This window comes from Gordonibacter sp. RACS_AR49 (genome assembly GCF_030418435.1).
Classification (GTDB): domain Bacteria; phylum Actinomycetota; class Coriobacteriia; order Coriobacteriales; family Eggerthellaceae; genus Gordonibacter; species Gordonibacter urolithinfaciens.
Map to the genome: position 1 here is coordinate 57,672 of NZ_JAIUDM010000002.1, position 230,686 is coordinate 288,357.

A 230,686-nucleotide genomic window follows, 5' to 3' on the forward strand; every position below is an offset into this window, starting at 1 on the left:
GAGGGCCTTCCCGTAAGCCCTGCGCGCCGCCTTCTCGTCGGGGTAGGCGTCCAAGAAGCAGTAGGCGTGCCAACCTTTCCGGAAGACGAAGGTGCCCCCTACCAGGCCGCAGCACGCGTACAGGGGCCGCGCCCTTCCGAAAGACGCCCCGTTCTCCTCGAGCGCGAGCCATTCGCTCGGGGCGATCGAGGCGGCGGGCACGACGTCCACCCCCATCTCCCGGATGTTCCTCACCCCCTGCGCCTCGGCGTCGGCGCGGCTCTCGAACACGTTGACCCCCACGTCGCCCTTCCCGAACGTCCAGTTCCCCCCGCCCTCCTGGTTCGAGTGGTACCGGAACGTCCTCCCTCCGAGCGGGTCGTCGCAGTCCCTGCACTCGAACGCCTCCGTCACGACGATGGGCCGCACGCTGTCCAAGACGAGACGGTACAGCCTGTCTCCGACGCCGTACAGCCTGTCGCTCGCCGGGATCGAATCGAACAGGGATTCTTGGTTGGGAAGCTCTTTCCTCATGGCCTCTCTCCTCCTTTGCGGCGTCGGGGCCCCTTCGGCCCTTCACCATGTCGCTTTCCGAATCGGCCTTGCCGGTTGCAAGCCCGCCTTGCAACCGGCTCATTGAGCCGCTCCCGGAGGCGCGCGGGCGGTCAAGGGCGTCCGAAAAGCCGAAGGCGGTCCCTCCACCGGTTCCGCGCAGCGGAAGCTGTGGAGGGATTTTGGGCGCCCTTGACGGCCCGTGCGCCGGAGGGAACCTCGGAGGGCCAGCCCGGAAGGCGCGCGGCCAGAAGGGGGATTCGGGGTGCGAGCGAGGTAGGGCCGTCAAGGAAGCGCCTGATGAGAGACTGGGGTGCGAGGCACCGGGCGAACCGCGGAGCTTGGGGTGCGGGGCCCGGAACCGGGGTGCGAGAGCCTGGAAAACGAAAATCCCCAAGCCTGTGACCTGGGGATTTGCAAAACTCTTCGATGGTGCGGGCGAGAGGACTTGAACCTCCATGAGATTGCTCTCATACGGACCTGAACCGTACGCGTCTGCCAATTCCGCCACGCCCGCAACTCTTCGCTCCCGGAAAATCCCGACAGCGGATTACATGATACTCTAGCCGGGCGCTCGACGCAAGAGCCTTTTTTCGCCCGCCCCCGCGAGCCCTCTCGATTATGCAGTTTCTATTCATTCCCCCCGATCGGGCCGACACCCGCCGATGGGAAAACTTGGATAATCGTCTTCGCAGGTGAACAGTGCCGTTTATTGGGGTGCCGAAACATCGAGGAAAAACGGCACGCCATCATGCCCGACACCGCCCAATCACGCGAAAACCACTTCCCATCAGGAGCGACGTGGCAACGACAGGAAGCCTTCGGAATGATCGCAGATTATTGGATATGCATGGGAATGGCCCCGTGGCACCCCAACCACACCCCAACCGCCTCTCGAAAAGGCGCACTTGGGGTGCGATATGAAGAAGAGATTTCCATTTGACCTGGATTTATGAACTCAAGAAAGGAGGATTGCGGTTCGACTGCTTGAACCTCCATGGGGTTGCCCCCATACGGACCTGAACCGTACGCGTCTGCCAATTCCGCCACACCCGCATCTGCTCTCCGACCTCGGTCGAAAGCAAGAACAGATGATACAGGACTTCACCCGCCTATGCAAGACCGAAATTTGCTCCTGCGGAGAAAAACGGCCTATAACGAGCAATCGCAGAGAGCTTCCACGCGTCTCCTGTGCTTCGCCTCGGGGTGCATGCTTCACAGGCCCCTACAAGGCGGTGCCGCGCTTCGGCACGTAGAGGCCGGTCAGGTCGGCGCCCTCGTGCTCCAGCAGCCAGACCTTGCGGGCGATGCCTCCGGCGTATCCGGTCAGGCTGCCGTCCGAGCCGATCACGCGATGGCAGGGCAGGATAATGGAGATGGGGTTGCGCCCGTTCGCCGTGCCAACGGCGCGCGCCGAGGCCTTACCACCGCAATCGCATGCGATCTGCGCGGCGAGCTCGGCGTAGGTGCGCAGCTCGCCGTAAGGGATGTCGGCTAGCAGCTTCCACACGCGCTGCTGGAACGGGGTGCCGCCCGGCTTGAGGTGCAGCGTCGCTACGGGAAGGGGGTCGCCGTCGAAGTAGCGGTCGAGCCAGGCGCGCACCTGCGCGAACACGGGAAGGTCGTCGCGGCGCTGCAGGTTCCCCGCCACCTTGCCGGCGAAGTACTTCTGACCCTCGATCCATAGCCCGACGATTGCCTCGCCGTCGCTCGCGATGGTGAGGTCGCCCAGCTCGGCATGGGGGTACACGGTCGAGTAAAGCATGAGGTCCCCGCTCTCTTCCATGCGCTAGAGCGCCGTGCCCTTCTTGGGAACGAAAAAGGCCTCCATGTCGACTCCCTCGTGCTCCAGCAGCCATATCTTGCGCGTCAGGCCGCCGGCGTAGCCGGTCAGGCTCCCGTTCGCGCCCACCACGCGGTGGCAGGGGATGATGATGGAAATGGGATTGTGCCCGACGGCCCCGCCCACGGCCTGGGAGGACATTTTCTCCTTGCCGTCCTCCTGCGCGATCTCCCGGGCCAGGTCGCCGTAGGTGCGCACGCAACCGTAGGGAATCTCTGCCAGCTTGCGCCACACGCGCTGGCGGAATGCGGTGCCGTTGGGCGCCAGCGGCAGCTCGGCTGTCGCTGGTCGCTTGCCGGCGAAGTAGCGCTCAAGCCAGTCTTTCGCCTGCGCGAAAACGGGCAGGTCGTCGGCCGGCACCATCTCGCCGTCCACCGTGCCGCCGAAATGCTTCTGTCCGGCTATCCACAGTCCCACGATGCTCTGCCCGTCGCTCGCGATCGTGACCTCGCCGAATCCGAGGTGGGTGTAGTTCGTCCGATAAACCATGCGCGTTCCTTCCTATGCGGCCAGCGAGTTCCACAGGCACAGCACCGCGTAGCTGCGCCACGGGCGCCACTGCTCGGCCAGCGCCAGCCGTTCCTTCGGTTCCAGGTGGGGTAGAGCGTGTTTCACGCCGGCATCGGTCTCCATGAAGGCGTCGGGATGGTTGAGCACCCTCATGGCCAGGTAGTTCGCCGACCAGGGGCCGATGCCTTTCACCGCTAGCAGGCGTTCCATCTGCTCCGCCACCACGGCACCGGTATCGAAGCGCAGCTCGCCGGTCTCAAGCAGCCGCGCGATCTCGGCGATGGTACGCGAGCGCGTCCTGATAATGCCCAGCACGCCGAGCGCGTCCTCGATGGGTTCGAGCGCGGCGACCTCCGCCGCTGTGGGGAACGCGTGCGTGAGCCCTGGGATGCCGGTGTCCACGGGCTTGCCGTAGCGCTCTACGATGCGCGCCGCCAGCCGGTTGGCGGCCACCACCGTCACCTGCTGGCCGAGGATGGCCCGCACGGACGTCTCGAAAGGGTCGAAGCAGCCGGGCACCCGCGTTCCCAGGACCGCCGCGCCCGGAACCGTATCATTCAGCGAGGCGATGCCCTCGTGCACGGCCTGCGGGTCGCAATCGACGTCGAACATGCGGCGCACCCGGGCGATGACCTGCGACGTCACCGGCAACAGCGACGCGCTCATCGTGACGGCAAGCGCCCCCCGCCGCTCGTTGTCGGTCACGCGCACCCAGCCGAGCACCTCCTCGTTGCCGTGCTGCATGCGCACGACGCGCGCGTAGGCGTGCTCGTCCACCGCTTCCACGCCTTCCAGCTGGCGGGCACGGAAGAACGCGAGCAGCTCGGCGAAGCGGTACGGCGGACGGTAGCTCAGCGTGAAGGCCACTCCGTCGCCCGACGGCGTGCGCCGTCGGGCGCTCTTGCGCACGGCGGTGGGGGTGAGTCGATAGCGTTCCTTGAACAGGTCGTTGAAGCGCCGCACGCTCTTGAACCCGGCGGCCGCGGCCACCTGGCTTACCGGGAGGTCCGAGTCGGTGAGCAGGCTCTTCGCCAGAAGGAGACGGCAGGTTTGCAGGTACTGCACCGGCGTCACCTCGAACTCGCGTTGGAAGGCGCGCCTCAGGTGGCGGTCGGTGTAGCCCAGCCGCTCCGCCATGCGCCCGAGGCTTTCGCCGCTCGTGCAGTCCTCGCGCAGCAGCGAGGCCGCACGCCGTGCGAGGTTCGCGGACGCGTCGGCGATGGAGTGGCCGGGCGCGAGCTCCGGGCGGCACACGAGGCACGGCCGGTATCCGGCAGCCTCCGCCTCGGCCGCCGTCTCGTAGAACGTGCAGTTCTCGTACTTCGGCATGTGCACGTGGCAGACGGGGCGGCAGTACACACCCGTGGAGGACACGCCCACGAACGCCTGTCCGTCGAATCGCGCGTCTTTGGACGCGAACGCCGCATACAGCGCCCGCTTGCGCGATTCGGGATGGTTGAGGTCCTGCCGCAGGGTGCTCTCCTGTTCTTCTGCCATGGGGCGCCGCCCTCCTTCCAAGTAGCCCGCACTGCGAGAGGCGGTGCAGCTGCCAAGCCGCCTCTAAAGTCGCCGTACCGTGCAGCGCCGCGCCGCCAGCCGCCACGCCGCACCGCCTCTCTGACAAGAGTCTAGCGCGAAAGGCTGGAGGGAACTAGCCGTTTTCGGACGTCAAGTTGAAACCTCTGCGGAACAACGCCGCATTCGCGCGCCCGGCGCTGCTTCCTGAAATCTCGCGTTCGCGGCCCGTTCGCCCGGTTCCGTCGCCTGACGTCGAAAACGCCCGCCGCTGTCAAAAAAGCGCCGGATTGGCAATCTAGATGTCAGCCTTGGAAGGTCTTCTCTGCGAGGAACTAGAAAAAGGCCAGGTCGCGTTACACACTGCACCACCTTCGAAGTGGCAGCGGTTGCCAAACCGGCGCTTTTTTGACAGCAGCGGGCGTTTTTGCCGGCAGGCCGGTAACTACGGCCAGACAGCAGGTCCGGCTGGACCAGAAGAATGACTGCTGGTTTCGAGGAGCGCCGTCGCTCGTTCATTCGACGCTTCCGGGTGGGGAGCGTGCCGTGGAGGGGCGAATTGCGCTATCATGGTCGGTGCAGGCGCGCGGTGCTCGCCTGCCGCTTTCTGAAACGAACCCGCAACGACCGCAGAGAAGGCGCATGGCACGCAACCAGCTCATATTGGATCGGTACCGACCCATCGGGGAGTCGCGCTCGGGCGGCTTCGGCACGGTGCGTGTTGCGTGGGACACGCGCATCCAGCGCAAGGTGGCCATCAAGTGCATCGAGCTCGACGAGGTGGATGCCGCACGTGCGGCGCTGCCGGATGCCGATGCGGTGCGGCGGCAGACGACCGCCCCCGCCTCTGCGCCTGTCGAAGCCCACGGCTATCCCGAGCAGGCGGGTGCCGGCGCGATGCCGCGCTTCGACGAGGTCGACTGGGACGATATCCCGTCTTGGGAAGGCGAGGATGTGTTCCCGGGCGAGGAGCCGCCCGTCGCGCAACGGCGCGCGGCCCAATCCGGCGTGGCTGCGGGACGCAATCCCGACGACGTCCCGCCTTGGGAGGACCTCCCCGCCGCCCCTCCGCCGCCTCCCGACTTCGAGAGTCCCTTCCGTAAGCGGGACAAGGCTGCCGCGACCGCAGCCGCGCGCCCCTCATCCGCCGCGCCCCATGGTTCCCCGGCTGCCGCAGCCTACCGCGACCCCGCGGCCGACCTGGACGACGACCTGCCGCCGGTGCGCTCGCTCTCCCACATCCCCGGCTTGGACGAGGCGCGCACGGCCGCCATGCTCACCGACCCGAACATCGTCACGGTGTACGACTTCGAGGTGCAGGGCCAGACGGCCTACCTTATTATGGAGTACATCGAGGGCATCACCCTCACGGAACTGCTGCACGACTACGCCGACTACCTCACGCTCGACATGGTGGCCGCCGTGTTCGGCTCCGTCGCCCACGCGCTGGAGGTGGCCCACGAGAACCAGGTGCTCCACCTGGACATCAAGCCGGACAACGTATTGATCAACCGCCAGGGACAGGTGAAGGTGACGGACTTCGGCCTGGCCACGCTCGCGGATGCCGGCGGCTTCGGCGCGGCGGGCGGCGGTACCATCGGCTACATGCCGCTCGAGCAGATGCGCGGCGTGAGCCTGGACGCACGTTGCGACGAGTGGGCACTCGCCTCCGTCACGTACGAGATGCTGGCCGGCGAGAACCCGTTCCTTGCGCCCGATCTGGCCCGCGCGGAGTCCGCCATCGAGGATGCGGAGCTCGTGCTGCCTTCGCTGTGCTGGGACGAGCTCGATCCGGCGGTCGACGACGTGGTGTTCTACGCGCTCGACCCCGACCGCGAGCAGCGCTACGACAACGTGACCGACTTCGCCGAGGAGATGGAGAAGTTCCTGGGCGACCCGAGGACGGGTCATCGCGAGCTGGCCGTCATCGTAGGCGATGCGCAGGGCGACGACGAGGCGGAAGAGGAAGAAAGAGCGCCGCACCCGCCCCGTCCCCCGCGTGTGCCGCTGCGCGAGCGCATCACGCGCCGGCAGGCGGCCGTGGCGGCGCGCATCGTGGGCGCGGCGGGCAGCGGGGCCGTGGCATTCGTGGCGCTGGCGAACTTGCCGCAGATAGGCGGCCTGGAGGGTATCTTCGGCCTGGCGGGGCCGGCCCTGCTGCTGTTCTGGGGGCTGTTCGCGCTCATTGCGCTGGCCGGCGCGCTCAAGCCGCACCTGGGAGCATTGCTGGCCTACTTCGCGCTGGCCGCGGCGCTCATCGCGCAGGGCGCGCCGGCTGCCGGCTGCGTACTGCTGGCGGCTACGGCGGTGTGGTGGTACTTCGCCGGGCGGTTGGGCAACGCGGCGGCGAACGCCACGTTCGCCGTGCCCCTGGCCGGCGCCGTGGGCGGCAACCAGCTGGCGCCCGTGGTGGCCGGGTTCTTCCTGCCGCCAGCCCGCGCGCTCGGCACGACGGCGTTCGCGCTGCTCGTGGCCGCGCTGCTGGCATCGTTCGGCTCCGGCAACCTGCTGGGATGGGACGCGTTCGCCCGTTGGGACTTCGCCGGCACCGACGTGCAGGCGAACCTGGGCGCGCTGCTCTTGCAGCCCGCCACCTGGTGCGTGGCCGTCAGCTGGCTGGCCGCCGCCGCAGTTCTCTCCGCGTGTCGGTGCCGTCTGTCGCGCATCCTCGCGGTGCTCGGCATCGTGCTGGTCGCCGCCGCGCTCGTGGCCGGCATCTGCGCTGCGGCTTGGCTTGCCTCGGGCCAGCTCACCTGGATGCCCTCGGTTGCGGCCATCGTGTCCACGGCCGTGGCCGTCGCCGTCCTTGTCGTTGCCAGCCACCTGGAGCCACCTGCGCTCGACCTGCAGGAGGAATGGGAAGAAGCCGCGTCGAGCGAAGGCTGACCGGCATTTCCTCCTAAATAGCGCGTGCGTTCGCGTTCCTTCTGGAGTATCGTGTGATGCGCCAACGGTAGAGCGCTCTATTGCGCAGGAGCGTTGCGGCCATGGCGTCAGAAGAATACGAGCAAGCGAGACGAAGAAAGGGGAAACCCATGCATCAGCTAGGAGACGAGTGCGTGCTGTTCGCGTTCGCGCGCGACCTCGAACCGGCGCTCCGGGTGGCGTCGGGCGACACGGTACGCATCCGCACGCAGGACTGCTTCGGCAACCAGGTGCAGGCGCCCGAGGACCAGCTTGACGAGATCGACTGGGACGCCATCAACCCGGCCACGGGCCCCGTGTACGTGGAGGGAGCCGTCCCCGGCGGCGCACTGAAGGTGAGCATCGACAACATCGAGCTGGACGCGCAGACGGCCTCGTGCACCGGCAAGGACGAGGGCGTGTGCGGCGACCGCTTCGATGCGTGGAGCACGCGCCTGTGCGCCATCGAGGACGGCAAGCTCAGGTGGAGCGACAAGCTGTCCATCCCGCTCAACCCCATGATCGGTGTTATCGGCGTTGCCCCGGAGGGCGAGCCCGTGAACTGCGGCACGCCGGGCAGCCACGGCGGCAACATGGACAACACCGCCATCACCACGGGGGCCACGCTCTACTTCCCGGTGGCCGTGGAAGGCGCGCTCTTCGGCTGCGGCGACATGCACGCGGCCATGGGCGACGGCGAGATCAGCGTCTCGGGTGCGGAGGTGGCCGGCTGGGCCACGGTCACGCTCACGGCACTCCCGGACCTGCATCTCGCGGACCCGCTTATCGAGAACGACACGCACTTCGGCGTGATCGCCTCGGCCGAGACGCTCGACGCAGCAGCCGACCGCGCCGTGCACGAGATGGTGGACCTGCTGCATGACCGCACCGGCGTGGCCCAAGACGAGCTCGTCATGCTGCTGTCGCTCGTGGCAGACGTGCAGGTGTGCCAGATGGTCGACCCGGAGAAGACCGTGCGCTTCATGGTGCCGAAGTACGTGCTGGACGCGCTCGGCTTCGCGCTGTAGGGCAAAGACAAACCAAGAAAACAGGGGGGATCCAATGACTGAAGAGCAGAAGGCGGTCTCGTCCGCCAACGACGCGGCCCAATCCCAAAGCGCCGCCTCCGAGGCCGCGCTGGAGGCCATGGGCTACAAGCAGGAGCTCAAGCGCGCCATGTCCGTGCCCGACATGCTGGTGTACGGGCTCATCTTCATGGTGCCCATCGCGCCGTTCGGAATCTACGGCGGCGTGTTCGGCGACTCGGGCGGCATGCCCGCGCTCGTGTACCTGGTGGGCATGGTGGCCATGATCTTCACGGCGTTCTCCTACGCCACCCTCTCGCAGGCGTTCCCCGTGTCCGGCTCGGTGTACGGCTACACCAGCCGCGGCATCAACAAGCCGGTGGGCTTCGTGACCGGCTGGACCATGCTGCTGGACTACCTGCTGGTGCCCACGCTGCTGTACGTGGTGGCCGCGCAGGCCATGAGCGGCATCGTGCCCGAGGTGCCCGCGCTCATCTGGGGCATCCTGTTCGTGGCCATCAACACGTTCGTGAACATCCGCGGCATCGAGCTCACGGTCATCGTCGACCGCGTGGCCGTGGTGCTGGAGATACTGTGCCTGGGCGTGTTCGTGGTCATGGGCGCGCTGTGGATCGCCACCGACCCGCTGTCCAACGGCTTCACCATCCAGCCGTTCTACAACCCCGAGACGTTCAACCCCGGCCTGGTGATGAGCGCCGTGTCGCTGGGCGTGCTGTCGTTCCTCGGCTTCGACGGCATCGCCACGCTGTCCGAGGAGGCCAAGGACGCGAAGAAGGGCCCGTCGAAGGCCATGGTGGGGTCGCTCCTGATCGTGGGCTTCCTGTTCATGCTGCAAACCTACATCGCGGGCTGCATCAGCCCCGACGGCGCCGTGTTCGCGAACGACCCCGACAACGCGTTCTACCTGGTGGCCGAGGTTGCCGGCGGCAAGTTCCTCTACGTGCTGTGCGCGCTGGCCACGGCCATCGCGTGGGGCATCTTCAACTCGCTGGCCGCTCAGACGGCCATCAGCCGCATCCTGTTCGCCATGAGCCGCGACGGCAACCTGCCGAAGGCGCTTGCAAAGGTGCATCCCAAGTTCAAGACGCCCTACGTGGCAGCCGCGTTCGTGGGCGCGCTGTCGCTCGTGCTGGTCATCGTGTTCGAGCAGCTGGGCATCGACGCCATCTCGCGCCTCGTGAACTTCGGCGCGCTCACGTCGTTCTGCGTGCTGCACGTGACGGTGGTGTGGCACTTCTTTATCAAAGAGCGCGACGGCAAGGTGTTCACGCACCTCATCCTGCCGCTTCTGGGCTTCATCATCGTGGGCTACACGTGGATCAGCCTCGACCCGGCGTCCAAGACCATGGGCATCATCTGGGTCGTCGCCGGCATCGCGTACTATTTCGTGCTGCACAAGGTGATGAAGAAGAACGTCGACCTGGAGGTGTAGCGCCCCAACCGCCCGCTGGAGCATAGCGCAAAAACGCCCTCGGGAACCCAATCCCGAGGGCGTCGCCTGTCGACTGCGTGATGCGATCGCGTCCCTCTACAGCAGTTCGCACACCTTTCCCAGCAGGGGCTCGAAGCTCACGCCGCGGTCGCGGAACTCGGGCTGCTTCGCACTCACGATCATGGCGTCGTGCACGAAGTCGCCGGCGAAGCGCACGGCCTCCTCCAGCGTGCGGCCCGCCATGACGGCAGCCATCAGGCACGATGCGTACAGGTCGCCGGTGCCGTGCAGCATGTAGGGCAGGTACTCGTTGTGCACCTCCACGGTGTCCATGTCAACGCCGCCCACGAAGTTGCGGATGCACGTCTCGCCCTCGCGCTGGATGCCCTTGAGCACCACGTGCTTCGCGCCCTTCGCAACCAGCGCGTCCACCAACCGGTGCGCCTCCTCGTCCGAGATGTCCGTGCCGGCCCACTCGTCGCCGATGGGCTCGCCCAGGATGATGGCGGCCTCCGTCAGGTTCGGCGTGAGGATGTCGGCGCCGCAGGCCAGCTCGGCCATGGCGTCGCAGAGCTCGGGCGTGTAGGTGGGGTACACCTTGCCGTGGTCGGCCATCACCGGGTCGACCACGCGCAGCGCGGCGGGGTACAGGGCATACAGGTCGCGGATGCGGTCCACCTGCTCGGGCGCGCCCAAGAAACCGGAGTACACCGCATCGATCTCCACGCCGATGTTCTTCCAGGCCGCCAGGTAGTCCTTCAGCATGGAGGTGGTGTCGTGCATGTACCAGCCGGGGAACGCCGTGTGCGACGAGAACAGGCCGGTGGGCACGGGGCACACGTCGCAACCAGCGGCCGACAGCACGGGAATGGCCACGCCCAGCGAGCACTTGCCGTAGCCGCACAGGTCGTGCACGGCGGCAACGCGCGGGATGTAGTCGCCTTCGCGGGAGTACAGGGTGGTTTCGCTCATGGTTCGCTCTTTCTCGAAGGGGTCGGTGTCTGGTTCGTTGTCTGGCAATGGTACGATGCGGCGGGTGGGCGGCTCGAACCGTTGCCAAGTTGAAAACGGGCGCCGTGGGCGCCCGTTGGTGTCCTCTGCTCGAACCGATGCGGTAGGAGCTTCTGTTACTGGTCCTTCTCCTCGTCGTCATCATCGTCGAAGAACGACCAATCGTCTTCTTCGGCCTCGCGGCTGACGAAGCGCTTGCGCGTACGCCTCTCCATGATAATGCAGGCTATTATGCTGATGACCAGCCCGATGGCGATCAGGCATCCGATGCCCTCGAACGTCTCGAACAGGAAATGGTACAGTTGACCGAAGTCCATGGCAGCCTCTTCGTCCTATCTACGCAAAGTCCGCCCGCAGGCGTCACTTCTCCGATTAAGTTTTGCGGGTAGAGTATACTATGCCCGTGCAAATTCGGGATACCTCCACGACGAGAATCCTTCATATACGTGAACGCACCAACTGAAGACTGCGAAGGTGGGCGCATGCGCGCTGGAAACCAGGCGGGACGCGGCAGGCGGCTCGCTCTCTATATCGTCGCCGCCTTGGCAGCGGTTGTTGTCCTGGGCACCTCGCTCGGGCTCATGGGTTACATCGACCAGAAGCTCAAGCAGGGAGCCGAGCAGCAGGTGGTCACGTTCACGCAGCAAGCCGCCTCCAATGTCGCAGACCGCATCTTCATCGTGCAGAACGCTATCGGGGCGTTCGAGGTGCAATCGGCCGATCCGGTCACCGTCGTGCCGGCGCTGCAGGGCCTGCGCGACCAGTTCGGCTTTGCCGAGGTTGCGTTCTCGGGCATGGATGGCCGAGGGGTCCTCTCGGACGGCACGCCGTTCTCCGTGGAAGAGATGGCCCAGCCCGAAACGGCCCTCTCGCAGGGCAAGGACTCGTACTCCTCCACGTTCGAGCTGGACGATGGCCGCCGCGTGCGCCTGGCACAGCGTCCCCTCTATCTCGATGGGCAGCAGATAGGCGCGCTGTACGTGCAGATTCCCCTGTCCATGTTCTCCATGAGCAAGCAGTTGGACATGTTCGACGGACGCGGCTACTTCATGCTGTTCCAAGGGACGACGGGCGAGATACTCGTGCCTCCTATCGAAGACACGAAAACGCCGGTGAACAGCGGCATGACGGTCTACTCGTTCCTCGACCAGGCGGCGGAATACGAGCGACCTCCCGACGACGGCATGACGGAGATGATGGCCTTGTCGTTCGGCGAAGATGCGGAAGATCTGCCCACGTTGGACGAGACGGTCGCGGCGGGCGAGACGGGGCTTGCCGTCGGGTTCGTTGACGGCAAGGACAGCTACGTGTGCGTGGCGCCGGTGGGAGAGGGCAGCTGGTACGTATGCAACGTCATACCCGTGGAGAACGTGCGCGCCGAGGCGTCTATCGTGCTCACCGCGTTCCAGGTGGTGTTCGCCGTGGTAGTGCTGTGCTTCGCCGCCGTCATCGCGCTCATGTTCTCCTCGTATCGCAAGCGCATGCTCGAGCGCAACGTGGCCATGAAGTCGCGCCTGTACAAGGCCCTGTCCGACAGCTTGGATATGGCGGTTAACCTGTACTGCCCCGTAGACGGTACCGTCACGCCCATCGTGGCGAAGGCTGCGCGCATCCTGGGCTTCACCATGCCCGAGATCATCGCAGACCCCCGCGTCGCCGACGAGCTGCAGCTGTCGGAGCAGGGCCGCGGCCTGCTGGACCGCCTGCGCGAAGGTGCAGTGCAGGCCCCGCAACAGGGCCAGTTCTCATTCGTGCACCTGCAGACAGGCAAGGTGCGGTGGATAGCGTATTCTGCCAGCCCCTTGAGCTACGAGGGCAAGCAGCGCATCCTGGTGGTGTTGCGCGACGTTACCACCGAGAAGGAGCTGCAGCTGTCCATGAAGGATGCCATGACGGCCGCCGAGGCCGCCAACCAGGCGAAATCCGAATTTCTCTCGCGTATGAGCCATGAGATACGCACGCCTATGAACGCCATCATAGGCATGCTGCAGATAGCGAAGCTGCATACCGACGATGCCGAGAGGACCGAGGAGAGCCTGCGGAAAATCGGTGCGGCGTCCGACCATCTGCTCAACCTCATCAACGACGTGCTGGACATCTCGAAGATCGAGAGCGGGAAGATGGTGCTAACGAGCGAGCCGTTCCGCTTGTCGGTGCTTTTGGAGCGCGCGGCCGCCGTCATCGGCCCGCAATGCGAGCAGAAGGGCCAGGCCTTCGAGGTGGTCGTTCCCGAAGACGACGAGGTGTTCGTGGGCGACGCCGTGCGCCTGCGCCAGCTCCTCATCAACCTGTTGACGAATTCCGTGAAGTACACGCGGCCGGGCGGCCATGTGAGGCTGGAGGCATCCATCGACGCAGACTCGATCGTAGCCTACCGCTGCGTGACCTTCGTGGTGGCCGACGATGGCATCGGCATGACCGAGGAGTTCCACGAGCACCTGTTCGAGCCGTTCGTTATGGAGGGGCGCGCGAACGTGCAGGGTACGGGTCTCGGCATGCCCATCGTGAAGAACATCGTTACCATGATGGGCGGCGACATACACGTGCGCACCGCGGTCGACCAGGGCACGACGTTCACCATCACGGTGAACCTGCGGCTGGCGTTCGAGCCCGAGCGCCGCGCGCTGGCGGCGGCCGAGCGGGCGGGCGATGCGTGGGAGGGCTCGCTCGACGTGTCGGGTCGGCCGCAGAAGCAACCGCAATCGCACTTAACCGAGGTGGCTTTCGACGGCCTGTACGGAACGGCGTCGCGTGTGCCCGCGCCGTCCTCGTTGTCTCTCCCGTCGGCCACGAGGTCGCCCCTGCTGCGGCCCGACGGCCCCGCGACGGCCCCTCTGCCCACGGCGGCGAGCCTCGCGGGCACGCGCGTGCTGCTGGCCGAGGACAACGACTTGAACGCCGAGATAGCCTGCGAGCTTCTGGGCGAGTCCGGCCTGGAGGTTGAGTGGGCCGAGAACGGCGAGGAGGCGTGCCGCCTGTTCGCCGAGTCCGAACCGGGCTACTACGACGTGGTGCTCATGGACGTGCAGATGCCGGTGATGGACGGTTACGAAGCCACCCGTTGCATTCGCGCGCTCCCGCGTACCGACGCCGCCGACGTGCCCATCATCGCCATGTCGGCGAACGCCTTCGCAGAGGACGTGCGCGCCTCGCTGGAGTGCGGCATGGACGCCCACCTGTCCAAGCCCATCGACATGCGTCGCGTGCTCAAGGAGATAGCCATCCACCTTCAAAAGCGCCGCAGCTAGCGGGCGCGCGGGCGAAAGAGGCGCTGCTTGCGGAACTGGCCGGGAACATGCCGAGCGAGTGAAGGATTGCATGAGGCGCTCGTGGGTGCGATATACTGAAGTTATACTGAAACGATAACCGGGTCCTACCGAGAAGGAGCGCGTCATGCTAGACATCAAGTTCGTCCGCGACAACCAGGCAGCCGTCGCCGAGGCGATGGAAAACCGCCATGCCTCGTGGGATGCCGCTCGCTTCTCCGAACTGGACGAGACCCGTCGTGCCGCCATCGCGAAGGAGGAGGCGCTGCAGGCCGAGCGCAACGCCGCCTCGAAGTCCATCGGCGCCATGATGGGCGCCGGCCAGAAAGACGAGGCCGAGGCTGCCAAGGAGCGCGTGCGCGCCATCAACGACGAGCTGGCCGTGATCGGCAAGGAGCGCGAAGCCGCCGACGAGGCCCTGCGCGACCTGCTGCTGGCCACGCCGAACATGCCGGCCGACTCCACGCCCGTGGGCGAGAGCGAGGACGACAACCCCGAGGTGCGCCGCTGGGGCACGCCGCGCGACTTCGCCGCCGAGGGCTTCGAGATGAAACCGCACTGGGACCTGGGGCCGGAGCTCGGCATCATCGACTTCGAGCGCGCGGTGAAGCTCGCGCGCAGCCGCTTCATCCTGCTGGGCGGCCTGGGCGCCCGCCTGGAGCGCGCCCTCATCAACTTCATGGCCGACACGCACTCCTCGCGCGGCTACAAGGAATGGTGGTGCCCGGCCATGGCCAACGCCGAGACGCTCACCGGCACGGGCCAGCTGCCGAAGTTCGAGGAGGACCTGTTCCACACCACCGAGGGCCTCTACCTCATCCCCACGGCCGAGGTGCAGCTCACGAACATCCACGCCGGCGAGGTGCTCGACGCCGGACAGCTGCCGCTCAAGTACTGCGCGTTCACCCCGTGCTTCCGCGAGGAGGCGGGCAGCGCCGGCCGCGACACGCGCGGGCTCATCCGCGTGCACCAGTTCGACAAGGTGGAGATGGTGAAGTACGCCAAGCCCGAGGAGAGCTTCGACGACCTGGAGGCCATGGTGGCCGACGCCGAGAACATCCTGCAGCTGCTGGGCCTGCCGTACCGCGTGATCAGCCTGTGCACGGGCGACATCGGGTTCTCGGCCGCCAAGACGTACGACCTCGAGGTGTGGCTGCCGTCGTACAACGGCTACAAGGAGATCTCGTCCTGCTCGAACTGCACGGACTTCCAGGCGCGCCGCGCGAACATCAAGTACCGCGACCCCGCGAACTTCAAGGGCTCGCGCTTCGTGCACACGTTGAACGGCTCGGGTCTGGCGGTTGGCCGCACGATGGCCGCCGTCATCGAGAACTACCAGCAGGCCGACGGCACCGTGCGCGTGCCCGACGTGCTGGTTCCCTACATGGGCGGCGTCGAGGTCATCGCGCCCGAATAGGCGCGGCGGGCTCGGTCAGGGGCGAAGCGCGTGGTAACGAAGCGCAAGTCGGTAAAGAACGCAAAGAAGATCTCTAGCACGCCGGACGCGGCGAAGGCCGCACCTGGCGTTTCGGCGAAGGCTTCCGCCACAAGTCCGGTTAAGGCCGCGCCCAAAAGCCCGGCGAAGGGCGTGGAGAAGGAGCCCGCCGAGGTTCCGGCGAAGGCAGCTTCGGCGGATGCGGCCAAAAGCTCGGCCAAGCGTGCGGTCGAGGGCCTGGCGAAAGGCCCCGCCAAGGGTCCTGCCGAGGGCGCGGCCAAGGCGGGCGGCGCGAAGCCCAAGCCGTCCGTTGCCTCTGCGCGCAAGGTTGCCGTTCCGCCGGCGCCGGCGGAAGCCTCGGCATCGACTGGCGCGCGGTCGAAAAAGGCGGCGAAGCGGAAGGGCGCACCAGGACAGAGCGGGCGTCTCGAGAAGCAGGCGAGCGCCGCGGCCGGAACGGGCGAGGATGCGGAGGCAGCCCCGTCCCGCGAGGGCGCGCCGCGCAAGCACGCAGGAGGCCGGCGCCGCTGGCCCTGGTGCGTGGCGCTCGGCGTGCTGGCGGTGCTGCTGGTTGCCGCGGCCGGGTTCTCGTGGGACCGCTGGCTGCGTTACGACGACGCGCGCGAGCTGCAGGGAGAGTGGCAGGTTGACGGCACGACGCGGGTGATCGTGATCGACGGCGCGTCTATCAAGCTCACCGACGACGTGGCCTACGCCTACACCATCGATCCTACGGCCAAGACCATCGAGTTCACGTTCGGGAACATGGAGGGATCTGGCCGCTACCGCTTCTCGGCCGATCGGTCGCAGCTCGTGGTGACGGAGGGGTCCTCTTACTCCGTCCTGTCCACGCTGTTCGAGGATGTCGGCTGGATGTGGGACGGGCTCGTGCGCTTCGTGCAGGGGCAGGCCCCGGCGCAGCCGGAGGCGGGGGAGGGCATCACCGTTCTCGCGCGCGTCTCGCACGACGCTGCGGCGCAGCCGCGTAACGACGAGGGGCTTGCCGCAGGTGCAGCAGGCGACCTGGCAAACGGCGCCCCGGGGGCCGGTTCGTCCGACGCTGCCAACGGCTCGGCAGGCGATGCGGGTGCGAGCGGCGGCGCCTCCGCGGATGCGGGCAGCACGGGCTCCAACGCGCCCGCCGGCGATGCGGGTTCCAGCGGGGATGCCGACGGCGGCACCAATGCGGGCGGCGGGAACGCCGCCAACGCCGGGGCCTCGAACTCGAATGCCTCCCCGTCCAACGGCCCGGGTTCGATCTCCCCTGCTCCCGACAATCTGTTCGACCTGAACGACGTGAACGACGCGGGTGCCTGATTGGACGCCCTCGCCATCGAGCGCCTCGTGGTGGGCGAGGGCCGCATCGGCTGCGACGTGGTCTTTGCCGCGCAGGCGCCGCGCACCACCGATCCCGTGCTCGCCGCCCGCGTGTGCGCGTCGTTCCCCAACCTGCCGCGCCATGCCTGCGTGAACGGGGCGGGCGACACGTTCGGCGCCGTCATGGAGGCCACGTCGCTGCCGCATTTGCTGGAGCACCTCGTCATCGACCTGCAGACGCAGGCGGCGCCTCCCGATGCGTCCCCCGACACCGCCTACGTGGGCATCACCAGGTGGACGGACGAAAACGCCGGGCGGGCGCACATCGAGGTGAGCTTCACCGACGATTTGGTAGCTTTGCGGGCTTTTCGCGACGCGGCGCGCTTTCTGAACGAAGCGGTGGTACTCTAACGCAATGACTACGGCACACCTCACATTCGACCAGACGGGCGACAAGATTGCCGAACGCGTCGTGAAGATGCGCTCTTCCGCCGTGCGCGACCTGTTCGCCGCCGCGTCGAACCCCAACATCATCTCGCTCTCCGGCGGCATGCCCGACGTGTCGCTGCTGCCGCACTCCGCCATCCGCGCGGCCACCCGCGCCGCCTGCGACGACGAGCGCGCCGTGGCGCTGCAGTACGGCTCCACCGACGGCCGCGTGGAAACGAAGCAGGTGTTCTGCGACCTCATGCGCGACATCGGCGTGCGCGCCAAGCCCGAGAACGTCATGATAACCACGGGCGCTCAAGAGGCGCTCGACCTTATTGCCAAGACGTTTTTGAATCCGGGCGACATCGTGCTGGCCGAGGGCCCCACCTACCTGGGCGCGCTGCAGGCGTTTTCCGCCTACGAGCCCGACATCCGCTGCATCCCCTTCGACGACGAGGGCATGCGCATGGACCTGCTGGAGGAAGAGCTCGCGCGCCTCGGCAAGGGCAACCTGCGCCTGAAGTTCCTCTACACCATCCCGAACTTCCAGAACCCCGGCGGCGTGACCATGGTGCCCGCCCGCCGCAAGCGCCTGCTGGAGCTGTCGGAGGAGTACGGCTTCATGGTGGTGGAGGACGACCCCTACGGCCGCCTGCGCTACGACGGCGGCCACGTGCTGCCGCTCAAGGCGCTCTCGGACGACGTCGTGTACCTGGGCACCGTGTCGAAGGTGTTCGCGCCGGGCCTGCGCACCGGCTGGATCGTGGCGCCGAAGAGCGTGCTGGCGAAGATCAACCTGGTGAAGCAGGGCACCGACCTCTGCGGAAGCGCCTTCAACCAGGTGGTGGTGGAGCACTACTTCACCGACACCCCGTGGCAGAAGACGCTGCAGAAGTTCGTGAAAACCTACCGCACGCGACGCGACGCCATGCTGGCCGCGTTGGACGAGCACTTCCCGGCCGAGGCCACCTGGACGCGCCCCGAAGGCGGCTTCTTCGTGTGGGTGACGCTGCCGCCGTACGTGGATACCGGCTCCATGCTGTCCGTGGCGCTGGAGAGGGGCGTGACGTACACGCCGGGCGACGGCTTCTATCCCGGCGGCTCCGCCGGCAAGAACTGCATGCGCATCGCGTTCTGCTACGAGAGCCCCGAGAACCTCGCCGAGGCCGTCAAGCGCCTCGCCGCCGTCATCAACGACCGCCTGGAGCTCTACCGCGCCTTCCTGGAGGCGGGCGCCATCAAAGCCGAATAAGCCGAACAAGGAGTTATCGATGGGCCTCAAAGTTGCAGTGTTGATGGGCGGCGCTTCGTTCGAGCGCGAGTTTTCCCTGGCCAGTGGCAAGAATGTGTGTGCTGCGCTCGAAGAGGCCGGCCACAAGGCGGTGCCGCTCGACACCACGGGCGAGCTGGTGCCCACGCTGCGCAGCGAGCGCCCCGACGTGTGCTACAGCGCCCTGCACGGCAAGCACGGCGAGGATGGCACCATTCAAAGCCTGCTCGAGTTCCTGGACATCCCCTTCATCGGCTCGCCGTCGCACGTGTGCCATCGCTCGTGGAACAAGGACTCCATGCACTACGAGCTGGCCACGTACCGCGCTATCACCGGAGAAGCGCCGGTCGCCTCGTGGCCGCAGGGCATCTACCTGGCGCGTGACGCGTTCAAGGACATGGGCGCGGCCACGGCGCTCGATCTGGTGCAGGAACGCGTGATCGGCGGCTTCCCCGTGGCCGTGAAGCCCGCGCATGGAGGTTCCGCCCTGGGCGTGCACAAGGTGGATTCCGTCGACGATCTGGGCGAGGCCATCCTCGACGCGCTCTCGTTCGACGAGGCCGTGGTCATCGAGCAGTGGGTGGACGGCGTGGAGATGGCCGTGTCGGTGCTCGGCACCGGCTGGGACGCCTACGCGCTGCCGCCGGTGGAGATCGTGCCCACGAAGGGCCTCTACGGCACCGAGGCGCGCATGGAGCCCGGCGCCGTGCAGTACTTCGCGCCCGTGCGCCCCGCCTCGCTGTCCGACGACGAGGGCGACGCCCAGGCCATCCGCGCCGAGATCGAGCGCGCCGCGCTGGAGGTGTACCGCGCCTACAACGCCCGCGACCTAGCCCGCATCGACCTCATCTGGGACGGCGCCCAGGCCCGCGTCTTCGAGGTGAACGTGTCGCCCGGCATGGCCGAGCGCTCCCTGTTCCCCGCCGCCTGCGCCGCCGCCGGCCTGTCCCTCTCCAGCGTGCTGAACGAGCTGGTATCCCAGTACGCGAAGTAGTATCGCGGCGCTTTCGCTTCTGGCAACGAAACGGCAACTGAATCATAGAGCGCTCGTGTTTTCCCTACTGGTGGTTGGCGGGTGCCCCTATAATGGGCTGATCGACAAACGTCCAAGACATTCCTTTAGGAGGCAGATATGGGCAACAAGGTAGGAACCTTCCTCATCGGCGGTTTGGTCGGCGCCGCCGTCGCACTGCTGTACGCTCCCCGCTCGGGCTATGAGACGCGCGCCATGGTCACCGACAAGATGAACGCGGCGTGGGGCGAGGCCCAGGAGTTGGGCGCGCAGGCGTCTGACAAGGCGCAGCAGGTGTACCAGGACGCCACGTCCAAGGGCCAGGAGGTCGTGCACGACGTGGCCGCCAAGGGCCAGCAGGCCGTTCAGGACGCCCAGACCAAGGGCCAGGAGCTGTACGGCGCCGCCAGTGCGCGCGTGCAGGAAGCTGCGGACAACATCAAGCCGGTGTTCTCCGAGAAGAACGACGACCTGCGCGAGAAGATCGAGGCTGCCCGCCAGCGCATCGCGGCCCAGGTGGCCAAGAACGCCGAGCAGGCGCATGACGCCGTGAGCGACAAGATCCCCGTAGCCGCCGACAACGCGCACGAGGCGGTGGACAACGTGGCCGGCAAGGCCAAGGAAGCCGCCGATACCGCGACGAACGCCGCCGAGTCGGCCGCCGGCAAGATCGCCGGCGACACGGAGGTCCCGGTCGACAAGGGCCCTGCCGAGAGCAAAGAGAACTAAGTAGCCTGCACGAATGAAGGGTGCACCGCGCCAAGCCGGACGGCGATGACCGTCCGGCTTCCGCATGCCCCCTTCGCGTCATCGGCACGCAGGAAGACAGCGGCCGACGCGGCCTGAGAGAGCCGCGCCGCTACACAGCTGCGCGCCTGGGGGAAGATCGAACATGGCCAACAAACTTATCACGACCGACGAGCTCACGGGCGTGCGCGTCGTCGGCGGGAAGAAGGGCACGAAGCGCATCGGCAAGGCGCGTCGTTTCGTGTTCCACCCCAAGGAGAAGCGCGTCGTGGGCTTCGTGGTGAAGCGCCCCGACCTGCTGTGGATGTTTCGTCGCAAAGACCTGTTCGTGGCCGTTAACGGCTACGAGATAGAGGACGGCCGCATCGTGGTGAGCAACGATCCGGCTGCCACCAACCGTGCCGCCTGCAAGGAGCTCGGCGTTGACTGGGACGCGTGCGTGCTGTGGGTGGGGCTGCCCGTCATGACCGAGGATGGGGATACGCTCGGCGTGGTGGGTTCCGTGGCGTTCGATCGCAGGACAGGGGCTATCGCCTCCGTCACCACCGACAGCGGTGCGACGGCCAATGCGCTGCTGGGCAAGCGCGAGATTCCGGCCAATCTCGTGAAGGGCTTCAAGCGCGGCATGGGCGCAGCTCTCGCCCAAACGGGCGAGGAGGGCGAGGAGTCCGAAGAGGTGGTGTTCGGCGCCATCCTCGTGGCCGACGAGGCGCGCGACATCGCCGTGGAAGGCGGCCTGGCCGAGAAGGCTGGCGAGGCCACGGCCGTGGTAGTGGACAAGGCCCATACCGCCGTCGACAAGGCGAAGCCTGTCGCCAGCGCCGCCGCCAAGAAGACCGGCGAGGTGGTGAACAAGGGCGCGTACGCCACAGGCAAGCAGATCGCCGCCACGAAGGGCATGTTCTCCGGCTTCAAGGAGGAATACGACAAGGCGCGCGGCCCGAAGCCCTCGCAGGAAAAGGCTCTGGAAAAGACAGGCGAGCTCGAAGCGGATGAACTGCCCGAACCGTCATCGCAGGCCGAGAAAGCCCCCGCCAAGCAAGCTGCGACCAAGAAGCAGTCCGCCAAGAAACCGACGCCCAAGAAGAACATGTTCTCCGCATTCAAAGAAGAGTACGACAAAGCGCGCCACGACGATTAGGCATACCATTGACGCAGAAACCATCGCATGAATTCGATACCGGCAAACTGAAGCAGAAGGCGGCCGAGCGCACGCACGAGCTGCACGAGAAGGCGCAGCAGGAGACGACCGTGCACGGCCACAAGATGGAGAAGGGCGACATCTTCAAGTTCGTCGGCCTGATCGCATTCTTCGCCATTATGGTGATTATCTGCCTGCTCATCTGGCCGTATGTGGCCGACATCTTCGAGCCGGGCGGCATCGACCGCGTCATCGCGGACGTGCGCGGCGCAGGGCCGGTGGGCTTCCTCATCCTGCTGGGGCTTCAGTTCCTGCAGATCGTGGTGGCGTTCATCCCGGGCGAGGTCGTGCAGATAGCGGCCGGCATGCTGTATGGGCCGTGGTTGGGCGCGCTCATCATCCTGATGGGCTGCGTCGTTTCCAGCGCGTTCATCTTCGCGCTCGTGCACAAGCTGGGCGCGCCGTTCGTGCAGAGCATGGTGCCCACGAAGTACCTGGAAAAGTTCCGCGCCTTCGAGAAGACGGGGAAGCTGAACATCGTGGTGTTCATCCTGTTCCTTATCCCCGGCTTGCCGAAGGACACGTTCACCTACCTGGTGCCCCTCACGGACATGAACATGCGCACGTTCCTGCTGCTGTCGAACATCGGGCGCATACCCGGCATCCTCGTGTCGACGTACGCTGCCGACGGGCTCATCGACGGGCGCTTCGCAGAGAGCGCCGTCCTGTTCGCCGTGGCCGCGGTTATCGCGGTGCTGGGCATCGTGTTCCAGAAGCGCATCATGAAATTCCTGGAGAAGCGGTCGCACCGCGACAAGTAGGCGCAGCGCGCACCAGCCACGTCGTACGGCGCGACGGGTGCGCGCTTTCGGAACTTTCGGCAACGGAAACCTTAACGATGGTATACAGAGGGCAACGACACGGTGACGGTTTACCGTCAGAGCCGTACGGCCGGATACCATGGCGCTATCACCTTGGAACCTCACGATAAGAGAGGCATGCTATGAACCTCAACGAACAGAACGGCAGCGCATCGGACGAGGTCGCCGCTGCTGAAGCCGAGCTTCGCGCTGCACAGGAAACGCTCGAGGCGGCACGCGCGCGCCTTGCCGAGCTCAAGGGCGAGCACCCCGCCGTCGAGCCGGGTGCCGCTCCGTCCGATGCCGCCGGCGACGGGGAGCCCGCCGAGGCCTTCGGCGTGGCCGCTGTCGTCGTGGACGAGGATACCGCCGAGATCGAGGCCGTCATCTTCGAGGCAGAGGCGGTGGCTGCGGCTGACGATGACGTGCAGGGCGATTCCGTGGCGGACGGAGATACGCCTGCCGAGGCTGCTTCGGATGATGCTGGCAATGCGCCTGCGTGCGCGGTGGACGAGGCGGATACGCCTGCGGCTGGCGACGCTCCGGATTATTCCGGCTTCGATGAGCCTGCAAGCGGCGAACCTTCCCCGAACGATGCGACCGAGCCGGCGCCGGCCTCCCCGGCCGACACGGCCGCCATTCCGGTGCAAGGCGAGCCGGCGCCCGAATGGGTTCCCTACACGACGGCTCCCGCAGCGGACCCGTCGCTCGGTTCGCAGCCGACGCCCCCGTCGGGCGCATCCTATGATGCGCCGTACGTTCCGCCCACCGGCTCAACTGCGCCCGGTCCCGTGCCTCCTGCACCCGGCCAAGGCTCCTACCAGAATCCCCAGCAACCGCCTCAGCCCCAGCAACCCTACGGCGGTTATGCCGCACCCTACGGCCAGACGCCCCATGCGGGCCCTGGAGCCGTGCCTCCGCAGCAGCCGTATTACGGCTACCAGCAACCCTATTACCAGCAGCCGTACCAGCAGCCTGTCATCGCGACGAAGGATCATGTGGCCGCCGGCCTGCTCGCCATCTTCCTGGGCGCGTTGGGCATCCACAAGTTCTACCTGGGCTACAATACGGCCGGCTTCATCATGCTTGCCGTCACCATTCTGGGCAGCCTGTTCACGTTCGGCCTGGCGGGCGGCGTCATGTGGGTCATCGGCATCATCGAGGGCATACTCTACCTGACGAAGTCCCAGTCCGAGTTCGAGCAGATGTACGTGGTAAACAAGCGCGAGTGGTTCTAAGGTTCCGACGGCCTCCCGACAGCCGGGAGGCCGTCGGAGCGCCCCTGCACGAAGCGCTTTGCCGGGCGCCTGCCATCGTCCAACTGCCAAACGCCCGCTCGCCTGATAGTTCCCCGGTTTTTCGGTGGAGCAACGCGGGCGGTTCCGTCCATTGGCTAGAATAACTTCATCGATTAAGGCAGCGTTGCCTTGCGACTGAGATCCTATAAGGAGGAAATCATGCCCCAAATTACTCGTGACCAGGTGAGGGTGCCGGCCGACGTCATGCCGGAGTCCCGCGACGAGTACATCGCGAACTACCTGAAGGCCACCCGCGGAACGGGCCGCCTCATGCTGTTCGCCTGCGATCAGAAGATCGAGCACCTCAACAAGGACTTCTACGGCGAGGGCATCGACATTGCCGACGCCGAGCCGCAGCACCTCTTTGAGATCGGCCGCCAGGGCGTGTGCGGCGTGCTCGCCGGCCAGCGCGGTCTCATCGCGCAGTACGCGGCCGACTATCCCGAGATCAACTACCTCGTTAAGATGAACTCGAAGACGAACCTCGTGGGCACGAAGCAGGACGACCCCTACTCGCCGCAGCTCTACGACCTGGACGCTGTGCTTGCCATGCGCGAGGCCGGCGTGAACGTGGTGGGCATCGGCTACACCATCTACCTGGGCAGCGAGTACGAGTCCACCATGATGGCCGAAGCCGGCGAGCTCATCGCCCAGGCCCATGCCAACGGCCTGCTGGTCGTGCTGTGGATCTACCCGCGCGGCAAGGCCGTCACGGCCGAGAAGGACCCGGCGCTCATCGCCGGTGCGGCGGGCGTGGCCCTGTGCCTCGGCGCCGACTTCGTGAAGGTGAACCCGCCGAAGCCCGAGGACGGCACGGCTCCGGCCGAGGCCCTCAAGGTGGCCACGATGGCGTCCGGCCGCACGGGCCTCGTGTGCGCCGGCGGATCGACGGTAGACGCCGAGACGTTCCTCACCCAGCTCTACGACCAGATCCACACGGGCGGCGCCGTGGGCAACGCCACCGGTCGCAACATCCACCAGCGCTCGCTGGACGAGGCCGTCCGCCTGACGAAGGCCATCAGCGCCATCACCTTGGCCGACTACTCCGTCGCCGACGCCCTTGCCGTGTTCAACGGCGAGAAGGATTTCGCTCTGTAGGGCTTCGAGCTCCCATTGCGAACAGGGAAACGGACGCTTCGGCGTCCGTTTCTTTTTTATACGCCTACCGCGGCCCGAGAGAAGGGGAGTGCCCTTGGCCCCACCTTCGAGACCCCGCCAACAACGGATCACAGGCGATCTCCGGGCAACTCACTCTGATATACCTGCTCATCAGGCTGTTTCACGCGAGGAATTCATCCCGACTCACCCCCCCAGCTCATCCTGTCCCGGCTCCACCCTTCCTCCCACGGCTCATTCCCCGCCTTTTCGCTCCTCTCCTTGTCTCTCCACCTCTAACATTTTGCGGCCTTTATCGAAATTCAAAAATCAACCCACTCGATAAAACTGTGATCTAATTGAGAATTATTATCAATAATATGGTGAAGTGAGCTCCTCGGGTGCTATGATCGCGGCAACCGATAGATGTGAACGATGCCCATCGGGGTATCCACCAGGAAGGGGTCATATTATGGCCAGCGAATCCGACACCACGCGCCTCACGAACGAGGTAGGCAATCCCGTCGCCGACAACAATCACACGCTCACGGCAGGCGAGCGCGGCCCCATGATGCTCCAGGACAACTGGATGATCGAGAAGCTCGCGCACTTCGACCGCGAGGTCATCCCCGAGCGCCGCATGCACGCGAAGGGCTCGGGCGCGTACGGCACCTTCAAGGTGACGGGCGATATCAGCCAGTACACGAAGGCCAAGGTGTTCCAGCCGGGCGCCGAGACTGAGGTGTTCGTCCGCTTCTCCACGGTTGCCGGCGAGCGCGGCGCGGCCGACGCCGAGCGCGACATCCGCGGCTTCGCCATGAAGTTCTACACGCCCGAGGGCAACTGGGACCTCGTGGGCAACAACACGCCGGTATTCTTCCTGCGCGATCCGAAGAAGTTCATCGACCTCAACCACGTGGTGAAGCGCGATCCGAAAACCAACATGCACTCGGCCCAGAGCAACTGGGACTTCTGGTCGAGCCTGCCCGAGGCGCTGCACCAGGTGACCATCGTCATGTCCGACCGCGGCATCCCGGCCAGCTACCGCCACATGCACGGCTTCGGCAGCCACACCTACAGCCTGATCAACGAGCAGAACGAACGCGTGTGGGTGAAGTTCCACCTCAAGACCAACCAGGGCATCAAGAACCTCACCGACGACGAGGCCGCCCAGATCATCGCGGGTGATCGCGAGAGCCATCAGCGCGACTTGTTCGGTGCCATCGAGCGCGGCGAGTTCCCCAGCTGGCGCTTCTGCATCCAGGTGATGGACGAGGCCACCGCGAAGAACCACAAGGAGAACCCGTTCGACATCACGAAGACGTGGAGCCAGAAGGAGTTCCCCCTCATCGAGGTGGGCACGCTGGAGCTGAACCGCAACCCCGAGAACTACTTCGCCGAGGTGGAGCAGGCCGCGTTCGCTCCGACGCACCTCGTGCCGGGCATCGGCCTGTCGCCCGACAAGCTGCTGCAGGGCCGCCTGTTCGCATACGGCGACGCGCAGCGCTACCGTCTGGGCGTGAACCACAACCACATCCCGGTGAACCGTCCGCGCTGCCCCTACGCCGAGTTCCATCGCGATGGCATGATGCGCACCGACGGCAACTTCGGCGGAACCATCGGCTACGAGCCCAACAGCTACGGGCAGTGGCAGCAGCAGGCCGACGCGGCTGAGCCGCCGCTGGACCTGTTCGGCCCGATGGACGCGTGGGACCCGGCGGACGACCCGACCGACGACACGTTCTATCAGCCGGGCGACCTGTATCGCCTGATGGAGGAGCCGCAGCGCGCTGCGCTCATCGGCAACACCGCGCGCAACATGGAGGGCGTCACGGAGAACATCCGCCTGCGCCACGCCGCCCACTGCTACAAGGCCGACCCCGAGTACGGCGACCGCCTAGCCGAGGCGCTGGGCGTGGACGCGAACCGCGTGCACGAGCTGGCGCAGATGACCCACGAGGAGCGCATGGCCGCCACCGGCCAGCAGGTCCCCGCCCGGAAGATCGGCGGCGAGGTGCGCGCGTAAATCATCCGAAGAGGGCAGCTTTTCATCAAGCCATCGAAAATGGGCTCGTCGAATTCGACGAGCCCATTTCGCATGTCGTCACAGAAAATATCAGTGACGACATGCAGTGACAAGTGAGAAATTGTAGTGAGAATTGATAGGGACGTATCCTTCAAGCGGTAGTCGGGTTGAGATCGGGTTCGACACGGTTGGGGGATGCGCGTGGCACGGTAGACGCCTCGGCGTATGCTGGCTCTTTCGTCAAGCGAAAGGAGCCGCCATGCGCGAGATATCGGGTTTGGCCAAGTTCGGGTACTTCTGCGTGGGATTGTTCGGCGGGTTGTTCGGCGTGCTGGCCGCGTGGTTCATGGGCAAGGACGGCTGGGGCTGGAGCGAAGGCGGCAAGCTGTTCGCTTGGTTCGGTTGCCTGTTTTGGCTCATCGTGTGGGTGATCATGGTGGTGACCGGCGGCATCGCGACGTTCCTCGCCTTCCTGTTCTAGCTTTTCCCGACAATCGGGCGCGTTGGATCGTGTTACCCTGCGAAGAAACGAACGCGACCGGCGCGTTGCGCTTTGGGGAAGGCGGGGAGCATGCGGAGGAAAAGAGACACGCAGATAAAGCCGAGCGTGCGTGCGGTACGCGCGCAGTCGGAGGCAAGCCTGCATGAGGCAAGATCGCACGCGCAGGCGAAGGCGAGTTCCCTGCGGAAGGCCGTGCTTGCGGCGGTGCTCGCGCTGGCCGCTGCCGTCGCGCTGGTCGCCTGCGCCCAGGCAGGCGATGTGCCGCAGTCTTCGGAATCGGTCTCCTACGAGGGCGCGACCACCGTTGCGCTCGCAGAGCTCCCCGCGAAGCCGGCGGCCGACGACTACGAAGCGCAAGACGAGCTCTTGGGCGCGAATGCGCTGGACGGGTCGTTCGCAGACGGCCTCTCGGCGTTCTCCTACCGCAGCGCATCCGCGGTGCTCGGCGATGAGCCGCAGGCCAACGGTAACTTCTCGCCGGTCAGCCTGTACCTGGCGCTCGCTATGACGCAGATGGGCGCCGCCGGCGAGACACGCGACGAGATCGCGGCGGCACTGGGCTCCTCCGACGCTGCGGCCACGGCGGAGCAGTGCGGCAACCTGATGCGCCTGCTGGCCACCGACCACCTTTCTGACGTCAGGCTGGCGAACTCCGTGTGGATGCGTCCCGACGCGCAGTTCAAGCAGCCGTTCGTCGACGCCATGCGCGACCAGTTCTACGCCTCGTTGTTCCTGGCCGATTTCGGCACCGGTGCAGCCGACAAGGCCATGGCGCAGTGGATTGCCGACAACACCGAGGGCACGCTGAACCCCGCGTTCAAAAGCCAGGAGGGCCAGCTGCTCTCGTTGATCGATACCGTGTACTTCAAGGGCGAGTGGGCTAAGGCCTTCGACGCGGAGGCCACTGTGCCCGGCGCGTTCGCGGCCGAGCGCGGCGACGTGCAGGCGGCCTTCATGGTGCAGCGGCTCGACCGTCCGCAGGAGATCCGCCAGACCGAAGTCTACACGCGCGCGAGCCTCGGTTTCGTGGACGGTAGCGAGATGACGTTCGTGCTGCCCGCCGAAGGCAGGGGCGTGCAGGACCTGCTGGCCGACGGGGCCCTGCTCGAAGAGGCGTTCGCGGGCGAGTCCACCGGCGAGGCATTCGTCACCTACCGTGTGCCGAAGTTCGCCTTCGACAGCTCCTATGGCTTGATCCCCGCGCTCGAGCGGCTGGGCGTCGTCGCAGCGTTCGGCGACCAGGCCGACTTCTCCAATCTTTCCGACACTCCCGCCTACGTGTCGAGCGTGGCGCAGGAAAGCCGCATCGGCCTTGACGAGAACGGCGTGGAGGCGAGCGCCTACACGAAGGTGGACATCATGGAGATGTCGGCATTGCCCGACCCGTCGGTGATCGAGGAGCTGGAGTTCAATTTGGATCGGCCGTTCCTGTACGAGATCCGCACGCGCCAGGGCGTCCCGCTGTTCGTCGGCCTCTGCGCCCAGCCCGACGCGGTGGCGTGAGGACGTCATGGCGCAAGGTGAGCGCTGCTCGTTGTCATCCTGGGTTGCATGCTTCCGCTCAAGATGCAGGTGACGAGACGAATGCCCCGCCCGTCTCTCCGCGTTTTCGCGCCCCAATGCAAAAACGATCCCTTGACGGGATCGTTCTCGGATATGCGAAGTGGTGCCCGAGGCGGGATTTGAACCCGCACGTCTAGGACAACGGTTTTTGAGACCGCCGCGTCTGCCATTCCGCCACTCGGGCGCACCGTGAAAGTATACCGGATGCCCCGTAGGCCGTCGAGGGCAAACTGGTGCGAATTGTGCGCGCGAATCGCAAGAAGGCTCTTCGCGCCGCGCACTCGCCGCTACCTTGTGGCGCCCGCTCGGCAAACGGTCAACATATACATGACGGTCTGGCGCGCCGATGCCGCTTGGCGCATAATGGTGGCAACGTCGCCGGACGGCGCTAGCGCCGCTGCGGCCTGCAAACGCATCTTCGGAACGAGAGGCGGACACGCAATGAACCAAACCGAACTGACGAATAAGATAGACGCATACCTCGAGAAGAACTGGGACGCCATGGTGGATGACATCGCCACGCTCGTGCGCATCCCCAGCTTCCAGGAAGACGACAAGAAGGCCGACGGCGCCCCGTTCGGCCCCGGCCCCAAGAAGGCGCTCGAAGCGGCGCTCGAGCTGGCGGGCGGCATGGGTTTCAAGACCCATGATGCCGAGGGCTATATCGGCTTCGCCGACTTCCCCGGCGCCTCCGACACGCAGCTGGGCATCATCGGCCACATGGACGTGGTGCCGGCCGGTCCCGGCTGGACCTTCGAGCCCTACGAGGTCACGCGCAAGGACGGCTACCTTGTGGGCCGCGGCACGCTGGACGACAAGGGTCCCAGCGTCATGGCCCTGCACGCTATGAAGTTCTGGAAGGACCTGCAGGACGAGGGCGAGGCGCCGCAGTTCCCCTATACCGTGCGCTTCCTGTTCGGCGCGAACGAGGAATCCGGCATGGCCGACGTGGCCTACTACCACCTGCACTACGACGACCCGGCCTTCCTGTTCACGCCCGATGCGGAGTTCCCCGTGTGCTACGGCGAGAAGGGCGGCTACGACGGCATGCTCATGAGCAAGCCCATCGAGCCGTGCGCGCGCGTCATCGTGGAGTTCGAGGGCGGCGCGGCCACGAACGCGGTGCCGGGCCTGGCCCACGCCATTGTGAACGCCGATGCCCACGAGCTGAAGAACACCGACCGCATCGTCGTGACCGAGGCCGGCCCCGGCCGGGCGCGGCTCGAGGCCACCGGCAAGGGCGCGCACGCCTCAATGCCCGACGATGGCGTCAACGCCATCGGCCTCATCGTGGACTACCTGCTGGAGAACGGTCTGTGCGGCGCCGACGAGCGCGCGTTCCTGGAGTTGGACCAGAAGCTGCTCAACCACACGGATGGAAGCGGCGTGGGCATCAAGAGCTCCGATGAGTACTTCGGCCCCCTCACCGTTATCGGCGGCACCATCGCCCTCAAGGACGACCGCTTCGTGCAGACGGTGGACAGCCGCTTCCCCACGTCCATCACGGCGGACGAGATTACCGAGCGCCTGCGCCAGCTGGCCGAGGAGATCGGCGGTTCGTTCGAGAACACCCTGCTCATGGAGCCGTTCCTGGTGAAGCCGGACAGCCCCGTGATCCAGGCGCTGCTGAACGCCTACAACGAGGCCACGGGAGAGGACGCCAAGCCGTTCACCATGGGCGGCGGCACCTACGCGCGCGAGTTCAAGAGCGGGGCGAGCTTCGGTCCCGAGAAGCCGTGGGAGAAGAATCCGGACTGGGTCGGCACGATGCACGGTCCCGACGAGGGCGTGAGCGAGGAACTGCTCAAGCAGTCCTTCAAGATCTACGCGCTCACGTTGGACAAGCTCATGCAGCTCGACCTGAAGTAGAAGCCTGCGCGAGCGCCCCGCCGCCGGATAAGCGCGCGGGGCGCTTCCGTCTTTGGAAGGAGCACTGCCATGGTCGACACCGTGCCCGACGATTTCTCCCCCTCGCTCGGCATAGCCGATGCCGAAGGGCTCGAGAAGGTATCCGACGGCCATATCGAGCTGGAGGGGCTGCCGAACACGCGCGATATCGGCGGCATCCCCGCGGCCGACGGTCGCTACGTCAAACACGCGCGCCTGCTGCGCTCGGGCGCGCTCACCGGTGCGACAGAGCGCGACCTGGAGGTGCTGCTCGACGACTTCGGCGTGCGCACGGTCATCGACCTGCGCACCGAGGAGGAGCGCCGCGAGAAGCCCGACCCCGAGGACGGCATGGAAGGCGTGCGCTTCGAGGACGCTCCGGTGCTGAATACGGCCACCCTCGGCGTGACGCGCGAGGGCGGCATCAAGGGTGCGCTGAAGATGCTGCGCGCCGTGCAGGACGACCCAGCCCAGATCATGAGGGATATCTACGAGCGCATGGTGCTGGACGAGGTCAGCCAGCGCGGCTTCGCCTCCTTCTTCGACGACGTGCTGGACACCCAGGAGGGCGCCGTGCTGTGGCACTGCACCATCGGCAAAGACCGAGCAGGGCTGGCCGCCATGCTGCTGCTGCACGTGCTGGGCGCCTCGCACGACGACATCATGCGGGACTACGAGGCCACGAACCGCTACGTGGCGTCGCGCACCGAGGACATCATGGACGCGCTGGCAACCTACCATCTGGCCGGAAAGCTGAACAAGAGCATCCAGGTCATCAATTCGGCCGACCCGCGTTTCCTGCAGGCGGCGCTCGACGCCATCGACCGGGAGTTCGGCGGGTTGGACGCCTACATGGGGAAAGCCGTGGGCATCACCGACGAGAAGCGCGACACCTTGCGCGCCCGCTACCTGACGGACGACCCGAGAGGCTAGGCGAAGGCAGGAGGGGGCGCCTTGGGGCCCGCGGGAGCCGACGCGCGCGCTGCCGCCGTGTTTTCGCTGCGGCCCCGCGCCGCCTCGCGTCGAGCCGCCTCCCGTTCTGCATGACGTTCGCCGCTTGAAACCGTCGAGTTAATTCGTATATTCGGGCTTCTCCGCAGTTTCCGCCTGCCTTGATTTATAATGATGCCGAAAGAGGCGAAAAGTATGTCGGGGTTCGGAAGCTAGGAGGTTCACGTGTTGAAGGCCATGATCGTCGATGATGAGGCTCCTGCGCGCTCTGAACTGAAGTTCCTGCTGGACGAGTTGGGGCAGACCGAGGTGGTCGCCGAGGCTGCCAGCGTGCGCGAGGCTATCGAGAAGCTCAAGGAATACCCGGTCGACGTCATGTTCCTGGACGTGAACATGCCCGAGGCCACGGGCCTGCAGCTGGCCGAGGCCCTGCAGCACCTGAAGTTCCCGCCCGCCGTGGTGTTCGTGACGGCGTACAGCGAGTTCGCGCTCGAGGCGTTCAAGGTCAGCGCCATCGACTACCTGGTGAAGCCGGTGGAGACGGAGCGCCTGTCGCAGGCCATTTCCCGCGTGCGCGAGCACGTGTCGCTGCACGTGGCCGCCCAGAAGTCCGAGCGCATCCCCGTCGAGAAGGGCGGGAAGAAGATACTCATCGGCATCGACAAGATCCGCTTCGTCATGGCGCGCGACGACTATGCCTACCTGCAGACCGACACGGACCGCTACTTCTCCACGGTGAGCCTGGCCCAGCTGGAGAAGCGCCTGGACGGCCACGGGTTCTTCCGCGTGCACCGCGGCTACCTGGTGAACCTGTCGATGGTGGAGGAGATAGAGTCGGTGTCCGGCGGCACCCTTCTGCTCACGCTGAACGCCGTGGACGAGAAGATCCCCGTGTCCCGCCGCCGCGTGTCCGCGCTGAAGAAGGCCTTGGGACTGTAGGGCGGGAAACGGAATCGGCTGGGACAGGCCGGGTTGCTCGCCGGGACGGGCTGGGCTGCCGTCCACGTTCCATGCTCATCCTTCTCCGAAGAAACGAAAAACGATCCGCCTGATTTTGATCGGGCTGATCGTTTTTGTCTCTTCGGAGTGCCTCTTTTCCGACCCTTTCCGCTCTCTATCCGAATGTTTCACGTGAAATATTCGTTCGCGTAAGGGAAGGCCCGGGCACGCCAAGGGTGCATCCGGGCCTTTGAGGGAGAGACCCCGTTAAGGGCAGGTCGAAAGCCTAGTATTCCTTGAAAGAAGCCTTGGGTGCCAGGCAGATGGGGCAGGCGGTGAAGTTCTCGCCCTTGTGGATGTAGCCGCAGATGGGGCAGAGGTAGTATTTGTCATCCGTGGGCGTGTCGATGGTGTTGTACGCGTCCAGGTAGCGCTCGGCGTGGTACGCCTCGGCCAGCTTGGCGCGGGTGAACACCTGCACGGCCTCGTTGTTCTGCTCCTCCTGCGCCACTTTGATGAACGCGGGGTACATGTCCGACGTCTCGTAGATCTCGCCGTTCGCGCCGGCAATGAGGTTGAGGTCCACGGTGTGCTCGGGAACCTCGGGCGGCTCGGGCTTCTCATAGCCCGGCTCCAGTTTCTGTGCCAGTTTGTACTCCAGCTCGATGTGGATCTTCTCGGCATCCGACGTGCAGTTGAACAGGCGTGCGATGTGGTCGTAGCCCGCCTTCTCGGCGACCTTTGCCCATGCGGCGTACTTCGTGGTGGCGCCCGTCTCGCCCTCGATGGCCGTTTTCAGGTTGTCGAGCGTCGTGCCCACGGTGGTGGCGCTTTCCTCAACCACGTTGAAGTTGCTGGCCGTGGCCGCGTCGGGCATGGTTTGCGGGTCGAGCACGTTCGCCGTAGCGCCGTCGGCGGGAGCGTCGGCGTTCGCCTGAGGCGCGGGCTCTTCCTGCTTGGGCGCGCAGCCGGCCAGCAGGCCGAGCGTACCGACGGTTGCGGCTCCAATAGCCGCGTTCCTCATGAAGCTTCGCCGGGAGATATCGGACATGGAAACCCCTCCTGTTCCAGCGGCGGTGCTTTCTGCGCCGCCCGATCCGCGTGAGCGCTGCTCTCGTCTGCGCTCATCTAATGATTGATACTTTATATCAATAAGTAATAAAAATCAATAAGAAATATAATCGAATTAGTGGACTTTCAGGAAGGAGCCGCTGGGCGGTCTCACGTACACAACTCCGTCACAAGCCGAGGTGGGCACGGGCACTTCTCGCCGCCGTTTGCTAGAATGGGCGAAACTCCGCTGAAAGAAGGTTTCATGATTTCGGGTGATATGGAAAAGCTGTATCCCTCCGCGAAGACGCTCGTGAAGGAATGCGTTGCCAGCCGCGTCCACGCGAAGGACGCGAAACTCTATGATTTCTCCGAACAGGCCCAGGCCTGCGCCGAACGGTACATGGGATGGACGGACCTCGCCAGCAACCCGCCGTACCCGCTCGCCGACATCCAGGCGTTCGCCGATTCCGTCATCGAGCAGGGACTCAAGACGGTCGTGCTCATCGGTCAGGGCGGCTCCACGCAGGCGCCCATGACCATCACGAAATACAACAAGCCTGACTCGTCGCGCATCGTGTTCAAGACGCTCGACTCCGACTCGCCCGTGCGCGTGCGCGCTATCCTGGCCGAGGCGCGGCCCGAGACAACGCTGTTCGTTATCTCCTCGAAGAGCGGCGGCACCATCGAGCCGCGCCTCGCCCTGCGCGCCGTGCGCGACGCGGTGGGCGATGCCCTGGCCGAGGAGGAGCTGGTGCAGCACCTGGTGGCCATCACCGACCCCGGCTCTGACTTGGAGCGTCAAGCGCGCGAGGAAGGCTGGGCTGCCGTGCTGCCCGGCGAGCCGTCCGTGGGCGGCCGCTTCTCGGCGCTGTCCGTGTTCGGCCTGCTGCCCGCCGCACTCGTGGGCATCGACCTGGAGGAGCTGCTGGAGCACGCCGTGGAGGCCGAGAAGCGCTGCAGCGAGGACGCCATCGACAACCCGGCCATCGGGCTGGCGGCGTTTCTGTACGACAACTACCTGCAGGGGCGCAACAAGTTCTCGTTCCTTACGCCGAAGCGCGGTCGCGTGCTGGGCCTGTGGATAGAGCAGCTGGTGGCCGAGAGCCTGGGCAAGGACGGCCAGGGCATCCTGCCGAACATCGAGATAGACTCGCTGCTGCTCACGAACGACCCCGGCGACCGCAGCGTCATCATGTACCAGACGAAGACCGACCTGTGGGACGAGCGCAAGAACTTCGAGATGAGCCTGTCCTACATCGATCCCACCATCCCGCGCGCGAACTTCAAGATCGACTCGGTGGAGGAGCTGGCCGAGCACTTCGTCATGTGGGAGTACGCCGTGGCCATGTGCGGCTACCTCATGCGCGTGTGCCCGTTCGACCAGCCCGACGTGGCCTCCGCGAAGGCCGTGGTGCTGGACATCCTGAAGGAGGGCCAGCCGGCGCCCGACTTCGTGCAGGACTACATCGGCGACGTGCACATGGGCGAGGTGGAGGTCCGCCTGGCGCCGTGCTTCAAGGACTGCACCGACGTGCAGGGCGCCCTCCGCGCGCTTCTGACCAGCATCCAACCGGGAGATTACTTCGCGCTCAACGCGTTTTTGCCGTTCACGGGCGAGGGACGGCGCGAGGCGCTCGAGCTCATACGCCACGGCGTGGCGGCCAGCCGCCATACGGTGTCGTGCCTGGAAGTGGGGCCGCGCTACCTGCACTCCACGGGCCAGCTGCAGAAGGGCGGCCAGAACAACGGCGTGTTCCTCATCCTGTCGGCCGACGAGCTGAAGGACATCCCGCTGTCGGAAGAGGCCGAGAGCTTGGGAACGCTGGCGAAGGCGCAGGCTTCCGGAGACCTGCTGACGCTCGCTGACCGGGGTCGCCGCTGCGTGCATCTGCACCTCCCCGACAACTCCGGCGTGACGCTGCGCGCCCTGTCCGAGGTTATCACGGGGATACTCGCAACGTTGAACTAGGTAGGTTCCGCTCGCAAACCTATCGGGAAGGCGCACCATGATCGAAGCGCTCGACATACAGGTGAAGGGTATCGTGCAAGGGGTGGGATTCCGCCCCTTCGTCTATCGAATGGCGAAGAAGTACCTGATAAACGGTTGGGTGCTCAACGCTACCGACGGCGTGTTCATCCATGCCGAGGGCGAGGCGAAGCTGCTCGACGAGTTCGTCATCGAGCTGTCCGAGAACCCGCCGGCCGCCTCGCGCGTCGAAGAAGTGACGCTCAAGGAGGTTCCGTTGGAGGACTTCGACTCCTTCGAGATCCGCTTCTCGGACGCCGGCGCGGTGGAGAAGACCACGCTCGTGTCGCCCGACCTGGCCACGTGCGACGACTGCGTGCGCGAGCTGTTCAGCCCCAACGACCGGCGCTACCGCTACCCGTTCATCAACTGCACGAGCTGCGGGCCGCGCTTCACCATCATCGAGAAGCTGCCCTACGACCGCAAGAGCACGTCTATGAAGGACTTCCCCATGTGCGAGCGTTGCGCCCGCGAGTACGGCGACCCGCTCGACCGCCGCTTCCACGCGCAGCCCGACGCGTGCTTCGAGTGCGGGCCGCACCTGAGCTGGCGCGAGCACGAGGGCCTGCCCTGCGCGCTGGCCAGCGTAGACGCCTCCGTGCCGGCCGTAGGCCTCGAAGAGCGCACGAATGCTGCAGGTGAAGCATGTGACGCCCCCGACGCCATCGCTTCGCCACTTGGCCCGGTGATCTGGGGGAAAACGCGTGCAGAGAGCGATGCCATCCTCGCGCGCGCCGTGGAGCTGCTGCGTGCGGGGAAGATTTTGGCCGTGAAGGGCCTCGGCGGTTTCCACCTGGTGTGCGACGCGAACAACGCCGACGCCGTGGCGCTCCTGCGCGCCCGCAAGCGCCGCGAGGGCAAGGCGTTCGCGGTGATGGCTGCCTCGACGGCCGACGTTCGCCGCGTCTGCGAGGTGAACGACTCCGAGGCTGCCGCGCTCGAGGGCTCGCAGCGCCCCATCGTGCTGCTGAAGAAGCGCGCGGGCGCCGCCTTCGCCCCCGGTCTGGCCGACCGCCTGCCCGAGCTGGGCGTCATGCTGCCCTACACCCCCCTCCAGCACCTCCTGCTCCACGACTTCGCCAATGAGACAAAGGGACGGGGATATTGTCTCATTCCCCTGCTCGTCATGACGTCCGGCAACATCCACGACGAGCCCATCGTCATCGACGACGAGGATGCTTACGCGAAGCTGTTCTCCGTGGCTGACGCGTTCATCGGCCACGACCGCGCCATCCGCGCCCGCTACGACGACTCGGTGGTGCGCGTCATCGATGCCGGCAGCGCGGGCGAGGCCCTCCAGTTCCTCCGCCGCGCCCGTGGCTTCGCGCCCCTTCCGATCCCGTTGGCCAGCCAGCCAGCGGAACGAGCCGACGCTGCGGCCTCCCGTGGCACCCGATCTGCGCCCGCTGACGAGAGCTTGCGTACCGAAGCACGCGGCGCCTCCGCCAGCGAACGCATCCCGGGCACCGGGGAAGTCCTCGCTGACCCCGATGGGCCCGAGGGTTCTCACGATGCTTCACGTGAGGCATCCGTTCGTTCGCAGGCGATACTCGCCGTGGGCCCCGAGCAGAAGAACACGTTCACGCTCACGCGCGATGCCGAGGCGTTCGTGTCGCAGCATATCGGCGACATGGAGAACGCCGAGACCTACGACGCGTGGCTCCAGGCGAAGGACCGCTACGAGACGCTGTTCGAGATCACGCCGACGCGCCTGGCTTGCGACCTGCACCCCGAGTACCTCACGTCGAAGTGGGCGCACGACGAGAGCCGCGCGCGCAATCTGCCCCTCACCGAGGTGCAGCACCACCACGCGCACATCGTGTCGGTTATGGGCGAGCACGGGCTGCCCGGCCCCGTGTGCGGCATCGCGTTCGACGGCACGGGCTACGGTGTGGACGGCGCCATCTGGGGCGGCGAGGTGCTCCTGTGCAACCAGCGCGCGTTCGAGCGGTTCGCGAACTTCGCCTACGTGCCCATGCCGGGCGGCGCGGCGGCGGTGAGGCATCCGTTGCGCATGGCCTACGGTGCCCTGTGGGTGTTCGACCTGCTGGAGCATCCGGGCGCGGCCGACGCGCTCGCCGCCCTGGGCGATCAGGCGGCCCTGTGCGAGCAGATGATCGACCGCGGCCTGAACACGCCTATGACCTCGTCTGTCGGCCGCCTGTTCGACGCCGCCAGCGCGCTTCTGGGCATCTGCACGGAACCGAAGTACGAGGGCGAGCCGGCCATCTTGCTAGAAGCGGTGATGGACGAAAACCAGACAAATGTTTCACATGAAACATCGGAAGCCGTCCAGCGGGAGGCCGCGCATGCCGCGGCCGATGCTGCAGCTGCCCTTCCGACCGTCCTCCCGAACGCCGAGGATGATGCCGCTGCGGCCGACCGCTACGCCATCGAGGTCGTCAAGAACACCGCCACCGCGGAGAGCACGGCGCAGGACACCTCGGTCGTGCTGTTCGACGCGGCCCCTGCGTTCCGTGCGCTTCTGGACGATAAGGCTGCCGACGTGCCCGTGGCCGTCATCGCGCGACGCTTCCACGACGCGTTCGTGCAGGCTGTTGCCACGGCGGCCGAGCTGGCGCGCAGCGTGTACGGCATCGAGACGGTGGCGCTGTCGGGCGGCGTGTTCATGAACCGCTACCTGGTGGAGCATGCGCTGGCGGCGCTCGAGCGCGTCGGGTTCACGGTGGCCGTCAACCGCGATCTGCCGCCCAACGACGGCTGCATCTCGTTCGGCCAAGCTGTGGTAGCATGGGCCTCGAACGAAGAGGGCGCCGCCGAGCGCGGTGCGTAAGGCGCGATCCGCCGCGGAGCCGCGCCGCAACCTGAAAGAAGGCATGAACTTATGTGCTTGGCCATACCTGCTAAGATCACCGAGCTCAAAGACGGCAACCTGGCGACGGTCGATATCCTGGGCGTCACCCGCGACATTGCCGTCGACCTCACGCCGCAGGCCGGCGTGGGCGACTTCGTGCTCGTGCACGCCGGCTTCGCCATCGAGGTGGTGGACCCCGACTACGCCCAGGAGACCATCGACCTCATCAAGCAGTTCCCTGAGCTGGCCGGCGAGGACATTCCCGACGTCGAAGAGGCGTCCCGATGAGCGGCCCGACGAGCGCCGCTCCAGCGAACCAAAAAATTGGAACGGATATTTCACGTGAAACATCCGCCGCGCCGGTCGAAACGCCCGCGCACGAAAAGCCTGCAGTCGATGGCGCCGCCATGGAGGCCGAGCTCGCGGCGTTCAAGGATCCCGAGCTCGCGCGCGGTCTCATAGACTCCATCCAGAAGCTCGCGCCCGCGGGCGGCGCCACGCTCATGGAGGTGTGCGGCACGCACACGGTGGCCATCGCGCGCAACGGCATCCGCAACCTCATGCCCGAGGGCATCCGCCTGGCGTCCGGCCCCGGTTGCCCGGTGTGCGTGACGTCGAATCACGACATCGACACCGTCATCGCGCTCGCGCGCACCGACAACGTCACCATCGCCACGTTCGGCGACATGACGCGCGTGCCCGGCTCCACGTCGAGCCTCCTGAAAGAGCAGGCGGCGGGCCGCAGCGTGCAGATCGTGTACTCGCCGCTCGACGCGCTGGCGCTCGCCCAGCAGAACCCCGATCGCGAGATCGTGTTCGTGGGCGTGGGCTTCGAGACCACCACGCCGCTCGTGGCCATGGCCATCAAGCGCGCGGCTGCGGCCGGCCTCGAGAACTTCACCGTGTTCGGCGCCCACAAGAACATGCCCGGTGCGCTGGAGGCCATCATCAACGACCCGAAGCTCAAGCTGGATGCGCTCATCCTGCCGGGCCACGTGAGCACCATCATCGGCGCGGAGCCGTACCGGTTCCTGGCCGAGAAGTACGGCATTCCCGGCGTCATCACGGGCTTCGAGCCGGTTGACGTGCTGCAGGGCATCGCCATGATCATGCGCCAGCTGCACGAGGGCCGCGCCGAGATCGAGATCGCCTACGCGCGCGGCGTCATGCCCCAGGGCAACCCCGTGGCGATGGCCGCCATCGACGAGGTGTTCGAGACGTGCACCGCGCTCTGGCGCGGCCTGGGCGAGATCCCCGGCTCGGGCTACCGCATCCGCGAGGAGTTCGCGCAGTTCGACGCCGTGCGCCGCTTCCAGCCGAACATCGAGCCCACGCAGGACCCGAAGGGCTGCCGCTGCGGCGACGTGCTGCGCGGCATCATGGCCCCCAACGAGTGCCCCCTGTTCCGCCGCGTGTGCACGCCCGAGAACCCGGTAGGCCCCTGCATGGTGTCCAGCGAGGGCAGCTGCGCCGCGTACTACCGGTACTATTGAGGTTGGGGGCGGTGCGCGTCGATCGGGCAAAAGGCTGATGCGGCAACGTGGGCGCGTGTCCTTGCGGTGCGACGCGCGTTACCGCTACTAGTAAGGTCGGCAAGGGGTCGGCAGGGCTAAGCGCAGAAAGGCCGTGGAGGTGTGAAAAGGGGAAAGCGGATCGGGGACCTCATACCGTTGCCCGTGGTCGCGTTCATCCTCGGCGCGCTGGTGGTGGGTGCCGTGACGGCGTACGTCGCAGGGGACGACGTGCGCGCCGAGCGGAACGAGGCGCTGCGCACCGACCAGGTATACAGCTCGCGAATCACCTCGCTTTTGGACGGCCTGTTCCACAAGACCGACATCATGGAGGCCATGATCATCGCAGGCAACGGCGAGCTGTCGGAGAAGACCTTCGTCGACCTGGCACGCTCGCTCTCCGATGGGGCCGGCATACGCGCCATCCAGTACCTCCCCGATGGCGTCGTTCGCTATGTGTACCCCCTCGAAGGCAACGAGCCCACCGTTGGAAGCGACATTTTCGAGAACCCGGAGCGTCGAGAGGACGCCCTGCTTGCGCTCGAGACGAGGCAGATCACCCTCTCGGGTCCCTACGTGCTGAACCAGGGAGGTTTCGGCCTGGTTGCGCGCAACCCCATCTTCCTCACCGACGGAGACGGCCGGGAAACCTTCTGGGGCTTCACGGTGATCGTGCTCGACCTTCCGGCCGCCCTCGATCCGGTCATGTTCTCCGACCTCGAGGACAAGGGCTACCGCTTCGAGCTGTACACGGAGGGGGAGGGCGGCGAGCACCTGACGATAGCGTCTTCCGATACGCTTCCGGAGGACGACCCCGTCAGCTACACGGTGTCGGTTCCCAACCATGATTGGACGCTCGGCATCGCGCCGGAATCCGGATGGGTGAATGGGGGGAAGGTGCTCGCCACGGTTGCGGCGGGACTGGTCATCAGCGCCCTGCTGGCCGTGGTAATAGGGCAGATGCAGGTGAAGCGACGTTTTCTGCACGACCTTGCCAACACCGACGAGCTGACCGGCCTGCACAACCGGCGCTGGTTTGCCGAGGAGATCGGGCGCTGGTGTGACGGGCCGCGCGAGGTTCCCTTCAGCCTGTTCTACCTTGATCTGGATGGGTTCAAGGCCGTCAACGACACCCTGGGCCACAAGCTGGGCGACGAGCTGCTGGTGCAGGTGGCCGACCGCTTCCGCACCGTGTGCGGCGATGCGGGCGTCTTGGCGCGCGTCGGCGGCGACGAATTCGTTGTGGCGGTGAGCGGGATTTCCGGCGATTCCGCCCAGGAGTTCGCCGACCGGTTGCAGCAGGCCCTCGAAGAACCTGTCGTCCTCGAGGGACGGGCTTGGACGATCGGCGTCAGCGTGGGCGTTGCCGCGTACCCTGATGACGGATGCGACTACGATTCCCTCATCCGCGCCGCCGACGACAGCATGTACGCCGAAAAACGCGCCGCGAAGGGGAGTTCCCAAGCGGGGTAGCCGCTGCCCGGCCTTTCCCGCTTCGCACCCCGCAGGGCCCTGCACTATAATGAGCCTTATAGTCAACGATTTTGTGTCGAAACGCATGCGGCCGCCGTGCGCGGCCCTACAATCGGCAGGAGGGGGCACGCAACTGCTGGGAGCCGAAAAATGATCGGAGCCGGCATAGTATTTTCGTGTAAATGGTGCTAATATAGTATCAATTAGAAGCGCGTCGCTCCTTGCGGGCGGCGCACAAGGCAAGGCGAGACATAAAGGGGGTGTGCCATGGATATCTTTTCCGATCCCGTGTTGCTGGCGCGTGTGCAGTTCGCCCTGACGGCGGCCTACCACTTCTTCTTCGTGCCGTTGACCATAGGTTTGGGATTGATCCTAGCCATCAACGAAACCAGGTACTACCGCTCGCGTAACGAGAAAGACGCGGCGGCCTCGAGGTTCTGGGTGAAGATCTTCACCGCGACGTTCGTGATAGGCGTGGCCACGGGCATCACGATGGAGTTCTCCTTCGGAACGAACTGGGCGGACTACTCCCGCTTCGTCGGGGACATCTTCGGGGCGCCGCTCGCGGCCGAGGCCCTGCTGGCCTTCTTCCTGGAGTCGGTGTTCCTGGGCATCCTGCTGTTCGGACGCAAGACCGTGTCGCCGAAGTTCTACCTGGTGAGCGCCTGGCTCGTGTGGTTCGGCTCGTGCCTCTCCGCCCTGTGGATCCTCATTGCGAACTCGTGGATGCAGACGCCGGCCGGCGCGGAGCTTGCGGCCGACGGGTCGAAGGCCGTCATCACGGACTTCCTGGGCGCCGCGCTCAACCCGTCGCTCATGGCCCGCTATAGCCACGTGGTGGTTGCGCTGCTCATCATGGGCGCGTTCGCCGCCATGGCCGTGAGCGCGTGGTACCTGATCAAGGGCAGGCACGCCGACTTCGCCATGAAGACCATGCGCATCGGCGCCGTGGTGGGCATCGTCACCAGCTGCGTCATGATCTTCACGGCGCACGCGTCGGCCGTGGTCGTGGCCGAGGAGCAGCCCACGAAGCTGGCCATGATGGAGGGCATGTACGACGACGAGGTCCCGCCGCTGTACCTGTTCGGCTGGGTGGACGAGGAGAGTCAGCAGGTCATCACCCCGTTCGCCATCCCCGGCGGCACCAGCTTCCTGGCTACGGGCACCTGGGACACCGAGTACCAGGGTCTGAACTCGCTGGCCGAGACGGAGCAGTACGGCGCTCTCGATCCCGAGACGGCGCCCGTGAACTTCGTGTTCCAGACGTACCATATCATGGTTGCCATGTACGGCCTGATCATGATCACGGCCATCCTGGCCATCGTGTTCTCGTACCGCAAGGGTGGCCGCATCAAGAACATGAGGTGGCTGCAGCGCCTCGTGCTGATCTCGCCCGTGTTCCCGGTCATCGCCATCCAAACCGGCTGGTTCACCGCCGAGCTCGGCCGCCAGCCGTGGGTCGTGTACCCTTCGGCCACCGGCCCCGAGGGCGTGGCGCTTGCCACCGGCGATGCGGCTTCGGCCTCGGTGTCGGCTCCCGAGCTGCTGGTCACCATGGTGCTGTTCTTCCTGGTGTACGTGTTCCTTATCTTCGCGTGGGCGCGCGTCATGGGCCGCTTCATCAAGGAGGGCCCGGTGGCGAAGCCGGCCGAAGCCGACAATGCCGCATCCGACGACGCCAAGCGCAAGGACGTCGTGCCCGGCTTCGCGCCGGTGGACGATCCGGTGGTCGCTGCGAAAGGCGGTGAGTAGCCATGGAGATGACCTTCTTCAACGTGCTGTGGTTCTTCCTGATCTTTGTGCTCATCGGCGGGTACTTCGTGCTCGACGGGTTCGACTTGGGCGCAGGCGTGCTGTACCCGTTCGTGGCGAAGGACGATCACGACAAGGCCGTCGTGCGCCGCAGCATCGGGCCGGTATGGGACGGCAACGAGGTGTGGCTGCTCACGGCCGGCGGCGCGCTGTTCGCGGCGTTCGCCCCCGCGTACGCCACCACGTTCAGCGGGTTCTACCTGGCGGTCATGCTGGTGCTGTTCGGGCTTATCGTGCGTGCGGTGTCGCTTGAGTACCGCGGGCACGACAAGAAGTACGGCAAGGTCTGGGACGGCTGCTTCTTCGTGGGATCGCTCTTGCCGGCGCTGCTTCTGGGCGTGGCCGTGGGCAACATCTATGCGGGCATTCCCATGGATATGAACGGCGATTACGTGGGCGTTCCGTTGCTGGGCCTCATCACGCCGTTCACGCTGCTGTGCGGCCTGCTTGGCCTGGCCATGTTCTTGGCGGCGGGCGCTGCGTGGATCGCGCTCAAGGCCCCGAAGCCGTCCGCCCTTCAGGCGCGTGCGGCCGGCCTGCGGCTGCCGCTGCAGATCGCGGCGCTCGTGCTGTTCCTGGCGGTGTCGGTGTACGGGCACTTCGTCATCCAGCCGGCCATGGACCCGGCGCTCGGCATCGTGCGTTGGCTCTTTGCCATCCTGGCGGCGGGCGGCATCGTGGCGTCCATCGTGCTGGCGCGCAGCAAGGGAAGCGACAAGGGCGCCTTCCTCGCGCAGTCGGTTTCGGCATTTTGCCTGGTGGGACTTCTGGCGGCCTCGATGTTCCCGAACCTCGTGGTGGCGTCGGCCGGCAGCGCGGGCCCGTCCATCACGCTCATGAGCGCTGCGTCGTCCGAGCTCTCGCTCATGTGGATGACCATCATCACGTGCGTGGGCCTGCCGCTGGTATTGGTGTACCACGTGATCATCTACCGCACGTTCCGCGGGCGCATCGAGGACGACGACCTGGCGCACTACTAACGCGAAAGCTGCGGAACCCTCAACGAAAAGCGGAATCGAAGGCCGGCCCGATTTGCGGGCCGGCCTTACTTTACTCTAGTATTGTGATAGAGTATTGTGCAATAACGAGCCTGATCAGAAAGGAACGACTATGGCAGACGATCAAGATCGGACGGTTCCCTTGCCCGAGAACTCCGAGCCGCAGCAGCCGGGGGGCGAGGTGACGCCCGCTGCCGAGCCTGCTCCCGGATCCGCTCCCGAGCCGACGCCCACCGCGCCGTCCGCTGCATCGCCCACCCCGCCTCCCCCGCCCGCTCCGGGGCAGGACCAGCCTGCGCAGCCGTACCAGCCAGCCGCGCCTTACGGCCAGCCGCAGCAGCCTGTAGCTCCCGGCCAGCCCTTTAACCCGTACGGCCAGCCCGCTCCCGGCTACTACCAGCAGCCCGCCAAGAGCGGCAAGGCCACGGGCGCGCTCGTGTGCGGCATCTTTGCCATCCTGCTGGCGTGGGCGCCGCTTTTCGGCATTATCCTGGGCATCGTCGCCATCGTGCTTGCGGTGAAGGCCGTGAAGGAGGCCGGCAAGGACGGCAAGGCAACCGGCGGCAAGGTATGCGGCATCATCGGCATCGTGCTCTCCGTGCTGTCGTTCATTCTGTATCTGGTCATCGGCTTCGGCGCCATGGCCTACATCGCGGCGAATCCCGGTTCGGTGACGGTGGTGGACAACGCGCCCTATTCGGATTCGAACTCCGGGCTCGCTGCCACCGAGGGCGAGAAGCAGGCCGAGGCCGTGGCCCAAGCGGAGCTCGACAAGCTGAAGAACCAGGACCCGGCATTCGTGCAACAGCTTGCGGCCCAGCTCGATGCCGAGTTTGCCGACAGCGCCGGCTACAGCCTTGCCGAGCTGGGCGTAGATCCGGTTGCGTTCGTCCAGTGGCTGCTGGCCGACTTTGACTACCAGCTTGACGGCACCTACACGAGCAGCGATGGCACCGGTACCACGTATGCCGACGTGACCATGCGCGACGTGTACGCGTTCGCCGGCGCCTTCATGACGGACGCCACGGCGTTCTCGCGCTCCACGGAGGCGGGCTCGATGGACGAGGCGGCCGTTAAGGCCAAGCTCGGCGAGCTGTTCAATGCCGCCATGGAGAAGACCACGGACACGACCGAGACCTACATCGGTGTTGACCTGGTGAAGCAAGGGGATGCTTGGGTCGTAGACGAAGAGTCCTGGTCCGATGAGACGGAACTGCTGTTCGGCAACCTCTAAACGTATTGCTATCAAATTGAATTTTATTGCTAGCATTTGCTATAATCCTCATGGTTGATAGGATTTACGAAGGAGGCATCGATGGCCAACGCGCAGATGAACCTAAGGATAGACGAGGACGTCAAACGCAAGATGGATGCGACCGCAGCCGCCATCGGCACCACGTCCGCAGCTGCGATGAACATCTTCGCCCGGCAGTTCGTGGCCGTGGGCGGGTTCCCCTTCGACGTGAAGATCCCTCGGAACGTCGAGATCCCGCGCATAGACCGCAGCAAGCTCTACCAGCCCGAGAAGACGCCGGACGGGTCCCCCGTGCTGCCGAGCGAATGGCTCGACCAGGAGGGGGACGTCTATGACGGCCTCGCCTGAGCCGCTCGAGGTGTGGCTCTGCCATTTCAGGTTCCTCGACATGCCCCAGGTGAAGAAGGTACGCCCCGCGATAATCCTCGAAGCAGACGAGGGCGCGCTCGTGGCCGTCGCCGTCAAGGTGACGAGCCACGGGCCCCGTGACGAGCTAGGGGAGTTCGAAGTGGTCGACCTGGAGTCCGCCGGGTTGCTGAAGCGCTCCACCGTGCGCTGCTCCCAGGCCATCGAGCTGCCGTACTCCGATCTCATCAGGCCCATCGGCAAGCTTTCGCCCGTGGACGTAGTCAACCTCGCCGGAGCGCTGGGAGAGGCCGGCATAACGCGCGGTCCCGAATCTTGATAAGCGTCTTGCCCGATGTCTGGCGTAGGCCATGCGAAGCGTGGATCGGCGGGGAGGCGACGGCCTCCCCGCCGGTGTTTCGGCCGCATGGCGGCGAAGGCCGCTGCGTTCGAGAGGGGGCCTATCACTTGAGAGCCCCATCCCGCGTTTCAGGGATAACACGATCAGGGGAATCATTAATAATTGGGAAACATCTTCTTAAGAAACACTCAAGGTGGCGGCCATTGCTATTAACGCCGCCGGTTTGTAGTCTCATCGCAAGGCGCCGATAAGGTGCTGCTCCAAGGGGAAAGCACGAAAAAGGAGGGAAGAGATGACGAGCTACATGGAGAAGGTTCGGCAGTCTTCGGAGCTGAGCAGAAGAGGCTTCGTCAAAGCCAGCGCCGCCGCCACGGCCGCCCTGGCCGTAGGCGGCCTGGCTGGCTGCGCGCCCAACAAGGTGGAGCCGGCGAAGAAGGACGAGGCCGCCGACGCGCGCAACATCACGGACGGCACCTGGGTCACGGCGGCTTGCTGGCACAACTGCGGCGGTCGGTGCCTCAACAAGGCGCTCGTGAAGGACGGCGTGGTCATACGCCAGAAGACCGACGACACCCACGAGGACAGCCCCGACTACCCGCAGCAGCGAGCCTGCGTCCGCGGCCGTGCCCAGCGTAACCACGTGCTGTCCGCCGACCGCCTGAAGTACCCCATGAAGCGCAAGTCTTGGCAGCCCGGCGGCGGCGAGAACGCGCACGGAGACCTCCGCGGCAAGGACGAATGGGAGCGTATCTCCTGGGACGAGGCGAATACCTACATCGCAGACGAGATCAAGCGCATCAAGGATGCCCATGGCAACCGCGCGTTCTTCGCCGACGGCGGCCCCGTTTCCAAGTTCCTAAGCCTCTACGGCGGCTACATCGGCCACTGGGGCACCACGTCGCGCGGCGCGTGGACGTACACGCCCGATGTGGTGGGCATCGCCCCGCAGCCGAACGAGGGCATCAACGACCGCCTCGACATGCGCAACAGCGAGGTCGTGGTCATGTTCGGCACGAACCCGGCCTGGTCGTCCGCCGGCAACCCCGCCTACCATCTGCTGCAGATGAAGAAGGCCGGCGCGAAGTTCGTTGCGGTCGATCCGTTTTACAACGACTCCTATGCGCTCGTGGACGCGGAGTGGATTCCCTGTCGTCCCTCGACCGACATGGCGTTGTTCTTGGGCATCGCGAACGCCATGTTGGAGCTTGACGGCGAGAAGGGCCTGATAGACTGGGATTACCTGAACACCCACACCGTAGGTTTCGACGCCGACCACATGCCCGAGGGCGAGGACCCGGCCGGCAACTTCAAGGACTACGTCCTGGGAACCCACGACGGAACCCCGAAGTCGCCCGAGTGGGCCTCCAAGATCTGCGGCGTGAGCCCCGAGAACATCCGCTACCTGGCCGTGCTCATGGGCAAGGACAACAAGGCCGCCATTCTCATGGCCTGGGCCTCCGCCCGCACGCACAACGCCGACTGCCTTCCCCAGCTGGTCATGACGCTGGGCGCGATGGGCGGCCACTTCGGCAAGTCGGGCCACATGTGCGGCCTGTCGTGCCATTCGCGCTCGTTCAACGGCGGCACGTACCTGATAGGCGCCGGCTCGAGCGAGCTCCCGTCCATCAAGAACCCGCTCGCTGCCACCGAGAGCATCAACGACACGGAGATGTGGAACGCCATCGTCGACGGCAAGTACACCTATGCGGGCGGTTCCACGAAAAAGGTCCCCGGCGAGCCGCGCGAGGTGGATATCAAGCTCATCTACCACGACAGCATGAACGCTAAGCTCCAGACCACCGACGGCCAGGCCAAGGGTATCGAGGCGCACCGCAAGGTCGACCTCGTGGTCACGCACTCCCTGTTCATGACCACGAACGCCGCCTACTCCGATTTCGTGCTGCCCATCGAGTCCTACTGGGAGAAGGAGGGCGGGTTCCTCCAGGGCAACCGCGAGGCGCTCATCTACCACTCTAAGGTGATCGACCGGATGTACGAATGCCTTTCCGACGAGGAGATCGCCAGCGAGATTGGAAAGCGCTTGGGCCTCAATCCCGAGGAAGTGTTCCCCTTCGGAGTGAAGCAGCAGCTGTTCAACCAGTTCGTGGGAGCGTACATCGTCGACGAGGCGGGCGAGAAGAAGCCGCTCGTCACCATCACCGAGGACGACATCAGGGAATGGGAGTGCGAGGGCGAGCCGCAAGAGGGTGTGATCGGGATGAAAGAGCTCATCGAGAAGGGTATGTACCAGATACCCCGCTCGCCCGACGACGGCTATAGCTACATCGCCTACGAGAAGTTCGTACAGGATCCTGAGGCGAATCCGTTGAAAACCGCCAGCGGCAAGCAGGAGATATACTGCGCGCCCCTGCGTGACGCCATCAACGGCATCGGCTACAGCAAGATCGAGGCCATTCCTACCTACGTCCCCCCGCAAGAAGGCGTCGAGGCCACGTTCAGCGACTTCGAGGCGGGCGTGAAGGGCGACTATCCCTACCAGGTGTACAACCCCCATTACCTGCGCCGCTCCCACACCGTGTTCGACAACGTGCAATGGCTGCGCGAGACCTGGCCGAACCCCGTGTTCATCAGCGTGCAGGACGCGCAGGAGAAGGGCATCCAGGAAGGCGACACGGTGCTGATCACGAGCCCCCACGGCAAGTGCCTCCGCACCGCGTGCCCCACGCAGCGCTTCATGCCGGGCGTTATCGGCCTGCCCCACGGTGCATGGGTCGATATGGACGAGGAAAAGGGCATCGACCGTGCCGGATCGGACAACATCCTCACGGGGCAGATACAGTCGGGCCAGGGAGTGTCCGGTTGGAACACCTGCATAGGCAATATCGAGAAGTACCAAGAAGAGCTCGCACCCGACAGCGAGCAGCCCCCGCGCATCCCCGAAGCGCAGATGTAGGAGAGGTGATCGACGATGAGGAACGGATTCTGCTTCGACATGACCGCCTGCATCGGCTGCAGGACGTGCCAGGTTGCGTGCAAGGACAAGAACGACCTTGAGATGGGCGTGATCTTCAGGAGGCTGTCGGACTTCGAGGTGGGGGAGTACCCCGCCGTGCAGACTTACCATTACTCCGGCTCGTGCAACCATTGCGAGAAGCCCGAGTGCGTGGCGGCCTGTCCCAACGCCGCTATGTACATCGACGAGGAAGACGGCACGGTGCAGCACGACGATGAGAAGTGCATCGGCTGCCAATACTGCGTGAAGGCGTGCCCGTACGGCGTGCCCCAGCATATCGAGTCGATCCAGAAGACGCACAAGTGCGATGGCTGCATCGAGCTCCGCGCGAACGGCGAGCAGCCGGCCTGCGTGGCGGCGTGCCCGATGCGCGCTCTTGAGTTCGGGCCGATCGACGAGCTGCGCGCCGCGCATCCCGATGCGGTGAACGCCGTTGCGATCCTGCCCGAGCCGAAGACCGAGCCGAGCATCGCCATCGTGGCCAAGCCGGCGGCGCTCGAGCCCGACCCCGTGTCGGCGCTCATGTAACATCCGACGACAAGCTGCAGCGGCCTTCTCCCTCCCAGTCGCTGCAGCTTGCCCGTAAGGGGGACGATATGCGCTTCGATGATGCGGCGGGCACCGTGCTCGCCAACCGGTGTTTCCTCTACCGCTACCTTTGGCGGGCCTTCGCGGCCGAGCCCGACGACGCCCTGCTCGGCATCGTGGCCGACGCGCACACGCGCGAAGAATGCGCGCTGCTCGACGGCCAGGGCGGCGAGGGCGCGCGCCTGCAGGATGCGATCGCCGAGGCGGTTGCAAGCGGTCCCGATGGACTGTGCAGTGCGTACACGAAACTTTTCATCGGCCCGGCGAAGCTCCCCGCACCGCCATGGGAATCGGTGTATGCTACTGGGGAGCCGCTGCTTTTTCAGGAGAGCACGCTTGCCGTGAGGTATGCTTACCGTCGGGCGGGCTATGCCGCCGCGGGGTATCCCCACGAGGCCGACGACCATCTGGCGGTTGAGCTCGACTTCATGGCCACGCTTGCGGCCGATGCGAGCGCCGCATTTGAGGCGGGCGACGAGGAGCGCTGCGCTGACCTGCTCGCCGTGCAGCGGGATTTCCTGCGCGAGCACCTGCTCACGTGGGTCGGGGCGTTCGCGGAGCGGTTGGCGGGCAGCGCCGGGGACGGGGCCTTCTATCCGCGGTTCGCGGAGCTGGCAGCCCTCGTCTGCGCGCGCGACGCCGACGTGCTGGAGGAACTCGCGGCCTCCGCGTGAGGCCGGGCCAAGGCGCTTGAGGGGAGGGGAGCGTCATGGGGAATATAAAGCTGAAGACGAAGTTCGCAGGCCTGATCATCGTGCTGATCGCCGTGTCGCTTGTGGCCAACCTGGCCTGGACGTCCGAGAACAAGCGTGCCCAGATGGAAAACGAGCTGCGCGAAAAGGGCATGGTGCTGACCCAGCAGATGGACGCCGTCTGGGAGTTCATGGCCTCGAACCAGGACCGCCTCGAGCAGATATCCTACACCGACGACGGCGTGTACCAGGGCCTCCACTGCGCTATCGCCGGTCGCAGCATAGGACAGCTCTTCACGTCGCAATCCAGCTACACCACGCGGTTCGTGAACTTCAGCCCGCGCAACCAGGCCGACGAGCCGGATGCCTTCGAGGCCCGCGCGCTCGACGCGTTCTATGCCGACCCGACCTGCCGCGAGTTCTACGAGATCGCGCAGTACCAAGGCGAGGAGGTGTTCCGTTACCTGGCGCCCATGCGCATAGAGAGGAACTGCCTCGATTGCCACGGGGAGCCCGCCGGCGAGATCGACGTGACCGGCTACGCCAAGGAGGGATGGCGCTCGGGCGACGTGGGCGGAGCCATCAGCATCGTCATCCCGCTCGATGTGTACATGGACAATGAGAAGAGCGCCGTGGTGCAGGACGTCATCTTCTTCGGGGGCATGCTGGTGGCATGCCTGGTTATCATGTACCTGGCGCTCACCTACCTCGTCACGCGGCCGCTCAGCAAGATCCAGGCGGGCGTCGAGCGCATTCAGACGGGCGATCTGGACGTGGAGCTGGCGCACACGGAGTCGTCGCGCGAGATGAACACGCTCATGACCGAGTTCAACGAGATGGCGCACGAGCTGGCCGGCATCTACAGCAACCTGGAGGCGCAGGTGCAGGTTCGCACCGCGCAGCTGGCCGAGGCGAACGCCGTGCTCGAGCGGCAGCGCGCGCAGCTGGAGGAGGCCAACAGCCGCCTGCGCGACGAGAACCGCTACAAGTCCGAGTTCCTTGCCATGATGAGCCACGAGCTGCGCACGCCGCTCACGTCCATCATCGCGTTCACGGAGCTGCTGAACCGCAACAGCGAGCCCGCCGACGAGAAGGAGGCGGAGACGCGGCGCGAGATCGAGGCGAACAGCCGCGCGCTCCTGCTCATGATCAACGACATACTGGAGATGAGCCGGCTCGACGCCGGAAGGATCGAGATGAATAGGGAAACGGTAGACTTGGGCGACATCGCGGGCATGGTGCAGGCCGTGGTGCAGCCGCTGGCGAACCGAAAGAACATCGCGTTCGCCTACGAGATCGACCCCGACGTGCCGCTGATCACAGCCGATTTCGAGAAGCTGCGCCACGTGTTGGAGAACCTGTGCGGCAACGCGGTGAAGTTCACGCCGGAGGGCGGCGACGTGCGCCTGTCCATCAGCTGGCATCCCGAATGCGGCCAGGTGTGGCTGCGCGTCGCGGACACGGGCATCGGCATTGCGAAGAAGGACCAGCGGCGCATCTTCGACCGCTTCGTGCAGGCCGACTCGTCGGCGTCGCGCCGCTACAATGGTACCGGGCTGGGGCTCTCGCTGGCGAAGGAGTACGCCGAGATGCACGGGGGCACCATCTCCGTGGAAAGCGAGCTGGGGCACGGCAGCGTGTTCGCGGTGCGCATTCCGGTGGACGGGCCGACCGAGGCCCGAGCGTGAATGCGGCGCTGTTTTCTGGCGGCGCGTCCTAAAGGGGGCAGTGCCTCGCGGAGCGAGGGAAAGCTGCAGGATGGGCTGCTCGGGTGCGCAGCACGAGCGGAAGGGGAGGAATCGTATGGGGAATGCGGCGAAAGTGATGCTCATCGACGACGATGAGAGCTTGCACGTGCTCATGAGGCGCATCGTGGAGGATGCGGGCTATGCATTCTGCGCGGCGTTCGATGGCGAGGAGGGGCTGACCCTGCTGGCCGGTGAGAAGCCCGACCTGCTCCTGTTGGATGTGATGATGCCCGGCATGAACGGCTTCGAGGTGTGCCGCCGCATGCGCGAGGACGGCCGGCGCATTCCCATTATCTTCCTGTCGGCGAAGGGCGATATCGTGGACAAGAGCATCGGCTTCAAGGCCGGGGGCGACGATTACGTGGTCAAGCCGTTCAGCCCTGACGAGCTCTTGCTGCGCATCGAGGCGCATCTGCGCCGCCACAAGGACGACCTCGCGTTCGCGAAGGCCGTGAACCGCGAGGGAAGCGCTACCACAGGCGACCTGGAGTTGTTCTTCAACCAGTACGAGGCGCGCCTGCACGGGCGGAAGGTCGACCTCACGGCAAAAGAGTTCGAGATCCTGGCGCTTTTGGCCGCGAACCCCGGGCAGGTGTTCACGCGTGCGCAGATATTCGAGCATATCTGGGGCGTGGACAGCGAAGTGGATGAGAGCAGCATCACCGTTTTCATGCGCAAGATCCGCGAGAAGATAGAGGAGAACCCCTCCCAGCCGCAGTACCTGCTCACCGTATGGCGAGTGGGCTACAAATTCGCCGAGCGCCGGTAGAGGCCGTAACGAATGCTCCCAAGCGCAGGCCCCGCTTGGGGATCGTCCCGTAGGGCAAGGGCTCTGCCCTTGCCGCAATCCGTTGCACCGTCCTGTTGCGCGCCCAACCCGCCAGAGGCGACCCCGCCGCCTGCGGATCGCAGGCGGCTACGCCAAGCGCTGTCCCAGCTCCTTGGCGGCGGCCGCTTTGTCGAAGTTGCCGGAGGTTTTCTGCGTGAGGGCGCCCATGACGCGCCCCATGTCCTTCTTCGTGGAGGCGCCCGTCTCGGCTAGCACCTCGCCGATGAGCGCGGTGAGCTCGTCGCCTGTCACCTGCTTGGGCAGGTAGCCTTCCAAGATGGCAACCTGCTCGGACAGCATGTCCGTGCGCTCCTGGTCGTTGCCGGCCTTGATGGATCCGTCGAGCGTCTCCCGCGTTTGCTTTATGAGCCGCTTGATCATGGCGTCGACGTCTGAGTCCTCGATGTCGCGCCGCTCGTTGACCTCGATGTTCTTGATCTCGCCATGCACCTGCCGCAGGATGGACAGCCGAACCTTGTCCTTCGCCTTCATGGCGGCCTTGATCTCGTCCTTCAGCTCGTCGTACTTCATCTTGCCCTCGCTTTCGTCGTGCGGTCGCTTTGAGTTCAAAGTATACTGCACGACGCGCGAAGCCAAAAAATGAGAACGAATGTTTCACGTGAAACGCTCGTTCTCGTAGCGCCTTCGTTTAGGTGGAAGCCGGCGCTGTCGAACGGGCTGCATCGGACCCTACGGCTTGGCGCCACCTGCTCCGTTGCACGGGAGCCGTGCGAAGGGATCTGGCCGCATCGGCGGGTAAAGCAAAAACCACGTTACAAGCTGGGCGATCGCATCGGTCGCAAACGGGTGCTCTGGTATGATAAGGACGCATATAGTTCGAGTGGAGGACGTTCATGAGAGACCTGCCTGCAAACCAGCTGAATCCTAAGATAAAGAACGTGTGGCGCATCAACGATGCCATATGGCTCACGGTGGTGTTCCTGTGCTGCTTCGTGCCGTTCGCCATCGCCGCGGCGGTGGATTCGGCGGGGTGGATGTTCATCGTGCTGGCGGCGCTGGCTGCTCTGTACGTGGTAGGCATGGTCGTATGGCTGGTCGTGCTGCCGCCCATCCGCTTCATGCGGTGGCGCTACGAGCTTTCGGACGACTACCTGGACATCGCGCGCGGCATCGTGTGGCGCAAGCGCTTCGTCATCCCGTTCATCCGCGTGCAGAACACCGACACGCGCCAGGGGCCCATCCTGCGCGCGTTCGGCCTGGCCAGCGTTACGGTGGCCACGGCTGCGGGCGAGCACGAGATACCGGGGCTCGACAGCCAGACCGCCGAGCAGCTGCGCGACAAGGCGGCCGAGCTTGCGCGCCTCGCCCAGGAGGACGTGTGATGGCCGACAACCAGCAACCTGCACGGCCCCCTGTCGGCCAGCCTCAGCCCGGTTTCAGCCAGCAGCCGCCGAACCAGCCGTATCCCGGCCAGCCCTGCTGGAACGATCCCGTCACGGGGCAACCGCCTGCGCCCTCGGGGCAGCCGTATCCCCCGCAGCAGCCGGCGCCGTATCCTGGCCAACCGTGCCCGCCGCAGGAGCCGCCGCGCCACCATGTGCATCACAGCTACATCTGGCTCGGCAGCATCCAGGCAGGGGCCGCCATGTTCTTCGTGGTGCTCGTCTCGGGCTTCTCCGGGTTCGTGGGGGCGTTGGCCGATGGCGAGACCATCGGCGGCGACCTTCCCCTGCTCATGCTGGTCATCGGCGCCATCGTGCTGGGCCTCGTGCTCATCATCGGCTTGGTGGCGCTTTTCCAGTGGCTGTCGTACAAGCACCTGTACTACGTCATAGGCCCCGAGGAGTTCAACCTGTACTCGGGCATCTTCAACAAGAAGCGCGTTCACGTGCCCTACCAGCGCATACAGTCGGTCGATCAGCGTGCGTCGCTGCTCCAGCGCCTGTTCGGCGTGTGCACGGTGAGCATCGACACGGCGGGCGGCTCGAACAACAAGGCCGTTCAGGTGCCCTACGTGCAGAAATCGCAGGCCGAGCAGCTGCGCACCGAGCTGTTCGCGCGCAAGCAGTACGCGACGGCCGTCCAGGAGGGCATGGCGCCCCAGGAGGCTGCCGTGGCCGTGGCGGCTGCAAGTGGCGTGGTGCTGCCCCAGGCGGGAGCGGCCGGCCAAGCGGCGGCGGCGGGAGCGGGAGCCGCCGGGCAGGCTCCCCACAACGTGCTGGACGCGCCGGCCGAGATATGGACGGACGTGCGCGGCGTGTTCGGCGGGTCGGCCGTCGACACCGGCAAGGTGACCTACGAGTACGGCTTGAGCAACAAGGAGCTTTTGTTCACCGGCCTTTCGAACAACACGGCGTTCGTGCTCGTCATCTTGGGTATCCTGGGCGGGGCGGCCCAGTTCGCCAGCCAGATGGCGCCGGTTCTCACCGGCATGGTCGATCCCCTCGTCGGTCAGTTCATGCTTTTAAGCGGCCAGCTGTTCGGCGGCAACCTCGTGGCCGCCGGCGTGGCCTTGGTGCTGGTGGTCGCAGCCGTGATGTGGCTTCTGTCCATCGTGGGCAGCGCCATCTCGTTCGGCGGCTTCCGCGCCTGTCGGCGCGACAACCGCATAGAGGTGGAGCGCGGCCTGCTGCAGCACCAGTTCCAGGGCGTGAGCGTCGACCGCGTTCAGTCGGTCATCGTGAAGCAGAGCTTCATCCGCCGTTTGCTGGGATACTGCGAGCTCTCGCTCGGCAAGATCGATGCGGCGGCCGAAGGCTCCGACGAGCAGCAGAAGAGCCTGAGCCAGGGCCTGGTGGTGCATCCCTTCGTGAAGATGAGCCGCGTGCCCGAGATCCTCGCAGGGCTGGTGCCCGAGTTCGCCGGCGTGCCGGTAGAGAGCACGCCCGTGGCGCCCGTGGCCCTGCGCCGCGCGCTCATCCGTCGCGGCATCATCCAGGGAACGGGGCTGTGGCTCGCCGTCGTCATCGCCATCGGGCAGGTGTGCTCGAACGCATTCATCGTACCTGACGCCGATGGCCTCACGATCCTCTTCTATATCAATACCGGCGCCTTCATCGGCTATGCGCTGTGCCTCGTGCTGTTCGTGTTGGACTTGGTGGGTGCCGTTCTGTGGTTCCGAGGCTCCGGGTTCGCGTACAACGAGCATTTCATGCAGGTGAGCAACGGCGGCTTCGCCCGTGAGACCGTGAGCTTCCCGCGCAAGAAGATCCAGTTCGGCTACACGAAGACGAACCCGTTCCAGCGCCGCGCCCGCACGGCCACCGTGAGCGCCCGAACCGCGGCCGGCATCGGCGGCACCACGATTCGCCTGATCGACGTCTGTGAAGAAGATGCCCGCAGCTGGCTCGATTGGCTCAAGCCGCGGGGAAATGTGGTAGAGTGAGGCATTATGAGCGCACAGGTAACACCCGATGCATCGGACAGCCGAAGTAGCACTTCCCCTTTGCCGGAGCCTCCGGATGAAACCCCCGCGGGTTGCGAGCCCGCCGCGGCCACGGCGCCCACCGTGGCCCATTCCTCGGTAAGCGCGTTGGGCGAGGGCCACGTCGTTCGCGAGTACACCGTGGGGGAGGAGATAGCCAACTCCATCTCGCATGGCATAGGCATCGTGCTCGCCCTGGCGGCGTTGCCGTTCCTGGCCGTGCGCGCAGCCGCCCATCCCGAGAGCACCTATCTTGTGGCCGCGCTCGTGTACGCCTACTCCATGCTGCTCGAGTACACCATGTCCACGCTGTACCACGCCATCGCCGTCGACAAGGCGAAAAAGATATTCAAGGTGCTCGACCATAGCTGCATCTACCTGTTCATCGCCGGTTCCTACACGCCGTTCTGCCTCATCTCGCTCGCCGATTCGGGCGGCATGTGGCTGTGCGCGTTCGTGTGGGCCGTGGCGCTGGCGGGCGTGGCCAGCGAGACGTTCTGGGTGTTCCGCCCGCGCTGGATATCCGCCGTGCTCTACCTGCTCATGGGGTGGTGCGTCGTCTGGTTCCTGCCGCCGCTCGTCGCAGCGCTGTGGGGGCCGGGCCTGTGGCTGCTCGTGGGCGGCGGCGTGTGCTACACGATAGGCTGCATCTTCTACGTGCTGAAGAAGGTTCCCTATATGCATTCCATCTTCCACCTGTGGGTGCTGGCCGGAACGGTCTGCCAGTTCTTGGCCATCGCCTTCTATATTATGTAAGCGGCGCGTGCACGAGCGCGCGGGCATGACAGCCCCACGGTTGCCGGGGTGGAAGCGGCTCCGTACCCCTTCCCATCCTCCGGCGAGGCGCGAAAGCGCGAACGCGGGCCGCAGAGGCGGCTTCGCATGCATCCGCATCGCTTAGAAGGAGTGAGTTTCGCTTTCATGGACATAGGGATAAGCATCGTCGTCACGTTTTTGCTCGTTCTGGTTAACGGCTACTTCTCCATGTCGGAGATGGCCCTGGTCAACGCCAAGCACGTGCTGCTGCAGAAGGAGGCCGACGAGGGCGACAAGAAGGCCCAGCGCGCGTTGGGACTGGCAAGCGACTCGGGGCAGTTCCTGGCCACCATTCAGGTCGCCATCACGCTCGTGGGCTTCTTCGCGTCCGCTGCGGCGGCCACGAACCTGTCAGATCCGCTGGCCCAGTGGCTGTCCGGCTTCGGCGTTGGCTGGCTCTCGGTCATCGCACCCGGCTTGGCCCCCGTGCTCATCACGCTCATCGTGTCGTACCTGAGCATCGTGGTGGGCGAGCTCGTGCCGAAGCGCATGGCGCTGGCCGATGCCGAGCGCGTGAGCAAGACGGTGGCCGGCCCCCTGATGGTGTTCCAGAAGGTGGCGCGCCCGCTCGTGGCGCTGACCTCGGCCTCGGCCAACGGCCTGTCGCGCCTGCTGCGCATCAAGAACGCCGACGAGCGCCAGAGCGTGTCCGAGGAAGAGATCAAGTACATGGTCACGGACAATGACGAGCTGCTGCCCGCAGAGAAGCGCATGATCCACGATATCCTGGACTTAGGGGACATGACCGTGCACGAGATCATGCAGCCGCGCGTGGACATGATCCTCGTGGAGGACACGGAAACCGTGCGTCAGGCCGTCGACCGCATGCGCGGCACCGGCTACTCGCGCCTGCCCGTGTTCCACGAGGACATCGATCGTATCGTCGGCATCGTGCACTACAAGGACCTGCTCGCGCCCCTCATGGACGGCAAGGAGAACGAGCCGGTGGTGGCCTACGCCTACGAGGCCCTGTTCGTGCCCGAGACGAAAGACCTCTTCCCGCTTCTTTCCGAGATGCAAACGAATAGGCAACAGATGGCCATCGTGGTTGACGAGTACGGTGGCACCGATGGTTTAATTACGGTCGAGGACATTGTGGAGGAGATCGTCGGCGAGATCATCGACGAGTCGGACATCGAGAACAAGTTCATCACGCCGCTGTCGGACGGAACGTGGCTCGTGGACGGGCGCTTCCCCGTGGAGGATGCGCTGAAGCTTGGCTGGCCCGTCACGGAGTCGGATGACTACGAGACCATGGCCGGGTGGCTCATGGGCATGATCGACTTCGTTCCCCAGGTGGGCGACGAGTTCGAGTTCGGTGGGTACCGGTTCAAGATCCAGGCCATGCGGCGCAGGCGCATCTCGAACATCCGGGTGACGCGCGAGGTGGGTGCGGACAATGCGTCGGCCGTGCAGGCCGAGGAAGACGCGGGCCGCGGTCCTGCCGAAGCCGTTGCCGAAAAAGCCGAGCATCCTGCCTCCCACTGATAGTGCGGCGCCGAAGGTTCGACCAGGAGGCAGCGTGAACACCGAGAAGCGACTCTACCGCTCGCGCAATGCGCTCGTCGGGGGCGTGTGCGCCGGCGTTGCCGAGTACTTCAGCTTCGATCCGCTGGTCGCCCGCATCCTCACGGTGGCGCTCACGCTGTCCACGGCGGGCCTGTTCGCCGTCGCCTACGCGGCGCTGTGGGCCATCCTGCCCCTGGCTCCCAACGAGGCCGGCCCCGTGGAGGTCGAGCCCCATTCCGTGCACTCGGACACGTACGGCTCCGTGGATGTCGGCGCATCGCGGAACCGCGCCGACGACGCCGCTCGCGCCGCCTCCGAGGCGGCGGCTGCGCAGCAGCACCTCCCCTACGACGCCTATGCGGGCACGGGCCACGTGCCCCCCGAGCCGCCCACGGCCGAGGCTGCCGCGTGGGCGCACCGGGCGCAAAGCCAGGCACCCGGCTGGCAGGCGCCCGGTTGGCAGTCGCCCAACTGGCAGGCGCCGCCGAATGCAGGACGGGAACCGGTGGAAGGGGGATCGCCCCAGGTGCCGGGCGGCTACGCAGATCCGCTGCAGGCCGGGGTGCCGAGCAGCTGGCGCGCACCGGACGGTGCGGCCGTGCCGCCGCCCGTGACGATGCAGCAGCCACGGCGGAACGGTGGGGTGAAGGCGGCCGTGTTCACCGGGTCGTTCCTGCTGTTCTTCGGCATAGCCGCGCTGTTGGCCGAGAACATCGACGGGGTGTCATGGTGGCAGTTTTGGCCGCTTGTCCTTGCCATCATCGGCATCGTGCAGATGGTGGTCCCGGGGGTCCCGGGGCGCCGCATGCTCCAATTCGTGGACGGTCTCATGCTCTTCAGCCTGGGTGCCACGCTGCTGCTCTTCAGCCTGGGCGTAGTGGGCTGGACGTCCTTGCAGCTCATGTTTCTGAACCTATGGCCGCTGCTGCTCATGATGGCGGGGTTCTTCGTCATTGGCGGCGCGCTGCATGCGCCGTGGTGGACCCTGCTGGCAGGGCTGTGCTTCGTGGCGTTCTGCGTCTTGGGGGTGCTGTGGTTCTCGGTGCCGGGGCCAAACGACCTCATCGTGCTCACGTTGCCCTACGGCCGCGAGTTCGCCTTCCCCTTCGAAGTGAGCATTGCGGTTGTTCGCTAGCGTTGTCGCTTGCCTCCGCGCTCCGTCAACCGTGGCTCTGTTCGAAAAACGAGCGCCCGCCGAGGATGCATAACCACCTGCGCATCTGCGGCTTTCCTGTTTGTCAAGCGAACAAAACGTGGAGGCCGTCTCCACACTTTTTTGCCTACGCGGGGTCCCATGGGCTAAAATACACCTCGACAAAACAGCATATCGCCCCTTCGGCAGCAACCACCCCTTACAACCTACTACGCTGTCACCGCTCCGGCGGCGTGGTCGTGCGCTGTTCATTGAAAGGTAATCGAGGTTTGACTGACAGACGATACAAGCAGCGGAAGTCGAGCATTGTCGCGAAGATCGCGGCAGTCGGGTGCGCGTCCATCGTGCTCGCCGGGTGCATCGGCTTCGGCATCGCCTCCGCTGGCGGCAGCGCGCAGGAAGTTGATGCGTTCGGCATCGACGCCATGAGCGCCCCCGTGTCCGAGGCGGATACCGCGACGTTCGCCGAGAGCGCGACCGATTCTTCCGCGCACGAGGCCACGGTGCTCGCCAGCACGGCGAAGCGCGACATCTCCAAGGGCATCGAGGCCATAGAGGCCGAGGAGGAAGCCGCCCGCATCGCCGCCGAGGAGGCCGCCCGCGCCGAGGAGGCCGCCCGCGTGGCCGCCGCCGAAGCCGCCAAGGCCGAACAGCAGGCGAGGGCCGCCCAGGACAGCGCCGCCTCCGCGCTGGCCAGCTTGCCCGATGTGGACTTCTCCGTGGGCAAGGAGGCCTTCATCTCCACGTGGTCCCAGCGCATCGACGCCTATCTTTCCGGCTCACCGCTGGCGGGGCAGGGCGTGACGTTCGCCACGGCCGCCTGGGAATACGGCGTGGATCCGCGTTGGTCGCCCGCCATCTCCAACACCGAGAGCTCGAAGGGTGTGAAGTGCTTCAAGGATCACAACGCCTGGGGCTGGGGCCAGTCGAGCTGGGGGAGCTGGGAAGAGGCCATCAACGCCCATGTGGCCGGACTTGCGAGCGCTTACGGATACTCAATCACGTACGGCGCGGCGATGAAGTACTGCCCGCCGAACTACGACCACTGGTTCAACGCGACGCTGGGCCAGATGCAGATGATCTAAACGTTTCGCCGGCCGCCGGGCCGGCGAAACTGTTTTCCGCCTCGGAACCCATGATGCCAGCCTGCCTGTAGCTGCTCTACGGGCGGGTTTCGCCGCTTTCCTGCGCGCGGGGCTTGCAGTATGCTAGGGCACGGCAGGAAATCGGCGCACGGGCGCTTGGTGAAAGGATCGGTATGAGCAACGTGATCGTCGTCGGCTGCGGCCGCGTGGGTTCGCAGTTGGCGAACATGCTGTCGGACAACGGCAACAACGTGTGCGTCATCGACAAGAACGCCGACGCGTTCGCGAACCTGGGGCGCAACTTCAACGGCTCTACGGTGCAGGGCCTCGGTTTCGACGAGGAGACGCTCGTGAAGGCCGGCGTGGAGGACTGCGACGTCATCGCGGCCGTCACCCAGTTCGACAACACGAACCTCATGGTGGCCGAAGTGGGCAGCCGCCTGTACGGCGTGCCCCATGTCATCGCCCGCCTGTACAACCCCGACCACGAGCGCGCCTACATGCAGCTGGGCATCGACCACGTGTGCGGCACGTCGCTCGTTGCCGAGGACGTGTTCAGCAAGATCGTGTCGGGCCACGGCGCGCACATCGACACGTTCGGCGAGTTCGAGGTGCTGCGCTTCTCGCTCGACCTGAGCTGGCGCGACACCGACCATCCCACCATCCGCGTGTCCGAGATGGAGCGCGACCACGACATCCGCATCATCGCGTTCGAGCGCGCCGACGGCTCGGCCTCGTCCATCCCCACGCGCGACTCGATCCTCTACCAGGGAGATTCCGTGCTCGCCTGCGTGCGCCACGAGCTGATCGGGGCGTTCTCTCGCTACATTCAGGACTAGGAGAATTCCATGTACATCGTTATCGCCGGCGGCGGCAAGATCGGGGAGTACCTGGCCAGCGTGCTGCTGGGAAGCGGCAACGACGTGGCCGTGATCGAGGAGAACCTGCAGACGGCCGACCATCTGTCCATCGTGCTGGAAGGACGCTACCTCGTTATCCACGGCGATGGGTGCGACTCGAAGTACCAGGAGGATGCCGGCATCCGCAAGGCCGACGTGTTCGTGGCCACCACGGGCCAGGACGACGACAACCTGGTGTCGTGCGAGATCGCCCAGCGCGTGTTCAATGTGCCGCGCTGTATCGCGCGCGTTAACAATCCGAAGAACCTGCGCATCTTCCGCGAGGTGGGCATCGAGAGCGTGTCATCCACCACGCTCATCGCGAACCTTATCGAGGAGGAGACGCTGTTGGGCAGCGTGAGCGTGGCCTCGTCGCTCACGCACGGCAACGTGGTGCTCACCGAGATCACCGTGCCGCGCATGCGCTACCATTCCAACGAAGCCGGCATTTTGGCCGAAAGCGTGCCTATGCCGGAGAACAGCCTAATAGCCGCCGTGTCGCCCAAAGACGACGACAACGTGGAAGTGGTGGGCGAGGAAACCGTGCTCTACCCCGGCGACAAGGCCATCGTCGTAGCCGACACCGAAGTCCTCGACGAGGTGCGCTCCCTGTTCAAAGGACTCTAGGCTCCGGCGGCCTGCCGGTCGGCCTCGTTGGCCATCGGCGCAACCTGAGTGTGCTCCTTCTATTCCTCGTGCGCCGCGCGCAGCTCCTCGAGGGCCTCGGGCGGGGTGTGGGCGCAGGTGCCGTCGCCCAGCGCGACCACCTGCACGGAGTCGCCGGGCTTCACCTCGCCGTCCTCCAGCGCCACGAAGAACACGCCCTCGCGGGGGAAGATGCAGTCGCCGGCCAGGTGGTAGATGGCGCACTTCGTGTGGCACACCTTGCCGATCTGGGAGAGCTCCAGGAGCGCCCCGCCCACGCGCAAGCGCGTGCCCAACGGCAATGCCAGCAGGTCGATACCCTCGGTGGTGACGTTCTCTGCGAAATCGCCCTCGGCCACGTCGAGGCCCATGGCCTGCGCCTTCTCGACGGACTCCCACGCCAGTAGCGATACCTGGCGGTGCCAGTCGCCGGCGTGCGCGTCGCCCGCCACGCCGCGGTTCGCCTCGATGGCGGCACCGCCCGCACACGGCGTCTTGCGGCCGCCCTTGCGCCGTGACGTGTTCACCGACCGCACGCGGCCCTCCCTGCATTCCTCCATCTCGCCTGCCCTTCTCTCGAATGCCTAGTATTTCTATAGGAAATATATACTACTTGATCGAGGATAAGCAAGTCAAGGGCGTCGCGCCCAAGGCTCGACACTTTCCGTGAAGTGCGCCGCTCGGGGGCTTGTTTGCGGTATGCTGGTTGCCATCAGGTACGACGTGGGAAAGGGACCGGCGTGATCAACCGTTACACGCGCCCGGCAATGGGCGCCATCTGGGAGCTTGAGAACAAGTTCTCCATCTGGAAGGAAATCGAAGTGCTGGCGTGCGAGGCGCAGGCCGAGCTGGGGAAGTCGGGCATCACGAAGGAGGAGGCCGCGTGGATCCGCGCGCACGCCGACTTCACCGTGGATCGCATTGACGAGATCGAGAAGGTGACGAACCACGATGTCATCGCGTTCACCACGAACATGGCCGAGTACATCGACGCCGACGTACCCGAGGGCCAGGAGCCGCCCAGCCGCTGGGTGCACTACGGCATGACGTCGTCCGACCTGGGCGACACGGCACTGTCCTACCAGATCACGCAGGCCATCGACATCATTCTCGAAGATATCAAGCAGCTGGGTGAAACGTGCAAGCGCCGCGCCTTCGAGTTCCAGGAGACGCTGTGCGTGGGCCGCACGCACGGCATCCACGCCGAGCCCATGACGTTCGGCATGAAGTTCGGCAGCTGGGCCTGGGCCCTCAAGCGCGCCCAGACGCGCATGGAGGAGGCCCGCAAGGTGGCCGCCACGGGCGCCATCAGCGGTGCCGTGGGCACGTACTCCAGCATCGACCCGTTCGTCGAGCAGTTCGTGTGCGAACGCCTGGGGCTTGAGGCCGATCCGCTGTCCACGCAGGTGCTGGCGCGCGACCGCCACGCGCAGGTTATGGCCGGCCTCGCGGTGACGGCGTCCACGCTGGAGTCCATCGCCATGCAGGTGCGCCTGCTGCAGCAGTCCGACGTCATCGAGGCCGAGGAGCCGTTCGCGAAGGGCCAGAAGGGGAGCAGCGCCATGCCGCACAAGCGCAACCCCATCACGGCCGAACGCGTCTGCGGCCTGGCCCGCACCGTGAAGGGCAACGCGCAGGTGGCCTTCGACAACGTGGCGCTGTGGTACGAGCGCGACATCAGCCACTCCGGCGCCGAGCGCGTCGCGCTGGCCGACAGCTTCATCGCGCTCGATTACATGTTCGGCAAGATGCAGTGGATGCTCGACGGCCTGCAGACCTACCCCGCCAAGATGGAACAGAACCTGTGGCGCACGAAGGGCCTCATCTTCAGCTCGAAGGTGCTGCTGGCGCTCGTGGACACTGGCATCAGCCGCGAGGACGCGTACGTCATCGTGCAACGCAACGCCATGAAGGTGTGGGAGGACATCCAGAACGCCGTGGACGGCCCCACCTACCGCGAGAACCTCGAAGCCGACCCCGAGGCGAACCTTAAGCCCGAGGTGCTCGACGAGATCTTCGACCCCTGGGACTTCCTCACCCGCAAGGACGTGGTGTTCGACCGCCTGAAGGAATTGGAGTTCTAAGCGTTCCGTTTCGCCACACGAACGCGAGCAAGGAGCTTTCCATTCGGAGGGCTCCTTTTTTCAAGAAGCGCAGCGACGTCGCGTCGCCTTACTGCCAGGCGCGCCTTTCCCTTACCCGACCGGCTTCCACACCCTTACCAGGCAGTACTTCTTCGGCTCGCCGTCGATGGGCTTGTCGTCGATGTTGGCGTAGGTGACGATGGAGCCTTGCGAGCCGGTGGTGGCCAGGTACTCGCCGTAGTCGTCGGCGCCGTTCTCGGGCTGGAGGGCGAAGTACTCGTTCGTCTCCAAGTCGATGCCGCACACGGTGCGCTTCGACTTGACGATGAAGCATCCGCCGCACCAGGCGGGGGCTGCCGTGGGCGCGAGGCTGAACGAGAACCAGGGTGCGCCGCTGTAGTTGCCGTCCGCAACGGGGGACGCGGGCGTGTACGTGCCGATCTGGGAGATGCCGTCGCCGTAGTTGTACCAGGCGTCGAACGAGAACGAGAACCCGTTGTCGCCGTAGCCCGCCTCCAGCGGGCGCATGGAGCGTGGCAGCACCATGGTGTCCAGCACGCTGCCCGATGCGGCATCCAGGCGGGTGAGCTGGTAGTACGTGCCCGCAGTGTCCGCGCGCGGCGTGATGACCACGGAGTCGGCCAGCGCGTAGGGCGGCGTGCACGGCCTACCGTGGGACGTGTAGACGGTCTCGACGTCGCCTGATCCCAGGGAAGCGCGCTTGACCAGGGAGTCCTCGGCGCTGTAGTCGCCGTCGACCTTGGGCAGGACCTGCCAGAACGCGTAGGCGCCGGATGCTGCGATCGTGGGGGTCTCCCACTGGCCGTCGCCTTCGTCCGCCAGGCGCGGATCGCCGGCCACGCCGTCGGTCAGGCGCGCCGTGTACACGCGCCAGAGTCCGTCGAGGATGTCGGCCTCCGTCCACACGAGGCCCGACGCCGTGGCGCGCACGTCGTAGATCTCGAAGCCCTCGTCCTGGCCCACGGCCTTTTCCAGCACCGTGGACAGGTTTCCGCTGCCAAGCGACAGCAGCCCCACCTGCGCGAGCGGCTTCGCCTCCTCCGTGGGCAGCAGGCAGGCGGCCACGTCGTCGCCGCTGGCCCAGACGAGCGAGCCGTAGGGCAGCTCGGCTCGCACGGACAGGCCCATGCGGGTGGCGGCATCCTCCACGAGGGCGAACGCGCTCTCGGAATCGGACGTGTTCAACGTGGTCACGGCCGAGGCGGGCACTTCGAGCACCGTCACGTTGCCGGCAGCCTCCTCACGCTGCTTGAGGACCACGGAGGCCGCACCGCCGGCCGCCGCGAGCGCGGTCACGCCGATGGCGCCGAACAGGAAGTGGCGGCGCGTGAGCAGGATCTCCCCGCCGTTCGGCGTGGGAACGTGGACGCCGCCACCGCCGGAACCGGAGCCTGCGCCTCCTGCGCCGCGCCGGTGCACGCCTCCGGAGCCGAGCGCATCGCCGGGCCCGACGGAGGCCTTCTGCGCGGCGCTCCTGCGTGCTGCTTGCCGCGAGGCGCCCGATCCTCCCAGGCCGCCGCTGCCAAGGCCGCCCACGTTTCCCACGTGGCCGCCGCGGGGGTTGGGCTTGCCGCCGGCGTAGGTGCCGCCGCCTGGCCTCGCATTGCGGCGCTGGGCGTTGCGCGCGCCGACACGGCTGGGTTTCGCGTGGTGGGCATGTGTTGATCTGCGGGTTACCATGGTGGATATTGTGTCATTTCCCGCACAGGTTCCAGCTGCTTCAGGGGTAATTGCTACAATAAACGCAAACACGACCTGAACGCTCGGAGCGGAGCGCGTATGGGATACGCGGCCAGGTGGGATCCGAGCCGGTGACGACTTGAGGTGGTATCCATGAGCAACGAGACGCGACGTATACTGCTTGTTGAAGACGAGAAGGCCATCCGCGATGCGGTGACGGCCTATCTCGAGCGCGAGAACTACTGGGTGACGGCGGTCGGCGACGGCCAGGAAGCGCTCGAGGAGTTCTCGAAGCACCACTTCGACCTGGTCATCCTCGACCTCATGCTGCCCCGCGTGCCGGGCGAGCGCGTCTGCCGCGCCATCCGCGACAACTCCGACGTGCCCATCATCATGCTCACCGCGAAGGGCGAGGTGGAGGACCGCATCATCGGCCTGGAGCTGGGCGCCGACGACTATCTGGTGAAGCCGTTCAGCCCGCGCGAGCTCGTGGCCCGCGCCCGCGCCCTGCTGCGCCGCGTGCACGCCGACAGCGAGCCGCAGCGCGAGGTGCTGGAGTTCGGCGAGCTCACCATCGATGTTTCGGGCCACAAGGTGCTGGTGAACGGCGAGGAGATCGACCTCACGGCCAGCGAGTTCAAGCTGCTCACCACGCTGTCGCGCTATCCTGGCCGCGTGTACTCGCGCATGGAGCTGGTGGAGAAGGTGCTCGGCTACGACTTCGAGGGCTACGAGCGCACCATCGACTCGCATGTGAAGAACCTGCGCGCGAAGATCGGCGACAACCCGCGCAGCCCGAAGTGGCTGCATACCGTTCACGGCGTGGGCTACCGCTTCGAAGACCCGACCAAAGTCCAGCAGTAAGCACCGCGTGAGCGCCTCGAGCGTGAGCGCATAACCGTGCAGGAGGAGCGAAGCGTGCAAGACTCGGCGACGACCGGACCCATCGGCAAGGCGGGCGCGGACGACGCCGGTGCGGGCAAGCACAAGCGCCCGGGTTGGGACAACCTGTCGTATACGACGCGCGTGACGGCGGCGTTCGCCTTCATCGCGGCCATGACCGCCCTGGTGGCCATCGGCGTGGTGTCGTTCGTGTGGGAGCAGCATTTCCAAACGTACACGCGCGAGAACATGGTGTCGACCGCCGAGTCCGTGGCCAAGGACATCGCGGCGAACTACGAGAAGTCGGGCACGTTTGACGCGCAGACGCTCGCGCCCGCGCGCTACATGGTCAACGTCACGCCGAGCATCGGCATGCGCGTCGTGGACAACACGGTGCCCGCGAACAGCGAGCAGTCGGTTGTGTTCGACTCCACGCTCGTCGAGAATGGCGAGGACGCCGCCGACGGGGTGTCGCTCGTGCCCAAGCATGCCAAGCCCGAGCAGATGGTCACGGTGCCCATCGAGGTGAAGAGCCCCGACAACGAGATGACCCAGGCCGTGGGCTCGGTGAGCGTGTGGGTGCTCGGCTCCGATACGCTGCTGCGCTCCACCGACGAGGAGTTCCGCAACAAGTCCTACCAGGCCATGTTCTTCGCGGCCGCCATGGCCATCCTGCTGGCCTCGTGCATCGGCTTCCTGTTCGCCCGCAACCTGGTGGGCCCCATCAACCGCATGACCAAGACGGCGAAGGCCATCAAGGAAGGCGACCTGTCCGCCCGCACCGATCTGCACGGCGAGGACGAGATCGCGCGCCTGGGAGAGACGTTCGACGAGATGGCCGACTCGGTGGAGAAGGACCGCGAGCTGGAGCGGCGCCTGACCACCGACGTGGCGCACGAGCTGCGCACGCCGCTCATGGCCATTCAGTCCACGGTGGAGGCCATGGTGGACGGCGTTTTCGAAGCCGACCCCGAGCACCTGGAGACGGTGAACTCGGAGGTGCAGCGCCTAAGCCGCCTGGTGGACTCATTGCTGAAGCTCTCGCGCCTGGAGAACCGCGCGAACCCCATGAAGGAGGAGGTCGTGGACGTGGGCCAGCTCATCAGCGGCATCATCGCCACGCACGACGCCTTCGTCACCGACTCGGGCCTCACGTTGGAGTACCAGGCCGACGAGGGCGTGCGCGTGCTGGGCGACGCCGATATGATACGCCAGGCCACGGCCAACCTCATCTCGAACGCCGTTCGCTACACGCCCGAGGGCGGCCACATCACCGTGCAGGTGAAGCGGGGCGACCTCATGGCCTCCATCGCGGTGCGCGACACGGGAATCGGTCTCTCGCCCGAGGAGTGCAAGATGGTGTTCTCGCGCTTCTGGCGCGCCGACGCCGGACGCAACCGCGAGAGCGGCGGCCTGGGCATCGGCCTGGCCGTGGTGAAGGAGATCGTCGACCGACACGGCGGCTGGGTGCAGGTGGAGGGCCGCAAGGACGAGGGCGCCTGCTTCACCATCCACATCCCGCTGTACGACGAGGGCCGCACGCCCAAGGCGCGCCAGCAGAAGCCCAAGCAGGCAAAGGTGCCGAAGGTTGCGAAGGGCAAAGAAAAACAGCGCCCGAAGGGGCATAGATAGCCAAACTGCGCGATAATGAGGCGCGCATGAAAAACGCTGCGGCCCGAGGAGAGCGCGCGGCGTGTCGATGAAAGGACAGAGCAGCATGACCGGAATGGACATCAAGCCCGACGCGCAAGGCAAAGTGCGCGACCTCTACGACTTGGGGGACAAGCTCTTGTTGGTGGCGTCGGACCGCATTTCCGCGTTCGACTACATTCTGGAAGACGAGATCCCGCACAAGGGCGCGGTGCTCACGCAACTGTCGTGCTTCTGGTTCGAGCTCCTGGACGGCGTGGTGGAGAACCACCTGATATCCGCCGACGTGGCCGACCTGCCCGAGCAGTTCAAGCCGTACTCCGACTATCTGCGCGGGCGCTTCATGCTGGTGAAGAAGGCTGACATGTTCCCTGCCGAGTGCATCGTTCGCGGCTACCTGGCCGGCAGCGGCCTCAAAGAGTACGAGAAGCAGGGAACCGTGTGCGGCATCGAGCTGCCCGAGGGCCTCGTGAACTCGTCGAAGCTGCCCGAGCCCATCTTCACGCCGTCGACGAAGGCCGAGATCGGCGACCACGACGAGAACATCAGCTTCGAGCGCCTCGTGGAGATCATCGGCGAGGACGACGCCTCCCAGCTGCGCGACCTGGCCCTCAAGGTGTACACGACGGCACGCGACCACGCGGCCGAGCGCGGCGTGATCATCGCCGACACGAAGTTCGAGTTCGGACGCATCGACGGCCAGATCATCCTGGCTGACGAGGTGCTGACCCCCGACTCGTCCCGCTTCTGGCCAGGCGACGAGTACGCCGAGGGCAAGGACCAGCCCAGCTTCGACAAGCAGTTCGTGCGCGACTGGCTGAACGCCAACTGGGATCGCCAGGGCAACCCGCCCCGCCTGCCCCAGGACATCATCGAGAAGACGAGCGAGAAGTACATCCAGGCCTACGAGAAGATTACGGGCAGGCCTTTCGTTCCTTTTGCCTAACGGCAACCGGAACTCCTCGACGCGGCGGGCTTCTGTGGCACCCGATCTCGCGGCGAGGCCGAGGCCTCACGTACCGGAGTACGCTTCGCCCTCGCTCTCCCCACGATCTCGGGCATCACAGAAGCCCTCGCTGACTTTTTTGTTTCCTACGAGTTTGAATTGAGAGCATTATGTCCCAACGCAACCCCATGAACGACCGGTACCAGACCGACGAGCATCGCGGTCAGACGCGCAAGAGCGCAGCGGCCATGAAGCCGAAGTCGAAGGCGGCCGCCTCGGTACGCGTGCAGCCTAAAGAGAAGACGAAGCAGCAGAAGAAGGCCGAGAAGAAGGTGGCCCGCCAGAAGCAGAGCGATCTGGACCGCAAGTACTACAACCCGCCCACGCCGCAGTACAAGCGCCTGCGCAAGATCTGGTGGGCTCTGCTCATCGGCGCTATCGCGGCCACGGCGCTGTCGTGGGTGGGCCGCTCGTGGTTCCCGGACGCGGTGAGCTACGTCATGCTGGGCGCGGCCTACGTCTGCATCATCGGCGCCCTGTACGTGGACTTCTCGAAGATCCGCAAGGTGCGCCGCGCCTATCAAGAGCAGATGGAGGCTTCGAAGTCCAAGGAGCAGCGCGCCTTGGAGAAGCAGCAGAAGGCCGCCCAGAAGGCCCAGAAGGCCGAGACCGCCGGGGCTCCCGCCGAAGAGGAGAAACCGAAGAAGCGCGGCCTGTTCGGCAGCGGCTTCCGACTTTCGAAGGCCGAGCAGGCCAAGGCCGAGAAGCAGGAGGCCGAGGCTGCCGATGGCGACGAGGGCAACGCTGCGTTCGAGCGCGGCAAGGCGAACGCCAAGGCCGCGGCCGATGCCGCAAAGAGCCAGTCCCCTAAGGGTTCGAAAAAGTAAGGGAGATTCTTCATGGTTTCTCGCGTGTATGTTGAGAAGAAGCCCGGCTTCGACGTGGAGGCGCAGCAGCTCGCGCACGAGCTGCGCGACATCTTAGGGATCGAGCGGCTCGAAGGCCTGCGCCTGGTGAACCGCTACGACGTGGAGGGCATCTCGGACGAGTTGTTCGAGCAGTGCGTGCCCACGGTGTTCAGCGAGCCGCAGTCCGACGTGGCCGCTTTGGAGATGCCGGCGGCGGAGGGCGCGGCCGTGTTCGCGGTGGAGTACCTGCCCGGGCAGTTCGACCAGCGCGCCGACTCGGCCAGCGAGTGCATCCAGCTGATCAGCCAGGGCGAGCGCCCCGAGGTGCGCAGCGCGAAGGTGTACCTGCTGGAGGGCCCGCTCGCCGACGAGGACGTGGCCGCCATCAAGCATTACGTGATCAACCCCATCGAGGCGCGCGAGGCCTCTCTCGAGCCGCGCGAGACGCTGCGCATGGAGCAGCCCGTGCCGCCCATGGTGGAGACGGTGGAGGGCTTCCTCGACCTGGACGAGGCGGGGCTCGCGGTGTTCATCGCCGACCGCGGCCTGGCCATGGATCTGGCCGACCTTGCGTTCTGCCAGCGGTACTTCGCGGAGGAAGGGCGCAACCCCACCATCACCGAGATCAAGATGATCGACACCTACTGGTCCGACCACTGCCGCCACACCACGTTCGGCACGGTGCTCGACGACGTGCGGATCGACGACGAGGCCGTGCGGGCGGCCTTCGAGAAGTACCTGGCCATGCGCCACGAGCTGGGCCGCGACGAGAAGCCGGTGTGCCTCATGGACATGGGCACCATCGGCGCACGCTGGCTGAAGGCGAAGGGCATCCTCACCGGGCTCGACGAGTCCGAGGAGATCAACGCCTGCACCGTGAAGGTGAAAGTGGACGTTGACGGCGAGGAACAGGACTGGCTGTACCTGTTCAAGAACGAGACGCACAACCACCCCACCGAGATCGAGCCGTTCGGCGGCGCGGCCACCTGCGTGGGCGGCGCCATACGCGACCCGCTTTCCGGGCGCAGCTACGTGTACCAGGCCATGCGGCTCACCGGCTCGGCCGACCCGCTTGTGCCCGTGAGCGAGACGCTGCCCGGCAAGCTGCCGCAGCGCAAGCTCGTGACCACGGCCGCGGCGGGCTATTCGTCGTACGGCAACCAGATCGGCCTTGCAACCGGCCAGGTGAACGAGCTGTACCATCCCGGCTATGCGGCCAAGCGCATGGAGATCGGCGCCGTGGTGGGCGCGACGCCGGCCGACCATGTGCGGCGCGAGACTCCGGCCCCGGGCGACGTGATCGTGCTCCTGGGCGGGCGCACGGGCCGCGACGGCATCGGCGGCGCCACGGGATCGTCGAAGGCGCACAAGCTGGAATCGCTCGAGACGTGCGGGGCCGAGGTGCAGAAGGGCAACGCGCCGGTTGAGCGCAAGATCCAGCGCCTGTTCCGCCGCGGCGACGCATGCCGCATGATCAAGCGCTGCAACGACTTCGGCGCGGGCGGCGTGTCCGTGGCCGTGGGCGAGCTGGCCGACGGCCTGTTCGTCGACCTGAACAAGGTGCCGAAGAAGTACGAGGGCCTGGACGGCACGGAGCTTGCCATCGCCGAGAGCCAGGAGCGCATGGCCGTGGCGCTTGCGCCCGAGGACGTGGACGCGTTCATCGCGCTCGCGTACGAGGAGAACCTCGAGGCCACGCCTATCGCCGAGGTCACCGAAGAGGCGCGGGTGCGCATGGAGTGGAACGGCTCCACCATTGTGGACGTGAGCCGCGACTTCCTCAACAGCAACGGCGCGGCTAAGCATCAGGACGTGCGTGTGGTGCCGGGCGGCGGCTACGAGCGCACGTGGGAGGGCGAGACGCTGGCCGAGCGCCTGGGCGCGCTCGTGCGCGACCTGAACGTGTGCTCGAACAAGGGCCTGTCGGAGCGCTTCGACTCCACCATCGGCGCGGCCACGGCGCTCATGCCGTTCGGCGGCGCGCGCCAGCTCACGCCCGCAATGGCCATGGTGGCGAAGCTGCCCGTGTTCGGCGAGACCTCCACGGTGAGCGGCATGGCCTGGGGCTTCAACCCGTACCTCACGGCGGCGAACCCGTTCGTGGGCTCGTATGTCGCCGTGGTGGAGAGCGTGGCGAAGCTGGCGGCCGCCGGTTTCGCGCGCGAGGACATGTACCTCACGTTCCAGGAGTACTTCGAGAAGCTGCGCGACGAGCCCGAGCGCTGGGGCAAGCCCGCTGCAGCCGTGCTGGGCGCGCTGATGGCGCAGGTGGACCTGGGCGTGGGCGCGATCGGCGGCAAGGACTCCATGTCCGGCAGCTTCGAGCAGCTTGACGTGCCGCCGACTTTGGTGTCGTTCGCGACGGCCGTGGGGTCGATCGATCGCGTGACGTCTCCCGAGTTCAAGGGGGCGGGCCGCCGGGTGGCGCGCATCGCGCCCGCGGCTTACGACGGCGTGGTGCCCGAGGCGGCGGGGCTGCTGGAGGCCATCGCGGTTGTGGAGCGCTTGATCGGCGAGGGCGCGGCGCTCGCCGTGTCGACGCCCGGCTACGGCGGGACGGCCGAGGCCCTGTTCAAGATGAGCGTGGGCAACGGCATCGGGCTGGCGCTGGACGAAGCCGTGACGGCCGACGAGCTGTTCGCTCCCGCCTACGGCAGCTTCCTCGTGGAGCTGGCCGACGACGCCGCAGTGCCCGCCGCCGGCGACGCCGTGCGCGTCGACGTGCTGGGCGAGACGACGGAGGCCTACGAGTTCGCCGCCTGCGGCGAGACGATCCCCCTCGCCAACCTGCAAGAGGCCTGGGAATCGCAGCTGGAGCCCGTGTTCCCGTACCGTGCCGAGGGCGAGCGCGTGGAGCCGGTGTCCTTCAGCAGCGCTGCGCCCCTCACCTACAACGGAACCATCGCGCGCCCGCGCGTGGTGATCCCCGTGTTCCCGGGCAACAACTGCGAGTACGACTCCGCGCGCGCCTTCGAGCAGGCGGGGGCCGTGGTGGATACGTTCGTCATCAACAACCTTACGCCCGACAAGGTGGCCGAGAGCACGGCCGAGCTGGTGAGGCTCATCAACAACAGCCAGATCATCATGCTGCCGGGCGGCTTCTCCGGCGGTGACGAGCCTGACGGTTCCGCCAAGTTCATCACGGCGTTCTTCCGTGCCCCCGCGGTGACGGAGGCGGTGCGCGACCTGCTGCAGAACCGCGACGGGCTGATGCTCGGCATCTGCAATGGCTTCCAGGCGCTCGTGAAGCTGGGCCTGGTGCCGTTCGGCGACATCCGTCCCATGGACGAGACCTGCCCAACGCTCACGTTCAACAACATCGGCCGCCACCAGAGCCGCCTCGTGCGCACGCGCGTGGCGTCTAGCCTGTCGCCGTGGCTCTCGCGCTGCGAGGTGGGCGACGTGCATACGGTGCCGGTGAGCCATGGTGAGGGCCGCTTCGTGGCGAGCGACGAGCTGCTCGCCCAGCTGCGCGACGCCGGCCAGATAGCCACGCAGTACGTGGGGGCGGACGGCCAGCCGTCCATGGACCTGGGCGTGAACCCCAACGGTTCCGCCTGGGCGGTCGAGGGCATCACGAGCCCCGACGGCCGCGTCCTCGGCAAGATGGGCCACAGCGAGCGCCGCGGCGCGGGCCTGTACCAGAACGTCCCCGGCGACCTGTTCCAGCCCTTGTTCGAAGGCGGCGTGGGCTACTTCACCGACTAATTGGCATGGAGGGGACGGTTCCCCTTTATGCCATTCCAGGCGGCGCGTCCTTTGGGGTGCGCCGCTTTCTCGATCGCAAAGGACGGGATGCCCATGGAGCCCGAATTCGTCAACCTCACGCCGGAGAACCTCGCCGACGAGCACCTTTCCTGCATCATCCGCGTCAAAAAGCCCCATCCGGGCGTCGAGGCGAAGCGCCGATGGCTGGCCGACCGCCTGCGCGAGGGCCACGTGTTCCGCAAGCTGCAGGTGAAGGACCCGGTGTTCATCGAGTACGCCCCGCTTGAGACGGCGTGGGTCCCCATCGTGGGCGACAACTTCCTGTACGTGTACTGCCTCTGGGTGTTGGGCGCGTCCAAGGGAAAAGGATACGGGCGCGCGCTCATGGAGCACTGCCTTGCCGATGCGCGCGAGCGGGGCAAGTCGGGCGTGTGCATGCTGGGCTCGAAGAAGCAGAAATCGTGGCTGTCCGACCAATCGTTTGCGAAGAAGTTCGGCTTCGAGGCGGTGGACGCCACGGACGACGGGTACGAGCTGCTCGCCTTGTCGTTCGACGGCACCGTGCCGGCGTTCGCGCCGCGCGCCAAGGCGCAGAGGATCGAGCACGACGAGCTGACGATCTACTACGATTTCCAGTGCCCCTACGTGCCCGGGCATATCGCCGCGGTGCAGCGGTACTGCGAGGAGAACGATGTCCCGCTGACGTTGATCCAGGTTGATTCACTGCAAACGGCGAAGGACCTGCCCTGCGTGTTCAACAACTGGGCCGTGTTCTACAAAGGCACGTTCGAGACCGTGAACCTGCTGGACACCGCGTATTTGAAAAGGATTCTCAAGAAGTAGGCGAAACTCCGGCGAAGGAGGTGCGAGGTGGGTTTTCTTGAAAGCTTCAACCGCGGGCTGAGCGGGGATGACGGCCACGCGTTCGCGGGCAGGCAGGTGGCGTGCTCGCACTGCGGCGGCAGCGCGTTCGACGAACGGTCGGCGCAGCTCAACACGATGGGCCTCACGTTCCTCGACCTTGATTGAGCGAACAGGAGCGCCACGGTCCTCGTCTGCAAGGACTGCGGCCACCTCGAATGGTTCTTGTGACACAGGTGCGGAAAGGTATCAAATAGAAACCGATTTCCTGTCGCTATTTGATAGAAATCGCGATTTTGATCAAATAGGATTTGGGAAGCGCAGTGCTTGGCGGCTGCGGCGCACGTGTTCGCTTCGGACGTCAAAAAAGCGGAGGATTCATCAATTCTCCGCTTTCATCTGGGGAAATAATACCACAAAACGCGTGAAAAGTCGAGTCGTGCATGTACGCGGGGTTCGCGGTATAACCCTGTGCGAGGTGATGCGCATGGGTTTCGATCTGACGATACCGCCGCAGCTGCAACGGGCCGCTGCGCGGGAGGATCTGGCCGTCTGCAACGAGGCGACGGCGAAGCACGGGCTGCGGCTGACCGAGCCGCAGATGATGGAGCTGGTCGAGCGTCGCGGAGAGGCGCTGCGCGCGACGGGACGCGTGGAGTTCGGGCGCGGGGTGGTGCGCGAGCTGGTGCGCGGGTTCTGCGATTCGCCGTACCTCTCGCAGGAGAACTACGCCGAGGCCATCGCGGACGTGCAGGACGTGTTCTACCGCCGCAAGGAGGACGCCGAGGCGGCGGACGAGCCGATAGCCGATGACGATCTGGTTGAAGCGCTTCGCCATGCGTTCGATGGCGAGGCGGCAGGGTCGGCGCAGCTTCTGGCCGATGTTCCGGTCGCAACGCTGCGAATGTATGCAGCGCGCGGCCGGACGGGCGAATACGACGAGAAGACGCAGGCCGAGACATTCGAGGAGGAGGCTGCCCATGACGGAGCCGGGGAAAGCGTGCGGGATGAGCTCAGCCGCGTGCTGGACGACGAGCGGTGGGAGCGCCCCGGCAACGAGTACGCCGACGGCTTCTACGACGGGTACCACGAGCTCTACCGCATCGGGTTCGACGCCAACAGCCGCATTGGGGGCTCGTCTCTCGGCTGACGGGGCTGTGGACAACGAGGCGCGCCAGGTTGCCGGCGCGCGCGGTGCAGGTGCCCCGCCCGAGGCCGGAGAGCGCACGCACGGCCTGGGTCCCACGGCATCGGCAGGCGACGAACACGCCCATGCCGCGTCCTCTGTCGAATACGTGCAGTTGGCGCTCTGGCAGGTGCTCGCGAAGCAGGTCGCGCTCTACACGATGGGGGAGAGCAGCTCGCTGCCCGAATACGACGCTCATCGGCTGCTCGCCTCCGCATGCTTTGTGATGGGCATAGACCCTGACGACCCTCGGCCCGGCGCAGCCCTCGTGCGGCAAATCGCGGATGAGGGCCCGGAAGCCGTTTTCGAGCGAGCCGTGGCGCGCGTCGAGCGCGAGGCTGCGCGCACCGAGGCGCTGTGGAGGGACGTGTGCCTGGGCACGCCGCTGCTCGAGAGCATCGCACTCAAGGATACGCTGGAGAGCCTGCGCGGGTTCCCCTCGCGCTACGTGCCGCGGTTCTTCGCACATGAGGTGCCGGCCGACATCGACTACCCGTTGGCTCAGCCGGTGCCGGAGTCGCTGCAAGGCGTGGACTACGTGAACGCCTACTTGGAGCGGCTGCTGATAGAGAACCGTTTCCTGCAGCAGTTTGACGTCGCGCGGTGCCGGCGCTTGCTGCGCGCCGTGCACCCGCAGTACGGCGAGCTGATACTCAACCTGTTCGAGCCGGTTGCCGCGAACGCCGTCGGCTGCATGCTGGCAGGCTGCGATGTGCGCGGCCTGCAGCTGGACGAGGCGGGCTGCGCACGTATCGCCGAAGGGCTTGCAGGGAGCGCCCCGCATGCCTTGGCGCGGAAGTTGGAGGCCGCGGCGGATGCCGTCTGCGCCGAGCTCGCCGTGGACGACGGCGCTGCCCGTGCCTATGTACGCCGGCTGGCGGGGCAGCTGGCGCCCCGTGTGGCCACGGCCCTGCGCTGCCGCAGCCTGGAGGGCGTGTTCGTCCGCTGGAGCTAGGCGTCCTCGCCGCGCTCCGCAGCCCGCGGCCGAGACGGTGCTCGCGAGCCGGGCCAGAGCATGGAGACGCCCTGCGCGAGGTGCCGCGCGACGATCTCGGTGAGGGGCTTCAGCGCGGCGAGCAGCGTGGAGCGGGCGCCGGGGTCCATGTTCTTGGCGGCCTCCGAGACAAGAGCGAGCGCCTTCGAGCCGCCGCAGAGCAGGTCGGAGGCGTCACGGGCGCCTGACGACTCCACCGCTTGGAAGAACGCGTCCACCACCACGGCCGCCTCCTCGTCGCTGAACCGTGCCAGCCATTCCGTGAGCACGGCATCGGCGAGCTGGGCACCGTCGGTGAGCCCATCGAGGTATGCGAAGTCGTCGCCCGCGACCTCCCACGAGAACACGCTGTGCTGGTCTATCCCCTTGGCGGTGCTCCTCACCACATGCGGCAGTATGGGCGACTCCATGAGCAGGCCTACGACCGAGTCCTGCGGCACGGTGCGGTGGATGCGGTCCTCGAGCGGCGCCCAATCGGCGGGCGCGAACGTGCCCGCCTTGAATCCGGGACCGTCGTGGCTGTACACGCGCTCGATGCGCCGCTGCACGGCGGGTGGCGCCTTGAGCGCCGCGTACACGGCCAGGTTGCCGCCCTTCGAATGGCCGCCCACGTACACGCGCTTCGGCGCGCGCTGCGCGATGGCTTGCAGGTAGCGCACGGCTTGCTCCTGGGCGGGGACGGGGGCGGTGTAGGCCATGTTGAAGTTCTCGCGCCAGCCGGTGAATGACGTATCCGTGCCGCGAAAGCCCACGTAGGCGAAGTCCTTCCGATGCACGAACGTCATGGCGGCGAACTGCGTCTGGCGGTCGGTGTCGAACAGGCTCAGGTAGTCGCGCACGCGCATGTCGCGGAAGCGCGGGCTGGCGGCCAGTGCCAGAAGGTTCTCCTTCACCATCTGCGGGTCAAGGCCGGTGAACATGGTCGGGTAGAGCTCGGCGCGCAGCGCGTCGGCGAAGCGCACGGCCGTGCGCGTGGGCGATAGCAGGTTCTCCACGATGGTGCCCAGGTCGAGGAACGACGAGCGTTCGCGCAGCGCCGGCACCACTCCCTCGGCACGCACCATGCAGAACTGCGAGAGCACGGCCGAGTCTACCGGGTTGAACGGCTTCTCTTCGAACGGGGCGAACTCCGTCGCCAGGTAGTCGAGCAGGTTCATGGGCCTCTCCCTCCGCGCGCGGGCTGTCCACCCATTGTAGCGCTTCGGTTCGCGGCGGGGACGGGTAGGAGGCGCGGAGTGGGCAGGCCGCCGAGCAGCACAAGGCCCGCCTTCCCGAGGGAGAGGCGGGCCTTCGCCGCACGCGGACGGGACGCGTGCGGCAACACGACGCGCGGGAGTCTCTACTGGTCGTTCGAGGAGCCGCTCTGCCCGTCGTCGGTGTTGTTGCCGTTCTTCTGGTCGTACTCGTCCTGGGTCATGACGTCGACCACGTTCACGGTCATCTCGATGACGTTCAGCCCCGTCATGTCCTTGATATCTTGGCCGACAACCTTCTTGATCTGGTCGAACACGTCGGTTGCGGACTTGCCGTACTCCAGCACGATGTCCAGGTCGAGCTTCGTGTTCTTGTCATCGACGACATCGGCGTCCACGCCCTTCGTCTTGTCGTTGCCGCCCAGGCCCTCTTGCACGCGGGAGAGCAGGTTGCCCTTCATGTCGATGATCCCGTCGATCTTCTGGGCGGCCTTCGAGGAGATCTTCTCAACGACGTTCTCGTCGATGACGAGCTTGTACTGCGGCTCGGCCGGAACGCTGTCGGCCTGGTAGGAGCTGCCGCTTGCGTCCTGGCCGTCCATCGATGCGTACGGGTCATACGTGCTCTTGGCGGAGGTGGAAGGCTTGGTCATGGTTGCTTGGGACATGGTGGTTCCTTTCTATCGTCAGGTGGGTGAAACCGGTTGGGGCGGCGTGCCGGGCATGCGGCCCGACACGCCGGGGCTGCTAGCTGCTGATGCGTTCCAGGATGCCCTTCATGCGCTCGCGGGTTTTCTGGTCGCCGTCGCGGTAGCGGCCGATGACCACGCCCACGGCGGCGAACACTGCGAGCAGCACCGTGGGCCAGAAGCCCACGATGAGGATGAGCGCCGCGGCGACGAAGCCCACGATGCCGTAGAGCACCGTATGGCTGTGCTTCTCCAGGTAGGGCGCCGTGGCAGCGCGCATGCTCGCGAACATGCCGGTCTTCCCTTCCTGGGCTTTCGCGGCCGCGTTCGTGATGACGTCAGAGGGCGTCTGCGCCTCGGGGCCCGGCGTCTTGTCCGCGCTCATGGTGGTGCCCGCGCCGGGGACGCCCACCTTGCGGGCGTCGGGGTTCGGCTTGGACGGGTCGCCCTGCGCCGCCTTGGCCTGCTGCTGGGGCTGGTAGGCCTTGGCCGCGTCCGAAGCGGTGGAGCCCTGCTGCGCCGCGTTCTGCTTAGGCCGGCTCTGCTTGGCGTTCGCCTTGCCCGCGCCCGTCTTGGACGGGGCCTTCGCCATCGGGGCTGGATGCATGCGTATGGCCGATTGCGTCATGGTCGCACCTCCTTACTTGCCTACGGCATGGGCCGGTACCGGCTGAGTCTGGTGCTGGCGGTGCGTGTCTTCCGAGTACTTCGTGGCCTGCTGCGTGAAAGCGGGCGTCACCACGTCGGCGTCGCCGGCGAAAGTGATGCGCACGGAGTCCACCGGGTAGCCGGTGAAAGCCTCGAGGGTCGAGGAGATCTCGTTTTGCAGCTTCGCGCCCAGCTCGCCCAGCTCGGCGTTGCGGCCGGGATCGATCTTGGCGTGGATGGACATGCGCGGATCGTGCTTGTTGGTGATATCGATCTTCACGTTGTCGGTCGACAGGCCGTGGTGCGCCTCCACCACGTGCTTCACCGTGGACTGGATGGCGTTCTGCGTGATGGCGATGCTGCCGTTGTCGCGCTCGATCTCAAGCTGCGAGTTCTTGCCCGGCGCGGTGAGCGCGCGGATGAGCACCACCAGCAGGCCCACCGCCGTGATACCCAGGAGCACGGCTTCCACGACGTAGAACCAGGGCATGGCCATGAGCCACGCGATGGCGGGGAACAGCGGTTCCCACGCGAACCACAGGGCCGCGAGCACACCGATGCCGAGTACGGCAGCGACGACGAACACGATCATGCAGAAGCGCTTGAACTTTCCCATATATGCCGCCTTTCTTTCTCGTGCGCGCATCGCGGTGAGCGGCGCGCGGTCGGATGGAGTGCGACTACTCTAGGGGAAAGAATGGGCGTCGGTAACCGCTTGTACGGAAGTGCGGCCGGACGATTGCCGGGCCGTTAAGGCGGGGATCCGGGGTTCGCAGGGCGCTTGCCCTGACAGGGCAAGCGCCCTGTGCTCGCCGCCGCCCGAGGGACGGCCCCGTGCGGGCGCGAGAGGGCGCGACGGGGTACGAGGGGGGAGTGACGCGGCCCGCCCTCGGCCCCTTAGCGCTGACGTGGCCGTTTGCTAGTCGATGAGCTCCTCGCCGCGCAGAAGCTCCACGTCCACGAGGGTGCCGGCCTCGAAGCCGTGCTCGCCGAGGGGGGAGACGCGCTGGGCGTTGCTGGCCATGCAGGCGGCCAAATCGCCGGCCTTGAAGTTGAGGAACTCCGCGGTGTAGCCCGAGGGGTTCGCCGGGTTGCTGTCGCGGACCAGGTTCACGCGGGCGATGTTCGCCATCTGGGGTGGGCCGCTCACCGCGGCAGCTGCTTGGGCTTGCACGGTGGGGATCTTGCGCACGGGCACGCCCAGGAAGCGTGCGACGACAGCCTGCAGGCACCACTGCGTGCCGTAGTAGGCGGCCATCGTCGGGCCGGGCAGGTCGACGACGGGCTTGCCGTCGGCCACGGCCATCATGAGCGGGCGGCCCGGCACAGCGGCTATGTAATGGTGCACCACGCGTCCGCGAGCCTCGATCATGCGCACGTTGAAGTCCTCCTCGCCTACGGCCGATCCGCCGTTGACCACCACGGCGTCGGCCACGGCCAGCGCCTCGGCGAACGCCCGCTCGAGGGCGGCCTCGTCGTCATACACGATGGGGAAGATGAGGGGCTCGGCGCCATATTCGATGAGCATGTGCTTCACCATCAGGCTGTTCGTGTCCACGTTCTGGCCGCGGCGCGGGGCGATGCCGGCCGGCACGAGCTCGCTGCCGGTGGGGATGAACGCGATGCGCGGCTTGCGGCGCACGGGCACGAGCGTGATGCCGCCCATGGCGAGCGCCGCCAGGTCGGTCGGGCGGATGGGCAGGCCGGCCTTCATGAGCGGCGCGCCGGCCCTTATGGTGTCGCCCGCCTGGCGCACGTTCGTGCCGGGCCCGACCTGCACGTCGTCGTCGAGAACGACCGAGCCGTCCGGCTGTATGGCGGCCTTCTCTATCATGATGACGGCGTCGTAGGCGTCGGGGAAGTCGTCGCCGGTGTCGGCGCGCACGTAGTCGCGGCCGAGCTCCCAGGCGCTCGTGTCCGGCCGGCCGTCCGCGAAGGCCGCCGACCTCACCGCAATGCCGTCGCACGCCGATGCGCGCACCACTGGCAGCGTGTTCGCCGACATCAGGTCACGCGCCGTCACGCGCCCCACGGCCTCGTCCAGGCTCACCAGCTCGGTGGCTGCCGCCGGCGGCTTCCAGGCGGCGAAGAAATCCGCGAGCGCTTCCTCCCGCGAAGGGAACCCGTGCATGATCTTCTCTCCCATGTTGCCTCTTCCTGCTCGTGTGGATGTGCTGGCCATATTATAGTACGGAAGAAATATTTTGATATCAGGATATTTGAGAGCGAAGGACGGTTGAGAGAAGAGCGGGCGGTCGCCCTGCCCCCCCCACGCCAACCGAGATGAAAAAACGGCGCGTGCTAATGCGACGCGGCCTCGGTTGCCCGCATGAGCAAATAATCCGCGCCAGTGTCATCGGGTCTCGATGGCGTGCGAAAACGGCTCGCAATGCCACGGGAAGATGCTCAAAGCACCTACGAAAAAACGCGCTTTCGCGCGTTCCTTCGCGAATGTTTCACGTGAAACATTCGTTCGTTATTTGGCTGGTAGAATCGTCGCGCGAGCGCCCTACGCGTGGATCTCCTTCTCCACCACGAGGTCGTTCTTGATCTTGCCGACGAGCTTCTGCAGCGCGTCGATGCAGTTCGGGCGGATATCGGCGCCGATCAACACGTACATGATGGAATCGCCCACGTCGAGCACGCCCTCGTTCAGCCAGGTGCGCACGTAGTACACGCCGGGCCATGTGAGCGCCTCCTTCTCGGCCGCCGCGACGCCCTCGGCGTCATACGAGAACTCCACCTGCGCCACGTCGCCCAGGCCCTCTACGCCCTCGCGCACGAGCTTCTTCGGGGTGATGCGCACGATGCCGTTATGGGCGAGGAACATGCCGCACTGCGCAGCCTGCGGATCCTGCTTGGCCTCTTTGAGCCACTGGTCGATGGACGGTTCTTGCTGAGCCATGATTCCCCTTTCTCGGTTTCAATAGCGCCATTATACGCTATCGAGGGCAATAAAAACACAGCAATCGAGTAGGAATATGAAAAGCGGAGCTAGGGGCCAACATACGAACGGATGTTTCACATGAAACATCCGGGAAGGCTGTCGCCGACCTGCGCGACGTAAGGGGGCGGTTGGAAGTGGGGGCTCGGCCGCTCATGAAGGCGCGTCTCGTTTCAAGAGGTCGAAGCGACGCCTGCGGCTCGCAGCGGGTCGGGCGCAGCACTGGCGCGGGTGCTGTAGGGCGCCGCGGCGCGGGCGCTACAGGGCGGCGAGGCCGCTGTCGGTCATCTTCTCTATGAAGCGGGCGATGTCCTGGGGGCTGTCGGCCATGTCGTTTCGCACCCACGAGCGGATGACCGAGAGGCAGCCGTTCGCCATGAACGTGTACAGGCGGTCGAGCTCTGCCTCGGGCAGGTCGGGACGTTGCCGGCGCCACAGGGCGATGCTGCTCTCGCGCAACGTCTCCACCACGCGCAGGGGGAACTCGGGGTCGCCGTGCTCGCCGAAGATGGCTTGGCAAGAGCGCTCGTTGTCAACGATTATGCGGCAGATCTCGTTGCTGAACGCGCTTAGGGACTGATCGGGCAGCGTGGTGCTCAGGGAGCGCATGATGGTGTGCGCCAGTTCGCGCTCGATCTCCTCGTGCAGGTCGAAGAGGTCGCGGTAGTGCGCGTAGAACGTGGCGCGGTTGACGTTGGCCTGCTCGCACAGCTCCTTCACGGTGATCTTCGCCACCGGCTTCTCCACGAGCAGGTCGAGAAACGCCTCGCGCAGAAGCAGCTTCGTGAGCCGTATCCGATGGTCCTGCTTCATGGTTTCCCCCGCCTTCCGCTCGCCCGGTCGCCGCTCTTCGGTCGCCGCCCCGGCCACTCATCGCCCGCCGTCCATCTGCCGCTCTCGAGTCGGGCTCGCCCGCTTATCGTGCGCCGTTCGCCCATCGCCCGTCTGCCGCTTGATTGCTAGCCAGCCGCCTGACATTACATCGTCCTTATGCGATATTTTCGATAACGTTCGACATCGGGGACAAAAGTGTCGGTTTGCCGACACATCCGAGAAAATCATCGGTTGAAGATTCGGCATAATGCAATATAACAGTATGAGCGAAAGATAATCAACACGGTGTTGCCAAGCCGGAGTGGTCGTGCACCGACTGTTCCGGTCGCAGGGCCGTGTCGGCGGCAGAAAGGGCGCCTCAGTGGAGCGGTTCAGCGCGTTCGTCACGAATCATCGCGGCCCCATCGTGGGGGTGGCGCTGGTGCTCGCCCTGCTGTCGGGAGTTGCGGCGCTGTTCGTGCCCATCAACTACGACCTGACGTCCTATCTGCCCGAGTCGGCGGAGTCCACGCGGGCGCTCGAGGAGATGGACGCCGAATTCGACGCTGCCGTGCCCAACGCGCGCGTTATGGTGAGCGGCGTGGATGCGGAGCAGGCCCTCGCGTACAAGCAGCAGCTGGCGGACGCGCCCGGCATCGAGGGCGTTTTGTGGCTGGACGATGTGGTTGACCTGGGCACGCCGCTTGAGATGCTGGATCCTGACGCTGTGGGACAGTACTACCGCGACGGCCATGCGCTGTTCGACGTGACGGTGGCCGCTGGCCAGGAGACCGAGGCGCTCCAGGCCATCTACGACATCGTGGGCGAAGACGGCAGCGCAACCGGCCAGGCCGTGAACACGGCCGAGTCCAAGGCCATGGCCGGCGGCGAGGTGGCCAACGCGTTCGCCATCCTGGTGCCGCTCATCCTTCTGATACTCGTGCTCTCCACCACCTCGTGGATCGAGCCGGTGTTCTTCCTGCTGGCTATCGGTGTGTCGGTGCTGCTCAACATGGGTACGAACATCTTTTTGGGCGAGGTGTCCTACATCGCGTTCACCATCGCGCCCATCTTGCAGCTGGCGGTGTCGCTGGACTACGCCATCTTCCTGCTGCATGCGTTCCAGCGGGCGCGCGAGGAAGAGCCCGACGCGGCGCGGGCCATGCGCACGGCCATGAAGCAAAGCTTCTCCGCCATTGCCGCTTCGGCCGCCACCACGCTGTTCGGCTTCGCGGCGCTCGGCTTCATGCAGTTCCGGATCGGTGCCGATCTAGGGCTCACGCTGTGCAAGGGCATCGCGTTCTCGTTTTTGTGCGTGGTGGTGTTCCTGCCGGCGTTCACGCTGGTGGCCTACAAGCTCATCGACAAGACGAAGCACCGCCGCTTCCTGCCTGCGTTCAAGGGCGTGGGGAAGGTGCTGGCGCCGTTGCGCATTCCCGTGTTCGCGCTCGTGCTGCTGCTGGTGGTGCCGTGCTTCCTGGCGCAGGCGAACACGTCGTTCACCTACGGCATGGGATCGACCGAGGGCAGCCAGACGCGCGTGGCGCGCGACACCGAGGCCATCAACGAGGCATTCGGCCAGTCCACGCCGGCCGTGGTGCTGGTGCCGAGGGGCGATATCGGCCGCGAGCTGGAGTTGGCGGAGCGGCTTGAGCAGATTCCGCACGTCACGAGCGTGTTGTCGTATCCCACCGCCGTGGGCGCGGCCATCCCCACCGGGTTCCTGGACCCCGCCGTCACCGAGCAGTTCTACTCGGAGCATGATGCGCGCATCGTGGTGTACGCCGACACGGAGTCGGAGGGAACGGCGGCCTTCGCCGTGGTGGAGCAGGTGCGCGCGGCCGTGCACGACCTGTACGGGGATGCGGGCCTCGTCACCGGCATGGCGGCCAGCCTCTACGACATGAAGGGCGTCGTTACCGAGGACAACCAGGTGACGAACCTCATCGCCATCGCGGCCATCCTGCTGGTGCTGGTGCTGACGTTCAAGTCCGCCACGCTGCCCGTCATCCTCATCGCCACCATCGAGTCGGCTATCTTCCTGAACCTGGCCGTGCCGTACTTCACGGGCGATTCGCTGAACTACCTGGGATTTTTGGTTATCAACACCGTGCAGCTGGGTGCCACGGTGGACTACGCCATCCTGTTCACCGACACATACCGCAAGCATCGCCGCAGCATGCCGCCGCGTCAGGCGCTGGCGCGCACGCTGGGCACGTCGTTTCAGAGCATCCTGGTGTCGGCGAGCATCCTCACCTCGGCGGGACTCGTGCTGTGGCTCACGTCCACGAACAACATCGTGTCGCTTTTGGGCTTGCTGCTGGCGCGCGGCACGCTGCTCTCGTTCTTCCTCGTGGTCACGTTCCTGCCGGCTGCGCTGCTCATATTCGACAAGCTCATTGCGAAGACCACGTGGCATGCGGGCTTTTTCCGCGGCGGCGGACAACTGGAAACGGAAAAGGAGGCTGATGCATGAGGCTTCTGAAGAAAACGCTATCGGAGCTGCGGATGCGGTCGGGCACGCCTGACGAAGCGGCGAGGAAATACGACGGCACGGCGGCTTCTCATAAGGCGACGTGCATGGTTGAAGAAGCGAAGGCGGAGCGACCGGCTCGCTGCGCGCGGAAGGCGCGGGCGCGTTTGTGCGCGGCGTTCTCACTCGTGCTGGCGGGCACGTTGGCTATCGGGCTATGCGGCGGCTCGCCTGCGACGCTCGCGGCCTTGGCGGCGGAGGGCGGCGCTGCGGCGAGTGCAGGCGAAGCGGGCTCCGCGGGTTCGGCGAGCGCTGCGGCGACCGGAGCAGCCGTCAACGATACGCCCAAGGAAGAAGTGGTGTACGCGCGGTTGTCTGCGGCGGGAGCTGTGGACAACGTGTACGTGGTGAACGTGCTCAACCCGGACGCGCCGGGGAAGGTGGTCGATTACGGCCCGTACACCGCTGTGCAGAACCTTACCGACGCGAGCGGCGTCGAGCAGCAGGGCGATGCCGTGTCGGTGGACGTTGCCGGCGACTCGCTAAGCTATCAGGGCGACCTGGGCGCGGCAGCGCTGCCGTGGGACGTGTCGGTGGCGTACGAGCTTGACGGCAAGCGCGTGGACGCGGCCGATCTGGGCGGTGCGAGCGGCAAGCTGGCCATCTTCGTTACCACGAAGAAGAACGCGTCGGTCGACCCGGCGTTCTTCGACAACTACCTGCTGCAGATCACGGTTCCGTTCGTGTCGGACCAGGTGAGGGATGTGGCGACCGAGGACGGGCAGATCGCCCTCGCCGGCTCGAACACGCAGGTCACGTTTACGGGCATGCCGGGCAAGGACGGCTCGTTCAAGGTTGAGGCCCAGGTGAGCGGTTTCTCGATGAGCGGCATCAGCTTCGCCGCCGTGCCGTTCTCCATGGGCATCGAGACGCCGGACACGACGGAGCTCGTGTCCGGGTTCCGCCAGCTGGGCGACGGCGTGGGCGAGCTGAAGGCCGGCGCCGACGGCCTGGCCTCGGGCGCCGGCGAGGTCGCCTCGGGCGTCGGCGAGATGGCAGGCGGCGTGAGCGGCCTTGCGGCGGGCGCCGGCCAGCTGGTAGGCGGCGCGAACGAGCTCACGGGAGGCGCGCAGGGCGTGGCTGCGGGAGCGCATGGGCTTGCGGAGGGCGCGCAAGGCGTGGCCGATGGCGCCGCTGGCTTGTCGGGTGGGCTGGGTGCTTATCAAAGTGGCTTGTCTGCCCAAGCTGCCGAGGCTCGCCAGAATATAGTGGATACAAGCGCTTTGGAGAAGAGCTACCAAGATGCTGCCCAAACCTATGTAGCAGCTTACGCAGCAGCTTTCCATGAGGCGAAATCGCGAGGCTTTGATGACGCGCAGGCGTATCAGGCTGCTGCAACCGCAACGGCCAACCAGAGCGCGGCCATGCAGAGCGCTTTGACGGCATTCATGACCGCAACAGGAGGCAATGCGGGAATGTTAGGAGCTGCGAATGCTCTCGAGGGAGCAGCAGCTGGTTTGGGTGCGGTTGGCGATCAGAACAGCCTCTTGGGGGGAGCGACGGCTCTTTCCAGCGGTTCCTCTGCTTTGGTTGCAGGGGCTTCCGAGTTGGCTTCCGGCGCGTCCCAGTTCGCCGGCGGTGCAGGCGCTCTCGCCTCCGGCACGTCCGAGCTTGCCTCCGGCGCGAACCAGGCGGCTGCGGGCGCAGGGGAGCTGGCGGCTGGCGCGAGCCAGCTTTCGTCGGGCGCCCAGCAGCTGGCCAACGGCACCGGCACATTGTACGAGGAAGTGCAGGGCATTCCCGACAAGGTGCAGAAAGAGATCGACGCCATGATGGCCGATTACGACAAGAGCGATTTCAAGCCGGTGAGCTTTACCAGCGCGAAGAACGCCAACGTCTCGCTCGTGCAGTTCGTCATGTCCACCGATCCCATCGAGGCCCCGACGCACGAGGAGCCGGCAGTCGAGGAGCCCGAGCAGGGCATCTGGGATCGCCTGCTCGCGCTGTTCGGGCTGGCGTAGGCCTTTCCAGGGAGGCTCGCGGCGTCTTCTTGGAAGGCTTTGAGCGCCGAAAGGGCGCTATCGGGCTGCCTGCGCCGCGGTGGAAAACCTCTTCAGGGACTCGGCCTGTTTGGTGGAAAAGAATCGGGCGCTGCGTTTTTTACGCGGCGCCCTGGCTTTTTCGCGCCCGCTGCGCCGGATCTTGCACATTTGCCGAAGGTCGACCGCCCAAACCTTGCACGCCGACCGTCCAAACCTTGCCGATCCGCCGTCCGAATCTTGCACATTTGCCGTGACGGTGCCGCAAGAACCTTGCATGCCGACCGCTTGAATCTTGCGCGGTTGCCGCGTTGATCTTGCGGGATCCTTGCCGAAACCTTACACGTTTTCGATACCAAAAATAGCATCTGAACAGTAGATTTACTATCTTCACATCACCGTTTGGGCAGCGTACAATGCACGGTGCCGGCGGTGTCCGTGTTCGGGTGGCACTTCCATGAAGGGAGTGGTGCCTATGAACATCGTTCTTGAAATCCTTTACGCCATAGCGGGGTGGCCACGATCGGGAGCTTCCTCCACGGTCTGCGGACGGACTATAGGAGACACGGACGAAGTGGGAAGGGATCCAAGGGAGCTGAAAGCAAAGGCCGGGAATAATCCCGGCCTCCCGTAAAACCTGCGCCGCCCGAGCTGGATGATGAACCCGCTAACTCGCCGTCCTGGGCACCGCCGATAATCCGCATTATACGAAGCAGCAAGCGATTCTGCAACGGGTTTGACCTCGCAATTCGGACACGTTGGCCGGCAATCGTCGACAAGCGCATCCGCGCGCCGCGAAACACGCTGCTCGCCGTGTAATATTCCTCTTTTTAGCCCATCTGAAAACCGCCTCTCCCGCGGCAATGCTAGACTGGGTGAATTCCCTCAGCAACACGATGGACGCGAAAGGAACGCGTATGTCCCTACCTGCGGCAGACACGAGCAAGCAGCCCGACAACCGCACCACCATGGAGCTGGGCGCGGTACTCCCCCTCACGGCCGAGGTGCGCGGCGACCACCTGTTCGTCGGCGGCGTCGACCTGGTTGAGCTGGCGCGCGAGCAGGGCACGGCGCTCTACGTCATGGACGAGCGCGACATGCGCACGCGCATGGAAACCTACCTCGAGGCGTTCCGCAGCCGCTACGGCAACGCCGACGTCGTCTATGCCAGCAAGGCGTTCCTCAACAAAGAGGCCGCGCGCATCGTGAACGAAGAGGGCCTGTGCCTGGACGTGTCGGGCGGCGGCGAGCTGGCGTGCGCGCTGGCTGCGGGCTTCCCGGCCGAGCGCATCTTCATGCACGGCAACAACAAGACGCCGCAGGAGCTGCGCGAGGCCATCCAGGCCGGCGTGGGCCGCATCGTCATCGACAGCCGCATAGAGCTGCACCGCATCTCCGACATCGCCGGTGAGCTGGGCGTGGAGCAGCCCATCTACCTGCGCATCACGCCAGGCGTGGAGGCCGACACGCACCAGTACATCCGCACGGGATGCGAGGACTCGAAGTTCGGCTTCACCATGCGCGAGGATTTCGCCTTCAAGTGCGTGAAGGACGTGCTCGCGGCGCCCAACGTGCGCCTGGCGGGCCTGCACTGCCACATCGGCTCGCAGATCTTCGCGCTGCACTCGTACCCGGAGGCCGTCGAGGTCATGGTGGACCTCATGGCGCGCATCCGCGCGGAGTACGGCATCGAGCTCGCGGAGCTGGACATGGGCGGCGGCCTGGGCGTGGCCTACACGGCCGACGACAAGCCAGCCTCCATCGAGGAGTTCGCCGAAACCATCACCGCGGCCGTGAAGGTCTCCTGCGCCGCGCACGGCATGCCCGAGCCGCGGCTGCTCGTGGAGCCGGGCCGCAGCCTGGTTGCCACGGCGGGCGTGACGCTGTACACGGTGGGCATCATCAAGACGCTGCCGAACATCCGCAAGTACGTGGCCGTGGACGGCGGCATGTCCGACAACATCCGAACCGCGCTCTACCACGCCGACTACGAGCCGGTGGTCGCCAACAAGGCGGGGCAGCCGCGCACCGAGATCGTCACCATCGCCGGCAAGCACTGCGAAAGCGGCGACGCCGTGGTCATCGACATGCCCATGCAGCGTCCCGACCTGGGCGACATCGTGGCCGTGTTCGGCACGGGCGCGTACAACCACACCATGTCGAGCAACTACAACGGCCAGCCGCGCCCGGCGGTCGTGTTCGTGAAAGACGGCGCGGCGCGCGTCACCACGCGCCGCGAAACGTACGAGGACCTTTACAGTCGAGACATTTAGGAGCAGCAACATGACGGTTAAACTTGGGCTCGTGGGAACCGGTACCGTGGGCGGCGGGTGCATCGACATCCTGAAGAACCACCGCGAGGAATTCAAGCGCCACTACGGCATTGACGTGGAGCTGGTGCGCGTGTGCTCGCGCAACCCCGAGCAGGCCATCGAGCACGGCGTGGAGGACATCTTCACGCAGGACTTCCGCGATATCCTGAACGACCCGGACATCGACATCGTCATCGAGCTCATCGGCGGCACCACCGTGGCACGCGACGTGGTGCTGGGCGCCCTGCGCGCCGGCAAGAACGTGGTCACGGCGAACAAGGCGCTCATGGCCACGCACGGCGAAGAGGTCATGCGCACGGCCGAGGAGGCCGGCAAGGAGATCGCGTTCGAGGCCAGCGTGGGCGGCGGCATCCCCATCATCGACCCGATGAAGCACTCGCTCATCGCGAACCGCATCGACTCCGTCATGGGCATCGTGAACGGAACGACGAACTACATGCTCACCCGCATGGCCGAGGACGACATGCCCTATGCCGACGTGCTGGCCGAAGCGCAGGCGAAGGGCTTCGCCGAGGCCGACCCCACCGCCGACGTCGACGGCCTGGATGCGGCGGCGAAGATCGCCATCCTGGCCTCCATCGCCTTCAACTCGCGCGTCACCATCTACGACGTGCACGCCGAGGGCATCCGCCACATCACGCCGCTCGACCTGGAGATAGCGAAGGACATGGGCTACTGCGTGAAGCTGCTGGCCCACGCGCACCGCACCGACGAGGGCATCGACGTGCGCGTGCATCCCACCATGCTGCCGCTGTCGCACCAGCTTGCCACCGTGAACGGCGTGTACAACGCCATCTACGTGGTGGGCGATGCCGTGGGCGAGACGATGTTCTTCGGCGAGGGCGCGGGTTCCGGCCCGGCCGCGAGCGCCGTCATGGGCGACGTGCTGGAGGTGGCGCGCCACCTGCAGGCGGGCATCCCGCCGTTCGTAGGCTGCACCTGCACCGACAAGCTGCCGCTCGTGCCCATGGAGGAGCTCAAGACCAAATATTACATCCGCTTCGCCGTGGCCGACCGCTCCGGCGTGCTGGCCGCCATGGCCGGCGTGTTCGCCAGCCACGACGTGAGCGTGCACTCGGTTATCCAGCGCGGCAAGAAGGATGGCAACAGCGTGGACATCACCTACGTCACGCATACCGCCCGCGAGAAGAGCGTGCGCGCCGTGCTCGCCGACATAGCGAAGCTCGACGACGTGCTGCGCGAGGAGCCGAGCGTCATCCGCGTGGAGGATTAAGTAGGTTCTGGCGTTTTGCCGAGTTGCGTCTGTCCGAGGCCCCGTGCTCAGCACGGGGCCTCATTGCTTCCTCCGGCTCCCGACGTTGCAGACCTGTGGCCGTCTTGTGGCCGTAACGTTTCGATTAGGTGACGGCGTGCCGAATCAGCACGAATAGTCTTATTTTATAACTAAATGATTTCGCTGCCCAAGGGCGCCCGAAAGGCGGGCGGGGGCGGCGAAGGGAAAGGTTCATCGTGAGAGGTTTCTTCGAGCGTCTGCAATGGAAGATGGCCGCCTGGATGCAGGGCCGCAACGGCGTCGACGGGTTGTCGAACTTCCTCATGGGCGTAGGCCTCATCCTGCTCATCCTTTCGGTTATCCCGGGGCTCGACCTGCTGTCGTGGGTGGTTCTCGCGGTTCTCGCGGTGGCGCTGTTCCGCAGCTTCTCGAAGAACATCGCGGCGCGCTCGAAGGAGAACGCGGCGTTCGATCAGGCCGTCCAGAAGCCCAAGCGCTGGCTCGCGCTGAAGCGCAAGGCGTGGGCGAACCGCAAGACCACGCGCTACTTCAAGTGCCAGGGCTGTGGCACCGTGCTGTCCGTGCCGCGCGGGAAGGGCACGCTGCGCGTGGTGTGCCCGAAGTGCAAGACCGAGACGACGAAGAAGTCGTAGGGGACGGCGGTGGACCTCAACGAGTTCAAGCACGCGTTCTTCGGCGTGGCCTGCGACATGCAGAAGCTGCTGCACGACACGGTGGCCCCCGTGTGCCAGCAAAACGGGCTGACGCTGCAGCAGATGCATGTGCTGCTGGAGCTGGTGGGCACGCCGGGCCAGACGTCAACCCAGCTCAGCGAGCGTGCGGGCATCTTGCGCACGAACTTCTCCAGCGTGTGCCACAAGCTGGAGGAGCGGGGGCTGGTGGAGCGCCGCCGCAGCGACCGCGACCGTCGCGCCTTCGAGCTGCGCGCCACCGACGAGGGCCGGGAGCTGCTGGCGCGTATCGATGCCGACATCAAGCGCCGCTACGGCGCGGCGTTCGAGAACGAGCCGCCGGAGACGTTCGAGACCATCCTCGCCGGGTTCCGGGCGCTCAACGCCTTCGCCGCGAAGCTGGGGCGCTAGCATGTTCGGCTACGTGATGCCCCGCATGGAGGATCTGTCGCAGGAGGAGCGCGAGCGCTACCATGCGGCGTACTGCGGCGTGTGCCGGGCGCTGGGAGAGCGGTGCGGCCAGCGCTGCCGGGTGGCGCTCACCTACGACATGACGTTCTTGGCGCTGCTGCTGGGCTCGCTCTACGAGCCGGACGAGCGGCAGGGCAGCAGGCGCTGTGCGCCTCACCCGGTGCGCCCGCACGCGTACCTGGGCTCGGACTGCATCGACTACGCAGCCGACATGACCGTGGCGCTGGTGTACCACAAGTGCCTGGACGACTGGCGCGACGACCGCAGCGGCTGGGCGCGCGCCTACGCCTCCCTGCTGGGGAAGGCGTACCGCGCGGTGGGCGAACGCCATCCGCGGGCGTGCGCGGCCATCGAGGAGGGCCTGGCCGACATCGGGCGCTTGGAGGAGGCCGCAGCGGCGGCGGCCTCGGCCGGCGACGCCGCCGCGTCGCCGCCGCCCGACGCGGCGGCCAACCGGTTCGGCGCGCTGCTCGGCGAGGTGTTCGCCTGGCGCGACGACTTCTGGGCCGCGGGCCTGCGCAGCTTGGGAGCCAAGCTGGGGAAGCTCGTGTATGTCATGGACGCGGCGCTGGACATGGAGGACGACCGGGCCTCGGGCAGCTACAACCCGCTCGTGGCGCTGGATGCGCAGCCGCAGGAGGTGCGCGAGGACTTGGAGCTGCTGGCGGCCGATGCCGCTGCGGCGTTCGAGAGGCTGCCGCTCGAACGCGATGCGCGCGTGCTGCGCAGCGTGCTGTACGCGGGCGTATGGCAGAAGTACTGCGCGAAGGAAGCGAAACGGACGAAGCAAGCGAAGGAAACGAAGCACGTGCAAGAAGAACACCAGGAGGCGCATCGTGGTTGAGAACCCCTACGACGTGTTGGGAGTGAGCCGCGACGCCTCGCTCGACGAGGTGAAGAAGGCGTACCGCAAGAAGGCGCGCGAGAACCATCCCGACCTGAACCCGAACGATGCGGCCGCCGCCGAGCGCATGAACAAGATCAACGAGGCGTACGACCGCATCGTGAACCCGGAGAAGTACGCGGCGCGCGACCGGCGCGCGGCGGCGAGCAACCCGAGCGCCGGCTACGGCGCGGGCGGCGCGGCGGGTTCGGGCGGTGCCGGCGGCTCCGGCCAGAACCCCTACGGCTCCGAGGGCCCTTACGGATGGACGGGCGGCTTCGGCTTCGACTTCGACGACCTGTTCGGTTTCGGCGGCCCGGGCGGCGCCGCCCGCGGGCCCATCCATCCCGAGGCGTCGGCCGCCGACGGGCCCGTTATCCGCAGCGTGATCGACGCCATCAACGCCGGCCGGTTCCAGCAGGCCATCGACCAGCTAAACGCCGTGACGAGCGACGGTCGCAACGCGCGCTGGTACTACCTGAGCGCCCTGGCCAACGACGGCGCCGGCAACTCGCTCATGGCGCTGGAGCAGATACGACGCGCCGTGCGCCTGGACCCGAACAATCCGGACTACCAACGTGCCCAGCGCCAGTTCCAGCAGGCCGGGCAAACGTATCAGCAGGAGGGGCAGGCGCAGGGATTCAGCATGGGCATCGACCCCATGACCCTCTGCTGCGGCATCTGGTGCTGCGGACCGGCCCTCTGCCGCATGTGTGTGCCGTTTGGGTTCTAGGGTGAGACAAGGGGACGGGGATGATGTCTCGCTCCCCCGACACGCTCGGCGGCGGCGAGGCTCCCGGGAACGAGACATCATCCCCGTCCCCTTGTCTCACCCCCTTGTCTCACCTTTGTCACACTGGTTGAAAGGAAGCGAAGCATGACAGCGACGATAGGCATCGATCTGGGAACCACGAACAGCTGCGCGGCAACGGTGGAGGGCGGGCGGCCCGCCATCGTGCCGAACGCGGAGGGCGAGCGCACCACGCCGAGCGTGGTGGCGTTCTCGAAGGACGGCGAGCGCCTGGTGGGCGCCATCGCCAGCCGGCAGGCGGCCGTGAACCCCGACCGCACCATCTCGTCCGTGAAGCGCCGCATGGGGAGCGACTGGAGGGCGAGCATCGACGGCAAGGCGTTCACGCCGCAGGAGCTTTCGGCTATGATCCTGCGGAAGCTCCGCCGCGACGCCGAGGCGTTCCTCGGCCAGGACGTCACGCAGGCCGTCATTACCGTGCCCGCGTACTTCGACGACGCGCAGCGCCAGGCCACGAAGGACGCCGGCAAGATCGCCGGTCTCGACGTGCTCCGCATCATCAACGAGCCCACGGCCGCGGCGCTGGCCTACGGACTGGACAACGGCACGCCGCAGAAGGTGATGGTGTACGACCTGGGCGGCGGCACGTTCGACGTGTCCATCATCGAGATAGGCGACGGCGTCATCGAGGTGCTGGCCACCTCCGGCGACAACCACCTGGGCGGCGACGACTTCGACGAGCGCGTGGCGAACTACCTGCTGGACACCTTCCAGCGCGAGCACGGCGAGGACCTGCGCCGCAACCCGATGGCCGTGCAGCGCGTGCGCGAGGCGGCCGAGCAGGCGAAGAAGGAGCTGTCGTCACTCGACTCCGCACACGTGAACCTGCCTTTCCTCGCGCAGAACGCGGGCGGCCCCTTGCACCTCGACGCCACCGTCACGCGCGCCGCGTTCGACGACATGACGCGCGACCTGGTGGAGCGCACGACCGCGCCCGTGCAGACGGCGCTCAACGATGCGGGCATCGCGGCCTCGGAACTGGGTTGCGTGCTGCTGGTGGGCGGCTCCACGCGTGTGCCGGCTGTGCAGGTGCACGTGCGCAAGCTCACGGGCCAGGAGCCGTCGGCCTCCATCAACCCCGACGAGTGCGTGGCCACCGGGGCTGCCATCCAAGCTGCCACGCTCGCCGGTGCGTCGACGGGGCTCGTGCGGGCGAACAGCCTGCTGCTGCTGGACGTGACCCCCTTGAGCCTGTCCATCGAGACGGTGGGCGGCGTGGCCACCCGCCTCGTGGAACGCAACACCACGCTGCCGGTGCACTACTCGCAGGTGTTCTCCACGGCCGCGGCGTTCCAGACGAGCGTGGAGGTGAAGGTGCTGCAGGGCGAGCGCCCCATGGCCGCCGACAACAAGGCCATCGGCACGTTCCGCCTCAAGGGCATCAAGCGGGCGCCTGCCGGCGTGCCGCAGATCGAGGTGACGTTCGACATCGACGCGAACGGCATCCTCACCGTGTCGGCGAAGGACCTGGACACCGGCAAGCAGCAGTCCATCACCATCGACGACTCGGGCCGTATGTCCGACGACGAGGTGGACCGTGCCATCCGCGATGCCGAGCAGTACGCCGAGCAGGACGAGGCGCGCCGCGACGCCATGCTGGCCCGCGAGGAGGCGCAGCGGTTGGCGAACGAGGCCGACCAAGCGCTCGCACAGAAGGGCAAGCAGCTGGAGAAGGACGAGAAGAAGCAGATCAAGGCCGATGTGGCCGCCGTCCGCAAGCTCCTATCCAAGAAGGTGGACAAGGTGGACGAGGCCGACGTGGCCGCGCTGCGCACTGCCTCCGAGCAGCTGGAGCGCTCGAGCGCCCGCGCCCGCAACCTGGTGCAGCAAGGGTAGGCACCGATAGGCGCAGCGGGCTTCGGGAACGTCGGCGGTTTGGCCATGCCCGAGGTTCGGGCACGTCGAAGGGCTCGCTGCGCCGCGCTGGGCTTCGTCTTTTCACCACCCCTCTGGCAACGGTAAACGCCTGCTTCTATAATGGCAGGCAGCGCGTTCTCTCTTCCTGTTGCGCCGCGCGCGGGCAGGCAACACGCCCGACCCGATGCTAGCGAGGGAGATGGATTTGCGGCAAGACGTCCTCCATACCATGCTCGATGGGCTCTCCGAGCTCATCTATGTCTGCGACATGGAAACCCATCGGCTGCTCTACCTCAACGAGGAGGGCCGCCGCCTCTACGGCGTCGATGTGGTGGGAGGCGAGCGCCTGTGCTACCAGGTGCTGCAGGGACGCGACGAGCCATGCCCATTCTGCACGAACGGGCAGCTGTCCGGCGAGTCCTTCTTCGAATGGGAGTTCACGAACCCGGTGAGCAGGCGCCATTACCTGCTGCGCGATCGCCTCGTGGACTGGGATGGGCGGCCGGCGCGCCTGGAGATAGTCTTCGACATGACGGAGCGGCAGCGCGAGAGCGAGTCGTTCAAATTCCTGGCGAACGCCGGCTCCATGGTCGTCGACTGCATCCGGGTGCTCGAGGGAGGGAGCACGCTTGAGATCGCCCTCAACGATGCGCTGTGCATCTTGGGAACGTTCCTCGAGGCCGATCGCGCCTACGTCTTCAAGCGCGAGGGCGACCGCATGTCGAACACGCACGAGTGGTGCGGCCTGGGCGTCGCGCCGCAGCGGCGGTTCCTGCAGGATCTGCCCGTAAGCCTCATAGACGAATGGGTCAAGCGCTTCGACGCGGGCGAGGCCGTGATCATCGAGGATGTCGACCAGCTTCCGTCCTTGGGGCGCGCCGCCGAGTACGAGGTGCTGAAAAGCCAGGACATCGCCTCCCTCGTGGCGGCCCCTATCGAGATAGACGGTACGTTCGCGGGCTATTTGGGCGTCGACAATCCCCGCCGTGTCGGCGAGCTCGGGGTGGTGAAGTCGCCGCTCGTTGCGTTCGCGAGCTTCGTGTCTGCCCGCATGAAGCGCGAGATCGCCCAGCGCCAGGTGGCCGAGTTGACTTGGAACGACTCTTTGACCTGCGCCCATTCGCGTGCGGCATTTCACCGCGATTTCGATAGGGGCACGTTCGGGCGCATCGGCTTCGTGCTGGTGGACGCCGATCGACTGGCCGTCGTCAACCGCGAGCAGGGGCATTCTGCCGGCGACGAGATGCTGTGCCGTATAGCGTCCTGCCTCCGGGAGGTGTTCGGCGACGCCGTGTACCGCATCGGCGACGACGAGTTCTGCGCCGTGTCGACGTCCGTCGACTACAACCGCTTTGCCGAACTGGCCGAACGCGCTGCGCAGCAGTTCCACGACGAGGGCATTCCCGCATCGCTCGGCCCGGCGTGGCACGAGACGTGCACAAGCACCACCAGCTTGCTGGACGTGGCCGGCGACCGTATGCGCAGCGCGAAGCGCGGCCGCCACCGCGCCGTCGATCTGGGTGTCGACCTGGCATCGGACGCGGCCGTGAGCAGCCTGCTTAGGCCGGGCGGCGCGCAGGAGGCCGCAGAGGCGGGCCTGCTGACCATTCACCTGATGCCGCAGGCCTCCGGCAGAACGGGCGAGATCGTGGGAGCCGAGGCGCTCATCCGCTACTGCGACCGCGAACGCGGCATGCAGGCGCTGCCCGCGTCGTTCATCCCCGCGCTGGAGGATATGGGCGAGATAGCGGCCATCGACTTCTTCGCGCTGTCGAAGGCGTGCGAGACGGTGGCGCGCTGGCAGCGGGAGGGACGGCCGACGGTGCCGCTGGCGGTCAACTTCTCGCGTCGCACCATCGGCGAGGAGGGCTTCGTCGAGCGCGTGGCGGCCGCGGTGGCGTCGCACGGCATCGAACGGTCGCTCATCGAGCTGGAGATCACCGAGTTCGCACGCGAGGAGAACGAGGCGCTGCTGCGCTCGGTGGCGGACGAGCTGCGCGACCGGGGGTTCTGCGTGTCCATCGATGACTTCGGCGTGGACAACGCCAACTTCCAGCTGTTCATTCAGCTGGAGTTCGACGTGTTGAAGATAGACAAATCGCTCGTGTGGGGCCTGGGCACCGAGAAGCGCACCATGCAGGTTATCTGCAGCCTCGTGAGCCTGTGCGACGAGCTGGGCATAGCTACGGTGGCCGAGGGTGTTGAGACCGATCAGCAGTACCGCGCCCTGCGGGAAGCCGGCTGCACCCGCGCGCAGGGCTACCGCATCGGCCGTCCGCAGCCCATCGAGCAGTTCGAGGAGCGGTTTCTCTAGCGCGTCGCGCCCGCTACGGCGAGCCGTGCAGGTTGCGAGAGCCATGCGCGAACCGCGAGCCCTGCGTGCGTTGCGGGCGGGGCGTGGCGCAGGTTCCCAGGTCGCGCGAGCCGTAAAGGTTCTGCAAATTCACCCGATGCCTTTGCCGCGCGGACGGGGCCATCTGCTAAGCTGGCACGCGACGAAAAACGCGACGGGGCCCGGCCCCGCATCTCGGGAGGCATCATGGAACCTGGACGTATCGGCGTCATCTTCGACTGCGACGGCACGCTGCTCGATTCGATGGACGTGTGGCGCGAAGTGGAGGACGAGCTGGCGCGCCGTGCAGGCGCGACACTGACGGATGCGGACAAGGACGAGCTCACCACGCTCAACATTCCCGAGGCGGGTGCATTCTTCCATGACCGGTTCGGTTTGGGCGCCGCTGCAGACGATGTCGTGCGCATGATGGACGAGCTCATGCTGGACTACTACCGTAACCGCGCGCACGAGCGTCCCGGCGCCTTGGCCTTCGTGAGCGCCCTTGTGGAGCGCGGCGTGCGGGTGAGCGTGGCCTCGTCCAGCCCGCAGAAGTACCTGCAGGCGGGCCTCGAGCGGGCGGGCTTCTCGCCGTATGTGAGCCTGATCGTCTCGGTGGACGACGTGGCGTCCTCGAAGCGCGAGCCGAAGGTGTACGACCATGCGAGACGCCTCATGGACACGCCTTTGGACACGACCTGGGGTTTCGAGGATTCTGCCTACGCCCTGCGCACCCTGCGCGACGCCGGCTACCGCACTGTCGGCATCTACGACCGCGACGATGCCGGCACCCACGAGGAACTGCGGGCGAACGCCGACGTCGTCATCGACAGCTTCGAGGAACTGGACGCGGAAACGTTCATCGGCTGGAACGGTTGCTAAGCTATAGCGCTCACGACGCTTTCTGGGGAAAGCGTCGGGTCGTCGACTAAAGCTGTTCCTCGATCCAGGAAACCAGCTCTTTGTAGCCGAGGGTACCGTCGGCTACTCCATAAACCGTCCTCAAAAGCTCGTCGTGGCGCGGTTTGAACTTGATATCGTTTAGCCTGAGAAACATGCCTACGCAAGCACCACCTGTGCGTTTGTTGCCGTCGGCAAGAGGATGGTTGTTAACGATGCCATAAGCATAACGGGCAGCTTTTTCGGCTGCCGATGGATAGAGGTCAGCACCGTCGAAGGTTTGCCGAGGTTGCTCTATAGCGGCATCGAAAAGTCCTTCGTCTCGAAGTCTGTCGAGACCTCCGAACATTGCGATCAGGTACGAGTGGATCGCTCTCACGTCTTCGTGTGTGAGATATTCCCAATGCGCGTTCATTTTGCAAGCTCGGCGAACACGTCGGCATATTCGTCGATGAACTCTTTTCCTAGTTGCACGGCTTTGCTTTCCATAGCTTCCTCCTTCACCTCGTCGATCGGTATGATCTGGGCGATGGGGTGGCTGTTCTTGATGACGGTTACGCTTCCTGCCGCCCGGGCCTTCTCCATCACGCCGTTGAAGTTGCGGGCGACTTCCGTCGCGGTGACGCTGATAGGCATGGCGTCCTCCTCGGTCCGGCTTTCATTGTGGTCAGTATAACTTGAATGCGTATAATTTTACAAATGTAGATGCAAAATATATTACGTAAAATTATGCGTAGTTACCGCCACGGATCTTCCTGGTACGTTGGCTCCGGGTCCGCCGGGCGGTCGGAGTAGGGGTCGTAGCCGTCGTCGTCCTCGGCTTCGGGGCGCAGGAAAGGGTCGCTGGCGGGTTCTGGCGTCGCGGGTGCCGCAGGCGCGACCGGCGTCGTCACCGGTCGCACGCGGTAGCGGGGTTGCGGCTCGCGTTCGTCAGCCACGGTTGCCGTCCTCCTCGGTGCCTACTTTCGCCAAATCGTAGGGCGTGGTCTGGTACACGTAGTAGTTCAGCCAGTTCGTGTAGAGCAGCTGCGCGTGGGCGCGCCAGGTGGCGCGGGGAGCCTGTGCGGGATCGTCGTTCGGGAAGTAGTGGCACGGCAGGGGCATGTCCAGGCCCTTTGCGATGTCGCGCTCGTACTCCACCATAAGCGTGCCGGCATCGTACTCGGGGTGGCCGAACACGAAGAAGTGGCGGCTGTCCGTGCTCTTGGCAATATAGACGCCAGCCTCTTCGGACACGGCGATGAGCTCCAGGTCGGGATGCGCCTCGATGTCTGACGCATGAACCTCGGTGTAGCGCGAGTGGGGCGCCCTGAAGAAGTCGTTGAAGCCGCGCACGAGCGGCGACGACGGCTTCACCACCTCGTGCTCGAACACGCCGAACAGCTTCTCTGGCAGCTCGTACTTGGGAATGCCGTAATGGTAGTAGATGCCCGCCTGCGCGCCCCAGCAGATGTGCAGCGTGGAGTGCACGTTCGTGGCGGACCATGCCATGATCTCCGCAAGCTCGTCCCAGTAGTCCACGTCCTCGAAGTCCAACAGCTCGACGGGCGCGCCGGTGATGATCATGCCGTCGAAATGCTGGTCCTTGATCTCGTCGAACGTGGTGTAGAACGTTTCCAGATGCTGCTCGGACACGTTTTTGGACTCGTGGCTGGCCGTTTGCAGCAGGCTCACCTCTATCTGGAGCGGCGTGTTGGACAGCTTGCGCATGATCTGCGTCTCGGTGACGATCTTCGTGGGCATGAGGTTGAGCAGCAGCACCTTCAGGGGGCGGATGTCCTGGTGCATGGCGCGGAACTCGGTCATCACGAAGATGTTCTCGCCTTCGAGGACGTCGGTTGCGGGCAATGCGTCGGGTATTTTGATAGGCATGGCAGGCCTCGCCTTCCGTGTCGGGACACCTGGAATGTTCGTACCATGATACCTTTTGTGCAGATGACCCGCCTATCTGAATTATCGGTAGCGCGTTATCGCCGCCACGCGCGACGAGGCGCAGGGAACGGGGCGTGCAAAGGGCAGGAGGGCAATGGGAATCTCGTCGTGCCTGATCGCGCGCTCGCGCGGTCGGGTATCTTGTACTAGAATCTTCAGGGCAAAAAGCAAAAGGGGTTCAGGCAAGGAGAGGAAGGTTTTTATGGCGTCAGAGCAGAAGACGCCGGCGGTGCGTCCGGTCACGGTCGTCAAGTTCGCCGGCGCGGTCATCGCCACGCTGATCGGATCGGGATTCGCCTCGGGGCAGGAGGCCATGCAGTTCTTCGCCGCGTACGGAACGAACGGCATCATCGGGTGCGTTATCGCCATCCTGCTGTTCGCGGGCATGAGCGGCGTGCTTCTGGGCTACGGTTTCAAACACAAGGGGGCGAGCGACTTCTCGGCGTTCCGCTACTTCTGCGGCAAGTACCTGGGCACGTTCCTGGAGTGGTTCACCATCCTGTTCTGCTTCCTCGTGGGCATCATCATGGTGTCGGGCGCGGGCGCGACGCTCAACCAGTACTTCGGCGTGCCGCAGATCGTGGGCAGCGGCCTCATGGCGGCCATCGTGCTGCTGAGCGCGCTCTTCGGCCTCAAGCGCATCGTGGACATCCTCGGCTCCATCGGGCCCGTGACCATCGCGTTCCTCATCATCTTGGCCGTCTACACGCTCGTCGTGCATGGCAGCGGGCTGGCCGATGCCAACGCGGCCGTGGAGGCCGCAGGCGACAGCGTGGTGTACGGCGTGGGATCGGGCAGCGCGTGGTTCGCGCTCGGCGCGTTCATGTACGTGGCATACAACATCCTGGCCGGCGTGCCGTTCATGTCCGAGATGGGCACCGGCGCGCGCTCGCGCAAGGAGGCCGTGCTCGGCGGCGCCCTCGGCGGCGCGGCGCTCGGCGTGTGCGCGCTCCTTTTGAACCTGGCGTTGCTGTCGGTGTTCGGCGAGGCCGTGCAGTACGAGGTGCCGGTGCTGTTCCTGGCGCAGCAGATCTCGCCGGTCGTGGGCCTGTTGTTCGCCGTCATCCTGCTGGCCGAGATCTACAACACGGCCGTGCCCATGGTGTGGACGGTGGCCAACCAGTTCGTCGACGAGAAGCAGGACAAGCGCAAGTACCAGTTCCTCATCGCGCTTCTGTGCGCCGTCATCTTCATGGGCGGGCAGCTGCCGTTCGGCATGCTGGTGAACCTGATCTATCCGTTCGTGGGCTACTTCGGCGCGCTGTTCATCGTGGTGGTCATCGTGCAGATGGTCCGCTGGCGCATCGACCGCGCCCGCGGGATCACGCGCTAAGGCGAGGGAGGCGAAGATGGCAGAGGCAAGCGAAAACCCCGCCCGCACGCAGGAGTACGTGGAGCGCGACCGCGCCTGCATGGGTCCCACGGCGCGCATTCCCTACTACGACCTGGTGGTGGACCACGCACGCGGCGCGCTGCTCTACGACGTGGAGGGCAACGAGTACATCGACCTGCTGGCGGCGGCCACGTCGGCCAACGTGGGCCACTCGCACCCGGCGGTGGTGGAGGCCATCTGCGGGCAGGCGCAGAAGGTCATCCAGTGCTCGCCGGCCTACTTCTACCACGCGCCCGAGGTGGAGCTGGTGGAGAAGCTGGCCGCCATCGCGCCGGGCGACACGCCGAAGAAGGTGGTGTTCGGCACGTCGGGCTCCGACGCCAACGACGCCATCATCAAGTTCGCGCGCGCCTACACGGGACGGCCCTACGTGGTGTCGTTCCTGGGCGCCTACCACGGCTCCACCTACGGCTCGATGACGCTCTCGGCCCTCAGCCTGGGGATGCGCCGCAAGATGGGGCCCATGCTGCCGGGCATCTACCACATCCCGTACCCGGACGTGCAGAGCGCGGGCGTGGGGCACTTGAGCGAGCCGGAGCAGGCGGAGCACTTCATGCGCCCGCTGCGTGAGATGTGCGGGACGTACCTGCCGGCCGACGAGATAGCCTGCGTCGTGATGGAGCCCATCGCGGGCGACGCCGGCATCATCGTGCCGCCGCAGGCCTACGTGGACGCGCTCACCGCGTTCTGCCGCGAGAACGGCATCCTGTTCGCCGTGGACGAGATCAACCAGGGCATGGGACGCACGGGGAAGTGGTGGGGCATCGAGCAGTTCGGCGTGGAGCCCGACCTCATGTCGGTGGGGAAGTCGCTGGCCAGCGGCCTGCCGCTGTCGGCCATCGTGGGCAAGGCCGACATCATGGACAGCCTGAGCTTCCCGGCGCACATCTTCACCACCAGCGGCAACCCCGTGTGCTGCGCGGCGGCGCTCGCCACCATCGACGTCATCGAGCGCGAGGGGCTGCTCGAGCGCGGCGCCGAGCTGGGCGCCTACGCAAAGGAGCGCTTCGAGGACATGGCCGCCCGCCACGCTATCGTGGGCGGCGTGCACGGCATCGGGCTCAATCTGGGCATCGACATCGTGCGCCCGGAGACGGGCGAGAAGTGCGCGCTCGACGCGCTCAAGGTGGTGTACCGCGCGTTCGAGGAGGGCGTGGTCATCATCTGCATGGCGGAATCGGTGCTGCGCTTCCAGCCGCCGCTCGTCATCGAGCGCGAGCAGCTGGACCGCGCGCTCGACGTGCTCGACCGCGTGATCGGCGAGGTGGAGGCCGGGCTCGTGCCCGACAGCATCGTGCCCGAGGGCAAGGGCTGGTAGAGCGAGAGCCGGCAACCCCGCTGTTGCTAAGAACGCCTGGATGTCTCACGTGAAACATCCAGGCGTTTGAGTACCCGCGTACCCTTCGCGGCGTTCTTTATGCGACGGTACGCTAAGTTCGATATCGATAGCTGAATTATCTCTTTAACAGATGACGAAGTATCGGAAACTGGGCACTACCGGAAAAATCGCCGACGCCTCTATAATGATCCGGACACAAACCACCCCCTGATCCTCCAAGGAGCCCCCATGAGCGAGAGCATCGGAACCACCTGCGTGCAGGGCGGCTACCGTCCCGGCGACGGCGAGCCGCGCCAGATTCCCATCTACCAGTCCACCACCTGGAAATTCGACACGAGCGAGCACATGGGCCGCCTGTTCGACCTCGAGGAGTCCGGCTACTTCTACACGCGCCTCGCCAATCCCACGAACGACGCCGTGGCGGCGAAGATCGCCGAGCTGGAGGGCGGCACGGCGGCCATGCTCACGTCGTCGGGCCAGGCGGCTAACTTCTTCGCCGTGTTCAACATCGCGGGCTGCGGCGACCACGTGGTGGCGAGCTCCGCCCTCTACGGCGGCACGTACAACCTGCTGGCCAACACCATGCGCCGCATGGGCCTCGAGTGCACGTTCGTCGCGCCCGATTGCACGGACGAGGAGCTGGTGGCCGCGTTCCGCCCCAACACGAAGGCCGTGTTCGGCGAGACCGTCGCGAACCCGGCGCTCGCCGTGCTCGACATCGAGCGCTTCGCGCAGGCGGCCCACACGAACGGCGTGCCGCTCATCGTGGACAACACGTTCCCCACGCCGGTGAACTGCCGGCCCATCGAATGGGGTGCCGATATCGTCACGCACTCCACCACCAAGTACATGGACGGTCACGGCGCGAGCGTGGGCGGGGCCATCGTGGATGCCGGCCGCTTCGACTGGCTTGCGCATGCCGAAAGGTTCCCGGGCCTCACGCAACCCGACGAGAGCTACCACGGCGTGGTGTACGCCGAGCGCTTCGGGCTGGAAGGTGCGTTCATCACGAAGGCCACGGCCCAGCTCATGCGCGACTTCGGCTGCTCGCAGTCGCCGCAGAGCGCCTACCTCATCAACCTGGGGCTGGAAAGCCTGCATTTGCGCATGGCGCAGCACAACAAGAACGGCCTGGCGCTGGCCGAGCACCTGGCCGCGCACCCGAAGGTTGCGTGGGTGCGCTACCCCGGCCTGCCGGGCGACTCCCAGCATGAGCTGGCGCAGAAGTACCTGACCGGCGGCGCGAGCGGCGTGGTGAGCTTCGGCGTGGCCGGCGGGCGCGCGGCGGCCGAGGCGTTCATGGCCAACCTCAAGCTGGCGCAGATCGCCACGCACGTGGCCGACGCGCGCACCTGCGTGCTGCACCCGGCCAACGCCACGCACCGCCAGATGAACGACGCCGAGCTGGCCGCTGCCGGCATCACGCCCGACCTCGTGCGCCTCTCGTGCGGCATCGAGGCCGCCGAGGACCTGATCGCGGACGTCGACCAGGCGCTCGCGGCGGTGTGAGGACGACCGTGGTACGATAGCGGCTCAAGGAACTCCCGCGAGCAGAGTCGTAGCGCAAACTCAATCACGGAGGTACCGCGGCGGCGGCAGGGTGATTTGCGTGCCCGCAGGCGCCTAGTAGTAGATGATGAGCAGTCCCAGCAGGATGCCCACGATGACGAAGAACGTGGGCAGCTTGCTGCGGTACATGAGCACCGACTGCGGGATGATCTCGCCGAACACCACGTACAGCATGGCGCCGCTCGCGAAGCCGAGCGACAGCGACAGCCCCAGGGGCCCGATGTCGCCCAGCCAGTAACCAAGCCACGCGCCCAGCACGGTGGGGAGGCCGCATGCAGCCGTGGCTGCGACGGCGCGCACGCGCGACATGCCGCCGTTGATGAGCGGAACCGACACGGCCATGCCCTCGGGGATGTTGTGCAGGCCAATGAGCACGGCCATGATCATGCCGGTGCCCAGCAGCAGGTTGTCCGATGCCACGAAGCTCGCGCCGATGGTCATGCCCTCGGGCACGTTGTGCAGCGCGATGGCGCAGGCCATGACGATGCCGGCCACGAACAGGGCCATCTTCGAGTCATCGCGCTTGCGGTGCTCGGCCAAGTGGTCGGCATGGATGAGCTCGTCGAGGTCGTCGTGCGTTTTGGGGTGCGACTTCCTCGCCACATGGGGCACCTCGTGCCGCGTGCGCCGGTCGATGGCCAGGTTCAGCCCGTACACCACGGCCACGCCCGCGATGACGGCCCCCGCCGCAACGAGCACGGCCTGGCTGGTGAACGTCTCCGCCGCTTCGACGGATTCGGTGAGCAGGTCGAAGCATACGATGGAGAGCATGATGCCGCCTGCGAACGACAGCAGCAGGCTCACGGTGCGGTTCGATTCGCTTCTGAACAGCGCGCCCACGATGCCGCCCAACCCCGTGCCGCCCGCTCCGGCAATGAGCGTGACGACGGTGATGAACACGAACGGGTCCATGATTCCCCTCTACCCCTGAAGGCGCCCGCATCAGCAGGGCGTCGTTGGCTCTCTCGTCGGGAACCATGATAGCAAAGTCGGCTCACAGAGTTAACGGCGTCCAACTATTTCCTATCGCCAGGAGAACCCGCATCCGTAGATCCTCCTGGCGATGCTGCGGGCGTGCCGGCAGTTATGCTGCCTCCGATAGGCCTTCCCAAGCGTCATCCTCGCCTTCGCCCGGTTCCTGCGCGCCGGAGCCGCCGACGCTCCCGTTGTCGCCGCCCACCTTGACGACGTTCGCCAGCGCCGCTGCGACGGCCGCGGGGTCGGCCTTCGACAGGACGTCGGTACCGTCCTCGACCGTGCATCCCGAACAGCCGCGCGTGCGCTTCGCGTCCAGCGCGTCCTGCACGGTGCCGGAGTAGATGGTCCCCGAGTTCTTGAGGTGCTGGCAATCGGGATTGAAGTGGTACACCTCGCCGAACGGCGTCCAGTAGGCCAGCCCGTCGTCGGAGAGCACCGCCGCGCCCGCCTCGGCCTGGTCGAGATCCTCCTGCGTGGCCGGATGGTAGTCGATGCCGCTCGCCACGGCGGCCACGAGCGCGATGGCCGCCACGATGGCGCCCGCCTTCTTCGTGCCCTTGTCCAGGTCCTTGTTCGTCAGCAACAGCAGGATGACGGGGGCGAACGCGATGGCGGCGACGATGACGCCCAGGTCGGTCTGCACCCAGTAGGACAGCTTGTTCTCCTTGGAGGCCGGCGCGAGGTGGTTCGCGCGTTTCCACAGCTGCGAGCCTATGACCACCATCACGAGGTCGACCACGAGGAAGATGATGAGCCACGTCGAAGCACCCGGGCCGGGCAGGAACAGCGTGCCGTTCATCACGAGCACGGCCATTATCTCGCATACGATGCCCAGCACCCAAAGCACCGCGGCCCCGATGCGGAAGGGAAGCGCCGACCCGTTGCGGGCAGAGTGCATCTCCTCGCGCGCGGCCTGGTTGGCCTCGGCGCCCGAGCCGCCTTGGTGCGGGTGCGCGATGGCCTTGCCGGTCTTGGCGTCGACGAACGTGCGCTCCTTCGGCTCCTTCTTGGCGGGATGCTCCGCCGCAGGCTCGGCTGTCGCGGCCCCATTCTCGGTTACCGCCTCCTTACCGGATGCGGGCTCCGGCGCGGGCTTCTTCGCCTTCGTCTTCGCAGCTGCCTTCGTTTCCTCGGCGGCCTCTTCGTCGTGCTTCTTCGTAGTCATGCGATCCCTGTCTCCTTGCGGTTCAATCTATGGTTGAACTGGGCCTTTGCCCGTATCCCCTCGCGCACCCCATTATAATTCCCACAGTGGAAAAGCAGGTTTTCCCTGTGGGGGTGCAAGCATTAGTTGAAAGAGGAAGCCATGGGCGTGGACGTGCAGGAGATCGTGGGACAACTGGTGAAATCGGCCGCGGAAGACCCGGACAGCCTCAAGCAGTTCGGCGTGGACCCGGCCGCCGCCATCAAGGGTGCCACGGGCCTCGATCTGAGCGAGGAGCAGGTAGCCGACGTGGTGAAGGCCGTCGAGCCGCTGCTGGAGGGCAAGGAGCTGAACCTGGACGCCGTCATGAAGGCCGCCGGCGACTTCCTCGGCAACGACCCGAGCGCCCTTCTCGGCAAGTTGGGTGGTTTGTTCGACGGGAAGTAGAGGTTTGTCGCAATTCGAAGCAGCGCATTTCGGGGAAGGAGCATTGGCCGGATCGTCGAGGGACGCTGTCCTCGGATACCCTCCGCCATCCGAAAAAACTTTTGAATATTTCTGCAGATCGCGACGAATGCGGAGGTTTTCCGTTGACTTCGCGAACGGCTCCGACATACAATGCAAAGGTTCGCTTTCAAAAGCCCCGTGCATGCAGCGAAAACGGAGACGCAGACAAAGGAGTCCAGGCCCGAGTCGCGTGTCGGCGTAGGAACCCGACGGTCCGTCCCACCTGCACTTTTGAAAACCGACGTGTCGCTTCCGCACCAAGGACGACTGCCGGAGAGGCCCTGCCTCGAAGGGAATCGCCCGGACGCGTGGAGAGCGGTGATCCCGACGGGCGCGTTTGCGCGCACGGCGGAATGAAGGATTATTTGGAGGAAGCTAAGTGAAGACGTATTACGCGAAGCCCCAAGAAGTTGAGCGCGAATGGGTCTTGATCGACGCTGCGGACCAGGTTCTGGGCCGCGTCGCCGTGAAGGCCGCGCACATCCTGAAGGGCAAGCACAAGCCGCAGTACACCCCGCATGTCGACACCGGCGACTTCGTTGTCATCATCAACGCGGACAAGATCCGCGTGACCGGCAACAAGGCCGAGGACAAGCGCTACTACCGCCACAGCGGTTTCCCGGGCGGCTTGAAGTCCGAGACCTTCAACGAGGCCATGGCGAAGCATCCCGAGCGCGTGATCGAGCATGCCGTGAAGGGCATGCTGCCGAAGAACACGCTGGGCCGTGCCATGGGCAAGAAGCTCAAGGTCTACACCGGTGCGGAGCATCCGCACATGGCTCAGCAGCCCCGCGAGATCAAGATGGAGGGTTAAACAATGGCAGGTGAAGCTTTGTACTACGGCACCGGCCGTCGTAAGAACGCCGTCGCTCGCGTGCGTCTCGTTCCCGGCACCGGCAAGGTTACCATCAACGGCCGCGAGGCCCTGCAGTACTTCGGCCGCGAGGCGCTGGTGAACTACGCGCTCACGCCGTTCAAGGTGACCGACACGATGGACCACTTCGACGTCATCGCCCGCATCGACGGCGGCGGCATCTCGGGCCAGTCCGGCGCGCTGCGCCACGGCATCGCCCGCGCCCTGCTTGCGGCCGGCGACTACCGCGCCGAGCTCAAGAAGGCCGGCTACCTCACGCGCGACGCCCGTATGGTGGAGCGCAAGAAGTACGGTCTGAAGAAGGCCCGCAAGCGCCCGCAGTTCAGCAAGCGCTAGGATCGCGCTGCCGAGCAGCACGTTTTCTGCAAGCCCGCTTCCCCTTGCCGGGAGGCGGGCTTTTTCACATCACGGGGATACCAGGGAGAAGGGATCGTGCATGGCAACGGTCAGATGGGCGAGGGCCGATGAGGCCGACCAGGTGCTGGATTTCTACACGCGCATGATCGACGGGATGCGCGGCACGGAGTTCGACGTGTGCTGGGAGCACGACGTGCACCCGACGCGGGCGTTCCTGCGCGCTTCGACCGAGGCGGGCGAGGTGCTGGTGGTCGAGGCGCCCGGAACCGGGGCCGACGGGCCGCGCTTCGCCGCTGCCCTGGTGCTGGACGCGGAGTGCGACCCCGGCTACGACCAGGTGCGCTGGCAGGTGGATGCCGCACCCGATGAGGTGCTGGTGATTCACGTGCTGGCCACGCTGCCGCAGTTCCACGGCCGCGGGTACGCGCGCCAGCTCCTGGAGGGCGCCATTGCAGCCGCGCGCGAGGCGGGCGCGAAGGCGCTGCGGTTGGACACCTTCACCACCAACGGGCGGGCCCAGGGGCTCTACGAGTCGTGCGGCTTCGCGAACTGCGGCGTCTACGAGGACTTCTATCCCCACCTCGGCCGCGGCGGAGTGTTGTACGAGTTCGCGCTGTAGCGGCGGGCGCCTTCGAGCCGGCAGTAGCCTCCGCCGTTCGCCTCGCCTTCGATCAAAGCGCCCTTTGTAGCCGAATTCACGAACTTCACACTTACGAACGGGTCTCTCCGTCTGCTAGGATGGGGAGCGTTACGAACGTCTGCGCCTATCTCTTTCGGAAAATTTTCCTCACACCTCGCGAAAACCAGCCAGCTTCGGCCGCCTGCGGCCCTGCCTTCGCGCGCCGAGCATTCCAGAAAGAGGTATGCAGCTTCATGTCGAACACTCCTATCCGCCACGCCGGTGCCGTCCTGTTCGCCGTCGCGTTCGCCACGCTCCTTGCCACGTTCAACGAGACGTTCCTCAACGTGGCCCTCACTCCCATCATGGACGACCTGGCGGTGAGCGCCGGCACCGTGCAGTGGGTCACGACCGCCTACATGCTGGCCGCCGCCATCATGGTGCCCGTGACCGGGTTCCTCTACCGCAGCGTTCCCACGAAGCGCCTGACGATGGTCGCGCTTGCGCTGCTGCTTGTCGGAACCCTGATCGGGCTCGTAGCGGGAAGCTTCGCCGTGCTTCTTGCGGGGCGCGTGGTGCAGGCGCTCGGCACGGGCATGATCGTGCCCATCGGCATGAACCTGACGCTGGCCGTGGCGCCGAAGGACAAGCTGGGCACGTACATGGGCGTGGTGAGCGCCATGACCACGCTCGGCCCGGCGTTCGGCCCGATTGTCGCGGGGCTCGTGCTGTCGGCAGGCGACTGGCACCAGCTGTTCGCGGTGTTCGCGGTGCTGGTGGTGGTTGCGGCGGCGCTGTCGGCCGCGGTGGTGCCGAACGTGGCGGAGCTGACGAGTCCGCGGCTCGACATGGCTTCCACCTGCCTGATCAGCCTTGCGCTCGTCGGGCTGCTGTACGGCCTGTCCACGGTGTTCTCGGGCGGCTTCGCGGTGGCGGCGGTCGCGCTTGCCGTGGGCGTGGGCTGCCTGGTTGCGTTCGTCGTGCGCCAGGGCCGCGTGGCCGAGCCGCTCGTCGACCTGCGTCCGTTCTCGAACCGCGCGTTCGTCATGGGCCTGGCGGTGATCGTGATCGCGCTCATGACGGTGTTCTCCATGAACATCATCCTGCCGCTGTTCATGCAGGGCTCGCTCGGGTTCTCGGCTTTCGACGCCGCGCTCACGTTGCTGCCGGCGTGCGTGCTGTCGTGCGTGCTGGCGCCGCTGGCGGGCAAGGTGTACGACCGCGCGGGGCTGCGCGTCATGCTGCCGGTGGGCCTCGGCCTCATGGCCGTGTTCGCGTTCGCGCTGTCGCGCTGCACGGAGCAGGCTACGTCGCCCGTCATCGTGCTGTGCTACGCGCCCGTCATCGTGGGCTGCGCGCTGTCCATGGGCCCGGCCCAGAGCTTCGCGCTGTCCAGCCTCAAGCCCCAGCTGTACCCGCACGGCGTGACCATCGTGTCCACGTCGTTCCAGATTGCGGGATGCGTGGGATCGTCCCTGCTCGTAGGCGTGCTGTCCAGCGTCCAGGCCGCGCAGCTGGCGGGCGGCGCGGCGAGCGGGCTCGCCACGGCCGCGGGCTTCCAGGCGGCCTGCCTCGTGGCGGCGGCCATCGCGGTGGCGGGCTTCGCGCTGTCGCTCGACCTGGGACGCCTCGAGCGGCGCTGCGTCGTCCAGCAGGCCGCCGCGCCTGCGCCTGCGACAGCGGCATCAGAGGTGTAGCGGCTCGTCGGCGCCACCTCGTCCGCCCGGCCCGTCGCCGCGCGAGTGCAGTAGGCGGCTGCCGGCGGACGTGGATGGCCCTTCCTGCTAGGCAACCGGTTTCCCCGGAAGGCGAACTCCTCTACAATGGCATGTGGCGGTGCGACGGCCCAAGCAGTGCAACGGTGCAGATGCGGGCAGGCGCTCCTGCCCCGAGGGGAGAAGTTCAGAGTGAGATCTATCGAGTTGCCGGGCGTGAGCAACGTGAGGGACCTGGGCGGGATTCCCGTCTGCGGCGACCGCGTCGTGTTGCCGGGGCTGTTCTACCGCGGGAGCGCGCTTGCCGATGCCACGTCCGCCGATCGCTCGGTGCTTTTCGGCGAGCTCGGCATACGCTGCGTCGTCGACCTGCGCTGCGGATGGGAGCGCGAGGCCGCCCCGGATGCAAGCGCTCCGGGTGTCGAGAACCTGCACATCCCCTTCTATGACAAGGAGAAGGTGGGCATCGAGTACACCGAACCGGCGGAGGGCACCAAGGTGGTGGGGCGCGACGTGGCCTGCGACCCCCTCCGCTTCTACCGCTCGCTCGCGAACCCTCTGACCGCGAATCAGATGCGCAAGGGGCTCGCCTGCATTTTCGCGCATGCCTTTCAGGGGCTTCCCGTCTACCAGCACTGCAGCGGCGGCAAGGACCGCGCGGGCATCATGTCGCTGCTCGTCTTGACCGTGCTGGGCGCAAGCCGCGCCGACATCCTCGAAGACTACCTGCTCACCAACGTCTCGCGTGACAAGCACTACCAGCAGGCGTTCGAGCGGTTCTTGAGGTTCTCCGACGGAGACGAGGCGCGTGCCCACGAGCTGACGAGGGCGCATCGGGCCCGGCCGGAGAACCTGGAGGCCTTCTACGAAGCGGTGGACGAGCGCTACGGGAGCATGGAGCGCTTCGTTCGGGAGGTGCTCGCCATCGACGGCGAGCGGCGCGAGGAGGTCAGGAGGCGCTGCACCTGCCCGCGCGGACAGGTGCCGGCAGGTAGCCTAGAGGCCGAAGCACTCTGCAGCCAGCATCTCCATGAAGTCGTCGGATAAGTAGACCGGCAGCTTCCGCGCGGTCTTGGCGGTTGTGTAGGGGGCCGTCGCGCCGCCCGCGGGCGAGGCCGCCGGAGCGGCTGCATCGGCACCGCTGTACGCGATGAGGGCCTTGCAGCACCAGGTTACGCTGCGCAGCGCCGTCATCATGCGGTAGGCGCGGAAGCGCTCGTCGAAGTTTCCCCGTTCGAACCGCCCGTCGACGGCGCGCCAATACGCCTCGACGAAGTCCTCTACCTCGGCGAAGGGGAACAGGACGTCGCTGTCCCAGAACGTGGTGGTAGGCGCCACGAAATAGGCGACGTCCTGGGCGACCTCGCCGACGAGGGGGCGCTCCCAATCCACGAACGACCCCGGGGCGGCGCAGAACCGCCCCGCGCGCGCCCCGTCCGGCGCCGCTGCAGCCTCGCGCGCCGCCGCCTTGGGGATGAGGAAATGCGAGGGCAGCGTCTCGGTGTTGACGATGTGGGAGCGGTCGGAGGCCGGATAGGGCACATCCAGCAGCGGCCGCGTGGCGGCTATTAACGTTTCGGCCCATTTCGTGATGCGGGCATCCTCGAAGGCCGACGCACGGTATGCCGCGAACCTCTGCAGGCACTCCTCGAACAAGGTGCGCAGGGGGTCGAGCGGCCGGTGCAGCGCGCATTCCTGCGACACCTCCACGGCGTGCACATCCGCCATCAGCTGCGCCGCGCAGCGCAGGTCGCCCGGCCTTAAGGCGTCGAAGTCGAGCTGGTCCCCTTCGCAGAAACTGATGACCAGCACGCCCTTTCCCAGCGCCGTTGGCGAGCAGTCCAGGTAGAGCGGCTGCGGCGTGCGCCCGCATGGCGCGAGCGCCTCGAGCGCCGCATACTCGTAGGCCACCTGGTTGCGATGGAAGGGCTGCGGGGCCACGTTCACGCGCAGCACGTACTCCCTGCCGCCCGCGCTGTGGTGGAACCGGAAGTTGCGGTTGTGCTCGCCTGTTCCCAGGAAGCGCGGCTCGAGAAGGTCGCCGTCGGCCACGCCGAGTGCGCGCCTCAGCGCGACGTTGTCGCGCAGGTACTCCGCGGCCTCCCGCAGCTCGCTTTCGCCGTGTTCCATGATCCGCCTTCCCGTTGGTTTCCGATGAGCTGCCCTTCGCCGTGCTGCGGGTGGCCTTGCCTCCAAGCGTCCCGCGTGCATCTCGCGCATCGTTCGCAGTATAGCGAAGTACGAGGGGAGGGGCGGCGCGGCGGGCATGGACGGGCCCGCCGTGGTGCGGGGCGAAGCCGCCTGCCCGGAGTAGGGTTCTCTCGTTCTGCGGAGCGCAGAACGAGAGAACCCGGCGACGCTGGCCGGGTTCTCTCATCAAGGAGGGTTGAGCCTTCAGGAGGGGGCTAGGGCTCATGTCTTGAAACTGCAAGGCCTTCGACTCTTAGGGGGAGAGATCGAAGGCCTTGCGGCTGTGCTTCAGACAAGACCTATTGTAAGACATCATCTAGTATTAGTACATATCTTACTTTTTCTTCCATAGTTCCTACATAGGGGCTGGTAGAAGTCTCGTGATATGCAAGTAATAGCATTTATCAATTAGTAGATATAGTCTACAATAGAAGAGAAGATGCCGGCCGTGAAGGGAGCGGGAAACATGGATTCAAACATCTCGAGAATCATCGACAAGGCGCTCGGCGGAGGCCTGCTTTCGGCAAGGGAGGGCATCGAGCTGCTTTCCTGGGACGACTTGTCGGTGCGCTAGGAAGGAGCGGCGCCTTGGAAGGGGAGCGTCTTGCCGCAGGACCTTGCAAGCCGGTGCGACCGACGGCGCGCGCTTTCGATGCAGCCCCGTTTATGGGATAATCGAGCAATATGAACCCTTTTGACGACAGCGATCCTGCCGAACAGCCCGCCGCGCAGCCCCTCGAGGACGACGGGATGCGCGGATTCACTCTCGTGCTCGAGAAGTACCACACGCGCTCCGACGTGCGCGTTGTCGTGCCCGACGGCGTGACGCAGATACTTCCGTGCGCGTTCGCCGGCCATGCGGAGCTTGAGGCGGTCGAGCTGCCGGAAAGCGTGCAGTCGATCGGCGCCGAGGCGTTCGCCAACTGCACGTCGCTGCGCGAGATGCGCATCCCCTCCGCCGTGTTCGAGCTGGGCGAGCGCGCGTTCGCCGGCTGCACCGCGCTTAAGCGGGTCGAGCTGCCCGACGGGCTGCTGGCGTTGGGCGAGTCGACGTTTGCGCAGTGCTCGCAGCTGGAAGAGGTCGCGGGCGGCGCCGAGGCGGACGGCATCGGCGCCCAGGCGTTCTCCGGCTGCAGCCGCTTGGCCGGGCTTCCCCTGCTGTCCCATGTGAAGGCGGTGGGGAGCGGCGCTTTCTCCGGCTGCGCCTTCGAGGAGCTGTGCCTGCCTCCGTCCTTGGAGCGCATCGACACCGAGGCGTTCAGAAGCTGTCGCCACCTCGCGCGCGTTTCTCTGCCGGAGACCGTGGCGTCACTGGGCAAGAACCTGTTCGCCGGCTGCTTCAAGCTGTGTGAGGTGGAGGGCATCGAGGCTCTGCTGGAGGCGTTCCCCGACGCGTTCCCGCGCGCGATGGCGGAGGAGCGCGGCGTCATGCGCCCGCAGGATTTCGAAAGGAAGGCGCGCGAGTACCAGCGGGAGCACGCCGCCGAGGCGGACGAGGCGCGCGAGGCCGTCGAAGCGTGCCGCGCGCGCCTGCGGGCGCTCCGACGGGAGCACGACGGCTTGGGGGTGTTCGAGCGGGCGCGCAAGCAGCAGGTCGAAAGCGAGCTGGCAGCCCGGAAACGCGAGATCGCCGCGCTCAAGGCCCGGTTGGACGAGTTGGAGAACCCGACGTGGGAGGTTTTGGCGGCAGACGTGCGCGCCCGACATGGGGCGGCGGAGGACCGCGACGACGCAGGAGAGTGAGCGGACCCGAGCGAGGCTGGGCGCCGGAAGGCGCCCGCAGGGCCGGTCGGCCGAACGCGCGTCGAGAGAGGCGGTCGAGGCTGGGCGGTCGAACGTGCGCCCAAGGGGAGCCAGCCGGACGCACGCCGGGAAGAATCGGCCGAATGTGTGGCGGAAAACTAAGGAGGTTCCCATGGAGCCGCAGGCAGAGGTTGCCGAGCGTTTCCTGCACGGCAACGACGAGCTTCGGGACGCTTTGGGCATCCCCCGCGGCGCCGGGTTGGAACCCGTCCCGCTCGGCCAGGGCGAGCACAACGCGAACTTCTGGTTCGCGCACCCCGAAACCGGAAGGAAGCTGGTGCTGCGCATCAACTACGCCAGCCAATTGGGCCTTCACGACCAGGTGCTCTACGAACGCGCGGCCCTGGAGGCGCTTGCGCCGAGCGGGCGCGTGCCCCGGCCTCTCTTCGCGGACAACTCGCGCTCGCGCATCGACCACGGCGTGCTGGTGACGGAGTTTCGCGAGGGCTCGCATCTCGACTTCGGCAAACCGGGCAACGTGGAGGAGGCGGCGCGCATCCTGGCCGACGTCCACAGCGTGCAGCTGGAAAGCGGCTGCGGCCTTATCCGCCCCGACGACCCGCTGCGTGCGCAGCTGGAAGCCTGCCGCGGGTTCTTCGCCGCCTATCGGGGCACGCCCTTGGAGGAACGGCACGTGGTCCGCGCCGTCGAGCGGTTCTTCGAGCTGACGGAGGAGGCCCTGGCAGCACCCGTGGACGAGGCGGACTGCTGCCATGTGCAGAACACCGAGGCCGTGCCGTCCCACTTCCTCATCCCCGACGACGGGCCGGGATCCATGGTGGATTGGGAAAAGCCCGTCATCGGCGAGGTGGCCCAGGATGTGGCGTACTTCCTCTCGCCCACCACGACCATATGGGACACCGACTACGTTTTCGACGCGCCGGCCCGGCAGGCGTTCGTCGACGCGTACTGGCGGGCCGTGGACGGGCGGTTCCCGCGAGGCTTCTTCGACGAGCGCTTCCCGGCCTACGTGAGGTCGAACTGCCTGCTGGGCATCACATGGAGCTGCAACGCCTGGGTCGAGTACCACGATCCCGAACGCCCCCTGAAAAACGCGAAGACCTTCGAACTGCTGAAAACGTACTTGTCGGAGGACTATCTGCGGCAAGTGGCGGCCATCTGCTTCGAACACGCAGGCTCCATGTCGGGATAAACCCGCGCGCAGAATACCGAGCGTCGTCGCGCCTCGTTCTACCACCAGGGCGACGGGCCGCGGAACGTCTTCCATCCGTTGCGCTGGAAGTCGGTGCGCACCTTCTCCACCGACTCGCCCAAACCGTTCTTCTCGGTGGCGTCGCTGTCGTCGCGGGGGTTCGTGCCCACCTCGGCCCACTCGAGGTTGCTGTTGAAGCGGGTCTCGGGGCCGCAGGCCAGGCGCATGATATCGCCGTAGAGCCCGTACTTGAGGAACGTGTAGTGCTCGTCGTCGCACATCTGCGTGCCAGGGACGGGGATCATGCCCCATGCTCCGGCCTTCTGGGGCTTGCATGCCGCCAGGCGCAGCATGTTCGCGGCCACCTCGTCGTTGGTGTGGCGCGGGTCGATCATCTCCAGGCAGGTGAGCACCTTGAGACCGGCAGCATGTGCCGCCTCGATGGTGTTGAAGCGCATGTCGAGGGGGATGTCGGTCACCACGCCCTCGCCCATGCGCACGGCGTGGTACACGCTGCCCACGCCCACGGCCTTCAGCTGTTCGGCCATGGGCAGGTCGAAGTCGCCCATGTTCGCCGTAATGGGCATGTCCGGCCCCACGGCCTCGCGCACCTGCGCCAGGTTATCGAGGTACTGGCCGAAGTCGTAGTCGGCGGTGATCATGATGGTGAGGCAGTTAGCGCCCTGCTCGACGTAGGCCTTGGCATACTCGACTATCTGCTCGGCGGGCATCTCCATTTTGCCTGATCGTGCGGTATTGACGGCGGCGAACGAGCAGAACAGGCAGTTCTTGGAGCAGGGGTTCGCGTCGATGCCTATCTGCGCGTGCACCTCGGCGGTGTTGTCGCTCAGCTCGCGGCGGCGCCGGTCGGCTGCCCACTTGATGTAGTACGCGTCGAGCGAGAACTCGCTCACGTCCATGAGCCGGACCAGCTCGTCGCGGCCAGGCTGCTCTCCTGCGAGCGCAGCGTCGACGATGTGCTCGATGTCGGGTGATACGTTCATGGGATTCTCCTTGCTGGGCGGTGTTCGGATGGGTTCGGGCGGTTACTTCTCGACGGGGTTGGCGGGATCGGACGACCAGTCGGACCAGCTGCCCTGGTACACTTCGACGTCGGCGAATCCGGCAGCCCGCAGCACCTCGGCCGCCGCTTGTGCCCGGACGCCGGTCTTGCAGTAAAGGACGAGCGGGTCGTTCAGATCGATGCCGGCCTGCTCGTAGAGCGCCTTCTGATCGGCGCCGACGCCGTTGGCGGTGCAGGGGCTCGAGGAGTAAGCGATGTTGAGCGCTCCGGGGATGTGCCCTTCCTCGTATTCGGCCGGCGTGCGCACGTCGACGAGCGTGAACGACTCCCGCTGGTCCTTGAGGTAGGCTGCGTCGATGGCCGGCGAGGCGGGCGCGCTTTCCCCGACTGGTTGCCCGTTCTGGTCGCCGGCGCAGCCGGGCAGGCTGAAAACGCCGAGCGAAAGCACCGCGGCACAGAGCAAAGGGAGCAGCCTCCTACGCATGGATCGCCCCCTTGCCTCGGCACGGGCCGGCGGAGGGAATCGCCGGCCCTTTCCCCTCGAACCATGCGGGGAGCGGGCGGGCGGGAACCTGCCACTCCTGGCGCACGAGTTCCTTGCGCAGGCGCGCGACGTCGCGCTTGAGGAAGTCGAGGTCGGTGGGAAGGTCGCGGCCGCGGGGGTTCGTGCCCGCATCGGCCCATACCACGTTGCCGGCGCCGGTGCCGAACGGGATGGACGTGCCCGCGCATAGGCGCATGACGGCGGCGAAGTACGCGCCGCGCTTGCGGGAGATGGGCTTGCATGGCTCCATGGCGGTTCCGGGCGCAGCCGTGAGCACGCCGACGCCCGCGCAGTAGGGAGCCAGGCCTATCACCTCGAACATGCGGTTCGCCACTTCGGCGGGGTCGCTGCCCTCGTGCACCGGCTCCACGGCGCTCATCAGCACGAGGCCCGCCCGGCGCAGCGCCTCGAAGGTGGCCAGGCGCCGCGCCGGGTCGATGGTGGTGACGGTTCCCTCGCCCAGACGGTGGGTGTGGTAGGCCGCTTGCACCCCCGCCTTCCGCAGGGCTCGCGCCTGCTCGTAGTCCACGTCGCCGATGTTCGCCATGAGCGGCATCTCGGGCGAAACGGTGCGGCGCACGGTGCGCACGAGGTCCAGGAAGCGGTCGAAGTCGTAGCCGGCCGTGGACATGAGCGAGACAAGGTGCGCGCCCGCCCGGTCGAACGTGAACGCGTAGTCGGCCACCACGTCGTGGGGCACCTCGGCCGGTCCCTTCCACGGCGAGTTCCCCGCGGAGAGCGTGCAGAACGCGCAGCCTTCGGGGCACGGGTTGGCGTCCACGCCGATCTGCGCGTATATCTGCCCGATGCCGCCCGATGCGGTGCGGGCGATCTGCTCGGCGCCCCAGCGCACGTAGGCCGCCTCGGGCGAGGACGAGGCCAGCCCCAGCAGCTGCACGGCCTCGTCGCGCGCGATAGTGCGCCCGTTCACGGCTCCGTCAACCAGGGCCTCGACTTCACGGTCTAGCATCGTTCCTCCTCGACGCGGGCGAACACGATGGCGCTGCCGCAGGTGCCGCCGCCACCCTGCGCCGCGACGCGCCGGAAGGCGGCCTCGCGGCCCTTGCGCATGGCCTTCTCCTCCAGCACCTCGGTCGTGTAGACGGTTTTCGGCTCGATGGCGACGCGGTCGAAGCCGCAGGCCCGCAGCATGCGCTCGTAGGCATCGGTGGAGGAGATGCCGTTCACGCACCCGGTGAGCGTGCACAGGTCGTCGTAAGCGCCCGCGGGCACGGGGCGCAGCGCCACGATGTCCGACACCACGAGCCGCCCGCCCGGTGCCAGCACGCGCCGCGCCTCGGCGAGCGCGGCCGCCTTGTCCTGGCACAGGTTGATGACGCAGTTCGATATGACCACGTCCATGCTGGCGTCGGGCAGAGGGGCGCGCTCGATGCCGCCCTCCAGGAAGTCCACGTTGGCGATGCCCGCGTCGGCGGCGTTTCGGCGGGCCAGCTTCACCATGTCCGGCGTCATGTCCAGGCCCCACACATGCCCGTGCGCGCCCACGAGCCGGGCGGCTATGAGCGCATCGATGCCCCCGCCGCTGCCCAGGTCCAGCACGCGCTCGCCCGCCTGCAGGTTCGCGCGGGCCACGGGATCGCCGCAGCCGCGGCTCGCGGCGAGCGCCCTGGCCGGTAGCCCGGCCAGCACCTCGCGGGCGTACAGCGAGAACGCCTCGCCGGCGGCTGCGGGTTCGCAGCAGCAGGGTGCGGAAGGGGCGGCGGTGCTTGTGGCGCCTGCCGCACCCGCGGCGGCGCGCGCCACGTCGGCGTAGTGGCGCGCTATGCCTTCGCGTGCCGTGCGGCCGGCCTTGCGGCTGTCAGCCGCCTTGCCCTCGTTCCCGCTCATAGGCGCTCCTCGTACAGCTGTCGACAGGCCTCAACGGCCACCAGCAGCGCCTCCACGTCATCGCGCGTGGTGTGCACGCCGAAGCTCGCGCGTGCCGTGCCCACTACGCCCATGCGGGCGGCCAGAGGCAGCGCGCAGTGCCCGCCGGAGCGTATGGCCACGCCCAGCCTGCCGCAGGCAGCACCCACCTCGGCCGGCGCCACGCCTGCGAGCGTGAACGCCACCAGGCCCAGGGCGCCGTCGGGCGCGTCGTGGTCGCCCCACACCGTGACTCCTTCGATGCCGTGCAGCCCCGCTACCAGGTAGCGCGTGAGCGCGGCGCTGTGCGCGGCCACGGCGTCCATGCCCAGGCCGCGCAGGTAGTCGATGGCGCCTGCCCAGCCGATGGCCTGCGAGATGGGAGGCGTGCCCAGCTCGTACTGGATGGCGCCTTGGCGCAGGTAGTACGATGTGTCTGACACGTGCGAGATGGCGCCGCCGCCGCTGGCCACGGGATCCATCTCGGCAAAGGCCTCGGGTGCTATCCACAAACCGCCGATCCCCAGCGGCCCGTACATCTTGTGGGCCGAGAACGCCACGAAGTCCGCCCCGAGCGCCTTCACGTCCAGGGGCAGGTGCGGCAGCGATTGGGCCGCGTCCACCAGGAACCGCGCGCCCGTCTCGTGCGCCTGGGCGGCCATGCGCTCCACCGGGTTCGCCATGCCCAGCACGTTGCCGACGTGCGCGACGCACACGAGCTTCGGCTTCTGCGCGAGCAGTGCGCGGTAGGCATCCTGGTCGAGCCGCCCGTCGCCCTGCACGGGCACGTACTCCAGCCGTGCGCCGGTGCGCTCGGCCAGCATGAGCCAGGGCAGCAGGTTGGAATGGTGCTCGGCGATGGTGGCGACTATGAGGTCGCCTTCGCCGACGTTGCGCTCGCCCCAGGCCTGCGCCACCAGGTTGCACGAGGCCGTGGCGTTCGCCGTGTACACGGTCTGCCGCCGGTCGGCGCCGATGAAGTCCTCCAGCGTCTTGCGTGCGTCGTTGAGCGTGGCCGTGGCCCTCGCCGACAGCTCGTAGGAGCCGCGGTACACGTTCGCGTTGCCGTGCGCGTCGAAGGCGTGCTGCGCCTCGAGGCAGCGGAAGGCCCGCTGCGTGGTGGCCGCCGAGTCCAGGTAGGCGAGCGTGTCGCGATGGTCGGCGTCCACGAGCAGCGGGAAGTCGCCGCGGTTGCGCCGGCCCCAGGCGTCGGCGCGCTCGAGGGCCGTTGCGTCGCCTGCTCCAAGGGCCCCCTCGAGCTGTGCCAGCGTCTGGCGGGCGATGCCCAGCAGGTGCTCGTCGGCCGCGGAACGCCCCTCCTCGCCGTTTGCCTCCGCCTCCGTTGCCGTCCGCTCGCCCCGCGCTAACTGCACCGCCTCGCGCGCCGAGAGCGTGCACTCGTCGAAGAACGCCTCCACCGCCTGCGGCACGGCGGCGTTGGCCGCCAGCTGCTCCTCGCCGAACACCACCTCTTCAACGGCGAGGGCGGGCAGCGGCCGGTCGGCTCCCTCCGCACGCGCCTTGACGAGCGGCGACTCGTCCAGGCCGTCCAACAGCGCGCGCGAGAGCAGAAGCGGCGTGCGCCGAAGCCAGACAATCCACGACGTGACAACATCCAGGTTCGGCTGCTCGCGGAACGTCCGGCACACGTCCAGTACGTGCGAGGGCGTTATGCGCACCTGGTCGCAGGCCATCAGAAGCACCGAATCGGCGTCGGGCAGCTCATCGAGGCAGACGCGTGCGTAGTCGAGCACGCCCTTGGTGAAGCCGAACAGCTCGAAGCCCGCCGCCGCCCGCGTGGCCTCGCGGCAGCGCTGCCGGTCGAGCGCCACCACCGCCGGCGGCTCGGCGCCAACCCGGCGGGCCGCCTGGGCGGCCGCCTCCCCGATGCGTTTCCGCATGTCTGCATCGCCGCCCGCCAGCACGGTGACGCCGGCCAGCCTCGAGCGCAGCGCGGTTTCCACCGCGTGCCCCACGGCCGGCACGCCCTCGTAGCGCTGCAGCGGGCGCGGCAGGGGAGCGCCCTCGCCGCACACCACGGGCTCTCGGTCAGCGTCCTCGAACGTCACGCGCAGCGGCGTGGCGCCCAGGTCGGTTGCCAGCACGAGCGCCGCCGTGCGCCCGCAGGCGCGCTCAAGCTCTTCCTCTGACGGCTGCGGCCGTGCTTCCGGCTCGAGCAGCGGTTGATGGTCCGCCCGGTTCCCCGCCCTCGCTTTCGACGCCTTTCCGTTTGCCACAACCCCTCGTTTCCTCGGTTTTTGCATGTGCTGCCCAATTACTTGATATTGTCTAATATTAATTTATGTCTTACAATTGCGTAACGCTTATACTAACGTTTACCAACGATTTGCGCTAGTCGGCGGCCGGCGCGAGGGGCGCCGGATCATCCGCCGCAGGCAAGAGGAGGCAGTCATGCAGGTGTTCGACCAGGAGATCTACGACATCGTCGAGAAGGGCCTCGAGGGCAACGGCCTGTCCGCGGAGGACGTGCTCGCGCTCTACGAGGTGGATGAGACCAGCAAGGAGGCCGCCTACATCCGCTGGGCTGGCCAGGAGCTCTCGATGATCGCCGCCGACGGCGTGGCCGAGATCCACGCGCAGATCGGCCTCAACTCCACCGTGTGCCCGAAGAACTGCAAGTTCTGCTCGTTCGCCGCCTGCAACAACGTGCGCAAAGGCAAGTACGAGCTGCCGAAGGAGGATGTGCTGGAATACGCGAAGCTCTACGTGGAAGAGGGCGCGAACCTCATCCTCATGCTCACCACGGCCAGCTACAGCTTCGACAAGCTGGTGGACATGGTGGGCAGCGTGCGCGAGGTCATCCCGGCCGACATGCCCCTGCTCGTGAACACCGACGACATGCAGCTCGACCAGTGCCGCCAGCTCAAGGCCGCCGGCGCGAACGGCGCCTACCATGCGGTACGCATGCGCGAGGGCGAGGACACCGAGATCCCCGTGGAGAAGCGCTTCGAGACGTTCGCCAACCTGCGCGAGGCCGGTCTCACGCTGTCCACCTGCGTGGAGCCGGTGGGCCCGGAGCACACGCCCGAGGAGCTCACCGAGGCCACCATGCGCTGCATCTCCACGAACCCGCTGTCGGCCGGCGTGGGCAAGCGCATCGGCGTGCCCGGCACGCTCGTGTACGACCGCGGCATGCTCACCGACGTGGCGAACGCGAACATGGTAGCCGTCTACCGTCTGGCCACGGGGCGCGACCTGCGCCTGAACTGCTCGGCGAACACGGTCATGACCGCTGCCTCCGGCGCGAACCTCGCCTGGGCCGAGGTGGGCACGAACCCGCGCGACACCGTGGAGCGCACCGAGCACGGCGGTCGCGGCAGCAACATCGCCCAGCTGCGCAAGATGTTCGCCGCCTCCGGCTGGCAGGTCCTCGACGGCCCCTCGAAGGGCTGGATGCGCTGAGGCGCGCTAACCGATGACGGTCAAAGAAGTATTCAACAAGGTGGAGTTCATCGGCGCGAAGGACGCGCTGAAGCTGGCGGCCGCCCTGGCGGCCATCGGCGCTGCGCTCGCGTTCGACGTCCTGCTGCCCTCGGTGTACCCCGAGGGCTATCGGGAGCAGTACTACCCGCTTTTCCTGCGAACCCTGCTCGTCGTGTTCCTGGCGTTGTCGGTGCTGTCGGTGTGGTTCCCGCGCGTCCGGCAGAAGACAATCCATTTCTGGGGCCTTGTCATCGCGGCTATGGCGCTGCTGACGTTCTACACCTACGAGACGGTAAAGACGGGCAACCTGCTTCTGCCGGTCATGCCCAGCCCCGACAAGGTTATCGGCGTCTTCTTCGAGGAGGGCGCAACGGTCTGGAAGAACTTCGCCGCATCGTTCAGCCTGCTGTTGCAGGGCGTGGGCTTGGGCTTCGTGGCCGGCATGGTCTACGGCACGCTCATGGGCTACAGCAGGTTCTTCAACTACTGGCTGCAGCCGTTCATCAAGGTCATCGGCCCGGTGCCGTCCACGGCGTGGATGGCCATCGCCATGGTGCTGGCGCCTTCCAGCCATCTGGCCTCGGTGTTCCTCGTCGCGCTCACCACGTGGTTCCCGCTCTCGGTGAACCTGTCCGGCGGCATCCGCGGCGTGCACAAGGTGTACATCGAGCGCGCGCAGATCATGGGCGCCTCGCCGTTTCGCATCATCACGCGCGTCATCTATCCGGCCGTGCTGCCCAACATCTTCACGGGCCTGTTCATGGGCCTGTGCTTCTCCATGACCTCGCTCGTGGGTGCCGAGACGCTCGGCGTGCAGGCGGGCTTGGGCTGGGTCATAAACTACGCGCAGGGCTGGAACGAGTTCGACCTCATCTTCAGCACCATCATCATCTTCGTTCTGATGGCCTTCGTCTTGCTGACCATCTTGTTCAAATGCCAGAAACACGTCATGAAATGGTCTAAGGGGGCAATACAGTGGTAGCGGCCGAGCATCATCTGGTGGCGAAGGACATTCTCCGCACGTTCAAATCGGACGACGGCACCGAGCTCATCGCGCTCCAGAACTTCAACCTGGAAGTGGACCACGGCGAAGTTGTCGCCCTCATCGGCCCCTCGGGCTGCGGCAAGTCCACGTTCCTGCGCCTGGTGGCCGGCCTCGATATGCCGCAGGGCGGCACGCTCGCGTACAACGGCGAGCCCATAACCAAGCCCGATCCCAACCGCGGCTTCGTGTTCCAGCAGGCGAACCTGTACCCGTGGCTCACCATCGAGAAGAACGTGGCGTTCGGCTTGAAGGCGAACGGTGTGTACAAGGAGCAGCAGGGTCGCGTGCAGGAGATGATCGACCTCATGGGGCTCACCGGGTTCGAGAAGTCGTATCCGCACCAGATATCGGGCGGCATGGCGGCGCGCGTGGCCATCGCGCAGACGCTGGTGATGGACCCCGACGTCATGCTGCTCGACGAGCCGCTCTCGGCGCTCGATGCGTTCACCCGTGCGGTCATCCAAGACGAGATACTGGGCATCTGCGCCAAGTTCAACCCCATCGTGCTGTTGGTGACGCACGATATCGAGGAGGCCGTGTACCTGGCCGACCGCGTGGTCGTGCTCTCCCCGCGCCCAGGCACCAAGATCGCCGAGATCCCCGTGGACCTGCCGCATCCGCGCAACCGCATATCCGACGAGTTCATTGCCAAGCGCCACGAGATCCTCGACGCGCTTCAGTTCGATTAGGGAGCGGAGGTTTGGATTCTGCCATGGCCGAGGACGTGATGGAGCCGGAGTTCCCCGTTATCGACGAGGGGTCGCTCAAGAAGCAGATGGCGCGCGGTATCGACGTGCCCGAGGAGCAGCGCAAGATCCTGCGCGCCCGCCCGCGCGAGGCCGCGAAAATGCTCATCCCCTTCGCGGGCATCTTCGTCGCATACGCCGTGCATATGCTGGTTCCCAACGTGTATCCGGCCACGTACGTCCCGAAGTACTGGGCGCCGTTTTTGCTAGGGTGCGCGGCGGTGTGGGCGGTGGTGTGGCTGGTGGGGCTGCTGGTCGTGCCGGTTCGCAAGAAGGCGCTGCAGTTCTCGTGGCTTTTGGCCTGGGTGTTCTTGTTCTTCGAGATATGGGATATCGCCACGTTGAAGACGGGCTACATGAAGCTGCCGTTCATCCCCAGCCCCGACAAGGTGCTCGAGCAGCTTTGCGTGAACTACCTGAAGGTGCTCGAATCTGCGCAGGCCTCCCTGTTGTTGCTGGCGGAGGGCCTGGTCATGGGCTTGTTGGTGGGCTTCGCGTCGGGCGTGCTGTGCGGTTGCTCGCGTTTGGCCAACTACTGGCTGTCGCCGCTTCTGAAGATCATCGGCCCGGTGCCCGGCCTGGTGTGGCTGCCGGTGTTCGTGAAGCTGTTCGGCTCGAGCCATGCGGGCTCCGTGGCCGCCATCGTGCTGGCGGTGTGGTTCCCCATGACGCTCATGCTGTCAAACGCCCTCAAGAACACCGACCACGCGCTCATCGAGCGCGCCCAGACGCTGGGCTGCTCGAGGTTCCGCATCGTGGCGCACGTGATGATACCCAACGCGGTGCCGGCCTTGGCCGACGCGCTGTTCATGGCGTTGGCGGGCTCGTTCGGCGCGCTGTCGGCGGCCGAGCTGTGCGGTGTGCGGTCGGGCCTGGCCCTGGCCGTGAGCACGTGGGGCACCATCGCGAACTTCGGCGTGGTGTTCGCTTACGTGTTCGCCATGATAGCCATTTTCGCCACGCTCACCGCCATCATGTTCGCGGTGCGCAACTGGCTGCTGCGTTGGCAGAAGGGCCTGGTGCGCTGGTAAAACGGTCATTGCGGTGTGGGGGCCGTTGACATAGGAAGGTCGTTGCGATGCGTGGCATTGCAAGCTGACGGGAAAGATTGAAAGGGAAGGGATTTAAGGATGAAGGAATCCTCCAAGACGGCCATGAGCCGTCGCACGTTCGCCAAGGTTGCCGGAGCGACCGCCGCCGTCACCGCCATGGGCGCGGTGGCCGCGGGCTGCTCGAGCCCGGCCGAGGAGAAAAAGCCCGAGGGGGGTCAGACCGATCAAGCCGCCTCCTCTGACAAGACGCCCTGCACCATCGGCTACTGGGGCGGCTCGCCCTGCGAGCTGCCGGTGTACGTGGCCATCGAGAACGGCTACTTCGAGGAAGTGGGCCTGGAGCCCAACATCGTGCTCATCACCAGCGACGTGTCCATCCTGCTGGCCAACGACGAGATAGACTTCTTCGAGTCCACCCCGGGCGACTTCCCGGCCATCTACCAGGGCATGCCGCTCAAGCACCTGGACACCATCCATGTGGGCTGCTGGTCGGGCGTCACGAACAACCCCGACATCAAGTCGTGCAAGGACCTGGCCGGCCGCCGCGTGGGCACCACCATGATGAACGGCCCGGCCTACACCGAGTGCATCTCGCTGTGCGCGCGCGAGGGCGGCGACCCCTCCACCATCGAGTGGGTGAAGTACTCCGGCTCCACCATCGCCGACGCCCTGAAGAACGGCGAGATCGACGCCGCCTGCGGCTCCGATGCCACCACGTATCCCATTCGCTGGAACGACCAGGAGAACATCCACTTCTTCTACACCTCCTGCGAGGACCTGGGCGAGTATTACTGCTGCTTCATCGGCTGCAACGCCAACAACCTGGAGAAGCACCCCGAGATGGGCGACAAGCTGACGAAGGCCATGGCCATGGCCAACGACTATATCAACGAGGACCCGCAGCGCGCCATCGACATGGCCATGGAGAAGGGCTACGCCAACAACGAGTACCCCGAGATTCAGCGCGGCCTGACGGTGAACTACCTCTGGGGCCACGGCAACGAGGAGGACATGCGCGCCTCCAGCAAGGAGCGTTGGCGCGAGCTGTACGACGCCGGCGTGCTCACCGAGGCTCCCAAGGACGAGTCCGAAGTGGATGCGTATCTGGACAGCCTGGTGGACATGGTGGTGGACTTCCGCGGCGACGTGGCGAAGGAGACTGCCGACACCAAGGGTGCCAAAGTCCGCCTGGCCGAGCTGGGCGAGATCTACACGATCTAGGTTTCTATCGGGGCTGTATCGAAAGCCACGCCCGCATTTTCTGGTGGGCGGCCTCCGTTCCGGGGGCTTTCGGTACGGTCCCCGATTCGAGGTTCCGGCCGGACGGCTCGGGAGAGGGAAGGGTAAGCGAACGCTATGGGTTCTCTGATACTGCGCAGCCTGAAGATGCGCAAGGTGCAAACGGCGTCCATCTTGGTGTCGGTTGCGCTCAGTGCGGCGTTGTTTCTGGCGTTTGGCCTGATCTACGGTGGCGTAACGCGTGGTATCGACGTGTCGGCCGAGCGCGGTGGGTCCGATATCATGGTGGTTCCCGCCGACGCCGAGACGTATCTCACGGGCGCTGATCTGCTGTTCACGGGCGCTCCGGTGACCATGTATATGAACGAGGGCGTGGCCGACGAGGTGGCCGCCATTGGCGGCGTTACCCGCGTAACCGGCCAGTTCTTCAGCCAGACGTTGGATCAGTCGTGCTGTTCGGCTACGAATCCCACGCGCCTCATAGGCGTGGACTTCACCACCGACTTCGTGGTTACCCCTCTCGTGCCCGAAGGGTTCTCCGGCAGCTTGGCGCCCAACGAGGTTATCGTGGGCAGCCAGGTGGACGGCATGTCGCAGGGGCAGATATCCATTTTGGGCGAGCCGTACGACGTGGTGGCCGTCATGGCCGAGTCGGGCGGGGAGTTGGATCAGTCTATCGTCATGGACATCGACACGGCGCGCGAGATATCGCGCGGCACGGCGGGCAACGAGCGCTTCTGGAGCATGTACGGCGACCCGTCGGAGCTGATCAGCTGCATTATGGTGGATATCGACGCCGAGCAGCTGGCTCGCGTGCAAACGAACCTGAACCTCATGCGCAACGTGGCCTATGTGGAGCATTCCGAAACGGCCGAGCGTGCTCAGGCCCAGCTCCAGTCGGTATTCGTGCTGCTGGCTGGTGCGGCGGCCGTCATGTTGGTTATCACGCTGCTGCAACTGTTCGCGCGCTTCTACTCGTGCGTGTGGGATCGCAAGAGCGAGCTGGCGCTGTACCGCGCCATCGGGGCAAGCACGGCGCACCTGAAGAAGCTCATCGGCGGCGAGATAGCCTGTATCGTGACCGCAGGCCTCGTGGCGGGCCTGGCGCTGGGCGCCGTGCTCTACCAGCTGCTGCTGGGGGTGATGTTGGATTCCATGGCGTTCCCCTTCATCGGCCTAAGCGTTCCTGCAGTGATGGCCTTGGGAGCGGGCATCGTGGCGCTGTTCGCGCTCATCTCGGTTCTGTCCGTCGTCTGGCCGCTGCGCCAAGTGGGCCGGCTTGATCCGTCGCTCGCCATGCAGCAGGGGGATATCGATTAACATGAGCAAGCTGAAAGTGGAGAACCTGGGCAAGTCCTACGGCGGCAACGTCATCTTGGAGAACATCTCGTTCACGGCGGAGCCGGGCGATTCCATCGCCTTCGTGTCGCCCTCCGGGTCGGGCAAGTCGACGCTGCTGTCCATGCTGGGGCTGCTGCTGTCGTCCACCACGGGCACCGTTGTCGTGGACGGGCAGGACAGCGACGCGCTGGGCGACAAGGAGCTGTCGCGCCTGCGCCGCGAGACGTTCGGCTTCGTGTTCCAGCATACCCAGCTGGTAGGTTCGCTGCGTGCCGTGGAGAACGTCATGGCGCCCGCCAACTTCGCCGGCAAGCTGCCGTTCGACGCCCGCGAGCGCGCCGAGCAGCTGCTGGACGGCCTGGGGTTGGACGACCGCCTCATGCACTACCCCTACCAGCTGAGCATCGGGCAGAAGCGCCGCGTGTCCGTGGCGCGCGCCCTGCTCTTGGACCCGCCCATCGTCATTGCCGACGAGCCCACGAACGACCTTGATGCCGACAGTTCCGCCAGTGTTGCCGACACGCTGTTCGAGCGCGCCGCAAACGGTGGTATCCTGCTGTTCGCGACGCACGACCGCGAGCTGGCCTCGCGCGCCTCGCGCGTCATGCATCTGGAAGGGAAGACGTTCGTGGAGCGGTAGCGCCCGGCGTCGGGTTCAGGGGGACGGTGCCGGTGAAGAATTTCGACCGCGGGGTGTACCGCGCGGTTCTCAAGGTGAGGGAGGCCTACGCGTTCGACGCGGGCGGCATCCTCATGCGCGTGTACGCCTACATGGCAACCATCGGGTCCATCTCCATGTTGACGCTGGCGGGGTACTCGTTCTTCCTCGCGGGCACGGTGTCGTCCACCATCGCGCTGGCCACGTTCCTCATCTCGCCGCGCGTCTCCAAGCTGGTGGACGAGCGCGGCCAGCACGCGGTGGTGCCGAAGGCGGCGGTGGTCACGCTCGTGGGGCTCGCCCTCATGCTGGCAACCGTGAGCCTGGGCGGGCCCATCGCGCTGTGCTACGTGGCCGCCGTGCTCATGGGGTTCATTCCCAATGCCCAGGCGCTCACGCGCGCCCGCTGGACGTACCTGGTGCGCTCGGGCCGGCTGGGCGAGGACGCCCCCACGCTGAAGACCGTGTTCTCCTACGAGGGCATCATCGACGACGTTGCCTTCATGGTGGGGCCGGCGGCCTCCATCGCCCTGGCCGCGGCCCTCTTCCCGGCGGCCGGCATGCTGGCGGGCGGCGTGTGCTTCGCCGTGGGCGTCGTGGTGCTCACGCTCTCCCGGTCCACCGAGCCCGCGGTGGGAAGCGTTGGCGCCGGGGAGCCCCCGAAGCACCGTCGCAGCATCATCGCCACCTCGTCGGTCGTGCGCGTGCTGTTCGCGCTCATGTTCTTCCTCGGCGCGTTCTACGGGGTGTTCGACACGGCCACCGTGTCGCTGGCCGAGGACGTGGGGAACCCGTCGGCCGCCAGCGTCATCCTCATCGTGGCCGCGTGCGTGTCCATTGCGTCCGGGTTCCTGTTCGGCATGATCCGCCTGACCATACCGCAGTACGCCCAGCTCGCGGCCGTGAGCCTTCTGGTGGGGTGCGCCTACGGCACCATGGTGTTCATCGGGTCCATAGAGTCGCTGTTCGCAGTATCCACCGTGGCGGCGATGTTCTACGCGCCGTTCTTCATCACGGCGAACGCCACCTGCGAGCGCATGGTGCCGGGCGACCGCCTGACCGAGGCCATCACCTGGATGAACTCCGGGAGCATTTGCGGCCTGGCGTTCGGGCCCACCTTGGGCGGCGCGCTCATCGACCAGCTGGGAACCACGGCCAGCTTCGGCTTCGGCGCCGTGTTGGCCGTGATGCTGCCCGTCATCGCGTTCGCGTGCTTACCCCTGCTGAAGCGGCACGAGCGGTAGTCCCGCTGGACGCTACAGCTTCATCTTCGGCAGCTCGGCGCCTTTCGGGTCTGCCTTGGCAGCCTGCACGATGCCCACGACGAGGGCGATGCCGGCGGCAACCCACAGCACGAGCGCCGTCTGGTGGCAGGACATGTTGGGGTTGCCGCACAGGCCGATTCCCGCGGGGGTGGTCAACAGCACGGTCGCCGCAGCCACGGCGGCCGTGGCGATGCCGGCGAAGCGGCGCCCCTCCTTCGTGCGGCCTGCCAGCGCCAGCAGCGCCGTGACCGCGCCCACCGCGCCCACGAGCGTCGTGGCGACGAACGTCCAGTGGCACTTCATGGGCACGGTCCCTCCGGCTGCCGTCTCCACCGGCTCCGCGCAGCCGCCCATGAGCACCGACACCGCGACGACGGCCGCCATGGCCGCCACTCCTGCCACTGCCAAGATCATCCATGCCCGCCTGCCCATGTCGCAGCCTCTCTTCCCTATTGTTTTCGAGCACTTATTATCATAGCGCAAGTAGTTGACTGACGCTATGGGAAACGGGGAAGGGCGACGGGAGGCGCCCGCGCCTCGAAACCTCTCCGAAACAATAAACCGTTAGTTTGATGACCGGATGCTGAAAGTGCGTTTCGCCTGCGAAGCATGGTATCGTATACGACGATCGAATCCGCGCGCACGCGGCGCGACGGCCCCGGTGGACGCCGGGCCGGCAAGGTGAGGAGCGAAAGCCCTATGGCACGAGTTTCGGATACGTACGGCTCGATGGTGTTCAACGAGCACACGATGCAGGAGCGTCTGCCCTCGGCGACGTACAAGAGCCTGCTCAAAACCATGAAGCAAGGCGAGCCGCTGGAGATAGAGGTGGCCAACGTCGTGGCGCACGCCATGAAGGAGTGGGCCATCGAGAAGGGCGCCACGCACTTCACGCACTGGTTCCAGCCGCTCTCCGGCATCACGTCCGAGAAGCACGACAGCTTCCTCGACCCGGTGAGCGACGGCCGCGCCATCATGAGCTTCTCCGGCAAGGAACTCATCTCGGGCGAGTCCGACGCGTCCAGCTTCCCCTCCGGCGGCCTGCGCGCCACGTTCGAGGCGCGGGGCTACACGGCGTGGGACCCCACGAGCTATGCGTTCGTGAAGGACGAGGTGCTGTGCATTCCCACCGCCTTCTGCTCCTACACCGGCGAGGCGCTCGACAAGAAGACGCCGCTTCTGCGATCCATGAGCGCCGTCGAGGAGCAGGCGAACCGCGTGCTCGCGCTGTTCGGCTGGGAGCCGCAGCGCGTCGTGCCCACGGTGGGCGCCGAGCAGGAGTACTTCCTCATCTCCGAGAAGGACTACGCCAAGCGCCAGGATCTCGTGATGTGCGGTCGCACGCTGTTCGGCTATGCCCCGTGCAAGGGCCAGGAGCTGGAGGAGCACTACTTCGGCGCCATCCGCCCCACGGTGAACGAGTTCATGAAGGAGCTCGACGACGAGCTATGGGCGCTCGGCGTGCCCGCGCGCACGAAGCACAACGAGGTGGCTCCTGCGCAGCACGAGCTGGCACCCATCTTCACGAACGCGAACCGCGGCGTGGACGAGAACCTGCTTACCATGGAGAAGATGCGTCTGCTGGCATCGCATTACGGCCTGGTGTGCCTGCTGCACGAGAAGCCGTTCGAGGGCATCAACGGCTCCGGCAAGCACAACAACTGGTCGCTGTCCGCCAGCAAGAACCTGTTCGACCCGGGCGAGAGCCCCATGGACAACCTGCGCTTCCTCGTGTTCCTCACCGCGGTGATCCAGGCGGTGGACGACTACCAGGAGCTGCTGCGCATGTCGGTGGCCTCCGCCGGCAACGACCATCGCCTCGGCGCCGACGAGGCGCCCCCGGCCATCGTGTCCATCTTCCTGGGCGACGAGCTGGATGCCATCGTGGACGCGCTCGTGGACGACCACGAGTACGAGAGCGCCGAGAAGGTGGCCATGGACCTGGGCGTGGACGTGCTGCCGAACTTCTTGAAGGACAACACCGACCGCAACCGCACCTCGCCGTTCGCATTCACGGGCAACAAGTTCGAGTTCCGCATGCCCGGTTCGAACGTGAACCTGTCCGATGCGAACATGATCCTGAACACCGCCGTGGCGAAGAGCTTCAAGGACTTCGCCGACGCCATGGAGGGCAAGGAGGGCGACGAGTTCGAGACGGCCACCATCGCCTACATCCGCAAGACGCTCAAGGCCCACCGCCGCATCATCTTCAACGGCAACGGCTATGCGGAAGAATGGGAGCGCGAGGCCGAGCGCCGCGGGCTGGCGAACCACCGCACCACGGCGGATGCGCTGCCGTGCTTCGTGGACCCGAAGAGCATCGCGCTGTTCGAGGAGCTCGGGGTGCTTTCCGAGGCCGAGGTGCGCAGCCGTTACGAGGTGAAGCTGGAGAAGTACAACAAGCTGCTGAACATAGAGGCCCGCACCATGAAGCGCATGGTGCGCCGCGCCTACCTTCCTGCCATCAACGGCTACGCCGCCGAGGTGGCGCGCGGCATCACGGCCGTCCGCGCCGCGGCCGCTGGTGTCGAGGTGGGCCAGCAGGAGGCCCTGCTGCGCAAGCTGCTCGCCGGCGTGAAGGAGATCGACGCCCAGCTGCAGGCGCTCGACGCCGCGCACCACGCGGCTTTGGAGCTGGTCGACCAGCAGCAGCGCGCGAACAAGTACGCCCACGAGATCGTGCCCATCATGGAGAAGCTGCGTGCCGCCGTGGACGAGATGGAGATAGTCACCGACCGCGACCACTGGCCGGTGCCCACCTACAACGACATGCTTTTCTACGTGTAGAGTTCCGCGGGCCTACGGTCGCGGAACGACTCGACGCTGCGAAGGGCCCTGGTGCCGATCCTCGCCCCTTTTTCGCTTGCCCTCACGTGCAAAGCACGCTCGGCCGCGAAACGGGGCGATTATCGGCACCAGGGCCCTTCTCGCTGACTTGCTACGCCAACCTGGGTGGTAATTTTCGCGCTTCGCGCGAAGGCGCTAGACGCCGACGGTCTCCTTCGCTTCCGCCTCCTTCGATCCCTGGTTGAGCAGCACGATGCCGCCCACCACGAGGGCGAGGCCCAGGCAGGTGGCCCAGCCGAACGGGTCGCCGAACAGCGCGATGCCGATAACGGCCGTGCCCACGGTTCCCACGCCGCCCCAGATGCCGTAGGCCAGGCCCAGCGGCAGGTGCTTGAGCGTGAACGTGAGCAGGGCGAACGTTGCCAGATAGCACGCGGCGGTGGCCAGGGTGAACGGCAGCAGCGAGAAGCCCTCGGACAGCTTCATGAGAGTGGCGCCCGCCACCTCGAGGGCTATGGACGCGCCCAGCAGCGCGTAGGGATTGATGCGGTCGATGCGCTCGGCTATGGCGTTCATGGTTACGCTCCCATCTTCAACAACACGACTCCGGCGATGATGACGGCGATGCCGGCCAGCTTCTTCGCGCCCAGGCCCTCGCCCCAGAATAGCGCGCCCACCACGGCGGTGAGCGCGATGCCGGCGCTCGTCCACACGGCGTACACGAACCCGAGCGGCAGGCTCTCCAGCGTTTGCGCCATCAGCGTGAACGCCGCCACGTAGCCCACCACGATGCCGATGATGGGAGCCTTCCTCGTGAAGCCCTGCGAGAGCTTCATCATCGAATCGCCGAACACCTCAAACGCCACGGCCACGCCGAGCAGCACATAGGGAACCATCCGATCCCCCTCCTTTCCTTTGGCTTGAGAAGAGCTTAAACTATCCCCTAAGGGTCGAGTCAAAGGAGAATCATGAGAAACAACCTGCTCTCCATCGGCGAGGTGGCGCGCATGAAGGGCGTGGGCATCAAGGCTCTTCGCTACTACGAGCGCATCGGCGTGCTGCTGCCTGCCCACGTGGACTCGCAGACGGGCTACCGGTACTACGCGCTCAGCCAGATGCCGGAGCTCGACGTGGTGGTGACGTGCGTGGAGCTGGGCCTTCCGCTCAAGGAGCTGCACCGCTACCGAACCGCGGAGGGCCGGCTCGACCTCGAGGCGCTGCTCGAGCGCGGACGGACGCTCGCGCTGGAAAACCTGAGGCGCGCCGAGGGCATCATGATGCAGGTGGACGGGTACCAGCGCGAGGTGGCCCTGCAGCGGCGACTGCGCGAGGGGTCTTCGCTCTACGAGCGCGCGCTCGATGAGTGGACGGCTCTTTCCGTTACCTGGGAGGACCGCGCGTTCCATGCGAAGCGCTATGCGCAGGCGGCGACCGAGCTGTACGACCGGGCGGCGGCGGAGGGCCTCTTGCCGCTGTACCTGCAGGGTATGGCGCGGCTGCCCGCGGCCGACGGCGGGAATGCGTGGCACGTTGTTCTTGAGGTGGCCGCTCCCGCCGGGGGCGGCGCGTCGGAGGGTCTGCTGCGGCTTCCCGGCGGCATGTTCGCGGGCGAGCGCGTAGAACGGGACGACTTCGAGGCCGCGTTCGCCGCGGCGTTCGCGGCCGCTGCCGACGTGCCGCCCGAGCGCGCCGTGCTCGCCCTCGACGTGTGGGACGACGAGCTGAGCCCCGACCGCTTCACGCTGGAGCTGCTGCGCGCATGAGCCCGTAGGTGCCTTGCTTCATTCGCCATCGAGGACCTCTTCATTGGCGACAATGGGGAAGTGCCGGCTATCGGACGGGCACGCTCAGCTTCCCGCTATCGGCAGCGCGAGCGTGAACGTGGTGCCGCTCGCCTCGTCGCTGGCTGCGGAAAGCGTGCCGCCGTGCTCCTCGGCGATGCTGCGGGCGATGGCCAGCCCCAGGCCGAAGCCGCTGTCGTCGCGCGTGCGCGCCTTGTCGGCCCGATAGAAGCGGTCGAACACGTGGGCCAGGTCCTCGGGCGCGATGGCGAAGCCGGTGTTGCGCACCGCGAGCTCCACGTGGCGCGCAGTGCGGCGCAGCTCGACATCCACGCGCCCGCCCCTGTCGGCGTATTTGCAGGCGTTGTCCAGCAGCGTGCCCGCGAGCTTGCGCAAAAGGGGCGCGTTGCCGCAGACGGCCACGCCGGGCTCCAGTTGGGAGCGCAGCTTCACCTTGCGTTCGAACGCCACGGACTCGAACTGCAGCAACTCGCTTTCCACAAGGTCGGCCAGGTCGAGCTTCTCCATGGGCGGCTTCGCCGCGCCCTCGTCCGTCTGGGCGAGCAGCAGCAGGTCGCTCACCAGGGTCTGCATCTGCTCGGCCTCATGCTGGGTGCTTTCCACCCACTGGCTTTGGCTGGCCACGCTGCGCTCGGGATGCTCAAGGAGAATGGACGTGTTCGCCAGGATTACCGTGAGCGGCGTCTTCAGGTCATGCGACGCGTCGGCCACGAACCGGCGTTGTTGGGCCCATGCCCTCTCTACCGGCCGCAGCGCCCAGCGCGAGAAGAACACGTTTATCACCAGGAACGTTGCGAGCGCTGCCATGCCCACGCCGGCCAGCGTGAGGGCGAGCGCCTGCCAGCCGTTCGCCGCGCTCATGTCCGCGAACGCGAGATATGCGGTGCTGCCCGCCACGCGCTTCGCGTAGAACAACCCTAAACCGTCCAGGCTGCCGAACCCTTCGGGCACGTCGGCCAGCTGCTCGGCGGCCTGGGCCAGCACGTCGTCGGCGAGCGAGGCCGTCGTGCGCGCCTGCACGGCCGCGAGCGCTCCGTCGCTATCCATCGAGAACACGGCCACGGGAATGGAGGGGTCCGATCCGCCGCGCTTGCCGCCGATCTCGGGAGGTGCCGCCCCCTCGCGCGCTGCGTCGCCGGGCATCTGGCTGCCGAGCGGGCTCGCACCGACGTTCGCATCGCCCGCATGCGCCACGGCGGCGTCGAGCGCCTCATGAACGCGGGCGATGCTCTGCTGCTGGTCGATCACGCAGATAAACGTGAACACCACCGCCAACACCACGACCACGGTGGCCATGTTGAGCGCGATGAACTTGAGGCGCAGCTTGCTTAGCATGACGGCCCGTCCTCTCCGTGCGGCGCCGCATCGGCGGAGAAGCGATAACCTGCGCGTCGCAGCGTCTCAATGCGGGCTGCCGATCCCAGGAACTTCATCTTCTTGCGCAGAAACGACACGTACGCCTCAACGTTGTTGTCCTCGGCGGTGGATTCGACGCCCCACACCTTCTCGATGAGCAGGTCTTTCGACACTACGGCTCCGGCGTTGGCCATGAGCACCTTCGCAAGGCAGAACTCCTTGTAGCTAAGGTGGATGGACTTCGCGCTGCACGTGAGGTCGTGGCTTTCCAGATTGAGCTCGAGGTCGCCCGCGGGCAGCTTCTCGAACAGCACCTCGCCCTGGCGCCGGGTGAGCGCGCGCAGGTGCGCGAGCAGCTCTGCAGGGGAGAAGGGCTTGGTCATGTAGTCGTCGGCGCCGCTGTCGAGGCCCGTGATCTTGTCGGGCACCGCGTCGCGTGCGGTGAGCAGCAGCACGGGCGTGCTCACGCCCGCGCGCCGCAGGTCGGCCGCTACGGAGAACCCGTCTTTCTTCGGCAGCATGACGTCCAGCACGATCACGTCGTACCTTCCGCTTTCGGCCCAGGCCAAGCCCGTTGCGCCGTCATGCACGACGTCGGTGCCATAGCCGTTCTCCTCAAGGATGTGCGCGAGCGCCCGCGCCAGCCGCACGTCGTCCTCGACGATGAGAATCTGCATGCCTGGAACCGCCTTCCTCGCACTGTGCACCTTCCATTGTATCGCCGATGCTGAAATCTCCCTGAAAGAACCGGGGGATTGCCGGATCAAGCGGCCTTTCAGGGTTCTTTCAGCGTGGACGGCTAGGATGGCCGGCATTCTTGAAGGAAAGGAGCCCACATGACCGCATTCACTGACGTGTTCGAGCGGAAGGAAGTCAAGTATCGCCTGGATGCCCGCCAAGCCGAGACGATGCGCCGCGCGCTCGAGGGGCGCATGGCGCCTGACGTGTACGGCTGCACGACCGTGCGCAGCCTCTACCTCGACACGCCCGAGCGCGCCCTCATCGAGCGCTCGCTCGACAAGCCGCTGTACAAGGAGAAGCTGCGCCTGCGCAGCTACGGCACGCCCACGGACGACAGCCTCGTGTTCGTCGAGATCAAGAAGAAGTACAAGGGCATCGTGTACAAGCGCCGCGTGGGGTGCTCCTACGCGGCGGCGCGCGCCTTCCTGGGCGGTGTCTCGTATGAGGACGCATGCGCTTGCTTCCCCTTGGCCGACGCAGGCGCGGCTGCCGAGTCGTGCGCGCCGCGCAGCCTGCAGATCGCCGCGGAGATCGACCAGCTCCTTGTGCGCCATGCGCCCCTCGTGCCCTCCATGCTCATCAGGTGCGAGCGCGTTGCCTACGCTCCGGTGCCCAAGCCGCCTGTCGACGTGCCCTGCAACCTGCGCATCACGTTCGACGAGCGCATCGTCTGCCGTGACCTGTTCGCTTCGGACTCCTCCACAACCCCGCTCCTGCGCACGGGTGAGGCCGTCATGGAGGTCAAGGCCTCGGGCCCGTTCCCTTTGTGGCTCGTTAGGGCGCTCGGCGAGGGTCATGTCTACCCGACGTCGTTCTCCAAGTACGGCGCGGCATACCGTGCATGCGAGCCGATGCTTCGACCAGTGGCGGAAGCGCTCGAGGTCGAACGCAGGGGCGCGCACACGTCGCAGGCAGCTGCTGACCAGCAAGCCGAGCGATTCGCGGCGGCTCCTCGTAGCAGCCATCCGCGACGCTTCCGCGCGCCGGCCATGACCTCTGCGAAGAAGGGAGGCCGTTGTGCTTGATGCGGCTTTGACCTCGATATTCGGCTCGGCGGAATCGCTCGTGGCGGGCGTTTCCACCGTCGACTTCCTGCTGTGCTGCGCCGCGTCCATCGTGCTGGGCGCGGCGGTGGCCGCCATCTACATGTTCCGGCACACCTACTCGAAGAACTTCGTGGTGACGCTCGCGCTGCTCCCGCTCATCGTGCAGATGGTCATCACGCTGGTGAACGGCAACCTGGGCGCGGGCATCGCGGTGATGGGCGTGTTCAACCTCGTGCGCTTCCGCTCAATCCCCGGCAGCGCGAAGGACATCGGCAACGTGTTTTTGGCCATGGCCATCGGCTTGGCCACGGGCATGGGGTTCATCGCGCTGGCGGTGCTGTTCACCGTTATCGTGGGTATCGCGAACGTGGTGTATGTGCTCTCGCCGTTCGGCAAGCAGAAGGCGCCGGAGAAGATGCTCAAGATCACCATCCCCGAGGACCTGGAGTACGACGGCGTGTTCGACGGCGTGCTGGCGCGCTACACTGACGAACACGAGCTGGTGGAGGTGCAGACCACCAACATGGGCAGCCTGTTCCTTCTCGAGTACGCGGTGAGGATGAAGGAGCCCGGCGTGGAGAAGCGCATGATCGACGAGGTGCGGTGCTTGAACGGCAACCTCAAGGTGGTGCTGGGGCGCGCGGCGGCTAGTAAGGAGGTGCTGTAGGATGAAGAGAATCTCGCTGAAATGCTTCCTGGGGCGGCGCGGGGCAACGCCCAGTCGCTCGGACAGTCCTCGCTGCGCTGCGGAACTCGCTTGGTGGGCGTTGCCCCGCGCCGCGGGTTGCGGCATCGCTGTTGTCTCGGCGTGCGCCTTGCTAGCCGGGTTGCTTGGAGGATGTTCTGGTCCGGGGGTTTCTGAATCTGCTGGGTCTGATGTTGTTGCTTCGTCTTCCACCTCGACTGAAGCGACGACTTTCGAGGAGGTGGCGGCTGCGTTCGATGCTTCGGCGCTCGATCTGGGCTATTCCAATAGGGACAAGGACGCTTCTTACGACGAGGCTTCGGCCACGCGCATCGTGCTCGATGGGGCGTCGGCTGCGGTCGATGGCGGCGGGGCGTCGGCCGAGGGGTCTACGGTGACCATCTTGACCGAGGGCACGTACGTCGTGTCTGGCACACTTGACGACGGCCAGCTGGTGGTGGACGCTGCGGACACCGACAAGGTGCAGGTGGTGCTTGCTGGCGCAGCCATCCATAACGAGGATGGGCCGGCGGTGTACGTGAAGCAGTCGGACAAGTGCTTCGTCACGTTGGCGGACGGGACGACGAACACGCTCACCGACGGTGCGGAGTACGTGCTCGAAGACGGTACGGACGAGCCCTACGCCACTCTGTTCAGCCGCGACGATCTCACGATCAACGGGTCGGGCATGCTGACGGTGACGAGCGCGTACCGGCATGCGATCTGCTCGAAGGACGATTTGGTCATCACGGGAGGCACCTACGTGGTGGATGCGGCGGAGGATGCGCTGCGCGGGCGCGATTGCGTGAAGATCGCGGACGGCAATTTCACGCTCACGGCGGGCGGTGACGGCATCAAGTCGAACAACGACGGAGACGCCACTCGCGGCTTCGTCTCTATCGACGGCGGCACGTTCGCCATCGAGGCCGGCGACGACGGCATCCAAGCGCAGACGTACCTGCGCATCGCGGGCGGCGAGCTGGACATAGTGGCTGCCGACGACGCGCTGCATTCCGACCTTGAGGGCTTGCTTGCGGGCGGCTCGCTTGCCATCGAGGCCGGTGACGATGCGTTCCACGCCGAGACGAAGCTTGTCATCGACGACGGTACGGTGGACGTGACCGGCTGCTACGAGGGCTACGAGGCCGAGAAGATCTACGTGAACGGCGGCAGCACGCATATCGTCGCGGCCGACGACGCCGTGAACGCGTCTGCGGCCGACCTGACGGGCGACGAGGCAGATGCGACAACGACGGCCGCGACCGAGGCCGACGCGGCCGGTACTGCGGCGGCAAGTGGCGCGGCACCCGAGGCAAAGCCCGGCGATGGCGGCGAGCCACCCGCGATGTCGGATGGCGCGATGCCCCAGGACGGCGCAGTGGCGTCCAGCGGCGGGGGCATGTCCATGGACGAGCGGCAGCAGAACGGCGGCATGCCGGACAACGCCTTCGCCGAGGCCGGCGCGCCCACCATGGGCGACGAGAACTGCCTCATCCAGATCAACGGCGGTTACACCGTGCTCGATTCCGCGGGCGACGGCATCGACAGCAACGGCTCCGTCGAAGTCACCGGCGGCGTGCTGCTGGTGAACGGGCCCACGAGCGGCGGCGACGGCGCGTTCGACTACGACCTCACGGCCACGGTGAGCGGCGGAACGGTGCTCATGGTGGGTTCCGCCGGCATGGCGCAGAACTTCACGAACGGCACGCAGCCCTTTGCTTTCGCCACAGCCGGCGGCAACGCGGGCCAGAGCGTGGCGGTGACGGACGCCGACGGCACGGTGGTGGCCTCGCTCACGGCGGCGAAGCAGTTCGGCATGGTGCTGGCCTCGAGCCCCGCGCCTGAGGAGGGCGGCACCTGCTCGCTCGTCATCGGCGGCCAGGTGAACGGCGCGAACGCCGACGGCTACACCGACTCCGGCACCGTGTCCGGCGGCGCGGCCACCCAGGTCACTGCCTCCACGACGGCTACCGGCGGCACGGGCGGACTCGGCATGGGCGGCGGCCCCATGGCCGCCGGACAAGGCGGGGACGCCCAGCGCGGCATGCGCAGGTAGCCTGCCGGCCGGCGGTAGGCTTGGTGACAACGTTCATCTCGAACAGGGTTCGGTAGGAAGCGGCTAGCTCCTGGGGCTGCCCAGCTCTTGGCGGCCTCGGCCGGCCTTTGCTTCCGCACGTCTGCTTTCGGTGCCGGTTTTCTGTCTCTTCGCCGGAAACCGCAACGCACTTTAGTCTATTGGAGTACAATGGGCGAACGATCAAGAACGATACCCGCACGTCAGACCGCATGGGCTCGTTCGCCCGCCCGATTGCCGGCACGGCCGGGAACGGGGCGAACGATTGCATGCGGCGGCGTCCGAACCGAGGCGAGAAGGGACGCGATCATGGCCGACATCACCGAAGTGGACTACATCTGGAAGAACGGGGAGATGATCCCCTGGGCCGAGGCCACCACGCACATCTTGTCCCACTCGCTGCACTATGGCTCCGGCGTGTTCGAGGGCATCCGCTGCTACAAGAATCCCGAGAACGGCAAGAGCTACGTGTTCCGTCTGCGTGACCACATGGAGCGTCTGCACCGCAGCTGCAAGATCGCCTGCATCGAGCTGCCCTACACGGTGGACGAGCTGTGCGACGCCACCGTGGAGCTCATCCGCAAGAACAACCTGCCGTCGTGCTACATCCGCCCGCTCGTGTACCGCGGCTACGGCGTGATGGGCGTCGATCCCACCGGCTCGCCCACCGACGTGGCCATCGCCGTGTGGCCGTGGGAGAGCTATCTGGGTGCCGACGCGCTGGAGAACGGTGTGGCCGTGGGCGTGTCGTCGTGGCGCCAGCGCTCGAACAACGCCATCCCGCCCGCGGTGAAGAGCACGGCTTCCTACATGAACTCCATCCTGGCGAAGCTCGAGGCCAAGGAGCACGGCTATGCCGAGGCTATCATGCTGAACGAGGCGGGCCTCGTGTGCGAGGGCACCGGCGAGAACCTGTTCATCGTGCGCGACGGCGTGCTGTCCACGCCGCCCCTGTCCGATGGCCTGCTCGAGGGCATCACGCGCGACACGGTGCTGTGCCTGGCCGACGACTTGGAGATTCCCGCCATCGAGGAGAGCCTCACGCGCAGCGACCTCTACATTGCCGACGAGGTGTTCATGACCGGTTCCGCCGCCGAGCTCACGCCCATCGGCAGCGTCGACGGCCGCGAGATCGGCAAGCCGGGCGAGGTCACCCGCGCCCTGCAGGACCGCTACTTCGCCGTAGCCTACGGCCAGATCGACGACTACGCCGACTGGTTGACCGAGGTTCCGTCGGCTTAGCCGCCGCTGGAACCCGCCGACGTTCGAAGTTCCGCCGGCCTGCCGGCCGCCGGAACCCGCCGACGCTGCGGGGCGCCGAGGCATCCGATCTTCGCGCGATGCCGCGGGCTTGCGTACCGAAGTACGCGGCGCCCCCGCCATCCCACGAATCTCGGGCACCTCGGCGCCCCTCGCTGGCTTACTACGCCAACCTGCGCGGTTGTTTTCGCGCTTCGCGCGAGGGGGCGGTCAAGGGATCGCCCCCTCATCGACCTGGAAAGGACGCGTTCTTGACGAGGATCTTCACCTACGACAGCACGCTGCGCGACGGGGAGCAGAGCGAGGGCATCACGCTCTCGCTCGAGGACAAGCTGCGCATCGTGGAGAGGCTCGACGCATTCGGCGTCGACGCTATCGAGGGCGGCTTCCCGGCGTCGAACCCCAAGGACATCGCGTTCTTCGAGCGCGTGCAGGAGCTGCCGCTCAAGCACGCGCGCATCGCGGCGTTCGGCTCCACCTGCAAGAAGGGCGTGGCGGCGGCCGACGACCAGGGGTTGGCCGATCTCCTTGCCAGCGGCGCACCCATCGTAACTATCGTTGGCAAGACATGGGACGCGCAGGTCACGCGCGCATTGCTCACCACGCTCGACGAGAACCTGCGCATGATCCGCGATTCGGTGGCGCACCTCAAGCAGCAGGGCCGCGAGGTGGTGTTCGACGCCGAGCACTTCTTCGACGGCTACAAGGCCAACCCCGCCTACGCGCTTGCCTGCGTGCGTGCGGCGAGCGAGGCCGGGGCCGACTCCATCGACCTGTGCGAGACGAACGGCGGCGCGCTGCCACACGAGGTGGGAGAGATCGTGGCCGCCGTCGCGTGCGAGCTGCCGGGCCAGCGCATCGGCATCCACTGCCACAACGACTCGGGCTGCGCCGTGGCGAACACGCTGGCCGCCGTGCGCGCCGGGGCGACCCAGGTGCAGGGCACCGTCAACGGCTTCGGCGAACGCGTGGGCAACTGCGACCTGCTCACCACGATCGCCGACCTGGAGCTGAAGATGGGCTGCACCACCGTCGGCCCCGACAAGCTGCGCCAGCTGACCAGCGTGTCGCAGTTCGTGGCCGAGACGTGCAACATGGCCGTGCCCGCGCACCATCCCTACACGGGCGCGTCGGCGTTCGCGCACAAGGGCGGCCTGCACGCCAGCGCCATCGCGCGCTTCCCCGAGGCGTACGAGCACGCGCGCCCCGAGAGCGTGGGGAACGCTACGCGCATGCTGGTGAGCGAGCTGGCGGGCAAGGCGTCGCTCGTGGCGAAGGCCGCCAGCCTGGGCGTCGACCTGGCCGAGCATCCCGAGCAGGCGCAGGCCATCCTCGACGACATCAAGGCGCGCGAGGCGCAGGGCTACTCCTACGAGGTGGCCGACGGCTCGCTGGCCGTGCTCCTGCAGTGGCATCTGGGCACCTACCGGCCGCACTTCACGCTGGAGAGCTTCCGCGTTATCGTGGACGATCACGAGGATACCGGCGCCCGCGCGAAGGACGCCATGAGCGAGGCCACCATCAAGATACACGTGGGAGACGAGCGCTTCGTGGCCACGGGTGAGGGCACCGGTCCCGTGGGCGCGCTCGACAACGCGCTGCGCCTGGCCATCACGCAGTTCTTCCCCGAGGTGGCGGGCATGGAGCTGGTGGACTACAAGGTACGCATCCTCGACGAGAACGTGGGCACGGGCGCCATCACCCGCGTCGTCATCACCACGCGCGACGCCGACGGCACCTGGGGAACCATCGGCGTCTCCGAGAACATCATCGAGGCATCGTGGAACGCACTGGTCGACTCGATAGAGTACGGCCTTATGAGATGCAACGTTCCGCCGTCCTGACGGACGGCGGAACTGCCCGACGCTGCGGTCTCCCGCAGTGCCCCGTCTTGCCTCTTTTGCGCTTTCCCTCACGTGCGAAGCACGCTCGGCCGCGCAACGAGTCAATACGGAGCACTACGGGAGCCCTCGCTGACATTAGTGGACAGGTAAGGGAAAGTAGGTTGGCATGAGCGATCTCAGGACGCCGGAGGTGGAGGACCTGCTGCGTGTGTTCGCCGCGCTCGACGACGAGGACACCGTCTATACGCTGCTGGAAGACTTGTTCACTATCCGCGAGATCAAGGAGACGTCGCAGCGGCTGGCCGTGGCGCGCCTCCTCGATGCGGGCAAGTCCTACGCTGCCATCGAGGAGGCCACGGGCGCCTCGGCCACCACCATCGCGCGCGTGTCGAAATGCCTAAGCTACGGCTCCGGAGGCTACAACGCCGCCCTCAACGCCCTGGATGACGTGCGGGCCGCGAGCCGGTAGGCTCGCCCGTCACCCTGCGGCGGGCGCGGCGTCGTCGTCCGGGAGCGCGGGGGCCTGCGGCTTGCCCGCGGCCGGCGCGGGCAGCGCCACCGGGTCGCCGTACTCGTCGATCGTGCCGTTCGCGCGTCCCTCCAGGTAGATCGCGCGTGCCTTGCCGCGGCGGAACGACACGTCGGCGCGGCCCGTGTGCAGCTGGTAACAGTACCAGAACACGAACGGGATGCCGATGATGCCGTTGAACAGGCCCCATCCCGCCATGAAGTCGGGGTTGAACCAGGCGGCGCTGTTCATGATGGTGGGGAAGAGTGCCGGGAAGCAGCTGCGCAGCAAGAGGTGCGCGCCCAGCGTGTAGATGCGCCCGGTGATGTAGAGTTCAGGCCGGCGCATGACGATGGGGTACAGCTCGGCCGCCGCCAGGATGCAGCAGGTCGAGGCGAAGAACTCGTGGCCCTCGGCGTACACGAAGCACGCGTTCCAGGTGGTGTACAGGAAGTTCCACATGGGCACGGTGTAGGACAGGATCTCGCCGTGGCTCGAGGTGTCGTACTTCCAGAACTTGTCGCCGAGGGGCATGGTGACGCACAGGATGAAGCCGGCGAGCGCGTTCATCATGTTGCCCATCTGCACGTCGCGCAGCGTGGCCTCGGCGATGTTGCAGAACACGATTCCGTAGAGCGCCCAGCGCACCCAGCGCTTGCGCATGGTCCGCCAGAACAGCGTGTCCTTCTGCTCCACGGCGGCGATGCGCCCGAGGCCGGCGAAGATGAGCGGCAGGATGACGGAGAGGTTCTTGGCCCAGCGGAACCAGTCGTCGCCGGGAATGTTGGCTATCCACAGCGGAATGGTGACGAGCGACACCACCCACACCCACATCGACGTGCGGTAATGCCGTCGCATGAACTCGGTGAGCAGCATGAGCAGCACGGTGTACGCAACCATCGAGATCGGTGTGACCCACACAGGCACGGTCATGGCGAGGCCCCTTTCCCCGGTGAAGCGGCTGCTGCCGTGGAACGGCATGCGATGCCGGCAACGTTGACGCCGCCAGTCTAGCATCGCCGGCCTCGCCGCTTCTTTCACAAACCGTCCGGCTTTGTGAAAGACTTCGACCGCGCACGCTCCGTATACTGCGGGCAGGCGCGCGGCGGGCGAGGGGCCCATCCGCGCAGGGACTCGCAGAAGGGGGCGATCCTCATGGGCATTCTGTATCAGGCCGAAGATCCGCTGTATTGGGCCATCTGGCTGTTCATCCTGTTCGCGCTCATGGCGTTCAACGAGCTGGGTCGGGTGAAGCTGTGGGCGGGCATCGTGCTGTTCGCGGTGGTGCCGCTCGTGCTCACCGTGTTCGTGTGGCCCACCACGGCCGCGCCGGGCAACCCGTACGGCACGGGCACGTGGTTCAACTGGGTGAAGACGTACTCGGCGCTGGCGGGCTGCCTCGGCTTCATCGCGCTGCGCTTCGTGAAGTGGCGCGGGGCCGACGGCCGCACCCATCACCTGTACGAGAAGCGCTGGGCGCTCTGCTTCCCGCCGCTCATCTTGGCCGTCAACATCGCCGAGGCCGTGATCCGCGACTTCCAGGTGTTCAGCTTCGGCTTGTGGCAGGGCGGCATCGTCGAGAACCTGTGGACCATCTCCGGGCCGTGGAACATCATGAACGGCATCGCCGGCATCCTGAACATCGTCACCATCTGTGGCTGGTTCGGCATTTTCATCTCGAAGGACTCCGCGCGCGACATGATCTGGCCCGACATGATTTGGGCATGGATCATCGCCTACGATTTGTGGAACTTCGCCTACACGTACAACTGCATCTCCGACCACTCCGCGTACTGCGGCCTGGCGCTCTTGCTGGCGTGCACCATCCCCACGTTCTTCATCAAGAAGGGGGCGTGGCTGCAGCACCGCGCGCAGACGCTCGGGCTCTGGATCATGTTCGTGATGACGGTGCCGCAGTTCGCCGACGTGCTGGCCCCCATCCCCACCACGCACAACCCTGCGGCGTTCTTCGTGGTCAGCCTGCTGGCGCTCGCGTCGAACGTGGCGCTGGCCGCCTACCAGTTCCGTCGCATCCGCCAGCGCAAGCTCAACCCGCTCACCGACGAGCTGTACGCCGACACCAAGGCCTACCAGCGGGTCGTGGAGGAGAACCGCTAGGCGCGCCCCATGACCGACGCCGGGCATCTCCCGTATAATGGACGCGAGCAGCACCGTCCTACGCGCGTCCATGCGCGCTTCGCGGCGAGGGGAGATGCCATGCGGCTGGGCACGAGGCAGACCAGGTACGAGCCCGCGCGGCGCGAATGCGGGCGCGCCCTCAGCGAGAGCCGCCGCCTCACCGGGCCGGCCGGCGACATCATGCTGGCGGCGCGCTCCCTGTTCGAGCGCCAAGGAGTGGCGAAGACCACGGTGAAGGACGTGGCCGCCGAGGCCGGCGTCACGCGCGAGCTCGTGTACTACTACTTCGAGAACAAGCAGGCCGTCATCGACGCCGTGCTGGACGACTACGTGGAAGACCTCGTGGAGAGCGTCATCGTGTGGAACGAGTCGCGCCGCTTCGGCGACACGCCGGGGTCGCTGCGCGCGTGCATCGCCACGTTTCGCCGCGCGCTCTACGACGCCGAGGGCAACCAGCGCCCCATGATAGCCGTGCTGGAGGAGCTGGGCGTGCGCGACGCGTTCGACGTGCGCGCCGTGCGCGAGACGGTGGACTGCATCAACGACAACATCGTGGCCGAGTACGCGGCGTACCACCAAGTGGAGATCGAGTTCGTGTACGAGATGTTCTGCGTGGTCATCTTCGGCCTGGTGGGCCTTGTGAAGATCAACCCCGCCATCTCAGACGAGGCGCTCATGAAGGTGGTGGAGCAGACGCTGCATTTGGATATGGAGCCGCTCGAGGCGCCCGAGGCGGGGGGAGCCGAGGGTGCGGGCGAGACTGCAAAGGCCGGGGACGCTGCGGGCGAAGCGCCCCGATGAGCGCCGGGCGCTCGGCGAAGAGAGATACACCACCCCAACCCACCTGCGGCTACGTGCGAAGCGTGAAGATTGGCGCGCGCGTTGCCGGAGCGTGTTATAGTCGTCACCGACGCGTTGACTGTGGAACGTCTGGCATTTATATGCTTTTGACCTCGCATTACACCGAACGAGGCGGCGTGTCCCGGATCGCGAGGGAGGTTTGAGGAATGAGCGAATCCACGCGCGGCCTTGATCGCCGCACGTTTTTGACAGGCGCTGCCGCACTGGGCGCGGCCGCGCTTTTGAAGCCGGCTCTGGCATTCGCCGAGCCCACGGCCGCCGACAAGCTGGCCGAAGCCGACGCCGTCCGCGCGCGCATCGTGGACATGCAGGCGCAGCTGGACGTGGTCACGGAGCAGTATTACAAGGCGCTCGACGAGCACGCGGCCGCTCAGCAGGCCGTCGCCGACGCCCAGGCGCGCATAGACGAGGCGACCGCGCAGATCGCCGGATTGCAGGAGAAGCTGGGCTCCCGGGCCCGCAGCATGTACCGCACCGGGCAGTCCTCGGTGCTCGACTTCATCATGGGCGCCGCCACGTTCGAGGAGTTCGCCCAGAATTGGGATCTGCTGGAGAAGCTGAACGACAACGACGCCAGCCTCGTGCAGCAGACGAAGGACCTGCGCGCCGAGGTTGAGGCTGCCAAGGCAGAGCTTGAGCGTCAGGAGCAGATCGCAGCCGAGGCGGCTGCCGAGGCTCAGCGCATCAAGGAGGATGCCGAGCGCTCGGTGGCGGAGCTGCAGGCATTGCTCGCCCAGCTGGACGCCGAGGCCCAGGCGCTGCTTGCCCAGGAGCAGGAGGCGGCACGCCAGGCCGAGATCGCCGCGGCGCGCTCGCGTTCGTACGGCTACTCGGGCACGACGTCGCCCGTGCCATCCCGGGGCTCCGTGGTGGACTACGCACTCTCGCGCATCGGCTGCCCCTACGTATGGGGCGCGGCCGGGCCGGATACGTTCGACTGCTCGGGCCTGGTTCGCTGGGCGTATTTGCAGGTGGGCATGTCTCTTCCGCACCAGACCGAGGCGCTGTACAACGCGGCGAAGGCTCGCCTTCCCGTTTCCCAGGCGCAGCCCGGCGACGTGCTGTGGGTGGGCTACGGCGACGGGTACAACGGCCATGTGGGCATCGCCTGCAATGCGGGCGGCACCCACTACGTGCACGCTCCCACGTTCGGCGCCCGCGTGCGCGATACCGACGGCCTCGGCTGGGCCGGTTTCACCCACGCGCTGCGGTTTTAAGCCGCCGCTCGGCTTTACTCGCTTTTCGCATCGCCCGCACCCGCGCCGCTCTCGGTGCGGGTGCGCTATTATAGGACGAGCGCCCTCGAAGGCGCACGATGATATACCGAAGGAGCTTTCATGACTACGTTGTTCGTGAACGCCTGCATGCGCGGGGAGGATTCGCGCACGCTGGCGCTGTGCCGCGAGTATCTGCAGGGCAAGGAAGATGTTGTCGAGGTCGACTTGGCCGCGCTCGGCCTCAAGCCGTTCGATGCCCAGATGGTGGCCTACCGCACCGAGAAGCAGAAGGCGAAGGCATGGGACGATCCCATCTTCGACCTGTCGCACCAGTTCGCCGAGGCCGACGAGATCGTCATCGGTGCGCCCTACTGGGACCTGTCGTTCCCGGCGGCGCTCAAGGTGTATATGGAGCACGTGAGCGTGTGCGACATCGCCTTCCACTACACCGAGGACGCCCGGTGCGAGGGCATCTGCAAGGCGGCCCGCCTCACCTATATCGCGTCGTGCGGCGGGTTCGTGGAGGGCGCGAACTTCGGCTACGAGTACTTCCGCGGCATTGCCAAGATGTTCGGCATTCCCGAGACGCGGTTCGTGGCCGCCGAGGGGTTGGATATCGTGGGCATCGATGTGGAGGCCCAGCTGGACAAGGCCCGCGCGCAGATAGCCGCGCTCGACTAGCATGTCCGCGGCCGCCCATGACGCCGAGGGCCTCGTGGCCCTTGTGCCCCCGCACCTCGACCATCCTGTCCGGTTGTCCGACTACCTTGGTGCAGCTGGCGCGACCGTGATGATTCAGCGGGCGCTCAACTGCGTGGATTCCCGGCTGGTGGATCACGGCCTGCGGGTGGGCGCGATCATGCGCCATGCTCGAGGCGGCTGGGTGGGAGCCGGCAAGGCGTCGCGACGCGTGCCTCATGGCGCTCATGCACGACATCGGCGCCTACCGCACCGAGGAAATCGACCGGCTCGTGGAGTTCGAGACGGGCGCCGTGTGGGAGCATTCGTTCTATGGCTACCTGTTCTTCAAGGAGCTCTCGCCGTTGGCCGACTACGCCGAGGTCGTGCTCTACCACCATATGCCCGATCGCCTGTTCACCAGCCAAGACCCGGCGGTACGCTTTCTCGTGCAGGTGCTGCAGGTGGCCGACCGTGTGGACATGCTGCTGCTGGAGCATCCCCGGGCAGGCGCCGACGAGGTGGCGCATGCGCTGGAGAACGTCCCTGCAGGCCAGTTCTCGCGTGAAGCGACGGCCCTGTTCCAGGAAGCGGAACGGAGCACAGGACTGCTCGGACGGCTGCACGGAGGTTTCGATGTGGAGGACGCGCTGCGCAAGGTGTCGGCCGTGGCCGATCCCGATGATGCCACGGCCTTCCTCGACATGCTCGTGCATGTCATCGACTTTCGCAGCCGCCACACCGTCACCCATACGGTGACCACGGCATGGACGGCCTACGAGATCGCCCGTCGTCTCATGGAGGACGAGGCCGAGAGGGGCCGCGTGTACTGCGCTGCGCTGCTGCACGACGTGGGCAAGATTGGCATCCCCCTCGGCATTCTGGAAAAGCCGGGGCGCCTCGATGCCCGCGAGATGGCCGTCATGCGCACGCACGTGACCCTGACCGAGTCGATCCTGGCCGGCTGCGTGCCCCTCGACATCGCCGCTGCGGCGGCGCGGCACCACGAGAAGCTCGACGGTTCGGGTTATCCGCGCGGTTTAGAGGCTGCCGACCTGCAGATGGCGGACCGCATCATCGCGGTGGCCGATATCGTGAGCGCCCTCGTGGGAACCCGCAGCTACAAGGAGGCGTTCCCGAAAGAGCGGGTGCTGGAGGTGCTGGCCGACCAGCGCGACGGCGGGTTGATCGACGATTCGTGCGTGGCGGTGATGGAGCACCATTACGACGAGTTCATGGCCGTGGTGCAGCGCGCATGCCTTCCCGTCACGGCGCTGTACGAGCGCGTGCAGCAGGAATACCGTTGGCTTTTGGAGCAGCTGGCGCGCCATGAGGCGGGGCCTTTGGCGGAGTCGGCCGCGCCGGTCGGCTGAACGGCGGGTACCCGTGTACCGCTTCAGGCCGATAATGACGGCCGGATGAAGGGGAGGAACAGGATCATGAAACGTTTGCTCGTGGTGGTGGACTACCAGAACGACTTTGTGGACGGGGCCTTGGGTTTTCCCGGTGCCGAGAAGCTGGAGAAGCCCATAGCCGACAAGATCGCCGCATACCGCGAGGCGGGCGACGAGGTGGCGTTCACCTTCGATACGCACCGTCGCAACTACCTTGACACGCAGGAGGGGAAGAACCTCCCCGTGGCGCACTGCGTGGAGGGCACGCCCGGCCACGACCTGTACGGCCAGGTTGCGGACTGCTTGCGCGATTCCGACACCGTGTTCTGCAAGCCGGCGTTCGGCTCGGCTGCATTTTTCGAGCGCTGCCGCCAGTCGCAGCGTGCTGCGGATGCGGTGGGCAAGCTTCCGTTCGCGAGCATCGAGATCGTGGGCCTGGTGTCCAACATCTGCATCATCTCCAACGCTATCCTGGCGAAGACCGCCTGCCCCGAGGTACCCGTTATCGTGGACGCCGCCTGCACGGCCTCGTTCGACCCCGATCTGCACGAGAAGGCCCTCGACGTCATGGAGGGCCTGCAGATACAGGTGATCAACCGCTAGGATCTGCCGGGTAGCAAGCCGTGGACGGGGGCGATGCGGCGACGCGTTCTTGCGCATGCGGCGTTGCGCGCGTATATTCTGCCTTGTCAGGGGAATCATGCCGGTGGGCGACGTGCGAGGGGGAGCCATGGAGACGAAGTATTCGACCTGCGTGTTCTGCGACGGGGGCTGTCGGGTCAAGGGCGAGATCGACGGCGATAGGCTGCGCGTGCTGCCGGCCGACCCGGACTTTCCGGCCATCTGCCCGAAGGCGAACATGGTGGACGCGTACCGGCTGCATCCGGATCGCGTGACCGCGCCGCTGAAGAACGTGGGCGAGCGCGGTGAGCCGCAGTGGCAGGAGGTGTCGTGGGACCAGGCGCTCGACGAGATAGCTGCACGGCTGCAGGGGGTGGTTGACGCGCACGGGCCCGAGGCCGTGGCGTTTGCGGAGATGCCGCTGAACATGGGCTTCGGCGGCATCACCCGCCGCTTTATGAACTGCCTGGGCACGCCGAACTACACGGCGCCGGTGGCCCTGTGCATGGGCAACACCGCGCAGGTCCACCGCGCTGTGTACGGCTGGTTCGCCAGCGCCGATTGGGAGCGGGCCGACTGCATCGTTTACTTCGGACAGGATCGCGACGAGGAGCGCTGGCCGGGCGAGTACCTGGCGCTGAACGCGGCGCTCGAGCGCGGGGCAGTGCTTATCGAGGTCGATCCCCGCGAGACGGCCACGGCGAAGCGCGCGCATTACCACCTGCGCATCCGCTACGGCACCGACGCGGCGCTCGCGCTGGGGTGGATCAACGTCGTCATCGCGGAGGGGCTTTACGACCGTGCCTTCGTGGAGGGCTCGTGCTTCGGTTTCGACGAGCTGGCCGCACGGGCAGCGGAGTACCCGCCCGAGTGCGTGGCCGCCATCTGCGGCATCGAGGCCGACCTTATCCGCGAGACGGCGCGCGTGTACGCGCGGGCGCAGGCGGCTATCATCCCCTGGGGCGTGGTGGGCGACATGCAGCGCAACTCCACGTCGCTTCTGCAGGCGCAGTGCATCCTGCGCGCCCTTTGCGGGTTCGTGAACAAGAACGAGATGGTGTGCGGGCCGGCGCTCGGGGGTGTGGGCAACGCCGAGTTGGCCGCGTTCGAGCTGCTGCCGCCCGAGAAGCGCGCCCTTCAGCTGGGGCGCGGCACCCATCCGCTGCTCACGTTCGCGGCCTCGGACCTCTATCGCCAGGCCAACGAGCGCGCAGGCGTGCCTTACGAGCCCGACCTGCTGGCCGAGTCGTGCGCCTGTGATCCGGCGTCGCTGTTCGCCGCCATGCGCGGCGAGGGCCCCTACCCTGTGAAAGCGTTTTTCTCCGTGGCGAACAACACGGTGATGAGCTACGCGAACCAGCAGGGCATTATCGACGCGCTCATGAACCAGGATCTCGTGGTGGCCTTCGAGCATTGGCTCTCGCCCACGGCCCAGCTGGCCGACTACGTGCTGCCGGGCGACATGTGGGCCGAGCGCGACGTGTTAGGGTCGCCGTTCGACGTGGGGCCGGCCTTCTCGGCGGGGCAGGCGTTCCGTGAGCCGGCGGGCGAGTGCAAGAGCTGGTACTACGTGGTGAAGGGGCTGGCCGACCGCCTGGGCCTTGCGGAGCGTATCCCGTGGGCGAATGAGCACGAGCTGTACGATTGGCGGCTGGCACCGCTCGGCCTCACCTGGGAGGATGCGTGCATGCGGGCGCCGAAGCCCGTCCTGCGCGAGCTGGCGGCGCCGGGACGGTTCGTCACGCCGTCGGGCAAGGTGGAGCTGGCCAGCTCCGTGCTGGCCGAGCTGGGCTTCGACCCGCTGCCTTTCTACGAGGAACCGTCCGACCCCGGCTGCGAGGCGGCGCCGGAGGGCGCGTACCCCTATGTGGCGTTCGCTGGCTTCCGCGAGCGGAAGTCGTACAACACGAATTTGCACCAGATGCCCGCGCTGCGCGCGCAGGAACCGGAACCGCGGTTCTTCATCAACCCTGCCGATGCTGCGGCCGAGGGCATCGGCGAGGGTACATGGTGCTCGGTGGAGACGGCGTACGGGCAGGTGGAGCTGTTGTCCCACCTGGACGAGGCGCAGCCTGCGGGTACGCTGCGCGTGCCGCACGGCTGGTGGAAGCCCGAAACGGCCCCGGGCGTTGCGGCCGGCTTGAGCGGCGCCTGCCTCCACAACGACGGCATGCTGTTCCCCGACGCGGATTGGAACCTCGACCCCGCCCAGGGCGTTCCGAACCTGCGCGGCGGCATCCACGCCCGTGTGAGGGCGAGGTAGCGGGCGGGCGTCGCTCGCTACCTCGCCCCAGCTGCTCGAGCGCCCTGGCAGCGGTCACGCGCGGCGGTGTCCGCGAGCGGTGCGGCCGGGGCGCGCGGGGGTCGAAGGTTCGGCACCTAGCGGCGGCGCGCGAACGCTTCCAGCACGAGTTGCGCGCGAGTGCCGATGGGCGTGTCGTTCTCGGCGAGGAAGCGCGGGACGTCGGCGAGGGGCAGCAGGAACGGCTCGATGAGCTCGGAGGGTTCGGGCTGGGCATCAGCCACGCGCTCCACCTGCGCGAACACCACCTGCACCGTCTCGTCGGTGAGGCCGGTGGACGAGAAGCCCGCCTGCGGCAGCGGGTCGAGCGCCGCGGCGCCCAGGTCGGCGCGCAGCGCATAGCCCGTCTCCTCGCGCAGCTCGCGGTCCACGGCTGCCGCAAGGTCCTCGCCGGGGTCCACGAGCCCGGCAGGAAACGCGATGCACCAGCTGTTCAGCGGGTAGCGGAACTCGCGTATGAGCAGCAGCCGGCTGTCTGGTGTCTGCGGAACGATGCACAGGGCGTCGGATGCCGCGCTCTCGCCGCGCGCGTGCGCCTCCAGCTCGGCGCGGTACGCCTCCGGCCCCTTGCGCGAGGCGCTCTCGTACTCGTAGGCCGAGCCGTCGGGCATCGTGTACGTCAGCACGTACTTCTTTATCCAGCCGTCGGACACTTGGCGCAGGCCGGCGAGCGTGGGCGTGGGCGTGGCGGCGCTGGCGGCGGCATCGGCGGCGGGGACGGCAGGGGCTTTGCTGGCTGCTTCGGGCATGGGGTTGCTCCTTCTCGGTAGCTTGACTCACTGTCCCGCCCGTTTTTTTCCGGGAGCAGGCGCCGATGTTTCACGTGAAACATACGTTCGCGTTGCTCGGCGGAGCGTGGGAGGACGGGTTGCGGTTGCGGCTAGAAGTCGAACGCGTCGCCCACGTTCGCGGCCAGGCAGAGGTCGGCCTGGCGGTCGCGCGGGGTGGGGGTGCGGTTCACGATGACCAGGTGGTCGCCCTGGAAGAAATCGATAAGGCCCGCTGCCGGGTACACGGAAAGCGATGTGCCCGCCACCACCAGGAGGTCGGCATGGGCGATGGCGTCGACGGATCCCTGGAGCGTGCGCTCGTCGAGCGCCTCCTCGTACAGCACGACGTCGGGTTTCACGATGCCGCCGCACGCGGGGCAGCGCGGCACGCCGTCGGCGGCCTCGTCGCGTAGGCGCAGCAGCTCGTCTACCGGGTATGCCGCGCCGCAATCCATGCAGAAGTTCCGCAGCACGCTGCCGTGCAGCTCCAACACGCGCTCGCTGCCGGCCCTCTGGTGCAGGCCGTCGATGTTCTGCGTGACCACGGCGGACAGGGTTCCGGCCCGCTCCAGGTCCGCCAGCTTCCGGTGCGCGCGGTTGGGCTGGGCGTCCAGCGCGAGCATGCGGTCGCCGTAGAAGGCAAAGAACTCCGCCGGATGTGCGTCGAAAAAGCTGCGCGAGATCATCTGCTCGGGTGGATGGGGGTACTTCTGCGCGTACAGCCCGTCGGGGCTGCGGAAGTCGGGGATGCCGCTCTCGGTGGACACGCCCGCCCCGCCGAAGAACACCATGCGTCCCGGCTTCGTCTCGTCCACCCAATGTCGGAACGCATCGATCCCACGCCGCGTCTCGTCGTCCATGGTTCCTCCTTCGATAGTGCTGCGAATGGCTTGCGTCCCATCATAGCAGGAAGGCGACCTTGCGGTCGCCTTCCCTTGCGCACTGGTCGTGTGCCTCGCAGAACTAGCCCTCGATGGCGATGGTCTTCTTCTCCTCGAGCTTCGGCTGCTCCTGCTTCTTCGGCACGGCGATCTTCAGCACGCCGTCCTCGAACTTCGCCTTGATGTCGTCTTCCTCCACGTCGTCGCCCACGTAGAACGTGCGGCTGCACTTGCCGCTGAAGCGCTCCTTGCGCACGTAGGTGCCTTCCTCGTCCTTGTCCTCGGACTCGCTCTGCGTCTGCGCGTTGATGGTAAGGTAGCCATCCTTGAGTTCGGCCTGCACGTCGTCCTTCTTGAAGCCCGGCAGGTCGATGGTCAGCTCGTAGCCGCCGTCCGTCTCCTTGATGTCGGTGCGCATGAGCGTGGGCGACATCTTCTGCATCGCCTGCATCGGGGCCGAGGCCGCGTTGAAGAACGCGTCGAACGGGTCGGTCATCAGCTCGCTCAGCAGGTTGCGGTTCCTCCGCATGGGTACCATCATGGCCATACTAATCACTCTCCTACGTGTCGTGCGAGGCTCGGGCTCCCTTCGGCGGCGCATCCGGCTTGTCGGTCGGGTGCCGGGTCGATTGAGAAAACCTAAGCCTCTATCTGTGCGGTTTTCTCTGTACGAGACTGTTATAAAACGTTGCATTAGCACTGTCAAGCAACGAGTGCTAAAAGTTACGGTTTCGTCAACTTCCGAGTGCGAAAGCGGAGATGCCCGCAACCCTCGCCCCAGAGTATCCCCCGCCGCGCCTGCCTTCCCGCACGTCTATCTGGGGCCGCCAAAGCGAATACCCCTCGCCACATCCCTGTCATGCAGATGCTCCCTTGGGATGAAAGAGAAGGATAGGAGGCGGGGTTGCCGGTCGCGCTCGAGCAACGACTGGCTCTCCTTGGACGGTTCGGGCTTCAGCGGGAATTCGGCTGCCGAAGATGGATGTGAAATATGGGTATAGACGTGCCCAAGGCTTCGATATAAGTGGCACGCGCTTTGGTTTTTTGCTATCATGCAAGACGAGCCGCAGGGAGCTGCTAACTCCCCACGGCTCTCGAATCGCTTCGGCGGTTTGGCTTTGGTTAGCGCTCCTTGTCCTTACGGACGGGGAGCCTTTCTATTATAGCCGCAGTTAGATGCACTGCGCTGGCGATCAGCTCAAGGATTGCCGTAAGCAAAACCAAATCGGTCATGGTTGCCACCCCCTTCCCGTTTCGCCCTGCAAGAGGGGATAAGGTTGGAGAGGGATGTGGCACCGCGCCGCCTCTGCGCTCCGTTCCCCCATCCTACCGCCGCAACCTTGCCGGGCGACCGTAATATCGCCGTCGGGGAATCGTCCCGATCTTGTCCAATCCTTGTGTATCCGCCGTGCCGACCTTGCCGGTATCTTGCATATCCGTCATGCACACCTTGCCGTTATCTTGCACGCCTTTGGCGCAGTTGCCGCATGGTGCGTCGACACCCCTGCGGCCGTAGGCGAAACGAGGCCCCTCCGCCGCTGTGGCGGGTGGCTTCGGCCGTGCACCCCCCCCCGACAACGGGAGGCTTTTGCTGCGCTCTCTCCTCGGCAACGGGCGGCTGCTTCTTCGGAGGGTGGTTTCCCCTCCGTGCCATTCCCTTTCCAATTAAACCTCTCACCAGCAAAAACGTAAAAATGCCCCCACGGGGGTAATGGTCGGTTGCTCCGCTGGCCTGCATCATGCGGCCGAAGGGTTTCATCGATCGAACCAGAGAAGGAGAAGGAGGAGGACATGGTCGACAAGGATAGCGCAGACGGCGCGATCGGGGCTCCGAGTGCCCCGGCTGCTCCCGGTGCCGACAGCGGCCCGGGCGCCTCGAGTGCCCCTGGCACCCCGGCTGCCGGTGCCTCGCAGGATGCCAACCCGGCTGCCCCCGCGCCGAAACGCGCGCGGCGCGGCGTCATCGTGGCGGGCGTCATCGTGGCGGTGGTGCTGGTAGCCGGCATTGGGGCGTGGGTGTGGCACGAGCAGCCCAGCTTCTGCAACGCCATCTGCCACAGCCCCATGGACAAGTACGTGGAGACGTACAGCGAGGGCGACCCGGGCAAGCTGGTCACGCAGCACGCGGCGGCCGGCGACACATGCCTGAGCTGCCACGAGGCCGAGTTCGCCACGCAGGTGTCCGAGGCAATGGCATGGGCGAGCGACAGCTATCCGATGGACGATGCCACGGGCATGCTGGCCACGGGCAAGGAGTTCGCCTCCGAGGAGTTCTGCGCGCGCAGCGGCTGCCACAGCATGGACGAGGTGGTTGCAGGCACTTGGGGCTTCGAGGGCAACGACGAGAAGTACAACCCGCATTCCAGCCACCAGGACTACGCGCTTGAATGCGGCGACTGCCATAAGGTGCATGAGAAGAGCACGCTCGTGTGCAACGAATGCCATGCGCTGACCGCGCCCGAGGGATGGGAGGCTCCCAATGAGTAACGAGCGCAGCGGGCTCTCGCGCCGCAGCTTCCTCAAGGGGGCGGGCATCACCGCGCTCGGCGCCGCCGCAGCGGGTGCGCTGGCCGGGTGCGGCAACGGCTACGCCGTGGATGCCGCCGCAGCCCCCGCTAACGCACGCGTCGGGGAGACGGACACGCCAACCTGGCTGGGATCGGCGCCCGAGGTGCCCGAGGCCGATATCGCCGAGACGCTGGACGTGGAGGTGCTGGTGGTGGGCTGCCGCACCGGTGGGCTGCCGGCCATCATCTCCGCCGCCGAGAACGGCGCTCGCGTGCTGGGCATCGACCGCGTGTCCAAGGTGGCGAACCCGCGCGAGGACATCGGCGCCATCGACTCTGCCCTGCAGAAGGCGTCGTTCGCAGAGTATCCCCAGTTCGAGATCGACAAGATGGAGGCCGTGGAGGACATTGTCCGCTATGCCAACGGCTTCATCAACTACGACCTGGTGAAGCTGTGGGCGAACGAGTCAGGCTCCATGCTGGACTGGATCACCGGCATCGTGGAGCGCGACGGCCGCATGGTCATGAACTTCGAGGGCTCCATCGGCACGACGGGACAGGGCGCGCGCGACAAGGCGTGGGCCACCGGCCACAGTCCCGAGAAAACTGCCCTCTCGAAGGACGACAAGAGCTTCAGCTTCGGCGTATCGCTCATGGAATACGCGCAGGAGAAGGGCGCCGAGTTCCGCTGGAACACCGAGCTGGTGAAGTGCGAGCAGGACAGCTCCGGCCGCGTGACCGGCGTGATCGCCCGCGATGTGAACGACCGCCACTACCTGCGCATCAACGCCAGCAAGGGCGTCATCCTGTCCACGGGCGGCTACGGCAACAACCTGGAGATGATGGAGGCGCGCCAGCCGTGGAACCAGGCGCTGCGCATCGCGGCTCCCGGCAAGGGCGGCAACCCCACGGGCGACGGCATCAAGGCGGCTCTGTGGGCAGGCGGCCAGATGGACCCGATCGGCGCGGCTTGCACGTTCAACCGTGCGTGCTGCAAGCCCGACCAGACGGCTGGCAACGGCACGGTGGGCGAGTGGTTCTGGTTCGGCGAGCAGCCGTTCATGAAGGTGAACCTGAACGGCAACCGCTTCTGCAACGAGTCCGGCCCCTACGACTACATGCTGCATTCCGCTTACATGCAGCCGCACCACACGTACTGCGACATCTGGGACGCGAATTACGCCGAGCAGGTGCGCCAGATGAACGAAGTGGGCTGCTGCCGCCTGTACCCGTTCGACAACGGCGCGCCGTCGAACCGCACCATCGAGTCCATGGCCTCCGAGTTCGAGAAGCTCATCGAGGCCGGTTACATCCAGCAGGCCGACACCATGGAGGAGCTGGCCGAGAAGCTGAACATCCCCGTGGAGAATACGGTGAAGTCGTGGCAGCGCTACAACCAGTTCGCCGAGCAAGGGCGCGACGAGGATTACAACAAGGAAGCGTACCGCCTGATAAAGCTGGACACGCCGCCGTTCTACGGCGTGCGCACCGGCGCCTGGTTCCTGGCCACGCTCGACGGCGTGATGATCGACACGGATATGCATCCCGTGCGCGAAGACGGCACACCGGTGGAGGGCCTGTACCTGACCGGCGACTGCTCGGGCGGCTTCTTCAGCGTGAGCTATCCGAACCTGTTCACGGGCCTGGCCTGTGGTCGCACGATGACCTTCGGCCGCCGCGCCGGCATGCTGGCCGCCACCGGCCAGGCATAGAGCCTGCTGGCCGTGCCCGCCGGCAACCGCAGCCGGCCGGCCCCCCCCCGCGGCTTCCGGGCGGCGCGTTCCCCTTCGCGCCGTCCGTGCCACCCACCAACCCCTGCGGCAGGCTCGGACTCTTTCCCTCTTTCACCCGAGCCTGCCGCTTTCCCTCCCTTCGGCGACGCCCCGCTACTCCTCCGGGGCGTCGCCGTCTGCTGTGCCTTGCCGGCAGCTGCGCACCTGTTGGGGAAGCCGTGCATGCTACAATGGCGGGCATGACCGCTTCCCCGGAACAACCCCCCTCCCTGTTCGCCGCGCCGTTCTGGCGGGTGTGTGCGGCGCTTCTGTGCGTGCTGCTCACCACGTCGCTCATGAATGTGGTGGTGTTCCCGCGCTTTGACGCGGTGTTCACCTACGCTCGCGACGTGTCCGTGCTGGCCAATGCCGCTACGCTCATTGCGGTGGGCCTTGTGGCCACGTTCAGGCCGCCGCTTCTGCGCATGCGAGCGCTCACGGCGGGTTGCCTCGTGCTGCTTGCGGTGGGCTCGGCACTGCTGCCGGCAGGGCTGTACGCCGGCAGCGCGGTGGCGCTTACCGCCGCAGCTTGCGCGCTGTCCATCGGGCGTGGATGGGCCATCGTGATGGTGGGTGCGGCAGCCTCGCGCTTGGAGGTGCGCCAGGCGGGAGCTTGCATTGCGTTGGCGTTCGTCGCGGAATACGCGGTGACGGCCCTGGTGTGGGTGATTCCGGCGGGGGCGGGCACGGTGCTGTTCGCGCTGCTGCCCTTCGCCACGGTGGCCCTGGTGTGGCGCTTGGCGCAGCCCGTGCTTCAAGCTACGGAGCGTGGCGAGGCGCCGGCCGATTTCTCCGTCACCCAGCCCTCCACGTTCCTGCCGCTGGCCAGCCAATTGTTCGTGTGCCTGTTCCTGTTCCGCGTGGCGTTCGGCTACTCGTTGCGCTTCGGCGAGGTGGGCGGCGTGCCGGTATCCGACTTCCTGGGTATCGTTCCCGTGGCGACGGTGGCGCTGTATGTGCTGTTGTCGCACCGAACGTTTCCGGCTGACCTGCTGGCGCAGGTTTCTGTGCTGCTGGTGGTGGCTGGGTTCCTGGTGGTGTCGGCCGGCGGCGCATACGCGGCTGTGGGAAGCGTGACGCTGCTCGCGGCCGGCAACGCGCTGTTCGACATGGTGGCGTGGCTCGTGCTCATTGCCGTGGCGGGGCGCAACCCGCGTGCGGCCGTGGCCACGTTCGCCTGGGGCCGCGGTGTGTCCGGGCTGGGTTCCACCGCGGGCGCGGCGTTGGGCGTGTGGTCGAACGACCTGTTCGGCGCAGGGTCTCCGGCGGTCGATTTCGTCACGGGCACGCTGATCCTCGTGTTCGTGGGCTATGCGCTCATCGGGCTCAAGCACTTCAGCTTCGCCGAGACTATCGCGGGCGTCACGCCGGTGGACCAGGCGGTTGCGAAGTCGCCCGAGCAGGAGTTCGCGGAGCGTTGCCGCACGCTGGCCGAGCGCTATGGCTTGAGCCCGCGCGAGCTGGAGGTGTTCATGATGCTGGCGCGCGGGCGCGACCGCGCCTACATCCAAGAACAGCTGGTCGTGTCGCGCAACACCGTGAAGGCCCACGTCAAGCACGTGTACGCCAAGCTGGATATCCACACGCACCAGGATTTGATCGACCTGGTGGAGGAGGAGCGCGCCGAAAGCGGGCGCGCGTCGGAAAGGAGTGCGCTATGACCGTCATCGGCGTCATCTCGGATACGCACGGGCAGCTGTCGGAGGCGGCGTATGCGGCCTTGGCCGACAGCGACCACATCATCCACGCGGGCGATATCGGCGGGCCGGCCATCCTCCACGAGCTGGAAACGCTGGCGCCCGTGACGGCGGTGCTGGGGAACAACGACTTCGACGAGTACGGGCAGGCGGTCAGCCGTTTCGCGCATCCCGTCATCGACGGCGTGAGGTTCCTGGTGGCCCACTACCCGCGCGACGTGAAGATAAACTTCGCGGGCTCGGGGGCGCTCGCGCCGGGCGATCCCATTCCGCAGGTGTGCGTCCACGGGCATACGCACGTGCCCGAGATCGTCACCGGCCCCGAGGCACGGCCGGCCACGTACGTCGTGTGCCCCGGAGCCGCGTTCCGCCCGCGCGGCGGTTTTCCCCGCTGCATCGCCAAGATCGACGTGGCCGACGGCCGCGTGAACAGCGTGCGTGTGGAAGCGCTAACGGGCGAGGTGCTGCTGGAGGCGTGAGGCGCTGGCGTATTCGGGCGCATTCTGCTTGCCGGATGGGCCCGCTGGGAGGTAGCGCGGCCGCAGGCTCGGCGGTTTCGGCTTCGAAGGCTATCGGGATGCATAGAAGGGCTTCGCAGACGGAAAAGCGGGGCTTCTAGCACGGCAGGCGAGGTTCTGTGCGTGGCCAGGGCGAGACGGGAGGCGTTCCGCCCGTATCGGAATGCCCTTCCGCTTCGCCGCTGTCCTTGCATCCGGTATCGGGTTGGCCTGCAGGGGGACCTTCGGTTCCGCGCTGCATGCAGGCTGAAAGAAATGCGCGACGCTCTGTCGCATGCCATTAACGGCGGAAGATGGCCAAGGGAAATCCTGCCGTGATGCGAAAACGGCTGGCTCCTGCCAAAAAAGAGCCGGTTTGGCAATCGTAGAGAGCGACAGGCTCCGGATCATGGGGAAGCTGAAGGGGCTGCGCAAACGTTTCCCCAGTTGGCGATTCGTCCGGATAATCATATTAAGACAGTATGGATTGCCAAACCGCCTTCTTTTTGACCATTCGAGCGCGCGGCGGGTACTTGGGCCGCAGGGGACGGGTATGTCCCCTGCGGCGGGAAATTCGCTACAAAGCTGGAACCGGCTTGGAGCCGATCTGAACTTGGTTTGGTTCTGATCTGGGCCCGGCTTGGAACTGGTTTGGGTCTGACCTGGGCCTAGCTCGGACCCGGCTTGGATCCGACCTGGAACCGACTTTGACCTGGCTTGGATCCGACCTGGAGCTTGCCGGATTGGTCTTCTGCGGCGAGGCGTCCCGATCGCTCCTCCCACGCTAAGTTTTGCGGGATCCTACGTCCATCATAGCAGGTTAACGCGGCGAGGCAGGTAGAGCGGGAAGCATCGCGCAGGACCGAGAAAACTCTTCGAAGGGGGCAAAGCGGTGCACGAAAGGAACCGTACGGTGCAAGGGGTTCCCGATGGGGCTTTTCGGAGAGCGCAGCTCGCCTTTATGCGAAAAAGAGAGCTTGGCGGCTATACTAGGGAAAAGAAGGGCTCTCGGAAAGCAAACGCCGTGAAGGCTGGGCGAGGGCACCGCACGAACGGGTGGTCCGCGAACGGGCTGCGGACGCGGAGAAGAAAGGTGGCGGCATGGCAGAAGAGTACGGCACGATAGCGCGCGCGGTTGCCTGCATCATAGATGCGGACTACGCGGGGCAGCCCGAATGCGCCCCGCGCGGTGACGCGCGGTCGTGGCTGGCCGCGCTTGCGGAGGCCGAGGCGGCGGGCGCGCTCGACGACGAGCTGTTCGTGCAAGGCGTGAGGCGCTACTTGGCAGGGTTCCAGGACCCCGGCTTGGCATTCGAGGCGTCTGCAAAGGCTGATTTTCGATCGACGACGTGCGGTTTCTCGGTGCGTCGCCATGGCGATGCGCTCTGCGTGACCGAGGTGAGCGAAGACAACCGCCTCGCGCCCGGCGACGCCGTGGTCCTGCTGGACGGCCGGACGCCGGACGAGCACTTGGCAAGCCTGCCGGGCAACCCCGTGAACGGCGACGATCCCGAGCGCCAGCTCTGGGACGAGGAAGTCGCGCGGTGCATGCGCGTGCTGGTGCGCCATGCCGACGGCGCTAAGGAGGACCTGCCGGTGGAGCGCTTCCCGCGCCCTGGTCTCGCGGCGAGTCTGCGGCCTCCGACCATCGAGCTGCATGAGGGCGCAGGACCGCGCGGCGACGAGCGCGCGGTCGTCATCGCCGCTCACCATTTCGTGGATGCGTCGGTGCTGCAGGCGATGCAGCTCCGCTTCGACGACATCCAGCGCGCCGACCGGGTGATCGTGGACATCCGCGATGCGGCGGAGGGCATGATCGGCAACGCGTTCGGCCTGATGGCGCTTTTCTTCGACCGAGAGGTCAACCTGAGGGACCTCATGGGCCAGCAGATCGTCTACACGCGCTACACCGAGCGCAACGCGCGGCTGCGCGCACGTCAGCTCACGCGCCTGCTGGAAATGAGCGACGAGGCGGGGAGGGCCTGGGTGCAGGCCGAGATCGACCACGTGGCCGCCTGCGCAGGCCAAGGCTTCGTGAAGGAAGCGGAGCTCGAGGAGGACATGCTGTTCCCGCCGGCCCCCGCGGGGCAGAAGACGCTGCTGCTCACCGACGTGCGCACGAGCGGCCCCGCCGAGCGGCTGGCGGCTATCGCGCGTCGCGCCGCCGCACAGGGCTGCGGCAAGGTGCGCTCCGTGGGCCGTGCGACGCGGGGCAGCCTGGACTACGCGAACCTCGTGGTCGCGCCGCTCGACGAGAGGTTCACGCTCGTGTATCCCATAGCCAAGACGGAGGCCGCCCACGAGGGCCGCGGCCTGCGGGGCCGGGGTCTCGCGCCCGACGTATACGTGCCGTTCGCGTCCGAGGAATGCACGCGCGACCTGGTGCTGGAGAGGGCGCTCGTAGAACCATAGGCCGAAGGGTGCGGGAAACGTGAAGAGCGCGCGGGCTGCAAATGAGCGCGTGATGCTGGGGTGCGGCAAGGCGAGTGGGAAGGCGCACGAGCGGCTCCGGCCCTCCCCCTTGCGTCTGCTACGCCACAGGCACCAGCTCGCCGGTGACGGAGTCCATCACGAAGCCGGCTACGCGCACGTGGGGTGGCATGACGGGATGGTTGCGGATGAGGTCGACGCTCTTGCGCACGGACTCCTCGGTATCGCCGAAGCCGGCGAGCCAGCGGTCGAAGTCGATGCCGCAGTGGCGCGCGAACTCGATGCGCTGCTCTGACACGCCCAAGCGGCGCATGCTGTCGATCATGGCCGCCCCGCTCATATGCTGTGCCCCGCAGTTCGTGTGCGCCACGACCATGATATCCTCTACGCCCAGCTCGCACACGGCGATCAGCAGCGAGCGCATGACGCTGCCGAAGGGGTGCGCCACCTCGGCGCCGGCCACCTTGATGATCTTCGCATCGCCGTTCTTCAGCCCGAGCGCCGCCGCCAGAAGCTCGGTGAGCCGCGTGTCCATGCACGAGACCACGGCCAACTTCTTGTCGGGGTACTTGTTGGTCGCATAGCGCGCGAACTCGCCGCCTTCCACGAACGTCCGGTTGTGCGCGAGCACGCTGTCGATGGTCCCGCTCCCGGTTCCGTCCTCCTGGCCCATGATGCCGCCTTCCCTCCGTTTTTTCGGTCGCCTCCATGGTAGCCCATTTGCCGTGCGGCAAAAGAAGAACAGATGTTTCACGTGAAACATCTGGAAAGGAGGAGACGGTGCACGGCCGAAAAGGTGCTTGCGACTTCGGGGATGCGACCTCGCGATCGAGACGATGGTGCGGAGGGGCCATTGTACGGGCAAGTTGCTCCCAGTAGGTACGAGGCTTAGCAGCGCTCGCAACTCCGCGCATACGAGAGCGACCGCCGGGGTGGCGGTCGCTCTCGGGGAAAATGTGCGCTCGGCGGGAAGGCGAGCGCGGTTGCTCGCGCGGCTTAGAACGCGGTGAACGTGGCCTTCGGGCAGAAGCAGATGGGGCACTTCTCGAAATCCTCGCCCTTGTGGATGTAGCCGCAGATGGGGCAGAGGTAGAACGCGTCATCGTCAGCGGCGTCGAGGTCGTTGTACGCGGCCAGGTAGCGCTCGGCATGCACGGACTCGGCCAGCTTGGCGCGGGTGAACACCTGGACGGCCTTCGCATTGCCCTCTTCCTGGGCCTTCTTGATGAACGCCGGGTACATGTCGGACGTCTCGTAGATCTCGCCGCAGGCGCCGGAGATGAGGTTCAGGTCCGTGGCCTCGCCAGAGCAGTCGGGGGCGGCGGGCTTCTCAAAGTCGGGCTCGACCTCGCTCACGAGGGCGTACTCGAGGCCGATGTGGATCTGCTCGGCGGCCGACGTGGCCTCGAACAGGCGAGCGATCTGGTCGTAGCCCTGCTCCTTGGCGGCCTTGGCGAAGGCGGCGTACTTGGCGGAGGCGCCGGTCTCGCCACCGATGGCGGCCTTCAGGTTGTCGAGCGTGGTGCCGACGGCGGTTTCGCTGCCGGTGGCGATGCTGAAGTTGTTGCAGTTGTCAGCGGTGGGAATCTGGGCGCGTACCTTCATAGGTGCATTCTCCTTCTCGTCTGTTCGTGCTCTCATTGTTTCTCTTAATGAGAATCAATCTCAATAAGCATCATACCGCGGACGAGAATCCGATGCAAGAGGATAATCGAATTCGCCCGCGCCTCCTTGGAACATTCACAGTTTGACCCTGAGGAAGAGCGCGGGCAGGGTGGCAAGAGGAGGTGCGGAAAGGTGAGCGCGAGAGGACGGGCGTGGTGAGAGCGGGCGAAAGGAAGCAGGTGCGGAAGGGTGGCGCGAGGAGGGAGCGCGAGGAGAAACGGGCGCGGGCTTAGGTTGCTCCGAGGAGGCGCCCTGCGACTCCTTGCCTTCTTTCGGCACAATGATGACAGCTTTTATACCGGTAGCCCGTTGGAAACGGTTCTGTGGCACGTGATGGGATATAAACGTTAGGTGTTTTCCCTGTTCGTAGAGAACAGGTTTGATGGTCAGGCGATTGGCATGTCAAAAACCGGTGAAAACTGTGTTTGAAACGCCATATGGCGCAGCTCGGTACGCCTCGGGAACAGACGGCGCCTTTCCTCTGCAAAGAAACGATGGCAATCAGCATTTCGGCGGTGCATTTGGCGGATAATAGGCGCGATCGAAGAAAACCGGCGCACCCGATGCGAAAGGAATCAGCATGGAACACGACGTGGCGTGGAAGAAGTACGACGAGGCCGACCTCGAGGCGCTCGAGCAGCTGGCGGCCGAGTACATCGACTTCATCTCGGACAACAAGACGGAGCGCGAGTGCGCCGCCGCCGCCATCGCGCTGGCCGAGGAGCGCGGCTACCGCCCGCTCGACGAGGCGGTACGCGAGGGCCGCGCGCTGCGAGCCGGCGACAAAGTGTGGGCGCAGGCGCATGGCAAGGCGCTCATCTTGGCGCACCTGGGCTCGGTGCCGCTTGCGGAGGGCTTCAACATCCTGGGCGCGCACATCGACTCGCCGCGCTTGGATCTCAAGCAGAACCCGTTCTCGGAGAGCAACGGCCTAGCGCACCTCGACACACACTATTACGGCGGCATCAAAAACTACCAGTGGGTCACGCTGCCGCTGGCGCTGCACGGCGTGATTGCCAAGACCGACGGCACCGTGGTCGAGGTGAACGTGGGCGAGGACGCGGGCGACCCCGTGTTCTGCGTGACCGACCTGCTCATCCACCTGGCGGGCAAGCAGATGGGCAAGAAGGCGAGCGAGGTCGTGGAAGGCGAGGACCTGGACATCTTGATAGGGAACCGCCCGCTGGTCATCGAGAAGGACGAGGCTGACGGCGCGGATGACGGAGATGCCGCCGCGGGCGCCGACCCCGCTGCCACTGAGGCCGACGCTGCCGACAGGCCGGTGTACGAGAAGCTGGCCGAGAAAGAGCCGGTGAAGGCGTTCGCGCTCAAGCTGCTGGCCGAGAAGTACGGCATTGCGGAAGAGGACTTCCTGTCGGCCGAGATCGAGGCCGTGCCGTCCGGGCGCGCCCGCGATCTCGGGTTCGACCGCAGCATGGTCATCGGCTACGGGCAGGACGACCGCGTGTGCGCTTACACGTCGCTCGCAGCGCAGCTTGCGCTAGCCGACGCTGCCCTGGAGAAGACGGGCATGTGCGTGTTGGTGGACAAGGAGGAGATTGGCAGCGTGGGCGCCACCGGCATGGCGTCGCAGTTCTTCGAGAACACCGTTGCCGAAATCATGGAGCTGGCGGGCGAGGGCGGCCCGCTGCCGCTGCGCCGCGCGCTGGCGGCGTCGAGCATGCTGTCGTCCGACGTGTCCGCGGGCTTCGACCCCGCTTACGCCGCCGCGTTCGAGGCGAAGAACAGCGCGTATCTAGGCCGCGGCCTCGTGTTCAACAAGTACACGGGTTCGCGCGGCAAGAGCGGTTCCAACGACGCGAGCGCCGAGTACGTGGCGCGCATCCGCCGCGTCATGGGCGATGCGGGCGTGTCGTTCCAGACCGCCGAGCTGGGCAAGGTCGACGTGGGCGGCGGCGGGACCATCGCCTACATCCCTGCCAAGTACGGCATGGACGTCATCGACTCGGGCGTGCCCGTCCTGTCGATGCACGCCCCCTGGGAGGTCACGAGCAAAGCCGACATCTACGAGGCGTTCAAAGGCTACGAGGCGTTCCTGAAGAACGCGTAGGTTCGTTTGACGGCTTGGCATGTGAGCGGATGCCCGCATGCCAAGCCGTTTGCTGTGTCCTCGGCTCGCGCGTTGGCCTGACAGGCGTTTTCCGCTACACTTTCCCGGTTGCATTCGCGCGCTTGGCGAGGTGGAACCGCCGGGCGCTTTTCGATAAGCGAGGATTCATGGTTCGAGAAAAATTCGGCTCGCGTTTGGGGTTCATCCTGATCAGCGCGGGTTGTGCAATCGGGTTGGGCAACGTGTGGCGCTTCCCCTATATCGCCGGCGAGTACGGCGGGGCGGCGTTTGTGCTCATGTACCTGCTGTTCTTGGTGGTGTTCGCGCTGCCTATTCTGGTGATGGAGTTCGCGGTGGGGCGCGCCAGCCAGAAGGGCATCGCGCGCAGCTTCGACGAGTTGGAGCCGGCGGGCACGAAGTGGCGCCGTTTCAAGTGGCCGGCGCTCGCGGGCAACTACCTGCTCATGATGTTCTACACCACGGTGGCCGGCTGGATGATCGCGTTCATGCTGTTCAGCGGCGCGGGTACGTTCGAAGGCCTCGATGCGGGCGGCGTGGCGGGCGTATTCGACGGCATGCTGGCGAACCCGTGGCTCATGGCGGCGTTCATGCTGGCCGTGGTGCTGATCGGCGTGCTGGTGACGCGCGCCGGCCTGCGCAACGGCGTGGAGCGCATCACGAAGGTGATGATGATCGCGCTGTTTGCCGTGCTCTCGGTGCTCGTGGTGCGGGCGGTCACGCTGCCGGGCGCGCAGGAGGGCCTCGCGTTCTACCTCATGCCCGATTTCGGCAAGCTGTTCGCGGGAGGCTGGGGAACGTTCGCCGACGCCGTGTTCGCGGCCATGGGGCAGGCGTTCTTCACCGTGTCGGTGGGCGTGGGCTCCATGTCCATCTTCGGCAGCTATATCGACAAGCGCTACCGCCTCACGGGCGAGGCGCTGCGCATCGCGGGGCTCGACACGCTCGTGGCGTTCATGGCCGGCCTCATCATCTTCCCCGCGTGCTTCGCGTTCGGCGTGGAGCCGGGAAGCGGCCCGGGCCTCGTGTTCATCACGCTGCCGAGCGTGTTCTCGCAGATGCCGTTCGGGCAGTTGTGGGGAACGCTGTTCTTCCTGTTTATGAGCTTTGCGGCGCTCTCCACGGTCATCGCGGTGTTCGAGAACATCATGAGCTTCAGCATGGACGAGTGGGGCTGGTCGCGCAACAAGGCGTGCCTGGTGAACGGCGTGGCGCTGGCGCTGCTGTCGCTGCCGTGCGTGCTAGGGTTCAACGTGTGGGCGGGCGTGGAGGTGCCGGGCATCGGCAACATCCAGGCCATCGAGGACTTCCTCATGTCGAACAACGTGCTGCCGTTGGGCGCGCTCGTGTTCCTGCTGTTCTGCACCACGCGCCGCGGCTGGGGCTGGGACGCGTTTGTGCGCGAGGCCGACACGGGCGAAGGCGCGCGCTTCCCCCGCTGGGCGCGCGGCTATGTGCGCTTCGCGCTGCCGGCGCTCATCCTGGCCGTGTTCGTGGCGGGGTACGTGCCCATCGTGCAGGTGTGGCTGGGGATGGGGTAGAAGCTTTGCCGTACCTGCTTGCGCGCCAAGAGCTGGCCGATCGCGTGAGGGCCTATGCGGACAGCGGGGAGCTCGCAACGCGATGAGTGTCGCCCTGTGGGCCCTTGTCCTCTCGCTGCGGTTCGTCCTGCACGAATATTTCTTCACATTCGGCGCTCTTGCCCTCGGTTGCCGTTCGACCGTGGCTATAATAGCGGGTAACACCTAAGCAACGGATGCTTGACGGGGTGTCGGCGGTATGTGCCGCGCGGCGCCGATCGCATCCGCGCCGCAACCCGCCCGCGCAGACCGCGCCGACCGCAGATGGAGGAGTTCATGGCCTACTATTTCGATGAGCCGTCCCGCACGTTCAACGAGTACCTGCTGGTACCCGGTTACTCGTCGGCAAAATGCATCCCGCAGGATGTGAGCCTGAAGACGCCGCTCGTGAAGTACCGCCGTGGCGAGGAACCGGCCATCTCGCTGAACATCCCCATGGTGTCCGCCATCATGCAGGCCGTGTCCGACGACGGCATGGCCATCGCGCTGGCCACCGAGGGCGGCCTGTCGTTCATCTACGGCTCGCAGAGCATCGAGGACCAGGCGGCCATGGTCGCGCGCGTGAAGGACTACAAGGCCGGCTTCGTGACGAGCGATGCGAACCTCTCGCCCGAGATGACGCTCGCCGACGTGGTGGCCCTCAAGGACAAGCACGGCCACTCCACCATGCCCGTGACCGAGGACGGCACGGCGCACGGCAAGCTGGTGGGCGTGGTGACGGACCGCGACTACCGCCTGTCGCGCATGTCCATGGACGAGAAGGTGGCCAGCTTCATGACGCCGCGCGAGAACATGATCGTGGCGCCCATGGACACCAGCCTGAAGGTTGCCAACGACATCATCTGGGACAACAAGCTGAACTCGCTGCCCGTGGTGGACGACGAGGACCACTTGATGTACCTGGTGTTCCGCAAGGACTACGACTCCCATAAGTCCAACCCCAACGAGATGCTGGACGCGCATAAGCGCTACCAGGTGGGTGCGGGCATCAACACGCGCGACTACGCCGAGCGCGTGCCGGCGCTGGTGGAGGCCGGTGCCGACGTGCTGTGCATCGACTCCTCGGAGGGCTACTCCGACTGGCAGAAGTTCACGCTGGAGTGGATTCGCGAGCATTACGGCGACTCCGTGAAGGTGGGCGCGGGCAACGTGGTGGACGCCGAGGGCTTCCGCTTCCTGGCCGACGCGGGCGCCGACTTCATCAAGATCGGCATCGGCGGCGGCTCCATCTGCATCACGCGCGAGCAGAAGGGCATCGGCCGCGGCCAGGCCACGGCCACCATCGAGGTGGCGAAGGCCCGCGACGAGTACTTCGAGGAGACGGGCGTCTACATCCCCATCTGCTCCGACGGCGGCATCGTGTACGACCATCACCTGACGCTGGCCCTGGCCATGGGCGCCGACTTCGTCATGCTGGGCCGCTACTTCGCCCGCTTCGACGAGAGCCCCACGAACAAGGTGAACATCAACGGCTCCTACATGAAGGAGTACTGGGGCGAAGGCTCCGCGCGTGCCCGCAACTGGCAGCGCTATGACCTGGGCGGCGACAAGAAGGGCATGTCGTTCGAGGAGGGCGTGGACTCGTACGTGCCCTACGCCGGCACGCTCAAGGACAACGTGGACCTCACGCTGTCCAAGGTGAAGTCCACCATGTGCAACTGCGGCGCGCTGACTATTCCCGAGCTGCAGCAGAAGGCGAAGCTCACCGTGGTGTCGTCTACGTCCATCGTCGAGGGCGGCGCCCACGACGTGGTGCTCAAGGACAAGACGCCCTATGTGAGCAGCTCTATCCACTAGGCGAGACCTTCCCCCCCCCCTCCGGGAAGTTCTGCACAACAGCGTGTGGCCCGCCGGCCTCGGTTCCCGACCGAACACGGCGGGCCACACGCGCTTTATGGGCTTTTTCAGCTGTGCAGACCGGAGGAGCGTCGTGCTTCACTACGCAGGGCGAGCCTCCACGCTCGGGTTCGCCTTGATGATGGCGTGCAGCTCGTCGATGTAGCGCAGCAGCAGGGGGCTGGGGCGGCGCTCGTTGTGCATGATGTAGCCCACCTGCATGCGCTCGTCCACGTCGAGGGGGATGCTGGCGATGCCCGACTGCATTTCGCTCGACAGCACGCCCGTGGACAGCGTATAGCCGTTGTGGCTGGTCAGTAGGTTCGTGAGCGTGCCGCGGTCCGAGATGCGGATGTTGCGCTCATGGGGCAGGTACGAGAGCGGCTCTTCCGAGTAGTAGAACGAGTTTGCCGTACCCTGCTCGAACGAGTAGCGCGGGTAGGGTTCCAGATCCTCGGGTGCCAGCAGCCGTGAGCCCGCCAGCGGATGGTGCTCGCCCACGAACACGTGCACGCGCGCATCGAACAGGGGCGCGTAGGCTACGTCGGCATCGTCGAACGCTTTCTGCAGCACGCGCCGGTTGAAACCGTCGGTGTAGAGTACGCCCACCTCGCTGCGGAACGTGCGCACGTCGTCGATGATCTCGCCGGTGCTGCTCTCGCGCAGGATGAATTCGTAATCGTCTCCCTCGCACTGCTCCACCACGTTCACGAACGCCTGCACGCTGAACGCGTAGTGCTGCGTGGACACGGCCAGCCGCAGGTGCTTGTCCGTGCCGGTGGCATAGCGCCGCTCCAGCATGTCGGCCTGCTCGATGACCTGGCGCGCGTAGCCCAGAAGCTCGGTGCCGTCGTTGGTCAGCGTCACACCGCGGTTGCTGCGCGTGAACACGGTGATGCCCAGCTCTTGCTCCAGCTCCTTGATGGCGGTGGACAGGTTCGACTGCGAGGCGTAGAGGTTTTGGGCGGCGGCGTTGATGGAGCCGTACTCGGCAATGGCGATGAGGTAGCGAAGCTGCTGAAGGGTCATGGTGGGCTTTCCTTCCTTGTGACTCCGGCGTCTTGGGGGAAGATGCCCAGTCGCTCGGCAGTCCTGGCTCGCACAAACCGTCCACTACGGGAGATCGACAAGCGCTCTCCCGTGCGCCCGCTCGGGCGCGAAAGACGGTGTGTCAACAGTCCACTGGACTGTTGACCATGCGGAACTCGCTTGGTGGGCATCTTCCCTCAAGACGCCTTCAACTTGAAGGAATGCTGCAGTAGCGAGGTATCAGCAGCTTGCGCTGGGGGTGAGAGGGTCAACCTGCGAGAGTCTTTTTATTCTAGCTTGTTATCTGATGAAGCGGTAGCGGGATTGAGGTTTTTTACGGTAACTTAGGGGGAGCTCACGTGAAGTGGGCGCTTATGCCGTACGGTTTCACTGGCTGTGAGTGCGCGAGATATGCGGCGCGCGGCTTGGCGATCGGCCTGGCGGCGGCGACCGCCGTGGCGTGGGCGCTCCATCAGGCCACGGCTTTGGCTCGCTTTTTATTCTGTGTGCTCTCTAGCTACCCCTGTATGAAAGCGCGGTTTCTCACTCTGAACGCCATATGGCTCGGCGGAGAATTCGGTGACAATGCGAGGGAAGGATTGCCGCTCCGCGGCCGTTCGACGTTTTTTGTCGCGATCGGGGCAAAGGGGGGCCTGCAAGGGGCGGCGTCAACTCGCACGGAGGGGGAGCACTATGTCCGAAACGACGGTTGCCCGCGCCAAGTCCGAGCGCATGCGCACGCTGGCGTGCTCGACGTTCGCCCTGCTGTTCTTGGGGCTCATCTACGCGTTCTCCATGTTCGCGGCGCCGATGGGCGCGGCGTTCGAGCTGGAGAAGGGCGCGATCGGCCTCACATTCAACATCATGATGATAGCGTTCTGCATCGGCGCCGTGATAGGCTCCCAGGTGGAGCGGCGCATCGGCGTGAAGGGCACCGTCGTCATCGCGGCCGTGCTGTTCTTCGTCGGCTTCGCGGGTACCGGGCTGTTCGCGAAGGGGAGCATTGCGGTGGTATACCTATGTTACGGCACGCTGGGCGGTTTGGGCGTGGGCATGGGGTACAACACCATCGTGTCCACCACGAACCTGTGGTTCCCCGACAAGGTGGGGTTCTCGTCGGGCGTGCTCATGATGGGGTTCGGCCTGGGGTCGCTCATCCTGGGGACGCTTTCGGTGAACCTCGTGCCTCTGTTCGGCCTGGGCCCTGTGTTCGTGGGCGTGGGCGCGGCAGGTGGCGTGGTGGCGGCAGCTGCGGCGCTTATGCTGCGCCGTCCGCCCGAGAACATCGTGGCGCTCATGGCGCCCGAGCAGGCGGCAGCCGGCGGTGCGGCGGGCGGGGATGGCGCCGACGAGCCGTTCCTGCTCAAGACGCCCATCCTGTACCTGTTCTGGATCTGGGCCGTGATCGTGGTGGCCATCGGCCTGGCCACCATCGGCAACTGCGCGGCCAACGCGCAGCTCGTGGGCATCGACGCCGCCTTCGCCACGCTGCTCGTGGGCCTGGTGTCCACCTGCAACGGCCTGGCGCGCGTGGTGGTGGGCATGATCTACGACCGCACGAACGTGAAGGTCACCATGTTCGTGGACGGCGCGGTGGCGGCTCTGGCCTGCGCCTGCATCATCGGCGCGTTCGCCACGGGCACCCCGGCGCTCTACATCGCCGGCGCGCTGTGCTGCGGCTTCGCCTACGGCGGCGAGCCGGTGGTGGCGTCGGCCTTTGCCCGCCAGCGCTACGGGTCGGCGAAGTACCCGCTCAACCTGTCCGTTATCAACACGTCCATCATCTACGGCTCGTTGCTCAGCATGGCCGCGCAGGCGCTGGCCGGCGGCGTGGACAGCCCGCTGGCCGTGTTCACCATCCTGGGCGTGCTCTCGGTGGTGGCGCTGGTGGACGTGCTGCCGTTCTCGAAGAAATGGGACGCCGACCTGCGGGCGCGGTGCGCGGGCGGATTGCGCCCGCAGGTCGGCGCAGACGCTGCGGCAGCGGAGGAGGCGCTGGGCGCGAAGTAGCTTGTGCGAAGCGAGCGCGGGCGATCGGATACGTTCACTTCCGCATCTTGCTAAGCTATCTGTTTTAGCGATAGCAAAGCATCAGAACATCGAATGGCTTAGAAGGTTGTATTCGCCGCCCGTTAGTGGTTTCATGCAATGTGCTGCAAAAACGGAACCGATCAAGGAGCAACCATGGCGAAGGACATCCCCGTATCCCAGAAATACTACGATCCGGAGATCGAATGCATGCCGCGGCCCGAGCTCGAGGCGCTGCAGCTGCAGCGCCTGAAGGACATGGTGGCCTACGCATACGAGAACACGGTATACTACCGCCGCGCGTTCGACGAGGCCGGCGTGGCGCCGGGCGATATCGAAACGCTCGACGATATCGCCAAGTTCCCGTTCATCGACAAGAAGACGGAACGCGAGACGCAGCACGTGGGCAGCTTCTTCGGCGAGATGTGCTCCGTGCCCGAGGAGGAGGTCATCTTCATGGCCACCTCGTCGGGCTCCACGGGCGTCCCCACGGTGAGCCCCTTCACGCAGGAGGACTTCGACCTGTGGCAGGACACCGAGGCGCGCCTGTTCTGGCAGGCCGGCATGCGCCCGAACGACCGCTACGTGCATGCGCTCAACTTCGCGCTGTACGTGGGCGGCCCCGACGTCATCGGCGCGCAGCGCCTGGGCGCGCTGGCCATCTGGGTGGGCGCCGTGCCCTCGGACCGCCTGCTGTTCGTGCTGAAGCAGTACCAGCCTACCGTCATCTGGACGTCTCCGTCCTACGCGTGGCACCTGGGCGAGGTGGCGAAGGAGAAGGGCTACGACCCGCGCACCGATTTCAACATCCACACCATCATCGTGGCCGGCGAGGCGGGCGGCTCCATCCCGTCTACGCGCGAGAGCATCGAGAACCTCTGGGGTGCGAAGGTCGTGGACTTCTACGGCCTGTCCGACATCTACGGTGCCTGCGCCGCCGCGTGCGAGGCGCACGACGGCCTGCATATCGTGGAGGACCAGATACTCGTGGAGACGGTGGACCCGACGACCGGCGAGGTGCTGGCACCGGGCGAGACGGGCGAGCTGGTGTACACCACGCTCATGAAGAAGGCGCGTCCCATGATCCGCTTCCGCACGGGCGACATCGGCTACGTGTCCACCGACACGTGCGAGTGCGGGCGCACGCTGGCGCGTATCCACGTGACCGGGCGCAAGGACGAGATGTTCATCGTGAGCGCCGTGAACGTGTTCCCCACCGACATCGAGTTTGTGGTGCGCGGGCTGGAGGACCTGACCGGCGAGTATTCCATCCGCGTGTACGAGAAGGACTTCACCTGCAAGTACGAGGTGTCCGTGGAGCGCGCGCTGGGCAGCGACGAGCCCTACGACGAGGTGGCGAAGCGCACCATGGCCGCCATCAAGGCCCACGTGGGCGTGCGCCCGCAGAAGGTTATCGTGTATGATGCGGGCAAGCTGGGCACGTCGTCCGAGCACAAGGCGTCGCGCTTCATCGACGAGCGCAGCTGCCAGACTCGTTAGGGAAGGGACCACCTATGACCACCGAAACCACGTTCGCCGTCTCCGGCCAGCACTACCTGTTCAACGTGCAGACGTTCGCCCATACCGTGTTGGCGTTGGGCGGAGACTCCTTCGCCTACGCGCTGCGCGACCGCACGACCCAGGGCGTTATCGACGACGTTGCCAGCGGAAAGAGTGAGTTGGGCGTGCTGTTTGAGACCTCGGCCACGGCCGACGAGGTGAACGCCGCGCTCGACGCGGCGGGCCTCGAGTTCGTGGAGCTCATTCAGTCGGCGCCGCGCGTCGCGCTGCCGGCGAGCCACCCCATGGTGAACGCCGCGAGCCTCACGCTCGAGGACATGGAGGACTACCCGTACCTCTACTTCGAGCAGGACGAGGACTCCCCGGTCGCCTTCGCCGAGGAGGCGTTGGCCGGCGTGCCGCGCGCCAAGTCCATTGCCTGCACCGACCGCGCCTCGCTCTCCGAGCTGATCGTGGCCCTGAACGGCTACACGGTGACGAGCGGTATCCTCGTGGGCATCTCCGACGGCGCAGGCTTGAACACCGTGCCCCTTGAAACCGACGTGCGGCTGCATTTGGGCTACGTCGTGCGCAAGGGTGGGCAGCTGGGCGAAGTGGGCCAGCGCTTCGTGGACACCCTGAAGAAGAACCTGGAGAGGTACGCACGGTTCTAGTATTCCGCCAAGTCATCACCGCCGAGGTTCGCGCGGAAGGGGTTTGCTGCACGTCGGCAAACCCCTTTCTGTATTGAGAGTGGCCGAGGTTTCATGCCATGCCGTCGATGGCCTGTTGCGCCTCCCCCCTTCAGCCGGCCGAGCGCCCATGCGCGAAGGTCGCCGATCCGGCGACTTCGGTCAACCTCGGGGACCTTCTGGTGCGCCGCGGTGCTTCCCACGACCTGCGCGCACTTGGCCGGTTGAAAATCGATCCTCGCCTACTGCGGTAGCGGGCTCTCGTCGTCGGGGGCGCCGGCCGTTCCGAGGGTATCCGCCGCCGTGCCCTCCTCGGCGCGTGCCCGCGCCTTCGCGTGGGCGGCTGCGCGGGCAGGGGACATGCCGCGTGCGATCTCGCCCTCGGCTTCCAGCTCGGCCTCGATCGCGCGCACGCGGGCCTTCTCGTGGGCGGCGGCGCGTGCGGTCGTGGAGCGTCCGTGCGCGCTCGGGCTGGGGGCTATGGCGCTGGCCTCGGTTTCTGTCTCTTTGGAGAAGCCCAGGCGGATGCTCACGTACTCGCTCACCAGCAGCACCAGCAGGATGCACATGACAATGAGGTAGCCGATTACTGCGCCCGGCAGCCCCGTGAAGTTCACCAGCAGAAGCGGCACGAACAGCGAGAACCCGAACGTGATGACGTAGAGCTTCGTCACGGCCCGCTGCCGCCTCAGCACGGTGATCACCTGGTACAGAAAATCGATGGCCGCCGTGACGCCGCCAGCGGCGATCATGATGAACAGGAGGCCGCGGAACTGCTCGAAGTCCAATCCGTACAGGAAGCTCATGACGGGGATGCCGATCCATCCCATGACGAGGGCCGTCGCCCCCGTGTACGCCACGATGATGACCATGATAACGACGATGATCAGGTCGAACTTCCGCCGCTTCTCGGGGTCGCTCCACGCCTCGGCCATGCGTACGAGCAGCGGTTTGTAGATGAGCCCGATGGTCAGCAGAATGCCCTGCGCGGGGAAGTACAGCGCGTTGAAGTACAGCTGGTTGTCGTAGGAGAGCACGCCCTCCATGACGAACTTCGGCATGTTGTCGATGAGCGCGTACAGAAACAGCGCCAAGAACAGCGGGAAGCACTGCTTGAAAAGCCGCGCGACGCTGGAAGGGCTCACGCGGCGCGACTTCGGCGTTTCGAACAGGGCCAGCGGGAACGTGAGCACCACGAACGACAGGGCCGCGGCCACGGCCATGACGATGCACGCCACCGGCAGGTTGCGGGTGATGAGCAGGCACAACGAGAACGCCACGAGCACCACTACCGAGCGGAACGCCTGCGAGGCGCCGGCCAGGTACAGCTTGTCCACCTGCTGCAGCCGCCCCTCGTACACGTCGGCCAGCCCGTCCACCATCTTGTACACGTACACGCCCAGGCTGATGGTGAACATATCCTGCGCGTACCCGCGAATCGAGCAGTACGCCACGCCCACCGCCACCATGAGAGCGCAGGTTATCCAGCGGTTCAGCTGGTAGTCCGAGAATGAGTGAGCCTCGTCCAGGTCCGACACCTGGTAGGTGCGCACGCCGTAGTTCGCCAAGTACATGAGCAGCATGCCGGTGACGAAGGCCATGGAGAACATGCCGGCCTGCTCCACGCCCACGAGCTGCGTGACCACTACGGTGAGCACGGGGAACACCATGCCCCACGCGCCGATGCCGATGGAGTTCCATACGTAGTCGCGTGTGGTGCGGTGCGCGGCGTACTGCGCTTCCTGGGCGGCCAGCGAGCGCTCCGACACGGCGCCGAGCAGCCGGTTGCACCAGTGGTTCACCGTGCGCGTGACGAAGTTCGGCTTGCGGGGCTTGCGTGCCTTGGCGTCGCGGACTCCCCGTCCGGTCTGGTCGCGGCCGCTCTCACCGCGCAGCGCGTCGCCGGGCGTTTCGACATGCCCTTCCTGCGCGCCGAGCCCGGGAGTGCGTCGGCCATGCTTGACGCGGGGGCTCTGCGCACCCTCGCCCGAGGGCGCCTGCTCGGTGACGTCGGCGGTCGGCAGGACGCGCGTTTCGACCTCGCCGGAGCCGTCGGGTCCCCGATGCGTCGCCGGGCGCTTCTTGCCAAACGTAGGGCGGTCCATCACGGTGATCGCCAACTCCTTCGCGGTGCCTTCTCGTCGGTTCTCTCTCCGAGCATTATATAGTTCGCGCACGGCCGCGCCCCGAAGATTCATAGCAGCAGCAAACAGCGAGTTGAGGGCGGGCTTGCGGCGTTGGAAGGCGGTCGAGGAGGGAATGGAAGGGGGCGGCGATGGACTGTAGCGCTTTTCGCCGGGAAATGCCAAGAAAGGGCCGGTTTGGCAATCGCAGGCGCCTGCTCTTTGGGCTGCTGTGCGGCGTGCGATGCCGATGGCGGCATATCGCCTGATCGCGCGTCGGCCTGTCGGAGAGCTTCCAGCGCTCGGATTGCCAAACCGGCCCTTTCTTGGCAGCGTCGGCCGGGAAAGCGTCATCCGGGCGAGAAATGCATCCCTTCCGGCACAGGGCAGCGCGACGAGGCGGGCTGGCATGAAGGGCGGATCGCTGCCCATTTGCTGAAGAATGCGGGCAGGCCGGCCGCTGCGTCGCCGTCTCGACACGGTCGCAGCGCTATACTGGCACGATCAAATGCAAGCAGAGAACGGGAGACTGCATGATCGAGGTATTGTGGCACGGCCGCGGCGGTCAGGGCGCGTTCACGGCGGCGCGGCTTTTGGGCGCGGCGGCGTCGATGGCGGACGGGAGGCATGCGCTGGCGTTCCCCTCGTTCGGGCCTGAGCGGCGCGGCGCGCCCATGCGGGCGTTCACCAAGATGGCCGACGCGCCCATCGGCGACCGCAGCGCCGTCGCACAGGCCGACTACGTGGTGTATCTGGACGACACGCTGCTCGGCGACGGGTGGGAGCTTGAGCTCAAACCCGGCGGCGTCGTGCTGGCGAACAGCACGCGTACGTTCGAAAACCCGCGCATCGTGGCGCTCGACGCCGACGGCATCTCGAGCGCCGTCCTCGGCCGTCCCATTCCCAACACGGTGTTCCTGGGCGCGTTGGCCGCGCTCTGCGATCGGGTGGATTTGGCCGACGTGGAGGAGGCCGTCCGCCAATACATGCCTGCGAAGCTGCATGCGAAGAACATCGAGATCGTGCGGGCGGCATGGGAAGCCGTCTCCCGCCGCGACGAAGGCGGTTCGGCTCGTTGCCCTGAGCGGACGGGGCAGGCCGAAGAATCCTCTGCGGCGTCGGCGGAAAATGCAACGACGGCGCCCCAGCGCCCCGCGTCCTGCATCCCCACGCTGCGTTCCGACGCGCTCGATCCTACCGCATTCGCGCATTCCACGTGCTTTGAAGGCGGCTACCTCACGGTGAAGAACGCGGGCTGGCGCAACATCCGTCCGACGATCGACCCGGCCGCCTGCACGGGCTGCCTCCAATGCTACCTCTACTGTCCTGACGGCACCGTCTTCAAAGCGGTCGACCCCGCTCCCAGCGGCGCCCCCGTCGCCATCGACTATGACTTCTGCAAGGGTTGCGGCGTGTGCGCGAAGGCGTGCCGGTTCGGCGCTATCACGATGATCCCCGAAAGCGAGGCGGATGCCCGATGAAGCGGTTCCTTTCCGGCGACGAGGCCCTCGCCGAGGGCGTGCGGCTGGCACGCCCGCAAGTCATTTCGGCTTACCCCATCACGCCGCAGACGGTGGTGGTGGAGCGCCTGAGCGAGATGGTGGAGGACGGCTCGCTGGCCGCCGAGTACGTGCACGTGGAAAGCGAGCACTCGGCTCTCTCGTGCGCCATCGGCGCGTCAGCCACGGGCGCGCGCACGTTCACGGCCACGTCGAGCCAGGGCCTGCTGTACATGGCCGAGTGCCTGACCTACGCGTCGGGCGGCCGGTTCCCCATCGTCATGATGAACGCGAACCGCGCCACGGCGCTGCCTTGGAACATCTACGGCGACCAGCGCGACTCGCTCTCTCTGCTCGACCATGGCTGGATCCAGGTGTACGCCGAAGACAATCAAGAGGCGCTTGACCTGGCTCTTATGGCCTATGCCGTGGCCGAGGACCCTGCCGTGCGCACGCCGGTGATGGTGAACCTCGACGGCTTCGCGCTCACGCACACCTACGAGACGGTGGACGTGCCCACCTCCGAGCAGGCCGACGCGTTCCTGCCGCCCTACGACGGCGCGGGCAACAGCTTCGACTTCGAGAACCCGGTGAGCATCGGCTTCTCGGCGGGGCCGGACTACGACCGTTACTTCAAGTACTGGGAGCATCGCGACATGCGGGAGGCCGCGCCGCGCGCCATCAAGGAAGCGGAGGCGCGCTTCGCCGAGGTGTTCGGGCGGCGCTACACCGGCATGATCGAGTGCGTGGACTGCGACGACGCCGACGTGGTGTTGGTTACGCTCGGGTCGGTGGCGGGCCTCGTGCGCGGCGTGGTTGCCAAGCTGCGCGCGCAGGGCGTGCGCGCCGGCATGCTGCGCATCCGCTACCTGCGCCCCATGCCGAGCGTGCTCGTGGCCACCGCGCTCGCCGGCGCGAAGGCCGTGGGCGTGCTGGAGAAGGACGTCTCGTTCGGCGCTGAGGGCACGGTGTACACCAACGTGAACTCGGCGCTGCAGCAGGCGGGAGCGCGCGTTCCCTCGTACAACTTCATCGGCGGCCTGGGTGGCGACGATATCTCGAAAGCCCAGGTGGAAGGAATGTTCCGCGTGCTCGCGCAGGCGGCCGAGGGCACGGCCGACCTGCCGCATGTGTCGTTCTTGGGGATCGACTCGCCGGCGGATGCCGTCTCGGAAGGAGGCCGATAGCCATGGCCGTCACTGCCAAGAGCATGACCGACGACGAGCTGTTCTTCGGGCACAAGGCGTGCGCGGGCTGCGGCGGCTCGCTCGCCCTGCGCGCGGCACTCAAAGTGCTGGGGCCGAACGCCGTGGCCGCGTTGCCCGCGGGCTGCATGAGCGCCGTCGGGTTCAACTTCCCGCAGCTCGCCTTCGCCAACAACGCGATGATCACGCCGTTCGCCGCCACGGCCAGCGTGCTCACCGGCATCGAGGCCGGCCTGCGCGCGCAGGGCAAGAAGCCCGACGACTGCACGGTGGTGGGCTTCGCCGGCGACGGCGGCACGGCCGACATCGGCCTGCAGGCGCTCTCGGGTGCCATCGACCGCAACGACGACGTGCTCTACATCTGCTACGACAACGAGGCATACATGAATACGGGCATCCAGAAGAGCTCGCTCACCCCGTTCGGCGCCAAGACCACCACCACGCCGGCCGGCTCGAACGTGCACGGATGCCTCACGCAGAAGAAGAACCTGTTCGAGATCGTGGCCGCGCACGGCGTCCCCTACGCCGCCACGGCGAGCGTGGGCTACTTGAACGACTTCATCCGCAAGGTGGAGCGGGCGCGTGATATCAAGGGCACGCGCTACATCCATGTGATCGCCCCGTGCCCCACCGGCTGGGGCTGCGGCGTGGACGAGATGGCTGACATTGCCAAGGACATCGTGGACACGGGCCTCTGGTACCTCGCCGAGTACGAGGGCGAGCAGGTGTCCGGCCAACCCGGCGGCCGCTTCCGTCTGAATCGCGACCCGAAGCAGTTCGCCAGCGTGCAGGCCTACCTGCGCCGCCAAGGCCGCTTCCGCGCGCTTTCGGACGACGAGGTTGCCGCCGTCGAGCAGGGTCGCGACGCGAAATGGGAGGTCATGCGGAGGGAGTGGCGCGACTGACGCCCGAATCGTGCAGCGGAAACAACGAAAGGGAGGAGCCATGCGCTTCATCGTTTCGCCGGCCAAGAAGATGAACGTGGTAGACGACGCCTTTGCGTGGCACGGTCTGCCTCGGTTTATCGACGATGCGGGGCAGTTGCTCGAAGCGTTGCGCGCGCTGTCGTACGGCGAGGCGAAGGCGCTCTGGGGATGCAGCGATACGCTGGCGGAGCTCAACTTCGAGCGGGTGCGCACCATGGACCTGCGGGCCGAGGGCGCGCTGACACCGGCGGTGGTCGCCTACGAGGGCATCCAGTACCAGCACCTAGCGCCGCGCGTCATGGACGAGGCGCAGCTGGCCTACGTGCAGGAGCACCTGCGCATCCTCTCGGGCTTCTACGGGGTGCTGCACCCCCTTGACGGCGTGGTGCCGTACCGCCTGGAAATGCAGGCGAAGCTAGCTGCAGGCGGCGCGCCTGACCTCTACGCCTTCTGGGGCGACCGTCTCTATCGCACGCTTGCCGACGAGGCCGACGTCATCGTGAACCTCGCATCCGTCGAATACGCCAAGGCCGTCCTCCCGCATGCCAAAATCGTGGGCGCGCGGGCGCCGCGCATCGTGACCTGCCTGTTCGGCACCGTCGACACGCAAGGCCGCCTCAAGCAGCGTGCCACCGCCGCCAAGGCCGCTCGCGGCTCGATGGTGCGCTGGTGCGCCGAGCGCAACGTCCAATGCCCCGAGGACCTGCGCGCCTTCGATCAGCTCGGCCACGTCTACGACGGGGCCCGCTCCACCGACGACTGTTTCGTGTTCGTGCAAGGTTGAGCTTGCGGGGCTCTGGTCCTGGCTTCGCTGGGATGCTCCCAGCGAACTTCATTTCGCCGGGAAGTGCCTCCGCGCGATTCCATTTGAATCCTTCGTCGGCGTTGGCACCGACGCTCCGTAAAGTTGCGCAACCCGCACATGCGCCTCAACAGGCTATAGTGCGATAAAGGAAGGCTCCCGAAAACCAAACGGCCCGCATGGTCGACCATAACTCCAGAGCAACCTAAAGCGGTTCACGTGCGACCGCCTGCGTTAGCGCCTCTTGCTAAAGACGAGCCTGCGTAAGGGCCCTGTACGGAGCACGCGTCTTGACGGCTGATGGCGCGTCGGCGAAATGGAGGGTGGGTATGCATGTCCATTCTGCGCATCATCTCGATACCCCCGCCGTGCCCCAGCCTTTCCTGTCGATCGAGCTCGTGTCGAGAAGCAGCCGTTCAAGCGTGCATGTATGCCGCTTCTCGGACGTGCTTCAGAGCCGCGCTTACTGCCTGAAAACGCTGCGAGCGGACGGCCGCTACTTGGAGCATCAGAGAAGCCTTCTCGCGCGGTTGGTCGCGGGGTCGCGTAAAGCCGCGTCAGAGGAGAGAGGAGCTGGCGCGGTAGCGAGCAGGCGCGCGGCGAACGGAGAAACTGCTAGCGGCGACACCGAAGAAAGAGGAGTGACGGCATTCGGTGCACGCTTCGCTGCGACCGGGGTGCTTCGCGACTCGCGCTTGCGCCCTTCCCACGGGAAGTGGCTCTACTTGGTTTCTGCCTGGGCTGAAGGCGCTCCTCTTTCTCGTATTATTACGCAGCGTGCTCGCGAGCGTCGGCCGCTTCTTCTGGCGGACTCGTTGTCGCTGCTGCTCGCAGTGGCGACCGACCTGCACGATCTGGGACGCTGCGGGGGCTCCGGCGCCGCCCTCATCCATCAAGATCTCAAGCCCTCGAACATCATCGTATCGCCTTCTCCCGTCGAGCGAGCTACCGTCATCGATCTCGATACGGCCTTCTTTCTGGGCGAGCCGACGGACGCCGTGCCCTGCGGCTCATATGGCTACACGGCTCCGGAGGGTATCATGCGCACGCCCGGATGGGAAAACGAGAACCTGGATGTGTTCTCTTTCGGCGTCGTGGCGCACGAAGTGCTCACGGGTCGCTGGCCGTATCCCTTTCCGCCGCGCCTGCGTGACGACCTCTTTTTCTGGTCGGCGTACTTCCGCGGGGGAGGCGTTCCGCGCGTCGATCCCTGCCTGCCCGATGATGTGCGCCAACTGGTTCGGTCGTGCGTTGCGCTCGATCCGGGCCTGCGTCCGAGCTCGTCCGAACTGATCGAGCAGGTGGGTCGGTTGGCGGCTCTTTATGCTGGTTCCGGCGCGTCTTGCCCCCTTGCCGCTGCCGCCGCACCGCTTCCTACGCCCGCGTCGACTGCCTTTCCCCTGCTTGATTTACCGCCCGATGAGCCAAGCAATAGTGTTGCGCAATAGGCCGACCTCGCCAAGACGAATAACCTAATAACGATTTACCGGTGCAAACGTATGCTTGACAAAGCAGTTGAGATAAAGGGGACAAGGTGCGGCTGACGACAAACACCGAACAGGCACGGTCATTCGACGTGTCGGGCGAGGATCGGGGATGGCACACGGCGTTGTACTATTTTGCCGAGCATATCCGATCGCTCTCGCGCGGCCGGGTGAACCACAAGGTCCTCTATTCCTACCTTGGGACGAACGGCCACTACATCAACCATGACAATCCCACCATCAGGAAGCGCACTGCGGCGGTGCTGTCGCGACTCGTCCACTCGCGACGCTATGTGGAGGACTTCCGTGCCAGCTACGAGAGAAACCTGCAGGTGTTCGACGATGCGGCGCGGCTGCTGAGCGCCGATCTCTGCAATGGTGCCGATTGCACTGTCGGGGACCTTGTCATTTACTTCTGCGGTCCCTTGTGGACCGACGTGCAGCGCGGGTTGGAGCATGAGCGCGAGGACGGGCGTGTGGAGCTGCGTCTCGATCGCATCGCGAACGAGATGAACTCGCTGTTCGTTTGGTGCGAGCAGCAGCCTGCTGTGCGTAGCGAAGATATGCTGGTTGTGCTCGCATCCTCGTACTTCCACCTCATGACGTTCGGCCATTTGGACGAGCGCTTCGTGTGCGAGCTGGCCGATGAGACGCCTCTCACCATCCCAGATGGCAAGGGCAACGATCCGAATCGAGCCGCTCGGCGCGAAGGCTGTGCCTGCCTCGTCAAGTACGCGAGCGACGAGCCTGATGCCTTGGGCAACTGGTGGACAGTCGCATCCGACCGCCCGTTCTCCATTGGCCGTTACACCGATTGCGACATCATCGAGACGGATCCCTGCGTTTCACGTCGGCATTGTCGTATCGTAGGGGAGGGTGGAAGATGGCTTCTGGAAGACCAAGGCTCGGTCCATGGGAGCCGCGTTCTGCGCGAGGGCCGCGTTGTGTACGACAGCGCCCGCGACGGTGCCGAGCCGTTCGAGCTCGAGTTCGGCGACCACCTTGTGCTGGCCGGTGCATCTTCGTACTGGTTCGGAGCCCTGCTCGCCGATGATCGCCACGCGCGGCGCTGATCAAGGTTCCTGCGATCCCCAATCTACTCGGAACCCGGGGACTTTGCCCCGCCTGATCGGCTCGAATTTGCGTGGAGGACTCCCGGTGCGGGGGAAAATCACTATAATGGGAGCATTCGCGAATCGAGCCCCCTGCGCGGACGCGCGCGGGCGGCATCGCCTTGCCGTGGCGCTCCCGTCCGACAGGGCGAGACCTGACGAGGAAAGACACCGCCATGAAACCTTACAACCCGCATGAGATCGAGCCCCGCTGGCAGAAGGCGTGGGCCGACGCCGACCTGTACAAAGTGACCGAGGACGCCTCCAAGCCGAAGCGCTACGTGCTCGAGATGTTCCCGTACCCCTCGGGCGACATCCACATGGGGCACGTGCGCAACTACACCATCGGCGACGTCATCGCGCGCTACTCCAAGATGCGCGGCTTCGACGTGCTGCACCCCATGGGCTGGGACGCGTTCGGCCTGCCGGCGGAGAACGCGGCCATCAAGCACCACAGCCATCCGGCGAAGTGGACCTACCAGAACATCGACACGCAGAAGGCGTCGTTCAAGCGCATGGGCTTCAGCTACGACTGGGACCGCACCGTGGTGGCGTGCGACCCCGAGTACTACCGCTGGGGCCAGTGGATCTTCCTCAAGATGTGGGAGAAGGGCCTGGTGGAGCGCCGCAACAGCCCGGTGAACTGGTGCCCCAACTGCGAGACGGTGCTCGCGAACGAGCAGGTCACCGAAGGCGAGTGCTGGCGCTGCCACGGCGCGGTGGAGAAGCGCGACCTCACGCAGTGGTACCTCAAGATCACCGACTACGCCCAGGAGCTGCTGGACGACCTCGACCAGCTGGACGGCTGGCCCGAGCGCGTCAAGCAGATGCAGGCGAACTGGATCGGCCGCTCCGAGGGCGCCGAGGTCACGTTCACGCTGTGCGGGCCCGACGGCGAAGCGCCCGCCGAGCCGACCGAGGACGACCTCATCACCGTGTTCACCACGCGCCCCGACACGCTGTTCGGCTGCTCGTTCTTCCTGCTGGCCCCCGAGTACAAGGGCCTCATGGAGTTGGTCGAGGGCACCGAGTACGAGGCCGGCGTGCGCGAGGTGGTGGAGCAGGCCGCCAAGGTGAGCGCCGTGGAGCGCGCCCAGGGCGACCGCGAGAAGCACGGCGCGTTCACCGGGCGCTACATGGTGAATCCCATCAACGGCGAGAAGGTGCCCGTGTGGGTGGCCGACTACATCGTGAGCGACTACGGCACCGGCGCGGTCATGGCCGTGCCGTGCGGCGACCAGCGCGACTTCGAGTTCGCGCGCAAGTACGACCTGCCCATCATCCCCATCATCCTGGGCGAGGACGACCCGCTGTACCCCGAGCTCGACGGCGTGCAGGAGCGCCGCGTGACGAGCGTCGACTGGGACCATGCCTACGACGCCGAGGGCATCCTCGTGCAGTCCGGCACGTACACCGGCATGGTGGGCGGCAAGCACAGCCCGGCCGTGGACGCCATCATCGCCGACCTCGAGGCGGCCGGCCGCGGGCGACGCAAGGTGGAGTTCCGCCTGCGCGACTGGCTTATCAGCCGCCAGCGCTACTGGGGCAACCCCATCCCGGCCGTCCACTGCCCGGAGTGCGGCCTGGTGCCCGTGCCCGAGAGCGACCTGCCGGTGCGCTTGCCCGAGGACATCGATCTGGCCGCAGGCGAGACGCTGGCCACGCACGAGGCGTTCGTGAACACCACCTGCCCCGTGTGCGGCGGCCCGGCCAAGCGCGAGACGGACACCATGGACACGTTCACGTGCTCCAGCTGGTACTACCTGCGCTACACCGACCCGCACAACGACCAGCTGCCGTTCGCGCCCGAGAAGGCGAACCGCTGGCTGCCGGTGGACCAGTACATCGGCGGCATCGAGCACGCCATCCTGCACCTCCTGTACAGCCGCTTCTTCACCAAGGTGCTGCGCGATCTGGGCATGGTGGATTTCGACGAGCCGTTCGCGAACCTGCTGTGCCAGGGCATGGTGAAGGACGAGCACGGCGAGACCATGAGCAAGTCGAAGGGCAACGTCATCGCCCCCGAGGACATGATCGCCGAGTACGGCGCGGACGCCGTGCGTGCGTACATCCTGTTCATGGCCCCGCCCGACAAGGACCTGCTGTGGGACGAGGGCGGCTTGGCCGGCATCTACAAGTTCATGAACCGCGCGTGGCGCATCGTGTGCGATCTGGCGGGCCAGGCCGGCGACGAGTCGCTCTGCCAGCCGGGCGCGAGCGAGGCCGAGGGCGTCGAGGCGCTCAAGACCCTCGTGCGCGAGCGGCATCGCGTGGCGGGCAAGGTGGTCGACGACTTCGACCGCAACAACTTCAACACCGCCATCGCCGCCATCATGGAGTTGTGCAACGCGGCGGGCGACTACCTGCGCAAGTGCTCGCCTGACGAGCGCGCGGCCTGCGAGGGCTCCCGCGCCGTCGACCCCGAGGCGGCCGAGGTCATCGTGAAGCTCATGGCCCCCATCGCGCCGCACTGGGCTGAGGAGCTGTGGCACGATGTGCTGGGTCGCGAGGGCTCCGTGCACGTGCAGCCGTGGCCGGAGTTCGACCCCGAGCAGGCGAAAGCCGACGAGGTGGAGCTTGCCGTGCAGGTGAACGGCAAGGTGAAGGCCAAGATCACGGTGGCCGCCGACGCGCCTGAGGACGACGTGAAGGCCGCCGGCCTGGCCGCCGCGGAGAAGGCGCTCGAGGGCAAGGACGTAAAGAAGGTCGTCGTCGTCCCCGGCCGCCTGGTGAACATCGTGGCGAAGTAGCGGGTATCCCGCTTCAGATTCTAGCTTCAAGAGGGCATACCGGGTATCCGGGATGCCCTCTTGCCATTTCGGCTTGCGGGCTTGCGCCGTGGGCTGCGCCCGGAAGCCGACGGCGATTCATGGGGTCCGTCGGAGATGATCCTCGGTTCGTGAAGCCCCTACTGTTGCAGCGGATCCTGGCTTTCGGTGCATTCGGCGGCTGCGGGTCTCGGGTTGCGGTGCCTTCGATGGCTAATATGACGTCTCGGTTCTCGGCATCCCCCTTGCCGGAGGCGGCGTTCCGGTTCGCAAGTTCCTGGTTTTGGCAAGAATTTTGAGGTAGGGCACACCCATTCGCGTATGTTTCGCTGACTGCCTCTTTGGCAGTGATCTGAACAGGGAATTTCTGGCGCCCTATTTGCGAAGCGGTCGCGTTCCACACAGTTTTGTGCCCTACCTCGAATTTTTAGCCAAAAGAGCGTACCATGGGCGCATGGACATCGTTGTCGGATACGAATCGGCCCTCGAGTATTGGCGGGTCGTCGGACCGCGCCTCCTTCCCGGGCGCAGGGATCGCCGCGCGGCGACAAGGCGTGCCCATGCGGCGATAATCTCTCCGGAAAGGCCCAGCCTTAACGGGGGAAACCGCCGACCGGCAGGGTGTCGCCTACCCGTGCAGACGCTCGTCGGCAATGCGGAGACGCGCACGAGAACTCCGAGCGTCGTCAGCCACACGTGGGCCGAACTGCCCGACGGGTCGGTTGCCGATGCGGGGATGGGGTTTCTGGTGAGCACGCCCGAGTTCTGCTTCCTGCAGCTGGCAAGCCGGCTCTCTCTCGCGCACCTGATGCAGGTGGGGTTCGAGCTTTGCGGCACCTATGCGATCGCGGAGGACGGCCCCGCGAAGCAACGCAAGGAACCCCTCACGTCGGTGGGCGAACTCAAGTCGTTCATTGAATCGGCCCCGAACGCATATGGACGCGCGAAGGCTCTGCGTGCGGTCCGCTACCTGATGGACGGCTCTGCCTCGCCTATGGAAACCGTGCTCGCCATGCTGCTGTGTCTACCGTACAAGCTGGGAGGATACGCTATTCCGCGGCCCGCGCTCAACTATCGGGTGGATGTTCCACCCAGCATGCGGAAGCTGGCTGACCGCTCGTTCTGCGTATGCGATCTCTGCTGGCCGGCAGCCAAGCTGTCCGTGGAGTACGACAGCAAGCGGTACCATACGGACCCCGAGCGCCAAGACAGCGACGCGCGTCGTCGCAACATGCTCATTGCTTTAGGGTATACCGTGGTCACGGCATCGTGGAACCAGGTGACGGATGGCGGTGCATTCAACCGTCTTGCGCAGCAGGTCGCGAAGCAGACGGGCAAGCGGCTGCGGTACGTGGAACCGGCCTTTACGCGCAAGCACATCGCCTTGCGCGACGAACTGCTAGAATCGTTGCATCGATCCGCAGAAGACGGGTTATAGGAGAGGCGGGAGGCATTATGGGCACGCTGTTCGAGCAGATGTGCATCGGGAGCCTGCAGGCGAGGAACCGTTTGGTACGGGCGGCAACCTACGAGGGGCTGGCCACCGATGACGGGCACCTCACGCCGGAGCTGGCGGCGGTTTGCGAGGAGCTGGCGGCCGGCGGGGCGGGCACCGTCATCTTGGGGTACGCGTACGTGACGCCCGACGAGCGGCCGAACCCGCGCATGCTGGGCATCTACGACGACTCGTTCGTGCCCGAATACCGCGAGCTGGTGGAGCGCCTCCGTGCCCGCGGCGCGCGTGTCGTGTCGCAGATCGTGTACGGCGGCTCCGCGACCAAGCTCGATCCCCCGAGCGCGTGCATCCTGGGCCCGTCGGCCGTGCCCAACCCTAAGACGGGCATCGTTCCCGTCGAGGCCTCCGCGCGCGACGTCCGCCTGCTCGTGGAGGCGTTCGCCGCCGCCGGCCGCCGCGCGCGCGATGCGGGGTTCGACGGGGTGGAGCTGCATGCCGCCCATGGCTATCTGCTGAGCCAGTTCTTGAACCCACTGCTGAATAGGCGTGCAGACGAGTACGGGGGCTCCGTCGAGAACCGCGCGCGCATTGCCGTGGAGGCGCTCGCGGCCATCCGGCGGGAGGTGGGAGCAGAATACCCCGTGCTCGTGAAGCTGAACAGCTCGGACGGGGTCGAAGGAGGTCTGACCGAGGATGACAGCCTTCGGGTGGCGCAGCTGCTGGTGGAAGCCGGCGCATCGGCTATCGAGGTGAGCGGGAATTGGCGCGCCTGCCGTGCGCGTGACTTCGGTGGCGAGCCGTTCTTCGCTGCCTACGCGCTCCGGCTGGCGCGCGCCGTGCCGGTTCCGGTGATACTCACGGGCGGTAACCGCCGCGTCGAGGCGATGGAACGCCTGGCCGACGAGGGCATCGCCGGGTTCGGCCTGTGCCGCCCGCTCATCTGCGAGCCCGACCTGCCGATGCGCTGGGCGGCCGACCCGCAGGCCGTGCCGCGCTGCGTCTCGTGCAACGGCTGCAGCGCCACGCCGGGCCACCGGTGCGTGCTGCGCTAGCTGGCGACAGGGGCGTAGCCGAATGCCGTGGCGAGCTGCTGCCGGCATCGAGACATCGGTTCAACCGTTGTTTGTGGACAAGTCCGTGAGATTCGATGGCGGCCGTGTTGCGGCAGTCTGTCGCCTGCGTGCGTTTGCTATCATCGAACCTTATGACACGTAACAAGAAACATGGATGGTTGAGGCGTATGGTCGGGTTCGTGATCGGGTGCGCGGTCGTTGCGACGTTGGTCGTCGCGGGAACGAACCTCGCCACGGTCGCCACGACGAGGGACGCCATCGTCGACACCGAGACGGCTGCGACCTTCGGCGCCGATGCCGTCGTGGTGCTGGGCGCCTCCGTGTTCGCCGACGGCACGCCGTCGGGCATCCTGCAGGACCGTCTGGACGATGGCATCGCTCTGTACCGCGCGGGCGCCGCGCCCAAGATGATCATGAGCGGCGACAATTCCACGGTGTCGTACAACGAGGTGAAGGCCATGAAGGACTACGCCATCGCCCAGGGCGTGCCCAGCGAGGACATCTTCTGCGACCACGCCGGCTTCTCCACTTACGAGAGCATGTACCGGGCCAAGCACGTGTTCGGTGCGGAGCGCATCGTGGTGGCCACGCAGACCTACCACCTGTACCGCGCCCTCTATTCCGCCCAAGGCCTCGGCCTCCAGGCCGTGGGCGTGCCGAGCGACTACCACGCCTATAGCAAGCAGACCCAGTACGACCTGCGCGAGATCCCCGCGCGCACGAAGGACTTCTTCAAGACGCTGTTCAAGGCCCCTTCGACGTTCGTGGGCGACCCCATCAGCCTGAACCAGTCGGGCGACGTGACGGACTAGCGGGTTAAGAGCGCCAAAGACAGCGTCCGCAGCCGCCGCGGGAGGGAGAAGCCGGCGGCTGCGGACGTGTCGAGCGAAAAGCTCGCCAGATCGGCGTGCTAGAACAGCACCACCGGCACGGCGGCCATGATAACCAAGTAGCGCAGCAGGAAGCCGCCCACCAGCACGCTCGCCTCGCCGGTCACGGCAAGGCCCGTGGCGCCTGCGCCGTCTGCGGCCTTCCTGGCCTTCGATGTCCGGTAGAGCTCCAGGCAGAAGGGCAGCGCCAGCCCTATCAGGACGAGTCCCAGCCAGAACGGCACGGCGTACGCGCCGAACGCAAGGCTGGCGACCGAGGCTGCCGCGGCAAGCGCCGCGCTGCCGCCCGTGCCGGCCACAACACCCAGCAGCGCAGCGATCAGCACGGCCTCCGCTACGGGAAGCACGAGCCCCGTCTTCCTTAGGAAGCCGAGGGACTCCAAGCCCTCCGCCTTCATGAGATGCGCGACCAGGAGCACGGCCGCGAAACCGGTCGACGCGGCCGACACCAGGAACAGCAGCGGCAGCACGACGGGGTTCCACAGCGGGAAGCCAGGAGCGTCGCCCAGCAGCATGCCGGTGTACACGGCCACGGCCACGGCGCACACGAGCCCCACGACGTCAAGTGCCTTGGGCGTGCCCTTCTTCACGAGCATGACCACCAACGCGATCACGCTCACCGCCATGAACGCGATGAGGATGACCACGCCCCACGCCATGATGGACGAGAAGTTGCCCAGCAGTCCGAAGAAACGCAGCGGGTTCATGAGCCCTGCCTTGGCGTCCACCATGAGAAGCACCGTGCCCACGCCCACCGCAATGGGCGCGATGACGTAGCCGATGGTGCGCAGCTTGACGGCGTCGGGCTTGACGAAGCCCACGAGCGCGGCGAACGCGAACGCGCCAGCGCCCAATCCTGCCAGGAACAAATACGTTGCGATGATTCCATCCCATACCATGCTGATCACCTCTCGTACGGCTTGACGACGTTGCCGCCGCGGTGGATGGCGGACACGACGGGCATCTCGCTTATCTCAGAGAGGCCGATGTAGTGCAGCGACGGGTCCAGTCCCAGGTCGGCGTGGAGCACGTCGGTGTCCGAGGCGGCGATTTTCTTGGCGATGTCGCTTTCGGGGTCGTTAAGGTCGCCGAAATAGCGCGCCCTGGTTATGCAGGTGCCCACGCAGGCCGGCAAGAGGCCATGGGTGGTGCGATGGTGGCAGAACGTGCACTTGCCCACCTCGCCGGTCTCGTCGTCGACCCAGCGAGCCTGGTAGGGGCATGCGGCCATGCAGTATTTGCAGCCGATGCACTTCTCGGGGTCCGTCATGACCACGCCCTCGTCGGTGCGGTAGGAAGCCCCGGTGGGGCACACCTTCACGCAGGGGGCGGAGGCGCAGTGGTTGCACTGCTTGGGCACGTTGGCGCGGCGCACGATGCCGCCGTCGTCCACGTCCCAGCTCTCGACCCAGGTGTTGAACTTGGCCAAAGGCACCGCGTTCTCCTGCTTGCAGGCCACGGCGCACGCGTTGCAGCCCACGCAGAGGGACAAGTCGATCAGCATGCCGAAACGTTTCTCACTCATTGCTCACCCCTCCTTTATGCTTTCTCGATCTTGTACACGCCGCCGGAACGCGCTGGCGATGCCGCTTCAGGGTCGACGTACGGATAAGGATCCTCGACGGTAGGATCGAGGATGGTTTGCAGGTGGACGCCCGCGCCGATGGCCGGGTCTCCCGGTCGGCTTTCCCCGTCCTCGATCATGACGTCTTGGGCTCCATAGCCGATGTGACCGTAGCCGTAGGCCACGCCGAACGTGCCGCGCGCGATGCCGGCGCGCGCCATGGCCTCGCCCTCCATCACGTCGCCCGTCGGATTCGTGATACGGATGGCATCGCCGTCCTCGATGCCCAGATCGGCCGCGTCGTCCAGGTTGAGCTCCAGGTAGTTGTGGGCGCACAGGTCCCGCATGATGGGGCTGTTCGCCAAGAACGTGATGGAGCGGAAGCGCGGCTTGTAGTTCGTGGAGCGGAACGGCCATTCGCTCTCCGGGTACTTCTCGGCCAGCGGCGTGAGGTCGGCCAGCAGCTCGGGGGTGGCGCTAAGGGTGCCCGGCAGCTGCTTGCCGGAGAACGGGTTCGCATCCGTGGCCTTGCGCTCGCTGTAGAAGATGGTGAGGTGGTCCTTCATGTAGGCGGAACGTCCGCCTTCGCCCGTGCTCTCCTCGACAGGCCAGAAGCGCCCGCCGCGCGACAGCACGTTGAGCACCTTGGGCCATTCCTCGGCCGTGACGGCCTTCTCCCAAGCTGCGGGCAGCTCGTCGAGAGCCTGAACCTTCACGTCCTCGCCGGAGACGTCGGCCACCGGCTCGGTGTCGTAGGCCAGGTTCGCCACGGCCTTCAGGAAGAAGTCGCAGGCGTCGTTCAGCGGCCACATCTTCCCGTCGGCGCCCTCGATGGCGTCCTCGCCGAAACCGGGCACGCCGCATTCCTTCGCCACGTCGACGATGAAGGCCTCGTAGCTGGCGTAGCGCCCGTCGTCCAGCTGGACGGTCTCAGGGGTCTTGGCCGGCCAGCGCACCGCGTTGCCCTTGCCCTTCCAGTAGCCCTCCTGCGTGACCACGCCGAAGCTCTCGAAGGGGTTCGTGTCGGGCACGAGGTAGTCGGCCAGGCTGGCGTGCTCGCCCACCACCACGTCGCACGCGATGTGCAGCGGTATGATGGCCGGGTCCTTCAGCCGGTCGATGATGGCGTCGCGCATGGCGCCCGAGGACGCCTGGAGCGTGTCGGTCATCCACGAAACCAAGATCTTGGCTTGGTAGGGATAGGCCATGGCGGCCGAGACGAGCGCCTGGTTGTCCGAGCCGCTCGGATGGCTGTACCACGGCAGCCGTGCCTTCGGATCCTTTTCGCCGGCGGCGACGCGGTTCTTGTGCTCGTCGGTCTTGTCGAACGTCTTGCCGGTGCGCGAGATGTACGTGGCGTTCTTGGCCGAGACGCCCGGCTTGCCCTTGACGGTTGCCAGCTTGTACTGCGTTCCGTCCGCCGAGGTCTTGGCTGACACGCGGCGCGACATGGTGCCGCCCACCATCTGGTTCGATCCTACCATGGCGTTAAGGAACAGGTAGGCTGCCAGGCCGTTCACGCCGGTGGCGTTGGCCGTCGAACCCAGGCCCGCTGCGGACGATTTCACGCCGTGCGAGGCGAATTCCCTGGCCACGTTGGCGATGGTATCGGCGGGCACGCCGGTGATCTCGGCATACTCGTCGAGGGTGTTCGCAAAGGCCTCGTCCTTGAGGAAGAGGTAGCTTGCCCGCACCTTGATGCCGTTGACCTCTCCTTCGAACTCGATGTCGCCGGCGGTGGCCTGCGTGTGCACGGCGGGCTGGCCGGTGGCGGGGTCGACAACCACGTAGTACGTTGGCTTGGTCGTTGCCTTCGGATCGGCCTCGGGCTCTTCGAGGCCCGCGTCGGCCGGGCGCATCATCTTGCGGAAGTTGGGATGGCCCTCGTCATCGATGACCAGGTAGGAAGCGCTCGTGTAGGAGGCGTAGCCCCCGGCCACGGCAGCCTTCTGGTTTGGAAACGACAGGTAGACGGTGTCGTTCGCGTCGTTCTCCATCATCCAGCGGATCATGCCGAGCGCCAGCGCGCCGTTTGTTGCCGTCTTGATGGGATGCCAGGTGATGTTCTTGTCGAGGGGGTTGCAGCAGCCATTGCCCAAGACCGGGTCGAACACGTCGAGCTTGCAGGTGCCCCGATGCACATTCTCAAGCGTGCGCTTGGCTATGCCTTGGAAGCTCTTGCCGTTGGAGCCGGGCTGGGTGCCCAGCCATAGCACGTACTCCGCGTCCTCGATATCGGGCTGGACGCTGGCGGACGAAACCTGAAAGTGCGAACTCGCACTTGCGGAGCCGCCTCAAGTGGAGCCGTGGCCGTACTGGTTGATGGTGCCGAAGTTGCTGGAGAAACGCGTGCCGATGGTGGTGCGGCCATCACCACGCCCTCCCAGGAACACCACCTGGTTCGATATGGGGCCCAGATCGGGCTGATCGGGGTTCATGGGCTTCTCCGTGTCGTGGAGCGCCTTGAAGCCCTCGATATCCTGGTTCTCGCCGATGTCGGCGAACAGCTTGCCGCCTTCCGTGACCTCCGTGATGAGTTGGTCCCACGTAATGGGCCTCCACTTGCCCTCGCCGCGCTTGCCCGCGCGCTTCAGCGGCACGGTCACGCGGTCGGGCTGCGAGTAGCCGTCCTGGGTTCCCTGCCCGCGGCCGCATACCGTGGCGCGCACGATGTTCCCCTTGCCATGGGCGAAGCTCATGGTGCGGTACGCTTCCTCGAGGGGATCCTCGAAGTTCAGGTACGGATACGCGCAGCTGGGATGGTACGGGTTGCCGCCAACCGACAGCAGGCGGCCCGATGCGCGATCGAGCTTCAGCCGGTTGCCGCACGAGCTGTAGCAGCCGAGGCACGCGCTGTTGCGCACGATGACGTCCTCGTTGACGGTCACGTCCCCCGTCTTCGGGTCGATGGTGGCCTCGACGGGGTTCCCATGCTTCTGCTCGGGAAACGCGGTCTCGTCGGCGAACGCCCTTCGGTCAGGGGCTGCAAGGCCCGCGCCGGCGACCGACAGCGCTCCCAGGCCGCCAGCGGCTTTCAGGAAACTCCGTCGATCGAGGTTAATCGTTGCCATAACTCCCTCCTTCTCCTCCTTCGGTTCGCCGGCTGCTATGCGGCCGGCGCCCCCATCTTGCGCTGCTCGCGAGCCGTCGCCATCCCCACGTTGCCGTGAATGTTGCCGGGAGGGGTTCCCCGAACATGGTCACAATGTGACTATTTCGCTGAAAGCGCAGGTGGAAGGGTTGGGCACGCCACCCACAAACAAGGGGTATTGCGTTACCATTTCCCTGGAGGGAGGGGGATCGTGGAAGCTGATCCCCGAACGTGCGTAACAGGGGGCGATCAGATGGCTCGGTATCTGGCAAGCTGCATGGCGACGTATCGGAAGCAAGCGCTCGGGCTCGGGCTCTTCCTGGCATGGAACTACTATTCGTTCTTCTCGTGCGGGCTCGTGCCCGTCACGCGCATCATCAGGAGCAGCGAGCGCGTATGGATGTGGGTGGGCTTGCTCGTGGCGCTTGCCTCGGTGGTGCTGCTTCTGGTCTCGGCGCGCACGTCGTTGGTCGAAAGGCGGTGGTTCGGCGTGGCGGCCGCCGCCTTCTCGACGGCAGGCACCGTTATCGTGTGGATGGGGTTCGTGGAGGCCGGCACCTACGAGGCGCCTTCGGCGGTGGGCGGTATGCTGGCCGGCGTGGGCTTCGCCATGATGGCCATGGTTTGGGGCCACCGTATGAGCGGGTACAACGAGGCGGCCATCGAGTTCTCGGTGCCCGCCTCGTTCATCGTGTCGTTCCTGGTATACTTTGCGCTCCTGGCGCTCAAGGGGCCGGCGTCTTTCGTGGTCGACGCGCTCCTGCCCGTTGCATCCATGTACTTCGCATTTCGCTCGGTGGACTGGGGGGACGAGGAGGCCGTTCAGCCCTGCGTAGACGGCAGGCGCATGGGCGGCAAGGAGCTTGGGTTCGCGCTCGCTGCCATCGCGACGCTCTGCCTGCTGTTCGGCATGCTGTGGTTCCAGTTTTCGTACTTCCGTCTGCTTTCCACGCCGAACGTCATCGGCGACCGGTTCTTGCACTATCTGGTGCCGTTCTCGTGCTCGTCGGTGTTGTCCATTGTGGCGCTCGTGTTCTGCCTCCAGCTTTCACGATACTTGAACTTCACGCTCATGTTCCGCTGGGGCCTCCCGCTGCTCCTGCTCGGCTACGTGCTGTTGTTCCGTGACTACGATGATCCCGTGCAGCGGATCGTGGCGTACACGGCGAACTTCATCGGCATGTTCGGGGTGCAGTTCACGTTGTGGATCGCGACGCCGAAATACGTGCGGCGCTCGGACCTGCCGTCGTCCGTGCTGTTCGGCGGGCTCATGGCGGCCGAAGGGGTGGGTATCTACCTGGGAACATGGTACGGGCTTTCGGTGATCGACGGCGTGACGGCGGCGAACGTTATGAGCGAGACGCTGCTGTTCTTCGTGGGCGTGCTGCTCGTGGCCATGGTGGTGGGATTCAACCCGCGGTGGTCGTTCTTCCGCACCAAAGGGCGGTGGGCGTCGGGCGAAACGGGGGATGCGGGCGGCAAGAACGGCGGAGCGTATGCCGACTCGGCCGCCGACGACATCGCGCACCTGTTCGTGAAGCAGGCAGGGGAGCTGCAGCGCAGGTACGGCCTGTCGAGCCGCGAGACCGAGGTGGCGGCCTTGCTGCTGGCCGGGCGCAGTCGCCCCTACATTCGCGACGAGCTGGTCATCTCGCTCAACACGGTGCATTCGCATGTCAGCAACATCTATGCAAAGTGCGGCGTGCACTCGCAGCGGGAGTTCATGGACTTGCTCGCCGCACCGCGCGAGGGCGCAGCCGGCGCAAGGCGCGACGAGGTGGAGGGATAGGGGTCAGCCGTACCGCTCGATCAAATCGATGACCTGCTGCTTGGAGTGGAGGTCGGTCTTTTCCAAGATGCGGCGGATATGGGTGCGCACGGTGCTCTCGGATACAAAGAGGGCTTCGGCGATCACCTTGGCCGAGCGGCCGCGGGCCAGGAAGGGCAGCACCTCGGCCTCTCGGCGGGTGAGGCCGTAGTCCTCGGCGATGGCGGCGTAGAGGGCCTGCTCGGCATCCTCGCCGGCCGCCGGGGCGGGGGCTGCGGGTGCGGAGGGTGACGGTGCCGATGCTGCAGAAGGGGCCCCAGCTGACACGGAGGGCGCATGAGCGGCCGCGGTGTCGGGCGCCGCAGGCGCTGAGGCGGCCGCAGCGCCTGCGAGAGCGGTGGCGGCGGGCGCGGGCGCCCCTCCGACCTGAGGCGGAACTGTCACCCTGTCCAAATACGCGTCGCCTTGGCCCTTGCCGCCGCCTGCAGCCAGGCGGCGTTTGCGGCGCAGCATGTTGAACAACCCCAGCATGACCAGCACGTACAGCGCGCCGATGGACACGCCCACGATGAGCGCCGACGGCTTGCCCGGCACGAGCGTGATGAGGAACCCGATGCCCATGCCCACCAGGCGCAGCAGCACTGACAGCGAGCGCACGATGCCGCCCACGATGTAACCCGACACGGCGAAGTCGTAGGAGCAGGCCGCCACGAGCGACCAGATGATAACGTCGAACAGCCCGTAGCTAGCGCTCATGATGATGTTGAGCGCCACAGGGTTCGTCTCCCAGAAGAACGGCAGCACGGCGAACAGCACCACGATCACCGGCACGATGATGCGGTAAGCCAGGTCCAGGTTGATGCGCGTGCGCGCGTACAGCACGAGCCCCACGAGAGCCGCAGCCACCACGAGGTTGGCCACGAGAGGGCCAAGGTGCGCCTCGTTCACCGACCCCACTGAAAACACGGTGAGCTCCCACACGAAGCCGAACAGGCACGAGAGCACCAGGCTGGCCACTATCAACCCCAGCAGCGAGCCAAGGGCGGCGAGAGAGCGACGTGTTCCGCCCGAGGGCGCGGCGCGCCCGTCCGGCTGCTCCGCCCGGCACCGCAGCAGGCATGCGTACGAAGCCAAGGGCAGCGGCAGCATAAGCATGATGGCGGGCATGCCCAGGTTCTCGCTCAAGAGCGACACGGCCAGGAACAGCGCAGCGGTGAGCAGGAACGTCACCGGAAGGTAGAACGATGTACGCGCGGGATGCATGCGCCCGTAGCAGTCGGCCCAGCTTCCCCAGAACAAGCCGTAGCCCACGCCCGCCACCACGGCCCCGCTCAAAAGCAGCGGCAGCAGCGCACCGCCTCCTGCGCGCCCGGCGGCGAACACCAGCAGCAGGCCGGCAACCACGAGCACGGGCAGGGGCCAGGTGGGCAGGCGGTCTATGCGCACGGGGTCGTTCTCGACCCAGGCGGCCACCGCCAGCATGGTGGTCATGTTGGCCACGAACGACACGATGACCACCAGCGACTCGTATTCCGGCGTGTTGGCGGCACCCGACAGCAGGATGGAGCTACGGAACGTGAGCATGCTGCAGGCCCAGAAGAAACCCATACCCAGATGGTGCAAGCGCATCGTCTTCCACACCATGCGCATGCTGCGCCGATCGCGTGCGACGGACACCGGATCCCCTATCTCGTGTGGTGCCGCAGGGGTGACGAGTGCGTAACGCCTCCGCTCCGCCCGTTTCGGCACGCTGCTTTCAGCAAAGCGTTTAACAGGGGAAAGAGGCAAATCATCAATTATTGATGACAACCGTTTCCCACCTCGCGTCTACGATGGGGCCACCGAGGAAAGGATGCCCGCCGTGGACGCGACTTCGAACGTAGTCACTGCATTATCGCTCATTGCGCCTTTGTTTTCCGTTCTGACCGAAGCGGAATACGGCGACGTATCCAAAATCGCCATGCAGCCGGAGATGCGCGTGGCGATAGCGGCGTTGGCCGAAGAGGAGGCCCGAACGGCCCCCCGCACGGGCGAGGTCGGGCCGGCGTGCACGGGTTCCGATGCGGCGTCCTCCAACGGAGGGGCCGCGGGCGGCCTTTCCGCATACGCTGTCGCGCTGCCCTCGTGGGAGGTGCGCTCAACGTTGCAGAACGAAGTGCTCCTGCCCGGCATGCCGCTGGCGGCGCTGCCAGTGGAATCGCTCTACAAGCCGTGGTCGTCAGCACCGGGCAACGCCTTCGGCGTCCAGCGCGGCCTGTACCTGGGCGATGCGGCGCGCCACCTGCAAAGCGTGTACGCGACGCTCCAGATAGAGGTTCCCGCGCGCTTCGCCGCCGCGCCCGACCACTTGGCGCTCACGCTCGACTTGCTGGCCCTGTTTCTGCAGAACGGCAATGCCCAGGCGGCGGCCGATGTCGCCCGCGACCACCTGGACTGGCTGGACGACTACGACGCGGCCCTGGCCTGCAGCGCCGAAGAGGCCGCCCGCTCCGAGCGGCTCGACGGCGCGCGTCGCGCGGCGCTCGCAGAGGGAATCGTCCACCTGCGCGCCCTCGTCGCGTTGGCGGGCCGTGCCGCGCGGGCGGCACAACCGGGGCTTTCCGCGCAAGCCGCGCCGGGGGAGATGCAGCCGGCGGCCTGCGCGGCTACCGGCTAGATGGCGTGCGCAGCGCACGGCATCCGACAGCTATTCCGGCTCCGTCGGCGGCACGGCTGCAACCGCACCTGCAACTGCAACGCCGCCCTGTCGACAGAGCCTGAACGAACCAAGACGACCGAACAGCACGAAACGAAAGGGAGGAACGGGATGTTCGAAGACGTTTCAAGGCGAACGTTTCTGAAGGGGACGGCCGCCACAGCCGCTCTCGCCGCCGCGGGCTCGCTCTCGCTCGGCGCCTGGCGCGCCGAGGCGCAGGCCGACGAGGCCGGCGGCGCGACAGCCGGCGAGACAAGGCAGGCGCCGTCGCTCTGCAACGGCTGCTCCAGCAAGTGCGGGCTTGTGGCCACCACGGTGGGCGGCAAGCTGTACACGCTCAAGGGCAGCGAGGTGCACCCCTACTCGAAGGGACGTATCTGCGGCCGTGGCCACGGCCTGGCCCAGATGGCGTACTCCGACGAGCGCGTCACGCAACCGCTGTGTCGCAAAGACAACGGCGAGTTCGAGCCTATCGATTGGGACACGGCCTTCAAGGAAATTGGCGAGAAGGTGCAGGCCATCATCGCGAAAGACGGCCCCGAATCGCTCGCCATCATCCAGGACCCGCGTCCGTCGGGTAAGTATTACTCCAAGCGCTTTATGAACGCGCTGGGATCGGCGAACGTGTACGCGCACTCCTCGTCGTGCAACCTGTCGAAGGAGAGCGCCTACATGCAGACCATGGGCGCATCGAACTACTCCACCGACTTCGGCAACGCGAAGATGGTCATGTTCATTGGCCGCAGCTACGGCGACGGCATCCGCCCCTCGTCCGTGCAGAGCCTCGCGTCCGCCAAGGAGGCCGGCACGCGCATTGTGAGTGTGGACCCGCGCCTCAACAACTCCGGCATCTTCTCCAGTGACTGGGTGCCCATCAACCCGGGCACCGACCTGGCATTTATCCTGGCACTCTGCAACGTGCTCATCGAGGAAGACCTCTACGACCACGACTTCGTGGAGCAGAGTACCGCGGGCTTCGACGAATTCGCAGCCCAAGTGAAGGAATACACGCCCGCGTGGGCCGCCAAGATAACCGACGTGCCTGCCGAGCGCATCCAAGAGCTGGCGCGCGCGATGGCAAAGGCCGCCCCTGCCGCTTCCATCGAGGCGGGCTGGCGCGCCGTCATCGGCTGCTCGTACCAGAATTCGTTCGAGACGGCCCGCGCCGCCTCGGCCGTGAACGCGCTGTTGGGCTCCTATGGGGCGAAGGGCGGCGCGCTGCTCACGTCGTCGCCGAAGGCCGGCACGCTGTCCGATGCTCGCTTTGACGACCCGCCGAAGCCCGCGGCCAAGCGCGTGGGCAACAAGGAGTACCCGCTGGCCCTCGACAGCGCCGGCACAAACCTCGCCGCTCTCCAGGCTGCGCTCGACGGCACCATGAAGGGCCTGTTCTTCTACAACAGCAACGCTGCGAAGGGCTACGCGCAGCCAAAGATGTGGACGGAAGCGCTGCAGAAGACCGACCTGGCCGTGACCATCGACGTGCAGATGTCGGAGACGGCGCTGCAGTCCGACTACGTGCTGCCCGAAGTCACGTACCTTGAGCGTCTAGAGCTGCCCGAGTGGATCGGCGGCAAGAAGCACTTCGTGGGCATGCGCACCGCAGCCATCGATAAGGTGCTGCCGGACACCAAGACGTGCGACGAGATATTCAACGGCCTGGCCCAAGCGTGCGGTGTGGGCGAGCACTTCCAGTTCACGGCCGAGGACTTGGCAACGGCTCAGCTAGCCACCGTAGGCGTGGACATCGACACCATGAAGAAGGAAGGCGTGGTGGAGCTGCCCGACCCCCACTTCCAGTACGGTGTGCCGAAGTTCAAGACCCCGTCGGGCAAGTTCGAGTTCTCCTCCGAGGCCGTGGGCGCCGCGGGCCTGAACCCGGTCATCAGCTGGATCCCGCGCAAGGTTACGCCGAAGGACGGCGAGTTTTCCATCATCGGCGGCAAGCAGGGCATTCACTCCCACACCATGACGCAGAACATCGCCTGCCTGAACGCCATTTCGCGCGAGTATCACATGGAGCGCCTGTGGATGTCGGCCAAGGACGCCGAGAAGCTGGGCGTGCAGTCGGGCGACATCGTGGAAGTGGCGTCGAGTGAGCACACCGGTCAGGTGGAGGCCCGCGTGACGCAGCGCCTTAAGCCCGGCGTGGTGTTCCTGCCCACGCACTACGGCGGCGATTCGCCGGCTCAGACGCGCGCGTACCAGTACGGCATCGCGCTCACGGATTTCATCCCGTTCGACATGGAACCGGGCGTCGGCTCAATGATGAGCCAGGAGGTTGCGGTTACGGTGAAGAAGGTGGAGGCATAACATGGCACGCTACGGAATGCTTATCAATACGAAGAAGTGCGTGGGCTGCTACGCCTGCCGTCTGGCCTGCCAGGCGAAGAACCACCTAGAACCCACCGAGGCGTTCATCAAGTTCCACGAGATTGAGACGGGCGAGTTCCCGAATGTGTACAACGAGATCGTGCCCACCCAGTGTCAGCACTGCGAGGACGCGCCCTGTGCGGCCGTGTGTCCCACGCATGCCACCTACGTCACGGACTCCGGCGTGGTGCTGGTGGACCCCGAGAAGTGCATCGGCTGCAAGTACTGTATGGCCGCGTGCCCTTACCAGGCCCGCATCGTGCAGGAGTCGACTGGCGTGGTGGAAAAGTGCCGCTTCTGCTGGGAAAATGGCGAGCCGGGCAACCCGCCCGCCTGCGTGGGGACGTGCATATCCGGGGCGCGCGTGTTCGGCGACCTGGACGACCCCGAAAGCGACATTTCGCAGGCAATCGCGCAGTACCATGCGCAACCGCTCGCAAGCAACCTGACCGCTTCCAAGATCTACTACGTGAGGTGATGAAACCATGGTTTGGGGACCTTTGATTGCATGGTATTTGTTTCTGGCCGGTGCCTCGGCCGGAGCGTTTCTGACGGCCGCGTTCGTGGAGGCCAAGTATCCCGACAGCAATAAGATGCGCATCGCCGGCCGCATCATCGCGCCTGTGTTCGTGGGCATCGGTTTGCTCATGCTCATGATCGACGCCGAAGCCGGCCTGCACAACCCGCTGCGCTTCTTCTGGCTCGTGTCGAACCCCGGTTCCGTCATGACGCTGGGCGTGTACTTCATCTGCATCTACATGCCGGTGGCCTTGGCGGCAGCCGTGCTTGAGATACTGAAGAAGAAGGTGCCGAAGTGGCTCACGTGGATCGGCATCGTGTTCGCGTTCGCCGTGGCGGCCTACACCGGTTTTTTGCTGGGAGTGGTGAAGGCGTACCCTCTGTGGAACAACGCTATCCTTCCCATCCTGTTCGTGGTATCGGCGCTGTCGGCGGGCCTCGCGGCTACGTCGCTCGTGGGCCTCGTCACCGATCGCGAGCGTTTCGAGCACATGTGGCTCATCAAGAAGTCGCACGTCATCCTCTCGGCTATTGAGATGGTGGTGCTGTTCACCATGCTCGTCATCGTGAGTGCCGGCAGCTTTGAGGGTGCGGCATCGGTGCACTCCCTAATAGCGGGGCAGTATGCTCCGGCGTTCTGGGGCGGTATCGTTGTCTTGGGTTTGGTGGCGCCGTTCTGCATTGAGGGCTATCCGGTGTTCATTGCGAAACGGGTGGAAACGTCTACCACGTCGCTGGTGGTGAGCCTTATCGGTGAAGCGGGCGTGCTCGTGGGTGGTTTCCTGTTGCGCTTGCTGGTCATTCTGGCGGCGTTGCCCGTGCTGTTCCTTTGATCTTTACTTCGGTCTCGACCCGCTCTTCCCTCGGCGGTCGATGGCCGGTATAACAGGCGGTTTTCTCCTCCCCTGAAATCGCTTGTCCCTCCCCTGGAGCACCGCGTCCCGTTGGGTCGCGGTGCTCCCCGTTAGGAAAGTAGGTGCTGTATGGATATGTTCTCCAGTCCGCATTGGGGCATGGTCATCGACCTTGCAAAGTGCGTCGGGTGCGACTCGTGCACCGTCGCATGCAAGGCCGAGAACCGCACGCCTCCCGGCATCTCGTACAACGTGGTGCTCGAGCAGGAGACGGGCACGTACCCTAACGTGCGCATCGAGGCGCTGCCGCGTCCGTGCATGCAGTGTGAGAACCCGGCGTGCGTGTCGGTGTGCCCGGTGAAGGCAACGTACCGCGGCGAGGACGGCATCGTGGTGATCGACGCCGACCGGTGCATTGGGTGCAAGTATTGCATTGCTGCCTGCCCCTACGGCGCACGGTCGGCCGACGAAGGCTCGTCGTATGCGGTCGAGATGCAGGCCGCCGACCAAGTGACCGCGCCCGAGTACGGCGTGGATCGCGGCGCGCGCGGGAAGTATCGCGGTACGTACGGCACGGTGCGCAAATGCACGTTCTGTGCGCACCGTATCGCCGAGGGCGAGGCGCCTGCGTGCTGCGAGACGTGTATCGGCGACGCGCGGTACTTCGGCGACTTGAACGACCCGGCGTCGAAGGTGGCGCAGCTGGCGGCCTCGTCGCGGGCGTTCCGCCTGCGCGAAGAGCTGGGTACGAACCCGTCCGTCTACTACCTGAAATGATCGAGGTGAAGAGCTATGACATCGAGCGCTGAGCGGAAGGCGCGAAAAGCGCGGGGTTCACGCGAGCCGCGGTTGCAGGCTTACGCGTTGCCGGCGGCGTTCTCGCGCCGCGCGACGGTAGGTTGGGCCGTTATCGTGGGCGTGCTGCTGGCAGCGGGCGCGTACTTCATGTTCGACCGGCTGGCGAACGGCCTGGGCATGGCCGGGGCCACGAACGCCGTGCCCTGGGGTTTGTGGGTGGTGGTGTACATCTGGTTCTCGGGGCTGGCGGGCGGTTTGTACCTGCTGTCGGCTTTGGTGTACCTGCTGAGGCTGCCGCGCTTCGCGCCCATCGCGCGCCTGTCGCTGGGATTGAGCATGGTGTCGCTTGTGGTGTCGATGATCTTCATCGGCATCGACTTGGGTGCCATCCGGCACTCGCTGGGCACGCTGCTGTTCTTCCACTGGTCGTCGCCGCTGGCTTGGGAGATCAAGGCGTACGTGTTCTTCATGGTGATCGCCATCGTGCAGTTCGCGTTGGTGCTGCTGAACGACAAGCGCACGGCCGAGGCTGCGGCGAGCGGCGACGGGGTCGTGAGCGCGGCGAGCGCGGGTGCGTTAGGTGTGGAGTTGTCGGGTGCGAAAGCGTCGGCGGCGGGCGCTGACGTGCTCAGGCGGCGCGGCAACGTGAACTTGGCCATCCGCGTGCTGGCTGGCGTGGGCGTGGCCACCTCGTTTGTGGGGCCTCCGGGCGGCACAGGCATGTTCTTTGCCGCGGTGAAGACACGCGGGCTGTGGGAGGGCGGCATCACGTCGGTGCTGTTCTACGTCATGGCTATCGTGACGGCGGCCGCGTTTCTGGTCGTTGCGTACCGGTTGCTGGCACGCTTGCGCGGGGCGCAGCCGGACGGCGGCGTGCTCGTGGGGTTGAACCGCGTGCTGGCCGCGTCGTTGTTTGCGCTGGCGTTCTGCATATTCTTCCAAGTGGCGCCGGCGCTGCTGTCGGGAGACCCGGCGGTGGCTGCCCCCGTACAGGCAATGGTGGCAGGTCCTTTGGCGCCGCTGTTCTGGCTGGGTGAGATCGGGCTGGGCCTCGTGGCGCCAGCGGTGCTGCTGGCGGTGGGCGCGGCGCGCTCGCGCGGCGCTCGTGATGGCGGCGCCGTTGGGGCCGATCGCGGCAGTGCTGGCGGCGCGTGGGCCGTGGCTGCCGCGCTGGCGGCTCTGGCGGGCGTGCTGGCGTTGCGCTATGTGCTGGTGGTGGCCGGGTTTTCGGTGCCGCTCTTGGCTGGTATGCCCACGCCGGTCTATGTGCCGAGCCTCGGCGAGGTGATGGTGGCGCTGTTTGTGCTGGGGCTGGCTGTGGGTTGCTACGGCTTGGCAGTAAGGTTGCTGCCGCTCGAGCGCATGGGTGCGAGTGAGGGAGAAGTTTGGCTGGAGAGCGCGTATACAAAGGCGGTGCCCGATGCGGATGCGTCATCGTGCGGCGAAGGCTCGAGGGCTAAGGAGGTGCGCGATGGAAGCGCAGCGTAACGACGGCCGGTCGAAGGAAACATGCGGTGTCGGCGCGGAATACGCGCCAACGGTAGCAACGCCGTCTGCGTGCTCTTGTGCGAGCGGTATGATCGAGCCGAATTCCGCAAGCGTGTTCGGCACGCCGTCGCGGCGCGCGGTTGTGGGTGCGGGCTGCGCGGTGGCGTTAGGCGCTTTGGCGGCAGGAACCGGATTGGGGGCTTATATGGCAAGCGACGATCCTATGACCGACACACCACATGGACGAGGCACCGCCACCGGCGCGTACGCGGCCGACGACGTGATCCTGTCGATGTGCAACAACTGCAACACGTACTGCACCATCAAGGTGCGCGTGTGCGATGCGGCCGACGGCCCGCAGGCCAACGAGGGGGCCACGGCGCTCGTGCGCAAGATCGCGGGCAACCCGTACTCGCCGCTCAACTCGCAGCCCTACGCGCCCGTGCCTTATGGCACGCGGCCCGAGGAGGCGCTCGCTCCCGGAGACGGCATGGCGCGCGAGGGCCGCGCGACCAATGGCGGCATGATCTGCCTCAAAGGCCAGTCGGGCGTCCAGCTCGTGCACGATCGGTTCCGCATCACCCGTCCGTTGCGCCGTGTGGGCGCGCGCGGAAGCGACGAGTGGGAAACAGTGGACTGGGACACGGCGCTCGACGAGATCGTGCACGGCTCGCCGACCCTCGGCACGCCCGGTATTGCGGAATGGTACGCCTGGGCGCCGAAGAAGCAGGTGGAGGCCGAAGTCGCGCTTGTGGAGTCCGGCGAGATGACCCAGGACGCGTTCGACGTGAAGTGTGCCGACATCCTCATCGACACGTCGCACCCCGACCTGGGCCCGAAGTCCAACCTGTTCTGCTCGGCCGGCGGCGATCGCATGTTCCTCATCGGCGACCGCCTCACGCAGCAGGGGTTCGGCTCGGTCAACAACTTCAACCACGGCGGCGTATGCGGCATGACCGGCGTCATGGCCAACGTGCGCACGCACCCCACGACGAACCACAAGCGCATGTACGCCGACATCGACCACTGCGAATGCCTCATCATCTGGGGCACCGAGCCCATGACGGCGAACAAGGGGCCGTCGTGGCTGGCACCGCGCCTGTCCGTCGCGCGCGAGCGCGGCATGAAGCTGTACGTGGTGGACCCGCGCCAGGGCCGCAGCGCGTCGAAGGCCGACGTGTGGCTGCCCGTGGTGCCCGGCAAGGATGCCGAGCTGGCCTTCGCCCTGATGGCGTGGATCGTCGCCAACGAGCGCTACGACGCCCGGTATCTGGCGGCGCCCGGCAAGAGGGCGGCCGCGGCGCTCGGCGAGCCCACGTGGTCGGACGCGACGCACCTCGTGGCGGTCGATCTGCCGAACCGCCCGTCGTCACCGCGAAGCTGCTCGGGTGTGCCGGAGAAGCCGGCGCCGACGGCCAGCCGCTGGCCGAGGACGCGCGGTTCGTGCTCGTCGACGGCGAGCTGACCGCCGCCGACGCCGTGGAGGGCGCGGCCGATCTGCTGGCGGACGCCCAGGTGGAGGTCAAGGGCGCGCCGACGCGCGTGAAAAGCGTGTTCCAGCTTTTGAAGGAGCGCATCGAGGAGCGGACGCTCGAGGAGTACGCCGCCGACGCGGGCATCGAGCCCGCCGTGGTGGAGGAGGTTGCGCGCGAGTTCACGAGCCACGGCAAGCGCGCCTGCGTCATGAGCTACCGCGGCCCGGCCATGCACGCCAACGGGTTCGACGCGGTACGCGCGGTGGGCTACCTCAACTTCCTCATCGGCAACCACGATTGGAAGGGCGGCCATATTGCTGCCGCCGCCAAGTTCGCCCCGTTCACGGGCCGCTACGACCTGCAGACGGTACCGGACGCGCACGCGGGCTGGGGCATTCCCATCACGCGCCAGAAGACGGAGTACGAGAAGACCAGCTACTTCAAGCAGGACGGCTACCCGGCACCCCGGCCATGGTACCCTCTGCCGGGAAACCTGTCGCACGAGATCGTCCCGACGCTGCGCGCCGGCTACGTGTACGACCACCTGGGCGCGCTGTTCATCCACCGCCACTCGCTCGTGGATTCCACGTCGGGCGGCGACCGCCTGGTCGACGTGCTGGGCGACCCGGCCAAGATCAACCTGCTCGTGTCGTTCGACGTGGAGATAGGCGACACGTCGCGCTACGCCGACTTCGTGCTGCCCGACAAGGTGTACCTCGAGCGGTTCAGCCAGGAGAGCATCTATCCCAACCAGCCCTACCAGCTCATCCAGCTGGGGCAGCCGGCCGTGCGGGCGTACGAGGGCCCGCGCTCGGTGGAGGACGTGTACCTGGACCTCATGGCGCGCCTCAACCTGCCGGGCGTGGGCGAGGGCGCGGTGCCGGTGGGCAAGGACGGCGCGGGTGGCACGGCGGCGCTGTCGAACGAGTACGACTACTGGCTGAAGATGGCCGCGAACATCGCCTACACGGGCAAGGAGCCCGTGCCCGACGCCGACTCCGAGGAGCTCGCGCTGTTCGAGCGCGCCCGGACGCGCGCGCTGGGCGAGGCGTTCGACCTGGCGGCGTGGAAGGCGGCCGTCACCAATGAGGAATGGCCGAAGGTGGTGTACGTGCTCAACCGCGGCGGGAGGTTCGCCTCGGCCGATCCGGCGAAGGGCGACGGCTACGAGGGCGAGCTCATCAAGGCGCGCTACGGCGGGCTGTGCCAATTCTACGATCCGAAGACCGCCTCGCTCAAGAACGCTCTGACCGGAGAGAACTTCGACGGGCTAGCGCACCCCGCCCCGGTGGCGTTCGCCGACGGCACGCCGATGGAGCACCCGCCCGAGCGCCCGCTCGCCTTCATCAACTGGAAGGCCCGCACGAACGGCTCGCATCGCACCATCGCCGCGCCCTGGCTGCGCGAGACGACCACCGAGAACTTCGTGTGGATGCACCCTTCCGACGCCGAGGCGCGCAGCCTGGCCAATGGCGACGCCGTGGAGATCGAAGGATCGGTCGGGGCGATGGCCGGCCATGTGCGCGTGACCGAGGGCATCCGTCCTGGCGTGGTGGGCTCGAACTACTCGTTCGGGCACAAGGGCTACGGCGCGCGAGCGGTGACCGTCGACGGCCAGCAGGTGGGTCCCGCGCCCGATTACCTGGAAGAGGAGGGCGTCCTCGACGGCGATGAGCCCGGCAAGCAGAAGACGGGCTTCGCCGGAGGCCGCGGCCGGGGCTTCCGCATGAACGAGCTTCTGCCCGACGATCCCACGCTCGCCGGAGGCGGCGGCCTCTGCGACCCCATCGGCGGCGGCGCGGCCCAATTCGACCTCTGGGTGGAAGTGCGGAAAGCGTAGAAGGCGTGCGGGCGCGGGAGCGAACCCCCCTCGCGCCCGCACGCTGCCGACGATGGCGATCGCCGGTCCTTCGCCTTTTGAGCGGTTGAAATGCACCGTTTTGCCCGCTGTGAAGCGATTTGATGCCGACGACGACGCTTTCCGGCGGCTTTCCGCGAGATGCGCGCACGTTTGCGCAGGTCGCGAGACGTCAGCTTGCCTCGTGACGGCTCGATGAGCTTCACAGCGGGCAAAACGGTGACTCGAAGGTGCCCAAAACCCGAAGAACGTCGATTCGGAACAGAATGCAAGGGAAATGCGGCGGCATCCCTTGAACCCTGCCGCCCCGGAGGCAGGTCGCCCGAACGCGCTAGCTTATGTACCGACCGCTTCGCTTGCCGCGATGTCTCCCGGAACCGCTCGACAACGACCGGCGTTAATAGGTACATGATAGTTATGCACATGGTTTGCGAAATATAAAAAACTGCCCAATTTCCGGTTTGCAAAATCCCTGAAACCATCCATTCTCCGGTCTGCAAAATCCTCGACAGTGGAGTAGTGTACTGTCCGGGGTACATGGCGGCATTCCTCGGTGCGTCTTAATGCTATCCGCGTCGATCTCGCCAGATGTTCGAAGTTCTTTGATACGTTTTCCGATCAGATGCCTCGGACACCACTTGTCCGATCTTGTGGAAATCGCTTGAAGCGGGCCGCTTTCTCGAAGATACGGGGGTTTCGGCTTCCGGTATACTTGCCCGCTATGAAATCGCTTCTGAACCTATACGAACGCTACGCCAGCCTCGCCCAGCTTTCGCGGCGCCGCTCGCGCACGGCCGCGTTCCGCGCGCATGGCGAAGTGGACTACGGCGTGTGGCAGGGTTGGCGCTGAACGAGCCCCCTCGGGTGATGCGCGTCCGCTGACGCGTCCCCGGCAGCTTTCATTCCCCTCGAAATCCCATACTCGACGATCGACCGCCGCTTCGGCGCGGCTTGGTCTTCGACGCGTTCGCAAAGGAAGTTGATGCGCTCTTGAACGAGCAACAATTGATAGCCCAGCAGCATAAGGTGACCCGCAAGGAGATCACCGTCATCGGCATCGTGCTGGCCGGTGCGTTCCTTGCCATCCTGAACCAGACCGTCCTGTCGCCCGCGTTGCCGAAGCTGATGGACGCGTTTTCCATCTCGGCCGGCACTGCGCAGTGGGTGACGTCCATCTACATGCTGGTCAACGGCATCATGGTGCCTATCACCGGGTTCCTCATCGACCGTTTCTCCACGCGCAAGCTGTTCTTCGTCTCGCTCGTCTCGTTCATCGTGGGCACGGCGCTGTGCGCAGCGACCCCCTCATTCGAGCTCCTCATCGTGGGCCGCGTGCTGCAGGCGGCCGGCGCAGGCGTGCAGCTTCCGCTCGTGGGCGTGGTGCCCATGCTCATCTTCCCGCCCGAGAAGCGCGGCACGGCCATGGGCATGGCCGGTATCGTGATGAGCTGCGCGCCGGCGGCCGGCCCCGTGCTGGCCGGCGGCATCATCGACGCGTGGGGTTGGCGCATGATGTTCTGGGCGATGATCCCACTGGCCATCCTCGTGCTGGTGGTGAGCTTCTTCCTGCTCACGAACGTAGGCGAGCTCAAGCGCCCGCACCTCGACGTGCCGTCCATCATCCTGTCCACGTTCGCGTTCGGCGGCCTGCTGTACGGCTTCTCCAGCGCCAGTACGCTGGGTTGGAGCAACGCCGTGGTCATCGGCAGCATCGCGGTGGGCGTGGTCGCGCTCGCGTGGTTCATCCATCGCCAGCTGCACATCGACGAGCCGCTGCTGCAACTGCGCGCCCTCAAGACGCCCACGTTCGCGTACTCGGCCGTCATCGTGACGGTGGTCAACTCGGCGCTGGCCGTGGGCAGCGTCATCCTGCCCATCTACCTGCAGAACGTTTTGGGGCTGACGGCGTTCGAAACCGGCATCCTCATGACGCCCGGCGCCGTGGCCACCATTTTCCTCAGCCCTATCAGCGGCATGCTGTTCGACAGGTTCGGCCCGCGCGTCATCGCCATCGTGGGCCTGACGGGGCTCGCCGGCTCGCTGGCGGCGCTGTCCTTCGTCGACGACAAGACGACGGTTGCGTACCTCGTGGTGTTCTACGTCATCCAATCTTCGGGGCTGACGCTGGCGAACATGCCGGTGACCACCTGGGGCATCAACGCGCTGCCGAACGACATGATCGCGCACGGCAACGCCATCAGCAACACGGGTCGCCAGGTGGGCGGCGCGGTGAGCACGGCGCTCATCGTGACGGTGATGACCATGGTGACCGCGGCAAACGCCGAGGCCGGCCCCGTGGCGTCCACGGCGGCGGGCATCGACGTGGCATACGGCATCTCCGCGGCGGTGGCGGCGGTCGCGCTGATCATCGCCATCTTGAAGGTGCGCAACGTGAAGAAGCGCACCGCTACCGCGCCGGCGCCGCAAGTTGGGGCGTCCGGGAAGACGGAGGCCGAGGCGCCTGTGAAGGCGACGGTCGCCGTTGCGGCCGCGTGCATGGAGGAAGCGACGGAAGGGGCGGGACGATGAACCGCACGATAGGCGACATCATGGAGCGGGACGTGTACACGTGCCGCTACGACCAGAACCTCGGCGAGATCGTGGCCCTGTTCAACGACCTGGGCACGAGCGGCCTCGCCGTCATCGACGAGGACCGGCACGTGGTGGGGTTCATCAGCGACGGCGACATCATGAAGGCGGTGGCCGCGCAGAAGACGCGCTCCATCTTCGGCGGCGGCTACGCCAACATGGTGCTGTACGACAACGAGTCCTTCGAGGAGAAGGCTCGCGCGCTCAAGCACCGCAACGTCATGGAGCTGGCCGTGCAGAAGGTGCTGTGCGCAACGGCCGACCAGGCCGTAGGCGAGATCGCCGACGTGCTGGCGAAAAAGAAGTTCAAAAAGGTGCCGGTCATCGACGAGGAGGGCAAGCTCATCGGCGTGGTGCGCCGCGCCACCATCACGCGCTACCTGTTCGACGTGCTGTTCGGCGAGGAGAGCGCTGGGGAATAGGGCCGCAGGGACGGGCTTGACCCGGCGGCGATAGGGCCTAAGCCTGGGGCTATAGGGCCGCAGCTCGGGGCGATAGGGCTGTCGCTGTTCGGGGCGGCACCGTGGCTATCGCGCGGAGCCAATTCCCGATGGCTGTGCTCGTTGGTCGCTAAAAGTCCTTCCGGTGCACACTATTCACCAGTTTTATACCGTTTTCCGGTCTCAAGGCAGGAGATAGGGCGAGCTTTAAGGAATGGGTCGGGAAAATGCCTGATGGCGAAACTGCGGAAAGAGGGTGGCGCCCAAATTCTGCAATAATCGGTGATTAGTGTGCACCGGAAGGCGACCGGACCCAACCTTTGTCGACTCGCCATAGGTCATTTGCCGCTCGTACCGCTTATACTTGCGAAAATGGGCAGCGTGCCAATTGGCGATGCGGCCACACGGTGGGAAGGAGCGCGGTATGAAGGTGATCGTCGTCGGATGCCATGGGCAGATGGGCCAGCCCATCTGCCGGTTCGTGGACGAGCGCGAGGGCATGGAGCTCGTTGGTGGCGTGGGGCCCGCAGGGCGCGACTACATCGGCCGCGACCTCGGCCAGGTGGCAGGCCTCGGGCGCGACCTCGGCATCCCGGTGACGGACGACCTCGCGTCGATCATCGGCGAGTGCGACGCGCTCATCGACGTGTCCAGCGTGGAGCAATGTCTTGAAACGCTCGACCTGGCCGTCGAGCACGGGAAGGCTCTCGTCACCGCCAGCACCGGCTTCACGCCCGAGCAGTTCGAGCGCTTCGAGGCGGCGGGCGCGCGTATCCCCGTCATCTTCAAATGCAACACCTCCAAGATGGTGAACGTCATGCTCGCGCTCGTGGAGACGGCCGCGCGCGCTCTTGCGGACGAGTGCGACATCGAGATCATCGACCAGCACGACCGCGACAAGCTGGACGCGCCCAGCGGCACCGCCGTCATCATCGGCACCATGATCGCCGAGCTCAAGGGCACCACGCTGGACGAGCTGGCCGAATACGGCCGCGGCGGCCACGGCGCGCGCAAGCCCGGCGGCGTGGGCTTCCACTCGCTGCGCGCCGGCGACATCACGAGCGACCACAAGGTGTACTTCGGCGGCCTGGGCGAGCGCCTGGAGATCACGCACTACTCCTACAGCGACGACTGCTTCGCCCGCGGCGCCGTCGATTGCGCCCAGTTCCTCGACGGCAAGCCCGCCGGCGTCTACTCTATCCAGGACGTCTTCGGGCTGCGCTAAATGCCTCTCGAAAACCGGAAGATCCTTTGGCGGCTCTCTCCGGGGCGCCCGCATGTTCTGAACCGCTTCTTCAAATGGGGGTCGCGAAGGCTCGCATCGCGGGAGCGCTTCGGCCCGGCAACGCCTTAGAGGAATCGGCGGGGACCTCGGAGCCACCTCCGCCGGGGCGCCTACGATAGCCGCGGATAATGACGGCATTCGAAGGAGCCTAGCGCTTCAAGGAGGTTGGTTCTATGGATCTGGTGTATCTGCAACTGCCGCTCGTGTTCTTCACGGCGGCCGCGCCCATGGCCTCGGGCGCGTTCATCGGCTTGGCCATTGCATTCCTCACGACGCGCTTCTCGGCGGAGACCTTGCGGCGCATCGACCGCTGGACGCTTTTGCCGCTGGTCATCTTGGCAGTGGGTGTGATCGCGGCCGTCGCGTTCATGAACACGCCGCAAAGCGCGCTTCTGGTTATCCAAGGGATAGATCCCGGGGCGTTCGGGTTCGCGGTGTTCATGGCCGTGGCGTTCGCCGTCGTGGCGTTGGTGTACTGGGTCGTGGCCATGGTCGGCCGGCTGTCCGACGGCGCGCGCAAGGCGTTCGCCACGGTGGTGGCCGTGCTGGCGGTGGTGTACTCGGTGGCCATCGGCGTGGCCTACATGATGTCGGACGTTCCGCTGTGGGCCTCGGTCATCGTGCCCCTCGGGTTCGCCGGCTTCAGCCTGGCAAGCGGTGTGCCGTTGGGCATGCTCGTGCTCGCTGCTTCGAGGGCCCTTCCCGAGGCGCGCGAGACGCGCTTCGGCACGGCAGCGCTCGTCACGGCGCTTGTGGGCGCGGTGGTGTCCATCTTCGCCGTCACGGTACAGCTCATGAACGCCCAAGCCACGGTGGCTGCGATCTTCCCCGGCGCCGATGCCTTGCCAGGCGCATGGGTGTACCTTATCGTGTCCATCGCCGGTTTCGTGGTGGCGCTCGCCTGCATGCGCGGAGCGTTGAGCGGGCCGCTCTCGGGCCGCTCCGCGGCACCCCTCGGCAGCACTGCGGGCGCTGCGGCCATGCCGTGGAACAGCGTCGATTCGGCAGCTGCCAGCCCGGCGGCCGAGGGCAACGTGGTCCCGGACCTCGAGGCGCGCTATCGCAGGCAGGCTGCGACCGATGCGACCAAGGCCGTTCCCTACCTGGTCCTGGGCAACGTGGCGGTGCTGGCCGCGCTCGTTGCCGCCCGCGTGCTGTTCTACGCCATGCAGTTCTAAAGGCGCAGCGTTCGTCGGGACCGTGCCGAAAGTCGCGAGATCGAGGCTCGCTAGGGTTCAGCACAGGCTCTGCCTTCGTTCAACCCGTGAAAGACGAATGAGACCGCCCCGCTGCTCGCGGGGCGGTTCCTTATGGAGGGCAGTGTCAAAGCACGCTGCCCCAATACACGAGAAAAGCGATCTCCCGAATCACCGTTTCGATCGCTCTGAAGTGTTTTTATTGGGTTGGGGACCTGCTCCCGTGGCGTTCCAAGGCTTTAGATTGTGTTTGCCCAGTTCGGCGTAAACGGATTGCCCTCATCGGATCCGAGCCAGCTTCAGAGCGGCCAAAACGGTGACTCGGAGGGTCGAAATTCCGTAGAAGGGAAGAGCGAAGACTGCCCCCGGGCGCATCTGGCTGGAGCGACGCGGCCGCGAGCCGAAAGTAGGCGAGGAAAGAAGCTTCTGCGTAGCAGGCTGTACGGTCGGCGCATGCGCCCTGCGAACAGCCCTAGCCTTCCAGCTCGCTTGGGTCGAACGAGTCGATGAGGTCCAAAAGCTCCTGTTTCTTATGGATGTCCAGCTTGGTATAGATGCGCTTGGAGTGCGTGCGGATGGTGTTCTCGGACACCACGAGGTCCTCGGCGATGCGGGCGACGGTGTTGCCGCGGGCGATGAGCTCCATGACCTCGGTCTCGCGCGCGCTCAAGCGGTAGTGCTGGCGCAGCAGCTCGGCCTGCTTCGAGATGCGGTCCTGGTAGAAGGGCTCGCTTGCGACAGGGGCGCGCTTGCCCTTCGCAGCGGGGTCTGCCTTTGCAGAGGGGGCGGCCTTCGCGGCGGGCCGCGCCGCCTCTCCGGCGGGCCGCAGCGCCACCAGCTCGATGCTCTCCGCGTCGCTGCTGCGGCTGAATATCCGGCGGAACCCGCCTTGCCCCACGAAGTACATGAGCCCCAGCAGGTACACGGCCACCAATGCCACCACGGCCACCGGCTCGATCCCCGTCACCATGATCTGCTCGGCGAACGACCCGCCGATGAACCCCACGTCGTGCAGTGCGTACACCACGCCGCCGAAAAACCCGTACACGAACACGGGGTTGATGCCGCGGTCGCGCGATGCCTGCGCGCACTGTATCATCATGAGCACGATTGCCACGCTGTACACGGCGTACAGGATGGCCGCGAGCCACTGCGCATACGCCACCATGAGGAACGGCAGCAGCAGAAACGACGTGATGACGAACGGGAACACCACGCGGTAGGCGCCCACCACGTTCATGCGCAGGTTCTTGAACTGCCACAGCACCAGCACCGTCGCCGCCGCCACGAGCGAGCCGGCCATGGACAGCACGTTCACCAGCGCTCCCACCTGCGGCTCCCCGATGGCCAGGGAGCGCATGATGCCCGTGCAGAATCCGAGCGCTCCCACGCAGAACGCGCTGCGCCAGTAGTCGCGCACCACGGTGCGGTACACGTGCGGATGGTCGCGCGGCACGTCCTCGAACATGGGCTGGTCGCGGTCGATCTCACGGCTTTTCAAAACGATGGCCAGGCCGAACAGCGGAAGGAACACGAGTGGGATGAGGTAGGCTGTGACCGCTTGCGGTATGAGGTACAGCGCGAAGTACATGATGGCCGCATAGGCCGTGCCCACGATGAGGTCGCGGTTGCCGTGGTCGGCGTCGAAGCTGGCGAACAGGCGCTGCCATAGCATGAAGAACCCCGCCGAGCCGAGCCCGAGCAGGCCACCTCCTACCACCACGAGCGGCAAAGCCCATGCGTCCAGGTAGATGGCGGCAATGAGGCAGCACCAACCCAAGAAGTATGGCGCGGCGGCCAGCATGACCATAAAGCGCCGTGTGGGTCCGGGCAGGAAGTACACACCGAAGGCGCTGGCGAAGTAGCTCGCCGAGAACACGAGCGACTGCGCCAGGAAGAACCAGAACACGATCTCGGGCGTCTGGAACTCCAAGGGCAGGAACGGGAACACGCCTCCCCATACGCCGGCGGCGTTGATGGCCAGAAACAGCGCATAGCCGAGCGACGTGACGTTCGGTTTCAATATGCGGATGATGGCTGCTGGCTGCAAAGGGCTCCCCCGGTTTCATTGGCCATGCGACGAGAGACAGGAGTGCAGTATAGCCGATTGGGCTCGCCCGTGCCTGCCGAAGGGCCGTTGCACGTGTTACACCGGGGCAACGGTGCGCCCACGGTTCGTTGAATGCTCTGGTGGCCGGCATTGTTGCGGAAGCGGCGGCCGATACCATGACGTGATGGGTTGTGGAGCGGAGGGGGATGATGAAAGGAACAACGTGTCCTATGGATTTCACGTCGACGCCGTGCGCTGCATCGGATGCCGCGCCTGCGTGGACGCCTGCTGCGCGCAGTGCCGCGTGCCGGACGAGCTATCCTGCCGCACCGTGACCTCGTACGAAGGCGGCGTTTGGGAGGAGGCGCCCGACGGCACCTGCTCGCTCACCTTGTTCGCGTACTTCATCTCGGTAAGCTGCCTGCACTGCGCCCGCCCGGCCTGCATGGCCGTATGCACGGAGGAGGCGTTGCGCAAGCAGCCGGGGACCGGCCTCATGCGCGTGGTGTCCGCGCTCTGCACCGGATGCGGCGACTGCGCCCAGGCGTGCCCCTACGGCGTGGTGAAGATCGACCCGCGCCACGGCGTGGCCGTCATCTGCGATGCCTGCGCCGCCGTCATAGAGGCGGGCAGGCAGCCTGCCTGCGTGGAAGCCTGTCCCGAAGACGCGCTCCATTTCGGCGAGATAGGCGACCTCCAAGCCGCCTATGGCGAGCTTGCGAGCATCCCCCCGCTGCCACCCGCCGACGCCACGTATCCCAGCCTCGTGCTCACGGCGCCGCCGGCGCTGCTGAGCGCACTGCGTTGAGGCTTAGGGGCGGCGGCGCGAACTTGTCACATACACCCCTCACATGCAGGCATTTGACCTGCGAATACTCAAAGTTCCCACATTTTATGTGACACGCGTTTTCTCCGATAAGGGTATGGTAGGCCCCGTTATGGAGCCGTTGCCGTCTTGGGGGGAACCCGGAAGGCGGAACCGGCAGGGCGTCCGGCGCGGGAGGCGCAGGGCGCATCGAGGACTATCGAAGGGGGAGTGTCATGTCAGACAACATGCCGAGTCTGAGCCGCCGTACGTTCATGAAGACGACCGGTGCGCTCGGCGCGCTGGCAGCCGTGGGCGGCAGCGTCGCCGCCACGAACACGCTCTTCGGGGCGGGCGTGCCGCAAGCGCATGCCGCCGCCGAGGAGACCGTCACGTGGGGCCATTGCGCCATCAACTGCCCGGGCCGTTGCAGCCTGAAGTTCCACGTGCAGGATGACGAAGTGGTGTGGGTGGACACCTATACGAGCAAGGATGCGGGCTTCGACGACCCGCAGCCGCGCGCCTGCCTCCGCGGTCGCAGCTACCGCCGCTGGCTCGCCAGCCCCGACCGCATCAACTACCCCATGAAGCGCGTGGGGAAGCGCGGCGAGGGCAAATACGAGCAGATCAGCTGGGACGAGGCCATCGACCTTGCGGCCACGAAGCTCAAGGAAGTCATCGAGAAGTACGGCAACGAGGCTGTGTACGTGCCCTACGCCACCGGCGTGTCGGCTACCACGTCGCGTCCTTTCAACCGCTTCCTCAACCTCGTGGGCGGCTACCTGAACTTCTACAACAGCTACTCCACGGCGCAGATCTCCTGCATCACGCCGTATATGTACGGCTCCAAGGGCAACGGCGGCAGCTCGTTCAAGACGGCCGAGGACGCCAAGCTCGTGCTTATCTTCGGCTCCAGCCCCACCGAGACGCGCCAGGGCGGCCTGACCACGCACTACGACTGGGTGCACCTGCGCGAGCGCACGGGCGCGAAGATCTACATGATCGACTACCGCATGAACGACTCCATCTCGGGCCATTCCGAGCAGTGGCTGCCCATCAACCCGGGCACCGATGCGGCGCTCGTAGCCGGCATAGCCCACTACCTTATCAAGAACGACCTGGTGGACCTGGACTTCCTGCACACGTACTGCCAGGGCTACGACGAGGAGACCATGCCCGAGGCCTATCGGGGCAAGAACATGTCCTACTACGCCTACATCATGGGCGAGGGCTACGACATGGTGGAGAAGACGCCCGATTGGGCCGCCAAGATCACCGGCATCCCGGCCGAGCGCATCGAGGAGCTGGCCGAGGAGATCGGCACGACGAAGCCCCTCTACGTGAACCAGGGCTGGGGCCCGCAGCGCCGCAGCAACGGCGAGTGGACGGCCTGGGCCATCATGGCGCTGCCCTGCCTGGTGGGCCAGATCGGCCTGCCCGGCACGAACAACGGCACCCGCGAGGACCGCACGAGCCCGGCGAGCGTGTCCATGGATGCCGGCAAGAACCCGGTGAAGACCTCCATCCCGTGCTTCCTGTTCACCGATGCCATCGACCATGGTACCGAGATGACGTCGAAGAACGCCGGCGTGAAGAACGCCGACGCGCTCAAGGTGAACATCAAGTACATGATCAACTACGCCGGCAACTGCCTGACCAACCAGCACTCCGACATCAACAAGGCGCACGACGTCCTGGCCGACGAGAGCAAATGCGAGTTCATCCTGGGCATCGACACGGTCATGTGCGACTCGCTGAAGTACTCCGACGTCATCCTGCCCGACCTGTTCCGCTTCGAGCAGACTTCGCAGATCTCCACCGGCTCCGACACGGGCTACATGATCACGGGCACGGCCTGCACGTCGCCCAAGTTCGAGCGTAAGACCGCCTACGAGATGGCCACGCTCATGGCCGAGAAGTTCGGCGTGGCCGACGAGTTCACCGAGGGCAAGACCGAGGAAGAGCGCATCAAGGAGCAGTACGAGAAGGCACGCGAGAAGAGCCCGAAGCTCCCCACCTGGGATGAGGCTGTGGAGATGGGCGTGTATATCGAGGAGCACGCGCCGGTGGTGTCCATGAAGAAGTTCCGCGACGACCCGGTGGCGAACAAGCTGGACACGCCGTCCGGCAAGATCGAGATCTTCTCCGAGAAGCTGCTCAAGTTCACCGAGGGCTGGGAGCTCGAGGCCGACGACACGCTGCCCGGTCTGGACAACATGCCGCCGATCCCCGTGTACCTGCCCGAGTGGTACGGCGTGGAGAACACGACCGACGAGTACCCGCTCGCGCTGTCCGGCTTCCACTACCGCGGCCGCATCCACAGCTCGTGGGGCTTCATGCCCGAGCTCAAGGAGGTCAACCCGCAGGAAGCCTGGATCAACCCGGTGGACGCGGAGCCCCGCGGCATCGAGCAGGGCGACACGGTGCGCGTGAAGAACGAGTTCGGCGAGATCGAGCTGTTGGCCAAGGTCACGCCCCGCGTGGTTCCCGGCACGGTGGCGGTTTCCCAGGGTGCGTGGCACGACGCCGACATGGCGGGCGACCGCGTGGACAAGGGCGGCAGCATCAACACGCTCACGACCCAGCGTCCCTCGCCCCTGTCGAAGGGCAACCCGCAGCACACGAACATCTGCGAAGTCGTGAAGGCATAGCGGCGAGGAAAGGAGAGGATAGATCATGACGCATTACGCATTTTCTTTCGACGGCACTCGCTGCACCGGTTGCAAGACCTGCGAGATGGCCTGCAAGGATTACAAGGATCTTGACCTGGGCGTCGCGTACCGCAAAGTGTACGAGGTGACGAGCGGCGAGACGGTGAGGGACGCCAACGGCTGCTTCACCTCCACGTGCACGAGCTACCCGCTGTCGCTGTCGTGCAACCACTGCGACGACCCGGCGTGCACGAAGGTGTGCCCCACGGGCGCCATGCACAAGGATGCGGAGACGGGCCTCGTGTCCGTGGACGCCGACAAGTGCGTGGGCTGCGGCTACTGCCACATGGCCTGCCCGTACAATGCGCCGAAGGTGGACCGCTCCAAGGGCCACTCCGTGAAGTGCGACGGCTGCGCCGAGCGCGTGGCGGCCGGTGAGAAGCCGGTGTGCGTGGAGGCCTGCCCGGCCCGCGCGCTCGACTTCGGCACGGTTGAGGAGATGTCCAAGGTGGGCGAGCGCGGCAACATCGCGCCGCTGCCCGAGCCGCACTACACGAACCCGAACCTGTACATCAAGCCTTCCGCGGACGCCAAGCCTGCCGGCAGCGCCGACGGCAAGGTCGTCAACCCCCTGGAGGTGATGTAGCATGGAGGCCGCATTCGCCGAACTGCCTCTGGCGCTGTTCACGACCCTGGCCCCGATGGGCGCCGGCGCCTTCATCGCGCTCGCGCTGGCCTTCTTCACCACGACGTTCACCGACGATCAGGTGAAGAAGATCGATCGCATGACGCTCATCCCGCTCGTCGTGGTGCTCGTGGGCTTCGCCGCCTCGTTCTTCCACCTGGCCTCTCCGCTGCACGCGGCGGGCGTGTTCGCCGGCATCGGCTCCTCGCCGCTGTCGAACGAGATCCTCGTGGGCTCGCTGTTCGTGGTGCTGGCCCTGGTGTACGTGATCCTGGCACTGGCCGGCAAGCTCTCCGGCGGCGCGCGCAAGGGCTTCGTGGCCGTAGTGGCCGTGGCCGCTGCCGTGTTCGCCTGCTTCACCGGCATGGCCTACATGATGGAGACCATCGCCTCGTGGAACTCGCCGCTCGTGGTGGTGCATCTGCTGGGCTTCGCCCTGCTGGGCGGTATGCCGCTGGGCACGCTGGTGCTGGGCCTTGCCGGCACGCTCCCCGATGCGCTTAAGGGCTCGTTCAAGACGGCCGGCATCGTGGTGGCCGCAGCCGGCGCGGTGCTCGCCATCGGCGGGTTCTGCGTCCAGGTCATGGGCGTGGGCGGCATGGAGAACGCCCTCGTGTCCGGTGCCGACCTCGTGGCGGACGTCACCATCTACCTTGCGGCGGCCGTGGCCAGCCTCGTGCTGGCGGCGGCGGGCACCGTGGCGGCGCTTCTGGGCAAGAGCCCGGTGGCGATGGCCGGCTTCGGAGCGGTCATGGCCGTGATCGGCATCTTCGTTGCCCGCCTCGTGTTCTATGCCGTGCAGCTTTCCGTGGGCCTGAGCTTCTAGGGAAGGCGCGCCGGCACGGTTCCGAAACGAATACTTTGACGGAGGCAAGGTACGCTACAATGTGGCGTACCTTGCTGGTTTCGACGGAGGGGACGAACTATGGACGAGAACATGCAGGACGGCCGGGACATGCTCGAGGGCATCGCCTTCGTGGGCGAGACGCTGGGGCCGTTCTTCCTGCAGGACCCGAAGACGGGCGAGGCCGGCGCAGCGTTTCAGGCGCTGGCAGCACTCGACGTGGATGCAGCCGCCGCGGAGTGGCCGTTCGCGGAAGAGGCCGAGGCGCATGGCGACCTGGCGCTCATGAAAGAGGGACTTGCGCGCGGTGTCGAGGACGACGACCTGGTGTGGGAGTACCGCCGCCTGTTCGTGGGCCCGGCGCCGAAGCCGGCACCGCCGTGGGGTTCGGTGTACACCGACCGCGAGTGCGTCGTGTTCGGCGAGAGCACGCTCGCGTTGCGTGCCTGGATGCGCGCGCAGGGTATCGAGCGGCTCGTGGACGACAAGACCCCCGAGGACCACATCGGCCTCATGCTCGTGCTCATGGCGTGGATCGCCCGCAACCGCCCCGAGGTGTTGGACGACTTTCTGCGCCTGCACCTGCTGCCGTGGTCGTCGCACTTCCTGGACGAGCTGGCCGAGGCCGCGGAGCAGCCGTTCTACGAGGGCCTTGCGCGCCTGGCGAAGGCGAGCCTCGAGGGCATCCAGTCCGAGCGCGCCCTCGACGTGGCCTATCCGCGGTTCTACCGCTAGGAGGGGCCATGTTGTCGGGGATGGGCACGGCGCTGGGCGAGATAACGCTCGTACTGTTCACGACGCTCGCACCGTCGGGCGTCGTCGCGTTCATCCTCATGGGCCTGCCGCTTCTTCGGACGGACGTGCCGGTCGACGCGCGGCGGCGCATCAACCAGTTCCTAAGCATACCGCTGGTCACCACCATGGTGGGGCTCGTGGCTTCGGCCACCCATCTGGGCAATCCGGCGAACGCTCTCTACGTGTTCCTGGGAGTGGGCCGCAGCCCGCTTTCCACCGAGGTGTTCTGCGCCGTGGTGTTCTTGGCTTTGGCGGGGGTTTACTGGCTCTACTCGTTCGCCGAGCAGCCGCGCGTCGGGCTGCAGCGCTCCTGGATGGCGCTGGCCATGGCGGCGGGCATCGTGTTCGTCACGTCCGTGGCCTTCGCCTACAGCGCCGAGACCATCGTGTCGTGGTACACGGTGTACGTGCCGCTGAACCTGTGGCTGAACGCGCTGGTGGGCGGTCCGGTTCTTGCGCTCGTGGGCCTGCGCGCCGCGCGCTGGGAGCCGGCGTGCGGCCGTTTCGGGCGCGCGCTGCTGGCGCTGTCGACGGCGGCCCTTGTCGCGAACCTCGTGTCGTTCGGGCTGCAGAGCGCCGACTTGCCGCGCATCGCGAACGCGTTCCTCGCTGCCTCGGATCTCGTGCCGTATTACGGTCTCATGATCGCCGCGTTCGGCGTGCTGGCGCTCGCGGGCATTGGCCTTGACGCGCAGGTCTTGCTAATCCGCGTGCGCGAGGGCCATCGCTCTCTGGGCGTCGGCCGCGCCATCGCGGCGTGCGCGCTCGTGCTGGCCGGCATCTTCGTCATGCGCTTCGCGTTCTACATGATGCACCTGACGGTGGGGCTAGGCGTGTAGGCCGGACTCAATTGGCGACGGGCGACGGGATGTCGGGCTCGTAGAAGCAGAAGTGTGCCTTGCCCATCGACTTCGCCCGGTACAGCGCCGCGTCGGCGCGGTCGTACACCGTTTTGAACTCCGTGCCCTGCTTGGGCACGAGCACGACGCCGGCCGAGGCGGACACCTCGATGGTGGTGCCGCCCCTCACCTTGGTCGTCCACGGCTTGCCGCACAGCGCGCCCACGCGTCGCGCCAGGCTGGCCCGCGTGATGTCGTCGCAGTACACGATGAACTCGTCGCCGCCCCAGCGGCACACCAGGTCGTTCTTTCGGAACGCGCTGCGCAGGTGCCGGCCCACGTCTGCCAGCGCCGTGTCGCCGGACAGGTGGCCGTGACGGTCGTTGACCAGTTTGAAGTCGTCCAGGTCGATGATGACGAACGCGCCCGCCGTACCCTTGCGTAGCGTCTTTGCCAGGGCTTCCGGCAGCAGCGCCGCGCCGGTCTGGCGGTTCAGCAGCCCCGTGAGCGCGTCGTGGCGAGCCTTGTCCTCCAGATCAAGCTCGCGGCGCTTGCGCCGGTCGATGTCGGTCACGGAAAGGTAAGCGTACACGTCGCCGCCCGCCTCGATGCGGATAAGGCGGTAGCCCAGCTCCATCCAGCGCTCGCCCCGCTCGTCCTCCTGACGATACTCCAGCGAGTCGAACAGCACCCCGTCGTCGAAGCGTGCGAGCATGGCGTCGAAGTCGAGGAACGACTTGACCGCCTCCGCGTCCTTCACGGTGCGCACCGTGCGCCCGATGCGCTCGGCCGGCGTGGTGTCTGTCCAATCCTCCAGCACGGCGCCCACCGCCCGCCTCCACGCCCGGCGGTCCGACGCGTCCAGGAAGCTTTGCGTGCGCAGGTTGACGCACCAGTGGTCCACGGCCCGGCCCTTCAGCATCTCGAACAGGTCGCCTTCCCTGTTGGGGCCGCTTTGGGCGACGTCCTCGATGTAGCCAATCACGCGCACGGGCCTGCCGGTGCCATCGGGCACGGTCTCACAGGTCACGCGCAGCCGGGTTGGGTCGCCGTCCTCGGCCAGCGCCTCAATCTCGCGAACAGGCACGCCGTCGTGCAGGGCCTCGCGCGCCAAGCGCCTGAGCACACGCGCCGCTCGCTCGGCCGGCGCAGCGCCCTGCTCGGGGGCAAAGCGGTCCGCGGAGGCCAGCAGCGTCGTCAACCCGTCGGACGAGAGGTTCTGGAACGTCAGGTGGTCGTGCTCCACGTCGTATATCCATACGTTCAGGCTGGCCTGGAGGATGATGCGGTGCAGCATCTCGTCGTCCAGTGCCAGTTCCTGTTGCATGCGCACGGAGTCGTCGATGTCGAGGCAGACGCTGGCGATGGCCAGGCGACCGTTCTTCGTTCGAACGACCCTTCCGTGGTCGGCTACCCAGAACCAAGATCCGTCTTTGCGGGGCATGCGGTACTGGGTGGTGTAGTCGAGGCCCTCGTAGTAGTCCGGCCCGATGTCCTTCATGACGTGCGGCAGGTCATCGGGATGGATGGAGTTGCCCACCTTGCCATCGAGCGCCTCGATGAGCTCCGCCGACGTGTCGTAACCCGCCATGCGGGCTATCTCCTCGTTGGCGAACAGGATGGGGAAGCCCTCCTCGCAGTAGCCCCCTATGAGGCCGCCCGGCACGTTTTCCAGGAATATCTGAGCTGCTACTTGGCGATTTTCGGACGACATATCGTCAAGCGCCCTTTCGGCAGATGGCAGGCCCAGGACGTCGTTCAGCGCGGTTTGCGAAGAGCGTAGCTCCAGCTCCTGCTCCTTCTGGCCCGTCACGTCCGAGAGCGAGGCGAAGAAGATGCTGCGGTCCTGCTCGCGTCGGAGAAAGAACACCTTCATGTGCAGCCACATGAGGTCCCCGCACAGGCGGTAGCGGCGGATCGTTCCCTCGGAGCCCGACACGGGGTGCTGTTCGGCCTGCTCGAACAGGCTCATGACGAGGCCCCGGTCGTCGGGGTGCACCTGGCGGAAGATGTACCGCTGGCGCTCGTGCAGGTCGACGGCGTTGCAACCGGTCACGCGATAGTACGAGTTGTTCACCTGCAGCAGCTCGAAGCGGTCGGGGTAGACGGCGTACACGGCCATGCCGCCGATGAGGTTGTCGACGAGGGTTCTGCTCGTCTCGTCCTCGTTCAGCAGGGCGTCCATGTCGATAAGCTCCATCATGGGCGCGAGCACGCCGCGGAAGTCCACGGCGTCGGGCTGGGCGAGCAGAGCCTCAAGATGCTCGGTGTCCATGGGGCGGTGGAAGTAGTAGCCCTGGGCGTAGTCGCAGCCGATGTCCTGCAGGAAACCCACCTGCTCCTTCGTCTCGGCGCCTTCGGCGATGATGCGCAGGTCCATGAGGCGGGCCATGGACACGACGGCCTCGAGGATGCTCTCGCTGCGTCGCGTGTTGTCGTTGCGGTTCAGGAAGCCCATGTCGATCTTGAGTATGTCGACGGTGATGTCCTTCAGCATGTTGAGCGATGAGTAGCCGCTGCCGAAGTCGTCCATGAGGATGGTGAAGCCGAGCGCTTTCAGCCTGCTCACCGCCTCGGCCATCTTTCGGTCCTCGGCATAGGCGCTTTCGGTGATCTCCAGCTCCAGCAGGCTGTGGTCGAGGCCGTACGTGCCCACCAGGCCCTCGAGCGTGTCCACCACGTCGATGGCGTACAGGTCGGCCCTCGAGATGTTCACGGACACGGGGATGGGCCGGCAGCCGCGGTCGATCCACGAGCGCAGGTGCCGACACACCTCGTCCCATACGTACAGGTCGAGGCTGGCTATGAACCCGCTGCGCTCGAGCACGGGGATGAAGGCTCCCGGCATGACCACCCCGCGCTCCGGGTGCTGCCAGCGCACGAGCGCCTCGAGGCCCACGATGCGCCCCGTGCGGGTGCTGCACTGGGGCTGCCAGTACGGCACGAACTCGCGGTTCTTCAGCGCCTGCTTCACCTCCAGCAGCAGCTTCGCCTCGTTCTTCAGCTCTTCGGACATGGATTCCTCGTACCAGGCCACGCGCTTGGCGTACGTGTTCTTGACGGTGGCCATGGCCAGCATGGCGTGGTCGCAGGCGGTGCTGATGGAGCGTCCCGCTTCCTCGACGGAGCACACGCCGATGGCGGGGCGGAACCCGATGGCGTCCTCGGAGTCGAAGGGCGGCAGCTTCAGCTGGCGGTCGACGGCGTCCTCGGTGATAATGCCGTGGGGCAGTACGAGCGCGAAGTCGTCGCCGCCCAGGTAGCCCGCCACGCCCTCGTAGCGCTCGGCCAGGTTGGAGAGGCGATTGGCTATGGCGCGCAGCATCTCGTCGCCGGCCTCGCGACCGTGCCACTCGTTGAACAGCTTGAAGTGCTCGATGTCCAGGTAGATCGCCTCGTGGCAGCGCTCGGGGTGCGCTTCGAGCAGCGCGCTGGCCTTCGCGTAGAACGTGGCGGCGTTGTAGATACCGGTGAGCTGGTCACGTTCGCGAAGCTGCCTTATCTGGGCGTTCTCGGCGTGCTCCTCGCGGGCGCGCACCTCGGCGTCGATGTCGGCGATGAAGCACATGACCACCGTCTCGCCGCCCTCGCCTCGTTTCACGGGCACGACGGTCTGCGCCACCCACCCCCAGCTGCCGTCGCATCGCAGCTTGCGGAACTCGCCGCGCAGCGCGCCGTCCTCCTCCTCGATACGCTCGAGCAGGGTGTCGAAGTCCCAGAACCGCTGGAACCGCTCACGGTCCTCGGGATTGATCATGTTCCTCAACACGTCGTCGAACATGGCGCCGAGCTCTCCCGAGAGCGGCGGCATGGCGTACTTGCCGGGCTCGTGGTACAGCACCTTGTACGTGTCGCCCGTCACGTTGATCTCGAACAGCTCGTCGTAGGACGACGGCTCCCTCAGCGTGGAGAACAGGCTGCGGCTCCGGTCGTCAACGGGCCGGCCCGAGAACAGCACGCAGGGGCCGCGGTCGAACCAGTCCACCTCGAGGCACGTGATCTCGTACCACCTATCGCGCCGCGCGCTGAAGATGACGGTCTGGGTGGCGTCCCCGCTGTTGCTCTCGTGCCCGTGCCAGGGGCAGTCATCGCAGGGATCGCTTGCGCCGCGGAACGCCTCGTAGCAGATGGAGCCCACCTGGCCGCGGGGGAAGGCACGGTGCGCTGCCTGGTCCATGTACACGACGCGATGGTCGCGGTCGATGACGTACGTGTGCCGGTGCGTCGAAGGGTTCCCCGAAGCGTCGTCGCCCATGTACCTGCTCCTAACCGAGGTGGCCGATCTCCCGAAGCCGGACTGGGTGCTGCGGGGAGAACAGCTCCCATTGTATCCGGTTGTACGGTGCGTCGCCTGAGAAAAGGTGCATGGCTATGAAAATAGTCGGGTATCGCCGTGCCCGGTCAACGTGCGGTTCGGCCCTCAAAGTCCGTAGCGGGTGCGGAACTCCCCCTCCGGCAGGGGCTTGGAGAACGCATAGCCCTGAGCCACCGGACAGCCAAGCTCGCTCAGCATGGCGGCCTGATCCTCGGTTTCCACGCCTTCGCACACGGTGACCAGCCCAAGGTCGCCGGCCATGTCCAGCACGCCCTTCAGCACGGAGCGCGAGCGGCTCGGGTCGGTGTTCTCGGAGAGGAAGCCGCGATCGATCTTGAGCACGTCGATGGGCAGCTTGCGCAGCAGGTTGAGTGACGAGTAGCCGGTGCCGAAGTCGTCCATGGCCAAGCGGAAGCCCATGGCCTTGAGCGTCTCGAGCTTGTTGATGACCGCGTCCTCATCCATGACGAACGCGCTTTCGGTGACTTCGACCTCGATGGCCTCGTGGGGGATGCGGGCGCTGCCCACCACGTGCAGCAGGCGCTCGATGAA

General features: G+C 66.1%; 188 protein-coding genes, 2 tRNA genes and 1 pseudogene (2 of these 191 only partly in view). 138 read left to right on the forward strand and 53 right to left on the reverse strand.

The window, feature by feature from the left end; all coding sequences use genetic code 11:
- From LB310_RS04845 to LB310_RS04865, 5 genes are all read right to left on the reverse strand, one after another.
- On the reverse strand, positions 1–513 hold the 5' portion of the coding sequence (locus LB310_RS04845; RefSeq protein ID WP_087193158.1) for a hypothetical protein. The gene continues 138 nt to the left of window position 1, outside the view; 513 of the gene's 651 nt are visible here — the first part of the coding sequence; the start codon lies at positions 511–513; its stop codon lies beyond the left edge, outside the window.
- Between the two features lie 448 nt (positions 514–961).
- Positions 962–1,048 (reverse strand) — tRNA-Leu (locus tag LB310_RS04850).
- Positions 1,049–1,756: 708 nt separating this feature from the next.
- Positions 1,757–2,296 carry a methylated-DNA--[protein]-cysteine S-methyltransferase gene (locus LB310_RS04855; protein ID WP_367316804.1) on the reverse strand — a complete coding sequence of 180 codons (540 nt, stop codon included), beginning with the start codon at positions 2,294–2,296 and terminating at the stop codon, positions 1,757–1,759.
- 24 nt (positions 2,297–2,320) lie between these two features.
- Positions 2,321–2,863 (reverse strand): methylated-DNA--[protein]-cysteine S-methyltransferase, encoded by a 543-nt coding sequence (locus LB310_RS04860; RefSeq protein WP_278805704.1) that lies wholly within the window; start codon positions 2,861–2,863, stop codon positions 2,321–2,323.
- Between the two features lie 12 nt (positions 2,864–2,875).
- On the reverse strand, positions 2,876–4,381 hold the full coding sequence (locus LB310_RS04865; protein WP_301154655.1) for an AlkA N-terminal domain-containing protein: 1,506 nt from the start codon (positions 4,379–4,381) through the stop codon (positions 2,876–2,878).
- A gap of 660 nt (positions 4,382–5,041) precedes the next feature.
- On the opposite strand from LB310_RS04865, the gene LB310_RS04870 reads away from it, so the two are divergent.
- From LB310_RS04870 to LB310_RS04880, 3 genes are all read left to right on the forward strand, one after another.
- Complete coding sequence (locus tag LB310_RS04870; protein WP_301154656.1) at positions 5,042–7,285, forward strand: serine/threonine-protein kinase; 2,244 nt, start codon at positions 5,042–5,044, stop codon at positions 7,283–7,285.
- Between the two features lie 149 nt (positions 7,286–7,434).
- Positions 7,435–8,331, forward strand: a complete 897-nt coding sequence (locus LB310_RS04875) for an acetamidase/formamidase family protein (RefSeq protein ID WP_096227479.1) — start codon at positions 7,435–7,437, stop codon at positions 8,329–8,331.
- A gap of 34 nt (positions 8,332–8,365) precedes the next feature.
- Positions 8,366–9,781 carry an APC family permease gene (locus tag LB310_RS04880; protein ID WP_096227478.1) on the forward strand — a complete coding sequence of 472 codons (1,416 nt, stop codon included), beginning with the start codon at positions 8,366–8,368 and terminating at the stop codon, positions 9,779–9,781.
- Between the two features lie 96 nt (positions 9,782–9,877).
- On the opposite strand, the gene LB310_RS04885 is transcribed toward LB310_RS04880, so the two are convergent.
- Together LB310_RS04885 and LB310_RS04890 are read right to left on the reverse strand one after the other, a co-directional pair.
- Entirely contained in the window at positions 9,878–10,753 is an 876-nt protein-coding gene (locus LB310_RS04885; protein WP_096227477.1) for a bifunctional hydroxymethylpyrimidine kinase/phosphomethylpyrimidine kinase, read from the reverse strand.
- A 155-nt stretch (positions 10,754–10,908) separates the two neighbouring features.
- On the reverse strand, positions 10,909–11,109 hold the full coding sequence (locus LB310_RS04890) for a DUF6724 family protein (RefSeq protein WP_087191501.1): 201 nt from the start codon (positions 11,107–11,109) through the stop codon (positions 10,909–10,911).
- A 165-nt stretch (positions 11,110–11,274) separates the two neighbouring features.
- Between LB310_RS04890 and LB310_RS04895 the strand changes: the two genes are divergently transcribed.
- From LB310_RS04895 to LB310_RS04960, 14 genes are all read left to right on the forward strand, one after another.
- Positions 11,275–14,040, forward strand: a complete 2,766-nt coding sequence (locus LB310_RS04895; protein WP_123672879.1) for a PAS domain-containing sensor histidine kinase — start codon at positions 11,275–11,277, stop codon at positions 14,038–14,040.
- A gap of 145 nt (positions 14,041–14,185) precedes the next feature.
- Positions 14,186–15,475, forward strand: coding sequence for a serine--tRNA ligase (serS, locus tag LB310_RS04900; RefSeq protein ID WP_096227476.1), 1,290 nt, complete (start codon positions 14,186–14,188; stop codon positions 15,473–15,475).
- Positions 15,476–15,505: 30 nt separating this feature from the next.
- Entirely contained in the window at positions 15,506–16,810 is a 1,305-nt protein-coding gene (locus LB310_RS04905) for a hypothetical protein (RefSeq protein WP_301154657.1), read from the forward strand.
- Entirely contained in the window at positions 16,811–17,221 is a 411-nt protein-coding gene (locus LB310_RS04910; protein ID WP_096227474.1) for a hypothetical protein, read from the forward strand.
- A 4-nt stretch (positions 17,222–17,225) separates the two neighbouring features.
- The gene (locus LB310_RS04915) at positions 17,226–18,491 is read left to right on the forward strand and encodes a PLP-dependent aminotransferase family protein (protein WP_096227473.1); all 1,266 of its coding nucleotides are present in this window, start codon (positions 17,226–17,228) and stop codon (positions 18,489–18,491) included.
- Between the two features lie 19 nt (positions 18,492–18,510).
- Positions 18,511–19,503, forward strand: a complete 993-nt coding sequence (locus LB310_RS04920) for a D-alanine--D-alanine ligase (RefSeq protein WP_096227472.1) — start codon at positions 18,511–18,513, stop codon at positions 19,501–19,503.
- 138 nt (positions 19,504–19,641) lie between these two features.
- Entirely contained in the window at positions 19,642–20,250 is a 609-nt protein-coding gene (locus LB310_RS04925; protein WP_087191508.1) for a YtxH domain-containing protein, read from the forward strand.
- 163 nt (positions 20,251–20,413) lie between these two features.
- Positions 20,414–21,409: a PRC-barrel domain-containing protein gene (locus LB310_RS04930; protein WP_301154658.1), complete on the forward strand. Its 996-nt coding sequence runs from the start codon at positions 20,414–20,416 to the stop codon at positions 21,407–21,409.
- 8 nt (positions 21,410–21,417) lie between these two features.
- Entirely contained in the window at positions 21,418–22,230 is an 813-nt protein-coding gene (locus LB310_RS04935; protein ID WP_238386003.1) for a TVP38/TMEM64 family protein, read from the forward strand.
- 182 nt (positions 22,231–22,412) lie between these two features.
- Positions 22,413–23,507, forward strand: a complete 1,095-nt coding sequence (locus LB310_RS04940) for an NINE protein (protein WP_301154659.1) — start codon at positions 22,413–22,415, stop codon at positions 23,505–23,507.
- A 219-nt stretch (positions 23,508–23,726) separates the two neighbouring features.
- Positions 23,727–24,665 (forward strand): aldolase, encoded by a 939-nt coding sequence (locus LB310_RS04945; protein WP_087191511.1) that lies wholly within the window; start codon positions 23,727–23,729, stop codon positions 24,663–24,665.
- Positions 24,666–25,134: 469 nt separating this feature from the next.
- Positions 25,135–26,688, forward strand: coding sequence for a catalase (locus tag LB310_RS04950; protein WP_301154660.1), 1,554 nt, complete (start codon positions 25,135–25,137; stop codon positions 26,686–26,688).
- Between the two features lie 259 nt (positions 26,689–26,947).
- Positions 26,948–27,169, forward strand: a complete 222-nt coding sequence (locus LB310_RS04955) for a hypothetical protein (protein ID WP_015539205.1) — start codon at positions 26,948–26,950, stop codon at positions 27,167–27,169.
- Between the two features lie 90 nt (positions 27,170–27,259).
- Complete coding sequence (locus LB310_RS04960; protein WP_301154661.1) at positions 27,260–28,693, forward strand: serpin family protein; 1,434 nt, start codon at positions 27,260–27,262, stop codon at positions 28,691–28,693.
- 161 nt (positions 28,694–28,854) lie between these two features.
- On the opposite strand, the gene LB310_RS04965 is transcribed toward LB310_RS04960, so the two are convergent.
- Positions 28,855–28,937: transfer RNA gene (locus LB310_RS04965), tRNA-Leu, on the reverse strand.
- 257 nt (positions 28,938–29,194) lie between these two features.
- Here LB310_RS04965 and LB310_RS04970 point away from each other — a divergent pair.
- The 3 genes from LB310_RS04970 to LB310_RS04980 all read left to right on the forward strand — a co-directional run bounded on the left by LB310_RS04970 (position 29,195) and on the right by LB310_RS04980 (position 32,530).
- The gene (locus tag LB310_RS04970; RefSeq protein ID WP_301154662.1) at positions 29,195–30,622 is read left to right on the forward strand and encodes a Sapep family Mn(2+)-dependent dipeptidase; all 1,428 of its coding nucleotides are present in this window, start codon (positions 29,195–29,197) and stop codon (positions 30,620–30,622) included.
- 69 nt (positions 30,623–30,691) lie between these two features.
- On the forward strand, positions 30,692–31,573 hold the full coding sequence (locus tag LB310_RS04975) for a tyrosine-protein phosphatase (RefSeq protein WP_301154663.1): 882 nt from the start codon (positions 30,692–30,694) through the stop codon (positions 31,571–31,573).
- A gap of 243 nt (positions 31,574–31,816) precedes the next feature.
- Positions 31,817–32,530 (forward strand): LytTR family DNA-binding domain-containing protein, encoded by a 714-nt coding sequence (locus tag LB310_RS04980; protein WP_080144027.1) that lies wholly within the window; start codon positions 31,817–31,819, stop codon positions 32,528–32,530.
- Positions 32,531–32,816: 286 nt separating this feature from the next.
- On the opposite strand, the gene ngr (LB310_RS04985) is transcribed toward LB310_RS04980, so the two are convergent.
- Positions 32,817–33,581, reverse strand: coding sequence for a nigerythrin (gene ngr, locus LB310_RS04985; RefSeq protein ID WP_087191517.1), 765 nt, complete (start codon positions 33,579–33,581; stop codon positions 32,817–32,819).
- Positions 33,582–33,845: 264 nt separating this feature from the next.
- Here ngr (LB310_RS04985) and LB310_RS04990 point away from each other — a divergent pair, with 264 nt between their 5' ends.
- From LB310_RS04990 to LB310_RS05060, 15 genes are all read left to right on the forward strand, one after another.
- On the forward strand, positions 33,846–35,552 hold the full coding sequence (locus LB310_RS04990; protein ID WP_301154664.1) for a glucose-6-phosphate isomerase: 1,707 nt from the start codon (positions 33,846–33,848) through the stop codon (positions 35,550–35,552).
- Between the two features lie 37 nt (positions 35,553–35,589).
- Entirely contained in the window at positions 35,590–38,403 is a 2,814-nt protein-coding gene (locus LB310_RS04995; RefSeq protein ID WP_301154665.1) for a carbamoyltransferase HypF, read from the forward strand.
- A 51-nt stretch (positions 38,404–38,454) separates the two neighbouring features.
- Positions 38,455–38,712 (forward strand): HypC/HybG/HupF family hydrogenase formation chaperone, encoded by a 258-nt coding sequence (locus LB310_RS05000; protein ID WP_087191519.1) that lies wholly within the window; start codon positions 38,455–38,457, stop codon positions 38,710–38,712.
- A gap of 119 nt (positions 38,713–38,831) precedes the next feature.
- On the forward strand, positions 38,832–39,917 hold the full coding sequence (gene hypD, locus LB310_RS05005; protein WP_194073871.1) for a hydrogenase formation protein HypD: 1,086 nt from the start codon (positions 38,832–38,834) through the stop codon (positions 39,915–39,917).
- 141 nt (positions 39,918–40,058) lie between these two features.
- On the forward strand, positions 40,059–41,408 hold the full coding sequence (locus LB310_RS05010; RefSeq protein WP_301154666.1) for a diguanylate cyclase: 1,350 nt from the start codon (positions 40,059–40,061) through the stop codon (positions 41,406–41,408).
- 267 nt (positions 41,409–41,675) lie between these two features.
- Positions 41,676–43,160: a cytochrome ubiquinol oxidase subunit I gene (locus LB310_RS05015; protein ID WP_301154667.1), complete on the forward strand. Its 1,485-nt coding sequence runs from the start codon at positions 41,676–41,678 to the stop codon at positions 43,158–43,160.
- Positions 43,161–43,162: 2 nt separating this feature from the next.
- Positions 43,163–44,200, forward strand: coding sequence for a cytochrome d ubiquinol oxidase subunit II (gene cydB, locus LB310_RS05020; protein WP_087191523.1), 1,038 nt, complete (start codon positions 43,163–43,165; stop codon positions 44,198–44,200).
- A 130-nt stretch (positions 44,201–44,330) separates the two neighbouring features.
- Positions 44,331–45,452: a DUF4190 domain-containing protein gene (locus LB310_RS05025; protein ID WP_278806239.1), complete on the forward strand. Its 1,122-nt coding sequence runs from the start codon at positions 44,331–44,333 to the stop codon at positions 45,450–45,452.
- 81 nt (positions 45,453–45,533) lie between these two features.
- Positions 45,534–45,821 (forward strand): type II toxin-antitoxin system RelB/DinJ family antitoxin, encoded by a 288-nt coding sequence (locus tag LB310_RS05030; protein WP_278806238.1) that lies wholly within the window; start codon positions 45,534–45,536, stop codon positions 45,819–45,821.
- The gene (locus tag LB310_RS05035; RefSeq protein WP_278806237.1) at positions 45,805–46,158 is read left to right on the forward strand and encodes a type II toxin-antitoxin system PemK/MazF family toxin; all 354 of its coding nucleotides are present in this window, start codon (positions 45,805–45,807) and stop codon (positions 46,156–46,158) included. Before LB310_RS05030 ends, LB310_RS05035 begins: the two co-directional genes overlap by 17 nt.
- A gap of 313 nt (positions 46,159–46,471) precedes the next feature.
- Positions 46,472–49,093, forward strand: coding sequence for a molybdopterin-dependent oxidoreductase (locus LB310_RS05040; protein ID WP_301154668.1), 2,622 nt, complete (start codon positions 46,472–46,474; stop codon positions 49,091–49,093).
- Positions 49,094–49,108: 15 nt separating this feature from the next.
- The gene (locus tag LB310_RS05045; protein ID WP_157004719.1) at positions 49,109–49,681 is read left to right on the forward strand and encodes a 4Fe-4S dicluster domain-containing protein; all 573 of its coding nucleotides are present in this window, start codon (positions 49,109–49,111) and stop codon (positions 49,679–49,681) included.
- A 68-nt stretch (positions 49,682–49,749) separates the two neighbouring features.
- Positions 49,750–50,415: a molecular chaperone TorD family protein gene (locus LB310_RS05050; protein WP_301154669.1), complete on the forward strand. Its 666-nt coding sequence runs from the start codon at positions 49,750–49,752 to the stop codon at positions 50,413–50,415.
- Between the two features lie 35 nt (positions 50,416–50,450).
- A complete protein-coding gene (locus LB310_RS05055) occupies positions 50,451–52,121 on the forward strand; it encodes a DUF3365 domain-containing protein (protein WP_301154670.1) in 1,671 nt (556 codons plus the stop codon).
- Between the two features lie 115 nt (positions 52,122–52,236).
- Positions 52,237–52,950, forward strand: a complete 714-nt coding sequence (locus LB310_RS05060) for a response regulator transcription factor (RefSeq protein WP_166521674.1) — start codon at positions 52,237–52,239, stop codon at positions 52,948–52,950.
- 147 nt (positions 52,951–53,097) lie between these two features.
- Here the strand turns inward: LB310_RS05060 and LB310_RS05065 are convergent, their stop codons facing one another.
- Entirely contained in the window at positions 53,098–53,541 is a 444-nt protein-coding gene (locus LB310_RS05065) for a GatB/YqeY domain-containing protein (protein ID WP_087190276.1), read from the reverse strand.
- A gap of 323 nt (positions 53,542–53,864) precedes the next feature.
- Here LB310_RS05065 and LB310_RS05070 point away from each other — a divergent pair, with 323 nt between their 5' ends.
- From LB310_RS05070 to LB310_RS05105, 8 genes are all read left to right on the forward strand, one after another.
- On the forward strand, positions 53,865–54,353 hold the full coding sequence (locus tag LB310_RS05070; RefSeq protein WP_301154671.1) for a PH domain-containing protein: 489 nt from the start codon (positions 53,865–53,867) through the stop codon (positions 54,351–54,353).
- A complete protein-coding gene (locus tag LB310_RS05075; protein ID WP_301154672.1) occupies positions 54,353–56,356 on the forward strand; it encodes a PH domain-containing protein in 2,004 nt (667 codons plus the stop codon). Before LB310_RS05070 ends, LB310_RS05075 begins: the two co-directional genes overlap by 1 nt.
- 123 nt (positions 56,357–56,479) lie before the next feature.
- Positions 56,480–57,151, forward strand: coding sequence for a hemolysin III family protein (locus tag LB310_RS05080; RefSeq protein ID WP_278806229.1), 672 nt, complete (start codon positions 56,480–56,482; stop codon positions 57,149–57,151).
- 165 nt (positions 57,152–57,316) lie between these two features.
- Entirely contained in the window at positions 57,317–58,699 is a 1,383-nt protein-coding gene (locus tag LB310_RS05085; protein ID WP_278806227.1) for a hemolysin family protein, read from the forward strand.
- Positions 58,700–58,733: 34 nt separating this feature from the next.
- On the forward strand, positions 58,734–59,855 hold the full coding sequence (locus tag LB310_RS05090; protein ID WP_301154673.1) for a PspC domain-containing protein: 1,122 nt from the start codon (positions 58,734–58,736) through the stop codon (positions 59,853–59,855).
- 287 nt (positions 59,856–60,142) lie between these two features.
- Positions 60,143–60,958 (forward strand): CMP-2-keto-3-deoxyoctulosonic acid synthetase, encoded by an 816-nt coding sequence (locus LB310_RS05095; RefSeq protein WP_301154674.1) that lies wholly within the window; start codon positions 60,143–60,145, stop codon positions 60,956–60,958.
- A gap of 173 nt (positions 60,959–61,131) precedes the next feature.
- Positions 61,132–61,797 carry a TrkA family potassium uptake protein gene (locus tag LB310_RS05100; RefSeq protein WP_015539183.1) on the forward strand — a complete coding sequence of 222 codons (666 nt, stop codon included), beginning with the start codon at positions 61,132–61,134 and terminating at the stop codon, positions 61,795–61,797.
- A 9-nt stretch (positions 61,798–61,806) separates the two neighbouring features.
- Positions 61,807–62,484 (forward strand): TrkA family potassium uptake protein, encoded by a 678-nt coding sequence (locus LB310_RS05105; RefSeq protein WP_087190269.1) that lies wholly within the window; start codon positions 61,807–61,809, stop codon positions 62,482–62,484.
- Positions 62,485–62,543: 59 nt separating this feature from the next.
- Here the strand turns inward: LB310_RS05105 and LB310_RS05110 are convergent, their stop codons facing one another.
- The gene (locus tag LB310_RS05110; protein ID WP_301154675.1) at positions 62,544–63,062 is read right to left on the reverse strand and encodes an MOSC domain-containing protein; all 519 of its coding nucleotides are present in this window, start codon (positions 63,060–63,062) and stop codon (positions 62,544–62,546) included.
- 180 nt (positions 63,063–63,242) lie between these two features.
- Here LB310_RS05110 and purB point away from each other — a divergent pair, with 180 nt between their 5' ends.
- Positions 63,243–64,586 (forward strand): adenylosuccinate lyase, encoded by a 1,344-nt coding sequence (purB, locus tag LB310_RS05115; RefSeq protein WP_301154676.1) that lies wholly within the window; start codon positions 63,243–63,245, stop codon positions 64,584–64,586.
- Between the two features lie 111 nt (positions 64,587–64,697).
- On the opposite strand, the gene LB310_RS05120 is transcribed toward purB, so the two are convergent.
- A complete protein-coding gene (locus LB310_RS05120; protein ID WP_301154677.1) occupies positions 64,698–66,287 on the reverse strand; it encodes a Tat pathway signal protein in 1,590 nt (529 codons plus the stop codon).
- A 153-nt stretch (positions 66,288–66,440) separates the two neighbouring features.
- On the opposite strand from LB310_RS05120, the gene LB310_RS05125 reads away from it, so the two are divergent.
- The 9 genes from LB310_RS05125 to LB310_RS05165 all read left to right on the forward strand — a co-directional run bounded on the left by LB310_RS05125 (position 66,441) and on the right by LB310_RS05165 (position 77,383).
- Entirely contained in the window at positions 66,441–67,151 is a 711-nt protein-coding gene (locus tag LB310_RS05125; RefSeq protein WP_015539178.1) for a response regulator transcription factor, read from the forward strand.
- 54 nt (positions 67,152–67,205) lie between these two features.
- Positions 67,206–68,801, forward strand: a complete 1,596-nt coding sequence (locus LB310_RS05130; RefSeq protein ID WP_301154678.1) for a HAMP domain-containing sensor histidine kinase — start codon at positions 67,206–67,208, stop codon at positions 68,799–68,801.
- A gap of 85 nt (positions 68,802–68,886) precedes the next feature.
- Positions 68,887–69,765, forward strand: a complete 879-nt coding sequence (locus tag LB310_RS05135; RefSeq protein ID WP_278806599.1) for a phosphoribosylaminoimidazolesuccinocarboxamide synthase — start codon at positions 68,887–68,889, stop codon at positions 69,763–69,765.
- Between the two features lie 170 nt (positions 69,766–69,935).
- Entirely contained in the window at positions 69,936–70,652 is a 717-nt protein-coding gene (locus LB310_RS05140; RefSeq protein ID WP_301154679.1) for a hypothetical protein, read from the forward strand.
- 12 nt (positions 70,653–70,664) lie between these two features.
- On the forward strand, positions 70,665–74,381 hold the full coding sequence (locus LB310_RS05145; protein WP_301154680.1) for a phosphoribosylformylglycinamidine synthase: 3,717 nt from the start codon (positions 70,665–70,667) through the stop codon (positions 74,379–74,381).
- 93 nt (positions 74,382–74,474) lie between these two features.
- Entirely contained in the window at positions 74,475–75,224 is a 750-nt protein-coding gene (locus LB310_RS05150) for a GNAT family N-acetyltransferase (RefSeq protein ID WP_278806602.1), read from the forward strand.
- A 27-nt stretch (positions 75,225–75,251) separates the two neighbouring features.
- Positions 75,252–75,410 carry a DNA-binding protein gene (locus LB310_RS05155; RefSeq protein ID WP_278806603.1) on the forward strand — a complete coding sequence of 53 codons (159 nt, stop codon included), beginning with the start codon at positions 75,252–75,254 and terminating at the stop codon, positions 75,408–75,410.
- A gap of 319 nt (positions 75,411–75,729) precedes the next feature.
- The gene (locus tag LB310_RS05160) at positions 75,730–76,392 is read left to right on the forward strand and encodes a DUF6323 family protein (protein WP_278806604.1); all 663 of its coding nucleotides are present in this window, start codon (positions 75,730–75,732) and stop codon (positions 76,390–76,392) included.
- Positions 76,393–76,399: 7 nt separating this feature from the next.
- Positions 76,400–77,383 (forward strand): DUF6179 domain-containing protein, encoded by a 984-nt coding sequence (locus LB310_RS05165; protein WP_278806605.1) that lies wholly within the window; start codon positions 76,400–76,402, stop codon positions 77,381–77,383.
- On the opposite strand, the gene LB310_RS05170 is transcribed toward LB310_RS05165, so the two are convergent.
- The 7 genes from LB310_RS05170 to LB310_RS05200 form a co-directional block, all read right to left on the reverse strand.
- A complete protein-coding gene (locus LB310_RS05170; protein ID WP_278806606.1) occupies positions 77,380–78,579 on the reverse strand; it encodes an Mbeg1-like protein in 1,200 nt (399 codons plus the stop codon). The genes LB310_RS05165 and LB310_RS05170 overlap by 4 nt on opposite strands.
- A gap of 182 nt (positions 78,580–78,761) precedes the next feature.
- Entirely contained in the window at positions 78,762–79,283 is a 522-nt protein-coding gene (locus LB310_RS05175) for an Asp23/Gls24 family envelope stress response protein (RefSeq protein WP_278806607.1), read from the reverse strand.
- 79 nt (positions 79,284–79,362) lie between these two features.
- A complete protein-coding gene (locus LB310_RS05180; protein ID WP_278806608.1) occupies positions 79,363–79,932 on the reverse strand; it encodes a DUF2273 domain-containing protein in 570 nt (189 codons plus the stop codon).
- A 12-nt stretch (positions 79,933–79,944) separates the two neighbouring features.
- The gene (gene amaP, locus LB310_RS05185) at positions 79,945–80,568 is read right to left on the reverse strand and encodes an alkaline shock response membrane anchor protein AmaP (RefSeq protein WP_278806609.1); all 624 of its coding nucleotides are present in this window, start codon (positions 80,566–80,568) and stop codon (positions 79,945–79,947) included.
- 303 nt (positions 80,569–80,871) lie between these two features.
- Complete coding sequence (locus LB310_RS05190) at positions 80,872–82,098, reverse strand: molybdopterin molybdotransferase MoeA (protein WP_278806610.1); 1,227 nt, start codon at positions 82,096–82,098, stop codon at positions 80,872–80,874.
- A gap of 363 nt (positions 82,099–82,461) precedes the next feature.
- Positions 82,462–82,857: a molybdenum cofactor biosynthesis protein MoaE gene (locus LB310_RS05195; RefSeq protein WP_278806611.1), complete on the reverse strand. Its 396-nt coding sequence runs from the start codon at positions 82,855–82,857 to the stop codon at positions 82,462–82,464.
- 297 nt (positions 82,858–83,154) lie between these two features.
- Positions 83,155–83,709 carry a TetR/AcrR family transcriptional regulator gene (locus LB310_RS05200; protein WP_278806612.1) on the reverse strand — a complete coding sequence of 185 codons (555 nt, stop codon included), beginning with the start codon at positions 83,707–83,709 and terminating at the stop codon, positions 83,155–83,157.
- A 382-nt stretch (positions 83,710–84,091) separates the two neighbouring features.
- Here LB310_RS05200 and LB310_RS05205 point away from each other — a divergent pair, with 382 nt between their 5' ends.
- The 11 genes from LB310_RS05205 to LB310_RS05255 all read left to right on the forward strand — a co-directional run bounded on the left by LB310_RS05205 (position 84,092) and on the right by LB310_RS05255 (position 99,716).
- Positions 84,092–86,185, forward strand: coding sequence for an RND family transporter (locus LB310_RS05205; protein ID WP_301154681.1), 2,094 nt, complete (start codon positions 84,092–84,094; stop codon positions 86,183–86,185).
- A 104-nt stretch (positions 86,186–86,289) separates the two neighbouring features.
- A complete protein-coding gene (locus LB310_RS05210) occupies positions 86,290–88,203 on the forward strand; it encodes a hypothetical protein (RefSeq protein ID WP_278805980.1) in 1,914 nt (637 codons plus the stop codon).
- 935 nt (positions 88,204–89,138) lie between these two features.
- Positions 89,139–90,494, forward strand: coding sequence for a diaminopimelate decarboxylase (gene lysA, locus LB310_RS05215; protein ID WP_278805979.1), 1,356 nt, complete (start codon positions 89,139–89,141; stop codon positions 90,492–90,494).
- A 10-nt stretch (positions 90,495–90,504) separates the two neighbouring features.
- Positions 90,505–91,788 carry a homoserine dehydrogenase gene (locus LB310_RS05220; RefSeq protein WP_278805978.1) on the forward strand — a complete coding sequence of 428 codons (1,284 nt, stop codon included), beginning with the start codon at positions 90,505–90,507 and terminating at the stop codon, positions 91,786–91,788.
- 236 nt (positions 91,789–92,024) lie between these two features.
- On the forward strand, positions 92,025–92,441 hold the full coding sequence (locus LB310_RS05225; protein ID WP_278805977.1) for a hypothetical protein: 417 nt from the start codon (positions 92,025–92,027) through the stop codon (positions 92,439–92,441).
- A 9-nt stretch (positions 92,442–92,450) separates the two neighbouring features.
- Positions 92,451–92,891: a MarR family winged helix-turn-helix transcriptional regulator gene (locus LB310_RS05230; RefSeq protein WP_224767917.1), complete on the forward strand. Its 441-nt coding sequence runs from the start codon at positions 92,451–92,453 to the stop codon at positions 92,889–92,891.
- A gap of 1 nt (position 92,892) precedes the next feature.
- Positions 92,893–93,795, forward strand: a complete 903-nt coding sequence (locus LB310_RS05235; RefSeq protein WP_278805975.1) for a DUF5685 family protein — start codon at positions 92,893–92,895, stop codon at positions 93,793–93,795.
- Positions 93,788–94,567, forward strand: a complete 780-nt coding sequence (locus LB310_RS05240; RefSeq protein ID WP_278805973.1) for a DnaJ domain-containing protein — start codon at positions 93,788–93,790, stop codon at positions 94,565–94,567. Before LB310_RS05235 ends, LB310_RS05240 begins: the two co-directional genes overlap by 8 nt.
- Before the next feature lie 144 nt (positions 94,568–94,711).
- Positions 94,712–96,481 carry a molecular chaperone DnaK gene (gene dnaK / locus LB310_RS05245; RefSeq protein WP_301154682.1) on the forward strand — a complete coding sequence of 590 codons (1,770 nt, stop codon included), beginning with the start codon at positions 94,712–94,714 and terminating at the stop codon, positions 96,479–96,481.
- Between the two features lie 226 nt (positions 96,482–96,707).
- Positions 96,708–98,816, forward strand: coding sequence for a sensor domain-containing phosphodiesterase (locus tag LB310_RS05250; RefSeq protein ID WP_301154683.1), 2,109 nt, complete (start codon positions 96,708–96,710; stop codon positions 98,814–98,816).
- A gap of 225 nt (positions 98,817–99,041) precedes the next feature.
- Positions 99,042–99,716 (forward strand): HAD family phosphatase, encoded by a 675-nt coding sequence (locus tag LB310_RS05255; RefSeq protein ID WP_278805969.1) that lies wholly within the window; start codon positions 99,042–99,044, stop codon positions 99,714–99,716.
- A gap of 46 nt (positions 99,717–99,762) precedes the next feature.
- On the opposite strand, the gene LB310_RS05260 is transcribed toward LB310_RS05255, so the two are convergent.
- From LB310_RS05260 to metA, 4 genes are all read right to left on the reverse strand, one after another.
- On the reverse strand, positions 99,763–100,149 hold the full coding sequence (locus LB310_RS05260) for a type II toxin-antitoxin system death-on-curing family toxin (protein WP_301154684.1): 387 nt from the start codon (positions 100,147–100,149) through the stop codon (positions 99,763–99,765).
- The gene (locus LB310_RS05265; protein ID WP_123672799.1) at positions 100,146–100,370 is read right to left on the reverse strand and encodes a type II toxin-antitoxin system prevent-host-death family antitoxin; all 225 of its coding nucleotides are present in this window, start codon (positions 100,368–100,370) and stop codon (positions 100,146–100,148) included. The genes LB310_RS05260 and LB310_RS05265 overlap by 4 nt, the downstream gene beginning before the upstream one ends.
- Before the next feature lie 101 nt (positions 100,371–100,471).
- Positions 100,472–100,672 (reverse strand): hypothetical protein, encoded by a 201-nt coding sequence (locus tag LB310_RS05270; RefSeq protein WP_301154685.1) that lies wholly within the window; start codon positions 100,670–100,672, stop codon positions 100,472–100,474.
- Positions 100,665–101,606, reverse strand: coding sequence for a homoserine O-succinyltransferase (gene metA / locus LB310_RS05275; RefSeq protein ID WP_301154686.1), 942 nt, complete (start codon positions 101,604–101,606; stop codon positions 100,665–100,667). Before metA ends, LB310_RS05270 begins: the two co-directional genes overlap by 8 nt.
- 262 nt (positions 101,607–101,868) lie before the next feature.
- On the opposite strand from metA, the gene LB310_RS05280 reads away from it, so the two are divergent.
- The 3 genes from LB310_RS05280 (at position 101,869) to LB310_RS05290 (ending at position 105,907) form a co-directional block, all read left to right on the forward strand.
- Positions 101,869–102,999 carry a hypothetical protein gene (locus tag LB310_RS05280; RefSeq protein ID WP_301154687.1) on the forward strand — a complete coding sequence of 377 codons (1,131 nt, stop codon included), beginning with the start codon at positions 101,869–101,871 and terminating at the stop codon, positions 102,997–102,999.
- 16 nt (positions 103,000–103,015) lie between these two features.
- Positions 103,016–104,377 (forward strand): aspartate aminotransferase family protein, encoded by a 1,362-nt coding sequence (locus LB310_RS05285; protein ID WP_301154688.1) that lies wholly within the window; start codon positions 103,016–103,018, stop codon positions 104,375–104,377.
- A 249-nt stretch (positions 104,378–104,626) separates the two neighbouring features.
- Complete coding sequence (locus LB310_RS05290) at positions 104,627–105,907, forward strand: O-acetylhomoserine aminocarboxypropyltransferase/cysteine synthase family protein (protein ID WP_301154689.1); 1,281 nt, start codon at positions 104,627–104,629, stop codon at positions 105,905–105,907.
- Positions 105,908–106,021: 114 nt separating this feature from the next.
- Here the strand turns inward: LB310_RS05290 and LB310_RS05295 are convergent, their stop codons facing one another.
- Positions 106,022–106,879: a ZIP family metal transporter gene (locus tag LB310_RS05295; protein WP_301154690.1), complete on the reverse strand. Its 858-nt coding sequence runs from the start codon at positions 106,877–106,879 to the stop codon at positions 106,022–106,024.
- 172 nt (positions 106,880–107,051) lie between these two features.
- Positions 107,052–108,110 (reverse strand): hypothetical protein, encoded by a 1,059-nt coding sequence (locus LB310_RS05300; RefSeq protein WP_301154691.1) that lies wholly within the window; start codon positions 108,108–108,110, stop codon positions 107,052–107,054.
- Positions 108,111–108,251: 141 nt separating this feature from the next.
- Between LB310_RS05300 and LB310_RS05305 the strand changes: the two genes are divergently transcribed.
- From LB310_RS05305 to LB310_RS05330, 6 genes are all read left to right on the forward strand, one after another.
- Positions 108,252–108,536: a homocitrate synthase gene (locus LB310_RS05305; protein ID WP_087190233.1), complete on the forward strand. Its 285-nt coding sequence runs from the start codon at positions 108,252–108,254 to the stop codon at positions 108,534–108,536.
- A 439-nt stretch (positions 108,537–108,975) separates the two neighbouring features.
- On the forward strand, positions 108,976–109,410 hold the full coding sequence (gene rplM, locus LB310_RS05310; protein ID WP_087190232.1) for a 50S ribosomal protein L13: 435 nt from the start codon (positions 108,976–108,978) through the stop codon (positions 109,408–109,410).
- A gap of 3 nt (positions 109,411–109,413) precedes the next feature.
- The gene (gene rpsI / locus LB310_RS05315) at positions 109,414–109,806 is read left to right on the forward strand and encodes a 30S ribosomal protein S9 (RefSeq protein WP_041239129.1); all 393 of its coding nucleotides are present in this window, start codon (positions 109,414–109,416) and stop codon (positions 109,804–109,806) included.
- Positions 109,807–109,906: 100 nt separating this feature from the next.
- Positions 109,907–110,446 (forward strand): GNAT family N-acetyltransferase, encoded by a 540-nt coding sequence (locus LB310_RS05320; protein ID WP_301154692.1) that lies wholly within the window; start codon positions 109,907–109,909, stop codon positions 110,444–110,446.
- Positions 110,447–110,700: 254 nt separating this feature from the next.
- Entirely contained in the window at positions 110,701–112,143 is a 1,443-nt protein-coding gene (locus tag LB310_RS05325; protein WP_301154693.1) for a DHA2 family efflux MFS transporter permease subunit, read from the forward strand.
- A gap of 210 nt (positions 112,144–112,353) precedes the next feature.
- The gene (locus LB310_RS05330) at positions 112,354–113,208 is read left to right on the forward strand and encodes a tyrosine-protein phosphatase (RefSeq protein ID WP_301154694.1); all 855 of its coding nucleotides are present in this window, start codon (positions 112,354–112,356) and stop codon (positions 113,206–113,208) included.
- On the opposite strand, the gene LB310_RS05335 is transcribed toward LB310_RS05330, so the two are convergent.
- Positions 113,158–114,291 carry an aminoglycoside phosphotransferase family protein gene (locus LB310_RS05335; protein WP_301154695.1) on the reverse strand — a complete coding sequence of 378 codons (1,134 nt, stop codon included), beginning with the start codon at positions 114,289–114,291 and terminating at the stop codon, positions 113,158–113,160. The genes LB310_RS05330 and LB310_RS05335 overlap by 51 nt on opposite strands.
- A 744-nt stretch (positions 114,292–115,035) precedes the next feature.
- Between LB310_RS05335 and LB310_RS05340 the strand changes: the two genes are divergently transcribed.
- The gene (locus LB310_RS05340) at positions 115,036–116,094 is read left to right on the forward strand and encodes a leucine-rich repeat domain-containing protein (RefSeq protein WP_301154696.1); all 1,059 of its coding nucleotides are present in this window, start codon (positions 115,036–115,038) and stop codon (positions 116,092–116,094) included.
- Positions 116,095–116,266: 172 nt separating this feature from the next.
- A complete protein-coding gene (locus LB310_RS05345) occupies positions 116,267–117,307 on the forward strand; it encodes a phosphotransferase family protein (RefSeq protein ID WP_301154697.1) in 1,041 nt (346 codons plus the stop codon).
- Positions 117,308–117,345: 38 nt separating this feature from the next.
- Here LB310_RS05345 and LB310_RS05350 read toward each other — a convergent pair whose 3' ends face one another.
- The 5 genes from LB310_RS05350 to LB310_RS05370 are packed head-to-tail and all read right to left on the reverse strand — an operon-like array spanning position 117,346 to position 122,978.
- Positions 117,346–118,311: a radical SAM protein gene (locus LB310_RS05350; RefSeq protein WP_301154698.1), complete on the reverse strand. Its 966-nt coding sequence runs from the start codon at positions 118,309–118,311 to the stop codon at positions 117,346–117,348.
- A gap of 42 nt (positions 118,312–118,353) precedes the next feature.
- Positions 118,354–118,815, reverse strand: coding sequence for a sulfurtransferase (locus tag LB310_RS05355; RefSeq protein WP_301154699.1), 462 nt, complete (start codon positions 118,813–118,815; stop codon positions 118,354–118,356).
- Positions 118,808–119,845 (reverse strand): hypothetical protein, encoded by a 1,038-nt coding sequence (locus LB310_RS05360; protein WP_301154700.1) that lies wholly within the window; start codon positions 119,843–119,845, stop codon positions 118,808–118,810. The genes LB310_RS05355 and LB310_RS05360 overlap by 8 nt, the downstream gene beginning before the upstream one ends.
- Positions 119,839–120,723 carry a methyltransferase domain-containing protein gene (locus LB310_RS05365; RefSeq protein WP_301154701.1) on the reverse strand — a complete coding sequence of 295 codons (885 nt, stop codon included), beginning with the start codon at positions 120,721–120,723 and terminating at the stop codon, positions 119,839–119,841. The genes LB310_RS05360 and LB310_RS05365 overlap by 7 nt, the downstream gene beginning before the upstream one ends.
- Positions 120,720–122,978 (reverse strand): aminotransferase class V-fold PLP-dependent enzyme, encoded by a 2,259-nt coding sequence (locus LB310_RS05370; RefSeq protein WP_301154702.1) that lies wholly within the window; start codon positions 122,976–122,978, stop codon positions 120,720–120,722. Before LB310_RS05370 ends, LB310_RS05365 begins: the two co-directional genes overlap by 4 nt.
- Before the next feature lie 175 nt (positions 122,979–123,153).
- On the opposite strand from LB310_RS05370, the gene LB310_RS05375 reads away from it, so the two are divergent.
- From LB310_RS05375 to LB310_RS05410, 8 genes are all read left to right on the forward strand, one after another.
- Entirely contained in the window at positions 123,154–124,164 is a 1,011-nt protein-coding gene (locus LB310_RS05375) for a radical SAM protein (protein WP_301154703.1), read from the forward strand.
- A 13-nt stretch (positions 124,165–124,177) separates the two neighbouring features.
- A complete protein-coding gene (locus tag LB310_RS05380) occupies positions 124,178–125,167 on the forward strand; it encodes an ABC transporter permease (protein ID WP_301154704.1) in 990 nt (329 codons plus the stop codon).
- Positions 125,161–125,919: an ABC transporter ATP-binding protein gene (locus LB310_RS05385; RefSeq protein ID WP_301154705.1), complete on the forward strand. Its 759-nt coding sequence runs from the start codon at positions 125,161–125,163 to the stop codon at positions 125,917–125,919. Before LB310_RS05380 ends, LB310_RS05385 begins: the two co-directional genes overlap by 7 nt.
- Positions 125,920–125,930: 11 nt before the next feature.
- Complete coding sequence (locus LB310_RS05390) at positions 125,931–127,007, forward strand: ABC transporter permease (RefSeq protein ID WP_301154706.1); 1,077 nt, start codon at positions 125,931–125,933, stop codon at positions 127,005–127,007.
- Positions 127,008–127,106: 99 nt separating this feature from the next.
- A complete protein-coding gene (locus LB310_RS05395; protein WP_301154707.1) occupies positions 127,107–128,249 on the forward strand; it encodes an ABC transporter substrate-binding protein in 1,143 nt (380 codons plus the stop codon).
- Positions 128,250–128,384: 135 nt separating this feature from the next.
- On the forward strand, positions 128,385–129,587 hold the full coding sequence (locus tag LB310_RS05400) for an ABC transporter permease (protein ID WP_301154708.1): 1,203 nt from the start codon (positions 128,385–128,387) through the stop codon (positions 129,585–129,587).
- 1 nt (position 129,588) lies between these two features.
- Entirely contained in the window at positions 129,589–130,248 is a 660-nt protein-coding gene (locus LB310_RS05405; RefSeq protein WP_301154709.1) for an ABC transporter ATP-binding protein, read from the forward strand.
- A 32-nt stretch (positions 130,249–130,280) separates the two neighbouring features.
- Positions 130,281–131,510: an MFS transporter gene (locus tag LB310_RS05410; protein WP_301154710.1), complete on the forward strand. Its 1,230-nt coding sequence runs from the start codon at positions 130,281–130,283 to the stop codon at positions 131,508–131,510.
- Positions 131,511–131,522: 12 nt separating this feature from the next.
- Here the strand turns inward: LB310_RS05410 and LB310_RS05415 are convergent, their stop codons facing one another.
- Complete coding sequence (locus LB310_RS05415; RefSeq protein ID WP_301154832.1) at positions 131,523–131,933, reverse strand: DUF4418 family protein; 411 nt, start codon at positions 131,931–131,933, stop codon at positions 131,523–131,525.
- Between the two features lie 297 nt (positions 131,934–132,230).
- Here LB310_RS05415 and LB310_RS05420 point away from each other — a divergent pair, with 297 nt between their 5' ends.
- Positions 132,231–134,318, forward strand: a complete 2,088-nt coding sequence (locus LB310_RS05420; protein WP_301154711.1) for a glutamine synthetase III — start codon at positions 132,231–132,233, stop codon at positions 134,316–134,318.
- A gap of 195 nt (positions 134,319–134,513) precedes the next feature.
- Here the strand turns inward: LB310_RS05420 and LB310_RS05425 are convergent, their stop codons facing one another.
- Together LB310_RS05425 and LB310_RS05430 are read right to left on the reverse strand one after the other, a co-directional pair.
- Positions 134,514–134,894, reverse strand: a complete 381-nt coding sequence (locus LB310_RS05425; protein WP_123672766.1) for a multidrug efflux SMR transporter — start codon at positions 134,892–134,894, stop codon at positions 134,514–134,516.
- A gap of 2 nt (positions 134,895–134,896) precedes the next feature.
- Complete coding sequence (locus tag LB310_RS05430) at positions 134,897–135,214, reverse strand: multidrug efflux SMR transporter (RefSeq protein WP_087190214.1); 318 nt, start codon at positions 135,212–135,214, stop codon at positions 134,897–134,899.
- A gap of 72 nt (positions 135,215–135,286) precedes the next feature.
- Between LB310_RS05430 and LB310_RS05435 the strand changes: the two genes are divergently transcribed.
- On the forward strand, positions 135,287–136,081 hold the full coding sequence (locus tag LB310_RS05435; RefSeq protein ID WP_301154712.1) for a MerR family DNA-binding transcriptional regulator: 795 nt from the start codon (positions 135,287–135,289) through the stop codon (positions 136,079–136,081).
- Between the two features lie 84 nt (positions 136,082–136,165).
- Here the strand turns inward: LB310_RS05435 and LB310_RS05440 are convergent, their stop codons facing one another.
- Together LB310_RS05440 and LB310_RS05445 are read right to left on the reverse strand one after the other, a co-directional pair.
- Entirely contained in the window at positions 136,166–137,455 is a 1,290-nt protein-coding gene (locus LB310_RS05440; protein ID WP_301154713.1) for a cell wall metabolism sensor histidine kinase WalK, read from the reverse strand.
- On the reverse strand, positions 137,449–138,153 hold the full coding sequence (locus LB310_RS05445) for a response regulator transcription factor (protein WP_301154714.1): 705 nt from the start codon (positions 138,151–138,153) through the stop codon (positions 137,449–137,451). Before LB310_RS05445 ends, LB310_RS05440 begins: the two co-directional genes overlap by 7 nt.
- Before the next feature lie 159 nt (positions 138,154–138,312).
- Here LB310_RS05445 and LB310_RS05450 point away from each other — a divergent pair, with 159 nt between their 5' ends.
- From LB310_RS05450 to LB310_RS05475, 6 genes are all read left to right on the forward strand, one after another.
- A complete protein-coding gene (locus LB310_RS05450) occupies positions 138,313–139,242 on the forward strand; it encodes a polyphosphate polymerase domain-containing protein (RefSeq protein WP_301154715.1) in 930 nt (309 codons plus the stop codon).
- Positions 139,235–139,930 carry a DUF4956 domain-containing protein gene (locus LB310_RS05455; RefSeq protein WP_301154716.1) on the forward strand — a complete coding sequence of 232 codons (696 nt, stop codon included), beginning with the start codon at positions 139,235–139,237 and terminating at the stop codon, positions 139,928–139,930. The genes LB310_RS05450 and LB310_RS05455 overlap by 8 nt, the downstream gene beginning before the upstream one ends.
- 259 nt (positions 139,931–140,189) lie before the next feature.
- The gene (locus LB310_RS05460; protein WP_301154717.1) at positions 140,190–142,004 is read left to right on the forward strand and encodes a carbohydrate-binding domain-containing protein; all 1,815 of its coding nucleotides are present in this window, start codon (positions 140,190–140,192) and stop codon (positions 142,002–142,004) included.
- A gap of 327 nt (positions 142,005–142,331) precedes the next feature.
- On the forward strand, positions 142,332–143,264 hold the full coding sequence (locus LB310_RS05465) for a branched-chain amino acid transaminase (protein ID WP_123672753.1): 933 nt from the start codon (positions 142,332–142,334) through the stop codon (positions 143,262–143,264).
- Between the two features lie 269 nt (positions 143,265–143,533).
- On the forward strand, positions 143,534–145,126 hold the full coding sequence (cimA, locus tag LB310_RS05470) for a citramalate synthase (protein ID WP_301154718.1): 1,593 nt from the start codon (positions 143,534–143,536) through the stop codon (positions 145,124–145,126).
- 166 nt (positions 145,127–145,292) lie between these two features.
- Positions 145,293–145,595: a YerC/YecD family TrpR-related protein gene (locus LB310_RS05475; RefSeq protein ID WP_087190205.1), complete on the forward strand. Its 303-nt coding sequence runs from the start codon at positions 145,293–145,295 to the stop codon at positions 145,593–145,595.
- A 9-nt stretch (positions 145,596–145,604) separates the two neighbouring features.
- Here LB310_RS05475 and LB310_RS05480 read toward each other — a convergent pair whose 3' ends face one another.
- Complete coding sequence (locus LB310_RS05480; protein ID WP_301154719.1) at positions 145,605–146,567, reverse strand: hypothetical protein; 963 nt, start codon at positions 146,565–146,567, stop codon at positions 145,605–145,607.
- A gap of 222 nt (positions 146,568–146,789) precedes the next feature.
- Between LB310_RS05480 and LB310_RS05485 the strand changes: the two genes are divergently transcribed.
- The 7 genes from LB310_RS05485 to LB310_RS05515 all read left to right on the forward strand — a co-directional run bounded on the left by LB310_RS05485 (position 146,790) and on the right by LB310_RS05515 (position 154,807).
- Positions 146,790–147,752 (forward strand): DUF5692 family protein, encoded by a 963-nt coding sequence (locus LB310_RS05485; RefSeq protein WP_301154720.1) that lies wholly within the window; start codon positions 146,790–146,792, stop codon positions 147,750–147,752.
- Positions 147,753–147,851: 99 nt separating this feature from the next.
- Positions 147,852–148,574 carry a TetR/AcrR family transcriptional regulator gene (locus tag LB310_RS05490; protein ID WP_367316805.1) on the forward strand — a complete coding sequence of 241 codons (723 nt, stop codon included), beginning with the start codon at positions 147,852–147,854 and terminating at the stop codon, positions 148,572–148,574.
- A 206-nt stretch (positions 148,575–148,780) separates the two neighbouring features.
- On the forward strand, positions 148,781–149,851 hold the full coding sequence (locus tag LB310_RS05495) for a C40 family peptidase (RefSeq protein ID WP_301154722.1): 1,071 nt from the start codon (positions 148,781–148,783) through the stop codon (positions 149,849–149,851).
- 120 nt (positions 149,852–149,971) lie between these two features.
- Positions 149,972–150,532, forward strand: a complete 561-nt coding sequence (locus LB310_RS05500) for an NAD(P)H-dependent oxidoreductase (RefSeq protein WP_157004674.1) — start codon at positions 149,972–149,974, stop codon at positions 150,530–150,532.
- Between the two features lie 185 nt (positions 150,533–150,717).
- Positions 150,718–151,902, forward strand: coding sequence for an HD-GYP domain-containing protein (locus LB310_RS05505; protein ID WP_301154723.1), 1,185 nt, complete (start codon positions 150,718–150,720; stop codon positions 151,900–151,902).
- A gap of 66 nt (positions 151,903–151,968) precedes the next feature.
- The gene (locus LB310_RS05510) at positions 151,969–152,526 is read left to right on the forward strand and encodes a cysteine hydrolase family protein (protein WP_087190200.1); all 558 of its coding nucleotides are present in this window, start codon (positions 151,969–151,971) and stop codon (positions 152,524–152,526) included.
- A 127-nt stretch (positions 152,527–152,653) separates the two neighbouring features.
- On the forward strand, positions 152,654–154,807 hold the full coding sequence (locus LB310_RS05515; RefSeq protein ID WP_301154724.1) for a molybdopterin-dependent oxidoreductase: 2,154 nt from the start codon (positions 152,654–152,656) through the stop codon (positions 154,805–154,807).
- A 116-nt stretch (positions 154,808–154,923) separates the two neighbouring features.
- On the opposite strand, the gene LB310_RS05520 is transcribed toward LB310_RS05515, so the two are convergent.
- The 3 genes from LB310_RS05520 to LB310_RS05530 all read right to left on the reverse strand — a co-directional run bounded on the left by LB310_RS05520 (position 154,924) and on the right by LB310_RS05530 (position 157,044).
- Positions 154,924–155,595 carry an NUDIX hydrolase gene (locus tag LB310_RS05520; RefSeq protein WP_278805899.1) on the reverse strand — a complete coding sequence of 224 codons (672 nt, stop codon included), beginning with the start codon at positions 155,593–155,595 and terminating at the stop codon, positions 154,924–154,926.
- A 131-nt stretch (positions 155,596–155,726) separates the two neighbouring features.
- Entirely contained in the window at positions 155,727–156,476 is a 750-nt protein-coding gene (locus LB310_RS05525; RefSeq protein WP_278805897.1) for an NAD-dependent protein deacylase, read from the reverse strand.
- Between the two features lie 103 nt (positions 156,477–156,579).
- Positions 156,580–157,044, reverse strand: coding sequence for an Hsp20/alpha crystallin family protein (locus tag LB310_RS05530; protein ID WP_087190197.1), 465 nt, complete (start codon positions 157,042–157,044; stop codon positions 156,580–156,582).
- Positions 157,045–158,288: 1,244 nt separating this feature from the next.
- Here LB310_RS05530 and LB310_RS05535 point away from each other — a divergent pair.
- The 5 genes from LB310_RS05535 (at position 158,289) to LB310_RS05555 (ending at position 165,382) form a co-directional block, all read left to right on the forward strand.
- Positions 158,289–158,984 carry a cytochrome c3 family protein gene (locus LB310_RS05535; RefSeq protein WP_278805895.1) on the forward strand — a complete coding sequence of 232 codons (696 nt, stop codon included), beginning with the start codon at positions 158,289–158,291 and terminating at the stop codon, positions 158,982–158,984.
- Positions 158,977–160,716 (forward strand): FAD-binding protein, encoded by a 1,740-nt coding sequence (locus tag LB310_RS05540; RefSeq protein WP_278805893.1) that lies wholly within the window; start codon positions 158,977–158,979, stop codon positions 160,714–160,716. The genes LB310_RS05535 and LB310_RS05540 overlap by 8 nt, the downstream gene beginning before the upstream one ends.
- Before the next feature lie 260 nt (positions 160,717–160,976).
- Entirely contained in the window at positions 160,977–162,437 is a 1,461-nt protein-coding gene (locus LB310_RS05545) for a LuxR family transcriptional regulator (RefSeq protein ID WP_278805891.1), read from the forward strand.
- The gene (locus LB310_RS05550; protein WP_278805889.1) at positions 162,434–162,952 is read left to right on the forward strand and encodes a metallophosphoesterase family protein; all 519 of its coding nucleotides are present in this window, start codon (positions 162,434–162,436) and stop codon (positions 162,950–162,952) included. The genes LB310_RS05545 and LB310_RS05550 overlap by 4 nt, the downstream gene beginning before the upstream one ends.
- 1,119 nt (positions 162,953–164,071) lie before the next feature.
- Complete coding sequence (locus LB310_RS05555) at positions 164,072–165,382, forward strand: hypothetical protein (protein ID WP_278805886.1); 1,311 nt, start codon at positions 164,072–164,074, stop codon at positions 165,380–165,382.
- A gap of 118 nt (positions 165,383–165,500) precedes the next feature.
- Here the strand turns inward: LB310_RS05555 and LB310_RS05560 are convergent, their stop codons facing one another.
- Both LB310_RS05560 and ngr (LB310_RS05565) read right to left on the reverse strand, forming a co-directional pair.
- On the reverse strand, positions 165,501–166,073 hold the full coding sequence (locus LB310_RS05560; RefSeq protein WP_278805877.1) for a carbonic anhydrase: 573 nt from the start codon (positions 166,071–166,073) through the stop codon (positions 165,501–165,503).
- A gap of 323 nt (positions 166,074–166,396) precedes the next feature.
- Positions 166,397–167,005 carry a nigerythrin gene (gene ngr / locus LB310_RS05565; protein WP_096227378.1) on the reverse strand — a complete coding sequence of 203 codons (609 nt, stop codon included), beginning with the start codon at positions 167,003–167,005 and terminating at the stop codon, positions 166,397–166,399.
- 640 nt (positions 167,006–167,645) lie between these two features.
- On the opposite strand from ngr (LB310_RS05565), the gene LB310_RS05570 reads away from it, so the two are divergent.
- The 3 genes from LB310_RS05570 to LB310_RS05580 all read left to right on the forward strand — a co-directional run bounded on the left by LB310_RS05570 (position 167,646) and on the right by LB310_RS05580 (position 172,531).
- Entirely contained in the window at positions 167,646–169,136 is a 1,491-nt protein-coding gene (locus tag LB310_RS05570; RefSeq protein WP_278805876.1) for an aminopeptidase, read from the forward strand.
- A gap of 167 nt (positions 169,137–169,303) precedes the next feature.
- Positions 169,304–170,695: a sodium-dependent transporter gene (locus tag LB310_RS05575; protein ID WP_087190188.1), complete on the forward strand. Its 1,392-nt coding sequence runs from the start codon at positions 169,304–169,306 to the stop codon at positions 170,693–170,695.
- A gap of 315 nt (positions 170,696–171,010) precedes the next feature.
- Entirely contained in the window at positions 171,011–172,531 is a 1,521-nt protein-coding gene (locus LB310_RS05580; RefSeq protein ID WP_087190187.1) for an IMP dehydrogenase, read from the forward strand.
- Positions 172,532–172,672: 141 nt separating this feature from the next.
- Here LB310_RS05580 and LB310_RS05585 read toward each other — a convergent pair whose 3' ends face one another.
- A complete protein-coding gene (locus tag LB310_RS05585) occupies positions 172,673–173,599 on the reverse strand; it encodes a LysR family transcriptional regulator (protein ID WP_278805875.1) in 927 nt (308 codons plus the stop codon).
- Positions 173,600–174,292: 693 nt separating this feature from the next.
- On the opposite strand from LB310_RS05585, the gene LB310_RS05590 reads away from it, so the two are divergent.
- From LB310_RS05590 to LB310_RS05600, 3 genes are all read left to right on the forward strand, one after another.
- Positions 174,293–175,609 carry an MFS transporter gene (locus LB310_RS05590; RefSeq protein WP_278805874.1) on the forward strand — a complete coding sequence of 439 codons (1,317 nt, stop codon included), beginning with the start codon at positions 174,293–174,295 and terminating at the stop codon, positions 175,607–175,609.
- A 174-nt stretch (positions 175,610–175,783) separates the two neighbouring features.
- Positions 175,784–177,127 (forward strand): phenylacetate--CoA ligase family protein, encoded by a 1,344-nt coding sequence (locus LB310_RS05595; RefSeq protein WP_278805873.1) that lies wholly within the window; start codon positions 175,784–175,786, stop codon positions 177,125–177,127.
- 14 nt (positions 177,128–177,141) lie between these two features.
- On the forward strand, positions 177,142–177,801 hold the full coding sequence (locus tag LB310_RS05600) for a LysR family transcriptional regulator substrate-binding protein (protein WP_278805872.1): 660 nt from the start codon (positions 177,142–177,144) through the stop codon (positions 177,799–177,801).
- 260 nt (positions 177,802–178,061) lie between these two features.
- On the opposite strand, the gene LB310_RS05605 is transcribed toward LB310_RS05600, so the two are convergent.
- Entirely contained in the window at positions 178,062–179,924 is a 1,863-nt protein-coding gene (locus tag LB310_RS05605) for a lipopolysaccharide biosynthesis protein (RefSeq protein ID WP_278805985.1), read from the reverse strand.
- Positions 179,925–180,475: 551 nt separating this feature from the next.
- Here LB310_RS05605 and LB310_RS05610 point away from each other — a divergent pair.
- The 10 genes from LB310_RS05610 to LB310_RS05655 all read left to right on the forward strand — a co-directional run bounded on the left by LB310_RS05610 (position 180,476) and on the right by LB310_RS05655 (position 193,079).
- Positions 180,476–181,423 carry a 2-oxoacid:acceptor oxidoreductase family protein gene (locus LB310_RS05610; protein ID WP_278805871.1) on the forward strand — a complete coding sequence of 316 codons (948 nt, stop codon included), beginning with the start codon at positions 180,476–180,478 and terminating at the stop codon, positions 181,421–181,423.
- On the forward strand, positions 181,420–182,628 hold the full coding sequence (gene porA, locus LB310_RS05615) for a pyruvate ferredoxin oxidoreductase (RefSeq protein WP_278805870.1): 1,209 nt from the start codon (positions 181,420–181,422) through the stop codon (positions 182,626–182,628). The genes LB310_RS05610 and porA overlap by 4 nt, the downstream gene beginning before the upstream one ends.
- A 2-nt stretch (positions 182,629–182,630) precedes the next feature.
- The gene (locus tag LB310_RS05620) at positions 182,631–183,551 is read left to right on the forward strand and encodes a thiamine pyrophosphate-dependent enzyme (protein WP_278805869.1); all 921 of its coding nucleotides are present in this window, start codon (positions 182,631–182,633) and stop codon (positions 183,549–183,551) included.
- A 40-nt stretch (positions 183,552–183,591) separates the two neighbouring features.
- A complete protein-coding gene (gene yaaA, locus LB310_RS05625) occupies positions 183,592–184,356 on the forward strand; it encodes a peroxide stress protein YaaA (RefSeq protein ID WP_278805868.1) in 765 nt (254 codons plus the stop codon).
- A gap of 659 nt (positions 184,357–185,015) precedes the next feature.
- Positions 185,016–185,822 carry a protein kinase gene (locus LB310_RS05630; RefSeq protein WP_278805867.1) on the forward strand — a complete coding sequence of 269 codons (807 nt, stop codon included), beginning with the start codon at positions 185,016–185,018 and terminating at the stop codon, positions 185,820–185,822.
- An 86-nt stretch (positions 185,823–185,908) separates the two neighbouring features.
- Positions 185,909–186,931, forward strand: coding sequence for an FHA domain-containing protein (locus LB310_RS05635; protein WP_278805866.1), 1,023 nt, complete (start codon positions 185,909–185,911; stop codon positions 186,929–186,931).
- A 215-nt stretch (positions 186,932–187,146) separates the two neighbouring features.
- Complete coding sequence (leuS, locus tag LB310_RS05640; protein ID WP_278805865.1) at positions 187,147–189,720, forward strand: leucine--tRNA ligase; 2,574 nt, start codon at positions 187,147–187,149, stop codon at positions 189,718–189,720.
- A gap of 652 nt (positions 189,721–190,372) precedes the next feature.
- Positions 190,373–191,176, forward strand: coding sequence for a hypothetical protein (locus LB310_RS05645; protein WP_278805864.1), 804 nt, complete (start codon positions 190,373–190,375; stop codon positions 191,174–191,176).
- A 17-nt stretch (positions 191,177–191,193) separates the two neighbouring features.
- Positions 191,194–192,246 carry an NADH:flavin oxidoreductase gene (locus tag LB310_RS05650; RefSeq protein WP_278805863.1) on the forward strand — a complete coding sequence of 351 codons (1,053 nt, stop codon included), beginning with the start codon at positions 191,194–191,196 and terminating at the stop codon, positions 192,244–192,246.
- 188 nt (positions 192,247–192,434) lie between these two features.
- Entirely contained in the window at positions 192,435–193,079 is a 645-nt protein-coding gene (locus LB310_RS05655) for a vancomycin high temperature exclusion protein (RefSeq protein ID WP_087190174.1), read from the forward strand.
- 98 nt (positions 193,080–193,177) lie between these two features.
- Here LB310_RS05655 and nrfD (LB310_RS05660) read toward each other — a convergent pair whose 3' ends face one another.
- From nrfD (LB310_RS05660) to LB310_RS05680, 5 genes and pseudogenes are all read right to left on the reverse strand, one after another.
- Entirely contained in the window at positions 193,178–194,056 is an 879-nt protein-coding gene (nrfD, locus tag LB310_RS05660; RefSeq protein ID WP_278805862.1) for an NrfD/PsrC family molybdoenzyme membrane anchor subunit, read from the reverse strand.
- Positions 194,057–194,061: 5 nt separating this feature from the next.
- Positions 194,062–194,682, reverse strand: coding sequence for a 4Fe-4S dicluster domain-containing protein (locus tag LB310_RS05665; RefSeq protein ID WP_087190172.1), 621 nt, complete (start codon positions 194,680–194,682; stop codon positions 194,062–194,064).
- Positions 194,683–194,696: 14 nt separating this feature from the next.
- Positions 194,697–195,533 carry a molybdopterin dinucleotide binding domain-containing protein gene (locus tag LB310_RS05670; RefSeq protein ID WP_367316806.1) on the reverse strand — a complete coding sequence of 279 codons (837 nt, stop codon included), beginning with the start codon at positions 195,531–195,533 and terminating at the stop codon, positions 194,697–194,699.
- Between the two features lie 189 nt (positions 195,534–195,722).
- A pseudogene (locus LB310_RS05675) lies at positions 195,723–196,970 on the reverse strand (molybdopterin-dependent oxidoreductase); the annotation flags it as partial.
- Between the two features lie 45 nt (positions 196,971–197,015).
- On the reverse strand, positions 197,016–197,792 hold the full coding sequence (locus tag LB310_RS05680) for a twin-arginine translocation signal domain-containing protein (RefSeq protein ID WP_087190170.1): 777 nt from the start codon (positions 197,790–197,792) through the stop codon (positions 197,016–197,018).
- Between the two features lie 273 nt (positions 197,793–198,065).
- Between LB310_RS05680 and LB310_RS05685 the strand changes: the two genes are divergently transcribed.
- Complete coding sequence (locus LB310_RS05685) at positions 198,066–199,601, forward strand: helix-turn-helix transcriptional regulator (protein WP_278805861.1); 1,536 nt, start codon at positions 198,066–198,068, stop codon at positions 199,599–199,601.
- A 3-nt stretch (positions 199,602–199,604) separates the two neighbouring features.
- Here the strand turns inward: LB310_RS05685 and LB310_RS05690 are convergent, their stop codons facing one another.
- Complete coding sequence (locus LB310_RS05690; protein WP_301154834.1) at positions 199,605–201,230, reverse strand: response regulator transcription factor; 1,626 nt, start codon at positions 201,228–201,230, stop codon at positions 199,605–199,607.
- Positions 201,231–201,441: 211 nt separating this feature from the next.
- Between LB310_RS05690 and LB310_RS05695 the strand changes: the two genes are divergently transcribed.
- From LB310_RS05695 to LB310_RS05750, 12 genes are all read left to right on the forward strand, one after another.
- Complete coding sequence (locus LB310_RS05695; RefSeq protein ID WP_278805860.1) at positions 201,442–202,236, forward strand: molecular chaperone TorD family protein; 795 nt, start codon at positions 201,442–201,444, stop codon at positions 202,234–202,236.
- 150 nt (positions 202,237–202,386) lie between these two features.
- On the forward strand, positions 202,387–204,588 hold the full coding sequence (locus tag LB310_RS05700) for a molybdopterin-dependent oxidoreductase (protein WP_278805859.1): 2,202 nt from the start codon (positions 202,387–202,389) through the stop codon (positions 204,586–204,588).
- Between the two features lies 1 nt (position 204,589).
- Complete coding sequence (locus LB310_RS05705; protein WP_087190168.1) at positions 204,590–205,126, forward strand: 4Fe-4S dicluster domain-containing protein; 537 nt, start codon at positions 204,590–204,592, stop codon at positions 205,124–205,126.
- A gap of 7 nt (positions 205,127–205,133) precedes the next feature.
- Positions 205,134–206,000: an NrfD/PsrC family molybdoenzyme membrane anchor subunit gene (gene nrfD / locus LB310_RS05710; protein WP_123672675.1), complete on the forward strand. Its 867-nt coding sequence runs from the start codon at positions 205,134–205,136 to the stop codon at positions 205,998–206,000.
- 150 nt (positions 206,001–206,150) lie between these two features.
- Entirely contained in the window at positions 206,151–206,798 is a 648-nt protein-coding gene (locus LB310_RS05715) for a 4Fe-4S dicluster domain-containing protein (RefSeq protein WP_278805858.1), read from the forward strand.
- Positions 206,799–206,813: 15 nt separating this feature from the next.
- Positions 206,814–208,307, forward strand: a complete 1,494-nt coding sequence (gene nrfD / locus LB310_RS05720; RefSeq protein ID WP_301154725.1) for an NrfD/PsrC family molybdoenzyme membrane anchor subunit — start codon at positions 206,814–206,816, stop codon at positions 208,305–208,307.
- Between the two features lie 223 nt (positions 208,308–208,530).
- Entirely contained in the window at positions 208,531–209,772 is a 1,242-nt protein-coding gene (locus LB310_RS05725; protein ID WP_278805856.1) for a molybdopterin-dependent oxidoreductase, read from the forward strand.
- A gap of 1,322 nt (positions 209,773–211,094) precedes the next feature.
- Positions 211,095–211,622, forward strand: coding sequence for a molybdopterin dinucleotide binding domain-containing protein (locus tag LB310_RS15320; RefSeq protein ID WP_367316807.1), 528 nt, complete (start codon positions 211,095–211,097; stop codon positions 211,620–211,622).
- Positions 211,623–212,630: 1,008 nt separating this feature from the next.
- Positions 212,631–214,169, forward strand: coding sequence for a DHA2 family efflux MFS transporter permease subunit (locus LB310_RS05735; RefSeq protein ID WP_278805855.1), 1,539 nt, complete (start codon positions 212,631–212,633; stop codon positions 214,167–214,169).
- The gene (locus LB310_RS05740) at positions 214,166–214,651 is read left to right on the forward strand and encodes an HPP family protein (RefSeq protein ID WP_278805854.1); all 486 of its coding nucleotides are present in this window, start codon (positions 214,166–214,168) and stop codon (positions 214,649–214,651) included. Before LB310_RS05735 ends, LB310_RS05740 begins: the two co-directional genes overlap by 4 nt.
- 442 nt (positions 214,652–215,093) lie before the next feature.
- Complete coding sequence (dapB, locus tag LB310_RS05745; RefSeq protein ID WP_278805853.1) at positions 215,094–215,894, forward strand: 4-hydroxy-tetrahydrodipicolinate reductase; 801 nt, start codon at positions 215,094–215,096, stop codon at positions 215,892–215,894.
- A 233-nt stretch (positions 215,895–216,127) separates the two neighbouring features.
- Positions 216,128–217,132, forward strand: coding sequence for a DmsC/YnfH family molybdoenzyme membrane anchor subunit (locus LB310_RS05750; RefSeq protein ID WP_087190162.1), 1,005 nt, complete (start codon positions 216,128–216,130; stop codon positions 217,130–217,132).
- 490 nt (positions 217,133–217,622) lie between these two features.
- Here the strand turns inward: LB310_RS05750 and LB310_RS05755 are convergent, their stop codons facing one another.
- A complete protein-coding gene (locus LB310_RS05755) occupies positions 217,623–219,200 on the reverse strand; it encodes a helix-turn-helix transcriptional regulator (RefSeq protein ID WP_278805852.1) in 1,578 nt (525 codons plus the stop codon).
- 223 nt (positions 219,201–219,423) lie between these two features.
- On the opposite strand from LB310_RS05755, the gene LB310_RS05760 reads away from it, so the two are divergent.
- The 6 genes from LB310_RS05760 to LB310_RS05785 all read left to right on the forward strand — a co-directional run bounded on the left by LB310_RS05760 (position 219,424) and on the right by LB310_RS05785 (position 225,819).
- Positions 219,424–220,008: a 4Fe-4S dicluster domain-containing protein gene (locus LB310_RS05760; protein ID WP_157780548.1), complete on the forward strand. Its 585-nt coding sequence runs from the start codon at positions 219,424–219,426 to the stop codon at positions 220,006–220,008.
- Between the two features lie 233 nt (positions 220,009–220,241).
- Positions 220,242–222,656 carry a DMSO/selenate family reductase complex A subunit gene (locus LB310_RS05765; protein WP_278805851.1) on the forward strand — a complete coding sequence of 805 codons (2,415 nt, stop codon included), beginning with the start codon at positions 220,242–220,244 and terminating at the stop codon, positions 222,654–222,656.
- A 25-nt stretch (positions 222,657–222,681) separates the two neighbouring features.
- Positions 222,682–223,302, forward strand: a complete 621-nt coding sequence (locus LB310_RS05770) for a 4Fe-4S dicluster domain-containing protein (RefSeq protein ID WP_087190159.1) — start codon at positions 222,682–222,684, stop codon at positions 223,300–223,302.
- A 1-nt stretch (position 223,303) separates the two neighbouring features.
- A complete protein-coding gene (locus LB310_RS05775) occupies positions 223,304–224,167 on the forward strand; it encodes a DmsC/YnfH family molybdoenzyme membrane anchor subunit (protein WP_278805850.1) in 864 nt (287 codons plus the stop codon).
- Positions 224,168–224,266: 99 nt separating this feature from the next.
- Positions 224,267–224,920, forward strand: a complete 654-nt coding sequence (dmsD, locus tag LB310_RS05780; RefSeq protein WP_278805849.1) for a Tat proofreading chaperone DmsD — start codon at positions 224,267–224,269, stop codon at positions 224,918–224,920.
- Between the two features lie 8 nt (positions 224,921–224,928).
- Positions 224,929–225,819 (forward strand): DmsC/YnfH family molybdoenzyme membrane anchor subunit, encoded by an 891-nt coding sequence (locus tag LB310_RS05785; protein WP_278805848.1) that lies wholly within the window; start codon positions 224,929–224,931, stop codon positions 225,817–225,819.
- Positions 225,820–225,826: 7 nt separating this feature from the next.
- Here LB310_RS05785 and LB310_RS05790 read toward each other — a convergent pair whose 3' ends face one another.
- Together LB310_RS05790 and LB310_RS05795 are read right to left on the reverse strand one after the other, a co-directional pair.
- Positions 225,827–230,074 carry an EAL domain-containing protein gene (locus tag LB310_RS05790; protein WP_278805847.1) on the reverse strand — a complete coding sequence of 1,416 codons (4,248 nt, stop codon included), beginning with the start codon at positions 230,072–230,074 and terminating at the stop codon, positions 225,827–225,829.
- Positions 230,075–230,239: 165 nt separating this feature from the next.
- On the reverse strand, positions 230,240–230,686 hold the 3' end of the coding sequence (locus tag LB310_RS05795) for a bifunctional diguanylate cyclase/phosphodiesterase (RefSeq protein ID WP_278805846.1). 1,353 nt of this gene lie beyond the right edge of the window; 447 of the gene's 1,800 nt are visible here — the last part of the coding sequence; its start codon lies beyond the right edge, outside the window; the stop codon is at positions 230,240–230,242.

Coding starts and splice junctions, on each gene's coding strand:
- LB310_RS04855 (WP_367316804.1), bottom strand. CDS start 2,296: ATGCTTTACTCGACCGTGTACCCCCATGCCGAGCTGGGCGACCTCACC.
- LB310_RS04860 (WP_278805704.1), bottom strand. CDS start 2,863: ATGGTTTATCGGACGAACTACACCCACCTCGGATTCGGCGAGGTCACG.
- LB310_RS04865 (WP_301154655.1), bottom strand. CDS start 4,381: ATGGCAGAAGAACAGGAGAGCACCCTGCGGCAGGACCTCAACCATCCC.
- LB310_RS04870 (WP_301154656.1), top strand. CDS start 5,042: ATGGCACGCAACCAGCTCATATTGGATCGGTACCGACCCATCGGGGAG.
- LB310_RS04875 (WP_096227479.1), top strand. CDS start 7,435: ATGCATCAGCTAGGAGACGAGTGCGTGCTGTTCGCGTTCGCGCGCGAC.
- LB310_RS04880 (WP_096227478.1), top strand. CDS start 8,366: ATGACTGAAGAGCAGAAGGCGGTCTCGTCCGCCAACGACGCGGCCCAA.
- LB310_RS04885 (WP_096227477.1), bottom strand. CDS start 10,753: ATGAGCGAAACCACCCTGTACTCCCGCGAAGGCGACTACATCCCGCGC.
- LB310_RS04890 (WP_087191501.1), bottom strand. CDS start 11,109: ATGGACTTCGGTCAACTGTACCATTTCCTGTTCGAGACGTTCGAGGGC.
- LB310_RS04895 (WP_123672879.1), top strand. CDS start 11,275: ATGCGCGCTGGAAACCAGGCGGGACGCGGCAGGCGGCTCGCTCTCTAT.
- serS (WP_096227476.1), top strand. CDS start 14,186: ATGCTAGACATCAAGTTCGTCCGCGACAACCAGGCAGCCGTCGCCGAG.
- LB310_RS04915 (WP_096227473.1), top strand. CDS start 17,226: ATGACTACGGCACACCTCACATTCGACCAGACGGGCGACAAGATTGCC.
- LB310_RS04920 (WP_096227472.1), top strand. CDS start 18,511: ATGGGCCTCAAAGTTGCAGTGTTGATGGGCGGCGCTTCGTTCGAGCGC.
- LB310_RS04925 (WP_087191508.1), top strand. CDS start 19,642: ATGGGCAACAAGGTAGGAACCTTCCTCATCGGCGGTTTGGTCGGCGCC.
- LB310_RS04930 (WP_301154658.1), top strand. CDS start 20,414: ATGGCCAACAAACTTATCACGACCGACGAGCTCACGGGCGTGCGCGTC.
- LB310_RS04940 (WP_301154659.1), top strand. CDS start 22,413: ATGAACCTCAACGAACAGAACGGCAGCGCATCGGACGAGGTCGCCGCT.
- LB310_RS04945 (WP_087191511.1), top strand. CDS start 23,727: ATGCCCCAAATTACTCGTGACCAGGTGAGGGTGCCGGCCGACGTCATG.
- LB310_RS04950 (WP_301154660.1), top strand. CDS start 25,135: ATGGCCAGCGAATCCGACACCACGCGCCTCACGAACGAGGTAGGCAAT.
- LB310_RS04955 (WP_015539205.1), top strand. CDS start 26,948: ATGCGCGAGATATCGGGTTTGGCCAAGTTCGGGTACTTCTGCGTGGGA.
- LB310_RS04960 (WP_301154661.1), top strand. CDS start 27,260: ATGCGGAGGAAAAGAGACACGCAGATAAAGCCGAGCGTGCGTGCGGTA.
- LB310_RS04970 (WP_301154662.1), top strand. CDS start 29,195: ATGAACCAAACCGAACTGACGAATAAGATAGACGCATACCTCGAGAAG.
- LB310_RS04975 (WP_301154663.1), top strand. CDS start 30,692: ATGGTCGACACCGTGCCCGACGATTTCTCCCCCTCGCTCGGCATAGCC.
- ngr (WP_087191517.1), bottom strand. CDS start 33,581: ATGTCCGATATCTCCCGGCGAAGCTTCATGAGGAACGCGGCTATTGGA.
- LB310_RS04990 (WP_301154664.1), top strand. CDS start 33,846: ATGATTTCGGGTGATATGGAAAAGCTGTATCCCTCCGCGAAGACGCTC.
- LB310_RS04995 (WP_301154665.1), top strand. CDS start 35,590: ATGATCGAAGCGCTCGACATACAGGTGAAGGGTATCGTGCAAGGGGTG.
- LB310_RS05000 (WP_087191519.1), top strand. CDS start 38,455: ATGTGCTTGGCCATACCTGCTAAGATCACCGAGCTCAAAGACGGCAAC.
- hypD (WP_194073871.1), top strand. CDS start 38,832: ATGGAGGCCGAGCTCGCGGCGTTCAAGGATCCCGAGCTCGCGCGCGGT.
- LB310_RS05015 (WP_301154667.1), top strand. CDS start 41,676: ATGGATATCTTTTCCGATCCCGTGTTGCTGGCGCGTGTGCAGTTCGCC.
- cydB (WP_087191523.1), top strand. CDS start 43,163: ATGGAGATGACCTTCTTCAACGTGCTGTGGTTCTTCCTGATCTTTGTG.
- LB310_RS05025 (WP_278806239.1), top strand. CDS start 44,331: ATGGCAGACGATCAAGATCGGACGGTTCCCTTGCCCGAGAACTCCGAG.
- LB310_RS05030 (WP_278806238.1), top strand. CDS start 45,534: ATGGCCAACGCGCAGATGAACCTAAGGATAGACGAGGACGTCAAACGC.
- LB310_RS05035 (WP_278806237.1), top strand. CDS start 45,805: ATGACGGCCTCGCCTGAGCCGCTCGAGGTGTGGCTCTGCCATTTCAGG.
- LB310_RS05040 (WP_301154668.1), top strand. CDS start 46,472: ATGACGAGCTACATGGAGAAGGTTCGGCAGTCTTCGGAGCTGAGCAGA.
- LB310_RS05045 (WP_157004719.1), top strand. CDS start 49,109: ATGAGGAACGGATTCTGCTTCGACATGACCGCCTGCATCGGCTGCAGG.
- LB310_RS05050 (WP_301154669.1), top strand. CDS start 49,750: ATGCGCTTCGATGATGCGGCGGGCACCGTGCTCGCCAACCGGTGTTTC.
- LB310_RS05055 (WP_301154670.1), top strand. CDS start 50,451: ATGGGGAATATAAAGCTGAAGACGAAGTTCGCAGGCCTGATCATCGTG.
- LB310_RS05060 (WP_166521674.1), top strand. CDS start 52,237: ATGGGGAATGCGGCGAAAGTGATGCTCATCGACGACGATGAGAGCTTG.
- LB310_RS05065 (WP_087190276.1), bottom strand. CDS start 53,541: ATGAAGTACGACGAGCTGAAGGACGAGATCAAGGCCGCCATGAAGGCG.
- LB310_RS05070 (WP_301154671.1), top strand. CDS start 53,865: ATGAGAGACCTGCCTGCAAACCAGCTGAATCCTAAGATAAAGAACGTG.
- LB310_RS05075 (WP_301154672.1), top strand. CDS start 54,353: ATGGCCGACAACCAGCAACCTGCACGGCCCCCTGTCGGCCAGCCTCAG.
- LB310_RS05085 (WP_278806227.1), top strand. CDS start 57,317: ATGGACATAGGGATAAGCATCGTCGTCACGTTTTTGCTCGTTCTGGTT.
- LB310_RS05100 (WP_015539183.1), top strand. CDS start 61,132: ATGAGCAACGTGATCGTCGTCGGCTGCGGCCGCGTGGGTTCGCAGTTG.
- LB310_RS05105 (WP_087190269.1), top strand. CDS start 61,807: ATGTACATCGTTATCGCCGGCGGCGGCAAGATCGGGGAGTACCTGGCC.
- LB310_RS05110 (WP_301154675.1), bottom strand. CDS start 63,062: ATGGAGGAATGCAGGGAGGGCCGCGTGCGGTCGGTGAACACGTCACGG.
- LB310_RS05120 (WP_301154677.1), bottom strand. CDS start 66,287: ATGGTAACCCGCAGATCAACACATGCCCACCACGCGAAACCCAGCCGT.
- LB310_RS05125 (WP_015539178.1), top strand. CDS start 66,441: ATGAGCAACGAGACGCGACGTATACTGCTTGTTGAAGACGAGAAGGCC.
- LB310_RS05135 (WP_278806599.1), top strand. CDS start 68,887: ATGACCGGAATGGACATCAAGCCCGACGCGCAAGGCAAAGTGCGCGAC.
- LB310_RS05140 (WP_301154679.1), top strand. CDS start 69,936: ATGTCCCAACGCAACCCCATGAACGACCGGTACCAGACCGACGAGCAT.
- LB310_RS05145 (WP_301154680.1), top strand. CDS start 70,665: ATGGTTTCTCGCGTGTATGTTGAGAAGAAGCCCGGCTTCGACGTGGAG.
- LB310_RS05150 (WP_278806602.1), top strand. CDS start 74,475: ATGGAGCCCGAATTCGTCAACCTCACGCCGGAGAACCTCGCCGACGAG.
- LB310_RS05160 (WP_278806604.1), top strand. CDS start 75,730: ATGGGTTTCGATCTGACGATACCGCCGCAGCTGCAACGGGCCGCTGCG.
- LB310_RS05170 (WP_278806606.1), bottom strand. CDS start 78,579: ATGAACCTGCTCGACTACCTGGCGACGGAGTTCGCCCCGTTCGAAGAG.
- LB310_RS05175 (WP_278806607.1), bottom strand. CDS start 79,283: ATGTCCCAAGCAACCATGACCAAGCCTTCCACCTCCGCCAAGAGCACG.
- LB310_RS05180 (WP_278806608.1), bottom strand. CDS start 79,932: ATGACGCAATCGGCCATACGCATGCATCCAGCCCCGATGGCGAAGGCC.
- amaP (WP_278806609.1), bottom strand. CDS start 80,568: ATGGGAAAGTTCAAGCGCTTCTGCATGATCGTGTTCGTCGTCGCTGCC.
- LB310_RS05190 (WP_278806610.1), bottom strand. CDS start 82,098: ATGGGAGAGAAGATCATGCACGGGTTCCCTTCGCGGGAGGAAGCGCTC.
- LB310_RS05195 (WP_278806611.1), bottom strand. CDS start 82,857: ATGGCTCAGCAAGAACCGTCCATCGACCAGTGGCTCAAAGAGGCCAAG.
- LB310_RS05200 (WP_278806612.1), bottom strand. CDS start 83,709: ATGAAGCAGGACCATCGGATACGGCTCACGAAGCTGCTTCTGCGCGAG.
- LB310_RS05210 (WP_278805980.1), top strand. CDS start 86,290: ATGGTTGAAGAAGCGAAGGCGGAGCGACCGGCTCGCTGCGCGCGGAAG.
- lysA (WP_278805979.1), top strand. CDS start 89,139: ATGTCCCTACCTGCGGCAGACACGAGCAAGCAGCCCGACAACCGCACC.
- LB310_RS05220 (WP_278805978.1), top strand. CDS start 90,505: ATGACGGTTAAACTTGGGCTCGTGGGAACCGGTACCGTGGGCGGCGGG.
- LB310_RS05235 (WP_278805975.1), top strand. CDS start 92,893: ATGTTCGGCTACGTGATGCCCCGCATGGAGGATCTGTCGCAGGAGGAG.
- dnaK (WP_301154682.1), top strand. CDS start 94,712: ATGACAGCGACGATAGGCATCGATCTGGGAACCACGAACAGCTGCGCG.
- LB310_RS05255 (WP_278805969.1), top strand. CDS start 99,042: ATGGAACCTGGACGTATCGGCGTCATCTTCGACTGCGACGGCACGCTG.
- LB310_RS05260 (WP_301154684.1), bottom strand. CDS start 100,149: ATGAACGCGCATTGGGAATATCTCACACACGAAGACGTGAGAGCGATC.
- LB310_RS05265 (WP_123672799.1), bottom strand. CDS start 100,370: ATGCCTATCAGCGTCACCGCGACGGAAGTCGCCCGCAACTTCAACGGC.
- metA (WP_301154686.1), bottom strand. CDS start 101,606: ATGCCTATCAAAATACCCGACGCATTGCCCGCAACCGACGTCCTCGAA.
- LB310_RS05280 (WP_301154687.1), top strand. CDS start 101,869: ATGGCGTCAGAGCAGAAGACGCCGGCGGTGCGTCCGGTCACGGTCGTC.
- LB310_RS05285 (WP_301154688.1), top strand. CDS start 103,016: ATGGCAGAGGCAAGCGAAAACCCCGCCCGCACGCAGGAGTACGTGGAG.
- LB310_RS05290 (WP_301154689.1), top strand. CDS start 104,627: ATGAGCGAGAGCATCGGAACCACCTGCGTGCAGGGCGGCTACCGTCCC.
- LB310_RS05295 (WP_301154690.1), bottom strand. CDS start 106,879: ATGGACCCGTTCGTGTTCATCACCGTCGTCACGCTCATTGCCGGAGCG.
- LB310_RS05300 (WP_301154691.1), bottom strand. CDS start 108,110: ATGACTACGAAGAAGCACGACGAAGAGGCCGCCGAGGAAACGAAGGCA.
- LB310_RS05305 (WP_087190233.1), top strand. CDS start 108,252: ATGGGCGTGGACGTGCAGGAGATCGTGGGACAACTGGTGAAATCGGCC.
- rpsI (WP_041239129.1), top strand. CDS start 109,414: ATGGCAGGTGAAGCTTTGTACTACGGCACCGGCCGTCGTAAGAACGCC.
- LB310_RS05320 (WP_301154692.1), top strand. CDS start 109,907: ATGGCAACGGTCAGATGGGCGAGGGCCGATGAGGCCGACCAGGTGCTG.
- LB310_RS05325 (WP_301154693.1), top strand. CDS start 110,701: ATGTCGAACACTCCTATCCGCCACGCCGGTGCCGTCCTGTTCGCCGTC.
- LB310_RS05335 (WP_301154695.1), bottom strand. CDS start 114,291: ATGGAACACGGCGAAAGCGAGCTGCGGGAGGCCGCGGAGTACCTGCGC.
- LB310_RS05340 (WP_301154696.1), top strand. CDS start 115,036: ATGAACCCTTTTGACGACAGCGATCCTGCCGAACAGCCCGCCGCGCAG.
- LB310_RS05345 (WP_301154697.1), top strand. CDS start 116,267: ATGGAGCCGCAGGCAGAGGTTGCCGAGCGTTTCCTGCACGGCAACGAC.
- LB310_RS05350 (WP_301154698.1), bottom strand. CDS start 118,311: ATGAACGTATCACCCGACATCGAGCACATCGTCGACGCTGCGCTCGCA.
- LB310_RS05355 (WP_301154699.1), bottom strand. CDS start 118,815: ATGCGTAGGAGGCTGCTCCCTTTGCTCTGTGCCGCGGTGCTTTCGCTC.
- LB310_RS05360 (WP_301154700.1), bottom strand. CDS start 119,845: ATGCTAGACCGTGAAGTCGAGGCCCTGGTTGACGGAGCCGTGAACGGG.
- LB310_RS05365 (WP_301154701.1), bottom strand. CDS start 120,723: ATGAGCGGGAACGAGGGCAAGGCGGCTGACAGCCGCAAGGCCGGCCGC.
- LB310_RS05375 (WP_301154703.1), top strand. CDS start 123,154: ATGCAGGTGTTCGACCAGGAGATCTACGACATCGTCGAGAAGGGCCTC.
- LB310_RS05380 (WP_301154704.1), top strand. CDS start 124,178: ATGACGGTCAAAGAAGTATTCAACAAGGTGGAGTTCATCGGCGCGAAG.
- LB310_RS05395 (WP_301154707.1), top strand. CDS start 127,107: ATGAAGGAATCCTCCAAGACGGCCATGAGCCGTCGCACGTTCGCCAAG.
- LB310_RS05400 (WP_301154708.1), top strand. CDS start 128,385: ATGGGTTCTCTGATACTGCGCAGCCTGAAGATGCGCAAGGTGCAAACG.
- LB310_RS05405 (WP_301154709.1), top strand. CDS start 129,589: ATGAGCAAGCTGAAAGTGGAGAACCTGGGCAAGTCCTACGGCGGCAAC.
- LB310_RS05420 (WP_301154711.1), top strand. CDS start 132,231: ATGGCACGAGTTTCGGATACGTACGGCTCGATGGTGTTCAACGAGCAC.
- LB310_RS05425 (WP_123672766.1), bottom strand. CDS start 134,894: ATGAACGCCATAGCCGAGCGCATCGACCGCATCAATCCCTACGCGCTG.
- LB310_RS05430 (WP_087190214.1), bottom strand. CDS start 135,214: ATGGTTCCCTATGTGCTGCTCGGCGTGGCCGTGGCGTTTGAGGTGTTC.
- LB310_RS05435 (WP_301154712.1), top strand. CDS start 135,287: ATGAGAAACAACCTGCTCTCCATCGGCGAGGTGGCGCGCATGAAGGGC.
- LB310_RS05440 (WP_301154713.1), bottom strand. CDS start 137,455: ATGCTAAGCAAGCTGCGCCTCAAGTTCATCGCGCTCAACATGGCCACC.
- LB310_RS05445 (WP_301154714.1), bottom strand. CDS start 138,153: ATGCAGATTCTCATCGTCGAGGACGACGTGCGGCTGGCGCGGGCGCTC.
- LB310_RS05450 (WP_301154715.1), top strand. CDS start 138,313: ATGACCGCATTCACTGACGTGTTCGAGCGGAAGGAAGTCAAGTATCGC.
- LB310_RS05465 (WP_123672753.1), top strand. CDS start 142,332: ATGGCCGACATCACCGAAGTGGACTACATCTGGAAGAACGGGGAGATG.
- LB310_RS05475 (WP_087190205.1), top strand. CDS start 145,293: ATGAGCGATCTCAGGACGCCGGAGGTGGAGGACCTGCTGCGTGTGTTC.
- LB310_RS05480 (WP_301154719.1), bottom strand. CDS start 146,567: ATGACCGTGCCTGTGTGGGTCACACCGATCTCGATGGTTGCGTACACC.
- LB310_RS05485 (WP_301154720.1), top strand. CDS start 146,790: ATGGGCATTCTGTATCAGGCCGAAGATCCGCTGTATTGGGCCATCTGG.
- LB310_RS05490 (WP_367316805.1), top strand. CDS start 147,852: ATGCGGCTGGGCACGAGGCAGACCAGGTACGAGCCCGCGCGGCGCGAA.
- LB310_RS05495 (WP_301154722.1), top strand. CDS start 148,781: ATGAGCGAATCCACGCGCGGCCTTGATCGCCGCACGTTTTTGACAGGC.
- LB310_RS05500 (WP_157004674.1), top strand. CDS start 149,972: ATGACTACGTTGTTCGTGAACGCCTGCATGCGCGGGGAGGATTCGCGC.
- LB310_RS05505 (WP_301154723.1), top strand. CDS start 150,718: ATGCTCGAGGCGGCTGGGTGGGAGCCGGCAAGGCGTCGCGACGCGTGC.
- LB310_RS05510 (WP_087190200.1), top strand. CDS start 151,969: ATGAAACGTTTGCTCGTGGTGGTGGACTACCAGAACGACTTTGTGGAC.
- LB310_RS05515 (WP_301154724.1), top strand. CDS start 152,654: ATGGAGACGAAGTATTCGACCTGCGTGTTCTGCGACGGGGGCTGTCGG.
- LB310_RS05520 (WP_278805899.1), bottom strand. CDS start 155,595: ATGCCCGAAGCAGCCAGCAAAGCCCCTGCCGTCCCCGCCGCCGATGCC.
- LB310_RS05525 (WP_278805897.1), bottom strand. CDS start 156,476: ATGGACGACGAGACGCGGCGTGGGATCGATGCGTTCCGACATTGGGTG.
- LB310_RS05530 (WP_087190197.1), bottom strand. CDS start 157,044: ATGGCCATGATGGTACCCATGCGGAGGAACCGCAACCTGCTGAGCGAG.
- LB310_RS05535 (WP_278805895.1), top strand. CDS start 158,289: ATGGTCGACAAGGATAGCGCAGACGGCGCGATCGGGGCTCCGAGTGCC.
- LB310_RS05540 (WP_278805893.1), top strand. CDS start 158,977: ATGAGTAACGAGCGCAGCGGGCTCTCGCGCCGCAGCTTCCTCAAGGGG.
- LB310_RS05545 (WP_278805891.1), top strand. CDS start 160,977: ATGACCGCTTCCCCGGAACAACCCCCCTCCCTGTTCGCCGCGCCGTTC.
- LB310_RS05550 (WP_278805889.1), top strand. CDS start 162,434: ATGACCGTCATCGGCGTCATCTCGGATACGCACGGGCAGCTGTCGGAG.
- LB310_RS05555 (WP_278805886.1), top strand. CDS start 164,072: ATGGCAGAAGAGTACGGCACGATAGCGCGCGCGGTTGCCTGCATCATA.
- LB310_RS05560 (WP_278805877.1), bottom strand. CDS start 166,073: ATGGGCCAGGAGGACGGAACCGGGAGCGGGACCATCGACAGCGTGCTC.
- ngr (WP_096227378.1), bottom strand. CDS start 167,005: ATGAAGGTACGCGCCCAGATTCCCACCGCTGACAACTGCAACAACTTC.
- LB310_RS05570 (WP_278805876.1), top strand. CDS start 167,646: ATGGAACACGACGTGGCGTGGAAGAAGTACGACGAGGCCGACCTCGAG.
- LB310_RS05575 (WP_087190188.1), top strand. CDS start 169,304: ATGGTTCGAGAAAAATTCGGCTCGCGTTTGGGGTTCATCCTGATCAGC.
- LB310_RS05580 (WP_087190187.1), top strand. CDS start 171,011: ATGGCCTACTATTTCGATGAGCCGTCCCGCACGTTCAACGAGTACCTG.
- LB310_RS05585 (WP_278805875.1), bottom strand. CDS start 173,599: ATGACCCTTCAGCAGCTTCGCTACCTCATCGCCATTGCCGAGTACGGC.
- LB310_RS05590 (WP_278805874.1), top strand. CDS start 174,293: ATGTCCGAAACGACGGTTGCCCGCGCCAAGTCCGAGCGCATGCGCACG.
- LB310_RS05595 (WP_278805873.1), top strand. CDS start 175,784: ATGGCGAAGGACATCCCCGTATCCCAGAAATACTACGATCCGGAGATC.
- LB310_RS05600 (WP_278805872.1), top strand. CDS start 177,142: ATGACCACCGAAACCACGTTCGCCGTCTCCGGCCAGCACTACCTGTTC.
- LB310_RS05605 (WP_278805985.1), bottom strand. CDS start 179,924: ATGGACCGCCCTACGTTTGGCAAGAAGCGCCCGGCGACGCATCGGGGA.
- LB310_RS05610 (WP_278805871.1), top strand. CDS start 180,476: ATGATCGAGGTATTGTGGCACGGCCGCGGCGGTCAGGGCGCGTTCACG.
- porA (WP_278805870.1), top strand. CDS start 181,420: ATGAAGCGGTTCCTTTCCGGCGACGAGGCCCTCGCCGAGGGCGTGCGG.
- LB310_RS05620 (WP_278805869.1), top strand. CDS start 182,631: ATGGCCGTCACTGCCAAGAGCATGACCGACGACGAGCTGTTCTTCGGG.
- yaaA (WP_278805868.1), top strand. CDS start 183,592: ATGCGCTTCATCGTTTCGCCGGCCAAGAAGATGAACGTGGTAGACGAC.
- leuS (WP_278805865.1), top strand. CDS start 187,147: ATGAAACCTTACAACCCGCATGAGATCGAGCCCCGCTGGCAGAAGGCG.
- LB310_RS05650 (WP_278805863.1), top strand. CDS start 191,194: ATGGGCACGCTGTTCGAGCAGATGTGCATCGGGAGCCTGCAGGCGAGG.
- LB310_RS05655 (WP_087190174.1), top strand. CDS start 192,435: ATGGTCGGGTTCGTGATCGGGTGCGCGGTCGTTGCGACGTTGGTCGTC.
- nrfD (WP_278805862.1), bottom strand. CDS start 194,056: ATGGTATGGGATGGAATCATCGCAACGTATTTGTTCCTGGCAGGATTG.
- LB310_RS05665 (WP_087190172.1), bottom strand. CDS start 194,682: ATGAGTGAGAAACGTTTCGGCATGCTGATCGACTTGTCCCTCTGCGTG.
- LB310_RS05670 (WP_367316806.1), bottom strand. CDS start 195,533: ATGTGGCCGCTGAACGACGCCTGCGACTTCTTCCTGAAGGCCGTGGCG.
- LB310_RS05680 (WP_087190170.1), bottom strand. CDS start 197,792: ATGGCAACGATTAACCTCGATCGACGGAGTTTCCTGAAAGCCGCTGGC.
- LB310_RS05685 (WP_278805861.1), top strand. CDS start 198,066: ATGGCTCGGTATCTGGCAAGCTGCATGGCGACGTATCGGAAGCAAGCG.
- LB310_RS05690 (WP_301154834.1), bottom strand. CDS start 201,230: ATGCGCATGGTGTGGAAGACGATGCGCTTGCACCATCTGGGTATGGGT.
- LB310_RS05700 (WP_278805859.1), top strand. CDS start 202,387: ATGTTCGAAGACGTTTCAAGGCGAACGTTTCTGAAGGGGACGGCCGCC.
- LB310_RS05705 (WP_087190168.1), top strand. CDS start 204,590: ATGGCACGCTACGGAATGCTTATCAATACGAAGAAGTGCGTGGGCTGC.
- nrfD (WP_123672675.1), top strand. CDS start 205,134: ATGGTTTGGGGACCTTTGATTGCATGGTATTTGTTTCTGGCCGGTGCC.
- LB310_RS05715 (WP_278805858.1), top strand. CDS start 206,151: ATGGATATGTTCTCCAGTCCGCATTGGGGCATGGTCATCGACCTTGCA.
- nrfD (WP_301154725.1), top strand. CDS start 206,814: ATGACATCGAGCGCTGAGCGGAAGGCGCGAAAAGCGCGGGGTTCACGC.
- LB310_RS05725 (WP_278805856.1), top strand. CDS start 208,531: ATGACCGACACACCACATGGACGAGGCACCGCCACCGGCGCGTACGCG.
- LB310_RS15320 (WP_367316807.1), top strand. CDS start 211,095: ATGGAGCACCCGCCCGAGCGCCCGCTCGCCTTCATCAACTGGAAGGCC.
- LB310_RS05740 (WP_278805854.1), top strand. CDS start 214,166: ATGAACCGCACGATAGGCGACATCATGGAGCGGGACGTGTACACGTGC.
- dapB (WP_278805853.1), top strand. CDS start 215,094: ATGAAGGTGATCGTCGTCGGATGCCATGGGCAGATGGGCCAGCCCATC.
- LB310_RS05750 (WP_087190162.1), top strand. CDS start 216,128: ATGGATCTGGTGTATCTGCAACTGCCGCTCGTGTTCTTCACGGCGGCC.
- LB310_RS05765 (WP_278805851.1), top strand. CDS start 220,242: ATGTCAGACAACATGCCGAGTCTGAGCCGCCGTACGTTCATGAAGACG.
- LB310_RS05770 (WP_087190159.1), top strand. CDS start 222,682: ATGACGCATTACGCATTTTCTTTCGACGGCACTCGCTGCACCGGTTGC.
- LB310_RS05775 (WP_278805850.1), top strand. CDS start 223,304: ATGGAGGCCGCATTCGCCGAACTGCCTCTGGCGCTGTTCACGACCCTG.
- dmsD (WP_278805849.1), top strand. CDS start 224,267: ATGGACGAGAACATGCAGGACGGCCGGGACATGCTCGAGGGCATCGCC.
- LB310_RS05785 (WP_278805848.1), top strand. CDS start 224,929: ATGTTGTCGGGGATGGGCACGGCGCTGGGCGAGATAACGCTCGTACTG.
- LB310_RS05790 (WP_278805847.1), bottom strand. CDS start 230,074: ATGGGCGACGACGCTTCGGGGAACCCTTCGACGCACCGGCACACGTAC.